222 protein-coding genes, 3 pseudogenes and 2 riboswitches (2 of these 227 cut by a window edge) are annotated in these 230,686 nt (G+C 39.2%); of the genes and pseudogenes, 152 read left to right on the forward strand and 73 right to left on the reverse strand.

Features of this window, described 5'->3' with window-relative positions:
• From D1B32_RS00520 to D1B32_RS24545, 3 genes are all read left to right on the forward strand, one after another.
• Positions 1–468, forward strand: the end of a protein-coding gene (locus D1B32_RS00520; protein WP_118888328.1) for an ABC transporter permease. It extends 1,215 nt beyond the left edge of the window; the window shows 468 of its 1,683 coding nt (coding positions 1,216–1,683); its start codon lies beyond the left edge, outside the window; the stop codon is at positions 466–468.
• Positions 465–1,505, forward strand: coding sequence for an ABC transporter ATP-binding protein (locus tag D1B32_RS00525; protein ID WP_118888329.1), 1,041 nt, complete (start codon positions 465–467; stop codon positions 1,503–1,505). The genes D1B32_RS00520 and D1B32_RS00525 overlap by 4 nt, the downstream gene beginning before the upstream one ends.
• 160 nt (positions 1,506–1,665) lie before the next feature.
• Positions 1,666–1,746 carry a putative holin-like toxin gene (locus D1B32_RS24545; protein ID WP_392391091.1) on the forward strand — a complete coding sequence of 27 codons (81 nt, stop codon included), beginning with the start codon at positions 1,666–1,668 and terminating at the stop codon, positions 1,744–1,746.
• A 232-nt stretch (positions 1,747–1,978) separates the two neighbouring features.
• Here the strand turns inward: D1B32_RS24545 and D1B32_RS00530 are convergent, their stop codons facing one another.
• On the reverse strand, positions 1,979–2,245 hold the full coding sequence (locus D1B32_RS00530) for a SunI/YnzG family protein (protein ID WP_118888330.1): 267 nt from the start codon (positions 2,243–2,245) through the stop codon (positions 1,979–1,981).
• A gap of 251 nt (positions 2,246–2,496) precedes the next feature.
• Here D1B32_RS00530 and D1B32_RS00535 point away from each other — a divergent pair, with 251 nt between their 5' ends.
• The 8 genes from D1B32_RS00535 to D1B32_RS00565 all read left to right on the forward strand — a co-directional run bounded on the left by D1B32_RS00535 (position 2,497) and on the right by D1B32_RS00565 (position 10,987).
• A complete protein-coding gene (locus D1B32_RS00535) occupies positions 2,497–3,003 on the forward strand; it encodes a type 1 glutamine amidotransferase domain-containing protein (protein WP_118888331.1) in 507 nt (168 codons plus the stop codon).
• A gap of 107 nt (positions 3,004–3,110) precedes the next feature.
• Positions 3,111–3,860 (forward strand): hypothetical protein, encoded by a 750-nt coding sequence (locus tag D1B32_RS00540; RefSeq protein WP_118888332.1) that lies wholly within the window; start codon positions 3,111–3,113, stop codon positions 3,858–3,860.
• A 121-nt stretch (positions 3,861–3,981) separates the two neighbouring features.
• Positions 3,982–4,137, forward strand: coding sequence for a hypothetical protein (locus tag D1B32_RS23960; RefSeq protein WP_168927265.1), 156 nt, complete (start codon positions 3,982–3,984; stop codon positions 4,135–4,137).
• Between the two features lie 356 nt (positions 4,138–4,493).
• Positions 4,494–5,351, forward strand: a complete 858-nt coding sequence (gene licT, locus D1B32_RS00545; protein WP_118888333.1) for a BglG family transcription antiterminator LicT — start codon at positions 4,494–4,496, stop codon at positions 5,349–5,351.
• Positions 5,352–5,576: 225 nt separating this feature from the next.
• The gene (locus D1B32_RS00550; RefSeq protein WP_118888599.1) at positions 5,577–7,496 is read left to right on the forward strand and encodes a beta-glucoside-specific PTS transporter subunit IIABC; all 1,920 of its coding nucleotides are present in this window, start codon (positions 5,577–5,579) and stop codon (positions 7,494–7,496) included.
• A gap of 99 nt (positions 7,497–7,595) precedes the next feature.
• Entirely contained in the window at positions 7,596–9,026 is a 1,431-nt protein-coding gene (locus D1B32_RS00555; protein WP_118888334.1) for a glycoside hydrolase family 1 protein, read from the forward strand.
• 180 nt (positions 9,027–9,206) lie between these two features.
• Positions 9,207–10,634: a 6-phospho-beta-glucosidase gene (locus tag D1B32_RS00560; protein ID WP_168927266.1), complete on the forward strand. Its 1,428-nt coding sequence runs from the start codon at positions 9,207–9,209 to the stop codon at positions 10,632–10,634.
• A 128-nt stretch (positions 10,635–10,762) separates the two neighbouring features.
• Positions 10,763–10,987, forward strand: coding sequence for a hexameric tyrosine-coordinated heme protein (locus tag D1B32_RS00565; RefSeq protein ID WP_095310383.1), 225 nt, complete (start codon positions 10,763–10,765; stop codon positions 10,985–10,987).
• Positions 10,988–11,037: 50 nt separating this feature from the next.
• On the opposite strand, the gene D1B32_RS00570 is transcribed toward D1B32_RS00565, so the two are convergent.
• Positions 11,038–11,763, reverse strand: coding sequence for a MurR/RpiR family transcriptional regulator (locus D1B32_RS00570; protein ID WP_095310385.1), 726 nt, complete (start codon positions 11,761–11,763; stop codon positions 11,038–11,040).
• A 219-nt stretch (positions 11,764–11,982) separates the two neighbouring features.
• Here D1B32_RS00570 and D1B32_RS00575 point away from each other — a divergent pair, with 219 nt between their 5' ends.
• Both D1B32_RS00575 and D1B32_RS00580 read left to right on the forward strand, forming a co-directional pair.
• On the forward strand, positions 11,983–13,317 hold the full coding sequence (locus tag D1B32_RS00575) for a 6-phospho-beta-glucosidase (RefSeq protein ID WP_118888336.1): 1,335 nt from the start codon (positions 11,983–11,985) through the stop codon (positions 13,315–13,317).
• Between the two features lie 132 nt (positions 13,318–13,449).
• The gene (locus D1B32_RS00580) at positions 13,450–14,247 is read left to right on the forward strand and encodes an HAD family hydrolase (RefSeq protein WP_118888337.1); all 798 of its coding nucleotides are present in this window, start codon (positions 13,450–13,452) and stop codon (positions 14,245–14,247) included.
• Positions 14,248–14,457: 210 nt separating this feature from the next.
• Here D1B32_RS00580 and ahpF read toward each other — a convergent pair whose 3' ends face one another.
• Positions 14,458–15,987 (reverse strand): alkyl hydroperoxide reductase subunit F, encoded by a 1,530-nt coding sequence (gene ahpF, locus D1B32_RS00585; RefSeq protein WP_118888338.1) that lies wholly within the window; start codon positions 15,985–15,987, stop codon positions 14,458–14,460.
• An 86-nt stretch (positions 15,988–16,073) separates the two neighbouring features.
• A complete protein-coding gene (gene ahpC, locus D1B32_RS00590) occupies positions 16,074–16,643 on the reverse strand; it encodes an alkyl hydroperoxide reductase subunit C (protein ID WP_095310391.1) in 570 nt (189 codons plus the stop codon).
• A gap of 325 nt (positions 16,644–16,968) precedes the next feature.
• Between ahpC and D1B32_RS00595 the strand changes: the two genes are divergently transcribed.
• Positions 16,969–20,178, forward strand: a complete 3,210-nt coding sequence (locus D1B32_RS00595) for a DEAD/DEAH box helicase (protein WP_118888339.1) — start codon at positions 16,969–16,971, stop codon at positions 20,176–20,178.
• A gap of 801 nt (positions 20,179–20,979) precedes the next feature.
• Here D1B32_RS00595 and D1B32_RS00600 read toward each other — a convergent pair.
• Complete coding sequence (locus D1B32_RS00600) at positions 20,980–21,750, reverse strand: hypothetical protein (RefSeq protein ID WP_118888340.1); 771 nt, start codon at positions 21,748–21,750, stop codon at positions 20,980–20,982.
• A 278-nt stretch (positions 21,751–22,028) separates the two neighbouring features.
• Here D1B32_RS00600 and D1B32_RS00605 point away from each other — a divergent pair, with 278 nt between their 5' ends.
• The 6 genes from D1B32_RS00605 to hprK all read left to right on the forward strand — a co-directional run bounded on the left by D1B32_RS00605 (position 22,029) and on the right by hprK (position 26,935).
• On the forward strand, positions 22,029–22,253 hold the full coding sequence (locus D1B32_RS00605) for a dihydrofolate reductase family protein (RefSeq protein WP_118888341.1): 225 nt from the start codon (positions 22,029–22,031) through the stop codon (positions 22,251–22,253).
• A 403-nt stretch (positions 22,254–22,656) separates the two neighbouring features.
• Positions 22,657–23,877: a hemolysin family protein gene (locus D1B32_RS00610; RefSeq protein ID WP_095310399.1), complete on the forward strand. Its 1,221-nt coding sequence runs from the start codon at positions 22,657–22,659 to the stop codon at positions 23,875–23,877.
• 628 nt (positions 23,878–24,505) lie between these two features.
• The gene (locus D1B32_RS00615; RefSeq protein ID WP_118888342.1) at positions 24,506–25,084 is read left to right on the forward strand and encodes a TetR/AcrR family transcriptional regulator; all 579 of its coding nucleotides are present in this window, start codon (positions 24,506–24,508) and stop codon (positions 25,082–25,084) included.
• Positions 25,085–25,157: 73 nt separating this feature from the next.
• Entirely contained in the window at positions 25,158–25,505 is a 348-nt protein-coding gene (locus D1B32_RS00620) for a DMT family transporter (protein WP_118888343.1), read from the forward strand.
• Positions 25,505–25,819, forward strand: coding sequence for a DMT family transporter (locus tag D1B32_RS00625; protein WP_095310405.1), 315 nt, complete (start codon positions 25,505–25,507; stop codon positions 25,817–25,819). Before D1B32_RS00620 ends, D1B32_RS00625 begins: the two co-directional genes overlap by 1 nt.
• Before the next feature lie 192 nt (positions 25,820–26,011).
• On the forward strand, positions 26,012–26,935 hold the full coding sequence (gene hprK / locus D1B32_RS00630; protein WP_095310407.1) for an HPr(Ser) kinase/phosphatase: 924 nt from the start codon (positions 26,012–26,014) through the stop codon (positions 26,933–26,935).
• Positions 26,936–27,009: 74 nt separating this feature from the next.
• On the opposite strand, the gene D1B32_RS00635 is transcribed toward hprK, so the two are convergent.
• Positions 27,010–27,666 carry a TerC family protein gene (locus D1B32_RS00635; protein ID WP_118888344.1) on the reverse strand — a complete coding sequence of 219 codons (657 nt, stop codon included), beginning with the start codon at positions 27,664–27,666 and terminating at the stop codon, positions 27,010–27,012.
• Between the two features lie 486 nt (positions 27,667–28,152).
• Here D1B32_RS00635 and dacB point away from each other — a divergent pair, with 486 nt between their 5' ends.
• Positions 28,153–29,688 (forward strand): D-alanyl-D-alanine carboxypeptidase/D-alanyl-D-alanine endopeptidase, encoded by a 1,536-nt coding sequence (gene dacB / locus D1B32_RS00640; RefSeq protein WP_118888345.1) that lies wholly within the window; start codon positions 28,153–28,155, stop codon positions 29,686–29,688.
• Positions 29,689–29,737: 49 nt separating this feature from the next.
• Here the strand turns inward: dacB and D1B32_RS00645 are convergent, their stop codons facing one another.
• The 3 genes from D1B32_RS00645 to D1B32_RS00655 all read right to left on the reverse strand — a co-directional run bounded on the left by D1B32_RS00645 (position 29,738) and on the right by D1B32_RS00655 (position 32,472).
• The gene (locus tag D1B32_RS00645; RefSeq protein ID WP_118888346.1) at positions 29,738–30,232 is read right to left on the reverse strand and encodes a DUF4188 domain-containing protein; all 495 of its coding nucleotides are present in this window, start codon (positions 30,230–30,232) and stop codon (positions 29,738–29,740) included.
• A 14-nt stretch (positions 30,233–30,246) separates the two neighbouring features.
• A complete protein-coding gene (locus tag D1B32_RS00650; RefSeq protein WP_118888347.1) occupies positions 30,247–30,789 on the reverse strand; it encodes a PadR family transcriptional regulator in 543 nt (180 codons plus the stop codon).
• 282 nt (positions 30,790–31,071) lie between these two features.
• The gene (locus tag D1B32_RS00655) at positions 31,072–32,472 is read right to left on the reverse strand and encodes a purine-cytosine permease family protein (protein ID WP_118888348.1); all 1,401 of its coding nucleotides are present in this window, start codon (positions 32,470–32,472) and stop codon (positions 31,072–31,074) included.
• Between the two features lie 317 nt (positions 32,473–32,789).
• Between D1B32_RS00655 and D1B32_RS00660 the strand changes: the two genes are divergently transcribed.
• Positions 32,790–33,497, forward strand: coding sequence for an N-acetylmuramoyl-L-alanine amidase (locus D1B32_RS00660; RefSeq protein WP_240033692.1), 708 nt, complete (start codon positions 32,790–32,792; stop codon positions 33,495–33,497).
• A gap of 106 nt (positions 33,498–33,603) precedes the next feature.
• Here D1B32_RS00660 and D1B32_RS00665 read toward each other — a convergent pair whose 3' ends face one another.
• The 6 genes from D1B32_RS00665 to D1B32_RS00690 form a co-directional block, all read right to left on the reverse strand.
• The gene (locus D1B32_RS00665; protein WP_095310420.1) at positions 33,604–33,891 is read right to left on the reverse strand and encodes a YxcD family protein; all 288 of its coding nucleotides are present in this window, start codon (positions 33,889–33,891) and stop codon (positions 33,604–33,606) included.
• Complete coding sequence (locus D1B32_RS00670) at positions 33,879–34,325, reverse strand: hypothetical protein (protein ID WP_095310437.1); 447 nt, start codon at positions 34,323–34,325, stop codon at positions 33,879–33,881. Before D1B32_RS00670 ends, D1B32_RS00665 begins: the two co-directional genes overlap by 13 nt.
• A gap of 121 nt (positions 34,326–34,446) precedes the next feature.
• The gene (locus D1B32_RS00675; RefSeq protein WP_118888349.1) at positions 34,447–35,898 is read right to left on the reverse strand and encodes a carbon starvation CstA family protein; all 1,452 of its coding nucleotides are present in this window, start codon (positions 35,896–35,898) and stop codon (positions 34,447–34,449) included.
• A 133-nt stretch (positions 35,899–36,031) separates the two neighbouring features.
• Positions 36,032–36,763, reverse strand: coding sequence for a LytR/AlgR family response regulator transcription factor (locus D1B32_RS00680; RefSeq protein ID WP_118888350.1), 732 nt, complete (start codon positions 36,761–36,763; stop codon positions 36,032–36,034).
• Positions 36,751–38,502, reverse strand: coding sequence for a sensor histidine kinase (locus D1B32_RS00685; protein ID WP_118888351.1), 1,752 nt, complete (start codon positions 38,500–38,502; stop codon positions 36,751–36,753). The genes D1B32_RS00680 and D1B32_RS00685 overlap by 13 nt, the downstream gene beginning before the upstream one ends.
• Before the next feature lie 420 nt (positions 38,503–38,922).
• Entirely contained in the window at positions 38,923–39,732 is an 810-nt protein-coding gene (locus tag D1B32_RS00690; RefSeq protein ID WP_095310445.1) for a YitT family protein, read from the reverse strand.
• 228 nt (positions 39,733–39,960) lie between these two features.
• On the opposite strand from D1B32_RS00690, the gene D1B32_RS00695 reads away from it, so the two are divergent.
• Together D1B32_RS00695 and D1B32_RS00700 are read left to right on the forward strand one after the other, a co-directional pair.
• Positions 39,961–40,506 (forward strand): hypothetical protein, encoded by a 546-nt coding sequence (locus tag D1B32_RS00695; protein WP_118888352.1) that lies wholly within the window; start codon positions 39,961–39,963, stop codon positions 40,504–40,506.
• A gap of 38 nt (positions 40,507–40,544) precedes the next feature.
• Positions 40,545–40,799 carry a YesK family protein gene (locus D1B32_RS00700; RefSeq protein ID WP_095310450.1) on the forward strand — a complete coding sequence of 85 codons (255 nt, stop codon included), beginning with the start codon at positions 40,545–40,547 and terminating at the stop codon, positions 40,797–40,799.
• 339 nt (positions 40,800–41,138) lie between these two features.
• Here D1B32_RS00700 and D1B32_RS00705 read toward each other — a convergent pair whose 3' ends face one another.
• The 4 genes from D1B32_RS00705 to D1B32_RS00720 form a co-directional block, all read right to left on the reverse strand.
• The gene (locus tag D1B32_RS00705; RefSeq protein WP_095310452.1) at positions 41,139–43,091 is read right to left on the reverse strand and encodes an ABC transporter permease; all 1,953 of its coding nucleotides are present in this window, start codon (positions 43,089–43,091) and stop codon (positions 41,139–41,141) included.
• Positions 43,081–43,842 carry an ABC transporter ATP-binding protein gene (locus tag D1B32_RS00710; RefSeq protein ID WP_095310454.1) on the reverse strand — a complete coding sequence of 254 codons (762 nt, stop codon included), beginning with the start codon at positions 43,840–43,842 and terminating at the stop codon, positions 43,081–43,083. The genes D1B32_RS00705 and D1B32_RS00710 overlap by 11 nt, the downstream gene beginning before the upstream one ends.
• A 100-nt stretch (positions 43,843–43,942) precedes the next feature.
• Positions 43,943–44,947, reverse strand: a complete 1,005-nt coding sequence (locus D1B32_RS00715) for a sensor histidine kinase (RefSeq protein ID WP_118888353.1) — start codon at positions 44,945–44,947, stop codon at positions 43,943–43,945.
• Complete coding sequence (locus D1B32_RS00720) at positions 44,940–45,635, reverse strand: response regulator transcription factor (RefSeq protein ID WP_095310458.1); 696 nt, start codon at positions 45,633–45,635, stop codon at positions 44,940–44,942. Before D1B32_RS00720 ends, D1B32_RS00715 begins: the two co-directional genes overlap by 8 nt.
• A gap of 181 nt (positions 45,636–45,816) precedes the next feature.
• On the opposite strand from D1B32_RS00720, the gene D1B32_RS00725 reads away from it, so the two are divergent.
• On the forward strand, positions 45,817–46,551 hold the full coding sequence (locus D1B32_RS00725) for a YqcI/YcgG family protein (RefSeq protein WP_095310460.1): 735 nt from the start codon (positions 45,817–45,819) through the stop codon (positions 46,549–46,551).
• Positions 46,552–47,185: 634 nt separating this feature from the next.
• On the opposite strand, the gene D1B32_RS00735 is transcribed toward D1B32_RS00725, so the two are convergent.
• From D1B32_RS00735 to D1B32_RS00750, 4 genes are all read right to left on the reverse strand, one after another.
• Positions 47,186–47,725, reverse strand: coding sequence for a helicase (locus D1B32_RS00735; RefSeq protein ID WP_118888354.1), 540 nt, complete (start codon positions 47,723–47,725; stop codon positions 47,186–47,188).
• A 6-nt stretch (positions 47,726–47,731) separates the two neighbouring features.
• The gene (locus tag D1B32_RS00740; protein WP_118888355.1) at positions 47,732–48,331 is read right to left on the reverse strand and encodes a class I SAM-dependent methyltransferase; all 600 of its coding nucleotides are present in this window, start codon (positions 48,329–48,331) and stop codon (positions 47,732–47,734) included.
• A gap of 66 nt (positions 48,332–48,397) precedes the next feature.
• Positions 48,398–49,249 carry a GNAT family N-acetyltransferase gene (locus tag D1B32_RS00745; RefSeq protein ID WP_118888356.1) on the reverse strand — a complete coding sequence of 284 codons (852 nt, stop codon included), beginning with the start codon at positions 49,247–49,249 and terminating at the stop codon, positions 48,398–48,400.
• A gap of 105 nt (positions 49,250–49,354) precedes the next feature.
• Positions 49,355–51,715, reverse strand: coding sequence for a polyprenyl synthetase family protein (locus D1B32_RS00750; RefSeq protein WP_118888357.1), 2,361 nt, complete (start codon positions 51,713–51,715; stop codon positions 49,355–49,357).
• Between the two features lie 520 nt (positions 51,716–52,235).
• Here D1B32_RS00750 and ggt point away from each other — a divergent pair.
• Positions 52,236–53,885 carry a gamma-glutamyltransferase gene (ggt, locus tag D1B32_RS00755; protein ID WP_240033693.1) on the forward strand — a complete coding sequence of 550 codons (1,650 nt, stop codon included), beginning with the start codon at positions 52,236–52,238 and terminating at the stop codon, positions 53,883–53,885.
• A 33-nt stretch (positions 53,886–53,918) separates the two neighbouring features.
• Complete coding sequence (locus D1B32_RS00760) at positions 53,919–55,529, forward strand: L-lactate permease (RefSeq protein WP_118888358.1); 1,611 nt, start codon at positions 53,919–53,921, stop codon at positions 55,527–55,529.
• Positions 55,530–55,590: 61 nt separating this feature from the next.
• On the opposite strand, the gene D1B32_RS00765 is transcribed toward D1B32_RS00760, so the two are convergent.
• The 5 genes from D1B32_RS00765 to D1B32_RS00785 form a co-directional block, all read right to left on the reverse strand.
• A complete protein-coding gene (locus tag D1B32_RS00765) occupies positions 55,591–56,235 on the reverse strand; it encodes a hypothetical protein (RefSeq protein WP_118888359.1) in 645 nt (214 codons plus the stop codon).
• 249 nt (positions 56,236–56,484) lie between these two features.
• Positions 56,485–57,837: a branched-chain amino acid transport system II carrier protein gene (gene brnQ / locus D1B32_RS00770; RefSeq protein WP_095310478.1), complete on the reverse strand. Its 1,353-nt coding sequence runs from the start codon at positions 57,835–57,837 to the stop codon at positions 56,485–56,487.
• A 211-nt stretch (positions 57,838–58,048) separates the two neighbouring features.
• The gene (locus tag D1B32_RS00775) at positions 58,049–58,213 is read right to left on the reverse strand and encodes a YvrJ family protein (protein WP_095310480.1); all 165 of its coding nucleotides are present in this window, start codon (positions 58,211–58,213) and stop codon (positions 58,049–58,051) included.
• Between the two features lie 74 nt (positions 58,214–58,287).
• Positions 58,288–58,506: a DUF2922 domain-containing protein gene (locus tag D1B32_RS00780; protein WP_118888360.1), complete on the reverse strand. Its 219-nt coding sequence runs from the start codon at positions 58,504–58,506 to the stop codon at positions 58,288–58,290.
• A 36-nt stretch (positions 58,507–58,542) separates the two neighbouring features.
• Positions 58,543–58,767, reverse strand: a complete 225-nt coding sequence (locus D1B32_RS00785; protein WP_118888361.1) for a DUF1659 domain-containing protein — start codon at positions 58,765–58,767, stop codon at positions 58,543–58,545.
• 199 nt (positions 58,768–58,966) lie between these two features.
• Here D1B32_RS00785 and D1B32_RS00790 point away from each other — a divergent pair, with 199 nt between their 5' ends.
• The 3 genes from D1B32_RS00790 (at position 58,967) to D1B32_RS00800 (ending at position 60,552) form a co-directional block, all read left to right on the forward strand.
• On the forward strand, positions 58,967–59,446 hold the full coding sequence (locus D1B32_RS00790) for a GNAT family N-acetyltransferase (protein WP_118888362.1): 480 nt from the start codon (positions 58,967–58,969) through the stop codon (positions 59,444–59,446).
• Positions 59,447–59,471: 25 nt separating this feature from the next.
• Entirely contained in the window at positions 59,472–60,188 is a 717-nt protein-coding gene (locus tag D1B32_RS00795; RefSeq protein WP_118888363.1) for an AAA family ATPase, read from the forward strand.
• Positions 60,189–60,264: 76 nt separating this feature from the next.
• Positions 60,265–60,552 (forward strand): RNA polymerase alpha subunit C-terminal domain-containing protein, encoded by a 288-nt coding sequence (locus tag D1B32_RS00800; protein ID WP_118888600.1) that lies wholly within the window; start codon positions 60,265–60,267, stop codon positions 60,550–60,552.
• Between the two features lie 64 nt (positions 60,553–60,616).
• Here D1B32_RS00800 and D1B32_RS00805 read toward each other — a convergent pair whose 3' ends face one another.
• The 6 genes from D1B32_RS00805 to D1B32_RS00830 form a co-directional block, all read right to left on the reverse strand.
• A complete protein-coding gene (locus tag D1B32_RS00805) occupies positions 60,617–61,336 on the reverse strand; it encodes a YebC/PmpR family DNA-binding transcriptional regulator (RefSeq protein WP_118888364.1) in 720 nt (239 codons plus the stop codon).
• Positions 61,337–61,512: 176 nt separating this feature from the next.
• On the reverse strand, positions 61,513–62,706 hold the full coding sequence (locus tag D1B32_RS00810; protein WP_118888365.1) for an MFS transporter: 1,194 nt from the start codon (positions 62,704–62,706) through the stop codon (positions 61,513–61,515).
• Positions 62,707–62,943: 237 nt separating this feature from the next.
• Complete coding sequence (locus D1B32_RS00815) at positions 62,944–63,951, reverse strand: FecCD family ABC transporter permease (RefSeq protein ID WP_118888366.1); 1,008 nt, start codon at positions 63,949–63,951, stop codon at positions 62,944–62,946.
• Positions 63,948–64,958, reverse strand: a complete 1,011-nt coding sequence (locus tag D1B32_RS00820; RefSeq protein WP_118888367.1) for a FecCD family ABC transporter permease — start codon at positions 64,956–64,958, stop codon at positions 63,948–63,950. The genes D1B32_RS00815 and D1B32_RS00820 overlap by 4 nt, the downstream gene beginning before the upstream one ends.
• Positions 64,959–64,983: 25 nt before the next feature.
• Positions 64,984–65,892: an iron-hydroxamate ABC transporter substrate-binding protein gene (locus D1B32_RS00825; RefSeq protein ID WP_118888368.1), complete on the reverse strand. Its 909-nt coding sequence runs from the start codon at positions 65,890–65,892 to the stop codon at positions 64,984–64,986.
• Positions 65,889–66,689, reverse strand: a complete 801-nt coding sequence (locus D1B32_RS00830; protein ID WP_095310500.1) for an ABC transporter ATP-binding protein — start codon at positions 66,687–66,689, stop codon at positions 65,889–65,891. Before D1B32_RS00830 ends, D1B32_RS00825 begins: the two co-directional genes overlap by 4 nt.
• Positions 66,690–66,932: 243 nt before the next feature.
• Here D1B32_RS00830 and D1B32_RS00835 point away from each other — a divergent pair, with 243 nt between their 5' ends.
• Positions 66,933–67,982, forward strand: a complete 1,050-nt coding sequence (locus tag D1B32_RS00835; protein WP_118888369.1) for an NAD(P)/FAD-dependent oxidoreductase — start codon at positions 66,933–66,935, stop codon at positions 67,980–67,982.
• 311 nt (positions 67,983–68,293) lie between these two features.
• Here the strand turns inward: D1B32_RS00835 and D1B32_RS00840 are convergent, their stop codons facing one another.
• Together D1B32_RS00840 and D1B32_RS00845 are read right to left on the reverse strand one after the other, a co-directional pair.
• Positions 68,294–68,491 (reverse strand): hypothetical protein, encoded by a 198-nt coding sequence (locus D1B32_RS00840; protein ID WP_095310504.1) that lies wholly within the window; start codon positions 68,489–68,491, stop codon positions 68,294–68,296.
• Between the two features lie 307 nt (positions 68,492–68,798).
• Positions 68,799–69,134 (reverse strand): L,D-transpeptidase, encoded by a 336-nt coding sequence (locus tag D1B32_RS00845; protein ID WP_118888370.1) that lies wholly within the window; start codon positions 69,132–69,134, stop codon positions 68,799–68,801.
• A 154-nt stretch (positions 69,135–69,288) separates the two neighbouring features.
• Here D1B32_RS00845 and D1B32_RS00850 point away from each other — a divergent pair, with 154 nt between their 5' ends.
• The 13 genes from D1B32_RS00850 (at position 69,289) to D1B32_RS00910 (ending at position 80,834) form a co-directional block, all read left to right on the forward strand.
• On the forward strand, positions 69,289–70,032 hold the full coding sequence (locus D1B32_RS00850; protein WP_240033694.1) for a GntR family transcriptional regulator: 744 nt from the start codon (positions 69,289–69,291) through the stop codon (positions 70,030–70,032).
• Between the two features lie 135 nt (positions 70,033–70,167).
• Positions 70,168–70,590 (forward strand): phosphonate C-P lyase system protein PhnG, encoded by a 423-nt coding sequence (phnG, locus tag D1B32_RS00855; protein ID WP_118888371.1) that lies wholly within the window; start codon positions 70,168–70,170, stop codon positions 70,588–70,590.
• Between the two features lie 339 nt (positions 70,591–70,929).
• Entirely contained in the window at positions 70,930–71,529 is a 600-nt protein-coding gene (phnH, locus tag D1B32_RS00860; protein ID WP_118888372.1) for a phosphonate C-P lyase system protein PhnH, read from the forward strand.
• Positions 71,530–72,645 carry a carbon-phosphorus lyase complex subunit PhnI gene (locus tag D1B32_RS00865; RefSeq protein ID WP_095310512.1) on the forward strand — a complete coding sequence of 372 codons (1,116 nt, stop codon included), beginning with the start codon at positions 71,530–71,532 and terminating at the stop codon, positions 72,643–72,645. It abuts the gene before it with no gap.
• Entirely contained in the window at positions 72,635–73,501 is an 867-nt protein-coding gene (locus tag D1B32_RS00870) for an alpha-D-ribose 1-methylphosphonate 5-phosphate C-P-lyase PhnJ (protein ID WP_095310514.1), read from the forward strand. Before D1B32_RS00865 ends, D1B32_RS00870 begins: the two co-directional genes overlap by 11 nt.
• Complete coding sequence (locus tag D1B32_RS00875; protein ID WP_095310516.1) at positions 73,494–74,330, forward strand: ATP-binding cassette domain-containing protein; 837 nt, start codon at positions 73,494–73,496, stop codon at positions 74,328–74,330. The genes D1B32_RS00870 and D1B32_RS00875 overlap by 8 nt, the downstream gene beginning before the upstream one ends.
• A 57-nt stretch (positions 74,331–74,387) precedes the next feature.
• Positions 74,388–75,572: a phosphonate metabolism protein PhnM gene (phnM, locus tag D1B32_RS00880; RefSeq protein ID WP_095310518.1), complete on the forward strand. Its 1,185-nt coding sequence runs from the start codon at positions 74,388–74,390 to the stop codon at positions 75,570–75,572.
• Positions 75,573–75,588: 16 nt separating this feature from the next.
• Positions 75,589–76,308, forward strand: coding sequence for a phosphonate C-P lyase system protein PhnL (gene phnL / locus D1B32_RS00885; protein ID WP_118888373.1), 720 nt, complete (start codon positions 75,589–75,591; stop codon positions 76,306–76,308).
• Complete coding sequence (locus D1B32_RS00890; protein ID WP_118888374.1) at positions 76,298–77,104, forward strand: PHP domain-containing protein; 807 nt, start codon at positions 76,298–76,300, stop codon at positions 77,102–77,104. The genes phnL and D1B32_RS00890 overlap by 11 nt, the downstream gene beginning before the upstream one ends.
• Positions 77,105–77,273: 169 nt before the next feature.
• Positions 77,274–78,314, forward strand: a complete 1,041-nt coding sequence (locus D1B32_RS00895) for a PhnD/SsuA/transferrin family substrate-binding protein (protein ID WP_118888375.1) — start codon at positions 77,274–77,276, stop codon at positions 78,312–78,314.
• Between the two features lie 84 nt (positions 78,315–78,398).
• Positions 78,399–79,163 (forward strand): phosphonate ABC transporter ATP-binding protein, encoded by a 765-nt coding sequence (gene phnC, locus D1B32_RS00900; RefSeq protein ID WP_118888376.1) that lies wholly within the window; start codon positions 78,399–78,401, stop codon positions 79,161–79,163.
• Positions 79,164–79,176: 13 nt separating this feature from the next.
• Positions 79,177–79,962, forward strand: a complete 786-nt coding sequence (locus D1B32_RS00905) for a PhnE/PtxC family ABC transporter permease (RefSeq protein ID WP_095310526.1) — start codon at positions 79,177–79,179, stop codon at positions 79,960–79,962.
• Positions 79,962–80,834, forward strand: coding sequence for an ABC transporter permease subunit (locus D1B32_RS00910; protein WP_095310528.1), 873 nt, complete (start codon positions 79,962–79,964; stop codon positions 80,832–80,834). The genes D1B32_RS00905 and D1B32_RS00910 overlap by 1 nt, the downstream gene beginning before the upstream one ends.
• Positions 80,835–81,199: 365 nt before the next feature.
• Here D1B32_RS00910 and D1B32_RS00915 read toward each other — a convergent pair whose 3' ends face one another.
• The 5 genes and pseudogenes from D1B32_RS00915 to D1B32_RS00930 all read right to left on the reverse strand — a co-directional run bounded on the left by D1B32_RS00915 (position 81,200) and on the right by D1B32_RS00930 (position 84,242).
• The gene (locus D1B32_RS00915; protein ID WP_095310530.1) at positions 81,200–81,643 is read right to left on the reverse strand and encodes a VOC family protein; all 444 of its coding nucleotides are present in this window, start codon (positions 81,641–81,643) and stop codon (positions 81,200–81,202) included.
• Positions 81,644–81,655: 12 nt separating this feature from the next.
• Positions 81,656–82,696 (reverse strand): S66 family peptidase, encoded by a 1,041-nt coding sequence (locus D1B32_RS00920; RefSeq protein WP_118888377.1) that lies wholly within the window; start codon positions 82,694–82,696, stop codon positions 81,656–81,658.
• Between the two features lie 42 nt (positions 82,697–82,738).
• Positions 82,739–83,101, reverse strand: a complete 363-nt coding sequence (locus tag D1B32_RS24185; RefSeq protein WP_240033712.1) for a VOC family protein — start codon at positions 83,099–83,101, stop codon at positions 82,739–82,741.
• Positions 83,102–83,119: 18 nt separating this feature from the next.
• Positions 83,120–83,524: pseudogene (locus D1B32_RS24190) on the reverse strand (VOC family protein); the annotation flags it as partial.
• Between the two features lie 532 nt (positions 83,525–84,056).
• Positions 84,057–84,242 (reverse strand): GyrI-like domain-containing protein, encoded by a 186-nt coding sequence (locus D1B32_RS00930; RefSeq protein WP_095310551.1) that lies wholly within the window; start codon positions 84,240–84,242, stop codon positions 84,057–84,059.
• 194 nt (positions 84,243–84,436) lie between these two features.
• Here D1B32_RS00930 and D1B32_RS00935 point away from each other — a divergent pair, with 194 nt between their 5' ends.
• Entirely contained in the window at positions 84,437–85,054 is a 618-nt protein-coding gene (locus D1B32_RS00935; protein WP_095310536.1) for a YpjP family protein, read from the forward strand.
• A gap of 63 nt (positions 85,055–85,117) precedes the next feature.
• On the opposite strand, the gene D1B32_RS00940 is transcribed toward D1B32_RS00935, so the two are convergent.
• Positions 85,118–85,831 carry an NAD-dependent protein deacylase gene (locus D1B32_RS00940; RefSeq protein WP_118888379.1) on the reverse strand — a complete coding sequence of 238 codons (714 nt, stop codon included), beginning with the start codon at positions 85,829–85,831 and terminating at the stop codon, positions 85,118–85,120.
• 152 nt (positions 85,832–85,983) lie between these two features.
• On the opposite strand from D1B32_RS00940, the gene htpG reads away from it, so the two are divergent.
• Entirely contained in the window at positions 85,984–87,861 is a 1,878-nt protein-coding gene (gene htpG, locus D1B32_RS00945; protein ID WP_118888380.1) for a molecular chaperone HtpG, read from the forward strand.
• A gap of 366 nt (positions 87,862–88,227) precedes the next feature.
• Here the strand turns inward: htpG and D1B32_RS00950 are convergent, their stop codons facing one another.
• The 4 genes from D1B32_RS00950 to D1B32_RS00965 are packed head-to-tail and all read right to left on the reverse strand — an operon-like array spanning position 88,228 to position 92,014.
• A complete protein-coding gene (locus tag D1B32_RS00950; protein ID WP_118888381.1) occupies positions 88,228–89,304 on the reverse strand; it encodes an ABC transporter substrate-binding protein in 1,077 nt (358 codons plus the stop codon).
• Complete coding sequence (locus D1B32_RS00955) at positions 89,301–90,110, reverse strand: ABC transporter permease (RefSeq protein WP_118888382.1); 810 nt, start codon at positions 90,108–90,110, stop codon at positions 89,301–89,303. Before D1B32_RS00955 ends, D1B32_RS00950 begins: the two co-directional genes overlap by 4 nt.
• Position 90,111: 1 nt before the next feature.
• On the reverse strand, positions 90,112–90,915 hold the full coding sequence (locus D1B32_RS00960; RefSeq protein ID WP_118888383.1) for an ABC transporter permease: 804 nt from the start codon (positions 90,913–90,915) through the stop codon (positions 90,112–90,114).
• Entirely contained in the window at positions 90,905–92,014 is a 1,110-nt protein-coding gene (locus tag D1B32_RS00965; protein ID WP_118888384.1) for an ABC transporter ATP-binding protein, read from the reverse strand. The genes D1B32_RS00960 and D1B32_RS00965 overlap by 11 nt, the downstream gene beginning before the upstream one ends.
• A 419-nt stretch (positions 92,015–92,433) precedes the next feature.
• Here D1B32_RS00965 and D1B32_RS00970 point away from each other — a divergent pair, with 419 nt between their 5' ends.
• From D1B32_RS00970 to D1B32_RS00980, 3 genes are read left to right on the forward strand one after another with little or no spacing between them, the layout of a single operon-like run.
• Positions 92,434–93,048 carry a TetR/AcrR family transcriptional regulator gene (locus tag D1B32_RS00970; protein WP_095310562.1) on the forward strand — a complete coding sequence of 205 codons (615 nt, stop codon included), beginning with the start codon at positions 92,434–92,436 and terminating at the stop codon, positions 93,046–93,048.
• A 59-nt stretch (positions 93,049–93,107) separates the two neighbouring features.
• Positions 93,108–93,518, forward strand: a complete 411-nt coding sequence (locus D1B32_RS00975; RefSeq protein ID WP_095310565.1) for a Spx/MgsR family RNA polymerase-binding regulatory protein — start codon at positions 93,108–93,110, stop codon at positions 93,516–93,518.
• A gap of 31 nt (positions 93,519–93,549) precedes the next feature.
• Positions 93,550–93,837 carry a hypothetical protein gene (locus D1B32_RS00980; protein ID WP_095310567.1) on the forward strand — a complete coding sequence of 96 codons (288 nt, stop codon included), beginning with the start codon at positions 93,550–93,552 and terminating at the stop codon, positions 93,835–93,837.
• Between the two features lie 180 nt (positions 93,838–94,017).
• Here D1B32_RS00980 and D1B32_RS00985 read toward each other — a convergent pair whose 3' ends face one another.
• Positions 94,018–94,428, reverse strand: a complete 411-nt coding sequence (locus tag D1B32_RS00985) for a GNAT family N-acetyltransferase (protein ID WP_240033695.1) — start codon at positions 94,426–94,428, stop codon at positions 94,018–94,020.
• 253 nt (positions 94,429–94,681) lie between these two features.
• Here D1B32_RS00985 and D1B32_RS00990 point away from each other — a divergent pair, with 253 nt between their 5' ends.
• The 5 genes from D1B32_RS00990 (at position 94,682) to D1B32_RS01010 (ending at position 99,717) form a co-directional block, all read left to right on the forward strand.
• Positions 94,682–96,151 carry a coiled-coil domain-containing protein gene (locus D1B32_RS00990; RefSeq protein ID WP_118888385.1) on the forward strand — a complete coding sequence of 490 codons (1,470 nt, stop codon included), beginning with the start codon at positions 94,682–94,684 and terminating at the stop codon, positions 96,149–96,151.
• A gap of 153 nt (positions 96,152–96,304) precedes the next feature.
• On the forward strand, positions 96,305–97,222 hold the full coding sequence (locus tag D1B32_RS00995; protein WP_118888386.1) for an ATP-binding cassette domain-containing protein: 918 nt from the start codon (positions 96,305–96,307) through the stop codon (positions 97,220–97,222).
• Positions 97,215–97,994: a DUF2705 family protein gene (locus D1B32_RS01000; protein WP_118888387.1), complete on the forward strand. Its 780-nt coding sequence runs from the start codon at positions 97,215–97,217 to the stop codon at positions 97,992–97,994. Before D1B32_RS00995 ends, D1B32_RS01000 begins: the two co-directional genes overlap by 8 nt.
• 123 nt (positions 97,995–98,117) lie before the next feature.
• Positions 98,118–98,789, forward strand: a complete 672-nt coding sequence (locus tag D1B32_RS01005; protein WP_118888388.1) for a response regulator transcription factor — start codon at positions 98,118–98,120, stop codon at positions 98,787–98,789.
• Between the two features lie 19 nt (positions 98,790–98,808).
• Complete coding sequence (locus D1B32_RS01010; RefSeq protein WP_118888389.1) at positions 98,809–99,717, forward strand: sensor histidine kinase; 909 nt, start codon at positions 98,809–98,811, stop codon at positions 99,715–99,717.
• Positions 99,718–99,813: 96 nt separating this feature from the next.
• On the opposite strand, the gene D1B32_RS01015 is transcribed toward D1B32_RS01010, so the two are convergent.
• Entirely contained in the window at positions 99,814–100,881 is a 1,068-nt protein-coding gene (locus tag D1B32_RS01015) for a YkvI family membrane protein (protein ID WP_118888390.1), read from the reverse strand.
• Positions 100,882–101,148: 267 nt separating this feature from the next.
• Here D1B32_RS01015 and alr point away from each other — a divergent pair, with 267 nt between their 5' ends.
• Positions 101,149–102,285: an alanine racemase gene (alr, locus tag D1B32_RS01020; protein WP_118888391.1), complete on the forward strand. Its 1,137-nt coding sequence runs from the start codon at positions 101,149–101,151 to the stop codon at positions 102,283–102,285.
• A 43-nt stretch (positions 102,286–102,328) separates the two neighbouring features.
• Here alr and D1B32_RS01025 read toward each other — a convergent pair whose 3' ends face one another.
• Positions 102,329–102,520: an H-type small acid-soluble spore protein gene (locus D1B32_RS01025; protein ID WP_095310584.1), complete on the reverse strand. Its 192-nt coding sequence runs from the start codon at positions 102,518–102,520 to the stop codon at positions 102,329–102,331.
• Between the two features lie 259 nt (positions 102,521–102,779).
• Between D1B32_RS01025 and D1B32_RS01030 the strand changes: the two genes are divergently transcribed.
• From D1B32_RS01030 to D1B32_RS01070, 9 genes are all read left to right on the forward strand, one after another.
• Positions 102,780–103,106, forward strand: coding sequence for an MGMT family protein (locus D1B32_RS01030; protein ID WP_118888392.1), 327 nt, complete (start codon positions 102,780–102,782; stop codon positions 103,104–103,106).
• A gap of 151 nt (positions 103,107–103,257) precedes the next feature.
• The gene (locus D1B32_RS01035; protein WP_095310588.1) at positions 103,258–103,641 is read left to right on the forward strand and encodes an OsmC family protein; all 384 of its coding nucleotides are present in this window, start codon (positions 103,258–103,260) and stop codon (positions 103,639–103,641) included.
• A 47-nt stretch (positions 103,642–103,688) separates the two neighbouring features.
• Positions 103,689–104,771 (forward strand): sporulation integral membrane protein YtvI, encoded by a 1,083-nt coding sequence (ytvI, locus tag D1B32_RS01040; RefSeq protein WP_240033696.1) that lies wholly within the window; start codon positions 103,689–103,691, stop codon positions 104,769–104,771.
• A gap of 273 nt (positions 104,772–105,044) precedes the next feature.
• Positions 105,045–105,611, forward strand: a complete 567-nt coding sequence (locus tag D1B32_RS01045) for an NADPH-dependent FMN reductase (RefSeq protein WP_095310590.1) — start codon at positions 105,045–105,047, stop codon at positions 105,609–105,611.
• Positions 105,612–106,031: 420 nt separating this feature from the next.
• Positions 106,032–106,592: an NADPH-dependent FMN reductase gene (locus D1B32_RS01050; protein WP_118888393.1), complete on the forward strand. Its 561-nt coding sequence runs from the start codon at positions 106,032–106,034 to the stop codon at positions 106,590–106,592.
• Between the two features lie 193 nt (positions 106,593–106,785).
• Positions 106,786–107,409: an NADPH-dependent FMN reductase gene (locus tag D1B32_RS01055; protein ID WP_118888394.1), complete on the forward strand. Its 624-nt coding sequence runs from the start codon at positions 106,786–106,788 to the stop codon at positions 107,407–107,409.
• Positions 107,410–107,563: 154 nt separating this feature from the next.
• A complete protein-coding gene (locus D1B32_RS01060; protein ID WP_168927268.1) occupies positions 107,564–108,448 on the forward strand; it encodes a LysR family transcriptional regulator in 885 nt (294 codons plus the stop codon).
• 194 nt (positions 108,449–108,642) lie between these two features.
• A complete protein-coding gene (locus D1B32_RS01065; protein ID WP_095310596.1) occupies positions 108,643–109,158 on the forward strand; it encodes an acyl-CoA thioesterase in 516 nt (171 codons plus the stop codon).
• A 25-nt stretch (positions 109,159–109,183) separates the two neighbouring features.
• The gene (locus D1B32_RS01070; protein ID WP_095310598.1) at positions 109,184–109,552 is read left to right on the forward strand and encodes a hypothetical protein; all 369 of its coding nucleotides are present in this window, start codon (positions 109,184–109,186) and stop codon (positions 109,550–109,552) included.
• Positions 109,553–109,640: 88 nt separating this feature from the next.
• Here the strand turns inward: D1B32_RS01070 and D1B32_RS01075 are convergent, their stop codons facing one another.
• The 3 genes from D1B32_RS01075 to D1B32_RS01085 all read right to left on the reverse strand — a co-directional run bounded on the left by D1B32_RS01075 (position 109,641) and on the right by D1B32_RS01085 (position 111,864).
• Positions 109,641–110,690, reverse strand: coding sequence for a 2,3-butanediol dehydrogenase (locus D1B32_RS01075; protein WP_118888395.1), 1,050 nt, complete (start codon positions 110,688–110,690; stop codon positions 109,641–109,643).
• Between the two features lie 193 nt (positions 110,691–110,883).
• On the reverse strand, positions 110,884–111,162 hold the full coding sequence (locus tag D1B32_RS01080; RefSeq protein ID WP_118888396.1) for a hypothetical protein: 279 nt from the start codon (positions 111,160–111,162) through the stop codon (positions 110,884–110,886).
• Between the two features lie 48 nt (positions 111,163–111,210).
• Positions 111,211–111,864, reverse strand: a complete 654-nt coding sequence (locus D1B32_RS01085; RefSeq protein WP_118888397.1) for a lysoplasmalogenase — start codon at positions 111,862–111,864, stop codon at positions 111,211–111,213.
• Positions 111,865–112,130: 266 nt separating this feature from the next.
• Between D1B32_RS01085 and D1B32_RS01090 the strand changes: the two genes are divergently transcribed.
• From D1B32_RS01090 to D1B32_RS01100, 3 genes are all read left to right on the forward strand, one after another.
• Complete coding sequence (locus D1B32_RS01090; RefSeq protein ID WP_095310608.1) at positions 112,131–113,624, forward strand: peptide MFS transporter; 1,494 nt, start codon at positions 112,131–112,133, stop codon at positions 113,622–113,624.
• 150 nt (positions 113,625–113,774) lie between these two features.
• Complete coding sequence (locus D1B32_RS01095; RefSeq protein WP_118888398.1) at positions 113,775–116,051, forward strand: ATP-dependent DNA helicase; 2,277 nt, start codon at positions 113,775–113,777, stop codon at positions 116,049–116,051.
• Between the two features lie 70 nt (positions 116,052–116,121).
• A complete protein-coding gene (locus D1B32_RS01100) occupies positions 116,122–116,544 on the forward strand; it encodes a pyridoxamine 5'-phosphate oxidase family protein (RefSeq protein ID WP_095310624.1) in 423 nt (140 codons plus the stop codon).
• Positions 116,545–116,700: 156 nt separating this feature from the next.
• Here D1B32_RS01100 and D1B32_RS01105 read toward each other — a convergent pair whose 3' ends face one another.
• From D1B32_RS01105 to D1B32_RS01115, 3 genes are all read right to left on the reverse strand, one after another.
• Complete coding sequence (locus D1B32_RS01105) at positions 116,701–117,513, reverse strand: MetQ/NlpA family ABC transporter substrate-binding protein (RefSeq protein ID WP_118888399.1); 813 nt, start codon at positions 117,511–117,513, stop codon at positions 116,701–116,703.
• A gap of 25 nt (positions 117,514–117,538) precedes the next feature.
• Positions 117,539–118,639: an iron-containing alcohol dehydrogenase family protein gene (locus D1B32_RS01110; RefSeq protein WP_118888400.1), complete on the reverse strand. Its 1,101-nt coding sequence runs from the start codon at positions 118,637–118,639 to the stop codon at positions 117,539–117,541.
• An 85-nt stretch (positions 118,640–118,724) separates the two neighbouring features.
• Positions 118,725–118,844, reverse strand: a riboswitch (SAM riboswitch).
• 90 nt (positions 118,845–118,934) lie between these two features.
• Entirely contained in the window at positions 118,935–119,732 is a 798-nt protein-coding gene (locus D1B32_RS01115) for an N-acetylmuramoyl-L-alanine amidase (RefSeq protein WP_095310616.1), read from the reverse strand.
• Positions 119,733–120,063: 331 nt separating this feature from the next.
• Here D1B32_RS01115 and D1B32_RS01120 point away from each other — a divergent pair, with 331 nt between their 5' ends.
• From D1B32_RS01120 to D1B32_RS01245, 27 genes are all read left to right on the forward strand, one after another.
• Complete coding sequence (locus tag D1B32_RS01120; protein ID WP_118888401.1) at positions 120,064–120,732, forward strand: GntR family transcriptional regulator; 669 nt, start codon at positions 120,064–120,066, stop codon at positions 120,730–120,732.
• Positions 120,729–121,631 (forward strand): acetaldehyde dehydrogenase (acetylating), encoded by a 903-nt coding sequence (locus D1B32_RS01125; RefSeq protein ID WP_118888402.1) that lies wholly within the window; start codon positions 120,729–120,731, stop codon positions 121,629–121,631. Before D1B32_RS01120 ends, D1B32_RS01125 begins: the two co-directional genes overlap by 4 nt.
• Positions 121,628–122,638, forward strand: coding sequence for a 4-hydroxy-2-oxovalerate aldolase (gene dmpG, locus D1B32_RS01130; RefSeq protein ID WP_118888403.1), 1,011 nt, complete (start codon positions 121,628–121,630; stop codon positions 122,636–122,638). The genes D1B32_RS01125 and dmpG overlap by 4 nt, the downstream gene beginning before the upstream one ends.
• Before the next feature lie 30 nt (positions 122,639–122,668).
• Complete coding sequence (locus D1B32_RS01135; RefSeq protein WP_118888404.1) at positions 122,669–123,643, forward strand: C-terminal binding protein; 975 nt, start codon at positions 122,669–122,671, stop codon at positions 123,641–123,643.
• Positions 123,644–123,688: 45 nt separating this feature from the next.
• Positions 123,689–124,705 carry a TRAP transporter substrate-binding protein gene (locus D1B32_RS01140; RefSeq protein ID WP_118888405.1) on the forward strand — a complete coding sequence of 339 codons (1,017 nt, stop codon included), beginning with the start codon at positions 123,689–123,691 and terminating at the stop codon, positions 124,703–124,705.
• A 103-nt stretch (positions 124,706–124,808) separates the two neighbouring features.
• The gene (locus tag D1B32_RS01145; RefSeq protein WP_118888406.1) at positions 124,809–125,306 is read left to right on the forward strand and encodes a TRAP transporter small permease; all 498 of its coding nucleotides are present in this window, start codon (positions 124,809–124,811) and stop codon (positions 125,304–125,306) included.
• Positions 125,303–126,589 carry a TRAP transporter large permease gene (locus tag D1B32_RS01150; RefSeq protein WP_118888407.1) on the forward strand — a complete coding sequence of 429 codons (1,287 nt, stop codon included), beginning with the start codon at positions 125,303–125,305 and terminating at the stop codon, positions 126,587–126,589. Before D1B32_RS01145 ends, D1B32_RS01150 begins: the two co-directional genes overlap by 4 nt.
• Positions 126,590–126,615: 26 nt before the next feature.
• Positions 126,616–127,551 carry a dihydrodipicolinate synthase family protein gene (locus D1B32_RS01155; protein WP_118888408.1) on the forward strand — a complete coding sequence of 312 codons (936 nt, stop codon included), beginning with the start codon at positions 126,616–126,618 and terminating at the stop codon, positions 127,549–127,551.
• 23 nt (positions 127,552–127,574) lie between these two features.
• A complete protein-coding gene (locus tag D1B32_RS01160; protein WP_118888409.1) occupies positions 127,575–128,837 on the forward strand; it encodes a nickel pincer cofactor-dependent isomerase, group 22 in 1,263 nt (420 codons plus the stop codon).
• 12 nt (positions 128,838–128,849) lie between these two features.
• Positions 128,850–130,286: an aldehyde dehydrogenase family protein gene (locus D1B32_RS01165; RefSeq protein WP_118888410.1), complete on the forward strand. Its 1,437-nt coding sequence runs from the start codon at positions 128,850–128,852 to the stop codon at positions 130,284–130,286.
• A gap of 18 nt (positions 130,287–130,304) precedes the next feature.
• On the forward strand, positions 130,305–131,510 hold the full coding sequence (locus tag D1B32_RS01170; protein ID WP_118888411.1) for a hydroxyacid-oxoacid transhydrogenase: 1,206 nt from the start codon (positions 130,305–130,307) through the stop codon (positions 131,508–131,510).
• Positions 131,511–131,537: 27 nt separating this feature from the next.
• The gene (locus D1B32_RS01175) at positions 131,538–132,440 is read left to right on the forward strand and encodes a fumarylacetoacetate hydrolase family protein (protein ID WP_118888412.1); all 903 of its coding nucleotides are present in this window, start codon (positions 131,538–131,540) and stop codon (positions 132,438–132,440) included.
• A gap of 164 nt (positions 132,441–132,604) precedes the next feature.
• Positions 132,605–132,751, forward strand: coding sequence for a hypothetical protein (locus tag D1B32_RS23965; protein WP_168927269.1), 147 nt, complete (start codon positions 132,605–132,607; stop codon positions 132,749–132,751).
• 285 nt (positions 132,752–133,036) lie between these two features.
• The gene (locus D1B32_RS01180) at positions 133,037–134,026 is read left to right on the forward strand and encodes a PstS family phosphate ABC transporter substrate-binding protein (protein ID WP_118888413.1); all 990 of its coding nucleotides are present in this window, start codon (positions 133,037–133,039) and stop codon (positions 134,024–134,026) included.
• A 137-nt stretch (positions 134,027–134,163) separates the two neighbouring features.
• Complete coding sequence (gene pstC / locus D1B32_RS01185; RefSeq protein WP_095314030.1) at positions 134,164–135,120, forward strand: phosphate ABC transporter permease subunit PstC; 957 nt, start codon at positions 134,164–134,166, stop codon at positions 135,118–135,120.
• Positions 135,121–135,122: 2 nt separating this feature from the next.
• Positions 135,123–136,007: a phosphate ABC transporter permease PstA gene (gene pstA / locus D1B32_RS01190; protein ID WP_095314032.1), complete on the forward strand. Its 885-nt coding sequence runs from the start codon at positions 135,123–135,125 to the stop codon at positions 136,005–136,007.
• A gap of 55 nt (positions 136,008–136,062) precedes the next feature.
• Positions 136,063–136,899 (forward strand): phosphate ABC transporter ATP-binding protein PstB, encoded by an 837-nt coding sequence (pstB, locus tag D1B32_RS01195; RefSeq protein ID WP_095314034.1) that lies wholly within the window; start codon positions 136,063–136,065, stop codon positions 136,897–136,899.
• A gap of 317 nt (positions 136,900–137,216) precedes the next feature.
• The gene (locus D1B32_RS01200) at positions 137,217–138,371 is read left to right on the forward strand and encodes a betaine/proline/choline family ABC transporter ATP-binding protein (protein ID WP_118888414.1); all 1,155 of its coding nucleotides are present in this window, start codon (positions 137,217–137,219) and stop codon (positions 138,369–138,371) included.
• A gap of 13 nt (positions 138,372–138,384) precedes the next feature.
• Complete coding sequence (locus tag D1B32_RS01205; RefSeq protein WP_095314038.1) at positions 138,385–139,029, forward strand: ABC transporter permease; 645 nt, start codon at positions 138,385–138,387, stop codon at positions 139,027–139,029.
• A gap of 17 nt (positions 139,030–139,046) precedes the next feature.
• On the forward strand, positions 139,047–139,976 hold the full coding sequence (locus D1B32_RS01210) for an osmoprotectant ABC transporter substrate-binding protein (protein ID WP_392391085.1): 930 nt from the start codon (positions 139,047–139,049) through the stop codon (positions 139,974–139,976).
• Between the two features lies 1 nt (position 139,977).
• The gene (locus tag D1B32_RS01215; protein ID WP_095314042.1) at positions 139,978–140,640 is read left to right on the forward strand and encodes an ABC transporter permease; all 663 of its coding nucleotides are present in this window, start codon (positions 139,978–139,980) and stop codon (positions 140,638–140,640) included.
• Positions 140,641–140,691: 51 nt separating this feature from the next.
• Entirely contained in the window at positions 140,692–142,374 is a 1,683-nt protein-coding gene (locus D1B32_RS01220; protein WP_240033697.1) for a CocE/NonD family hydrolase, read from the forward strand.
• Between the two features lie 138 nt (positions 142,375–142,512).
• The gene (locus D1B32_RS01225; protein ID WP_118888416.1) at positions 142,513–143,064 is read left to right on the forward strand and encodes a GbsR/MarR family transcriptional regulator; all 552 of its coding nucleotides are present in this window, start codon (positions 142,513–142,515) and stop codon (positions 143,062–143,064) included.
• Complete coding sequence (locus D1B32_RS01230) at positions 143,061–143,954, forward strand: beta-keto acid cleavage family enzyme (protein WP_118888417.1); 894 nt, start codon at positions 143,061–143,063, stop codon at positions 143,952–143,954. Before D1B32_RS01225 ends, D1B32_RS01230 begins: the two co-directional genes overlap by 4 nt.
• 4 nt (positions 143,955–143,958) lie before the next feature.
• Complete coding sequence (locus tag D1B32_RS01235) at positions 143,959–144,927, forward strand: 3-hydroxyacyl-CoA dehydrogenase NAD-binding domain-containing protein (protein ID WP_118888418.1); 969 nt, start codon at positions 143,959–143,961, stop codon at positions 144,925–144,927.
• Positions 144,928–144,962: 35 nt separating this feature from the next.
• On the forward strand, positions 144,963–145,439 hold the full coding sequence (locus tag D1B32_RS01240; protein WP_095314048.1) for a thioesterase family protein: 477 nt from the start codon (positions 144,963–144,965) through the stop codon (positions 145,437–145,439).
• A gap of 319 nt (positions 145,440–145,758) precedes the next feature.
• Entirely contained in the window at positions 145,759–146,253 is a 495-nt protein-coding gene (locus D1B32_RS01245; RefSeq protein WP_095314148.1) for a LysM peptidoglycan-binding domain-containing protein, read from the forward strand.
• Between the two features lie 148 nt (positions 146,254–146,401).
• Here the strand turns inward: D1B32_RS01245 and D1B32_RS01250 are convergent, their stop codons facing one another.
• The 3 genes from D1B32_RS01250 to D1B32_RS01260 all read right to left on the reverse strand — a co-directional run bounded on the left by D1B32_RS01250 (position 146,402) and on the right by D1B32_RS01260 (position 148,299).
• A complete protein-coding gene (locus tag D1B32_RS01250) occupies positions 146,402–146,707 on the reverse strand; it encodes a monooxygenase (protein WP_118888419.1) in 306 nt (101 codons plus the stop codon).
• A 16-nt stretch (positions 146,708–146,723) separates the two neighbouring features.
• Positions 146,724–147,635 carry a DsbA family protein gene (locus D1B32_RS01255; RefSeq protein ID WP_187393122.1) on the reverse strand — a complete coding sequence of 304 codons (912 nt, stop codon included), beginning with the start codon at positions 147,633–147,635 and terminating at the stop codon, positions 146,724–146,726.
• Between the two features lie 103 nt (positions 147,636–147,738).
• A complete protein-coding gene (locus D1B32_RS01260; RefSeq protein WP_095314054.1) occupies positions 147,739–148,299 on the reverse strand; it encodes an NADPH-dependent FMN reductase in 561 nt (186 codons plus the stop codon).
• Positions 148,300–148,468: 169 nt separating this feature from the next.
• Between D1B32_RS01260 and D1B32_RS01265 the strand changes: the two genes are divergently transcribed.
• From D1B32_RS01265 to D1B32_RS01300, 8 genes are all read left to right on the forward strand, one after another.
• Positions 148,469–149,026: a TetR/AcrR family transcriptional regulator gene (locus tag D1B32_RS01265; protein ID WP_095314055.1), complete on the forward strand. Its 558-nt coding sequence runs from the start codon at positions 148,469–148,471 to the stop codon at positions 149,024–149,026.
• A 106-nt stretch (positions 149,027–149,132) separates the two neighbouring features.
• Entirely contained in the window at positions 149,133–149,579 is a 447-nt protein-coding gene (locus tag D1B32_RS01270) for an SgcJ/EcaC family oxidoreductase (protein ID WP_118888421.1), read from the forward strand.
• 316 nt (positions 149,580–149,895) lie between these two features.
• The gene (gene codB / locus D1B32_RS01275; RefSeq protein WP_118888422.1) at positions 149,896–151,173 is read left to right on the forward strand and encodes a cytosine permease; all 1,278 of its coding nucleotides are present in this window, start codon (positions 149,896–149,898) and stop codon (positions 151,171–151,173) included.
• On the forward strand, positions 151,163–152,431 hold the full coding sequence (locus tag D1B32_RS01280) for a cytosine deaminase (protein WP_118888423.1): 1,269 nt from the start codon (positions 151,163–151,165) through the stop codon (positions 152,429–152,431). Before codB ends, D1B32_RS01280 begins: the two co-directional genes overlap by 11 nt.
• Before the next feature lie 247 nt (positions 152,432–152,678).
• Entirely contained in the window at positions 152,679–153,050 is a 372-nt protein-coding gene (locus D1B32_RS01285; RefSeq protein ID WP_316246649.1) for a CidA/LrgA family protein, read from the forward strand.
• Complete coding sequence (locus D1B32_RS01290) at positions 153,043–153,732, forward strand: LrgB family protein (RefSeq protein WP_118888425.1); 690 nt, start codon at positions 153,043–153,045, stop codon at positions 153,730–153,732. The genes D1B32_RS01285 and D1B32_RS01290 overlap by 8 nt, the downstream gene beginning before the upstream one ends.
• Positions 153,733–153,817: 85 nt before the next feature.
• A complete protein-coding gene (locus D1B32_RS01295; RefSeq protein ID WP_118888426.1) occupies positions 153,818–154,471 on the forward strand; it encodes an SDR family oxidoreductase in 654 nt (217 codons plus the stop codon).
• A gap of 56 nt (positions 154,472–154,527) precedes the next feature.
• Positions 154,528–154,666: riboswitch (yybP-ykoY riboswitch) on the forward strand.
• Positions 154,667–154,917: 251 nt separating this feature from the next.
• The gene (locus tag D1B32_RS01300; RefSeq protein ID WP_379602106.1) at positions 154,918–157,566 is read left to right on the forward strand and encodes a cation-translocating P-type ATPase; all 2,649 of its coding nucleotides are present in this window, start codon (positions 154,918–154,920) and stop codon (positions 157,564–157,566) included.
• Positions 157,567–157,749: 183 nt separating this feature from the next.
• On the opposite strand, the gene D1B32_RS01305 is transcribed toward D1B32_RS01300, so the two are convergent.
• Complete coding sequence (locus tag D1B32_RS01305) at positions 157,750–158,205, reverse strand: GNAT family N-acetyltransferase (protein ID WP_118888428.1); 456 nt, start codon at positions 158,203–158,205, stop codon at positions 157,750–157,752.
• A gap of 323 nt (positions 158,206–158,528) precedes the next feature.
• On the opposite strand from D1B32_RS01305, the gene D1B32_RS01310 reads away from it, so the two are divergent.
• From D1B32_RS01310 to D1B32_RS01320, 3 genes are all read left to right on the forward strand, one after another.
• Complete coding sequence (locus D1B32_RS01310) at positions 158,529–159,785, forward strand: argininosuccinate synthase (RefSeq protein ID WP_118888429.1); 1,257 nt, start codon at positions 158,529–158,531, stop codon at positions 159,783–159,785.
• A complete protein-coding gene (gene argH / locus D1B32_RS01315; RefSeq protein WP_118888430.1) occupies positions 159,782–161,170 on the forward strand; it encodes an argininosuccinate lyase in 1,389 nt (462 codons plus the stop codon). Before D1B32_RS01310 ends, argH begins: the two co-directional genes overlap by 4 nt.
• Before the next feature lie 549 nt (positions 161,171–161,719).
• A complete protein-coding gene (locus D1B32_RS01320) occupies positions 161,720–162,586 on the forward strand; it encodes a Cof-type HAD-IIB family hydrolase (protein ID WP_118888431.1) in 867 nt (288 codons plus the stop codon).
• A 133-nt stretch (positions 162,587–162,719) separates the two neighbouring features.
• On the opposite strand, the gene D1B32_RS01325 is transcribed toward D1B32_RS01320, so the two are convergent.
• Both D1B32_RS01325 and D1B32_RS01330 read right to left on the reverse strand, forming a co-directional pair.
• Positions 162,720–163,196, reverse strand: a complete 477-nt coding sequence (locus tag D1B32_RS01325) for a GNAT family N-acetyltransferase (RefSeq protein ID WP_118888432.1) — start codon at positions 163,194–163,196, stop codon at positions 162,720–162,722.
• Between the two features lie 104 nt (positions 163,197–163,300).
• Positions 163,301–163,552 (reverse strand): hypothetical protein, encoded by a 252-nt coding sequence (locus D1B32_RS01330; RefSeq protein WP_118888433.1) that lies wholly within the window; start codon positions 163,550–163,552, stop codon positions 163,301–163,303.
• Between the two features lie 454 nt (positions 163,553–164,006).
• Between D1B32_RS01330 and D1B32_RS01335 the strand changes: the two genes are divergently transcribed.
• Positions 164,007–165,044: a lactonase family protein gene (locus tag D1B32_RS01335; RefSeq protein ID WP_118888434.1), complete on the forward strand. Its 1,038-nt coding sequence runs from the start codon at positions 164,007–164,009 to the stop codon at positions 165,042–165,044.
• Positions 165,045–165,400: 356 nt separating this feature from the next.
• Here the strand turns inward: D1B32_RS01335 and D1B32_RS01340 are convergent, their stop codons facing one another.
• Positions 165,401–166,462 (reverse strand): NAD(P)/FAD-dependent oxidoreductase, encoded by a 1,062-nt coding sequence (locus D1B32_RS01340; protein WP_118888435.1) that lies wholly within the window; start codon positions 166,460–166,462, stop codon positions 165,401–165,403.
• 164 nt (positions 166,463–166,626) lie between these two features.
• On the opposite strand from D1B32_RS01340, the gene D1B32_RS01345 reads away from it, so the two are divergent.
• The 3 genes from D1B32_RS01345 (at position 166,627) to D1B32_RS01355 (ending at position 169,418) form a co-directional block, all read left to right on the forward strand.
• Entirely contained in the window at positions 166,627–167,106 is a 480-nt protein-coding gene (locus D1B32_RS01345) for a PaaI family thioesterase (RefSeq protein WP_118888436.1), read from the forward strand.
• Positions 167,107–167,127: 21 nt separating this feature from the next.
• Positions 167,128–167,772, forward strand: coding sequence for a LytTR family DNA-binding domain-containing protein (locus D1B32_RS01350; protein WP_118888437.1), 645 nt, complete (start codon positions 167,128–167,130; stop codon positions 167,770–167,772).
• Between the two features lie 131 nt (positions 167,773–167,903).
• The gene (locus D1B32_RS01355; RefSeq protein WP_118888438.1) at positions 167,904–169,418 is read left to right on the forward strand and encodes a succinyl-CoA:acetate CoA-transferase ScpC; all 1,515 of its coding nucleotides are present in this window, start codon (positions 167,904–167,906) and stop codon (positions 169,416–169,418) included.
• Between the two features lie 142 nt (positions 169,419–169,560).
• Here the strand turns inward: D1B32_RS01355 and D1B32_RS01360 are convergent, their stop codons facing one another.
• A complete protein-coding gene (locus D1B32_RS01360; RefSeq protein WP_240033698.1) occupies positions 169,561–170,787 on the reverse strand; it encodes an MFS transporter in 1,227 nt (408 codons plus the stop codon).
• Between the two features lie 266 nt (positions 170,788–171,053).
• On the opposite strand from D1B32_RS01360, the gene D1B32_RS01365 reads away from it, so the two are divergent.
• The 5 genes from D1B32_RS01365 to D1B32_RS01385 all read left to right on the forward strand — a co-directional run bounded on the left by D1B32_RS01365 (position 171,054) and on the right by D1B32_RS01385 (position 177,223).
• A complete protein-coding gene (locus D1B32_RS01365) occupies positions 171,054–172,982 on the forward strand; it encodes an ATP-dependent DNA helicase (RefSeq protein ID WP_118888440.1) in 1,929 nt (642 codons plus the stop codon).
• A gap of 245 nt (positions 172,983–173,227) precedes the next feature.
• Positions 173,228–174,274 carry an ArsR/SmtB family transcription factor gene (locus D1B32_RS01370; protein ID WP_118888441.1) on the forward strand — a complete coding sequence of 349 codons (1,047 nt, stop codon included), beginning with the start codon at positions 173,228–173,230 and terminating at the stop codon, positions 174,272–174,274.
• A 30-nt stretch (positions 174,275–174,304) separates the two neighbouring features.
• Positions 174,305–175,495, forward strand: a complete 1,191-nt coding sequence (locus D1B32_RS01375) for an MFS transporter (RefSeq protein ID WP_118888442.1) — start codon at positions 174,305–174,307, stop codon at positions 175,493–175,495.
• A 202-nt stretch (positions 175,496–175,697) separates the two neighbouring features.
• On the forward strand, positions 175,698–176,609 hold the full coding sequence (locus D1B32_RS01380) for a phosphotransferase (RefSeq protein WP_118888443.1): 912 nt from the start codon (positions 175,698–175,700) through the stop codon (positions 176,607–176,609).
• A 41-nt stretch (positions 176,610–176,650) separates the two neighbouring features.
• On the forward strand, positions 176,651–177,223 hold the full coding sequence (locus D1B32_RS01385; RefSeq protein WP_118888444.1) for a hypothetical protein: 573 nt from the start codon (positions 176,651–176,653) through the stop codon (positions 177,221–177,223).
• A gap of 76 nt (positions 177,224–177,299) precedes the next feature.
• Here D1B32_RS01385 and D1B32_RS01390 read toward each other — a convergent pair whose 3' ends face one another.
• Positions 177,300–177,932 carry an NUDIX hydrolase gene (locus D1B32_RS01390; protein ID WP_095314106.1) on the reverse strand — a complete coding sequence of 211 codons (633 nt, stop codon included), beginning with the start codon at positions 177,930–177,932 and terminating at the stop codon, positions 177,300–177,302.
• A gap of 287 nt (positions 177,933–178,219) precedes the next feature.
• On the opposite strand from D1B32_RS01390, the gene D1B32_RS01395 reads away from it, so the two are divergent.
• The 5 genes from D1B32_RS01395 (at position 178,220) to D1B32_RS01420 (ending at position 183,065) form a co-directional block, all read left to right on the forward strand.
• Positions 178,220–178,903: a phosphoribosylaminoimidazolesuccinocarboxamide synthase gene (locus tag D1B32_RS01395; RefSeq protein WP_095314108.1), complete on the forward strand. Its 684-nt coding sequence runs from the start codon at positions 178,220–178,222 to the stop codon at positions 178,901–178,903.
• Between the two features lie 474 nt (positions 178,904–179,377).
• Complete coding sequence (gene desA / locus D1B32_RS01405; protein WP_118888446.1) at positions 179,378–180,427, forward strand: Delta(5) desaturase DesA; 1,050 nt, start codon at positions 179,378–179,380, stop codon at positions 180,425–180,427.
• Between the two features lie 90 nt (positions 180,428–180,517).
• A complete protein-coding gene (locus D1B32_RS01410) occupies positions 180,518–181,654 on the forward strand; it encodes a sensor histidine kinase (protein ID WP_095314114.1) in 1,137 nt (378 codons plus the stop codon).
• Positions 181,651–182,250, forward strand: a complete 600-nt coding sequence (locus D1B32_RS01415; RefSeq protein ID WP_095314116.1) for a response regulator transcription factor — start codon at positions 181,651–181,653, stop codon at positions 182,248–182,250. Before D1B32_RS01410 ends, D1B32_RS01415 begins: the two co-directional genes overlap by 4 nt.
• 23 nt (positions 182,251–182,273) lie before the next feature.
• Positions 182,274–183,065 (forward strand): carbon-nitrogen family hydrolase, encoded by a 792-nt coding sequence (locus D1B32_RS01420; protein ID WP_095314118.1) that lies wholly within the window; start codon positions 182,274–182,276, stop codon positions 183,063–183,065.
• A gap of 159 nt (positions 183,066–183,224) precedes the next feature.
• Here the strand turns inward: D1B32_RS01420 and D1B32_RS01425 are convergent, their stop codons facing one another.
• Complete coding sequence (locus tag D1B32_RS01425; protein ID WP_095314120.1) at positions 183,225–183,905, reverse strand: adenine nucleotide alpha hydrolase family protein; 681 nt, start codon at positions 183,903–183,905, stop codon at positions 183,225–183,227.
• Between the two features lie 766 nt (positions 183,906–184,671).
• On the opposite strand from D1B32_RS01425, the gene D1B32_RS01430 reads away from it, so the two are divergent.
• From D1B32_RS01430 to D1B32_RS01470, 9 genes are all read left to right on the forward strand, one after another.
• Positions 184,672–187,083 (forward strand): Na+/H+ antiporter subunit A, encoded by a 2,412-nt coding sequence (locus D1B32_RS01430; protein WP_095314122.1) that lies wholly within the window; start codon positions 184,672–184,674, stop codon positions 187,081–187,083.
• Positions 187,070–187,492, forward strand: coding sequence for a Na(+)/H(+) antiporter subunit B (locus D1B32_RS01435; protein WP_095314124.1), 423 nt, complete (start codon positions 187,070–187,072; stop codon positions 187,490–187,492). The genes D1B32_RS01430 and D1B32_RS01435 overlap by 14 nt, the downstream gene beginning before the upstream one ends.
• Positions 187,493–187,495: 3 nt before the next feature.
• Entirely contained in the window at positions 187,496–187,837 is a 342-nt protein-coding gene (locus tag D1B32_RS01440) for a Na(+)/H(+) antiporter subunit C (RefSeq protein ID WP_095314126.1), read from the forward strand.
• Entirely contained in the window at positions 187,830–189,308 is a 1,479-nt protein-coding gene (locus tag D1B32_RS01445; protein ID WP_095314128.1) for a Na+/H+ antiporter subunit D, read from the forward strand. Before D1B32_RS01440 ends, D1B32_RS01445 begins: the two co-directional genes overlap by 8 nt.
• A gap of 47 nt (positions 189,309–189,355) precedes the next feature.
• Positions 189,356–189,838, forward strand: a complete 483-nt coding sequence (locus tag D1B32_RS01450) for a Na+/H+ antiporter subunit E (protein WP_095314129.1) — start codon at positions 189,356–189,358, stop codon at positions 189,836–189,838.
• Positions 189,838–190,122, forward strand: a complete 285-nt coding sequence (locus D1B32_RS01455; RefSeq protein ID WP_095314131.1) for a Na(+)/H(+) antiporter subunit F1 — start codon at positions 189,838–189,840, stop codon at positions 190,120–190,122. Before D1B32_RS01450 ends, D1B32_RS01455 begins: the two co-directional genes overlap by 1 nt.
• Positions 190,100–190,483 (forward strand): Na+/H+ antiporter subunit G, encoded by a 384-nt coding sequence (locus D1B32_RS01460; protein ID WP_095314133.1) that lies wholly within the window; start codon positions 190,100–190,102, stop codon positions 190,481–190,483. The genes D1B32_RS01455 and D1B32_RS01460 overlap by 23 nt, the downstream gene beginning before the upstream one ends.
• 267 nt (positions 190,484–190,750) lie before the next feature.
• A complete protein-coding gene (locus D1B32_RS01465; RefSeq protein WP_095314135.1) occupies positions 190,751–191,389 on the forward strand; it encodes a pentapeptide repeat-containing protein in 639 nt (212 codons plus the stop codon).
• Positions 191,390–191,420: 31 nt separating this feature from the next.
• Positions 191,421–192,209 (forward strand): ion transporter, encoded by a 789-nt coding sequence (locus D1B32_RS01470; protein ID WP_095314137.1) that lies wholly within the window; start codon positions 191,421–191,423, stop codon positions 192,207–192,209.
• 62 nt (positions 192,210–192,271) lie between these two features.
• On the opposite strand, the gene D1B32_RS01475 is transcribed toward D1B32_RS01470, so the two are convergent.
• From D1B32_RS01475 to D1B32_RS01480, 3 genes are all read right to left on the reverse strand, one after another.
• A complete protein-coding gene (locus tag D1B32_RS01475) occupies positions 192,272–193,291 on the reverse strand; it encodes an LLM class flavin-dependent oxidoreductase (protein ID WP_285844948.1) in 1,020 nt (339 codons plus the stop codon).
• A gap of 69 nt (positions 193,292–193,360) precedes the next feature.
• Positions 193,361–193,486 (reverse strand): hypothetical protein, encoded by a 126-nt coding sequence (locus D1B32_RS24400; RefSeq protein ID WP_262366378.1) that lies wholly within the window; start codon positions 193,484–193,486, stop codon positions 193,361–193,363.
• Between the two features lie 24 nt (positions 193,487–193,510).
• Positions 193,511–194,536 (reverse strand): YecA family protein, encoded by a 1,026-nt coding sequence (locus tag D1B32_RS01480; protein WP_118888447.1) that lies wholly within the window; start codon positions 194,534–194,536, stop codon positions 193,511–193,513.
• A 647-nt stretch (positions 194,537–195,183) separates the two neighbouring features.
• On the opposite strand from D1B32_RS01480, the gene gltB reads away from it, so the two are divergent.
• From gltB to rlmN, 3 genes are all read left to right on the forward strand, one after another.
• Positions 195,184–199,788, forward strand: a complete 4,605-nt coding sequence (gene gltB, locus D1B32_RS01485; protein ID WP_118888448.1) for a glutamate synthase large subunit — start codon at positions 195,184–195,186, stop codon at positions 199,786–199,788.
• Between the two features lie 46 nt (positions 199,789–199,834).
• Positions 199,835–201,319, forward strand: coding sequence for a glutamate synthase subunit beta (locus D1B32_RS01490; protein ID WP_118888449.1), 1,485 nt, complete (start codon positions 199,835–199,837; stop codon positions 201,317–201,319).
• Positions 201,320–201,628: 309 nt separating this feature from the next.
• Positions 201,629–202,696 carry a dual-specificity RNA methyltransferase RlmN gene (gene rlmN, locus D1B32_RS01495; protein ID WP_095314144.1) on the forward strand — a complete coding sequence of 356 codons (1,068 nt, stop codon included), beginning with the start codon at positions 201,629–201,631 and terminating at the stop codon, positions 202,694–202,696.
• Between the two features lie 59 nt (positions 202,697–202,755).
• Here the strand turns inward: rlmN and D1B32_RS01500 are convergent.
• The 3 genes and pseudogenes from D1B32_RS01500 to D1B32_RS01510 all read right to left on the reverse strand — a co-directional run.
• Positions 202,756–203,622, reverse strand: a pseudogene (locus D1B32_RS01500) (IS3 family transposase); the annotation flags it as partial.
• A complete protein-coding gene (locus D1B32_RS01505) occupies positions 203,583–204,146 on the reverse strand; it encodes a helix-turn-helix domain-containing protein (protein WP_095314507.1) in 564 nt (187 codons plus the stop codon). The pseudogene D1B32_RS01500 and the gene D1B32_RS01505, both read right to left, overlap by 40 nt.
• Positions 204,147–204,213: 67 nt before the next feature.
• Positions 204,214–205,488, reverse strand: coding sequence for a GGDEF domain-containing protein (locus D1B32_RS01510; protein ID WP_118888451.1), 1,275 nt, complete (start codon positions 205,486–205,488; stop codon positions 204,214–204,216).
• 502 nt (positions 205,489–205,990) lie between these two features.
• Between D1B32_RS01510 and D1B32_RS01515 the strand changes: the two genes are divergently transcribed.
• From D1B32_RS01515 to D1B32_RS01550, 8 genes and pseudogenes are all read left to right on the forward strand, one after another.
• Positions 205,991–207,160 (forward strand): ParM/StbA family protein, encoded by a 1,170-nt coding sequence (locus D1B32_RS01515; RefSeq protein WP_095307643.1) that lies wholly within the window; start codon positions 205,991–205,993, stop codon positions 207,158–207,160.
• Between the two features lie 13 nt (positions 207,161–207,173).
• On the forward strand, positions 207,174–207,695 hold the full coding sequence (locus D1B32_RS01520; RefSeq protein ID WP_095307644.1) for a hypothetical protein: 522 nt from the start codon (positions 207,174–207,176) through the stop codon (positions 207,693–207,695).
• Between the two features lie 130 nt (positions 207,696–207,825).
• Positions 207,826–208,359: an RNA polymerase sigma factor gene (locus D1B32_RS01525; protein ID WP_118888452.1), complete on the forward strand. Its 534-nt coding sequence runs from the start codon at positions 207,826–207,828 to the stop codon at positions 208,357–208,359.
• Entirely contained in the window at positions 208,352–209,149 is a 798-nt protein-coding gene (locus D1B32_RS01530) for a hypothetical protein (RefSeq protein WP_118888453.1), read from the forward strand. Before D1B32_RS01525 ends, D1B32_RS01530 begins: the two co-directional genes overlap by 8 nt.
• Before the next feature lie 106 nt (positions 209,150–209,255).
• Positions 209,256–209,438, forward strand: a pseudogene (locus D1B32_RS24550) (hypothetical protein); the annotation flags it as partial.
• A gap of 579 nt (positions 209,439–210,017) precedes the next feature.
• Positions 210,018–211,007 carry an ABC transporter substrate-binding protein gene (locus D1B32_RS01540; protein ID WP_095307649.1) on the forward strand — a complete coding sequence of 330 codons (990 nt, stop codon included), beginning with the start codon at positions 210,018–210,020 and terminating at the stop codon, positions 211,005–211,007.
• Positions 211,008–211,134: 127 nt separating this feature from the next.
• On the forward strand, positions 211,135–212,115 hold the full coding sequence (locus tag D1B32_RS01545; protein ID WP_095307650.1) for an ABC transporter permease: 981 nt from the start codon (positions 211,135–211,137) through the stop codon (positions 212,113–212,115).
• Positions 212,108–212,902: an ABC transporter ATP-binding protein gene (locus tag D1B32_RS01550; RefSeq protein WP_095307653.1), complete on the forward strand. Its 795-nt coding sequence runs from the start codon at positions 212,108–212,110 to the stop codon at positions 212,900–212,902. Before D1B32_RS01545 ends, D1B32_RS01550 begins: the two co-directional genes overlap by 8 nt.
• 620 nt (positions 212,903–213,522) lie before the next feature.
• Here D1B32_RS01550 and gdhA read toward each other — a convergent pair.
• A complete protein-coding gene (gdhA, locus tag D1B32_RS01555; protein WP_118888455.1) occupies positions 213,523–214,911 on the reverse strand; it encodes an NADP-specific glutamate dehydrogenase in 1,389 nt (462 codons plus the stop codon).
• 151 nt (positions 214,912–215,062) lie between these two features.
• Between gdhA and gltC the strand changes: the two genes are divergently transcribed.
• From gltC to D1B32_RS01575, 4 genes are all read left to right on the forward strand, one after another.
• Positions 215,063–215,968, forward strand: a complete 906-nt coding sequence (gene gltC / locus D1B32_RS01560; RefSeq protein ID WP_095307661.1) for a glutamate biosynthesis transcriptional regulator GltC — start codon at positions 215,063–215,065, stop codon at positions 215,966–215,968.
• Positions 215,969–216,313: 345 nt separating this feature from the next.
• Positions 216,314–218,548 carry a ribonucleoside-diphosphate reductase subunit alpha gene (locus D1B32_RS01565; RefSeq protein WP_118888456.1) on the forward strand — a complete coding sequence of 745 codons (2,235 nt, stop codon included), beginning with the start codon at positions 216,314–216,316 and terminating at the stop codon, positions 218,546–218,548.
• A complete protein-coding gene (locus D1B32_RS01570) occupies positions 218,545–218,979 on the forward strand; it encodes a flavodoxin (RefSeq protein ID WP_262366377.1) in 435 nt (144 codons plus the stop codon). Before D1B32_RS01565 ends, D1B32_RS01570 begins: the two co-directional genes overlap by 4 nt.
• Positions 218,960–220,003 carry a ribonucleotide-diphosphate reductase subunit beta gene (locus tag D1B32_RS01575; RefSeq protein WP_118888457.1) on the forward strand — a complete coding sequence of 348 codons (1,044 nt, stop codon included), beginning with the start codon at positions 218,960–218,962 and terminating at the stop codon, positions 220,001–220,003. The genes D1B32_RS01570 and D1B32_RS01575 overlap by 20 nt, the downstream gene beginning before the upstream one ends.
• A 74-nt stretch (positions 220,004–220,077) precedes the next feature.
• Here D1B32_RS01575 and D1B32_RS01580 read toward each other — a convergent pair whose 3' ends face one another.
• On the reverse strand, positions 220,078–221,343 hold the full coding sequence (locus tag D1B32_RS01580) for a hypothetical protein (protein ID WP_118888458.1): 1,266 nt from the start codon (positions 221,341–221,343) through the stop codon (positions 220,078–220,080).
• A 285-nt stretch (positions 221,344–221,628) separates the two neighbouring features.
• Here D1B32_RS01580 and D1B32_RS01585 point away from each other — a divergent pair, with 285 nt between their 5' ends.
• The 9 genes from D1B32_RS01585 to D1B32_RS01625 form a co-directional block, all read left to right on the forward strand.
• Complete coding sequence (locus D1B32_RS01585; RefSeq protein ID WP_118888459.1) at positions 221,629–222,489, forward strand: methyl-accepting chemotaxis protein; 861 nt, start codon at positions 221,629–221,631, stop codon at positions 222,487–222,489.
• 15 nt (positions 222,490–222,504) lie between these two features.
• Positions 222,505–223,965 carry an aldehyde dehydrogenase family protein gene (locus D1B32_RS01590; RefSeq protein ID WP_118888460.1) on the forward strand — a complete coding sequence of 487 codons (1,461 nt, stop codon included), beginning with the start codon at positions 222,505–222,507 and terminating at the stop codon, positions 223,963–223,965.
• 262 nt (positions 223,966–224,227) lie between these two features.
• The gene (locus tag D1B32_RS01595) at positions 224,228–225,286 is read left to right on the forward strand and encodes a MerR family transcriptional regulator (RefSeq protein ID WP_118888461.1); all 1,059 of its coding nucleotides are present in this window, start codon (positions 224,228–224,230) and stop codon (positions 225,284–225,286) included.
• A gap of 124 nt (positions 225,287–225,410) precedes the next feature.
• Entirely contained in the window at positions 225,411–225,848 is a 438-nt protein-coding gene (locus D1B32_RS01600) for a general stress protein (protein WP_095307671.1), read from the forward strand.
• A 498-nt stretch (positions 225,849–226,346) separates the two neighbouring features.
• A complete protein-coding gene (locus D1B32_RS01605; protein WP_240033699.1) occupies positions 226,347–226,829 on the forward strand; it encodes a GNAT family N-acetyltransferase in 483 nt (160 codons plus the stop codon).
• A gap of 47 nt (positions 226,830–226,876) precedes the next feature.
• Complete coding sequence (locus tag D1B32_RS01610; protein WP_118888462.1) at positions 226,877–227,425, forward strand: short-chain dehydrogenase; 549 nt, start codon at positions 226,877–226,879, stop codon at positions 227,423–227,425.
• 200 nt (positions 227,426–227,625) lie between these two features.
• Positions 227,626–227,880, forward strand: coding sequence for a hypothetical protein (locus D1B32_RS01615; protein ID WP_118888463.1), 255 nt, complete (start codon positions 227,626–227,628; stop codon positions 227,878–227,880).
• Positions 227,881–227,978: 98 nt separating this feature from the next.
• A complete protein-coding gene (locus tag D1B32_RS01620; RefSeq protein WP_118888464.1) occupies positions 227,979–229,778 on the forward strand; it encodes a M3 family oligoendopeptidase in 1,800 nt (599 codons plus the stop codon).
• Positions 229,779–229,844: 66 nt separating this feature from the next.
• Positions 229,845–230,686 carry the 5' portion of a PhzF family phenazine biosynthesis isomerase gene (locus D1B32_RS01625; protein ID WP_118888465.1) on the forward strand. 67 nt of this gene lie beyond the right edge of the window, so only the first 842 of its 909 coding nucleotides appear in the window; the start codon lies at positions 229,845–229,847; its stop codon lies beyond the right edge, outside the window.

A 230,686-nucleotide genomic window follows, 5' to 3' on the forward strand; every position in this document is an offset into this window, starting at 1 on the left:
ATGATTTTTGCATGGATGGAGCCCATTCCTGGTTGGAATCCCGGTATTTATGGATCGACTGCCATTTTATATATCGCCTATGTAACACGATTTTTAATTTTACAGGTGCGCAGTGGTATTACCGCTTTTCAGCAGGTTGATAAGGAGGTTGAAGAGGCAGCGCGGATTAATGGTACGAATGGATTTGGAAAGTGGAAGCGAATTATGATTCCATTAATCGCACCAGGCGTCTTAAGTGGTGCAATGCTCGTATTTTTAAGCGCGTTAACAGAGCTTACCGTATCTTCCTTATTGTATTCCTCAAATGCAGAGACAATTGGTGTTGCGATCTTAAGCTTCCAGCAGTCGGGGTATACACTATATTCAACAGCCTTTTCGAGCTTAATTGTCGGCTTAATCATCGTCGGTTATTTTCTGTTATTTGCTAGTGGGGCACTTCGGAAAAGAAAGGTGGAAAATGGGAAATGACTACGTCAATCATTCATATTAATAAAAAATTCGGTAGCTTTCAAGCGCTCAAAGATGTAAATTTAACCGTAAAGGATGGAGAGTTTCTTGCTATTTTAGGACCATCTGGATGTGGGAAAACAACCTTGCTCCGACTGCTCGCGGGATTTGAATCTCCAACAGATGGTACAATTCAAATCGATAACAAGAAGGCAGCCACAGCTAAGAAGGTTATCCCGCCAGAGCGCAGAAATGTCAGCATGGTTTTTCAGTCATTTGCTCTTTGGCCCCATTTGAATGTTCGAGAGCATGTACAGTTTGCCATGAAATACCACCGTTTTGTTGGACCTGCATTTAAGGAAAAGAAAAAGGCGGAAGAGCGAATTGATGAAGTGTTGAAAATTGTTGGCTTAGAGCAGTTCGGCAGCCGAATGCCTGGTGAACTTTCCGGTGGACAAAAACAGCGTGTATCACTTGCGCGAGCGATTGCACCGGAGCCACAGCTGTTGTTGATGGATGAACCACTCAGCAACCTTGATGCGGAATTACGGATTGAGATGCGTCATGAGATTCAAAAGCTGCATCGACTAACGAAAGCTTCGATACTTTATGTGACACATGATCAAGGAGAAGCGCTTGCGATGGCGGATCGAATTGTAGTGATGAACGCTGGTAAGATTGAGCAAATTGGTACACCAGAACAAATCTATAATCAACCGAAAACCCCATTTGTAGCCAAATTTGTTGGGAAAGCTAATCTGTTCGAAGGAACTTGGGATGGCTCGACATTTATGCATAAGAATGTCTCTGTAACATGGGAGGATTGCGGTATTTCAGAAAATCTAAAGGAGCAGAACCTATATGCACTGCGTCCGGAACAAATTCGTCTTTCTACATCGGATGAAAGCCAGATTCGAGGGACAGTTGTTACGAAGCAGTTCCAAGGAAAGGAGTATCAATATGTAGTTGATGTCAGTGGACAAGAGATTGTTGTTGACTTGCCACTTCATGAGCAGTTTGAAATTGGGGAGGGGGTAGGGATTGTTCCAAGGATGTAAAGGGGTATGGAAGCACGGTTTCTCTTATGCATTTAAAGGAGAGGGAAATTTAGAACTCTCCTTTTGTGATTTGTTCTAACATTATAAAATTTATGTGCTATAAGCTAACTTGTACAACAGTTCGGCTCACCCTCATTTTTATTGAAAGGGGGTGAAGCTTATGTCAGTTTACGAGGCGATTTCTTTGATGATTTCCTTTGGTGCCTTAATTGCACTGCTGACAATAGACAGAGAAAAATAGACCTCCCTTGAGTCTCCAACCTTGGGGGATGGTCTATTTTTTTCTACTCATCTGAGCCAGTTCCTCTTTTGAGTAGCAGCTATTTGTATATTCAACCGTAGGTGTTCCAGCACTTACAGTTGTTTTAATATATGTTGTATATACAATATTATAACCATATTCCGTTATATTAGCAATGTTGGTTTCCTGGCTTTTATCTAAGAAGAATTTACTGTTTCTGAGGTAGTAAATTCTAGTGTTGATTTTCTATAAAAGCTAATATCTTTTCCTTCACGGAACCAATACTTGTATAAATGATGTAATTGGACTTAATTGTCTTAATGTGGATTCGATCTGTTGTTCCGTATGGATATCCAATCCTATTAGCTGTTTTGTCTTCACCAGCATAAGATTCATCATTCGTTACATCCATAATCTCTGAAATAGGAATTTTAATCTTTTGTAGCTGCCATTTAATTACGATTTTGTCTTCTTCTTTTATAACCTTTACGTCAAACATGATACTCTTCACCTTTCCTTTTTAGGGGTGTATACGGATTCTGAATTATTGTTATATTCCTAACTACTAGTATACAAGGTTTTACGTATATAACCGAGTAATCGACTTTCCAATCAATTATGTGGGTAATCTAAGACCAAATTCGGATTTATTTCTTATCATAAAAGAAGTCATTGTATCATTTTGATTGAATTTTCTTACTAAATCATATAGTATTAGCTTGAATTTAATTGCGGAGGAGTGGATAAAAGATGGCAAATGTATGTTTTCTACTTGCGGGTGGTTATGAAGATTCAGAAATGAAGAATCCGTATGATGCAATGAATGAAGCGGGTCACAAAACGGTTGTTGTAGGACTTGAAAAGGGTACGGAGCTTAAAGGGAAGAAAGGTACGGCAGCGTATACTTCCGAGCTTTCCATAAGTGAAGTGAAGGCTGACGATTATGATGCGGTTATTATTCCTGGTGGATCAGCTCCAGAAGCGCTTCGTGTGAGTGACGAAGTGGTGGAATTTGTTAAACAAGCACATGAACAGGGAATAGTGATTGCTGGTATTTGTCATGGTCCCCAAGTAATGATTAGCGCGGATATCCTGAATGGAGTAAATTCAACTTCTTACATTGGCATCCGTGATGATGTGAAAAATGCTGGAGCTAACTTTTTAGATCAAGAGGTAGTGGTTGATGGAAATATTATCACTTCTCGTACACCTAAGGATGAACCGGCATTTATTAAAGAAATTTTAAATAAATTATAAGATTGTTTCGAGGGGATCTCTTCTAGTATTGGGAGGGATCCTTTTATACGGGCAGAAGCGAAAGTACTATGTGATATATGAATTTTTTAGGTTAGGGAGAGACCAAAATGAAACAAATCTACGCCTTTGAGTCGAAAAGAGATTATGAAAAATACCAGGATACCATCGAAAGGTTCCAAAACAAATTGGTCACGTACCAGCAGGAGTTGGAGCAAAACTACGCATTAAACGATTTACCAAAGGCGATTGTATGGACAACGGGTGAATTAGCAACAACCACTTTCTCAGAAATTCCGATTCCTGCTTTTACGAATAAGGATGTCATTTATATCTCTCCCGATATAAGATATTGGAGGAATTTATTTGTTCAACAGCTAGAGGGACGAGAACATCCACGTATCAAGGCATTCTATGAAAGCCTTTCTGAAGAACATATTTTTGCGATAGTTGGACACGAATTAATGCATCACTCCGATTTATTTGTTGATGAGTTCGATGATGACCGAGAAGATAGCATTTGGTTTGAAGAAGGCATGTGCGAATATTTATCAAAGAAATTAATTTTAGATGAAGAAGCGTTCAACGAAATAACAAATGTAGAGACAGAACTGGTAGAGATGTTTAAGGATACATATGGGCACCACTCTATTGATGCGTTTGGAGAGGCTAGCTATCAAGGTAGTTTGACGAGTATTATGTTTGATTATTGGCGCAGTTTTTTGGCTGTAAAGTATTTAGTGGAAGAACAAGCTAATCATGATGTGAAACAAGTTTTTAAAGCGTATCAAGAGTGGCATACGAATGGCAGGAAAGAGCCGCTGTCGGTATATATTGGGATACAGTCCTTTTTCGATTGATGAGAGCCTTTCTGGAATGATTTAAAAGAAGATTCTCAGATATTTTTGGGTAAAAATCTAACGCTCATCATACATCTTTTTATAGTAAACTAGAAACAAATGTACTAACGGAGGAGAAGCAATGAACAACACTTCTAAAAAGAGAAAATCACCTTTAATTCTACTTGCAGCATGCATGATTGCTGTTGCTGGTCTAGCGGATATTAAATACCGAGGATTATTCTTTCGTCTATTGCCTGAATCGGTGCAATCCTTTCTTGCTCAGATTATAAAGTAGTGGGAGTATATTATTCCTTTCTATGAAAGAGGGGTGTTTATATTGTGAGAACGTCGACAAGAAAATATGTATTTAGATTTAGTTAAGCGCGATTCTATTATTTGTTTTCACCATGAATAGCATAAAAAGCCTATTGAATTTAACTTATTAAGTAATTAGTCACAAACTTTTCAAGTGGGTATATTGCAATTGAAACCGCAATCATATATAATAGAATTAAATAAGGATTGTTACTGTTCGGCAGGCAAAACCTGAATTAATTAAATTTGTGGGGGAATTACGCTGCAATTTTAACTAATTCAGGTTTTTTATTTCCTGATATTTTTCATAAATACTTTATTCAGGTGGGAAGGCAAATGGAAATTAAACAGATTTTAAACAATAATGTTTTATTAGCTACAGATGAAGCAGAACAAGAGGTAGTTGTAATGGGCAGAGGTCTTGCTTTTAAGAAAAAGCCAGGAGATGCTGTTGATGCTGCTAAAATTGAAAAAACCTTTATTCTGGAGGACGCAGGAGTTGCTAATAAATTAGCTGAATTAATGGAAGATGTTTCCGAAGTTTATTTGGATCTTTCTTATAAAATTCTCGAATTAGCCAAATCCCACCTAACGTATAAATTGGACGACTATTTGTATATAGCACTAACCGATCACTTGAGCTTTGCGATTACTAGGCATAAAAATGGGATTGATTTGAAAAATCCCCTACTCTGGGAAATTCGCAGATACTATAAGCAAGAGTTTCAGATTGCTTTAAAAGCACTTGAAATTGTCGAAGAGGAAACAGGTGTGAGGCTTGAGGAGGATGAAGCTGCGTCTATCGCACTCCATCTTGTTAATAGTCAGCTTTCTGGTGAAAGCATGGGGGCTGCAGTTCAAGTTACAGAAATGGTTAATACGATTTTAACAATCGTAAAATACTACTTCAAAATTGAATTAGATGAAGAATCGATTAATTATGACCGATTCTTAACCCATCTCCGTTTCTTTGCGATTCGCTTTATTCGAAAAGAAAAACAAGATGAAATGTATGACAATTTTCTATATGAACAGATACAACAAAAGTATGCAAAAGCATTTGGATGTACAGAAAGAATAGCAGCATACATTGCGAATCATTATAATTGGGAAATTTCCAATGATGAGAAGGTCTATTTAACCATTCATATCCATCGGGTAACCTATCGTCAGACAAAATCAGAAGAAAACTAATCTTCTTATGAAAACGCTTTTTAAAACTATTGACTTAGTATTAAAGTCGTGTTAAATTAAAAGCGTTAATTAATTAACAATAAAAACAATATATAAATTTAGGAATGTTACCTATTTTGGGCATAACCTGGACTGATTTGAAGAACACATATGATGTGTGCTATTCAAATTGGTTCAGGTTTTTTATTTCACTAAATGAATTACGTAAAGGGAAGGTGAACCATGATGAAGTATGAACAATTGGCAAAAGACATTATCGAAAATGTCGGTGGGGCAGAAAACGTTAATAGTGTTGTTCATTGTATTACACGTCTTCGTTTTAAATTGAAAGATGAAAGTAAAGCGAATACAGAGGTATTAAATAATATGGAGGGTGTTGTTACCACGAGAAAAAGTGGTGGTCAATACCAGGTAGTAATTGGGAATCATGTTCCAGATGTATATAAAGCAGTAGTGTCGGAAGGTGGCTTCCAAGCTGCACAGCCAGTTGATGCTGAAGGTGGAGAAGAAAAAGGGAGTTTATTCAACCGTTTTATTGATATGATTTCCGGGATCTTTACTCCAATACTCAGTGTATTAGTCGCAGCGGGTATGACGAAAGGTTTTACTGCTTTATTTGTTGCAATTGGCTGGCTTGATATAGAAGGTGGAACCTATCAAATCTTAAACGCCATTGGCGACGGTCTGTTCTACTTCCTGCCAATTCTCTTAGGTTACACGGCTATGAAGAAGTTTGGTGGAACACCGTTCTTAGGATCCGTAATAGCCATGGCTTTGGTATATCCTGCACTTGAGGGAATACCTGGAGCAAATGAACCGCTGTACACCTTATTTGCGGGAACGATGTTTGAATCACCTGTTTATATTGAGTTCTTAGGGATTCCGGTAATTCTGATGACATATTCGATGTCCGTTATTCCAATCATTGTTGCAGCGTTTTTTGCAGCAAAGTTAGAAAGAAGCTTAACTAAAATTATTCCAGATGTAATAAAAACATTTGTTGTTCCAATGCTGACGATGTTAATTATTACTCCCTTAACCTTTATTGTTGTTGGTCCGATTGCAACTTGGGCGAGCCAGTTATTAGGTCAAGCAACAATTTGGGTTTATGATTTAAGTCCAGTTATTGCAGGGGCATTCCTTGGTGGATTGTGGTTAGTGTTTGTTATGTTTGGACTTCATTGGGGACTTGTTCCAATTGCTATCAATAACTTTGCGGTTGGAGGTATAGATCCAATCTTAGCTTTAATATTTGTTCATTCCTTTGCATTAGCTGCTGCTATTCTAGCTATTTGGATAAAAACAAAAAACGAAAAAACTAAATCACTTAGTGCACCAGCTTTAATTTCAGCATTATTCGGTGTAACAGAGCCTGGTATGTATGGGATCACTTTACCGCTAAAAAGACCATTTATTTTCACATTAATTTCATCAGCAATTGGTGGTGTCTTACTAGGGATTTTTGGAACGAAAGGGTATGTAATGGCTGGTCTTGGTGTATTCCAGGTTCCAAGTTTTATTCATCCTGAAGAAGGATTAAATGGGGCATTTTTCGGCGCTATTATTGCTTTAGTGGTCGGATCTGTTTTGGCCTTTGTTTTAACTTATTTCTTTGGCGGTATTAACAAAAATGAGGATACTGGAGCAGGATCTACTCAACCAGTAGCAGTGAAGGGTGCTCAAAACGGAAAAGATCAAGTAATTGGTAGTCCTTTCAACGGAACAGTTAAAAAATTAGCAGATATTGATGATACAGCTTTTGCTTCAGGAGCATTAGGACAAGGTGTCGCAATAGAGCCTGCTGAAGGTAAAGTAGTTTCGCCTGTATCTGGTACGATTTCTGTACTATTTCCTACAAACCATGCAATTGGTATTACATCGGATGATGGGGCAGAGATTTTAATTCATGTTGGGATGGATACGGTCCAATTAGATGGGAAACATTTTACAGCTCATACGGAGCAAGGCAGCCACGTCGAAAAAGGACAATTATTAATTGAATTTGATGGACAAGCAATTAAAGAAGCGGGATATCCATTGACGACACCAGTGGTTGTTACAAACCAAGATCAATTTGAGATATCAACGATTAACGAACAAGAAGTGAAAGCTCAGGATATATTAATCGAGCTGAAAGTAAAATAATCCATGCAATAGGAGGCGTTTCATGATAAGTGAAGCCTATCACTTTATATAAAGATCAATTACTGCTTAACAACTAATGGTTAATAGGAGGAATAAAGAATGGCAAAACAATTTCCGGAAGGGTTTTTATGGGGTGGCGCAACAGCTGCCAATCAATTTGAAGGTGGTTTCCATAAAGGGAATAAAGGGTTAAATATAGCGGACGTACTTCCAGGTGGAAAAGAGCGTTTAGAGATTTTAGGTAATCCAGGATTTGATTTTGAAATTGACCCGAATAAATATTATCCAAACCATGACGCAATTGACTTCTATAATCGTTACAAAGAGGACATTGCATTATTTGCCGAAATGGGCTTTAAAGTTTTCCGTACGTCCATTGCGTGGACAAGAATTTTCCCGAATGGGGACGAGCTTGAGCCAAATGAGGAAGGATTGGCGTTTTATGACCGTGTATTTGATGAATTAATTAAACATGGGATTGAACCGGTCGTAACGATTTCACATTATGAAATGCCTGTACACTTAGTAAAAGAATATGGTGGCTGGAGAAATCGTGAAGTTATTACATTTTTTGAAAGATATGCAGAAGCGATTTTCAACCGTTATAAAGGAAAAGTAAAATACTGGATGACATTTAACGAGATTAATAGCGGTTTAATGATGCCGATAATGGGGCTTGGTTTCGCAATCCAAAAAGAAGCGGATAAATATCAACCTACATTCCAAGCATTCCATCACCAATTTGTTGCAAGTGCAAAGGCGGTCAAATTATGTCGTGAAATAATGCCAGAGGCACAAATTGGCTGCATGATTATTTATGCTCCGGTATATGCTTTCGATAGCAAACCTGAAAATGTAATGCATGCTCTAGAGGAAGAGGAATTATTTAACTACTTCTGTGCAGATGTTCAAGTAAGAGGAGAATATCCAGCATTTATCAACCGATATTTCAAAGAGCATAACATTGAATTAGAAATGGAAGATGGCGACCTAGATATTCTGAAAGAAGGTACGGTAGACTATATCGGCTTTAGCTACTATATGTCTCGCACAGAGAAGAAAGATAAATCGAATGAAGAGGGCATTCAAGGAAATATTATGCAAGGAGTTAAAAACCCATTCCTTCAAGCGAGTGACTGGGGCTGGGAGATTGACCCAGTAGGTTTGCGTATTTCCTTAAATAAGCTGTATGGCAGATATGAAGTGCCTCTATTTATTGTAGAAAATGGATTAGGAGCTTATGACAAAGTGGAAGAAGATGGATCCATTCAGGACGATTACCGAATCGACTACCTTCGTGAACATATGAAACAAATGGGCGAAGCAATTGAAGATGGTGTAGAGCTAATGGGTTACACCAGCTGGGGATGCATTGATTTAGTCAGTGCTTCAACCGGTGAAATGTCCAAGCGTTACGGATTTATCTATGTAGACAAGCATGATGATGGCACTGGAACATTAGAACGTAAACGTAAAAAATCATTTTACTGGTATAAAGATGTTATTGATTCAAATGGTGAGAATCTATAGGTTTACGCGAAGTTAATTGAACTAAATTTAAAAGGGAAAGCGTATCTTCGGATGCCTTTCCTTTTGGCAGATAAGAAAGTTTAAAACTTTCTTGTCTGCATAAGTGCAACTAAGTCATTCGCCCAAAGGCTTGCGAATGCCAAGTTTTCTAAAATAATAGATATGAAAAGGAGACTTAACATGTCAATATTTCCAGAAGGATTCTTATGGGGTGGCGCTTTAGCTGCCAATCAAGTAGAGGGTGCGTATTTAGAAGGCGGGAAAGGTCTAACGACAGTAGATTTAATGCCAACCGGAGAAAAACGCTGGCAGATTGCAATCGGAAAGATAGATTCATTCACACCAGATGAAAATGAATTTTATCCATCACATAAGGCTATTGACTTCTACCATCATTATAAAGAGGATATTGCATTATTTGCCGAAATGGGCTTTAAAGCATTGCGTGTATCCATTTCCTGGGCACGTATTTTTCCGAACGGTAATGATGAAACACCAAATGAGGCTGGATTGCAATTTTATGATGATTTATTCGATGAGTTATTAAAACATAAAATTGAACCGGTCGTTACAATGGCCCACTTTGATGTGCCAGTTCACTTAGTTGAAGCATATGGCAGCTGGAAAAGCAGAGAGCTTGTAGGCTTTTTTGAAACATATGCAAAAACAATCTTCACGAGATATAAGGACAAAGTAAAATACTGGATGACATTCAATGAGATTAATATGCTGTTGCATATGCCGTTTGTTGGTGCTGGACTTGTCTTTAAAGAAGGGGAAAATGAAACACAAATTAAATATCAGGCAGCACACCATCAGCTCATTGCAAGTGCACGTGCTGTAAAAGCATGCCATGAGATTATCCCAGATGCAAAAATTGGCTGTATGCTAGCTGCTGGACAGACGTATCCGTATACATGTAATCCGGATGACATTTACAAGGCGATGGAAAAGGACCGTGAATCATTCTTCTTCATTGATGTTCAGTCACGAGGAGAATATCCAGGCTATGCGAAACGCTTCTTTAAAGACAACAATCTAACAATAGAAATGGAAGACGAAGACGCAGAACTGTTGAAGAATCATACAGTTGACTATATTGGATTCAGTTATTATGCCAGCAGAACGACTAGTACCGATCCGGAGATTTTAAAGGATAAAACAAGTGGAAACGTATTTGGCTCTGTTACAAACCCATATTTAGAAACATCCGAATGGGGCTGGACAATTGATCCAAAAGGGTTCCGCATTACAGCAAACCAATTATATGATCGTTATCAAAAGCCACTATTCGTTGTAGAAAATGGTCTCGGTGCAAATGATGAAATAAATGCTGAGGGTATAATCAACGATGACTACCGAATTGATTATTTGAAACAGCATATTGCTGAAATGGGTCAAGCAATAGAGGATGGAGTCGATATCATTGGCTATACAAGCTGGGGTCCAATTGATATCGTTAGTGCATCCACTGGGGAAATGAAAAAGCGTTACGGCTATATTTATGTTGACCGAGACAATGGAGGAAATGGAACATTAAAGCGTACGAAAAAGAAAAGCTTTGATTGGTATAAAAGTGTGATTGCATCAAATGGTGAAGCATTATAAGTGATTTGTAAGACAAGGGATGGGGAAACCTGTCCTTTTTTCATTTTGTTTAAAAAACCCGCCAATTTCTCGAATATATCCGCCCTCCCTTTTATAGATTATGGTATAAACCTAAGGGAGGATTACGAATGAGTGACTGGCTAAAAAGCTTAAAAACGCCAACACCGCAAAAAGGATATGAGTTGGCGATAAAATTAGCGAGGGAGGGTGTTGTGTATACACAGCCTTCAGCAGAAGTTAGAAAAAAGTTGCGGAAAAAGTATGCGAGAGATGCGGATAGCCTCATCATGGTGTCGGAGGTTATTGCGATTCATTTTCAAACGGTGGCAGCTGCAAATAACTATTGGAAGTAAACAAAAAGAATAGCGGGATTCTGCCAGCAAATTTCGTGTTGGCAGAATCCTTATCTATTTAATTTATACATTTCACGGGCCATTGATTCTAGAATATAAATTACAGGCACTTGCGTCGTTATGTTGGCACCTTCATACCATTCCTCGGTTACATAGTAGGGGATATTTATATCTGATATTTTTGCAATGGTTGAGTGCTTATGATTTGTAATACTAATAATCTTGCTATCTTCTTGTTTAAGCTGGTTCAAATGTGTAACAGTGAAACTATTTTCTCCTGAGACAGATAATGCAATTGTTACACTGTTATAACGTAACTTGGAGTGAATGGGAAAGTGAGGATCTTTAATATACATTGAAAATTTGCCTAGGCTTGAGAGATACCTTGCTCCATACTCAGCAAGAATACCGGAGCTTCCAATTCCAATGAAAATAACACTATCTGCTTGGACAACTAGATTTGCAGCGTCCCTTATATTCTCCTCTATATCCCCTTTTAACGTTCGCTCAAAAAACTCCATAACAGAATGCTGGGAGCCTTTTAGTACTGTCTTTTTATTTCCTTCTAAATGCATTTTAAGCTTTACTTTAAATTCTGAGAAACCCTCACAATTTATCTTTCTGCAAAAACGTAAAATCGTAGCTGTGGATACATGGGTCTCGTCTGCCAGCTCGCGGATTCGCATATATGCGACCTTATCAGCGTTTTGACTAATATAATTGTATAAAGAAGTTTCTAACTCATTAAATGAAGCAATCATGTCCTGTGTAAACATTTGAGGGGATTCTCCTTTTTAAGAGATAATTTGTTAAAGACTATACACTTTCATCTTAACATGTAATAAGTTACATGTCGTTACATTTATGAAACAAATGACTTCTGACGTCAATCCGAACTAGATGCTCAGAGTTTATATACGGCTCTAGGAAATGTAGCTACAATTGAAATATAGTACTTATATTGGATTGCTACATTACCTGGAGGTGCAAAGTGTATGACAAAAGGTATTAAAATTGCAACGATTGGTGGGGGATCGAGTTATACCCCAGAATTAGTAGAAGGATTTATCAAACGATATGATGATTTCCCGGTTAAAGAGTTATGGTTAGTTGATATTGAAGCAGGAAAGGAAAAGTTAGAAATCGTAGGAAACTTAGCGAAAAGGATGATTGACAAAGCAGGTCTTCCAATTGATGTTCATCTTACACTAGATCGAAGAGCAGCGTTAAAGGATGCTGATTTTGTAACAACGCAATTTCGTGTAGGATTACTAGATGCTCGTGCAAAAGATGAAAGCATTCCATTGAAATATGGTGTGCTTGGACAGGAGACGAATGGACCTGGTGGTTTGTTTAAAGGGTTACGTACGATCCCTGTTATTCTGGATATTTGTAAGGATATGGAAGTGTTATGTCCAGATGCATGGTTAATCAACTTTACGAATCCTGCAGGTATGGTAACAGAAGCCGTGTTGCGCTACTCGAACATCAAAAAGGTTGTTGGATTGTGTAATGTGCCGATCGGAATGGAAATGGGCGTTGCCAAATTATTGGATGTCGATCATTCGCGAATCCGAATTGACTTTGCCGGGCTAAATCACATGGTTTATGGGTTAGATGTCTATGTGGATGGAGAAAGTGTAAAGGAAGAAGTTATCAAAAAATTGTCTGATCCAGAAAATAGCAGCTTCGTTAAGAATATAGATGGAATGGGATGGGAGCCTGAGTTTATTCAATCGTTGGATGCGTTGACATGTCCATACCATATGTACTACTACAAATCGAAGGAAATGCTCGATAAAGCGATGGAAAGCTCTAGGGAAGAGGGTACTCGTGCTGAGGTTGTTCAACAGTTGGAGCAAGAATTGTTCGAGCTGTATAAAGATGAAAACCTTAATATCAAACCACCTCAATTAGAAGAACGTGGTGGAGCGTATTATTCGGATGCAGCCGTTCGCTTGATTACATCTATTTATAACGACAAGCGTGCCATTCAACCAGTAAATACGATGAATCGTGGTGCAATTGCTAGTATTCCAGATGAATCAGCAGTTGAAATCAGCTGTGTTATTACAAAGGATGGTCCAATTCCATTAGCGATAGGAGATCTACCCATTGCTGCCCGAGGTCTTGTCCAGCAAATTAAGTCATTTGAACGTATTGCGGCAGAAGCAGCTGTAGAAGGCGATTATAATAAAGCAGTACTTGCTTTAGCGATTAACCCATTAACACCAAGTGACGCAATTGCGAAACAAATTGTAGACGAAATGATGGAGGCGCATAAAGAACACCTTCCTCAATTTTTTCAAAAAGAGAGAGTAGTACAATAAGCTGGTGTTGGCACCTGAGTAAGTGCCAGCATTGACAAGGGTTCTAGCAATACAGATTTCAGCTGAAATCTGTATTGCTTTGTCACGTTAAACTGTTATCTATTCGGATTAATAGTCAAGGAGGGAAGTCATATGATTAAATTAGTATTAACAGATATGGATGGGACGTTCTTGAATAATAGCGGCGATTTTAACAGGGAGCTATATCAGGATGTAAGAAAAATGATGCAAGAAAAAGGTGTTGTTTTCGCTCCCGTTACTGGTAAACAATGTGAACGTGTAGAAGAATTATTTGGTGATGATGCAAAGGATTTATGGATTCTAGGGGATAGTGCAACTCGAATCAAGCATAACGGAGAATTTGTCTATGAATCACTGCTAAGCAATAAATTGGGTCTGGAAATTATTCGCTTGCTTGAGGAAATAAGCCTAGAACATACAGTTATTGCATGTACAAGAGACGGTGCAGTAGTCAAGCAGAACATCCCACTGGAAGAAGCTGCAATTGTCAGAGGTTCGTATGCTCAGGTAAGGCAGGTTGCTGATTTTACTGAAATAAAGGATGACTTTGTTAAAATAACGATTCATGATCCAGCGTTGAATTGTTTTGAGACGAGGGAGAAACTTTCTCCGTTTTTTGAATCGGCATATATTGTTGCTTCTGAAGCAGCCTGGATCGATATTGCGAATGCTAATGTTCATAAAGGGACTACCGTAGAGCATTTACAGCAAATATTAGGTGTAACTCCAGATCAAACAATGGCTTTCGGCGATGGTTACAATGATTTAGAGCTTATGAAACGCGCAACATTTAGCTTTGTTGTTCGAAACGCAGTTCAGGAATTAAAAGACGGTTCTAATTTTATTACTCGCTCGAATGAAGAAGATGCTGTCATGAAAACAATCATTCAACTGTTAGCTTTACAATAAGGGAGTGCGTTAACGGATATGGCGATCAAGCTAATAGCTGTAGATATGGGTGGAACGTTTCTTAATGATCAAATGAAATATGGTGTTGACTTGATGTAAGTTTTGAGTGATCTTATAAGAAAAAGTCACTTTGCTATCAAGTAACAAAGTGACTTTTATTAGGTAGTTATTTGGTTAGGATGCGTTCCAGCGTACAAACACAAATCCAAATTAATTTCTAACAAGATAATCAAAAGCACTTAACGATGCAGTTGCAGCTGATCCCATGGAAATAATAATTTGCTTAAATGGTTCTGTTGTACAGTCACCTGCAGCAAATACGCCTGGGACGTTTGTAGCGCCGCGAGCATCAATTACGATTTCACCAAATTTATTACGTTCAACGGCGTCGCCCAACCAGTCTGTGTTAGGTACAAGCCCGATTTGAACGAATACACCCGATAGTTCAATATGCTTTTCTTCACCTGTCTCACGTTCAACATACGTAATACCGTTTACGTTGTCTGTTCCAGTAATTTCTTTTGTTTGCGCATTTTTAACCACCGTGACATTTGGCAGGCTATGGAGGCGATCTTGAAGCACTGAATCAGCTTTTATTTCTGATGCATATTCAAGCACTGTCACGTGATTCACGATTCCAGCAAGGTCAATGGCTGCTTCCACACCGGAGTTACCGCCACCGATAACAGCTACATCTTTTCCTTCAAATAGTGGACCATCACAGTGCGGGCAGTATGCTACCCCTTTATTCTTAAATTCAGCTTCGCCAGGAACGCCAATATTACGCCAGCGAGCTCCTGTTGCAAGGATAACGGATTTACTCTTCAGAACAGCGCCGTTTGCCAGCTCGATTTCAATCATGTCTTTCTTTTCTAAACGTGCTGCACGCTGTAAGTTCATGACATCGATATTGTAATCTTTAACATGCTCTTCCAGGTTTGCAGCGAGTCTAGGTCCTTCAGTACGGTTTACACTGATGAAGTTTTCGATGCTTGCTGTGTCCAAAATCTGGCCACCGAAGCGCTCTGCAACAATACCCGTTCGGATACCTTTACGTGCTGCATAAATTGCTGCACTTGCTCCACCTGGTCCACCACCGACAACAAGTACATCATATGGGTCTTTATCAGCGAATTCTGATGCGTCTGGACCGCTTCCTAGCTTAGCAAGGATTTCTTCCACAGTCATCCGGCCACCGCCAAATTCTTCCCCGTTTAAGTACACAGTAGGTACTGCCATGATGTTTTTCGCTTCAACTTCTTCTTTATTAGCTGCACCATCAATCATTGTATGGGAGATGCGTGGGTTTAATACACTCATCACGTTCAATGCTTGGACAACTTCTGGACAGTTTTGACAGGTCAGGCTAATGTAAGATTCAAAGTAATAATCTTCATTTATATTTTTGATTTGTTCGATCGCTTTTTCATCAATTTTTGGAGCTCTTCCACTTACTTGAAGTAGTGCGAGCACTAAGGAAGTGAACTCATGTCCGAGCGGGATACCAGCAAACGTGATACCGGTATCTTCACCAATACGGTTGACACTAAAGCTCGGTGTTCTTTCTAACAAGGTGTGTTCAATTTTAATTTTCGATGACATTGCAGCTAACTCTTCTACCAACGTCAGCATGTCACGGGAGATATCATCCGATCCAGTGCTAACTTTGAGAAGTACGTCACCCTCCATCATTTGAAGGTACTGCGCTAATTGTGCTTTAATATCCGCATCTAGTAACATTGACTCTACTCCTTATATTAAATGTTCAAAAAGAGGATGAAAAGGACCGAAAGACTGTCCTTTTCACCAGATTTTTAAACTACCTATTATATTTTTCCTACAAGATCAAGGCTTGGTTTAAGTGTTTCAGAACCCTCTTCCCATTTAGCTGGGCAAACTTCACCAGGATTGTTACGTACGTATTGTGCTGCTTTAATTTTTCCAACAAGTGTGCTGGCGTCACGGCCGATACCGTCAGCGTTAATTTCTGCTGCTTGTACTACACCATCTGGATCAATGATGAATGTACCACGTTGTGCAAGACCTGCTTCTTCATCTAGTACATCAAAGCCGCGGGAGATTTTTTGTGAAGGGTCACCGATCATAATGTATTCAAGTTTGCTGATTGCATCTGAATGATCGTGCCATGCTTTATGTGTGAAATGTGTGTCAGTTGATACAGAATATACTTCAACACCTAATTTTTTCAATTCTGCGTAGTGGTTTTGCAGGTCTTCAAGCTCTGTTGGGCAAACGAAAGTAAAGTCCGCTGGATAGAAGCAAACAACACTCCACCCACCTTTCATATTTTCATCGGTAATTTCGATAAATTCTCCGTTACCGCTATTGTATGCTGATGCTTTAAATGGCTGTATTTCTTTTCCGATTAGAGACATGTATATGTTCCTCCTGTTTTTATACTATTTAGAATAATATAGTTACATTTTATAACGACGAAAATTGGTGTTGTCGGTTAACTATAATAATTCTAATGCAACACTCATTATTGTATAGAATATACCTGTTGTCAATGTTTAACCAGGTAATTTGCGAAATTATTCACAAATACATTGAAGTACTGTAATTATAGCATAGATCATTTTTCGAGATACTTTATAAAGAGCTATTTTATTAACTTCTTTACTCAAACAGAATTCAATACATTCCTATTGTGTACTTGTGTTACAATCAAATTAATATCAAAAAAAGCGGGCGAGACTGTTGAATATTAAATTGACCAACAAAAAAATTGAAGATATGTGCGGAATGGTCTCCTATAAAAAAGGGGACTCTTTTTATCGATCGAATAAAGTTACGTTGAAAACCTATACGCATGAGAGGTGCGAAGCAATTGTTACGGGGGCAGAAGATTTTTATGTGACGGTTGAACAAGCGGATCATCAAACATTGAAAGCCACTTGCAGCTGTCCGTCTTTAGCATCGTATACGAAGGATTGTCAGCATGTTGCAGCTGTTTTGCTTGCTATTCAACATGAACAGCGAAAAGGAACTGCGCCAGGAAAGGCATTCGAAAGTCGAGAGAATCAAGCGCTGGCAGATGACCTTGTGAAAATTTTTGATAACCATTCCATCCGTTCAAGCGCACACCAACGGCATTTTGAAAATCGGGAAGTCCTGCCGCTCCATTTCACATGCAAGCTTATCACCATGAATGAAGATCAGCAGCTGTTTGGCATGGAAGTTCGGGTTGGCTCAACAACAGTACGTAATATTCGAGCTTTTTTGCAGCAAATTAGAGAAGGAAAGCCTTTTGCTCTATCGAAAATGTTCACGTTTGACCCGGAAATGCATTGCTTTATGCCTGACATGGACGCCGTTTTGCAGGAGCTTTACCAAGTGATTCGTGATGAAAAGGAAGAGTCAGATACAACCTGGAATTATGAGAATAAGCCGATTGGTAAGGATGTCTTACCTCTTCCGCCATCTGCCTGGGAACGGTTAGTAACGTTGCTGCAAGATATATCAGATGTGACGATTATGGTTCAAGGAAAAAGCTTTAAGGGAATCCATCTTTCAAAAGCTATGCTGCCATTGCAGTTTGATTTTGCACCAGCAGACCAGCAAGACTATACATTAACTGTGAAAGGAATGGAACGTTTAACATTGCTCCATGCCTATCGGAATGTATTTGTATCTGGCAAATTGACACCGTTAGGAAGAGATGCTTATCAATCACTCACAAACTTAAAGCGTATGCTGGATACAGCTGGAACAAATCAAATCCCTATCCCAGAGCATCAAGCAGGTTTTATTGTCGATAAGGTAGCACCGGGATTGAAGAAAATCGGAACGGTCCATTTGTCTGGAGATATTAGCAATCACTTAGTAAAAACACCATTAACGGCAAAGTTATATTTAGACAGATTGAAAAATCGTTTGCTTGCTAGTCTCGAGTTCCAGTATGAAAATAATGTGCTCAATCCATTAGATAAAGATGGACTCCGTGATAGCTCGTTTGTTGTTCGGGATGTAGAAAAGGAAAATGAGATTTTGGAGCTGATGGAAGCAGGTCAGTTTGCTACGACAGACGGTGGTTACTTCCTCCATAATGAAGAGCTCGAATATGAATTTTTACATTATATTCTTCCAAAGCTGCAAAAGCTTGTAAACGTGTACGCCACAACGGCTATTCGACTTCGGGTTATGAAGGCACCGGTTCCCCCAAGGATAAAAGTGAAGGCTAAAAAGGACCGGGTCAACTGGCTGGAATTTAAGTTTGAGATGGAAGGATTTCCTGAGAAGGATATTAGGGAGATTTTAGTTGCTTTGGAAGAAAAGCGAAAATATTATCGCTTGCGAGATGGGGCGCTTTTATCACTTGAAACGAGAGAGTTTAAAGAGATTCAGCGTTTCTTACATGCTGTACCAATGCAAGAAGAGGAAGATTTGGAAAAAGGTATTCAAGTTCCGGTTATTCAAGGACTCCGCTTGCTTGATACTACAGCAGATACCGTGTTTTCACTTGAAGCGTCATTCCGAACATTTTTACAGCAGATTGAAAATCCGGTTTTAGATAAATTTCCGGTTCCGAAAAATTTGCAGCATGTGCTACGAGATTATCAACGAATCGGTTTTCAGTGGATGAAGACATTGGCAAGCTTCGGATTTGGCGGGATTCTTGCTGATGATATGGGACTTGGGAAAACATTGCAAAGCATCACGTTTATTCAGTCAGAGCTTGCGGTTATTCGGAAGAAAAATATTCCTGTTTTAATTGTCTGTCCGGCATCGTTAACGTATAACTGGCTGAATGAAATAGAAAAATTTACGCCAAACATCCAAGCGACAATTCTTGATGGAACGAAGGAAGAACGTCAGAAAATAAAAAAATGGGTGATGGATAGTGATGTTGTCGTTGCTTCTTACCCGCTATTACGGAGTGAGGTCCAGTGGTTTAAGAGGCAAACCTTTCATACGGTGTTTTTCGATGAGGCTCAAGCATTTAAGAACCCGATGACCCAGACTGCTAGAGCGGTGAAGAAACTGCAGGCGGATTATCGTTTTGCACTAACTGGTACACCAATCGAAAATGCATTAGAAGAACTGTGGTCAATTTTCCATGTTGTTTTTCCAGATTTATTCCGTAGTCTAAAGGAATACAGCAACCTGAATCGAAAACAAATTGCCCGCCGAATACGTCCGTTTCTCCTCCGTCGGGTAAAAGAGGATGTGCTCACAGAGCTGCCGGAGAAAGTGGAATGGATCGAAACAGTAGAATTGTTGCCGGAGCAGAAGAAGCTATATGGTGCTTATCTAGCAAAACTGCGTCACGAAACATTGAAGCATTTGGATAAAGACACGATACGAAAGAACCGGATTCGTATTTTAGCGGGCTTAACGCGACTGCGCCAGATTTGCTGCCACCCCGATTTATTTGTTGAAGGTTATGAAGGGAAATCAGCTAAATTTGAAAAGCTAAAACAGTTGTTAGAAGAGTCCAGGCTTGCAGGTAGAAGGGTACTTATTTTTTCCCAGTTTACGAAAATGCTTGCGCTTATCGGACGAGAGCTTACGAAACAGGGTGTAGACTACTTTTACCTTGATGGTCAGACACCATCTGCAGAACGAATAGAACGTGTGAATCGATTTAACCAAGGAGAACGTAATCTATTCCTGATTTCCTTAAAAGCAGGTGGGACAGGGCTTAATTTGACAGGTGCCGACACCGTAATTCTATACGATTTATGGTGGAATCCAGCCGTCGAAGAGCAAGCTGCGGACCGTGCACATCGGATTGGACAGGAGCATGAGGTGCAGGTTATCAAGCTCGTCGCAAAAGGTACGGTTGAGGAAAAAATGAATGAGCTGCAGGAGCAAAAAAGGAGTCTCATTGAAGAAATGATTGATCCACAAAATAAGTCTGTGACATCTCTTACAGAGGAAGATATTCGGGAGATTTTGATGTTGTGAGTTTGGATGTGTTCAGTGCTTTGCTTAAGTACTATTTAATAAAGACAAGTAATTTTGTCTTAAATGTAATTGGTTTTTCAAGATAATTGAGTAGGATATGGTGACTGAACATTGTCGCCTTGTCCGGTCAAGTGGATATCATACGTTCCTTTTGAGAAGATTTGATAGGAAACAAATAGAGTGAAAGTAGCTAAAACCCTTGATATTAAAGGTTTTATCCTTACTATCCATTTTAGTATAAATAATCAAAAGCTGGCAATATCATCACTAATTCAAGTCTATTTAAGCAATAATAATCAATGTGGATCGATTTGCAGTACAATATACGAAACACTAATTAGACTGTTCAACATAAAAATAAAAAACTAAGTAAGCATGTAATATTTATAGCAGACAGTTCAAAATTATTTTCTTTATTTGCAACAATAATAATTTTACTTGGGAAAAGAGAAGTATACAGTGAGGTTGAAAGGGTAGGGGCAATAGGATTTACTTCAATCGTAGTAACGATAGCAATTTATGGGCTTGGAATGCTTTTAGTAGAATCAAGTTTAATTAGTGAAGGTAGTTATATGCCTAAAGACAATCAAGAATCAGAACTAATCAAATCATTTCGATGATTATCAGAAGAACAAAAATCCGAAATTCAAAAATCAATAGACTCTAAATTAGACAAATAACTCTTAATTGTAAATATCCTAAGTAATATTGCGGACAATTAGAAAATAAAATAGAGTAGGGGAGAGAACACCTTTATTTTTATCCAAAATAAAAACTGCCATACAGGCAGTCTTTAAATTATTATTTATAAGTTAATTTCTTTTGGTAATAAACGCCGATAGGCTTTTTAGCTGTTCCCGTTTTTCCTTTTGGATACTTTGGACTTACAACGGTATAGGAACGTCTTTGATATATCAATTTCGAACTAACTGTAGCTCTTTTTACTGTTCTATTGTTAGCATTAGTAGGTACTTTATAAGACCCAGAGTAAGAAACAGAATAAGAAGATGTAACGTTAAAGCCAACGGTCAAAGAAACAATCGTTGAATTTAAGCCGAAGTCACCAGAATAAGTAGCCGAATGCTTCTTATTATAACTAAGTTTCATCGTTACTCCTGGATCACCAGCAACGCTATTGATTATAGGCCCATATGAATCACTCAATTTATAGTATTTTATTCTTCCTGCACCGTGTGTATACCATTTTCCTGGTAATCGAACAGCTCGTGGGCCTATCATACTGTCTTCTGCTTTAGATATAACCTGAACTCCTGATACTGACTCATCATTAAGAAGTTCCGTTACTTTTGCATCTAATTCTTCTTCACTTTCAAAATCCTCGTAATACAATACAATTGGGTCAATAAATTCGTCAAGAACTACTTCCTCACCATCATACAGCCCTTCATCTAGTTCGATTTCTTCATCTTCAGATAATTCGTCGTCAATTGCGATTTCCTCGTCTTCATTAAGTTCTTCATTTCGAGACTCAGCACTTGCTAAGCTGAAAGGAGGTATTGCTACGCAAAGACAAATAAGAATAACAAAAGGTTTTAATAATTTCTGATTCATCGGTATTTTCCCTCTTTTTATAATTCCGTTGGAAGATTTTGTCATGCTATAATTTAATTGTATATATAAAGTAGGGAATTACAACAATTATTTTTAAAAATTATGAGAAAATTGTTTCACGTATTGTTTGAGCCCATGAGAAGAGTGGCTACAAATCGTTCAATAGAAACAAAATTCAAGCAGTAACAGCATATATAATTGAAGTTTCGAGCGAAGGAAGTGGATAATTACAAAAAGCATTTAAGAAAGACTGAATTATGAGGAAAGGTGCTTATTTGATGAGAAAAGTAATTCTTGATATTTCGATGTCATTAGATGATTTTATCGCAGCTGTACAGCAAGGCAAAAAAGCTGCAATAGGGAAAAATGTTAGTGTTGGAATCGCTAATATTGCGCAACATGGTATGAAAGCGAAGCTACTTGATGAACTGCACCTTCATGTAGCTCCTGTTTTACTTGGCAGAGCATTCGTTTATTTGATCGGATTGGAACAGAGCAAATAATACTTGAGGATCAAGCAAGTGATTGAAGGTTTTGATGTATCCATCTGAAGTATAATCTCTTATACTAGCGTGTCTTCCGTTTTGTGCTTGGGGATAGAATCACATGAATCAGATGGGAATTATCAGCAAAAGAGAGTGGAGGGGATGTATAAACGAATTTGGTGGTTTCGTTAAGTGATCAGCTCTTTTTTATCGTTTTTTAATTTTACGATAGATTTGAGAAATAATTTTAAAGGTTATAATACATACCTGTTCAAATAGTTTTCCTAAACAAGAGGAAGTAATCCAGCCCAACATCATTATCCTTTATATTTTGTTGTAAATCGGATACGATAAAATTACCTATTATTTATTAAAGGCTTATGCAAAATGGCATTCGACTGATACAAGGAGGAATTAACTAGTGATCATTGCGATCATCTTTTTATTATTTGTCTCATTTTTCTTTTCGGGAAGTGAAACAGCGCTTACAGCAACCAATAAAATGAAGCTGCAAACAAGGGCTGCAAACGGGGATACAAAGGCAGAGAAGCTTTTACATTTGGTTTCTAAGCCGAGTGAGTTTATTACATCGATTTTAATTGGAAATAATATTGCGAATATCGTTTTGCCAACGCTGGTAACGACGCTTGCTATTCAATATGGCTTCGATGTGGCAATTGCTACAGCAATATTGACGGTTACCATTATTATATTTTCAGAGGTACTTCCAAAGTCCATTGCTGCAGCCTTTCCAGATCGTATTTCCAGCATGGTGTTTCCAATCATTCAGGTTGTTATATTCGTCTTAAAGCCAGTAACAATTGTACTTAATGCAATGACAGGATTTATTACGAGGGTACTATCAAAAGGAGAAGTCAATGATGCCTCCTTCTCAAAAGAGGAATTACGAGCAATGGTTGATATTGCCGACTCTGAGGGAATGTTTCAGCGGGACGAATCCCACCGAATAAAAGGGGTTCTTGATTTTTATAATTTAAATGTAAAAGATGTACTGAGTACACCAAGAATGGAAATTGTGGCATTACCGAATACGGCAACCTATGACGAGGTAAGAGATGTTGCAATCGAGAACCCCTATACAAGGTATCCTGTTTATGAAGGGGATATTGATACGATAGTTGGTGTTTTTCATTCGAAATACCTGTTATCATGGTCGACAGAACCTGAGATGTCCTTGCAGCATTATAGTGATTTAGAGCCACTGGTTGTTTATGAATTCCACTCGATTGAGTGGGTTTTTCGCAAAATGACAAAAGAAAAAAAGCATATCGCAATTGTGCTGGATGAATACGGTGGTACTGAAGGGATTTTAACACACGAGGATATTATTGAAGCAATGATCGGTTTGGAAATTGAAGATGAAATGGATTTGGAAAACAATGCACTTGTAGAAAAATTAACGGAAACAGAAATTATCTGTGATGGTAAAATTCCATTGTATCGATTAAATGTCATTTTTGAAACAGACATACCGGAGGAAGAGGATGTACTTGCCGGCTATTTACTGAAGGAATTCAACGATTTTCCGATTGAAGGCGACGTAATTGAAAGAGAAAATCTTACGTTTAAAATTTTGGAAATTGAAAACAGAGCGATTAAGTATGTTCAAATTATTAAATAATGAATTTGTATAGGTAGCTTTATGTAAGTTTGTTGGTGGGGTGGTATGAAATATGGGATGCTATCAGTTAGATTAAAAATCACCAATCGGAATTATTGAAATTACAGGGTCAGATGAAGGGGGTTATTCTATCTTGTTTGTCGAATGAGATAGAATAAAGAACGTGATACAGGATGAAATTCCAATAGCAATGCAAGACTGTCCCGACCAGCTAAATGTGTATTTTAAAGGAGTGCGTCAAGAATTTTCATGAGGCTTATTCACAGGTGAAATCGGGCATCGACTTTAGGTAAAGGATAGCCGACTAAACTTTAGCTAAAGCCTAACGTCGCCCTTAAAGGGGCGCGTTTCCTTTATGTCTTTCGTAGGAATGTCCGACAAGTCGCCTTCCCCACAGTTCGGGGCGCAGTCTGCACTTCACTAACCGGGCACTTGCACTTTAGTTCCTAACTTTACCATCTTAAAAAGCTATTTTAAATGCAGTAAATCAAACAATAGTATGAATTGAAATTGAACCTGTGGAAAGCCTTTAATTTCTGCAGCTTTGACAAATATATGTATATGAGATAAAATGACTGATAGTCAGTCAGTTTGTGTTTTGTAGTATTTCATGTAAGGAGGTTTTTACGTGGATAATAAAAAAGAAAAGATTATACATGCTGCAATTGATGTTTTTCAGGAGAAGGGAATTGAGAAAACGAAAGTATCCGATATTGTAAAAGGTGCTGGAATTGCGCAAGGAACGTTTTATTTATACTTTTCCTCAAAGCTTTCGGTTATGCCTGCAATAGCGGAAGTTATGGTAGAAAAAATGATGGAAGAAATGAAGGAGCGTGTAAATGAAACACGTCTATTTGATAAACAGCTTGAACAGGTTGTTGATGTTGTTTTTGATATTACGAAATCCTATCGTTCCATATTCGCCATGGTATATGCGGGTCTCGCTTCTAGTGAGTATTTACAGCAGTGGGAAAAGATTTATCAACCATACTACGAGTGGATGGGTGCTTTTTTTAAACAGGCAAAGGCAAAAGAAGTACTTCGAGACGACTTATCTATCGAGCCAAGTGTAAAGCTAGTAATTGGTTTAATTGAATCTGCAGCAGAGCAAGTTTACTTATATGATCAGCTAAGTAAAGAAGAAGCTGTTAAAAAGAAACAAGAAGTATTAGAATTTATGAAGCATGCACTGTACAAAAAACAATGAAGACCTCAAACTCAGAGGTTTTTTATGGTTAAAAATGACTGACAGTCATTCATTATATGTTGGAGGTTTTACGATGAATAAAGCATGGATTTATGTCGTGCTAACAAGCTTGTTTGAATTAATTTGGATTTATGGCTTTAATACAGCTTCAGAATGGTGGCATTGGATGCTTATAATCTCAGCTATTTTATTAGATTTGCACTTCTTATCCAAAGCGTGTGAAGGACTTCCAACCGGAACTGTATATGCGATTTTCGCTGCTGCTGGAACAGTAGGAACTGCGCTGATGGATGTTTATTTATTTGGTGGAAGTCTCAGCATCGGAAAAATTGCTTTTATGGCATTACTTGTTGTGGGTGTTATTGGATTGAAATTGTTTGATAACCCGTCAACTACAGAAGAGAAAGGGGAAGTTAACTAATGGGCTGGTTATTGATAGCTGGAGCATCTGTATTTGAGATGATTGGTGTGTTGGGCTTGCGATTATATAGTGAAAAGAAGCGGTTCCGAAATGGCTTTATTTATTTAGGTGGATTAGGAATGAGCTTTATCCTGTTATATGCATCTTTTGAGTATTTACTTGTGAGTGTTGCCTACTCTGTTTTTATAGGAATTGGAACTGCTGGAGCTGTTTTATTAAATATGCTGTTTTTTGGAGAGTCGAAAAGCATACCACGAATTATAAGCTTACTTGCTATTGTAATTGGTGTTACCGGCTTAAAAGCTTTGTCATAATCGGAATGAAACTACTAGCTATGTGCCTCTCTTTATTCATTAAGGGGGGCCATCACCTGCTTCAAAAGCTGCACCATCAAATCAATTTCATAAATACACATTTAATATTTAATGAAGTATATTCTTTCGCAGCTATTTCCATTTTACAGTATAATTAAGAAAGAATACTTTTGAAGATGGAGGTGTAAGCGAATGAAATCAATTATGGTTGAGCAATTAGTGCGTGAGTTTTCATTGGAGGTACTGGCTGGAGAAAATGAATTGAATCGGTCAATTACAAGGTTACGGACCCACCGTCCAGGTCTGGAATTTATCGGTTATTTCGATTTTTTTCCAATGGAACGTGTTCAAATCCTCGGCCAGAAGGAGATTACATATTTACACCAGCTAAGTGATTCAGAGCGGCAATTGCGGATCGGGAATGTGGTTAACTACCATCCTCCATGTTTTATTGTTACTGCTGGACAGGGTGGGCTTACTTATTTAAAACAGTATTGCACGAAAGAAAAGATTCCATTATTGCGGACAAAGGAATCTACGACAGATTTCATTGCCAAAATGGATGCATACTTGACCAAGTCCTTGGCTCCAGAAATGGCCTTGCATGGTGTTTGCCTAAATGTATTTGGGATTGGAATTTTACTCCGCGGGGAATCCGGTGTTGGAAAAAGCGAAACAGCACATACACTTATTGGTAGAGGTCATCGCCTGGTTGCAGATGATATTGTTGTTTTGAAAAAGCTAAGCCATAAGACAATCCTAGGTACCCATGATGAAAATAACAAAGAATTCCTGGCGTTAAGAAGTGTAGGCTTATTAAATGTTGTTCGTGTGTACGGAAGAAAATCTTTTCAAGAAGAAACAAGGATTGCTTTAGATATCGAGCTAACGAGATGGAAAGAAAATGCGCTAAATAATGAGCTCGAATTGGAAACAAGATTTACCGATTATATGGGTGTGCCAATTCCGCATATTCAAATTCAGCTGCAGCCAGGACGAGATGTCGCAGGATTAATCGAAGCAGCGGCAAATAATTGGTATTTAAAGCAGCAAGGCTACAGTGCTGCAGAGGATTTTATGAACCGGATTGAAAACGATAATGGGAATAATCGTTAAGAAATATTATATTATTGAAAGCTTTGAGCAGTGCAAAAACACAGGATCCATGGATTGGTTCCTGTGTTTTTTATTTACGTGATTAAATTCTGTTTTCGCCTAAGTCCACCGATTATCAGTGTGAGTATCGTAATCGCGATTAAGAGGAGAAGTTCTGACAGACCATGCAGTTCAAAGAATTGGGTAACACGTTCTTCCTTTAACATCATTTCGCCTGCTGTCCAGGCTAAGAGTGCGGCACCCAGATAAATGATAATCGGATATTTTTGTATCAGCTTTAGGATAAATTCACTTGCGGTTAGAATTATAGGGATACTGAGGATAATACCTGCTATAACAAGAATTAAGTCACTATCGGCAACCGCAGCAACAGCTAGTACATTATCCAAGCTCATAATAACGTCTGCAAAGATTATGATTGTTACAGCCTCTCTTAATGATTCACCACTTTTTACATTATCGTTTTCATGCTTGTCTACTAATAATTTGTAGGCCACGATTAAAAGCATAATGCCGCCAATTAACTGAATAAAGGGTAATTGCAGTAGGTTGATCATTAGAAAGACAAATAATATACGTAATGCAATTGCACCGAATGTCCCCCATCTAATAGCTCTTTTTTGTAAATGCTCTGGCAGATTCCTGCTTGCCATCGCAATAACGATCGCATTATCACCGCTCAGTAAAATATTAATGATCAAAATTTTTAACATTGGTTCCAGTAGCTCCAAATATGATTCCCCCTCTGCGTCGGCTTGTCCAGAAGCTTAGAAATAGCACGCCATCCCGCGCCGCTAACGCACTAAAATCCAAAATAAGCCACCATCCCACGCCGTTAACGCACCAAAGTCCAAAATAAAACACCCTCCAGCACCGTTAACGCACCAAAATCTAAAATAAGCCATCCTCCCGCGCCGCTAAGGCACCAAAGCTCAAAATAAGCCGCCCACCGCAGCTAATTCATCAAAATCCAAAGAAACTCTCCGACCAGCATGCTCACACCACCTCATCATTATCTTTATGAGAAAAAAAGCACTTAAAGAACTGTTATTTATAATGCTATTCTAAGAGATACTAGTTGTAAGGCGGACTAGGCTTGTAGACCTGTTTTATTACTTTTCCAGGGATTAAGTCGCCTTTTTGTAAAAGAAAGCTATTCTATAGATCTTTTTACTGTATAATTAAAATATTCTAAAATAAAGGGTGTGGGTGAATTGATGAAGTCAAAAACCTTTGTAAAAAGATCATTGCTTTTCCTTTTGATTGCTATTGTTGCTATTATTCCATTGGTAAATCAGGACGAGCCTCTGTTTATACAAGCATCCGATGAGCGAACAGAAATGGCATTTTCAGGAGATATGTCTATAGCAGAAAAGATGGAAGTAATCCTAGAGAATAACCGTCTTGATGGAGGGATCACGGGAGTCACGGTAAGGCACGCCGCAACTGGGGAAATCCTATTTGCCGAGAATGGAGATATCCGCCTCCATCCGGCATCCAACATGAAGCTACTTACTGCAGCAGCGGCATTGGAAACGCTTGGAGCAGATTATCGATTCCGGACCGAAGTGCTAACCGATGGCAGGCAACGGGGAGAAGTTCTACTTGGGAATCTGTATTTGAAAGGTAAAGGAGACCCGACGCTATTAAAAGCTGATCTTGATCAATTTGCTAAGGATCTAAAAGCACAGGGGATTCGTAATATTAAGGGGAGACTAATTGCTGATGACACGTGGTATGATGATGTTCGGCTTTCACAAGACCTAAATTGGTCGGATGAACCTTTTTACACGGGCGCACAAGTCTCTGCTTTAACACTTTCCCCGAATGAAGATTACGATGCGGGTACAGTGATTGTCGAAGTTACTCCTGCCAAGAAAGCGGAAGGGAAGGCACTCGTGAATGTTAGTCCAGAAACAGATTATGTAAAGATCGTGAATCGGACAAAGATGGTTCCAGCAGGAGAAACAAAGAAAATTTCGATTGAACGTGAACATGGATCAAATCGAATTATTGTGGAAGGGGACATGCCTGTAGGTGGAACGTTATCACGTTCATGGGCATCGGTATGGGAGCCGGCGGGGTATGCTTTATCCGTGTTCCGAAAAGCGTTAGAAGAACAAGGAATCAAATTTGTAGGTAGATCTGAGGAAGCATTCGAATCGGCTCCTGAGCATGCACAGGTTCTCGTCTCCAAGGATTCTATGCCGCTTTCTGAATTGCTCATTCCATTTATGAAATTAAGTAACAATGGTCATGGTGAAGTTTTAACGAAGGAAATGGGCAAAGTTGTTCATAGTGAGGGCAGCTGGGATAAGGGACTTGAGGTGATAGAGGATGTTGTAATGGAGCTTGGCGTGAATCAAGATACAATCCTACTCCGTGATGGTTCCGGAATGTCGCATAAAAATCTCATCCCATCCAATGATTTAACACAGCTTCTGTTCGAGGCACAGAATAAAGACTGGTTCCCGGCATTTCAGCAATCCCTTCCAGTTGCTGGGGTGACGGAAAGGCTCGTTGGCGGGACATTGCGCAATCGAATGACGACAGAACCTGCGAAAGGAAACGTTACTGCAAAAACTGGCTCAATAACGGGTGTTTCTACCTTATCTGGTTATGTCACAAGTCTGGACGGTGAGGAACTGATTTTCTCCATCCTTATAAACAACTATTTAGGTTCAAGTGGAAATATACAAGCGATCGAAAATGAGATTGCAACAATGCTTGCTGGACATGAATTTCAGGAATAACTTATAAAAGGCTGTTCCACTCATCATGAGCGGAACAGCCTTCCTACTTTTATCCATTAATTGCTTTTAGATCTCTGTTCAACCGTTGCTTGGCAGAAAGATGTTCCGGGGTAATCGGAATATGCTTCATGGCCTTGCCAAGTCCATAGACTGGCATGTTTCGGTAAATGGATTCATAATTCGCTACTTTTACTTCATAGGTTTCATGATAAATCCCGACCGCTTCGTTGTTTCTAACCTTCTTGTTGAAATTTTTCCATGCCTTCAGGTGTTTTTCTCCTTTTGCATACGCAAGTAAATCTTCAGTTGAACGCCAGTATTGAATCATCACTGTCGTTCGGAGACCGAAGTAGCTTTCCATTGATAAAAAACCAAGTTCCTCTTTGTTTGTATAGAGCTCCTTTATCATTCCTGGCATAGCATTAAATACGGGAAGCCACTTTTTTACAGCGAGTCGCTTATTAATTCGCATACCGATTAAGAAAACAACAATGGTATCACTATTTTCTGTTGTATAACTACCTTCGTAAATATGTTGAGCCATCATAAAACCTCCCTCTATGAAATTTTGTTAATAGTAGATTCACACCAGTCAATTGAAGCACGTGTGATTCGTTTTCCGTAGTCTAAGGTGAACAACCAATACTGTGCATCCTGGTGTCCTTGACTAGTAGTAGAAATGTTTTCTTCAATACTTTTATAAAGCAGATAACGTTCTTCTAATTGATTCTGGTAATTTTCCAGCAGATGTAATGTATGTTCCTTCAATTGATGGCGTCCAAAAAATAACTTCAGCAAGACTTCATTTCGTTCCACGGGGACCTCTTCGATTGGCTTTTCCAGCCAATCGGTTAAGACATGTTTCCCTTTCTCGGTTAGGAAATATTCGTTTCGATCGGGTTTACCCTCCTGTGTAGTGGTTTGAACGGTTGCTAACCCCTCCTCGACAATGATTTTTAATGTCGGATAAATCTGTCCATAACTGATTTTCCAGAAATGACGCAGGCTTCGATCAATGAACTGTTTGATGGAATAACCGGATCTACACTCGGTTGTTAGTATGCCAAGAATGGTGTACGTTGTGTGATTGTATTTTTTCAATGGATTCATCCTATCTAAGTGATATATATCTTTTAGATATATGATATAATAAACGGAAGAAAAGCACAAGTTAATTTTCTGAAAATTAACTTGTGAAGATGGGCCCCTCATACAATGTGTGCTATCTGCCCGTTTGGATTTAAATGCTGAAGTTTAAATCAAAAGTGCTGGACTTCGACAATGGTACGACAAGAACTATTTGGACACTGCTACGAAAAATGTGATAGGCAACAAAGTCATAAAAAAACCCTTCACTGCGTATGCAATGAAGGGTTTAATAAGTTACGCGATATAATCTTGTCGATCGACATTAGTATTCTCTTGTTTAATGTAGTAGCGCCCTTTTGTAGCAATTGCAATTACTACAGTAAGGATGGCGGCAAGAATTGCAGCAAAGAATGCAGCAGTGCTTTGCAGGAATGTACCTAAGAATCCTAAGGCAGCAATTGTTCCTAATCCACTAGCAATGACTAATGACCACACACCTACTGGATTCCATTTATGCAAGTTCTCTTGTCTTGCCTCGTAATAGCCTGGTCCAATTTTCAAGATGCGCTTCACAACAACGGCATCTGTAACTAAAATAGCAGCCCAAGTTAAGAGGAATACCCCTTGGAAGGTCATTACTACTTCTAAGTGATTCACAATGCCTACAAGCATTAATATCATAGAAGCAACCCCGGTTACAACAACCCAGAAACGGCGACCTGGCGTAAATTTGAAAATGTTTTCAAAGAAATTCGAAAGCGACAAGGATCCACTATATATGTTCGTAATGTTAATTCGTACTTGTGTAAGAATCGTGAATAAAGCGCCCCAAATTCCGAGTAGCAATACGATATAAACACCTGGGTTAGGTTCACCTAGACGAACACCAAACCAGATTCCAAGTCCGCCCATTACTCCAAAACAGAAAATCTGAGGGATAAATCCGATGGCAAATATTCCGAGTTTCATATCTTTAGGTTTTAAGAAACGTGCATAGTCGGACGCTAGTAATGGAGTTAGTCCCATAATACCGTGTTGCATACCGATACATAGTAATAATGCTGTTCCACCAACTTGAACGCCCTCAGGCATATAAGACCAGAAGGTTCCTTCGTACAAGGAAGGTGTACGTGTAGCCATTACAATTGCTGCTGCAAGAAAAATAAAGAAGATTGGCAGTGACCATTTTTGTAGCTTATCTAATTGCTTGATTCCAAACCAGTTTAAGGGGATAACAATGGAACCAAAGACTACGATTAATACCCACTCTGGGACAGCAGGCATAAAATAGTGGACTGCAGCGACTAAAATCATGCCTTCTAGCGCGCAGTACATAATAAAATTAGTGGCGTAAATAAATGAGGTCAAAGAGGCGCCAATATAGCCAAACCCACCACCTCTGGATAATAAATTCACGTTCATTCCTGATTTAGCAGATAAATAAGCGATAAACGTTCCCAAAATTCCAGCGACAATGATTGCGTAAATTGCTGATATAATTGCGTTAACTGCACCAAATTGCAGTGCCATGACACTTCCCATTTGGAAGTAGAAGATTGCGGTGGCAATTCCAAATGTAATATTCGTAATACTTAACCATCCCATATTTCTTTTCTCACGAGGTACCCGGTCTAATGAGTAGTCATCACTATTATTATCCTCGACTTTGTGATCTGTAGTGTTAACAGATCTCATACATATCATCTCCTATCCTTTTGTGAATTTATTCACAATGTGTATTCGTAGAATGAAGGCCATTTACAAAAAAGCACCTAAATAAAATTATAACATTTTTTGAGTGGAAAAGCAAAATTTCCGAACGTATCATGGGTTGGAACAGAAAAATCACATTAAAATACGTTCTTTTATATAAAAAAACTTGCTTATTCAAAAGGAATGTGTCGATAAACGGAAATTAGTTAAAATGTGCTATATTAGTATATGGGAAAAAGAGACTATTCATAATTATTTTCTGAGTTTAAATAACTACTAAAGGGGAGCGCTAGACGGAGATGATTCATACAAATTTAAAAGTTATTGTCGTAGTCACTGGGGCAATCTTGCTTCTCATCTTATCTGTTTTTTACCTGTGGGAAAAAAGGGAGAAGGCTGTAGCGAAAGACGAGGAAATGGATGCTGGCATGGCGGATATATCTTATGGTGAATTAGAAATAAAAGATTACCTGCTTCCGCTAGAAAACTCGGAAACGCGTTCAACACCAATTAGCCATGTGATGCTTCATTTTAGTAGTAACGTTACAGAAAAGCCGCACACTCCATATCAGGTAGAGGATACCCATAAGATTTTTATAGATTATGGTGTTTCCGCGCATTATGTGATAGATCGGGAAGGAGTAATTTACAAGTTTGTACAAGAGGATCGTATTGCTTATCATGCAGGTTCAGGGAGCTTGTCGCGTTTTCCAGCGTATGAAAATAAATTGAATGCCTATTCGATTGGAATTGAGCTGCTGGCTATTGGAACGAAGGAAGAAATGTCCACCTTTATTACAGAAGATACATACGATGCGCTTGACAATTCTTTTATCGGATATACAGATGCACAATATGAGTCGCTAAAAAGCTTACTACATACCATTCATGATCGATACCCAGAGGTCAAAAGGGATAGGGAGCATGTTATCGGTCACGATGAATATGCTCCAGATCGAAAAAATGATCCTGGTTCACTATTTGATTGGGGTAGAATAGGATATTAGGATTTGGATCAGGTTCGGTCAGCAAGTTTAATAATACTACCAAGCTCCGAGGTAAATGTTCTACCAATCGAAAAAGACGATGGATATTACTCCATCGTCTTTCATTCTATCGAATTCTTGCAATAATCCCAGCTTCATCATCTAATTCGAGCTTAATGCCAGCAAATGGGTCCTCATTTAAAAATTCATCAAGCCATAGTCGTAACGCTTCGATAATATTTCCTGTAACCAAAACTTGCTTACGACCGCCGGCGAATGCTTCAGCAGAGAAGCCAGTATCATCGTCATACATCAGCTCTACTTCCACTTCATCTGGCTCAACTTGCTTTTTGCGAGCGGTATACACACAAATGGCATTAATAATATCCTGTTCTGAAAGAATTAGCTTCTCCATGGATTTGCATCCTCATCCTTTTTCTTCTTCGTGAAGAAGGTGAAAATTTTACGGACAATCGCAAAGAGAATAACAATTGCTAGAATGTTTACAGCTAGTCCTACTAAAGAACCGAGCATGCCTAAGTTTCCTAATAAACCACCAAATAGCAGCCCAGCAAGACCTCCTAGCATGAGCCCTTTCATAAGACCGCCTGACATCAATCCACCGCTTTTATTTGTATTCGTGGTTGATTTACTATTGTTGTTCTTATTGTTTTGAAAAAGAGAGTTATTGTTGTTTGTGTTGCTTTTGTTTGAATTGAAATTGAAGCCTTTCTTTCCAGATTTATAGGATTTTGCTTCAACCGTAATGGTGTGATCTTGAAAAATAATATTTCCAATTGGTGAAAATAGAAGTGTTGCGGTAATCAAAGCTGTTAAAATCTTCTTCATTTCTTTAATCTCCTTCATAAATTGTATCATAGTCTATTATACTATAATTTATTGTATTGCACGATTTTAAAAGGCATCCAGATAAGTTATCTGAACGCCTTTATCAGGTGTAGGCTTCTTCCTAAGAAGCTCGCTTCCAGTCCGAAACATCAATTTCCAGTGGGATATTACTTGCTCTTGCTTTCTTAGCGGCCATAAAGAACAATAGGACAATGATTGCTGCTCCGGTAAATCCGCCAGCCCATGAAATGTTCATTGGTAAATTAAATCCTATTGGCTGTGATAAAATATAGGTAATTACCATCACGAGCATGAATGTTCCAGGGATTAATGCCACAAAGTAGTTTTTCCGTGCTATATATAGATACATCGCTCCTACAAAAAGTGCAATGACGGCTGTTGATTGGTTTGCCCAGTTGAAATATCGCCACAATAAGTTAAAGTCAATCTGTGTTAAGACAGCGGAAACGACGAAAAGTGGTACGGCAATCCACATGCGACTTGAAAACTTTTTCTGTGCGATGTTTAAGTAATCTGCGATAATCATCCGTGCACTTCGGAATGCAGTATCTCCGGAAGTGATTGGTAGAACAACGACACCAAGTACAGCAAGCGTTCCACCGATTGCACCTAGAAGAATAGTTGATGACTCACTAACAATTGCTCCGGGGCCACCAGCTGCTAAGATTTCATTCAATCCGTTATAGCCATTGAACATACTCATTGCCGCAGCAGCCCAAATCATTGCGATGATTCCTTCTGCAATCATCATGCCATAGAAAATTTTACGGCCTTCTTTTTCCCTTTTGGTTGTACGGGAAATAATTGGTGTTTGTGTCGCATGGAATCCAGACAGCGCACCACAAGAAATAGTGAAAAATAGCAGTGGGAAAATAGCTGCCCCTTCAGGATGGAAATTCTGGAAGGAAAGCTCTGGAATTGGTGCATTTGTAGCAACTAAACCTATCCCTACACCAAGTGCACTAATTAACAGCAAGGCACCAAAATACGGGTATAAGCGTCCAATTACTTTATCTACCGGAAGTAGTGTAGCGATAATATAATAAGCAAAAATAGCTACGATAAAGATCCATAATGCCACACTTCCATCTGTGAGCAGGTGAAGCAAGCTGGCTGGTGTGGAAACAAATACCGTACCAACTAATAATAAAAGCAGAACAGCAAAGCCATTTACGACATGCTTCATAACCTTTCCAAGAAACTTACTGGCAAGCTCTGGCAAATGAGCGCCACGATTTCGGATAGAAATCATTCCTGTCAAATAATCATGAACTGCCCCTGCAAAAATACACCCGACAACAATCCAAATAAATGCTGCTGGTCCATAAAGTGCACCCATAATTGGACCAAATACGGGGCCTGTCCCAGCGATATTCAGTAGCTGTATGAGTGAATTCTTTGGTGTGCTCATCGGAATATAGTCCACACCATCACTGTTTACATAGGCAGGTGTTGGACGCTCATCTTTAACACCGAAGAGCTTTTCAATAAATTTCCCATACGTAAAATAACCAATAATTAATAGTGCAATACCTGCAAGAAATGTATACAACCTGCGTCTCCTCCTTTTATGAATCCGGTTTCATAATAGTATAAAAGAATCAAAGGACAGTAGGGGAGAATTGGGCGTAAAAGGTAATCATTTCGAATTATCATGTCAGCTGACTGGATTAAGATGCAAGTTGTTAGATTTCCAGTCGACTACGTAATGCTTTTACATAATTTCTACTTACAGATAACGTATCGTCACTTCCTTCTAATTGTAAGTGGTATGCACCGTTAAACCATGGGGTAAGTCGTGTGACATACTCTAAATTGACTAAGAAGCTTTTATGAATTCGAAAGAAACCATACGTTAGAAGTCTAGTTTCTAAGTCTTTAAGGGCAATCTTTGTTTCAAATTCGCCGCTCTTGGTAACGAGCTTGGTTCGTTTATCGCTTCTCGACATATATAAAATATCCTCGGGTTCAACATAAAAGATATCTCCGTCTGCTTCTACAGCAAGTTTTCCGGCCTGTTTTCCTGTATCTGCTTCAATTGTTGCTCCGAGTTTTTTTTCAATCCGTTCGATTGTCTCCTGTAATTGCTCTTCATCATAAGGCTTAAGTAAATAATCCACCGCATTATAGCGAAACGCCTCGGCAGCAAACTGTGGATACGCGGTAGCAAAGACAACCAATGGTGCTTTTTTAAGTTCCTTGATTGCTTTTGCTGTTTCCATTCCACTCATTTTTGGCATTTCCACATCAAGAAAGACGACATCTGGCTGATGCTGAATCGTCTTCATAATAGCTGTTTCCCCTGATTCCGCTTCTTCGATAACTTGAAGGTGGGGAAAGTTACCTAATAAATGCTTTAATTCCTTTCGGTTGTAAGGCTCATCATCAACGACGAGTGCTCGGATTAACTGATCCACTGTTTCTTAACCTCCTCATACGGTAGAGTGAAATGAATTTTCGTACCGCTCTCGATACTGCTTGTTACATGAAGTGATGCATGCTGTCCAAACATCATACTCAGCCTTCGATTAACATTATAAAGTGCTAGGCCGCTTCCAGTTTCAGAATCAATTGGTGCTTGATGTATCTTGGCTGCTGCCGCTTTACTCATTCCTTTTCCATTATCCTCGATGCTAATATAAATAACTTCTCGTTGCTTCTTCATCACGATTTCCAGGTTACAATTACTTTCTTTATCTTTAAATCCATGGGTGATCGCATTCTCAACGATTGGCTGAAGCGTGAGCGGTGGAATATGGTGCGAAAGGATATCCTTTTCGATCGTATAGTTCACGTTTAATTTATCGTAAAACCGCTCTTTATTTAATGCTAAATAGGCTTTCACGTGCTTCAATTCTTGCTCCAGTGTAGTTACTTCCTGTGTTGTAGCGGATAAATTTTGCCGGAGGAAATGCGATAACGAAACAAGCATTTTCCGTGCTTTAGCTGGGTTAAGGCGAATCAATGAAACAATTGTGTTTAATGTATTGAATAGAAAATGCGGGCTGATTTGTGCTTGCAACGCTTTTATTTCGGCATCTTTTGCTAGCTGATATGCCCTGTCTGCGTGTGCCACTTCAAGCTGGTGACTCATCATCGAACTCAGGCCTTTGATAAGTTCGATATTCACATTCGTCAGATCATTTTCAGACTGGAAGTAAAATTTTAATGTGCCAATTGTTTCACCGCGCTGCTTTAAGGGTGCGATAACGGCTGCTCCAAGAGGACAGCCTTCTACCGAGCAATGAATCGAATCTGGGTTGGCAATAAGAATTTCACCGCGCTTAATGGCATCGAGTGTAATCTGCGTCTGGATTGGCTTTTCTTTTTGATGATGATCATGTCCAAGACCAACATGTGCAAGTATTTCGGTTTTATTCGTTATGGAAACGGCACTTGTTTTTAGTTCGTTATGAATAATACGGCACACTGCATCCGCGGAATTAATATGGAGCCCGCTTTGCAGATGTGCAAGCGTCATATCGGCAATTCGTAATGTTTTTTGGGCTTGCATGGCGCTTGCCTTTTCTTCTTCACGGAGGACACTTTTGATTACTAAAAGAACAAGGACCGTGCCCATTCCATTCGCTACAATCATCGGAACACCGATGATATTTACTAAAGCCCACGCTTGCTCCACAGGACGTGCGACGAGGACAATGATAAGCATTTGGATTGTCTCTGCTAATGCCCCAATTAAGAAGGCACTACGCAGCTTTATACGCTTGTTTTTCTTATGAAACAGACTTGCTAGAATGCCTGCAATGATGGTAGCTATTCCACAAGCAATGGCTGTGAAACCACCTAATGTAAATCGATGCAGACCAGCAATAAGCCCTGCGCCAATACCGACCTTAGGACCACCGAGCAGGCCGGCAATCACAATGCCGATCACTCTTGAGTTGGCAAGTGCTTCTTCGGTCGTCAAATCGGTTGCCCAGCGGTTAAATTGGAGGCTTTCTGTGCTTAAGCTCAATCCTGTATATGTACCAATAATCCCAAAGGATCCAAAGAAAATAATGGCGGTAAGCTGCTGCTTCCGATTAAGCTGATCTTGATAAAACATGTTCCGGAAAAAGTGAAATCTCGTTAAAATAAAGGCGATTGTTACAATAATTCCCACGCGTTCTACCAATGTCACCAATAATTCGAACATCGAAAGCCTCCTTTTTACAATTGAAATCAAGTGAATAGGTAAGGGTTTTCAATAAGTATAACAGGTTCGGATATGTTTGAAAATTGGGGAATAAGATACATTTTGGGGTTGCATTCCAATTTTTCTTAGGTGCGCATGCTCTCACTTCCCATATGGTTAAAAGCCTATAATTTTAAGGGAATCGGGAAGGCAACATAAAAAGGCATTCACCTAAAAGCATGGTGAATGCCAAGATTTCTAATCTACTGTCAGCAGTGCATGAAGGCTCCGGAAGAAATCAGGAAAGAAACCGCCTTATAAAACTGAACCCTTTGCTTTCGGATGAGCATTTCGTTATTTTATGCGATATGATGATGCTAGTACAACGGTTCGTCTCACTCAGTGGGCGATTTGTTTAACCTTGCATCTCCAAAGACCTGATCAATTCCTCGCAAACTCACCATCAATCTCAACAGTTTCAAACACATTAATAAAGGCCTTTTCATCATGAGATCGAACAATCTCTTTAATTTTTAATGTTTCATAGCGGGTAACGACCATCATCAAAATTTGCTTTGATTCATTGGTGTAGCCACCATACCCATCCGTAATCGTAATGCCTCGGTAAATGGATTTCAGTAATTCCTTGCGTATCGCCTCGCCCTTTGTTGTGACAATCTGCATTGTTAATTTAATATGACTCGTGTGAATTTTATCAATCATTCTACCGGTTAAATAAATCGAAAGCAGTGTATATAATGCAATGTTCCAATTGAAAATCATGCCAGAAAAAAGCACAATAACGCCATTCATTCCAGTAAGCAGTAATCCTACACTGAAATTACTGGTGCGTGAAATAATCATTGCGATAATATCGAATCCTCCGGACGTTGCGGAGAATTTCATAACGACACCAATCCCAATACCGCCAAGCACACCTCCGAAAATGGCAGATAGTAAAATATTGTCTGTCAGACTTATGACGGGTAATACATATAAGAAGATGGATAGTGTTACAACACAAACGAGCGTATTTATTGTAATTTCCTTACCGAGCTTATAGTAGCCAAGAATAAGAATTGGGATATTCAAAACAAGATTAAATACTCCTGTATCAAATGGGGTGAGCAATCCAAGTAAAATAGCAATTCCACTAACGCCGCTGCTCAAAATTTCAAATGGAACTAGGAAAAAGTTAAAGGCTATTGCCACAAGCAGGGACCCAGCGATTACCATTATATTTTTCTTCATTTATTGGAACCTCCTAAATATATGATGTGAATTCTTGATGATGGACGACCGTTTTAAACCACCACAACATCTTATCTGAAAACACACCCGTTGTCAGCACTTTTTTAACTTAGTTTTCGCTTTTTGTTACGAAATCATGAATTTATTCTTTTAACCGATTCTAGAAGGCACTCTTGGAGTGTGGTAAGATTTGAGTTAAGGAGATTGTTTTTGAAATGGAGGATTCAAATGCACAGCACGATTCAAACGTATTTTGCCAATTTAAATAATGAAGATAAGCAAGTTCAATATGAAGCATTTATGCAACTTCTTGCTGCTACAGAGGTTGAGGTAGATTGGGCTTATGAAGTGTGGGATGAACTGGTAGCAGGACTAACTTCATCCGATAATCATACACGTTCGAGATATGCGCAGCTTTTAGCAGGACTTGCTATAAGTGATCCGGAAAAGCGGATATTAACCGATTTTTCGAAGCTATGGCAGGTGACGAAGGACCCAAAAACAGTTACAGCACGACACAGTCTGCAAGCAATCTGGAAAGTAGGCTTAGCTGGCGAAGAACAGAAAGCGCTCGTCATGAATCACTTTATGGAGCGGTTTACGATGTGTGAGGGGGAGAAAAACTATACATTAGTTCGCTTCGATATTATTCAGGCGATGCGGAATTTGTATGAACACGTACAGGATGAGATGATAAAAGAGAAGGCGTTTGAGCTAATCAATCAAGAGGATGATGTAAAGTATCAGAGGAAGTATGCAAAGGTATGGAAGTAAGTCGTGTGTTGCTTTTGTCCACATAGGAGGGGGAAGAGATGGAAGGTTTTCGTGGTTTCATTATATTGACACTTGTTTTCATAATTGTCATTTTGGTCATTGCATTCCTTTTTAAAGCGAAAAAACTGCTAGTTCCGATTATAATCAATATTTTAAGTGTCGTACTCGTTGTGATCAGCTTGATGTTTGGAGGATGGGAAGGGATGGGGCTAGGCTTTATCAGTGTGTCTCTTTATTTAGCTTCGATTATTGTTTTCCTAATGATCGGGTTTCGATATCTTCTAAGCAAATAATGGTCGTATTATTAATCATCGTACAATTTGTAATTGAAAAGCAGTGAAGCCTGTAAAGAGGTTCACTGCCATTCGTATTATTTAGAAATAGAGAGGTAAGTAATAAAACATATCATATACAGACTAAATAGGATGGTCATCCATTTAGATGATTTTCGACCTGTACTAAAAATACCCTTTATACCATTATTTAAAATGCTTGTGATGAGTATGATTATAGCACCAGCAAATGAGAGCATTGCAACGATGAAAAAGAATTCTTCCATAGTACACCCACTTTTATATATTTTTTAGGTTGGCCTAGTAGGGACAAGGAACAAGGGTAGCAATGCTGTCCCTCTAGAGTGATTCTCTAATGACTCTTTTATAATACAACACGGACAATATGCCAAAAATAGAATACAATGCTGTGTAAATGATCATGACGATAATCATTGGTGTCCACAATTCTGTACCGAAAAGGAACCAACCAGATTTGACTGCGAAATAGCTATGGCACAATCCAATTACTAATGGGATACCAAAGTTAAAAAGCTGTTTTCGCCATATACCACGTAATAAATCACCTTGTGTAAATCCTAGTTTCCTTAAAATTGTATAATTAGCCTTTTCTTCTTCACTCTCATCCATCTGCTTGAAGTATAGAATACAGCCAGACGTAATGAGAAAGGCTAAGCCTAGAAATCCAACGATAAACATAACGAGCCCCATTGTACTTTTTTGATTTTGTAATGACGCAAGCTGGGAAAGATTCGAACCCTCATCCTGTAATTCGAGTGATTGGAAGATTTCATCTGCCTGTGCTAAATCTGATTGGTCTTCGATATCGATTCCAATATAGATTGGCGGCTGATTTTGAATCTCTGGATCCATGTCCTGCACTAACTTTTCGAATATGGTGCTGTCAACAATAGCGGTTGGTAATCCGCCACCAGTGAAATTATAGGGAAGGATGGTCCCTTCACGTAAGCCTAGAAAGTTTTGCTTAATCTCTCCGTTTGGGGTGACGAACGCTACTTCACCAGATTCTTTCAATGAAATAAACTGTTCGAGAACTCCGCTATATCCAGTAAGGATGAGCTCTTGGGAAGACACATCTATACCTTCTACCGCCTCTTCACTTACTACAGGTAATAGCATTTTATCTGGATCGGCTACCATTTCTGACTCACTGAAATCCGTCTCCATGATTTGTGAAACATCCAAATCAACTTGAACAACATCTATATTTGTTTCTTCATACGCAATATCTTCCTTGTTTAGTAAAGCTTTAAATGTCTCTGCCTCTTCTGTAGTTGCAATCGAAAAATGCGCCGGTACATTTTGTTCCGCTAATTTTTCTGCTGAATAATAGGAAATATAACTGAGACATAATAATCCAATCGCAAGCGCTGATACAGTGGTGATGATGGTTAATAGCAATGCATTCGACTTCATACGGAACATAATCGATGAAAGGGATAAGACATCATTCAGATTTAAATAGCCGCCCTTGCTTTTTCGAATGAGATGAAAGATAAAGCTAACGCTCCCTTTATAAAATAAATACGTCCCAATAATGACAGAAGCCAGAATGCTCACCATTGCTATAACTAATTGGGGAAATGTGACAAAGTCGCCACCAAATAGTTTTGTTGAGACAAAGTAGCCGGTAATAATAAGTCCAATTCCGATAACGCCGATAATCATTTGAAGGATGGACATTTTCTTAGCCCTTGCTTCAGTCGATGAGCGAACACGGAATAAGGATAGGATGCTCTGTCTTTTAATAAATAGTAAGTTCATAATCATAATGCAAAAATAAATCGCTGTAAAAACAAGTAATGTTTGGATCATGGCCTCCGTCGAAAAACGTAGGGTGGCTACCTGTTCGATACCAATAACGTTCAACAAAATCATCATAATAAATTTCGAAGCTGCAAAACCGATAAAAGTTCCGATGACAAGTGACCCGAAGTATAAGATGAGATTTTCAAGTGTAAGTATTTGAAAGATTTTACCTTTTGTCATCCCGATCAATTGAAATAATCCAATTTCTTTGCTGCGCCGTTTAATAAAGATTGTATTTGCGTATAACAAAAAGATCGTAACAATACCAACAAGAACGATGGATGCTGTTCGAATTCCGGCAGCTCCTTTTATCGACCCTTCTGCTGCATCCATTGCCGGGTCAAACTGCAAGGTAACAAATGCGAAATAAAGCGCGACACTAAAGATTAAGGCAAAGACGTAGAGATAATAATTCTTCAAATTCTTTTTCAGGTTACGGTAGATGAGATGATTAATGCTCATGATGAACCCCGCCTAATACGCCTTGTGTTTTCATAATATCTTTGAAAAAGGTTTGTCTTGTTTCCTCTCCCTTATTTAATTGGGTATAAATTTGACCATCCTTGATAAAAATCACTCTGGAAGAATAGCTTGCGGCAACCGGATCATGCGTTACCATAATAATCGTTGATCGCAGCTTTTCGTTCAAGTCACTTAATTTATTTAATAAATCAGAAGCTGCTTTGGAATCGAGAGCTCCTGTTGGTTCATCTGCGAATATGATGCTCGGCTCATGAATGAATGCACGAGCTGCGGATGTACGCTGTTTTTGTCCACCAGAGATTTCATTTGGATACTTATCTTTTAAATCGGCAATCCCAAGTTCTGCAGCGAGTGCACGGAATTTTTGATCTGCCTCTTTTTTAGGTGTCTTCTTAATAGATAATGGTAATAGAATATTTTCCTTAACGGTCAACGTATCGAGTAAATTATACTCCTGAAAAATAAACCCTAAATGCTGCTTCCGAAATTCGGCTAATTGTTTTTCACGCATGCGTGTAAAATCAGTGTTCTCTATTTTAATCGACCCTTGACTGACTTCGTCGATGGAAGATAATACATTGAGCAAGGTCGTTTTTCCCGAACCGGATGCCCCCATAATACTAACGAATTCACCCTTTTCCACGGTCATATCGATGCCTTTTAACACTTCTTGTTTATTAAACTTATTTCCATAGCTTTTATGGATTTTAGTTGCTTGTAATATATGCATGTTCTCACTCCCAGTTTATTCGTTAGTATTAGCTTAATCGATTCCTATAGCCTTTTCCTTCGATTTACCGAACAAAAAGAAGAAGCATATGACAATTTTGTCACATGCTTGTGAGTTGTACAAATGTATTCTTTTTTGGAAAGGTTAAGGTGAAGGTCGTGCCTTCTCCAAGAGTTGATTGTACATCGATCTCGATTGCTAAAGATGCAGCTGCCTTTTTGGTCAAATAAAGTCCCATACCAGTTGCAGCATTGTCCTGGTGACTTGTCGTTGATGTAAAGCCTTTGTCAAAAATACGCGGGAGGTCTCTCGGGTCGATTCCCCGTCCTGCATCTTGAATCACTAACTTAATTTGGCCTGCTTCTAGATAGCTTGAAATGAGGATGTCCGAGTTCTCGCTGTACTTGACAGCATTCGTTAACAGCTGTCTGACCATAAACGAAAGCCATTTTGCATCGGTTAGAACCTCTGGATTCTGTAAAGAAATATCAAACCCGATTCCTTTTTGCATACACCATGATTTTAAATCCTTTATTTCTTTGTAAAGGAGCGCCTCCAAGGCAGTGACCTCGATATATAGATCGTTTTTAATAAAAGGGATGCGTCGCTGATGGAGCTGCTGATCGAGCAAGAGATGGATTCGTAACCATTCATTATTTAATTGTGCCTTTAACCGTTCATCTTCCATGCGATCCATCATTAATTGCATGGTCGTTAAGGGCGTTTTCACTTCATGAATCCAGCCTAAGAGATCATCTTTTTCCTGCTCCACACTGATAAGAAGATCCGATAACGATTTTTTGTAGTACTGGGCTTGATCGGTTAGTTGTGTATTTGTTATTTTTTCAAACGGTGTTCTCGCATCTTTTAAACTTATTAAATCAAAGTCATCGCCCAACGCTTCTAATTCCTTATAAAAGGTTGTCTCTTTTTGAAAACGAACCATCAAAAAGAGAATGAAAATAATGCAGCTCAAAAAAACAATGTACAAAATCGATTGAAAGGGGATGGATGCGTCAAGGTAAGCAATTAGCAGGAAGAGGGCTTGCAAGGCTAGAAAGAGGATGATCCAGCTGCGTCTTTCAATCATATATTTTCTAATCATGCAGATACGCCTCTTCTATCGCGATATAGCCCTGTCCAACCTTTGTTTCAATAAAACTCCCCAACCCTAGTTCTCCCAAGCGTTTACGTAGCCGATTCACATTAACGGTTAATGTGTTATCACTGACAAAACGCTCATCATCCCATAAACGTTTAATGAGTTCTTCGCGGCTAACAATTTGATTTTTTTGCTCGATTAAAACGTTCAAAATATACATTTCATTTTTCGTTAATTCAAGGCTTCCTAGATGGTTGCTGACGGTATTTTTCGTATAATCAACTGTTGCGCCGCACCATGTTCGCAATTCCGTTTGTTCATTATTGTAATTGTACACACGCCGAAGAATTGCTTGAATCTTAGCGATGAGCACATCGAAATGAAACGGCTTTTGAACAAAGTCATCTGCACCAAGCTGCATGGACATCACCATGTCTGTCGGATGGTCACGTGAGGACAGGAAGATAATCGGGACATTGGAATGTGAGCGAATCATGCGACACCAATGAAACCCATCGAATTTCGGCAATTGGATATCAATAATGACTAGATCAGGCTTCACTTCTGTGAATTCCTGAATCACATGATTGAAATCTTGAACACCGTACACGCCATACGACCATTGGGATAAGCGTTCTTTTATTTCATTAAATAAGGAAGCATCGTCTTCAACAAGCATAATTTTAAACAAGGAAGCCACCACATTTCTATATTGCATTCTATTATAATTGTACCTTAAAAAAGGAGGGGGCTGCTAGGGTTTTGGAATATATGTTTTCAAGAACTAGTATTTGGCGAAAATCGTTTTTAGAAAAGACAAGAAGGGTAAAAGGGGTATAAGGGAAATATGAATATATCAGTGGAGGCGAACAATGACTACAAAGGAAAAAGTGTTATTAACAAAAGAGGATTTTTATAACAGAACAGACCTGCCGAGTTGGCTCCATCAAGAATATGTAACTTTTCATAACACGGTCACAGATAAAACATTTCCTTGTTTTTTTGGGATGAGAGCCGAATTGAAGGGCGAGCTCCGCTATGCTTTTATAAGCCAAAACGACTGGAGTAATTTACCGTCTGCAATTGAAAACTTTCTACAGCTGTTTCAATCACCGAACTATAAAAGGCACGGACTTTTTGTATTTGTTGAGCCTTTTGAGCAAGAGGGCAATCTAGAGGATTACCGCAAGCAATTTTGGGAGATTCTGCAATATTTGCATGAAGCAGATGAAGTGGAATGGCCAGCACAGGCTCCTCGTGATCCAGACCATCATTTATGGGATTTTCATTTTAATGGTGAGCCCATTTTTGCATTTGGAAATGCGCCAGCATATAAGAAGAGGAAAACACGAGATCTCGGAAACGCAATGGTGCTTGGATTTCAGCCTCGCAAAATTTTTGAAGGATTGGAAGGAACCGAAAAAGCCGGTATGATGTCTCGTGAAAAAGTTCGTGAACGTGTAGAAGCTTGGGATGATCTGCCTAAACACCCTGATATCGGGCACTTTGGCGACCTGACTCATAACGAATGGAAGCAGTTTTTTATTGGAGATGATATAGAACCAATCCAAGGAAAATGTCCATTCCATCATAAATCACAAGCCTAAAATGATCTCATGAGATTTCAGCGCGTATAAATAAATTGCTATGAACAAAAAATGCTTTCGACCCTTTTTTGAAGGGCTGAAAGCATTGCTTCCAATGCACTAACCAAGGAATCATCTCCTTATATAAATAATATATTTTGTTCAAGTATCATTTCTGTTTCAACCTCAACTATCCTCATCACGGATAGTTAGTCAATCTCAGGATATCAGCAATAATATCAGAGCTGCCTGGTGTAAATAAAAAGACTGATAAACCAATTAATAGAACACCAGTAGAGCCTAAAAATATCACCCATTTATTTGAGAGTGAAAGATGCTTAAATGCTTGTAAAGCAGCTCCTGAAATAAGGCAAACGCCTATAGAAAGAATGATAAAATAATAAAATCCCACTACATCAACCCATTTTGATAAATAAAATCAATTTGTTCTAGCAGTTTAAACTCTTCTACTAGTTGAAGCCCTTTTTAAGCCACCTACTCAAAAAAATGCTTTTGAATATTCAATACCCCCTGAAATTTGACACTAAGTATTTTCGTTAATTCAATTAGCATAAATGTTTCATCTAGCTTTCAAAAGGTGCTTTATTCCCCATAAGGAGGCTTTTCTTGAAACAGAATTAAAGACCGGTTAAATTTAAGTGCCAGCTTTTTGTGTTTGGCAAAAGACAAAGTGAACATCCGGATTCCAAACGTGCAGTTGATCCGCAATATACCCGCGTAGCCACAACACGCCGTTAATTTTTCTGAGGTAAAAGCCTTTAGGAAAATCATCGTCTTCACTTATTACTTCGGATGCTACTGTGATGGAGCCAGAAGGAGCTTGATGCTGGGGTGAGAGATTTTCTGAATTACCTTCAGTTTGATCTAGATGCTTTAGTCTTAGGTGAGGTCCCAGTTCAAGTGGACATAACTCCAAGCCAAGTTCGCCTGCTCGTTTAAAAATCTGTGGCATTGTAGCCCCATCGGGAAAGCCAAGATCCCTAACCGTTAGTTCAACGATCTTTAAGCAGTATTTTGTTTCTGATGTAGTGACCTTATTATTCAATAATAGTTTTTCTCCATACCCATTCATCATGATAGAATGTTGTTGCAATTTTTGAATAAGCTGTGATTTCGTTAGCCCGCCAACCTCTATTGTCCTAGTAATGACAGGGCAGTCGGGGTATATTTGCATTTGCGTTCACTCCTTCATACTACTCGAAATAAACATGGAAGCATCTTGCTTCATAAAAATCTGCTTTCCGTGATAGAAGGTTTTCACATCACTTGATTTAAATCCAACTTCAGCTAATATCTCCTTTAGCTCCGCATGTGAAAAACCATTATGAACTTTCGGGTGACTGATTTTATCATTTTTATCAAAATCAATAATAACTAACTTTCCACCATCATTTAAAATATGGAACAATGCTTGTAAAATTTTCTTCGTATCTGGAATATGAAGAAGTACCAATGACATTAAAATAATATCTGCCTTCAGTTCAGGAATTTCTTTTGTGAAATCGGAGTAAAGTACGTTGGCATTGGTAATTCCTCTGTGTGTGATTTTAGCCTGTGCAACCTTCAGCATTTGCTCAGATGAATCCACTAACAAAACAGAATCTACTAAATCCGATAATTCTAAGCCGATTAGGCCAGTCCCGCTTCCATAGTCGAGTAAAGATTTTGATTTGCTATTTTGTATTTCGGCTTTTACTTCCTTCACGATCACGTTAGCTAATTCCATTCTTTCTTCTGTATCATATTTTTTTGCCAGCTGTTCAAAAACGTTATTTTCCATAGACTGCTCCCTTATTATTAAAAATTAATATTAGTATTCATTATTATAGAAACGGTATAAATTAATTTAAACCATCTTATACATTTCATACTGCTCTATATTTGCCTTCATAAACCCTAGCTTTCTAAGAAATTCAGCCATATCAATATTGTTAGGCATACTGATCGTCAGCTTTTTCAGGTTTCGTTCGATTATTGCATGTGCTAAAAGATTACGGGCAATTCCTTTTTCCCTTTCATCTTCACTTACATATAAAAAATAAATTTTACCTGCCTCTGTAATGACCAAAGTACCTATTATCTGATCGGCAAGGTAAGCAGTAAAACAGTGAGCAGTATAATCCTGCATAAAATAATCCGCTTCATTTTGCCAGTTAATATGGGTCGATAAAATAGCCTTTCTCACCCCTTCTGCTACGGATAGATCAACCTCTTTAATCGTTATATGTTCCACTATCGTATGTTTCAATTGATTATCATCCACTGATTTACTGAAATAGCTGATTGTATGGTACTTTTTATATCCTTGTTTCTCATAAAAGCGGATAGCACGGTCGTTATCTGATAGTACTTCTAAACTTAATCGGTCACATTGCTGATTGATTCCATTCTGAACAAACAAGTGGAATAATGCTTGACTCACACCTTCTCCACGATATTCTGGTGTTACACATAGGGTACCACAACGTAAGTTTTTGAACCTATCAAAAGTTCTGATACCGCCAAGTATTAATCCAACAGGTTCATTATTTTGAAAGGCAATAAAGGAGTCTTCTAACGTATTTCCCTCAGATCCAAAGAATCTTTCAAAGAACGGTTCAAGTGTTATATTCATTGGAATGGCATAGTCTGCGTAACCACTTAAAAATGCTTGATGAATCAATGGTTTATCTACTTCTGAACATCTTTTATAATTCATTTGGCACCTCCGAGTTATTTGGTTAAAAAAATGACTAACAAACCTCCTTGAATTTGCTAGTCATTTTCAACGTTCGCGCTAGGTAACAGAATCTATTTCGTGCTTTCAATACCCACGGTGCACAAAATAATTCAACACATGCTTTAAAAACGGATTATTATGCTTTAATACTTGCAAGGTCTCCATTGCTAAACAATAATGCTCCCACATTTCTTTTTTCGCTGCCTCTATCCCGAGAACGGAGACGAACGTGGAATTGTTATTTTTTTCATCTCTAAATGGTGATTTACCAAGTTCGGATGGATCGCCCTCCACATCGAGCAAGTCGTCCTTAATCTGGAAGGCAATTCCTGCATGACGTGCGAATTGTTTCAATGCATGCTTTTCAGATTCATTTGCACCTGCTAGAATTGCAGGCATCATAAGAGCAGCCTCAAATCCTAGCCCGGTTTTATAAAAGCACATCTCATTCAATTGCTCGAGTGTTAAATGCTCTCCCTTTGTCTGCAAATCCATCGCCTGTCCCCGGCACATGTCAGCCGTCACATTTGCCGAATAGTGAATGAGTTGGAGGACGGATTTGGCATCAAAACTTTGAAGAGATGCCTGCTCTGCCACTGCTTGTTGTGTTAAATAAAGACCAGATAACTCTGCGGTAGCTGTAGTATATGTTCGGTGTAAGGTCGGGTTTCCTCTACGAAAATCTGCGTTATCTTGAGCTGGCAGATCATCATAAATCAAGGAGGCTGTATGCATATATTCCAGTGATTTTAGCAGTGGTTGGATTGCTTTCTTATCCAATCCATATTCTTCCACGCCCATGAACCACGTAATAATCGGGCGAAGCCGTTTTCCGGTGCTGCCTAGGCTATAATTTGCTGCTTCCATGATTGACTCGTCAAGGAGAACATTTTCTTCTGACTGAGAAATCGGCAGGGTTGCATTTAAATCCTCTCTTACCTTTTTTGCCTGAGTGACAAAAACGTCCCTTTCCTCCCGATCCTGTCTTAGGTTGCGAATCATACGATCACGAATTAATTTATCAAAAAAATCCACGTCTGTTGCGTGCTGCACGAGATCATCGACGGTTTCTTGTAACGCGGGAATTCCGGAGAAAAGGAGCCCCATCACTTGCTCATATTTTTGCTCTCCTTTTTTCGCTTTAAATCGCTTCAAACTATTGATTGCCCGGGATAGGATTACTTCACGCGCCTGCGGATCGGAATCGTACACGTTGTGAATGAAGTTGGCGATAACAGTCCAATAAAGCTCAAACGGATTAATCAGATCCTTGCGCTTCTCATAATGCTCAAGGTAATAGGTGTACGGTGTTACTCTCCCGCCTTGCCGGTCATCTGCCATATCAGTAAAATCATCTGCAAGCTGGTTGTATATCCCATAGTAAAATGTCCGCTGATCAATCCCCTCATCCTCAGAAGCATCAATAATCGAACGAACGATGAGCCGTGATGCCGACGACTTTAAAATAACGGGAATGTATAGTTCTTCATTTGTATACGTTTCATTTCTTAAATCCTTTACACGTTCTACCTCCTGTGATTGATAAAAAACATATGCCTGTTCGAGAAAAGCCTCCCAGTCCTCGGCAGGCAGGCTTTCGTGAATCAACTCAAACGCGGCTTTCAGTTCAGAATGTATAAAACGCATATGCTTCCCGTTTTCTCCAGTCCATTTACCTAACGGGGGGACAACCCCTGTAACGAGTGTGATTCGGATCATCTCTGAATAGCGATTTTTCTCTTCAGCAGACAATACATTGGAATCGAGTAAATCATCAATAAATGGATAGGTGAGACCGTAGGCATAACCTAGTCGAATTGCTTGCTCGAGCTTGGCGGACTTTTCTTCGGGATCAATGTCATCTCCCATTTCCTCTATTGCCTGCATTACTAATCCAGCAATTATCTTAATTAATTTACGCTGTGCTTCTTCGGCATCCATGCCCGCTGGTATATTTTCAGTAACCATGTTTAGCTTTTCCGTTACCCAAATAAATGTTGATTCAATCCCATTTTTCTCAGCCATGCGGTACAATCTTGCCATACTAAACATGTCTTCTTGACCTGCTTGCTTCCTAGTAAGCTGCTCTTTTAAACGCCCGACAATACTGCCGATCCGTCTTTGTGTAGCTGGAGAATCTAGTGCATGCCCCATGTCCCGCATGAAGATATAGGAAATGCTTCGTTTCAAATACGGATCCAATTTACCAGTCAACTTCAATGATTGGATAAATTTGTAATCATCGAGCTGTTTTTTATTTGTTAAAGTTGAAATGAAAGAGCGACGTTGAACATGCTGTGGTTTCCATAATTCCAAGTCCTTTATTAATGCCTGGACATACGATTGGTCAGCATGCTGTCCAAATAAGGATTTAAAGTACGCTTCGGCTCTTTGCTCTGCTTTATGATAAGCGTTGTCCGCGTTGATGATTGTTTTTTCATTCATATGTTTACTTACCTCGAATTCCTGATTTTTTCTATATAAAATTTAATCCATACTAAATTATTCTACGCTGGTTTACGATCCCTATGATGAAATTCCTATATTGGAAAAATCAACAGCTCCCTATATTAGAAAGATGCACTCTATTTGGTAGTGAATCCTAATTAATAATAACAAAATAGAGCTAATATAAATTGAAACGCTAATCATATAACCATTGACTTTTTGTTTTGGGATTGCAATTTTTGACAATCTGAAGTGGTTTGTCATGTGCTCTTAACGATAACACGGTTTAAATACGTGCTAGTTGTGAAAAAAGATTCATCCTTGTATGGAGAGTTTTTAATTTAGGTATCGTCAATATAACACGATCACACTCTCTAGGGAAGCGATCCCGCCTCCACTAAAGTACTCCCAAATAACTGCTAAATAAAACTAAAGTCCTTAAATTTAACGTTTTTAGGTAAAGCGATTGGGGGAAAAGGTACAGGGAAAGCAAATTAATTATACGGGAGGTATTTTTTTGGGACTTCAGAAAGGGAAAAATTACTCGTTTTTGGAGACTGGAAGGCCAGTAGCTGAGGGGATGAACGGAGCCGTAACATCACCCCACTATCTAGCTACACAAACTGGGAAAAGAATCCTAGATCAAGGTGGTCATGCTGTAGAGGCAGCAATTGCTGTTAATGCTGTACTTTGTGTCGTTATTCCGCATATGGCAGGCTTAGGAGGCGATTTATTCGCACTAATCTGGGATCAGGATGAAAAAGAAGTAAAGTCCATGCACGGCAGCGGTAAATCCGGCAGCTATGTAAATCGAGAGGCTTACAAACAAAAAGAGCTCCGGGAGATTCCAGAGCGCGGCCCCTTAGCTGCGAACACCATTCCAGGAACTGTCGATGCTTGGTGGGAGCTACATCAGCAATATGGAAGGCTAAAGTGGGAAGTTTTGTTTGAGGATGCGGTTCATTATGCTGAAAGCGGCTTTCCAATCACGGATAAAGTAAGTAACTTTATTCAGGAAAAAGCTGAATTATTAAGCGACCATGCTACTACAAAACAGGTATTTTTTAAAAATGATCGTCCTATTCTAGCAGGAGAACTGCTTGTTCAGCCTGATTTAGCTTGGTCCTTCAACCAAATTGCTCAATCGGGAAGAGATGCCTTTTATAATGGAGAAATTACCGATAAGATAATTGCTTCAATGGAGAAACATGGTGGCCTTCTAGTAAAAGAAGATTTCAAAGAGCATAGCCTCGAATGGGAACGTCCATTATCGACAAGTTATAGAGGATTTGAAATCTATCAAGTAAAACCGAATACACAGGGTATTGCTGTATTAATGATGTTAAATATGTTAGAGAAAAACGATATGACCTCGATTCAAGATGGTACTCCAGAATATTATCACCTTCTAGCTGAAACCGCTAAGCTAAAATTTCGTTTTCGAGATAAATGGGTTACGGATCTGGAAACGATTGATCTTCCTTATGATGAGCTCCTATCTAAATCTTTTTCATCAGAGGTTTATGACCATTTTTCGTGGGATGACGTATATCGAGAAGAAGAATTAGAAGAGCTTCCAAAGGTTGACGACGGACGTGATACAGCTTATCTTAGCGTCGTTGATAAAGAAGGAAACAGTATTTCTCTTATTCAAAGCATTTTCCACGAATTTGGCTCCGGATTTATGCCAGAAGGATGTGGCTTCTTTTTACAGAATCGGGGATCCCATTTCAGTTTGGATGAAAATCATCCCAATACGTTAGAGCCGAATAAGCGTACGTTCCATACTATCATTCCCGGGATGGCATTGAAGGACGGCAAGCCATTTATGCTATTTGGAGCGATGGGGGGAGAAGGGCAGCCCCAAACCCAATGTGCCATGCTTACAAAAGTTATCGATTTTGGGTATAACATGCAGCAGGCAATTGAAGCACCACGCTGGTTGTATGGCAGAACATGGGGTGAAGATAGTTCCACGCTCAAGCTGGAAGGAAGAGTTCCAGATGAAATCATTAATGACTTACGTAGACGTGGGCATACAGTTGAAATCGTAGAGGATTATTCCCAGACAATGGGCCATGCACAAGGAATTATTATAGATCATGAAAGAGGAGTATATAGTGCTGGAGCGGACCCGCGTGGGGATGGAATTGCCCTGTGCTGGTAAGCTTGATAAACAATTGTGTTGGAGGAATAAATGATGGAAAATAATTTACCAGTTGATTTAATGCATTGGATATTAGCTATCACACCATTAGTTCTGCTTTTGCTAATGTTAGTTGTCTTTAAGTGGTCAGGCGGCACCTCTGGGTGGGTCGCAATGGGTGTAGCGACATTACTAGGCTACTTTATGTTTGAAGCACCATTGGATAATTTAGCAGTTGGATTTGGAAAAGGGCTTTGGGAAGCATTCTTTATCCTTCTCGTTGTATGGTTTGCTTTATTGCTCTACCATGTTACGGATGAATCCGGCTCGTTTAAAGTCATTCGGGAAGAGGTACAAAACCATAGTCAAAATTACTTGTTTCTTGTATTAGCGTTTGGTTGGGTGTTTGCTTCATTTCTTCAAGGTGTAGCGGGGTTCGGTGTTCCGATCGCAGTTGTAGCACCGCTTTTAGTAGGGTTAGGTGTTAAACCTGTTGCCGCTATTGTCATCCCGTTAATTGGACACTCATGGGCGAATATGTTTGGAACACTCGGTGTAGGCTGGATTGCCACAATTAATGCCGTACAGATTGAAGATACGACATTAACACTTCTATATTCCGGAATCCTATTATGGATACCGAATATAATCGGTGGATTCATGATTTGTTGGTTATTCGCTAAATGGAAAGGCGTAAAAGAAGGTTTTCTAGCTGTCGTAATTATTTCACTTATTCATGGTGGAGGACAACTTGCTATGTTAATCTTTAACGCGGAGCTGAGTACGTTTATCCCAGCAATTTTAGCGTTTGGTGCTTTATTCATGCTTTCCAAACGAAAGAAATACAGAGAAAAATCAGAGACGGAAGAGTTAACAGACATTCTTGAAGAAACGGATTCAAAATCGGAAGAGAAGCCGGATATCTCATTACACCAAGCATTTATGCCATATTATGTACTGTCTGTAGTTAGTATTGTGTTTCTTGGAATCGGACCAATTCAAAGCTTTCTCGATCAATTTCAATTTGGACCGCCTTTCCCGGCGGTCGAAACCGGCTATGGCTTTGAAATGGAGGCTGAAGAAGCGTATTCTCCTATCGCTCCACTTACACATCCAGGATTCTATTTACTTGTGTCGGTTATCTTTGCCTACTTCTGGTACAAGCATTTAGGATTACATCATAAAAACACGACTAAGAATGTATTTTCTGGCTTAAAGGATAACGCTCTGGGGGCATCACTAGCAATAACTGGATTTTTAACGATGACCATGATTATGGAAAATTCAGGACAGACTAACGTACTTGCCCTTGGAATTGCGGATATATCACCACCAGCTGTTTATGCAGGATTAGCAAATGTCATTGGGATAATTGGTGCATTTATGACATCATCGAATACGTCATCCAATGTGCTGTTCTCGCCATTACATGGATCTGTTGTAAATTCGATGGAAGGGTTATCCCTGCCACTCGTTATCGCTGGTCAGTCAACAGGTGGAGCAATTGGTAATGTCATTGCACCAGCCAATATTGTATTAGGAACAAGTACTGCGAACGCGCAAGGAAGAGAATCTGAAGTATATAAGATTACGCTTATCTTCGCACTGTTTGCAGGTGTCGGCGTATCTGCTGTGAGTGTGTTCTTGCATTTTCTAGGAGGATAAACAGAGAAATCATCGGTGAAGCAGGGAGGCTCCATCGATGATTTTAAGTTTTAAAGAGATCTCAATTCTTCTTGCTAGCTGGAAAAATGGTATACGACCATGACCAAATAAAATCGATAATAAAAATAAGTCCCCAAATCATCGAAATCCTATAAATCGTATCATTTGCATACGGTGTCTCGGCAACATTCTCTGTTCCAATCCAAGATAAGTCTTTCAGATAGTCTAGTAATTCACTAGTTCCCCCTGTTCCATAAATCCAAAATGCTGCTTGAAGACTGGCAAATATGATTAAGTGAACAGTAGAACTCCTCCGATATTTTTTAGCAATATATTTCGGGTCCTTTTGTCTGTCCATGATACGAATATCTTTTTCTGTGAGCAGCTGTACCCCTCGCCAATTGCCAATTTTTTGTCGCATCCAGCGATCAAGCTTCATAAAATCAAAGATTCCAAATGTACATGCATAGAGAACAAACACAGTAATGATAATTAAAAAGGTAGAAATCTCTCCAGTTTCTTGGTATATCATCAAACCTAAGAGAGCTTCTAAAATTAATAGAATGATAAACAGTAGGAGAAAGAGCAGGCTACGTTTTTGTTTGTTGAAAAAATAGCGGACAACACCAAAGATGAGAAGCGATAACACGGATATAATTTCTAATGCAATAAAGATTTCCCATTGATAGTTGAGTAGTAACCCCATAATTGAAAACATTCCTCCATTCGATATCGTTAATTTAAGTAAATACGATTTGCAGGAAAAAATCAATTTGATTTATAAAATGTATGGAAGAAAATAGCCAGATAGTGAAGGACGAATTTCTGATTTTTTAAAACGGTAGATCAGTTCACAACAGTATTATAGGCTAAGTTATATGTAAATGAGTTTTTTCCTTAGAAAGAGGAGGTGGATACCAGCTTAGTAGTCTTCTAAGCTGGTATCCAATTAGCATTAATGAACAGCAGTTTCTTTAGAGTTTGTTGGCCATAGAAGCCCAATAAGGGCACCAACTATAGCTGGTAAAATCCAGCCAAGACCAATATCGTAAAGTGGTAAATAATCCATATAGAACATTTTAATGGATTCGAACAAATTGAAAGACGCGCTTGGCAAACTATCGACTAACGTGCTGTAGCCGTCCAAAAGACTAACGCAAAAAGTAAGGAACAATGCAGTTGCGTAAACACGTTGCTTATGGCCGAATAGGGAAGAACAAAGGGTTAAGATAATCAGAACAATCGCTAAAGGATACAGCAGCATTAATACTGGCACCGCATATTGAATAATATTCGTTAGACCAAAGTTGGCAATGAAAAATGACATTAGACATAGTACCAGAACGAATAATTTATAACTGATTTTTGGATATAGTTGATTAAAAAACTCGCTGCAGGCAGTAATAAGTCCAATGCTCGTTTTTAAACAAGCTAGTACGATAATAATAGCCAATAGAATGGTCCCGAATGATCCGAAATAATGCTGAGCCACTGCGGCAAAGATTAAACCGCCATTATCATATGTACCGATGGCCGATACGCTCGAAGCCCCCATATACGTAATAAGTCCATAAATCAGCATCATTAATGCCATGGCAAAAAGACCTGATTTCCATGTGACCTTTGCAATTTCCTTTGGATTGGTGATACCTCGTCCCTTAATTGCGTGAATGACAACAATACCAAACGCAAGTGATGCAAGAGCATCCATCGTGTTATAGCCCTCTTTAAATCCTGTTATAAAAGCTAAACCGCTATAGTCGCCAATTGGCATAGCGAATGGTCCCATTGGTTTGACGATAGCAATGGAGATTAAGATGAATAAAAACACTAAAAATGCAGGAGTTAAATATTTTCCGATATAGTCGATAATTTTTGCTGGATTCAACGAGAAATAATAGACAATCGCAAAAAATAAAAAGCTAAAGAGCCCTAGATATAAACTGCCATGTGCTGGATTGATATATGGCTCAAAACCAACCACAAAAGGTACCGTCGCTGTTCTTGGAATAGCAAAAAATGGCCCGATGGTTAAGTAAAGTGCCACGGAGAAGACAACACCAAATAGTGGATGGACTCGACTGGTTAACTGTCGTAATCCGTTGCTCCCGGATAAACCAAATGCTAAAATCCCTATAAATGGAAGACCGATTGCGGTTATAAGAAATCCAATTAATGCCGGCCAGAAATTCGTGCCAGCAAGCTGGCCCATCTGGATTGGGAAAATTAAATTCCCTGCACCAAAGAACATTCCAAACAGCATCGTGCCGATGATAGAATAGGTAGAAAATGATATTTTTTGTTGCATACTTGATGTCCCTTCTAGATGAATAACATTTATTTTAACACCATTTTTATTGATTCGCTATAGCAATAAAAGGAACGGAATGTTCACACGTTTTAGATCGTTTCCTTTAGTTATCTGCCTTTATTGCTATGCTGCCAATCGCCTTTCCGCATCCATAAATAGTTCTCAGCGTGCCTTTTAAATTGAACAAGGTACGCTGAGAGTACGTCTATTATGCTCGATCTTTGTAATAGGCTTTTCGTTCGTCCATTTTCTCTGGCAGTGCATGAATCGATGCTATGAGCTGATTCAGCTTTCCCTCGATTCGGTGCAGTAAATAAAACGTAACGGCAACCGGGAATCCAACTTCGGTCAGAAAAGCTATCCACGCGTCCATAATTATTTCCTCCTTTTATGAGCTTTTGAAATAGGAATATGACCAGTGATTTGCCACTGGTCATATTCACAAGATTATTGCCCTAAGTCGATTTCTTCGACCGTGCTTTCTGAAATACGTGCACTATGCTTAGCAACTAAATCGCCGCCGCTCGATGTGAAGGCATTTTGTTCGATGATTGTATCCATTGCTGCATTAATAGCAGCAGGATCAACTGGTTCAACTGGCTTATCCAATGTGTACGTAACAATTTTCCCGTCCTGATTGGTAAATTTCAGCTCTAATCGGCGCATGATCTACACTCCTTTCTGAATAGATTTTTTCACAACTTACCCTTCACGAATGTCTGTTGTATCACGACGGTTAATCGTGTACAATGGGCGCTCCTGCAAGCTTACAAAAGCTGTTGCAACAGTAAGTAATTGCTCTGCTGTTGCACTTGTTTTGACATTGTTAAAGCTTTTGTTCTTAAAGATAGGTGATCCGGACTCAGAATCAATCCCATCTTGAAGCACAAGCTGCAGGGAAGACTTTGTTAGATTTGCAATTGCCATGTTTCTCACCTCCATTCACAACTACAATCGAAGGAAAATGAGATTAGGGGGTGAGCTTTTATTTTTTTATAAAAGTATAAAAGAGGGATTACTGCTTTCAAAAAGAGAATGGGTAATAACGTGGAAGCTTCTGTGTTAAAATGAATTAAAAATCCTCGTGTTTACACTAAGAGATAAAAAATAGGGAGAATAAAAAACTATGCGGATTCGTGAAATGGAAGAAAAGGATAATCAGAAAATGGAGCAAATTATCAAACGTTCATTGGAGTCATTTAACTTAGATATCCCAGGAACAGCCTATTTTGACCCCCAGCTGAGCAGTCTGGCGCAATTTTACAAAGAACAAGCACATGCTAAGTATTGGGTTGCGGTGAATGAACTGGATGAAGTCATAGGCGGTGTGGGTATTGCACCATTTGGACAGAAAAAGGAGATTTGCGAGTTGCAAAAGCTGTACATCGCTCCTATTGCTCAAGGGAGAGGTCTGTCGAAGGAGCTAATGAGGGTAGCAATCGACTACGCAAAAGAGCACTATACATACTGTTACTTAGAAACATTGAAGGAACTTGAAGCAGCTAATGCCCTATACAGCAAATTAGGCTTTCAGAAGCTTGAAAAAGCACTGGAAGGCTCGGAACATAATGCAATGGAAGTTTGGTATATAAAGGAATTATCGTAAAAATAATAAGGTTACAGGTGATAACATGTTTTTAAAACGAATTGAACTTCAAGGTGATCGTACCCTACCTTTTCATACCTATCCGTTTTCGATTCCAGCTATTAAAAATATCGGTCAATTGGATTTAACGAACAAGGTAACCTTTTTTGTTGGAGAGAATGGGACAGGGAAATCCACATTGCTAGAGGCGATTGCTGATAAGGCCGGCTTTAATACGGCGGGTGGTGGCAGGAATAATTATTATGATGTACCTGCTTCTGAATCGGCACTAGGGGACTATATTCGCCTTTCTTGGATGCCGAAAGCCACAAACGGCTTCTTTTTGCGGGCTGAGTCTTTTTATAATTTTGCTACACATATTGATTCTGTAGGTGCCCAAGGTGCATATGGCGGGCGATCCTTGCATCATCAATCGCATGGAGAGTCGTTTTTTTCGCTTTTTCTAAATCGGTTTAAGGGGAATGCTATCTATTTATTGGATGAGCCAGAGGCTGCTTTATCGCCTCAGCGCCAGCTCTCACTTTTACGAATTCTCCATGATTTAGAAGTGGCTGGTGATAGCCAGTTTATTATTGCTACACATTCTCCGATTCTTTTAGGGTATCCAAATGCTGTTATCTTAAGTTTTGATGATGAGAAAATTCAAGAGATTGATTATGAGATGACCGAACATTACCAAATAACAAGCTATTTTTTACAACATCGAAAAAAGTTTTTGCAGGAGATTTTTCGTGATTCCTGATTGATATAGGAATAAATGCTTGATGAGATTAATCAGTATAATGAAGAAGGAAATTAGAGAGGAGGAGAAAACGGAAATGGCAACTACAGAGAGAGCTTGTCCAAATGGGCATACATATTATAAAAGCAGTGACTGCCCAACATGCCCGGTTTGTGAACAGGAACGAAAGCCAAAAGCAGGATTTTTATCATTGCTTTCATCGCCTGCACGACGCGCATTAGAACATGAAGGAATAACAACCGTACAACAGCTATCAAATTTTACGGAGAAAGAGATTTTAAAGCTTCATGGGATGGGGCCAGCTTCCTTGCCAAAGTTGAGAGCGGCTTTGGAAATGGAAGGTTTATCATTTAAAAGTAAGTAATGATATTAGTCCATAATGAGGGAAAAAAAGAGGCAATCCTATAAATAGGCTCGCCTCTTACAATTTATTCACCTAAATCCACATTATGATAAACGTTTTGCACGTCCTCTAAATCCTCTAACGCATCAATCATCTGCTCAAATTGCTCAAAATCTGCTGCAGAAAGCTCTACATCATTTTGAGCGAGCATCGTTAGCTCTGCAATCGTGAATTCGGTAATGCCAATAGATTTAAATGCTTCCTGTGCTGCATGGAACTGATCTGGCTCCGTGTAAACAATCACAGATCCATCTTCTTCAGCGATATCACGGACGTCAACATCTGCTTCCATCAATAGTTCAAGCACGTCATCCTCTGTTTTTCCTTCCACACCGAAGACAGCTACATGATCAAACATATAAGCAACAGATCCGCTTACACCCATATTTCCGCCATTTTTACCAAACGCAGCACGTACTTCGGACGCGGTGCGGTTAACATTGTTGGTTAGCGTATCAACGATGACCATTGATCCGTTCGGCCCGAAGCCTTCATAACGATTTTCGTCATAGTTCTCTTCCGAACCGCCTTTTGCCTTTTCAATGGCGCGATCGATAATATGCCTTGGTACGCTATATGTTTTTGCTCGCTCGAGCACTACTTTTAAAGCTTGATTGGATTCAGGATCTGGTTCGCCCTGCTTGGCTGCAACATAGATTTCCCTGCCGAATTTTGCATAGATCCGGCTTGTATTCTTATCCTTTGATGCTTTCTTTTCCTTAATATTGTTCCATTTACGTCCCATTTGGACCACTCACTTTCTATACCTCTAAATAAAACTATAAAACTTTAGAAGCTAGATTTCCAGCTTTTTTTTGCAAGATAAGAAAAGTTTTTTAACTGCATAGGTGCAATATTGACAGCTATCTAAGAGATCGGTGACTAACAGTGTTGTCTAACAAAAAAGTATTTGCATAAAAGCTATGCGTGGCTCTCCATGGTTAATCGGTCCTTTTTTCCATGCAGAAAATAATATAGAACCATGATAGCAAGAATCACGATGCCAAGGATGATATACAGCGATCTGTAGCCGGTATATGGAATGATGAAACCAAGCAAGTACGGACCAAATCCAAGTCCTGCGTCCAGAAAAATAAAAAAGGTTGATGTTGCAAGCCCCATATGATGTGGCGGAGTTAATTTAACGGCAATCGCCTGCGAACCAGATTGCAAATTACCAAAGCCAAGACCAATTAGTGCACCTGCCACCAATAGAGTAAATCCGCTTGCAGCGACACTTAAAAGCAGCATCCCGCCAGCAAAAATGATAAGGGCAGGATACATAACAATATTTGCGCCTTTTAAATCCATTAAACGCCCTGTTATTGGGCGTGATATTAAAACAGCAATTGAATAAACGAGGAAGAAGAAGCTAGCTGCTTCCACAAGATTGATATCAATAGCGTAAAAGTTAATATACGAGAGCACACTGGAATAGCAAAAAGCAATCAAGAGCGTGATGCAAGCAATTGGCAATGCCTTTGGTGCAACAAAGCTTGAGATTTTAAAGCCTTTTGTTTCCCTTGGTGTGTGCACCTCTTGTGCTTCATTTACCCGCACGAATAAGGCAATAACTATATTGATGATACCTAGTACAAGACAGAAAGCAAAAATGATTGGAAAGGTTGTTTGTTGAACCATGAGCAAGCCAATAAACGGGCCAATGGCAGTAGCCAATGTTGCACTCATACTAAAATAGCCGATACCTTCTGCTTTTCGTGATGTTGGGATGGTTTCCGCAATTATAGTTCCAGCTGCCGTACTAGCCATCCCTGCCACAATTCCATGTATAAGGCGCGTAATTAATAGAAAGCTAATACCCAAATTCAAGAAATAAAAGGACGTGGCGACAATACATAAGATAAGTCCAATCATCAATGTCCGTTTACTCCCAATAGAGTCAATATAGCGTCCAGTAAATAATCTTCCAATTAAGGAGCCGATAATAAACATGCCCGTAATAAGCCCAGCCGTGCTTGTCGAAGCATGATACGCATCTACGGCATAAATCCCGATCGTTACGACGAGTAAATAAAAGACAAGTGTTAAGAAAAAGTTAACGACAGAAGTGATTGTAAAGTCCTTTGTCCATAGTTTTGGTCTAGATTGTTCCAATGTTGTTTCTCCTTTCATCATATCACCGTACATAAAAATAGTTATCTAGAATAACTAAATAATATATCATAAATTGGATGATACGTATAGGGGAAGAAATTCCTGGATAGCTGTAATTAGTATTGAGCGGCTTCTCTATAATTGCACTCCAAATAAGCTCTTATCCGCGAAATCTCGACCTCCCAAGCCAAACAAAAAAACTGACAGTCTTAAAACAAAGACTGTCAGCAAAACTTGCTATTTGCGTAATAACAGATACATAAAATATGGTGCACCAATAAGCGCAACAACAATACCTGCTGGAATGCCGTCAGGGGAGACAAGGTTTCTTCCGATGGTATCTGCAATTAACAGTAACCAGCCTCCTAATAATATCGCTACCGGAATAAATAGCTGATTGCGCGGTCCGACTAGCGATTTTGCAATATGGGGTGCCATTAGCCCGACAAATGCAATCCCACCTGAAACGGAGACGGCTGAAGCTGCCAGTGCTACTGCAGTGAAAAGTAAAAGGATGCGTTCTTTTTTTACGGCAACACCAACACCAATTGCGACCGGTTCGTTCAGTGCAAGAATGTTTAAGCGATTTGCCTTATACAGGGCATAGGGGATGAAGATGATTAGCCATGGTAATATTGCTAAAATGAATGGCCAGTCCGTTCCCCAAATATTCCCTGCGAGCCATTTCGCGATAAAACTAACCTTTGCACGTTCCTGGGATGAGATGAGAACAATCATGATACCGGATAACGCCAGTGAAAAACCAACACCAATAATAATCATGCGTGTCGGGTCGAGCGGTCGTTTTTTCTCATAAGAAAAAACATAAATAAGCAGAGCAGTAAGAAACGCCCCAATAAAGGCAACGACCGGAAGCATGTAAACAAATGTGCCAGATTGAACTGGATAAAATAAAAAGAAAATCGCTACTGCTACTCCGGCGCCAGAGTTGATGCCGATAATTCCTGGATCAGCTAAGTCATTACGCGTTAGCCCTTGGAGAATTGCACCAGAGAGAGCAAGCGCCATCCCGGCAAGAATTGTAACAATAATCCGCGGCAAGCGAATAGAAAATAAAACAAAGGACTCCTTAAATGAACCAGCACCAAACAAGGTTGGAATAATTCGATCATAGGATAATGCAGCATCTCCAATTCCCATGCTGATGATAATCGTGAGTAGGGTAAAAAATACTAATAACCCTAGAACGATTCGTTGTTTTTTGATTAACTTTGGATGTATCATGTGAATGCTCTCCCCCCTTTACGGATAATGAGCAGGAAGAAGGGGAGACCCAAAACCGAAATAATAGCGACAATCGGTGTTTCCCACGGAGCATTGACAGTACGAGCGAGTGTGTCAGCAAGGAGCATTAGAATTGCCCCAACAAAAGCTGACATTGGTAAGATGTAGCGATAATCTGTACCAACAATTGCTCGGACGATATGGGGAACCATTAAACCGACGAATGCCATATTTCCAACTAATGCGACTGCTGCACCTACTAGCAGAATAATGATGACAAACAGAACGGCCTTAATTTGCGTTGTCTTTTGTCCAAGACCGACAGCAACTTCCTCATTGAGACTTAGAATGGTTAATTGTCTAGAAAATCCGAATGCAATAAGCATGCTTACAATAAGAAATGGGATAATGATTTGCAGCTGTCCCCATGTTGTGCCGATAAGCCCTCCAGCAGTCCACATGGATACCTCTTTGGATACGTTAAAATAGATCCCAATTCCTTCCGATACAGCTTGAAGAAAAGCAGATACTGCTGCTCCAGCAAGAATAATTTTGAAAGGGGAAAACCCTCCACGCTTAATAGCGCTTATTCCAAACACCATTGCAGCGCCGATTGCAGCTCCAAGGAAGCATGTAAACATAATTCCGTAATAATTGAGAGATGGCAGCAGTACAATTGCAACAGCAAGTGCAGCGTTTGCACCTGCTGTTAATCCAAGCAAGCCAGGGTCAGCTAGTGGATTTCGCGTCATGCCCTGCATAATTGCTCCAGCTATGGATAGGGCTGCACCGACAAAAACAGCGGCAACTTCTCGTGGCAAGCGAATTTCCCGGATAATGGAAATGTCACTTCCCTCCGCATTGGAAGCAAGTGACAGCCACACATCTTTTACTTGAATATCGGCAGCTCCATAAACAATGGATACAATAAATGTCCCAACAAAGAGCAGCAGGACTACTATCATTTTGTAATAAAAGGGTATCGACGTTTTCGTTTCCTTTTTCATAAATACTCATCTTTTCTCTGTATAGTTAGTTAAGGAAAGCCTCTTTGAAAAAAGCAAGCTGCAATTCTAATGTTAATGGGTCATTGAAATAAAATTCATGTCCATTTACTTCAAAAACATTGTCATTGGCTACTGCAGGGATGTTTTGATAAATGTCTGATTCCATAAAGGAATTGTCTGTTTCATCAAATCGGCTGAAAATCATATAGTCACCAGCATATTCAGGAAGTACTTCTAAAGACATCGCATAATAGCCGGCCTCCTGTGCTTCTTCGGCAACTTTTTCAGGCATTTTCAAATCCATTTCCTGATAAAGAATTTCTGTTCCGCGGCCCCAGTTGTCGCCGTAGACATAAAGCTGTTTATCGAAGTTTTCAATAACAGAAACTGTTGCATCTTCGCCAATTTCTGCGCGGATTTCTTCGCCTGCTTCCTCAGCACGTTGTTTGAAATCATTAATCCAATTTTTAGCTTCCTCTTCTTTATTTAACAGTTTACCAATTTCCAAATGCTGTGTTAAGTAATCAACAGCTCCATATGTGAACAATACGGTTGGAGCAATTTCGTTTAACTTATCGACATTGTTGATTCCAGTAAGACCAATGATTAAGTCAGGTTCCAACTCAAGGATCGTTTCCAGGCTCTCATCACTAACCTCTTCTACTTCAGCTAAATCTTCTTCCCACTGAGGGTTCATTTTAGCCCAAGCATCAACCCCAACAAGGTTTACATCCAAAGCCATGACATTTCCCGAGAAGGATGAAAGAACGACGACACGCTGTGGGTCAGCTGGAACTTCAACTGGTCCATTTTCTGATTCATAGGTGATTGTATCTGAATTGTTATCTGTAGTATTATCTGTTTCTGCCCCTTCATTACTACATGCCATCAGTAGTACAAGCAGGAATGCGAATGGAATAATTAACTTTTTCATCGTTGTTTCTCCTCTTTCATTAAGTTGTATGTGATGCACATCGGTTTTCCTGTGCGAGGGTCTTTGCCAATTTCCGCATCAATTTGGAACACTTTTTTCAATACATCATGTGTAATAACCGTTTCACAATTGCCAGATTGTACGATTTGTCCGTCCTTTAATGCGATAATATAATCAGCAAAGCGAGCAGCCTGGTTCAGATCGTGAAGTACCATTACGATTGTTCTTTCTTGCTCCTGGTTAAGGCTTTGCAAAAGCTCTAACACTTCAAGCTGATGTGCCATATCCAAGTAAGTTGTTGGTTCATCCAAAAAAATAATCTCTGTTTCCTGAGCAAGCGCCATCGCAATCCAGACGCGTTGTCTCTGTCCTCCAGATAACGCGTCTACCGGACGAAAGCGGTACTCTAACGTTCCTGTAACTTCGAGTGCCCATTCAATCACTTCATAGTCGCGTTTCTTTAAGCGCCCAAACCCACTTTGATAGGGGAAGCGTCCATAGGAAACAAGCTCTCCAACCGTTAAGCCATTTGTGCTTTCAGGAGTTTGTGGGAGGATGGCCATTTTTTTCGCTAGTTTTTTTGTATCTTGTTTCGAAATATCTTCACCATCCAAAATGACGGTTCCAGATTCGTGTGCAATAATTCGTGTAATCGCTTTTAACAATGTAGACTTTCCACAGCCATTCGATCCGATGATGGTTGTGATTTTTTTATCTGGAATTTCAACACTAAGATCCTTCACAATTAAGTGTTCTCCATAACCAATATTTATATTTTCAGTCTGTAGACGAAACATGTTAGGTCCCTCTTTTCAGGTAGCTTCGGATAGTGATAATGATTCTCATTATCGAGCTAGTCTCCTAAACTATAATTTGCATCGTTTCTTTTGTCAATACATTATTTTTACAATCATTCATGAAGGAGATTCAGATGTGTTTTTTTACATTTAATAAGAAGTTTTATCGATTTGCTCTTGACAAAAATGCGTTTTCAATTGAGAATGATAATCAGTGGAAGCTTTTTTAAGGAGTGAAAGAAAGTGAAACAGGATGAATTATTTGATGTGACGGTAATTGGGGGAGGGCCAGCTGGGCTATATTCAGCTTTTTATAGTGGTTTAAGGGAAATGAAGACTAAGATTATTGAATATCAGCCAGTTCTTGGCGGGAAAGTTCATGTATATCCTGAGAAAATGATTTGGGATATTGGCGGGTTAACACCGACCCCTGCAGCAAAATTTATTGATCAAATCATTGAGCAAGGTTTAACCTTTCATCCAACCGTAGTAATGAATGAGAAGATTGAATCCATCAATAAAAATGATGAAGGCATGTTCGTCTTACAAGCAGCTTCTGGGCAAATACATTATTCGAAAACGGTAATCGTAGCTGTCGGTGGTGGAATCTTGAATCCGCAGCGACTCGATATTGAAGGCGCCGAGCGATTCGAGGTTTCGAATCTGAATTACACGGTGAAATCACTTCAACGCTTCAAAGATAAAACGGTAATTATTTCTGGTGGAGGAAATACAGCAATTGATTGGGCCAATGAGCTGCAAAGCATTGCGAAGAATGTGTTTCTTACGTATCGAAAGGATGTCCTTTCTGGTCACGAGGCACAGGCAAGCAGGTTATTAAATGGTTCAGCAGTTTGCTACTTTAATTGTTCGATTACAAAGCTAATCGCACGTGCGAATAAGGATTTAATTGAGCATGTTGAGCTAACAAACCATGAAACGAAAGAAATTGTTTCATTGCCAATAGATGAAGTCATTATAAATCATGGTTATGAGCGAGACACATCTCTTCTTGAGAACAGTCCAATTGATATTGAAATAGCAGAAGGTTACTACATTGCTGGAAATGCGAGCAGTGAAAGCTCCATTCCAGGACTCTATGCTGCTGGAGATATTTTGCATCATGAAGGGAAATTACATCTCATTGCAGGTGCATTCCAGGATGCTGCAAATGCTGTTAATAAGGCAAAGCAATATATTCAGCCAGGTGCAGAAAAGTTTGGTATGGTTTCTTCACACAATGAGCTTTTCAAACAGCGTAATCGTGAAATTATTCAGAGCATGGTGCATTGATAGAAAATGAGCAATCCTTTATATTTCATTAATATCAGTGTTTGTAAATATACAAATGTCTAAAGTAATGTGCAATATAAAACCGATTCTTTCCATTTGAAGAATCGGTTTTATATGTTTTGTACATAGAAGTCAGCTGTAGAGCGAGACAGATCTACGTACACCAAATAGGATATAGAAGACAGTTGAACACATATAAGAGCCGTTACAGTAGTAACGGCTCTTCGCATTCAAATCCTAACGTCTAGAAACTTCAGAGATGTATAATTCGTCTACAGTTTATATCGACAATGTCAAACAGTCGATACGTTTTATTCTTGTCCTTCTTCTTCTTCTCCCTCTTCTGCATCTGGCTCACCTGAATCATCTTGCTCAGCTGGCTCTTCAGTTGTAGGCTCCCCACTTGCAGGTTCTTCAGGATTTTCCTCATCCTCTGATGCACATCCAAATAATAAAGCTGTGGAAAGCATCGCTGACATCGTTACGAAAGTTAATTTTTTCAATTTCAACGTCATCACCTCTTCAGAAAAATTTGATTCTACTACAGTATAGATGAAAAATATTTATGTATTATTAATCCAGTGTTAAAATATTTAAATAAATCAAACTATTGGTAATGCTTATTAACTACATTTATATAAATGGTCATTCCTTTGTTGGGGAGGTGAACAGATTATATGAGTAAAAAGACTTAAAGTGATTTATTTGCAGAAGTATACACTGTAAATTAGGTAGGGTTATCAATTTCTTCTTGTTCATTCTTTCAATATCACAAGAGATGTATTCTTTATAACGGTGAAATACTGTGTTGTTGGATTATGGATGGATATATACATTTGTTCCGATGGAAACCATGGATGAAAGCTCTGTCACATCCTCGTTATACATTCGAACACAACCATGTGATACAGCTTTTCCTATAGAAGAAGGGTCATTTGTACCGTGGATTCCATAATGCGGCTTGGATAAACCCATCCATAATACACCGAAGGGTCCACCTGGGTTAACTTCTTTATTAACGATGATGTAATTTCCAGTCGGTGTCGGTGTTAAAATTTTGCCAACCGCAATTGGATATGTCTTCAACAACATACTAGCATCGTACAACTTGAGTTGCCGGTTATCCACCGATATATCAATCCATTTTACCAACAATATCAACTCCTGCTTTTAATTTACTTTAAGTATATGGGATTAAGCCTACTTGTGTTCATAAACGTTATCTTTCCATGGATTTTTATGAATCTTAAGGACTTCTAAATGATATAATGAAGCTACAAATTTATATAAAAAACGTGAATATGTAATGTGGAAAATGGAAGGGGATGAAACTATTTCAACCGAGAAAGAAAACGTAATCGTAGATGATATCATGCGGCAGATCGCCAATCAGACATTAAAACCTGGGACCAAGCTGCCTTCGGAATATGTACTTGTAGAAAAGTACCGAGTTCCAAGAATGACAGTACGAAATGCATTGATGAAATTAGAAGAGCAAGGAATTGTCTATTCTAAGCAAGGGAAAGGGCGCTATTTAAAAGAAGAATCAAAGCATATTGATTTGCATTTAACAGGTAAAATCAGCTTTACGGATAAAATGAAGCAACTAGGCTATGATCTAACAACCAAGAATGTTTATTGCGAAGAAATCCCCTTTGATGCAAAAATCTATCGGATTTTACAGGCAGTGGAGGGAGATACGATTTTTAAAATTGGTAGATTACGTTATATAAACGGCGAACCAGTTGCGATACATAACTCCTTTGTCAGTGAAACGAACTTCCCAGTTATCGGGAAAGATGGACCGGCAATTGAATCCATGTTTGCTTATTATCGACAGCTTGGATACGAGGAGTTCTCAAGTAATAAAACATTGCTTAGCACAACTTTTCCGACTGTCTTTGAGCAAGAATTGCTAGCCTGCAAAAGCATGGTTCCACTCATTGTCGTCGAAAGCAATTGTATCGATGGAAAATCTGAAAAATTATTAGAATATACAAAGATTTTATATCGAAGTGATAAATTTCAGTATGATATAACAATGGATTAAACAGGTAATGAATCTAATAATGGATTCCTTACCTGTTTTTTATGTTAAAAATATTTACAAAAACAATACATTCTCTTAATACACAACAACTTGGCGACAAGTTAAGCTTGATTTGTGAAGGAGGTCGTACCGAATATGAAAAGACGTAGAAGAACAGAAATTCTTATTCAAGGTGATCCTGCATTAGCAAAAAAACTTGCAGAATCCATTATAGCTATTTATGACTATCGTGAAATTATTGCTCCACAGCAAGGGCTGACAATGGTTAAAATGCGTGAGTCAGCAAAGAATTCCCTGTTTTATATGGGAGAGGTCCTAGTAACCGAATCAAAAGCAGAAATCAAAAACTGCATTGGGATTGGTATAGTTGTTGGGATGAAAAACGAGCTTGCTAGAAACCTAGCGATAATTGACGCGGCATACAAAGCGAACCTCCCAGAAACAGTTGCATGGGAAGCAGAGCTGGCAGTAGCAGAAAGGCAGATTATTCAAAAACGAGCAAAAGACCAGGCGAAGCTATTTGAAACAAAGGTAGACTTCCAGACGATGGATGTTTAAGAGAATGTCTATACATATTTTTAGAGCTTAAACATCAATCATGAGGATACTGAGAGCCTGAATCGGGAGAAATCGAAAAGATTCGATCACTTATAAAGCGTATGAGCGTCCGAACGGGAGAAAATTGAATGGGTTCGGTCACTCATGAAGCGTATGATCGCCCGAACGGGAGAAGGTCGAATCGTTTAGGTCACTCATAAAGTTGATGACTGTCCAAACGGGAGAAAATCGAATAAATTTGGTCACTCACAAATTCGAATACTAGAGATATTTAATTACTTAAATACAATTATCAAAGCTTTTATTTCCTTTTCATTAAAGTCAGACAGGAGAGATACGATGGCTATTGATCACGTGCACGATTTGCAGTTTGTCTACAAAAAAATATTGGATAGTATGTCACGGCCAGGAAAAATTGCATCGCTTCAAACGTTGGCAGGCCGCAATGATTACAATCTGCAAATGCTTGATGCAACGTTACTTACAATTATGACCCTTCTCGATCGAGAGGTGACATTTCATGTACTTATGGACAACGGACAAAACTTACCCGAAAAAATTTCGGAATATACATTAGCAACCCATACAACAATCGATAAAGCAGACTTTGTCATCGTTCTAAAAGGAACACCAGAGACAGCAATTACCAATGCGATGGCGCAATGTAAGAAAGGGAGCTTAATTGATCCACATGCATCGGCTACTTGGATCATCGAAAGCGCATTTAGCGACGTACATGAAGGCGAGCTTATGTTAACAGGCCCTGGAATAAAAGATCAAACGAAGCTGCAAACAGCGCTCACACCAGCTGTGTGGCAGGCGAGAAATGTCTGTGTGGCGGAATATCCATTAGGAATTGATTTGATGTTGACAGATGAAGGTTTACAGGTTGTTTGCATACCTCGGACAACGAAGGTCGACATGATGGAGGTGGAATAGATGGGTTATGTTGCAGTAAAGGGTGGAACGAAGGCGATTGATGCTTCCATCGAGCGTCTAACATTTGAACGGTTGAAGAATCAGGAAATCATTGAAATTGAGACAATCATGGCTACAATGAAAAGTCTGATTGACCAAATTATGTCAGAGAGCAGTTTGTATTCCCCGTATTTGGCAGCACTTGCTATTAAACAAGCAGAGGGAAGCATGGAAGAAGCTGTCTTTTTAATGCGAGCACATCGCTCGACATTACCTAGACTCTATTACAGTCAAGCAGTTGAATCCGAAACAATGCTTGTGGAACGACGGATCTCTGCTAGTTTTAAAGATATTCCTGGTGGGCAGATCCTTGGCGCGACAAAGGATTACACGCATCGTTTACTAGACTTTGAGCTACTGGAGGAAGACCCTGCAGAAAATGAAGCGTGGCTATCCAACTATCAAAAAGCATCAGAAGCAGTAAAAGCATCCGATGAGTTAGAATTTTTTCCGAAAGTAGTAGATTACTTGCGGGAAGAGGGCTTATTTGAAAACTACGAAAGAGATAATACAGATCCAGTCGATATTACGAAGCAAAGCATAGCGTTTCCGGCTTCACGAAGTGCTCGTTTGCAAGTGTTAACGAGAGGACAGACAGGTGCAGTGACAGCATTGGGCTATGCTTCGCTGCGAGGATATGGGCAAGTCCATCCAACTGTTGGAGAAGTGCGTGTTGGCAGCTTGCCGATCTATGTTGCACATCCAAATGAAGGTGAGCAGGATGAGGAGGATGCATTCTACATCGGTGAAATCCAAGTAACCGAGGTCGAGTCGTTTGTTCCGGTTACAAAAAAGAACGACGCGAATGAGCAGGAACTGGAATTTGAAATAGGCTACGGTATTTGCTACGGCCAAAATGAAACAAAGGCAATAGCGATGAGTATTTTAGATCAATGCCTGGAGCATCCAGAATCCAGTTTTCCGACACACGATGAAGAATTTGTTTTATTACATATTGATTCGGTGGAAGCTACAGGATTTATATCGCATTTAAAATTGCCGCATTATGTTACATTCCAATCGAAATTGGATAGTATCCGTAACGTCAAGAAAGGGGGACATACAGATGAAAACTAAATCCCATTTTGCATTTTTTGATGAAGGCTCGAAAAAGGAAATTCGCCGATCGATTTTAAAGGCTATTGCGATACCAGGGTATCAAGTGCCATTTGCTTCGAGAGAAATGCCGATTGCACGTGGCTGGGGAACTGGAGGACTGCAAATCACCTTATCAATTATTGGAAAAAATGACGTATTAAAAGTGATTGACCAAGGTGCAGATGAATCCGTGAATGCTGTCAGCATCAAGAAGTTAGTGCAATCGACGACTGGAGTGGAGCTTGTGGAAAGAACGCAGGAGGCAAGTATTATTCAGTCCCGACACCGGATTCCGGAAGTGCCGCTCACTCCTGAGCAAATTCTGGTCTTGCAGGTTCCAGAACCAGAACCATTGAGGCGTGTCGAAAAAAGTGCATACAAAACAAAAATCCTCCATTCGGAAAATGATTATAGTGGTGCATGGCTTATGCTATTTGAACAAATTATGAAGTACGGGAGAACGGCTACAGGGGCAGACCATCCTGTGTACGTGAATAACCGCTATGTGATGGCGCCGAGTCCGATTCCAAGATACGATAATCCGAAAATGCATCAGTCGGAAGCATTGATTTTACTTGGTGCAGGGAGAGAGAAGAAAATTTATGCAATCCCACCTTATACGGATGTGGAGTCGCTTGCTTTTGATGACTATCCATTTGCAGTAGAAACCTTTACCGGAAAGAGCTGTCATTTATGCGGTGCGGAGGATGTCTTTTTAGATGAGTTGGTTGATCCGGCTACAAACGAAACGATCTATCAATGCAATGATACGAGCTATTGCATTGAACGGTTAAATAAGAAAGAGGAAGTCGAGGTGGAGACAAGCCATGCATGAAGAGCCTCTATTGAAGGTGAGAAATTTACAAAAGCAGTTTGGCGATGGATGCAGCAGATGTAAGGAAAGACAGAACTTAGAAAAAAATTACTGTCCAAATTGCGGGACTGTCTATGCTTGTCATGATATTTCATTTGATTTATTCGCCGGGGAAATCCTTGGAATTGTCGGGGAAAGCGGCAGTGGCAAATCGACGATGATGCAGTGCTTGTATTTTGATGCGGAGGTCACATCTGGAGCAGCATACATTGATGGTGGACCAGGTTCAGCCGAACAGAATGTATTTGAACTGTCGTCCCAGCAGAAGCGTTACATTCGCAATCATCAGTATGGCATGGTTTATCAAAATCCCGTGCATGGATTAAAAATGAATTTTTCCTCGGTTGGAAATATAGCGGAAAAGCTCATTGCAGCTGGGAAACGGAATGTATCCGAGATGGAGGAAACTAGTAAAAGCTTACTGCAAAATGTACATATTCCGCTGTTTCGAATGAAGGAAGAGCCGAGGAATTTCTCGGGTGGCATGCAGCAGCGCGTGCAAATTGCCAAGGCGCTGTCAAATAACCCGCCAATTTTATTTTTAGATGAAGTAACCACTGGTCTTGATCTATCTGTGCAAGCAAATGTGCTCGATCTTATTAAGAAAATTCAGCGTGAGCTTGGAATTAGCATGATCGTTGTTTCCCATGATTTAGCGGTTATCCGCATGCTGGCGGATCGTACGATTGTGATGCTGAATGGTTCCATTATTGAGGAAGGTCTGACAGATCAAATCTTAGAGGATCCGCAGCATGCATATACTCAGCAATTGGTTTACTCATTACTTTAGAAGCTGTTCAAAAAGTCCGGTATCCTTTTGAACTCTTATTTATAGGGAGGAACGTTGATGGTTCTTATCATTCATAATGGAAAAATTGTAACAGAAAATGAAATTTTAGAAGGATATGCAGTGGTTGTGAGCGGTGAAATCATTCAGGAAATTACCCCAGAAGAAAAGCTATCTGAATATCCGAATGCCAAGTGGATTGATGCAAACGGAGGCTACATTTCCCCGGGCTTTATCGACATTCATTCCGATTATATTGAAGGAATTGTCTCACCAAGACCAACAAGCATGATGGATGTCAATATTAGCTTGCGTGAAGCAGAGAAAATCCTAATTAGCCATGGAATTACAACAATGTTTCATTCGCTATCCTTTTATCGCGAGGATGTTTTTACCCATAAACCGATGCGCTACCCGAAAAATGTTCAGCGTCTAGTCGATGCGATTGATGCGACACATAATGAATTGCGCTTGATTCGCCACCGTCTGCACGCACGCTTTGAAATCGATAATATTGATGAAGTGGATCGTCTTGTTGAAAATATTGAAAATGACAAGGTGCATTTATTATCGTTTATGGATCATACGCCAGGTCAAGGACAGTACAGAGATTTAGAAGTGTACAGGGAAACGTTAAAAGGCTATCGCGATATCTCTGATTCCGATGTGCAAACCATCATCGCAGAACGCCAAAACAGTACTTTTATGACGATTGAAAAAATAAAAGAAGTTGCGGAGATAGCTTTAGCGAAAGGTATTGCCGTTGCCTCCCACGACGATGATGATGTTGCTAAGATTGATTTAGTAAAATCCTTTGGAACGACGATTAGTGAATTTCCGATTACATTGGAGGTCGCTAAAAAGGCTAAGGAAATGGGATTGCAGACTGTTGCTGGGGCTCCAAATGTGCTGTTAGGCGGCTCGCATTCTGGAAATTTATCAGCAGCAGAAGCAATCAAGCATGGCTGTATTGACATTCTTTGCAGTGATTATTATCCAGCTGCATTACTCCATGCAATCTTCGAATTACACGAAAAGCATCATTATGATTTACATGAAATGTTCCGGATGGTCACGATTAATCCAGCTAGAGCGGTACGGATGGATGATGAGCTTGGCTCCATTAAACCTGGTAAAAAAGCGGATCTCTTAATTATTGAGCGAATGGATGATGGCTATCCGATGCTGACCATGACAATGGTAAACGGAGCAGTTATCACGACGACGAACTACCGATTGAACTAAAAGGAGGGTAGCTAACATGACAATGCTTGACGTGAATGATTTTGGCAAGAGGTTCACAATTCATCATTTAAATAAAACAATGCAAGCAGTAGAACAGGTTAATTTTTCTATAGAGAAAGGTGAATTTATTGGGATTGTTGGTAAAAGTGGCAGCGGAAAATCGACTATTTTAAAAAGCATTTATCGTTCCTATTTACCAGATGCAGGCGAAATTATGTATGATTCTGCACGGTTTGGAAGGATTGATTTATGCCAAGCGACAGAACGACAAATGCTTTATTTAAGGAAATATGAGATCGGCTATGTGTCGCAATTTTTAAATGTGATGCCACGAACGACATCAAGACAGCTTGTGGAAAAGGCGCTCCTTGAGATGGGAGAAACGGAATCAGTTGCACAGATTGAAGCGGAAAAGGCGTTAATCCATTTTGAATTGGATCCAAAACTTTGGGATACGTACCCGAACACCTTTTCAGGCGGAGAAAAACTGCGATTAAATATAGCAATGGCAACGGTGAAAAAACCACGACTTTTATTGCTCGATGAGCCGACTGCAAGCTTGGACCAGCAATCGAAGCTAAAGGTACGTGAAATTATTGAAAAATTAAAAGCAAATGGCACGACGCTCGTAGGGATATTCCATGATATTGAATTTATGGAGGGACTCTGCGATAAGGTCTACGATATGCGGGCAGGTAAGCTTCTTGCCGAAGCTGGTGTTACGAATGAAGGTTGATTTACATGTCCATAGCACATATTCCGATGGATCCGATTCGATTGAAATGGTGATGCGTGAAGCACAGTTGAATGGTGTAACACATCTTAGCTTTGTGGATCATGATACGACAGCGGGATTGCTTGAAACACAACGCTTAGGAGAGCATTATGGAATTGAGGTTATTCCTGGAATCGAGATTTCAGCTTACGACTTTAAGCGAGATCTTAAAGTGCATATTCTGGGATATAACTATCAGCCAGAAGCACGTCATATTAAACAGCTCTGTGATTCGCTTTTAAAACGTCGTCATGCACACACGCTTTGGCAAATCGAGCAGATCAAGAAGGTCGGGTTTAGACTCGATTTAGATACGATAAGCAAAGCCGCAAAGCCAAGTGAAACAATCTATAAGCAGCATGTGATGCAGCAGCTAACAAGTGCTTCTTATTCATCCGATGCCTATCAATCGCTCTACAAGAGGCTTTTTAAAGGAGACGGGCCAGCAGCAGGCGATATCGAATATGTCGATGCTTTTGATGCTGTTCGTGCAGTGGTCGCGGATGGCGGGATTGCGGTTGTAGCACATCCAGGGCAATTGGATTCCTATGAACTGATACCAGAACTTATAGAGGTTGGATTAGGTGGCATTGAACGTAATCATATAGATCACGATGAACAGGACGTGTTAAAAGTTGAATCATTAGCGAATCAATATCAGCTGATAATGACTGGTGGCACAGACTATCATGGTTCATTTGGAAAGAGTGTTCAGATAGGAAATATAACGAGCCCGATAAACCTATTATTTAGTTAGTTTGAATTATCTTAAGATACTGTTAAAACAATGTAAATAGCCTATTTTTTTGAAAAAATTATGTTTTAATAGTAGCTGTGCAGGTAGGGGTTGAATGAAACATTAACAATCCTTATGCGTGAATGTTATGCTGCACATCTAAATTTAAAAGGTGAAGGAGAACTCATTCATGAAGAAGAACTGGTATTTAGTAGGAATGCTCGCTTTAGTACTTGTAATGCTTGCGGCTTGTTCTGGCGGAACAGCTTCAGGTGAGGATGGAGAAGTAGATGATGTCATTGATATTGTTTGGTATCCGAATGAATCTGGTAATGATATGAAATCTTCGCGTGATGAAATTGGACGAGTGATCGAAGAAGCAACAGATAAGGAAGTAGAACACCATCTAACAACCGATTATGCGATTGCAATTGAAACACTTGTTAACAATAATGCAGATGTTGCGTTTATGGGTGCAGTTGGATACATTGAGGCTAAAAATGGAAATGATGCGGTAGAACCTTTAGTCGTTCCATCTGGTGAATCTGGTACATTAGACGATGCGATTTACTATAGCTGGTTAGCAGTAAACGTGGATGAGCAAGATAATTTTAAAGTAGACGGTGAGTTTTCACTAGATACAATTGCTGATAAACCTTTCTCTTTTGTGTCAAACAGTTCAACTTCCGGGTTTGTCGTACCATCCTCTGGAATCATTGAACATTTCAGTGAGCAAGAAGAATATGCAGATTTAACTGGGGAGGATCTAATGGAAGGTGGTCCATTATTCTCTCAAGTATTATTTGGTGGGTCACACCAAGGTTCGGCAGTTAATCTTTTAAATAACTCTGCTGAAGTAGCAGCGTTCTGTGATACATGCGTAGAAAACTATGTAGAGCTTGTTGAAGGGGAAGCAAACACACCTGGAGCTGTTTATCGTGTGAAAGACGATGCTGCAGAACCATTCAATACAGTTGCTGGTAAAGAATTTGTTTTAATGAGCGTAACACCAGTATTGAATGCACCATTTGCCGCAAATATGGATGTATTAGGACAAGAGGATTTTGATATATTGCAAGAACTATTTTCTTCAGATGAGATTGCAAATAACGAACAAATCTTTGTACCGGAAGATTCTGGTGAGTCTGGATTATTCTTTAAATCAGGTGAGGAACGATTTATTCCTGTTGAAGATTCCTGGTTTGACCCAATTCGTGAGCTTTCAGAATAAGTAGATTACACATGGAGATAGAGTGTGCATAAGGTTGAATGCATACTCTATTTTACTAAATAGGTGACAAAGGAGCGGAAAAACATGTCATTACTACAAGTAGAAGGACTTGGGAAATCGTATAACTTAGAAACAAAAGTATTAAAAGATGTTAATTTTACTGTGGAAACTGGTGAGTTTGTTTCGGTTATTGGTCCATCTGGTGCAGGGAAATCTACACTATTACGTTGCATCAATCGGATGGTTGAAATCAATGAGGGGAAGGTAATTTTCAATAACCTAGATGTCGGATCACTAAAGAAAAAAGACTTGCGGAAATTGCGTACTGACATCGGGATGGTATTTCAGCACTATAATCTAGTGCCACGTTTAACCGTAATTGAGAATGTCCTTCATGGTAGGTTTGGCTACAAAACAACCTTACAAGGCGTGTTAGGACGATTTAGTGAAGAGGAGAAGGAACAGGCCTTTTTCTTGCTTCAGAAGCTTGGAATTGAAGAGCATGCGTATAAGCGCTGTGACCAATTAAGTGGTGGGCAGCAGCAGCGCGTTGGCATTTGCCGTGCACTGATCCAAGATCCAAAGCTTATTCTCTGCGATGAGCCAATTGCCTCTTTGGACCCCAATTCCTCCAAGGTTATTATGGATCACTTAAAGTCAATCACAAATGACTTAGGCATCACCTGTCTAGTAAATCTACACCAAGTAGAGGTTGCCCAAGACTATTCGGATCGAATTATTGGGCTGAGAAAAGGCGAAATTGTGTTTGATGGAAAAAGTGCTCTTCTGCGTGAGGAACAAATTAATCATATCTACGGTACGGAACGACGAGAATTAATTACGGTATAAGGAGCAATTAAGCGTGAATGAAAAAGCGATGCGAAAAAGCAGATGGATCACAACAGTATCCTTAATTATCATTATTGGTATAACCTATTTATCAGCAGTTATTACAGAATTCAACTTTATCGACAGCGTTGCAACATTACCAAAAGCGTTAAGCTGGATCTTCGCAAATCTCTGGATCACACAAGAAACATGGGAAAGACTGCCTGCGATCTTAGGTAAGCTCAATGAAACGATTTTTATGTCGATAGCAGCAACAACACTTGCGGCAATTATTTCGTTGTTCCTAGGTTTAATGGGATCAAAAACAACAAAAGTAAACAATGTCTTCAGTGTGCTTGCTCGGTTGATTGCCTCTTTTTCACGGAATATACCGGTTGTTGCATGGTCACTCATTTTACTAATTTCATTTGGACAAAATTCCTTGACTGGGTTTTTGGCTTTATTTGTTGGTACGCTTGGATTTTTAACAAGGGCATTTATTGAATCAATTGATGAAGCTAGCCAAAGTGCTGTAGAAGCATTGCAGGCTACGGGAGCGACGTATGCACATATTGTAAATAAGGCGGTTATTCCACAAAGCTTACCACAAATGCTAAGCTGGATTTTATTTATGATTGAAACGAATATCCGAAGCGCTACATTAGTCGGGATTTTAACAGGTACAGGAATCGGGTATACGTTTGATTTATATTACAAGTCTCTAAACTATAACGCTGTAGCACTTGTAACTTTTACAATTGTCATTGCCGTCATCATTATAGAACTGATTTCAAACCGGATACGGAAGGTGATCTTATAATGGAAATGCTAAGAGGAGGAGCACAGCCAAAGCAAACCTACATAAAACGGACGCGGACTGGTCGAATTAATATTAAAGCTGGAAATAAGGTTGAGCTCGTAACAAAGTGGACCATTGCAATGTTAGCTGTCTTAACGATTATGGCTTTCTTTTTCTTTGACTACACAGGGTTGCAGTTAGAACGCGCTATTACCGAAACAGCATATAATTTAAAGACGATGTTCTTAGAGCCAACTTTAAGTCATTTCAGCTGGGGAGAGGCTTTCCATCAAATTGGCATTACGGTTGGGTTGGGTGTTTTAGCAACGGTAATTGGAGCAATTATTGCTTTGTTTCTAGCCTTTTTAGCAGCTGAAAACCTATCCAAGCCATGGATTTCAAAATCGGTACGTGTTGTTGTAGCATTTATTCGTGCTGTTCCAACTGTATTATGGGTTCTCATTTTTGCAATTGCCGCGGGTCTTGGCAGTGAAGCTGCTGTACTTGGTATGCTATTTCACTCAATCGCTTATTTGGTGAAGGCTTTCTCCGAATCATTTGAAGAGGTCGATCGGGGTATTTTAGAAGCAATGCGAGCAACCGGCTCTAATTGGTGGCATATGGTAACACATGGCGTGCTCCCGTCTACCTTTACGTATTTACTATCCTGGACATTTTTACGATTCGAAATTAATTTCGGTGTCGCTGTCGCAATGGGCGCCGCGGCAGGAGCTGGCGGTATTGGATTTGAGCTCTTTATGGCATCGGGTTTCTATTTTGACTTGCGCGAGGTTGGATTTATCACGTACGCAATCCTCATTATCGCAATTATTTTAGAAATAGTTTCAACACAATTGAAAAATCGTTATTTCCCAGCGGCCGCAAAGAATTGAGTTTTGTATGAACCCCCTTTTTAATCAGCATATGTCAGATTATTAATATAAAAAGTATTTTGTTCTATTTAACCGTGATGAGTGCTTTTATTCTGCCATTTCATGATTCTATTAAACCGATCGCATTTTATTTAACTGTGGCCATCGTTCTAGGGTGGGGCGCACTGCTTTTGTGATCGGGGTTTGTTTCGATCTTCAAAAAAGTTTTTATAAAGCATGACAAGATCTTTCGAGCAGCGATGAGTTTATTGCTGGTTTATTCTGCGGTAACGATTTTTCTTTAAGTTGAACAAAGTGGAAATGATTTACTTCAAAAAGAAAAGCGCCACATTTGCGGTGCTTTTCTTTCGTTTGAGTAAATACTGTTATTCCTTCACAATCAACATATCATTCTCATCAAATTGCCAGCTCTCGCCATAAGCAACTTCCCAATAAAATCCATTCGGATCTTGGAAATAGCCGCTATATCCGCCCCAGAACACAATCTCAGGTGCTTTTACAATTTTAGCGCCAGCTTTTTCAGCAACTGCAAAAACCTCATCGACTTCTTCTTTCGATTTCCCGTTATATGCCAGCGTAATTCCGCCAAAACCGATACTAACTTGCGGTGGATTCTCTTCATCAATATCTTTTGCTAACCGATCAATCTGGAACAAGGATATTTTTGTTCCGCCATTATTGAAAAAAATAACATCTGGATCGGATTCCTCGCCATAGACAACAACGTCAAATCCAAGTCCATCCCGATAAAACGCTAACGATTCTACCATGTCCTTTACACCTAATGTGATTAAATTTAAACGATTCATTCAATCATCTCCTTATTCTACAGCTTTTTCAATAATCGAGAAGCTAGCCTCATCGCAATCTATTTCAGTCTGAGCCCCATATGGAAGCATAAACTTTGGTTCGGTGTGGCCGAAGTTCATGTTATAAAGAATTGGCAAGTCCGCTAATCCATATTCCTGCATAACTGTGCGTATCGCTTCTTTGTATTCAGTGTAATACATTTCATCATAAGGCTTGGCAAAAAGGATACCATTTGTTTTTTGTAAAATACCTTGTGCAGCGTAATTTCGCAGCCAATATTTCATCAGATCTGGCTTTGGTTTTTCCTCTGAGGTTTCAAAGAAAAGAATACTGTCATCCCAATAGCTTTCCTCTGGCCAGAGCGCTGTACTTTTTGCAAATTCAAGAACATCCATACAACCGCCAATCAACCTGCCTTGTACGACACCAGTTCCCTGCAGCACTTCATAAGCCGAATTTGGCTGCATCTTCCTCTGAGTGTCTTTGTTTGCGATATCCCACTCTAAAAATTCACTTGTCCATTCCATAGAAGGTTTAATTTCTCCAATTTTTTCATTCGAGAAAAGCGTTTGCTGAATGCTTTTTACGGTGTAAGGGTGCATCTCGATATTTTCAGCGAAATCGGTTAAGATAGCTGGACCGTAAAATGAGGAAAGTCCCGCTTTATGACAAAATAAATGAGCTATCGTAACATCTGAATAACCCATAAATATCTTCGGGTTTTCATGGATGGTCTCGAAATCGATATAGGGTAGCAATCGGATACTTTCTTCGCCACCAATGTTAGCGATAATTCCTTTAATGCTTTTATCGGCAAATGCTGTCATCAAATCCTCGGCTCGAGCCTCTGGATGTGCGTAGAGATAGTCCGACCCTTTCAAGCTGTTTGGCATAGCGACAACTTCTAGATCAAATACATCCTTTAATCGTTGGACACCTTGCTCATAGCGCCATCGTATTGGTTCATCACCAGCACCTCCCCAAGAAGGACTGACCGTTGCAACTTTGTCTCCGGGCTGTAATTTATTTGGTTTTTTCAATAATGTTCTCATCTCATCCATCCCCTCCATCAGATTAAAGATAACGTAATTTTGTTATTCCCAATAACACATCTGTAATAGATTGCCATCAGGGTCATATAGGTTAAAAAATTGATTCACACCATCATCTTGGATAGCAGTTACGTTTACATTTTTGTCTGTTAAATGATCAAATACCTGTTTGATATGTTGCGTGTAAAAGATAGGGTATACTTGATTTGCCTGTAGAGCTTTACTCGTTCTATTTTCCTCAATGGTTAATGGAACATTACTATCTCCAATTTTTAAAATGCGATAGCTGTTGTCGCTAAAAACTTCCCGGAATCCAAGGACATCTTGATACCATGTGCTTGCTTTGGCTACATTGCTGACAGGCAAGCAAATCGTGTCGATACGTTCAATTAAACGCAAGGGCACGTTCTCTTGTTGAATTCCGTATTTTTCTTTAAATACCGGACTCAGCTCACTCCAGACATCAAATTTATTTCCGTCTAAGTCATGAAATACGAAGTTTCTGCCCACATGCCCTCGATCTTCCACTTCCTCAGCATAAACGTCACGTTCTCGAAGTGTTTTATGTAATTCCATCAGTGCATCAATTCCATCCACTTCAAATGTAAGGGAAAAGTGTTCCGTATTGGCTGTGTTAATAAAATTGGCACGTTGGCCTTCTGCAGACTTTACCAAGAAAAAACTTTGGTTAGCAAGATCGATAATTGCCTTTTCTGCATCTTGAAAACGAACTTGTGCATCAAGCTTGTCCACATACCATTTTGATGCATGCTCTATATTCATAACAGGAATATAGATAGTTCCTACCCTTATTAGACTGCTATTCAAGTTGAGCCCCCCTTTAGTTGGTTCCGTTGAAACTCTTTCATAAGATATTCGCTATTCAGGTGGTAGAAACCTTTAATAGGAACCGAAAAAAGTAAAAGAAGCTGCGTGCAGCAGCTCCTCTTGACCATCTATTATGGTGACGGACGATTCGGTCCATGCAATTTAACACCAGTCTTATTCTCTTTTTTTAATGCATTTAACTCTTCCTTGCTTTTATTTTTTGATTTTGGCCTTCCAGACATCTGAATCCCTCCTTTGCTGATTAGTGTGTCTTATTTTTTAAAAAAGATAATTGATATCATAATATTGCCTTCCTATCATGATGGGATTGTATGGTATGGTTAATAATGCTGAAGTTGGTAAGGGGAATGCTGATATTCGAGTTAAATTTGCTGATGTTTAAGGGAGAAAAGCTGAAGTTCACTATTAGAGGGTGCTGCTCTTCGCACCCGGATCGGATTAGTAGCAGCTAAGTTGAAGGGCTCTATACATAAAAAAGGCTGAACATACATTCAGCTTTCTCCTATCCCAATTATTTTGGTGAAATGGGTATCCATATCTCGCTTTTAAAATTCGGCGACGAGACATCATTATGTTCATTCCATAAAATTCTAGGACCTTCCGCTTGTTCATAATTTGCAGAAGGGAACCATTCGGAATAGATTCGCCCCCAGACATTTTGTAACGTGTCAGGGGAGGGACCAATTCCTTTAAGGATAGAATAGCAAGTAGTGAATAGTTCTACCCGACATTATGTGCCCGGTTTGGCAGGGTACTTCCATTCTAATAGTAGCAGGTACATAAATGTAAAAGTAATTGTGTAAAATTTTAGTAAAAATAAAAAATACGATAGACTTGTCCAAATAACGTGTTAAAATTAACATAGGAAGTTACATAAGAAGGTGAAAATCGATGAAATTTTGGATGAGAAAACTAGCAGTTGTCTTCGTAACCATCTTCACATTAGGAATGTACAGTCCGACAGCTCTTTTAGAGATTGATGCGGATGAAAATGAAGACGCATTTGCCTCTGGAGCAGATATAAACAACCATTCTGGTCCTGTAACGGAATTACGAGAAGAAATTGATTATACGTTACCCTTGCCTATAGTAGAGGCGAATCCGAAAGAACAAGCCGTGAAAGAGTTAACTGAGCAGGCCAAGGAACAAGCGCTTATCAAATTCGGCTCTAGAATTGCAAGCCAGGTAGAGACGGAGTTCACAGACATCATTTTACCAAACATCGAAGCAGTTTTAGCTTCTATTTTAGACGAATCTGGTACAGATAATTACGCCTATTTTGCAATTACAGAAAACCCCGCTGAAGGCTATGGAGAACGAATTTTTAATGTATATGATGAAAAAAGAGGGCAAGATATTGCAAAGTTCCATGTGCGCCGGGATAACCGTCCGCTAGAAGGACATTATTTCAATTTCCATTATCATGTCAGCAGCGATGGATTTAAGGAGCATCACGATATTGGCGAAATCTATTGGGATAAAAATACACCACCGAGGTGGATGGCATAGATTCGTGAGCTGCTTTCTCATTGTTAGAGACAATCTAACAATGAAAAAGCAGCTTCTATTTTTTTATCGAGCTCCCCCATCGAACTCCACTAACAACTCCCCAATCTTCCAATCACGAATAACCTCATCTGCAGCATAATCAAGCTCGGTCCTCTCTTGATTCACAATCACCAATTTAGCTCCGCTTTCCTTTGCGATAAGGGGAAATTGATTCGCGGGTGTAACGCTTAACGAGGAACCTAGCACAATAAATAGATCTGCCCGTTCCGCTTCTTCTAAAGCCATTTGAAAAGCATCTGATGGTAATGTTTCACCAAACAAGACGATAGAAGGGCGAAGAATTCCGCCACAGGAACAGTGATATTCCTTTTTAATATATTCTTTACTGTCGTATACTTTCCCGCAGGATTGGCAGTGCAGTTTTTGCAATGTGCCGTGAAGCTCGGCAACCCGTTTACTGCCTGCAAGTTGATGAAAACCATCGACATTTTGGGTGATAATCGATTGGATAACGCCGCGCTTTTCCCAATCGGCTAGAATCAGATGGCCTTTATGTGGATGATACTCCTTCACACCAAGTACGCGTTCACGATAAAATGCAATAAATTCATGTACATTATTATTTAACGTATCCGTACTAGCAATTTTACTAGGATCCTTTTTCTGCCAAAGTCCTTGGTTTACTGAGCGGAAGTCTGGCAGTCCGCTTTCTGTTGACATCCCGGCACCCGTGAAGACAACAGAATAGCTTGCATCACGCAACCATTCTTTCAACATGAAATTCCCCCTTCGATTCATTCTAGATAGTTCCATTATACAACAGCTATTATAATTGACATCAAAAAAGGGATGTGTTATTAAATGATTAGGGATTAGCACTCCATGTCATAGAGTGCTAAAAAACTGACTGAAAAAAGGAGATGAATAGTATGAGCAAGGTAGCATTTAAAGCAGAATCGAAGAAACTATTAGATATGGTTATCAACTCCATTTATTCACAGCGTGAGGTCTTCTTAAGAGAACTTATTTCCAATGCGAGTGACGCCATTGACAAAATCTATTACAAAGCACTGACAGATGATTCTCTTTCGTTTAATAAAGATAGCTACTACATAAAAGTAGATCCAAATAAAGATACACGTACATTAAAAATTACAGATACAGGGATTGGGATGACGAAGGAAGAGCTAGAGGACAACCTTGGTGTCATTGCAAAAAGTGGTTCCCATACATTTAAAACAGAAAATGAAATCAAAGATGGCCATGATATTATCGGCCAGTTTGGTGTTGGTTTCTATGCGGCATTTATGGTAGCTGATAAAGTAACGGTGATCAGTAAGTCCATTGAAAGTGATGAAGCATTTAAATGGGAATCAACAGGTCCTGATGGCTACACCATTACCCCTGCAGAAAAAGCACAGGTTGGTACAGAAATCATTTTAGAAATTAAAGAGAATGAAGAAGAAGAGAACTATGATGAGTTTCTAGAAGAATATCGCTTGAAACAAATCATCAAAAAGTACTCCGACTTTATCCGCTATCCAATCAAAATGGATATAACGGAAAGTAAGTTAAAAGAAGGATCAGAGGACGAGTATGAAGATGTAACCCACGAACAAACAATCAATACGATGGTTCCAATCTGGAAAAAGAACAAAAGTGAACTCACTGACGAAGACTATGAGAATTTTTACAATGAAAAGCATTACGGCTATGACAAACCATTAAAGCATATTCACATTAATGTCGATGGAACGATTCGTTATAATGCGATTCTGTACATTCCAGAAAACGCACCACATAACTATTATACGAGGGAATTTGAAAAAGGACTTGAGCTCTATTCCAATGGCGTATTGATCATGGATAAATGCGCTGATCTGCTCCCAGACTATTTTAGCTTTGTGAAGGGAATGGTAGACTCCGAAGATCTATCATTGAACATTTCCAGAGAGATGCTCCAGCATGATCGCCAGCTTAAGCTGATCGCGAAAAACATGAATAAAAAAATCAAAACACAATTACAAAGTATTTTACGAGATGATCGCGAGAAATATGAGAAGTTCTATAAATCATTCGGTCAACAGCTGAAATATGGTGTATATAGTGACTTTGGTCAGAATAAAGACTTGTTACAGGATCTATTATTGTTCTATTCTTCAAAAGAGAAGAAGCTCGTCACATTAGATGAGTACGTTTCACGCATGCCAGAGGAACAAAAATTTATTTACTATGCAACTGGCGAATCCAATGAGCGGATTGAAAAGCTTCCACAAACTGAACTTGTGGCAGATAAAGGTTATGAAATATTATTCTTTACCGATGAAATCGATGAATTTGCCATCCGCATGCTAATGAACTATAAAGAGAAAGAATTCAAGTCTGTATCTAGTGGTGATTTAGGTATTGAGGATGATCAAAAGGATGCAACTGAAGAAGCGCAGGAAGAAAATAAAGATCTGTTCGCATCGATGAAAGAAATTTTATCGGGCAAAGTAAAAGAAGTGCGCGCATCAAAACGATTAAAATCACATCCTGTCGTATTAACAGCAGATGGGGAAATCTCGATTGAAATGGAAAAAATAATTAATGCAATGCCAGATGACCAAAACATCAAGGCTGAAAAAGTGCTAGAGATCAATGTAAATCATGAAATTTTCCAAGCGCTGAAAAAAGCACAGGACCAAGATAAAGAAAAATTGAATTTATATACAAACCTCCTTTACAATCAAGCACTCCTCATCGAAGGACTGCCAATCGAAGACCCAGTTGACTTTACGAATGATATTTGTAAAGTAATGGTGTGATACAAACAAGGCCCCTGCATGATGCAGGAGCCTTGTTTGTATATTTGCTAAGAAATGAAACTCGTCCGCACGAAACTCGAAGCTAAGACACTATCCCGCGCCTCTAAAGCATCAAACCCGAAGCTAAGAAACCATCCCGCACCACTAAAGCACCAAATTCAAAACTAAGACACCATCCCGCACCACTAAAGCACCAAATTCAAAACTAAGACACCATCCCGCACCACTAAAGCACCAAACCCAAAATTAAGGCACCATCCCGCACCGCTAACGCACCAAAACTCAAACTAAGACCCCCCCCCCGCGCCGCTATCGCACCAAGCAAAAAAACGCCAAGGACTATCCCCTGGCGTCATCTAATTAAATCTACTTCCGATACATTTTAAACTGCAAAAACAATTCATTATAATAAGCTAGATTCTGCTGTCCTAGATTCTCATAAACCTCGAGACGTTCTGTTAAATCTGGTGCTGGATAGAATCGTTCATCCTCCACCATATCTTCCGGCATGTAATTCAATGCCTCTTTATTCGGCGTAGAGTAGCTGACATATTCTGTGTTTTGCGCCGCTACTTCCGGGTCCATCATAAAGTTAATAAATTGATGCGCTGCTTCGACGTTACGGGCTGTCTTCGGAATTACGAAATTATCAAACCAGAGGTTCGATCCTTCCTCGGGAACGACGTAATCAATATCCTCGTTTTCCCACATAATATCAGCTGCATCACCAGACCAGCCGACAGCAATAGCTGCCTCCTCGTTTTGCATGAGTAGCTTGTTTTCATCACCAACAATTGCTTTTACATTTGGCGTAAGCTCTTTTAGTTTGTCTAATGCTTCCTGCAAATGCGCAGGTTCGGTATCGTTCAATGAATAGCCTAGGCTGTTTAGCCCCATACCCATGATTTCCCGGGCGCCATCAATCAGCAAAATTTGATTTTCGAATTCCGGATTCCATAAATCATTCCAGCTGGTGATCTCTGTTCCTGCTGGTAGTAATGTTGGATTAAAAACAATTCCAACTGTTCCCCAGAAGTAAGGGAGAGAATAACGATTTCCAGGGTCAAATGCTAAATCCAAGAATCGTTCATCTAAATGCTGCATGTTCGGCAACAGCGAATGATCAAGCTCAAGCAGCAGATCTTCCTCGACCATTTTTTCAACCATATATTCCGAAGGGATAGCAACATCATAGGATGTTCCGCCTTGCTGGATTTTCGTCATCATCGCTTCATTGGAATCAAATGTTTCATAAATAATCGTGATTCCTGTTTCCTCCTGAAAGCGACTAATCAATTCTTCATCAATATAATCACCCCAGTTGTACACAGTCAACGTATTGCCACCAGAAAATCCTTGGGAAGCATTTAAACGATTAATCATCACGATCAGGACGATAGAAACAATTACAATTACAAGGAATGCTCTGAAAAGATTTTTCATCTTCTGAAGTCAACTCCTTTCGCACCACTGCCGCTACGTTGTGTTAAGTAGTAATACACAACAACAAGCACAATGGTTACAACAAATAAAATCGTTGAAAGTGCATTGATGTTCAAGGAAATCCCTCTTCGTGCTAACGAGTAAATCTCAACAGAAAGCGTTGTGAACCCATTTCCTGTTACGAAAAATGTAACTGCAAAGTCATCCAATGAATACGTTAACGCCATAAAGAATCCGGCAAAGATGCCCGGTGCAATATACGGCAGAATCACCTTCGTTAACACATTCCATTGACTTGCCCCGAGATCACGTGCAGCATCAATTAGTGTAGGACTCATTTCCATAAGTTTAGGCAGAACGAGCAGTACAACAATCGGAATGCTGAATGCAATATGGGACAGCAGCACGGAGTAGAAGCCTAGCTGAATTCCTGCCATCGTAAATAAAATAAGGAAGGAAGCACCGATAATAACATCAGGGCTGACAACCAAAATATTATTCAATGCAAGCAACGTATTTTTCGTTTGTCGTCTTTTATATGCTTGAATGCCAATTGCTCCCAAAACCCCAACCACAGTGGAAATCAATGCAGATAATAATGCGATTACTAATGTATTTAAAACAATAATAAGCAGCCTCGTGTCATGAAGCAATTCTTTATACCAATCCAATGTAAAGCCTTCAAACCCACTCATTGTACCGCCACTATTGAACGAATAAAAAATCAAATAGAAGATCGGTGCATATAGGATGAAAAAGATAATAACCAAAAAGATATTCGAGGCAAAGGATGATTTTCTCTCCATATTACGCACCTCGCTTTCTAAATCCTGTTAAGCCCATAAAAAGGAACATAATGAGGATTAAAAATACGGCAATGGTTGAACCCATTCCCCAATCCTGTGTAACCAGAAAGTGCTGTTCGATTGCTGTGCCTAGAGTGATCACACGGTTTCCTGCAATCAATCGTGTCAGCATAAATAGGGATAGAGCCGGAATGAATACAACTTGGATGCCTGACTTCACCCCGTCAATCGTTAACGGGAAGATTACTCTACGGAATGTTGTCCATCCTGAAGCCCCTAAATCCTTTGCTGCATATAGCAAACTCGGATTTAAGTTATCCAATGCATTAAAAATCGGCAAAATCATAAATGGAATGAAAATATATACTGAAACAAATACAAAACTGAAATCGGTAAACAATAGCTGTCTTGAGCCAATACCAATCCATTCCAGAAAATTATTGGCTGCACCATAGGCTCCGAATATCCCAATAAATGCATAGGCTTTTAACAATAGGTTAATCCATGACGGGACAATGATTAACAATAACCAAAGCTGTTTATGCTTTGTTCGCGTAAGTAAATATGCTGTCGGATAAGCTACCAATAAGGAGATAGCCGTAATAAGAAACGCATACCAAAACGAGCTTAACGTCATCTGTAAATAAACAGGGGTAAAGAAATTTTTATAATTCACTAGTGAAAAATTACCTTCAATATCAAAAAAGGAATAATACAAAACAAGAAAAATTGGTGCAATAACAAACAAAATGATCCAGAGTGCATACGGGATCATATACAAATTGCGCGTGCCTTTATTTTCCATCAGCTACCCCCTCCGAATACGAATCTAAACGGCGGTCAAAGTCTTCTTCCGTTTCGTTAAAGCGCATGACGTGAATAGCCTCTGGCTCAAATTGAAGCCCGATTTTATCCCCAACTGTTGCTTTTTTCGTTGATTGGACAAGCCATTCATTGCCTTCTTGGTCAAGTCCGGTGATTTCATAATGCACCCCGCGGAAAAGTTGTGAGTGTACCTCGATTTGCAGCATGCCATCTTCAAACGATGTAATCTGTAAATCCTCTGGACGAATCACGACTTCAACCGGCTCATTAGGGTTCATTCCTTGGTCAACACATTCGAAATTCCCGCCACCGAATGAGACAAGGAAGTCTTCAATCATGGTTGCTTTTACGATATTGGACTCTCCAATAAAGTCGGCAACAAATCGATTGATTGGTTCATCATAAATATCGTTAGGTGTACCACTTTGCTGAATTCTTCCTTTATTAATAACAAAGATTTCATCAGACATGGCAAGCGCTTCTTCCTGGTCATGTGTGACAAAAATAAACGTAATCCCAAGGCGGCGCTGCAGCTCACGCAATTCGTACTGCATTTGATAACGAAGCTTTAAGTCGAGTGCAGACAACGGCTCATCAAGCAGAATAACCTCTGGTTCATTGACAATAGCCCGGGCGATTGCAACACGTTGGCGCTGACCGCCAGACATCTCTTTAATTTCCCGGTCCTCATAACCGGAAAGGTTCACGAAGCTTAAAGCTTCTTTTACTTTGGCTGCAATTTCCGATTTTTTCATTTTTTTAATACGCAGTCCAAACGCGACATTTTCAAAAACATTTAAATGAGGAAAAAGGGCGTAATCCTGAAACACTGTATTTACTTGACGTTTGTTAGCTGGAATATGGTTAATCTTTTTCCCGTTAAAATAAATATCACCTGAAGTTGCTTCTGTAAAACCAGCAATCAAGCGAAGTATTGTTGTTTTACCGCAGCCAGAGGGACCAAGCAACGTATAAAATTTCCCTCTTTCTATCTCAAAGCTGACTCGATCCAATACAGGGGGATCCTGGTCATATTGCTTTGTAACATTATGAAATTGAATAATAGCAGAATTCGTCATAGCAATCTCCTTTATATAAAAATGACATGATGCAGTTGATTTGATGGAATTTGAAACGTTTGTTAATTGATAAGATTAGCGTTTAGGTGAACAGGGTATAGAAATCTAAAGGTTTATTGCCTTATCGTGAATCCAGTAGGTTCAACGGCGCTTCTGCCTTTACGTTTTTGTTCACTTTTTCTCAGATTCGAGATAATTATACATGAAAAGTAAAAAAAAGAAATTACTTTTTTTCATTGAATAAAACGTCTCTATCACGAGGATGTTAAGTGATAGAATCCAACGTCATAAAATGGACAAATTTATAAATAAAAGTGACACGTTGTCATGAAAATTATTGACACATGACATTGTGTCATTTAAAATAAAAATTGAACAACATGACATGATGTCACAAGGGAGAAGTATGGAGGAAGGAAATGCCTAAACTTACATTTTTTAATCTACCGGAGATGAAGCGGAACAAATTAATCAGAGCAGCCGAAGCAGAGTTTTCAAGAGTTCCATTGTCTCAAGCCTCCATTTCAAACATTGTAAAAGCTGCAGAGATTCCGCGGGGAAGTTTTTATCAATACTTCGAGAATAAAGAGGATGCATATTATTTTTTATTGGAGGAGCAGTGGAATAAAAGGCAGGATAAATTTATTGCTTCGTTGAATAAGTATAATGGGGATATTTTTGAAGCATTCAAAGAGCTATTCCAGCTCATGCTTGAGGAAAAGAAGACAGAGGATGGCTACAATTTTTTAAAGAATGCTCTACTGAATGTGACACATGAAATTGAGGATGTATTCACAAGGATTTTTGATGAAAAGCAAATCGATACCAACAGATTGAAGGAAATAACGCCACTCATCAACAAAGAATGTTTGAATATATCTGGTGAAGATGAGTTCTATCATATTATTCAGATCATTACGTCGGTCACATTCCGCAATTTAGTGGAAAAGTATTCGCGGAATATGTCCAAGGAAGAAGCCCTGGAGAACTTCATTATTGAAATGAATTTGCTTAAAAAGGGTTTATACAAGTAATTTACCGTACACAACGAGGAATACATGTACTGAAAACTACAGAAAATGGGGTATGATAAATGACAGTTACAATTTATGGAGCTGCATGTTCGTCGACAAGGAAAGCAAAGCAATGGTTTTCAAGGCAAGGGATTCATTACAAGGAAAGAAATGTGATAAAGGATCCGCTCACTGTTCATGAATTGCAAAGCATTTTACGGATGACAGTTGAAGGCACGGATGAAATTATTTCCACACGATCAAAGGTTTATAAGGATTTAAATCTGGATATTGAATCTTTACCATTACAAGAACTATTAGAGCTTATTCAGAAGCACCCTCGATTATTAAGAAGTCCGATCATGGTGGATGATAAGCGATTACAGGTTGGCTACCATGAGGATGATATACGTCAGTTTCTACCAAGAAAAACCCGCGAATACCAGTGGTTGCAATGGAGAATGGACCATCTTCAGTTAGCAAAAGGGTAACATTTCCATATGAAGGGCAGGGGTGGCTTTTGTGAGTTTGATTGCAAAACAGACCTATTGTAAGGTAATACGTGAAGTGAATAGTTTAGAACAAAAAGATACGGAACAAACACGCACGATGTATTTGTATGATGACAGGGTTGTCACACAGTACAGGGAATTTAAGATACATGATGTGCTGGATATTTCCTATCGATTTATAGGCGATGATGGAGGGTTGCTCTATTTGCATACCATTAATGGAGTATATCCTTATATCGTCAAATCCTCTCCGAAAGCTTTTGTCGAAGCATTCAAGGAATTTCGAAAAACATTATAATACATATACCACCTTTGAACATCACCTCTTTTTAAGTAAGTTAACCGCAAGCGTTCTTGGTAAGTAGAAGTATACATCTACCTGCTTCCATAATTACAAGCAACTCAATAAATACCTACCTTTAAAAATCTAATACTTAAAAAAACAGCTGTTCTAAAAGATGAATAGTTGTTTTTTTACTTAAACATATTCTTCCATTATTACGTAAGCTTTACCTTCTTTTAAGAAATGGTTTTCCGTTACTTGTAATCCAAATTTTTTATAAAAAGCTACCTTATCCTTTCTTGCATTACACCAAATCTTCTTAATTCCGAAATGCTTTGCCTCCTCGAGAACGTAGGATAACAATGCACTTCCGTGTCCATTACCTTGTTCCCGTTGAATCGTAGCAAATTTACGAAATTGGCATTCTCCATTTTTTATAAAAAGTGAAATCACAGAAGTAAGTTTGTTGTTCTTAAAAAGAACTAAATGTATACCTGTATCATCATCATCTAATTGAATGAAGTCAAAGGGCTTATCTGGCCACATGACTTTATGTCTTATCTCCCATGCCTTTTCCTTCTCTATTTTTGTAATGTAGATTTTCATGATAACCTCCAAAGTCGTAATGAGAATATTAGTGGTATGGCAAGAATTCCACCTACTGTCGTTCCTTATAACTTGATTTTATCTCTTTTAGCGGGCGATTAGCAATCATCGAAGGATGAAATTGTTCCGTTTCCTATTCCCTGCACCACTAGTTGTTGGTTTGATCGGCTCATCACTACGCTTTTAACTTACTAGTTCCTAACAGGGCATTTGTGCATAGACTAATACAGGAATAAATAAGGGGTGTAAATGAATGGGACTATACATTAATGATAGAAACCATAAGAACATGTATAAAGGCCGTGACAAACTCCAAGGACAAAACCAAACACTTTTCGTACAAAATCATGTATCGGAAATGGTAAAGGAGCAGCAACGAATCAATGGGAAGCTTGCTCGTACACTTCTTGGAATTAAAACAATGTATGAACAGCAGTATGATGAGAGTGAAAATAAATGGACGCAAATAGAAGCGCAACTACAGGAGTTACGGCATTTTAATGCGCATCATGAACAGATGGAAAAACAGGTTGTAAGCTATTTGAAGCAGTTGGAAAGAGACAATATGAAACTACGCGAACTAATCGAAGCAGATCAATTATCCGAACAAGAAGTAAGAGAACAATGGAACCAGATTAATTCCTCCTATGAAGAAATTGCTAATCAGCTTGAAACGGTTGCCAAGGCAAATGAACAACTATCATCGAAAATCGATAATCAAGCTGATTTCCAAGATCAATTGTCAAAGCAGCTATCTGTTCAAGATGAGTCGACTAAGAGGATGGATAGCGGTTTGAAAAAACAGCAAGCATTGTCCGAAAAAATTGCCAGGACAAATGAACAACTATCATCGAAAATTGATAAACAATCCAATTTTCAAAACCAATTAACTGAACAACTATCTGCTCAAGGCGAGTTGACAAAGCAGATAGAGAAACGCATCGTAAATCAAGAGGCGTGGACGAAAAAGGCAAATCAAGAGCTATCATTGAAAGCAGATAAACAATCCAATTACCAAGATCAGCTGTCCAACCAATTATCTGCTCATGGAACGTCAATGAAGCAAATAGAGAAGCAACTGGAAAATCAGAAAACATTGACCGAAAAGGTTGCGGAGTCAAATGAACAGCTAACCTTAAAAGTAGATAAGCAAACTGATTTTCAACAGCAGTTGTCAGAACAATTATCCGATCAAGTCGAGTCGAACAAAAAGGTAGAGGAGCTAATGGGAAATCAGGAAGCATTGACTAAAAAGCTTGCAAAGGCAAATGGGCAGCTAACCTTAAAAGTAGATAAGCAAACTGATCTTCAACAGCAGTTGTCAGAACAATTATCTGCTCAAGATGAGTCGAATAAAAAGATAGAGGAGCGCATGGAAAGTCAGGAAGATTTGGTGAAAAAAATTGCGAAGGCAAATGGGAAGCTGGCATTGAAAGTGGATAAACAAACCGACTATCAAGAACAGCTGTCAGAGCAGCTATCTGCGCAAGGCGAGTCGACGAAGCAAATAGAGAAACGGATGGAAAGTCAGGAGGCATTAACGGAAAAGGTTGTCAGGCAAATGGGCGATTTTCGGAGTGTTTTATTCGAACGTACTAATTATTTATCGGAGAAAATAGAGGAGACGTATAGCTATATTCTTAGTCAGCTAACGGATTGTGACCAAATCCACTCGAACTTTTTGCTGTACGAAAGCCAGAAGCAGAAAGAGAAGAGCAAATAGAAACAGGGGCTGGTATATGCCATTGCATATACAGCCCCTGTTTTTGTAAACCTTTAGAAAATTATTCTTTACACTTTCTTTATACTTTTCTGGACTTATTCTTTATACTTGCAGCTTATTCTAAATGTATCAACATGGAAAGGAAGATTATGTGTGGCAGAAATTATTCTTAAAGCGGCAAATATCTCAAAAATATATGGTAAACACAAGGTCCTTGATAATGTATCGATTAAAATCAAACGTGGAATGATCTATGGATTAATCGGTGAAAATGGTGCAGGGAAATCCACTTTCATGCGTGCTGTGATGGGATTAATTGCGATTGACGGTGGAGACATCGAGCTGTTTGGTGAAACGAGTACGAAAGGATTACAGCATGCGAGAAGGAAGATGGGGCAATCGATTGAAATGCCAGCACTATACCCTGATTTGTCAGCTCGGGAGAATCTGCAGGTGCAAGCGGCAAATGGTGGCGTCGGTGAACGAGAGATTGCTGATTTACTTCGTCTAATGAACTTGGAGCATACAGGGAAAAAGAAAACAAAGCACTTTTCGTTAGGGATGAGGCAACGTTTAGCAATTGCGTCGACATTAATAACTAATCCAGAATTCTTAATCTTGGACGAACCGACAAATGGCTTAGACCCGTCTGGTATTGTCGAAATGCGAGATATGATTCAACGATTGGTGACAGAGCGTGGAATTACAGTATTGCTTTCGAGTCATTTGCTGGATGAACTTTCCCAGATTGCTACACATTACGGTATTTTACATGAGGGGAAAATTATAAATGAACTATCCAAGGAAGATCTAGCACGGGTTGCACGGCAATACATTGAAGTAGAAACAACGGAAGTGGAAAAAGCAGTCGTTGTACTTGATGAAATGGGAATCCAAGACTATGAAGTGATCAATGGAATCGAAATTCATATTTATGAGCGCTTGGACGAGGCTGCTGCAATCAATCGTGCATTGGTTTTTGAGAATGTAAGAGTTTCCCGAATTGGAACAACAAGACAAAAACTAGAAGATTATTTCTTGCAATTAACTGGAGGAACAAAGAATGTTTAATCTTTTAACAGCTGAAAAAATAAAAATGCGTCGGAGCAAAAAATTATGGATCGCCTTAGCTATCTTATTTATTCTTCCTATTATACAAGTAATAAATAGCCAGCTAACTGTTCACCATGGGACAGAGCTCGTTCAGGTGATTGATACAGTCATTAATGGAGCGACAGGAATCCTAATGATGAAAAAGAATGGATTTACGATTTTATTGGTGCTAATTGTGTTTATTAGCTTATTTATCGGGGAAGAATTTCAGAATGGAACGATTCGTAATACACTGTCCTTAGGACGAAGTCGCGTACATTATTATGTTTCAAAATTCCTCGCAGCAGCAATCTTTGCATTTGTTGGTGTACTTGGAATGACAGTGCTTGGAATAGCTAGCTATACAGTTGTATTTGGCTTTGGTGAGGTTGATGGCATAACGAACTATATTCGTTATGCCATTCAATCCTTTAGTGTGCTTTATCTATTAATTTTGGCGAATGTATCGATTTATGTCCTGATCAGCTTTCTAACAAAAAATAGTAGCATCTCGATTGTGTGGAGTTTTCTTTACACGATTGCCACTGGATTTCTCCCAGAAATTTTTCAGCACACAGAAAACTTTGGTCATGTCACATTCTGGTTTACAGAGACATTTTTATTCTACTTTTATTTTGTGAGCCCGGCAGATATCGCCGAGATCCCAAGGATGATTGTAGTGAGTATTATTACCATTGTGTTATCATCAGGATTAGGAATCCTTCTGTTTAAACGAACTGACATAAAGTGAAACTATATCACGAGATAGAACCAGGAGGCTAAGGGCTGTTATTCTTCCTCCACGTTTTTTTCTTGCTTGTGCTTAGAAGTGGCGTGTCAGAGCCCGTAATGCATAATAAAGTAGGTCGATAGGATGGCAACAATATTAATTATTGAGGATGATCATGCAATTCATTCGCTGATTAAAGAGGCATTGACACTGCAAGGCTTTAAAACCTTAAGTGCATATTCAGGCACAGAAGGGAAATTATTACTGGAACAAAGTCAACTAGATGTTATCTTGTTAGATTTAATGCTGCCTGGGATGGATGGAGAAGTTTTTCTGCAGGATCTTCGGAAGGATAGCATGATACCGGTGATTGTGATTTCGGCTAAGAATGACCAAGCTTCGAAATTGGATATTTTGACGAATGGTGCGGATGATTACATTACAAAACCTTTTGATGTGAAGGAGCTGCTCCTACGTATTCATATTCAATTACGCCATGCTGCAAAGGCTGTATCCAACGAAATGAAAGAAGTCCTGTATCAGAATATTCGAGTGAATTTAGATACTCGCGAAGTGAAAGTCAATGATCAGCTGGTCCATTTAACGGGACGCGAATACGCGATTCTGCTCTTATTCCTGGAGAATCCTAAAAAAGTATTCAGTCGTGCCAATATATATGAAAGTATTTGGAATGAACCGTTTTTTAATAGTGATAAAACGATTAATATGCATATAAGTAATTTACGAAATAAATTAAACCAAGCTGATACAAACTATATTCAAACAGTATGGGGTATTGGCTTCAAATTTGACTAACGAAAGGAGCGTGAATGTGATGTGGGGATGGGTTTTTGCCTTCTTTGCATTTATGCTCCTTCTTTATGTTTACTTTTTAAAGCGAGAACTTCGAAAGTTGAAGCGGGAGGTTAAAGAGCTTCCGAATCGTTCAAGTTTTGGCGGAAGGCTTTCAATTGATTTTCGTGATGAGGTATTGCTTGACTTAATTGAGGCACTGAATCAGATGGTCGATGCTTTTGAGAAAAAAAATCAACAAGCAAAGCAAATGGAAGAGAGTGTCAAGCTGACCATCGCTGGGCTTTCCCATGACCTTAGGACTCCGCTAACATCGATTAACGGCTATGTCCAGTTATTACAAGAGACGACGGATGAAACGAAGCGGCTGCATTATATATCAATTATTAAACAGTCTGTTGAGCGTTTAATGGAAATGACTGATCATTTCTATGACTTGGCCCGCATTGAAACCAATCAAAAGGAAATAGTGTTCTCTTCCATAACATTATCTAATTTGGTGGAGGAAGTTGTCTTATCCTTCTATGAACAATTGGAAGAGAAACAAATAGAACTCCATTTTTCGGCACAACAGCACAACTACCAAATTATTGCCGACGAGTTCATGTTAGTACGAGTTATCCAAAATGTCGTTCAAAATATAATTCGTTATGCTAAAAGCAAAGCAGTAATCAGCTACGAGAAACAAGGGGGCGATATCATGTTCAGCATTAAAAATGATATTAAACCAGATAGTAAAGTGGCGGTAGAAAAAGTATTTATGCGTTTTTATACAGAAGTTGCAAGCAGAACGAATGCGGAAGCCAGTGGATTAGGGCTATATCTCTCTAAAAATCTGGTTGAAAAAATGGATGGAAAAATGGATGCGGCGTTGCATGGAGAGTGGTTCATCATTAATATTAGACTGCCTATGAATAGAAGTCAGCTTTGATGTTTTTAGTTAACATGCTGCAATGGGAGCTAAATTAGAAAAGGCTAGTAAAAAAAGGTGAGACAGCTTTGATTAAGTTGCCTCACCTTTTTATGTTTATTGTCTTTCGGTTTCCTTTTCCAGCTTATGAATCCGAACTGATGCAACAATCAGTGCTCCTATTAGAAATAAGCCAAGATAGCCGATAAGTGGATAGAAGTAGCTGACAAGATCTGTAAATCCAAAAAAGCTTAATAAATAGGCAATTACTAGAGTAACAACAAGGAAAACTTTAAATTTCGGCGTTCCTATTTCGACAAACCGTGCGCCGAATGAGAAGAACATGCTTGCTGCTGTATTAAAGATCATACCGAATAAAACAATTGCCATGAAAAAGCCTAATGCTGGGGATACTTGATTAGCAAGCTGCAGCATTGGCATTTCATAACCTTGTACAAGGTCAATTTTTGAGAAAATCGCAAGGTGGCTTAAAATAATAAGAACCCCGATTCCTAATCCGCCAACAAGTCCTCCAAGAGCTGCCGTTTTTTCATTATGCTGGGCCCCGCCCATTACAAGCGACATCGAAGCGCCAACCGCGATATTAAACGAAACGTAGTTAATTGCGGAGATAAACCAGTTTGGTAGTGTCGTCGGTTGCTCCATTGCAATCGAATTAAGATTGGTAAATGTATTATCCATTGATAGTACACTATAGATCGACAGGATAATGACGATTAGAATTAGAAACGGTGTAATACTGCCAATAATCGCTACGAATCGATTTACCTTTGCCATTCCTGCAATAAGCACAAGAATAGTCATCAGGCTTGTCCCGACAAAATATGGGAATTCAAATTGCTGATTTAAATTTGAACCAGCACCTGCAATCATAACGACTCCTACACCGAACAGTGTGAATATAATGATGTAGTCAATGACAACTCCAAGATAACGTCCACTAATTTTGTAAATAGCATCCCGATGAGAGGTCGTCTGCATTCGGCTGCCAATTTGCATTAAAACCATGCCCAGGTAGGCGAATAACGCACTTGCAATCACGGCCCCAATAATACCAAGGAGACCAAAGCTCGTGAAGTACTGTAAAATCTCCTGCCCAGAAGCAAAGCCAGCACCAACAATGACACCTATGAAAGCACTGCCGAGCTGCAAAATTTTCTTCATACTATTCTCTCCCATCTATTTCCTATCCATGTTGTCCTTGTATCCCTTTTCAAAATAGAAGAAGTACTTAGAAATCCAGATCAGTCTAACTGTGATGCGTGAAATCTCTATGGCATAGCTTTTAGTGATCTTCTTTCTATAAGTTTCAGGGAGAAATATAATTAGTATAGCATAATTTTTTGTGAATTCACCTTTTTCAATGGTAAAATGAATCTATTGTCACATGCAATGTAATTTATAGATGAAAATGAGAAAGAAGGTATCTTTATGATACATAAAAGTTATCGTGATACATGGACAGAAATATCTTTGGACGCGATTGAGACGAATGTACAATCCTTCAGAAGACATATTGGAACTAGTAAGTTTATGGCAGTCGTTAAGGCGGACGGTTATGGACATGGAGCGGTGCAGGTTGCGACTGCTGCGACAGATGCTGGTGCCGACTACTTAGGCGTTGCGCTTTTAGATGAAGCGCTCCACTTGCGGGAAGCGGGAATTGATGTCCCCATTCTTGTGCTGGGTTATACTGCTCCACACGCAGTAGAAGAGGCGGTGAAGCACGACATTACCCTTACCGTTTTCTCGGATGAATCAATCAAGGAAATGGAACGCGCTGCAAATGTATGGAATAAACAAGCGAAGGTGCATTTGAAAATAGATAGTGGCATGAATCGCATTGGGGTTCGTGATCAAAACGAGGCGCTTCAAATTTGTAAGTCTTTTAACGACTCTAAAGTTATACTAGAGGGGATTTTTACACACTTTGCCGACGCTGATAACCCAGATTCTGCTTATACGTATCAGCAATATAAAAATTTTACATCATTGGTTGACTACCTGAACCAACATCAAATCAAAATTCCGTTAAAGCATTGTTGTAATAGTGCTGCAACGATTGCGTATCCTGAGATGCATTTGGATATGGTACGTGTCGGTATTAGCTTGTATGGACTTTATCCGAGTGGGCATTTGCGAGCAACAATTCATTTAAAGCAGGCGATGAGCTTAAAAACAAAGCCTGCCATGATAAAAGAGGTACAATCCGGTCATTCGATTAGCTATGGCTGCACCTACACACCAGATGCTACATCTGTAATTGCGACATTACCAATCGGCTATGCGGATGGACTATCCAGGCAACTTTCAAATAAGGGGGAAATGATGGTTAAAGGATTGCGAGTACCGATTGTTGGTAGAATATGTATGGATCAAACGATGATTGATGTCACTGCTGTTGAACAGATTAGCAAAGCAGATACTGTTACCATTTTTGGCGATCCTGAGGATGGTTATATTTCTCTCGATGAAGTAGCAGAGCATATGCAAACGATTCATTACGAAACGGTTTGCTTAATTGGAAAGCGTGTTCCAAGGGTATATGTAAAAGGTGCTGACAATTAATTACGAAGGATGCTCCAGAAGGCATCCTTCGTAGTGATAAAGGTCATTTACCTAATTGTATCTCATCAAGGCCTGCCAATTCTACGGATTGTTCATGATTCATATTATCGAGCGGAAAAACAGTGGCTGTCTCCTGATTAGCATCCAATGATTGAATATATACCGGAATACCTCGGAAGTTCACGTTGACCATTTCAATCGACTCCAAAATTTCCAATGCACGTTGTCTATTCATGATATCCTCCTTTGCTTGGCAAGTTGCAAAGTTTATATCTTTCCTGATTGCTTAGGCCTTTGCCTAAAAGCTTAAGAAGAACCAGCTTCTAACAGTGTTATTTTCTGTTGGTTTTGAGATGGTTATACGAGGCAATTTTTAGACCTGGTGCATGACAGAACTGTTATAGACATTCCAATCTAAAGTTGTTACTATTTAGAAAAGAAAAGATGCTGGAATGCTTGTTTCCCATAAACTTTTGACTTAGGAAAGGTGTAAGATGAAACCATTTACTGCAAACGTAATTGCAATTATCAACCAAATACCAGAAGGAAGGGTCATGACTTACGGACAGATTGCTAAAGCAGCAGGAAGTCCACGGGCTGCCCGTCAGGTTGTGCGAATTTTACATTCAATGAGTAGAAGGCATCGTCTTCCTTGGCATCGTGTCATCAACGCGAAGGGGCAAATCGCTATTCAAGATGAATTTGGAGCATTGGAGCAGAAATCGCAGCTGGAAATAGAAGGTGTTGAGGTCAGCCGTAAGGGAGAGGTGGATTTGGAACGATATCAATTTCATGTGGGTACCGAGATAGATATGTTATAGAAAATTCGGGAACAAATACATATTCAATTTTAAAAATTAAAGTTATACTATAGATAAGTCTTACTGTTACTAAAAGATAGGTACTAATATTATCATGATAGATAAATGATCTAAACGTATTACAATAAATTTTAGGAAAAGGATGGTCGAGATGGAGTTTAGCATGCATGAAAATGGTTTCGAATCTGAATTTGATTTTGGAAAACTAACAATATCGGGCAAGGATGAGTTTGGGTTTAGACCATACGCATTACTAGTATCCTCCATAGCTGGTTGCAGTGGCGGGGTTTTGAAGCAAGTGCTTACGAAAATGCGCATTGCTTTTGATAATATTGCCATTACTGCGGATGTGAAACGAAATCCAGATATAGCAAATCGTGTCGAAGAAATTAAATTGCACTTTACCATTTTCGGTAAGGATCTTCCTGAAAAAAAGGTGGAAAAAGCGTTAGAGCTAAGTTCAAAAAACTGTTCGATGGTTCAATCCGTAAAAGGGAGTATTAACGTTATCGAGACCTTTGAAATAAAGGAATAATTAATTGTACGATTAAGTCTGGAGGGAAAGAAGGAGGCAGTTTTTTATTGATAACGAAATCCCTTGTTAAAAAGATTCTAAAGCTGGCCGCTGTCATTGCGGTCATCATTTTCGTTTACATATATTTCTCAGCATTTTTACCAGTATTATTAGCATTATTGACTGCACTCATGTTTGAGCCTTTTGTAAGATGGCTGAAGCTGAAGATGAAAGTAAGGAAAAGGGTTCTCCCAGTTACCATTACCTTTACCCTGTTTATTGCTATCTCCAGTTTGCTGGTTTATATCACATTAACCCGTGTGGTGGAAACAATTTATAATTTTACATTGCAAATTCCTACCTATGCATTTCAGGTACAGCGGTTTATCAATGATGTCATTATCCGTTTTAATGAGCTAATTGAAGATATACCGATCGCTCATGTTGTCATTCGGGAGCTTGAGAACCAATCCAATAGTGTAGTGGAAACAGCTTTGGATGTTACATCCTATTTATTAACAATTCTCGGCTCGTGGATTCAATCTGTCCCAAATCTTATCTTTGTGTCATTGATTTATTTAATGACGCTATTCTTATTCAGCTTGGACTTGCCTCGTTTAAAACGGTTATTTTACAATTTATTCAATCGAGATACATCGGAAAAGCTGCGTTTCGTTAACCAACGACTAGGTAAGGTTTTCCTTGGTTACTGGAAAGCCCAATTTATCCTAAGTATTGGTGTTTTCGTCATTACGTATGCAAGTCTTTTGTTTATTTCACCCGGTGCCGCATTAATAATGTCTGTCATCATTTGGCTAGTCGATATTATTCCATTATATGTTGGACCAGCGCTTGTGCTGATTCCATGGGGACTTTTGGCCATGATGCTCGGAAATGTTGGAGCAGGAATCCAACTTATATTGCTTGCTCTTATCATAACCATTTTAAGGCGTATCATCGAGCCGAAAGTATTAGGTGATTCTATAGGACTTGCGGCACTCCCGACTGTGCTTTCTATGTATTTTGGTTTTGTGTTTTTCGGTGTGATGGGGCTAATCCTCGGGCCGTTCGTTTATATAGCGATTCTTTCTGCAAAAGAATCAGGCTTGTTTGATTTAGGCTTAAGCAAAAAAGATGAAGAAATAATTTGATTGGCAAGGCTGTTACGATTAAGTAACAGCCTTTTTATATGCAAATGGTGGAGAAGCGGCACAGAAGTAAATAATTACATTATAATAAGAATGAAGGAACATGCGAATGTTTATTTCCTAAGCATCAAATTGTATTTCGAAAAAGCAAGTCGGTATAATAGGACGTGAGTTGTATTCATAACATACGAGAACTAAAAACAGCTGATCGCTTCATGATGAAGGGATAGTCTGATTATATGTGATATAGATGATTTTTGGGAAAGGGGGATCACAATGAAGGTTTTGGGGATTTCTGGGTCAATCGTTGGCTCCAAAACGCGAATTGCTGTTGAAAATATATTAAACCGGATAAACGAACAGTATGAGGATATCGAAATTGAACTTATTGATTTGAAGCAATATAACCTCGTATTTAGCGATGGAAGGGATTATCGTGATTATACAGGGGATACAAAGTTAGTATTAGAAAAAATAATGGAAGCGGATGGCTATATTATCGGGACACCAACATTCCAAGCATCTATTCCAGGTACATTAAAAAACCTGTTTGATTTGCTTCCAATGGATGCATTTCGGGAAAAAGTTGTCGGTCTCGTATCGACAGCTGGATCAGCAAAACATTATTTAGTGGCTGAACAGCAGTTGAAGCCAATCTTGAATTATATGCAAGCAATGGTTATCCCGAAATATGTATTTATTGAAGAAAAGCATTATCATAAACAAGCAATTATAGATGATGAAATTGTTTTTAGGCTTAACCGATTGGCAGATGATGTTGTCTTTTTTCTTCGGACAGCAGTGCAAATGAAAGCATCTGAAGAATCCGCATACCCATTCTAATAATCAAACAGGTTCCTGCAAAGCTGCAGTGCCTGTTTTTTCTTTGCACCAGGAAACTATAAAATTTGAATGCTGTGGATAACTTAGTTACCTACACGGCTACGTCCAGCTCCAGCGCCCAGCGACTAGCGAGACTTCCCTCACCTCCGTACGATAAGTCAACATCGACTCCCTGCGGTCGCCGTGTTTCCTTTATCTCCTACGGCTCAGTCCAGTCCGTACGTCGCTAACCGGGCGCTTGCGCTTTTGTTCTTTTATAAATAAGGTAAGCAAATAATTTTACGGTTACTTTTTATAACTATATAATAAAAAAGAATTAAATGTGTTGCAATAAGTAAAAAACGATGGTATAGTATAAGTAATTCAAGTATGTTGAATTAAAATTAATTGAAGAATGTAAAACATTTAGGGGGAAATAGAATGTTAAAAATAGGTATTATTCAAGGTAGTGTACGTCAAGGACGTAACGGAGATGCAGTTGCAAAGTGGATGCATGATTTTGCAACAAAACGTAATGACGATGTAACTTATGAAATCGTAGACTTAGCTGAATATAAATTGCCATTCCTTGGTGAAGAACTTCCAGCAGAAAGACAGGCAGAAGCAGAAACTGCAATTAAAGCATGGTCCGAAAAAATCGCTTCATTCGATGGCTACATTTTCGTAACTCCAGAGTACAACCATGCAATTGGTGGCGCATTGAAAAATGCATTGGATTTCTTAAACCCAGAAGTGAACAACAAAGCAGCTGGATTCGTTGGATATGGTAGCTTAGGCGGTACACGTGCACACGAAAACCTTCGTCTAATCCTTGGTGAACTACAAGTTGCAGACGTGCGTAGTGCAGTAACGTTCTCACTAATGACTGACTTTGAAAACATGAGCGTATTCAAACCTGCTGACTTCCATGCAGATAATGCAAACGGAATGCTTGATCAAGTAATCGCTTGGAGCAGTGCTTTAAAAACAGTTCGCAATTAATAAAAAGTAAATTTTAAGAAGTAAAAAAGATACCTTATAAATAGAGAAAAGGTATTGGGTATCATTGGACTAATAATGGGCAGCTACCCCTGAATAACTATGTTTACATAGTGCTAGGCATGGGTTACTGCCTCTTCTTTTTAAAGGGTCAATTTAAACTTAGATAACGGACAGGAAAGGTTGTGAACATACAATGGGATTTTTTGGTAAATTATTCGGTAGATCAAAGCAAGCAGCAGCACCAGTACCAAAAGAGAAATTGAAAATCGCTATTGTGCAAGGCAGTGTGCGCCAAGGCCGTAATGGGGAATCAGTTGCTAACTGGATGTACGACTTTGCAACAAAACGAAATGCCGACGATGTCACATATGAAATTGTTGACTTGGGGGCATATAAATTGCCATTCCTTGGTGAAGAACTTCCAGCAGAAAGACAAGCAGAAGCAGAAGCTGCGGTTAAAGCTTGGTCTGAAAAAATCGCTGCATTTGATGGTTACATTTTCGTAGCACCAGAATACAACCATGCAATTGGTGGGGCATTGAAAAATGCATTAGATTATTTAAACCCAGAAGTAAACAATAAAGTAGCAGGTTTCGTTGGATACGGTAGCTTAGGTGGGGCGCGTGCACATGAAAACCTTCGTCTAATCCTTGGTGAGCTGCAAGTTGCTGACGTACGTACTGCAGTAACATTCTCACTAATGACTGACTTTGAAAACATGAGCGAATTCAAACCTGCGGATTACCATGCAGACAATGCAAACGCGATGCTTGACCAAGTAATCGCTTGGAGCAAGGCATTTAAGAAAATTAGATAATTGAAAGAAGGGTTGTCATTTATGGCAGCCTTTTTCTTTTTCGAACAATAATAGAAGGCTTCACATTTCGTTATGCAAAATGAAATGCTGTTCAGTTGAGATGTGTAGTATGGCATAGTAGAATAAGAAGGCAGAAGAGGGGTGGGAAAGAAAAGTGGAAATGAAACATTTACAGTATTTTATTGAAGTCACGCGTGCTGGCAGTTTTACGCATGCCGCAGAAAAATTATATATGACACAGCCTGCAATTAGCAGAATTATAAAATCGTTAGAAGATGAACTGGAAGCCTCGCTTTTCATTCGTTCACGAAAAAAACTATCTCTAACAGATGCTGGAAAAATTCTCTATGAGCACGCTCAAGTGATGGAAAAGCAGTTCCAAGCGTTACGACTTGAGTTGGAAAGCCTTTCGTTCCTAAAAAAAGGCCATATTCGTATTGGCTTGCCCTCGATTATCGATTCCGTGTTCTTCTCTAAATTAATCGCATCTTTTCATAAAGAATATCCAGATATTACGTTTCAATTAATAGAGGATGGATCAAAGCGAATAGAAGAAAAAGTGATGAATGATCACTTGGATTTTGGCGTTGTCTTCCTGCCTACCCGCCACAACTTTTTTGATTGCTATTCGTTGGGAGAGGAAGATTTAAAGCTCATCGTACCCGCCGACCATGAGCTTGTAAATCGGCAAGAGGTCGCAATTGCTGAATTAAAAGAAGAAGATTTTATTATGTTTAATAAAGATTTTGCACTGCATGATCATATATATTCGGCTTGCAGAAAGTCTGGCTTTGAACCGAGAATTATTTCGGAGACCTCACAGATGGACTTTATAGAGGAAATGGTAGCTTCAAATCTTGGAATAACCTTATTACCAGAAAGTACGATTAAAGGCTTAAAACGTGACGTAAAAGAAATAAAACTGTCCCATCCGACAATTAAGTGGCACTTAGCAATGATTTGGAAAAAGAATCAAGCATTATCACCTGTCAAACTTGAATTTATCCGATTTGCAAAAGTGAATCTGAACAATACATAAGACCTCCTTTTAGGTGAGTCTTTTTTATTTGTTTATCTAAAGCGTTTACAAACACTTTTGTTATGAATAGCATCGGATTTCGGCATTGTACTTTGGTTATCGGGGCGTTATACAATAGAACCTGTACATAACAATGTATCTACATCAGATAAACAGTTTGCTGTAGCAATAAAAAGTAGTAAGGTGATTAGTTTATGAAAGCAAGAAAAATGGGAGAAACACGCATTATTCAGAATGACCAGGTTCTAATTAATGATTTAAATAATTATCATACATTATTCGGTGGAGTTCTTATGAAAAAGCTTGATGCCTGTGCAACACTTTCAGCTTGTAGCCATGCAAGAGTTAAGGAATGTGTTACGGCCTCAACCGATTCGGTGAATTTTATAGAACCAATACGTCAAAGTGATAAAGTTTGTATTGAGTCATTCGTAACGTACACAGGGAAAAGCTCGATGGAGATATTTTGCAAAGTAATTGCTGAAGATATGGTAACTGGTGAACGAAGAATTGCTACCACGGCTTTTTTGACATTTGTTGCGTTGGATGAGAATAAAAAACCGATTGAAGTTCCTGCAATTGTCGCGGAAACAGAAGAAGAAAAGTTCCTCTACAGCACTGGTGAGGAACGTGCAAAGATTCGAAAGTTAAAGAGGCAGCAAAATAAAGATATCGTTGCTCATTTATCGATCAATAAGCCTTGGAATTAAGCGATAATAGAAAGGAGCGGATAGGGTGTTAATAACAACGAATTTAAAAGAATTGATTTCAGCAAAAGAGGCAATTGACGAATTGGGACATACAAAGCCAGAATTATTCCAACGGTTCATAAATGTGATCCAGCTTACGCGCCAATTACAGTTTAATTATCAATATTTGGGTTGTTTAATTATGGATGAAAATCCAGATGAATGTAAACCAAGCATTCATAATACCTATGCATTTAGTGTGTTTGAACAGGAAATAGAAAAACTTAAAGCAGATACTACAATCATCGAATTGCAGTATTTACTAGCTTCCAATAAGCGAATTGGCTATGCAAATTTATGTAAGCTGGTAATCGGTGAAAACCCTCGATTTTTAGTGGGGCCACAAGTAGTATAAGAGGTTATAAAAATCCCTAAGCAACCAGCTTAGGGATTTTCGGGTTATTAAACCTGAACTGTTAATATCGCTATTAAACCAGTTGGGTTTATTTCTCTCCACTTAGTTCTACTAATATTTTGGCTTGTGATTTATCGTTTGATAATGCTTCAAATCCTTTTTCAACAATATCATCCAACTGTATTTGATCGGTAACAATGCCTTGAGGTTTCAATTGACCAGTTCCCATCAAATCCACTGTCTGTTGGAAAGAAGTCGGTGTATAAGCAATAGATGACGTAATTTTTACACCTGTGTTCGTAAGGTGAATTGGATTCCACTCAATTGGTCTAGCAAAAATAGATACGATTACCATTGTTCCACGTGCCCGTGTAGCGTCGATCGCCTGTTTGAATGTCGGGGCAACTCCCGCAACTTCAAAGGATACATCAACACCATCTGGAACTAATTCTCGAATCGCTTGAACAGCATCTTGTTCACCAGAATTAATGATATGGGTTGCACCTAGTTCCATTGCTTTTTCAAGTCTTGTTTGGGATAAATCTAGAACAATAATCTTGCTTGCTCCTGCTGCTTTAGCTGCAATGGCTGTTAAAAGTCCAATTGGACCTGCTCCAAATATAGCAACTGTATCTCCGAATTGCAGTCCACCTTCTTTTACAGCTTGTACAGCAACAGCGGTAGGTTCTACCAATGCGCCGTCCTGTAAAGTTAATGTGTCTGGCAGAAGATAAACATTCGATTCTGGAACATTCGCGTATTTCGTAAATCCACCATCACCATGCAAGCCGATAAAGCTGAATCCATCATATGCATCCATATCTTCAGGTTTATTTCCATATGTTATCGTTGGGTTAATTGCTACTTTGTCGCCCACTTTAAATTTTGTTACGTTTGTTCCTACTTCTTCTATCACTCCAGCGAATTCATGTCCCATTGTTAATGGAGCAATTTCACCTGTTAAAGGGTCCTTTTCGTTTACTGGTACAAATACTGGACCTTCTTCATATTCATGTAAATCACTACCACAAATACCAGCCCAAGCTACTCGAACCTTTACTTGAGTATCTTCTAAAGGTTTTACTTCCACCTCTTCAATTCGGATATCCTTTTCTCCATGCCAAACTGCTGCTTTCACTGTTATTACCTCCTGATGATAAAAGTTTTCTGTAAATCAAAATACCTAGTACTTCGTTTGAAACCAAAAACTAGTTGATAAATAAAACTTTTTACATAAGTCAATTATATCACTCGGAGTTTTGGGAAACTATTAATATGCTTGGTGCATGGGGATGTCATATACTATTTCTTGAAACTGAATATAGGTAATGTTAACTATTCATGTTATTCTTTAGATTCTCGATATACTCTTTTCCTTCTATTAGTGAAAGTCCTAAAGATGCTCTCGCTTCTTTAATGGCTTTAATCTCTTTTCCATCCTGAATTAATTCATATAGTCTACCATTTATCGGATGTTCTGGGATTTCGACCTCTTTCATAACCTGTTCTAACGAAGTTTTCAACTGTTTCATATTTTGTTCAAGCTTATTTATTTTAGCAGTCAAATAAATGAAAATAATCAATATGATGCTAATGAAAGTAAATTCCAATCCTATCGCTCCTTTTCTGCTATGCTAGCTTGTAGAATTTATCCCTATTTACCAAACAATTCGATTCCCGCCTGCAACTATGCTGCTTATGCTATGTGCAATTAAAAATTGACCGCCATAATAAGGCAACATTACCAGTACATTACTAGAAGGGACTGGTGTAATAAACATATTCCATGCAAGGATAGAGTCAGAAATAACGAACAGCACACTACCAGCGATTGCCCATCCATTACCCGTCATCACGGCGGAAAAAGTCATTAGTGAAATAATGAAAATATAAGCAATCACATGAAAAATTAATCCTGCATTCCCTTCTTGACTTAATGCTTCAACTAACCGGAATCCGATAAAACATGCAAATCCGGCAATTGGGATAATCATAGTCAAACGCATCTTTGAATATTTCCATTGCGTAAAGAAACCAGCCATATAAAATAGATGCCCAATGAAAAATGCGGTCAATCCAAATAGAAACCAGTGCAGTGTCGCATCGCCTATGATACAAAAAGCAAGGCCGGTAATAAGCAGTAGATGTGTTCGAGTTTTTTTTCGAGGTAAAAGCTGAAGAGCATAAATCAAAATCATAAACATTGGAACCAGTTTAAAAAACAAGCTAAATAATAATGGTCCTGTCGGAGCGATAAATAGATAAACAAGACTCATTGTGAGTATTAGTAATGGTAATTGGTATAGAATCATTCTGTTCACTCCTTGGATGTGTCTTACTAAGAGATTCGATGAACAAGGGAGAAATCCTTTTTATTCTTCTAATTTACATAAATTACATTACAATTGGAAAAATAATTAGATAGCGCTATCAATTGTTGGATGATTGGCGGTAATTCGCTTACAAATTTATGGAAAAAGCAAACTTGACCTTTACAGTATGTTGAATTTGCCTTAAAATTGTCGGGTATGTTTTATAACAGAATTCATTTTTCAACTTAGAGGAGGATTAACATACGATGGATTCAAGAGATAAGGATGCCATACTAAAAACCGTTCCACAAAAAGGTTTCTTTGGACATCCGAAAGGTTTATCGACATTATTTTTCACGGAGTTCTGGGAACGTTTTTCTTATTATGGAATGCGTGCCATACTCTTATTTTATATGTACTATGAGGTTACAGACGGCGGATTAGGAATAGATCAAACTACTGCCAACTCGATAATGGCGATTTACGGCTCGCTCGTATATATGTCTGGTATAATCGGTGGATGGATTGCTGACCGGATTCTTGGGATGAACCGTACCGTATTTTACGGTGGTGTTCTAATTATGCTTGGTCATATTATCCTTGCTTTACCAGGTGGCTTTACAGCATTACTTGTGTCCATGCTGTTTATCGTTATTGGTACAGGATTGCTAAAGCCGAACGTTGGTGGTATGGTTGGCGAACTTTACAGCAAAAAAGATCCACGACGTGACTCTGGTTTCAGTATCTATTACATGGGTATTAACATGGGTGGTTTTATTGCACCGTTTATTGTCGGAACAATTGGACAAACATATAACTTCCATCTTGGCTTTGCAATAGCGGCCGTTGGGATGTTTGCTGGCTTGGTTGTTTACCTATTATCACGGAAAAAATACTTTGGTCTTGCTGGACTTCAAGTTCCAAATCCACTTAGCGGAGAAGAGAAAAGAAAGACTACGAAAATTATCACTCTCGCTGTTATTGTATTAGCTATAATCGGATGGGCTGGTGTAACAGGTGGTTGGTTAACGATTGAGCGGGTTATATTCTCGATTAGTATTCTTGGGGTGATTATCCCTACAGTGTATTTTATTACGATGTATCGTAGTCCGAAAACAACAGCGGACGAACGCTCGCGTTTACTAGCATATATTCCGTTATTTGTGGCAGCAATGATGTTTTGGGCGATTCAAGAACAGGGGTCGAATATTTTAGCGACTTATGCAAACGAACGGACACAGTTGTCGTTTGCTGGCATTGAAATACAATCCTCTTGGTTCCAATCTCTAAATCCATTATTCATTGTGATGCTTGCACCAGTGTTTGCTTGGCTCTGGGTAAAGCTTGGGGATCGTCAACCAAGTACACCGCAAAAGTTCTCCTTTGGATTAATTTTTGCTGGGCTTTCATTTATCGTCATGATTTTCCCTGCGGTATTTAACGGAACAGAAAGCTTAGTTAGCCCGCTTTGGCTCGTTCTTAGCTTCTTCCTAGTTGTGCTAGGTGAACTCTGTTTATCACCAGTTGGTTTATCAGCGTCAACGAAATTGGCGCCAGCGGCATTTGCTGCCCAAATGATGAGTTTATGGAATCTATCCAACGCTTCGGCACAGGCTATTAACGCCCAGGTCGTTCGTTTTTATTCCGTAGATACGGAAGTTATCTACTTTGGTGTAATCGGAGGAATTGCGATATTACTTGGTATCGTATTGCTATTAATAGCACCGAAGCTGAAACGGTTCATGCGAGGAATTAACTAATTTTAATGATTAAGATAAATGGGAAGCTGAATCAAGCGCTAAAAAGCATGTTTGATTCAGCTTCTTTTTTTATGTGCAGAGTTAATTTCAGTTTCCGCTTGACTCGATTAATTGATAGAATAGAGTTAATGAATTGTAAAAGGTGATTACATGACGGATAGGTTCAAAATTTCAGTAAGAACGCTTGTGGAGTATGTGTTGCGAAGTGGCAGTATTGAATCCGGGTTTCGAACGGCTACGACGCTGACAGACGGAACAAAGGCACATCAGAAAATCCAAAAGACGTATAAAGAAACAGATCAAAAGGAAGTGTATGTCATAACGGAGATTCCATATGAAGACTTAACTTTTGTAGTGGATGGACGTTGTGATGGTTTACTTTTTAATGAGAATGGACAGGTTACGGTTGATGAAATTAAGTCAACACGAAATCCGGTGGAGTGGATTTCAGAAGATACATATCCAGTACATTGGGCACAGGCGATCTTTTATGCTTTTATCTATGCCAAAGACCACGATTTAGCTGAGATAACGATTCAGTTAACATATGTTCAAGTAAATACGGAGCAGCAGGTTAAATTCAAGCGGGAAATGAATTTTCAGGAGCTGAAAACGTATGTAAACAACATTGTCGGTCAGTATGCAGTATACGCCAAGATGAAGCTTCAGCATGTAGAACGACGCGATGTTTATGCAAGGGAGCTTTTGTTTCCATTTGAAAGTTATCGAGATGGACAGCGTAAGCTCGCGGCTTCTGTCTATAAAACTATTTTCGATAAGAAAGATATATTTGCTTCAGCATCAACAGGTATTGGCAAAACGGTCTCAACAATATTCCCTGCTGTGAAAGCGATTGGGGAAGGGCACCTGCAGCGGATGTTTTATCTTACTGCAAAAACAATTACGAGAACTGCTGCAGAGGAAGCATTTCGTTTGCTAGAGGAAAAGGGGTCGGACCTAAAGGTTGTAACCATTACTGCGAAGGATAAAATTTGTTTTCAGGAGGAAGTAAAGTGCTCGAAGGAGCATTGTATTTTTGCGGAGGGGTTTTACGATCGAATTAATGAAGCGGTTTTAGACATATACGCGAATGAAACATTGATGAGTCGTCAAGTAATTGAAACGTATGCAAGAAAACATCGTGTTTGTCCTTTTGAATTTTCATTAGAGCTTGCATATATAGCGGATGCTGTTATTTGCGATTACAATTATATCTTTGATCCCAAAGTGTCATTGAAACGTCTTTTTGAGGAGCAGAAGAAAGAGACCGTCTTATTGGTTGATGAAGCACATAATTTAGTTGATCGAGCGAGAGAAATGTATTCTGCTGACTTGTATAAATCAGCATTTCTGCAACTCAGTCGTACATTTAAAAACCGTAATGAAAGCTTAGCGAAATCAGCTAAAGCAATTAATAATTATCTATTATCCTTAAAGAAGCAAGAGAATTTAATCAGCAAAGATCTAGATGACGAGCTTGTTGCGCTTACTGAAACCTTTTCCATGCATGCAGAGACTGAATTAGTGCAGCATATGGATACAGATTCACTTTTGCTGGATACTTATTTCGCGACACAATCCTTTGTTAAAATAGCGAAGCTTTATGATGAGCGATTTGTAACCTATATGGAGATTCTGAAAAGCGATGTCCGATTGAAGCTATTCTGCCTCGACCCATCTTATCTCATTAACAAGATGGGAAAAGGCTACCGTTCAAAGATTTTCTTTTCAGCTACGCTAACACCTGCGGATTATTATAAAACCCTGTTGGGAGGAACTGAAAAAGATTACGTAACAGCAATTCCGTCTCCATTTGATCGTGAAAAAGCTGAGGTAATTATTCTGCCAATGTCGACAAGGTATCGCGATCGCGAGCGTACAATGACACCAATTGTTCAGTTTGTGGAGAATCTTATTACGAAGCAGTCTGGAAATTTCCTTGTTTTCTTTCCATCTTATCATTACATGGAAGCTGTACATGATGCATTTCAACAGTTTGCACCACATGTAAAGACGATTGTCCAAACGGTAGGCATGTCTGAAACGGATAGGGAGGAATTTTTGGCGGCTTTTATGCCGGATACGGAAGAAAAGCTTATTGGCTTTGCGGTACTGGGCGGCATTTTCTCTGAAGGGGTAGATTTAAAGGGAGAACGGCTTCAAGGTGTCATTATTGTCGGTGTTGGACTGCCGCAAATTGGATTGGAAAGAGATATTATCAAGGACTATTTCAACTCGATTGGCCGAAATGGCTATGATTATGCCTATGTCTTTCCTGGAATGAATAAAGTGCTACAGGCGGGGGGCAGATTAATCCGATCTGAATCAGACCAAGGAACAATCGCTTTAATCGATGATCGATTTCTACAAAGGAAATATCAAGCCCTCTTTCCATTTGAATGGCAACATTTTAGAATTGAACGGTAATGCAGGATGTTTAATATTGGCCAGAAAAGGAACACTACTTATAGCAGACGATAAAAAGGAGTGTATACTTGTGAGTCAATCAGAGATTAAAGCAAATGTAGAAAAAATCCTTAATGAAAGTCATACAGGCACGATGGCAACGGTGAAGAACGATAAACCGCACTCTAGGTATATGACATTTTTTCATGATGGTTTGAAGCTTTACACACCGACGCATAAAGATGCCGATAAAACAGAAGAAATTGAGAAAAATCCATTTACACATATTTTAATTGGTTATGAAGGCGATGGATTTGGTGATGAATATGTAGAATATCAAGGGAAGGTATCCTTAAACGATACGGATGACCTGAAAAAGAAATTTTGGAATGATGATATGAAACTATATTTTGAGGGACCGGATGATCCTAACTACACCATTTTGGAAATCGATCCGATTGGAATTCGGTTAATGAATAAAAAGGGAGAATCTCCTAAAGAGATGGACATATAAAAAAGGCTGACAACATTATTGTCAGCCTTTTTAGTTAGCCTGGTAACTTAATAACTTAGCTGCACGAACAGTCACGTCCAGCTCCAGCGCTAAAGCTGTAGCTGGACTTCTCTCACCTCTGTACGTCGCTAACTGGGCACTTCCGTTTTGTTCCTCCTACCATCCAGGAACAACTGAGCCTTGGAAGGTTTCCTCAACAAATTGTTTTACTTCATCGGATTGGTAAATATCGATAAACTGTTGTACAGCTTCGTCATCCTTGTTTTCTTCACGAACCGCGATTAAGTTTACAAATGTAGAATCCTGTTCAATAAAGATTGAGTCTTCACCAGGTACGAGACCTGCATCCATGGCAAAGTTTGAATTAATGGCAGCTGCATCAACTTCACCTAACTGGCGCGGGATTTGCGCTGGATCAAGCTCGATGAATTCATAATTGTTTGGGTTCTCAGCAATGTCATTTACCGTTGCATTTACGCCAAGACCTTCTTCTATTTTAATTAAACCTGCTTGTTCAAACAATAGTAATGCACGTCCACTGTTTGTCGGGTCACTTGGAAGACCGATACGGGCGCCTTCCTCGAGATCTGCTACATCTGTTACACCTTCTGAGTAAATCCCCATCGGGAATGTAACCGTATCTGCAACTTTAATTAAATCTAATCCGCGTTCTTCATTCATATGGTCAAAAAATGGCTCGGTTTGGAAGCTGTTTAAATCAAGCTCGCCTTCAGATAAACTAACATTTGGCATGACATAATCGCTGAAAGAAACTAATTCAATTGTTAGGCCATCCTCTTCAGCAAGCTCTGCAACCTTTTCTAAGATTTGTTCATGTGGTCCTGATGTTACACCGACTTTTAATTTACCGTCTTCCAATAATCCTTCTGCTTCATCTGAGCCGCCACCACATGCGGCAAGTACTGCCAACATGCATGCAAGTAATCCTGTGAATAGTAATTTTTTCATTATGTATCCCTCTTTCTAAAGTTGATTAATTAGTTGTTGGAACTGCTAGCCTCTCTACTTTGAGAATGGCATTTAATAATGTATCTTCTGTAATTTCTTCCACCATTAAATGAATCGATTCTTGAGGCAGTAATGTTTTCTTAATAATACGTTGCAATAGTTCCTCGTCTCGAGCGTCAATGGATAAATGATTTAATGATGCTGGAAGCCCCCAATCATCATATACTGCTAATAGTCTTTTTAGCTCTTCATCCTTTTCTTCTAGAGCCAATTGAACTAAGATACCATAGGACACGATTTCTCCATGTAAAAATTGCTTGATGCTTTTAGCCTCTGTTAATCCATTATGGACGGAATGTGCACCAGCAATTCTTCCGGCCTTTTCCCCGAATCCGCCGACCATGCCACCAGTCATAATAATTGTTTCAATAATGCGTATGAGTGCATCCGATACCTTTTTATTGGATACCGATTCTAGTGCTTCTTTTCCATCCTTTAGTAAGATATCTCTGCACAAAGCTGCGGAGAATTGAGAAATCTGAAGCCAAACAGGTAAATCCTTATCCTTGTAAAAGGATCGAACTAAAGCATCTGCTTCATAATATTTAGCGAGTGTGTCACCAATACCGGCCTTCAAGTATTCAGGTGGCGCACCAGCAATAATAGCTGGCTCAATCAGCACGAGTGTATTTGCTACTGGGAACTCGGTATAGTGTGAATGGGTACCATCAGCTTGATAAAATACACTTAATGGTGTCCAAGCTGCACAGGTAGCTGCGATTGTTGGGATAAGTACGGATTTAATCCCGGCTTTTACAGCTGAGGCTTTAGTGAGATCGAGTGCTGTCCCCCCGCCAATACCGATTACTGCATCAACCCCATCATGTTGAAATGAAGTTGCGAATTGTTCGACAGCCTCAAGCGTACAATGTCCTTCCACAAACGTGATGTTTGAACGATCAAGCTCCTCTGGTATATAAGGAGAGGCAGCATTCCATGCCTTCCTGCCGCTAAGAATATGTATTTTCTTCACGCCTAACTCTGAAAGAAGTACACGTAACTCTTTTAAAATGCCTTCTCCGATTCGATAATGTCCTGGTGCGCCTTTCACAATTGCTGTTGTCATCTGAGCGTCTCCTTATCGTATTTCGGGAAAATAAAAATGCCTCTCTAAAAAAGAGAGGCATGGATATACTTGACAAGTAACCATCCTCTTATTTTCCAAAATACATATTGTATTTTGCAGGAATTAGCACCTATTCTCAGTTAAATTTAACTGGAATGGTTGCCGGGCTTCATCGGGCCAGTCCCTCCGCCGCTCTTCATAAGAGTGTTTATGAATTTGTTATTTCATATATCTTATAATCTATTGGTTGAAAAGTCAATTGATTTCATTTATTCATACTAAATCTGTTATATATTTACTGGATGATAATAAATGCATCGATTCCAGTGTTGCGGACAACCTGTAAATGATTCTCTGCATTTGTCCTGTTTGTAAATGCACCAGCCTGAACGCGATACCAAGTTTCACCTGAAATCGTAACCTGTTCTACAAAAGCTTGAATGCCTTTAGAATTTAGGAAAGATACACGATCATCTGCATTTGCTTTTGATTTAAAGGAACCAGCAATAACCTTATACAGTTGGCCGGTACCAGGACCTCCGTTTTTTTCTTGCAGGTTAAATGCTCTCGCTAGTCCGTTGACATGCCCTTCTGCTACTCGCTGCTTCCATGCGTTCTGTTTCATTAAAGCTGCATTTCCACTATGGTCTATAAAACCATTTTCCGTTAGCATTGCTGGCATGGACGACTCACGTAATACATGGAAATTAGCTTTCTTTTTACCACGATTTCGTAATCCGTTAACTTTAATTATTTCTGCATGTAGAATGTCTCGATATCTAGCAGTCTGTGAACTATCTGAAAGGCTGCTATGAATGAAATCCTCATAGCCATCAGCAGAGCCGTTAAATGCATTACAATGAATAGATAGAAAATAATCAGCACCCCATGCATTTGCTTCATTTGTTCGTTGGGCGAGACTTTTTGTTGTGTTTCCAGTACGACTCATTTGAACACTAACATTACTGTAGTTTCCAATTAGCAGATCGCGTATTCGCAACGCGATATCAAGAACAACATCTTTTTCTTGTATTCCATTTCCAGTAGCACCGGAATCTGTTCCGCCATGACCTGGGTCTAAATAAAGTTTCATTAAAATCTCCTCCTAATATAACGTATGGTTGATAAGAAAAATCGAATTGGACAAACAACACTGTCTTAGTTAAAATCCATTTTTGTCACCTCCGTCTTTTTCCCGTTTGCTTATGGTACTCTTTTCAAAACTACAATCGATGTGAATTTATATTTAAGGAGGTAATATTTGATTTAATTTATTGAATAAACTAATGAAATGAATAAAAAATATATTCAAATAATTATTGACATAATAAAAGTAAGCGAATACAATATGAATTAATAATTGTAAACTGTCTACATTACAGAATATTAAATTTATTTATTAGTTAGGAGGCCTGTATGTAGTAATGAATATAGGGAAAATGCATGTAAGTGAACAAGTACTTGCTTATTTGCGTAAAGAAATTATGTTAAATCGATATAAGGAAGGTGAACACTTAAAGGAATCCCAATTATCAAGCGAATTAAATGTGAGCAGGGGACCTATACGTGAAGCTCTTTCAAAATTAGAAGCTGAACGGTTGGTTAAGAGACTTTCAAATGGTAGGACAGTAGTAGGGAAGTTTGATATTGAAGATATTAGGAATTTATATGATAGTCGTATTTTATTAGAAAAGCATGCACTAACACAAATATCTCCAGAAGCTCTGGAAAAAGATAAACATCTACTTTATCTCTACATCCAGCAAATGCAAGATTCTTTCGATAATCAGATCAGGAATGTTGATGCAGACATGGAGTTTCATGCGTTACTAGTAGGTATGACAAGTAATCAGTCGCTTATTCAATTATGGCATTCCTTAAATGGCATGATACAAACGTTAATCGAGGTTACGTCTACAATTCTTGAGTCAAGACAGCAGGAAATTATTGAGGAGCATCTTGTCGTTGTTGATGCGCTAGCTATAGGGGAAGTAGAGAAAGCTCAAGAACTGTTAGCCCAGCATTTGAAGAGCGCTTCGGATCATTATTGTCAAGCAGTTATGGAATTGAATTTAGGAGGAAAGATAGGATGACTCAACAAAAACTCAAATGTGCAATTATTGGCTCAGGAAATATAGGAACAGATCTTATGTATAAATTATTACGCAGTGATAAGCTTGAACCTACGACAATGATTGGAATTGACCAGAATTCAAAAGGGTTAGCACTTGCAAAAGAGCATGGACTTGTTCCGATCTATAATGGGATTGATGGCTTTGTGGAGCAAGCAGACTTAGCAGATATTGTATTTGAGGCAACCTCTGCTAAGGCCCATACTCATAATGCACCGATATTAAAGAAATTAGGGAAAAAGGCAATTGATCTAACGCCCGCTGCTGTGGGACCGTTTATTGTACCTGCTGTAAGCTTGGATGAACAAAGTGTGGAAGCGTTAAATAACGTTAATATGGTTACGTGTGGCGGACAAGCAACTGTACCAATGGTCAAAGCAATTTCAGACGTGGTCGACGTGGAGTATGCAGAAATTGTTGCTTCCATCTCTAGCAAAAGTGCTGGACCAGGAACACGTCAAAATATTGATGAATTTACAGCAACAACTGCAAAGGCTCTACAGGAAGTTGGTGGTGCAAAAGAAGGGAAAGCACTTATTATTTTGAACCCTGCAGAACCACCAATTCTAATGCGGAATACAATTCACGTAAAAATATCGGAATACTCTGATGATATACATCAAAATATTTTACAAAAATTAGATGACATGTTGAAAGTCGTGCAAAGCTATGTGGAAGGATATCATTTTAAAGCAGATCCGGTAATTAAGGATAATATCGTAACTGTTTCAGTTGAGGTAGAGGGGAATGGTGACTACCTTCCTAAGTACGCTGGTAATTTAGATATTATTACATCCGCAGCTGTTAAAACGGCTGAAGTTATTGCAGCTGCAATGGTTTCGAAAGGAGTGGCACAATGATGGGCAAAAAAAAGATTCTATTCAATGATGTTACATTACGTGATGGTATGCATGCCATTTCGCATCAATATTCGGTAGAGCAAATTGCTGAGTTAACAGAATTAATAGATGATTCTGGTGTAGATATTATTGAGGCAACACATGGTGATGGGCTTGGGGGGAGTTCGATCCAGTATGGCTTCTCGAAAGAAACGGAAAAAGACATTATTACAACAGCAGTAAAGCACGCGAAAAATGCAAAAGTTGGCGTTTTGCTTATTCCTGGCATAGGGACTATTGAACATTTAAAGCGTGCAAGCGAATGGGGGGCATCCGTTGTCCGCGTTGCTACACATTGCACAGAAGCCGATGTTTCTGAACAGCATATAAAAGCAGGAATTGATTTAGGAATGGATACAGTAGGTTTTTTGATGATGTCCCATCGTGCAGCGCCAGAATTGTTATTAGAAGAAGCTAAAAAGATGGAATCGTATGGGGCAAGCACCGTTTACGTTGTGGATTCTGCTGGAGCTTTAACAATGGATGATACGAGAAGAAGGGTGGCCTTGTTCAAAGAAAATCTCAGTACACAAGTTGGATTCCATGCACATAACAACCTCTCTTTGGGTGTAGCCAATTCTATTGTTGCGATAGAGGAAGGTGCAGACCGTATTGATGCTAGTTTAGCAGGAATGGGAGCTGGAGCCGGTAATGCTTCTCTAGAACAGCTTGTAGCAGTTATGAATAAATTAGATATTCCGCACCATGTAGATTTATATAAGGCAATGGATGCAGCTGAAAATGTAATGAAGCCCATGATGAAAAGGCCAGTTCAAATTGATCGATTAAGCTTAACCCTTGGGTATACAGGTGTCTATTCTAGTTTTCTCTTATTTGCAGAAAGGGCTGGAAAAGAGTATGGCGTAGATGCCCGTGATATTTTAACGAAACTAGCTGAAATGGAAGCAGTTGGTGGACAGGAAGATTGGATTATTGGGGTAGCGCAGGAATTAGCAAAGGCGAAATAGTAGGAAATATAAGGAAGGTTAGGTGGTATCATGTTAGTTATTTTAGCAGATGGAAACTCCTTAGAGGGAGATCATTATCAAATTGAAGAACAGTTTTTTAAAGAAAGAAACGTTGAGTTTCGAATTGAAGATTGCTTGACAGAAGAAAGTGTTATTGAAAAATGTAAGGATGCAGACGCTGTATTAAGCGTTTATGCTCCAATAACTGAAAGAGTTATTAATGAGTTAACAAACTGTAAAGTACTTGTTAGATATGGAATTGGCTTTGATAACATCGATGTCAAAGCTGCTTCTAATAAAGGGATTCCAGTTTGCAACATTCCGGATTATTCTATTCCGGAAGTTGCAACACATACAATCGCGATGCTTTTACATTTTGAAAGAAGAATTGGTTTACTGGATAAATCTGTTCGAGAAGGAAAATGGAATCCGAATGAAGGGTTTAATTCGAAGCGCCTTTCATCATTAACTCTAGGCTTAGTTGGTTTTGGGAATATTGCCCAGGAGACAGCTAAATTTGCTCAAGCTTTTGGTATGAATATCGTCACGTATGATCCATTTATTCCAGATGAGGTAGTTCATAAATTCGGCATCGAAAAAATTGAATTAGATGAACTTATTGAGCAGTCTGACTATGTATCGATCCATGTTCCACTGAACGATGGCACATTCCATTTGATCAATCAGGAAAGGTTGGAAAGAATGAAAAACACTGCTGTTATTTTAAATACAGCAAGAGGACCTATTGTTGATCAAGATGCATTGGTAGAAGCGATTAAAAATGGTTCCATAAGAGGAGCTTGTCTGGATGTACTTGAAAAAGAACCAGTAAAAGTAGAGGATGAGATTTTAAAACTTGATAATGTAGTAATTACACCGCACGCAGCATTTAATAGTGTAGAAGCAAAGGAACGGCTCCATACGCGTGTTTGTGAAACCGCCTACGATATTTTAACTGGTGGAAGACCACAAAATATTGTTAATAAAGCAGCAGTACTATCTTAAAAACTAGTATTTAATTAAAAGCCAAAATCAAAAGGGGTATAGCGAATGAAGAAATTACGATTTATGCTGCTCGTTGGTTTTTTAGCACTTGTATTAGTTGGGTGTTCAAACACAAGTGCTTCAACAAATGAAATGGAAACGTATACAATTATTGCTGCGCATTCTACGGCAGAAACAACATCGTTTAATGAGATATTTCAATATTTTAAAACAGAAATCGAAGCAAAAAGTGAAGGTAGAATTAAAGTTGAAATATACCCAAGTGCACAGCTGGGGGCGGATCGTGAACTAATTGAAGGTGTTCAGCTTGGTGATGTAACCATGTCTCTTCATTCAACGGCACCTGCTGTTAATTTTGTAGATGATGTTGCGGTATTTGATATCCCGTTTCTATTTCCAGATAAAGAAACGGCTAGAGCGACAATGCATGTAGATAGTCCTTTCTTTGAACAACTTGCACAAAGTCAAGAAGAAAAGGGATTTAAATTGTTAGGTTTACATGATCAAGGGTTCCGCCAACTGACAACAAATGGTGTAAAAGTGGAATCGCCCAGTGACCTAAAAGGTGTACGTTTACGAACAATGGAGAATCCGTACCATATGGAAACGTGGCGAACGCTAGGAGCCAATCCTACACCACTGCCATTTAATGAAGTGTATACAGCATTACAGCAAGGGACAGTGGATGGTCAGGAAAATCCGTTTGAATTGATTATTTCTCAACGGTTCTATGAGCAGCAGGATTACTTAACAGAAACGAATCATATCCTGCAAGCGATTCAAATCATTATGAATCAACAGTTTTTTGATACTCTGCCAGAAGATCTGCAAATTCTTGTTGAAGAGGTAATGGCTGAGGCGGTTGTTGTAGGAAATGAATTTATTGATGACAAGGAAGCTGAATATAAAGAAATTATGACAAATGCTGATGTTGAATTTGTTGAAATTACACCAGACCAATTAGCAACTTTTCAAGAATCTGTATCGAACGTGCTGGATCAGATAAGTCAAGAAGTTGATGAAGAATTGTTAAATACATTGCTTGAATCTGTACAGCAATAGAGAAACTTACTTAGACAGGAAGTTACTTAAGGTAACGCTCATCAATTTGTTTTCATGAAGAGTGTTGCCTTGGGTAACGATTCATTAGGAGAGGTGAATAATAATGAGGTACATATCTTGGCTTAATAAACATTTGGAAGAGCTTTTATTAGGGTTGTCCATGCTGAGTTTTGTATTTATTATGGGTCTTCAAGTTTTTATGAGATATGTAATGAACAATTCACTAGCATGGCCGGAAGAGCTCAGTCGTTACATTTTCATATGGTTTACCTTTATTGGTGTGAGCTACGCGGTGAAAAATAATTCGCATTTAAGGGTAGATATTATTTTGAACTATCTCCCGAAAAAGTTGGCTCGTTTTTTTGAATTAGTCGGTGACATATTCTTTTTTGCATTTAGTATAGTCGTGCTAATTGCTGGCATCAATGTATTTAATACTTTCCTGGGGACAATGCAAACTAGTCCAAGTCTCTCCATTCCTTTAGCTGTTGTGTATTTATCCGTACCAGTAGGATTTGCTTTCACGATGGTTCGATTAATCCAGAATAATATAAAGCGATTTAAAGGGATTGAAGTGGAAAGGGAGGAAACAACATTATGAGTGCAGGTGTAATCTTCATCGTACTAATAATCTTTTTAGCAATTGCTATACCAATTGGAGTTTCTTTAGGTCTTACATCAGTATTTGCCGCTTTTTTTACAGATGTTCCAATTAACGTTGAGTATATCGTGCGTAGTATGGCAACTGCTTTAGATAGTTATCCGTTACTAGCAATTCCACTGTTTATCTTTGCCGGAACAATTATGGCAAAGGGTGGGATGTCAGAACGATTATTTAATGTCTTCATTTTCTTTGTTGGAAAAAGAACCGGTGGAGTCCCAGCGGCGGCAATTTTAACCTGTTTGTTTTTTGGGGCAATTTCAGGGTCGGGTCCAGCTACAGTCGCAGCAGTCGGAGCAATGGTTATACCAATTTTAATTAAGCTTGGTTATGATAAAGGCTTTAGTACAGCTATGATTGCTACAGCGGGTGGGCTTGGTGTTATCATCCCACCGAGTATTCCATTTATTGTATTTGGAATGTCTGCTGGTCAATCTGTTGGTGACTTATTTATCGCTGGTATTCTTCCTGGTATTCTTATCGCACTTTGTTTAATTGGCTATACGTATTTTTATTGCCGTGGAAAAGGTGAAGATAAGGAAAAAATTAATGAAGTTTACAATGAAATTACAAAAGATGGCATTTTGAAAATTTTCTCTAGAGGATTCTTTGCTCTGTTAACTCCTGTCATTATTTTAGGTGGTATTTATAGTGGGATTGTAACGCCAACAGAGGCAGCAGTTGTCGCTGTTATATATGGACTTATTGTTAGTATATTTATCTATAAAACAATTCATCGGCAAAATTTCATACCAATCATTATAGAGTCGGTGAAGGTAACCGTCCCAGCATTATTTGTTGTATCGGCTGCGACTGTATTTGGTAGAGTACTAACCTTAGCACGCTTGCCACAATCTGTTTCAGAATTCATGGTATCCTTAACGGAAAACCCAGCTCTAATTATACTGATCGTTATACTTATATTGTTAATTGTCGGTATGTTTATGGAAACATTAGCAGCTATTTTAATTCTAACGCCAATCTTTATGCCTGTGGTCACAACAGTTGGATTTGACCCGATACACTTTGGAGTAATTATGATTGTTGCACTAGCAATTGGATTTGTAACTCCTCCAGTTGGCATGAATCTGTTTGTAGCAAGTGGTCTAACCAATTTATCTATTATGGAAATTGGTAAAAGGGCAATACCTTTTATTGTTGCATTTTTAGTTGCTTTGTTACTAATCACATTTATTCCACAAATAAGCTTATTTTTTCTTTAACTATTAAATGAATGGGAGCGATTTCAATGCATGCGAAAACAAGATTTCATGGTATTATCCCACCGATTCCTTCTATTTTATATGAAACTGGGAAAATAGATGAAACTGGAATGGGGAAATTGATCGATTTTCTAATTGAATCTAAAGTCGATGGTCTTTTCTTTAATGGTACTGGTGGGGAGTTTAGTCAGATGCCAATCAATCTAAGGAGGCAAATGGCGAAATTTGGTGTGAACTATGTAAATGGACGGATACCTGTTTTAATCGGGACTGGATCAACGAGTACCGAAGAAACAATAGCGCTAAGTCTACATGCTAAGGAAATCGGTGCAGATGGTGTAGTGATTATAAATCCGTATTATTGGAAATTAAGTGAGGAAAGTTTGTATCAGCATTATTGTCAAATTGCAGATGCTGTTGACTTACCAATTCTATTGTATAATTTTCCAACATTAACGGGTCAAGATTTAACTCCGGAATTGGTTTACAAGCTGGCAAAAAAGTATCCACATATTGTTGGAATTAAGGAAACTGTGGAAGATATTGGTCATACAAGAGAAATCATATTGAAAGTGAAAAGTGAAAGACCTGATTTTGCCGTTTTTTCGGGATATGATGACCAGTTATTAAATACGCTTTGTACTGGAGGAGATGGATCTATTCCTTTAACAGCATCTTTTGCACCAGAGCTATCCGTGGGTATTTATCAAGCATTTAAAGTAGGTAATTATGAGAAGGCGATTCAGTTACATCGTAAGCTCGCACCATTATTATCATTATACAAATTAGATTCTCCATTTGTGAACGTTGCTAAGGAAACAATTAAATTGCGTGGAATTGATATTTCTACAGAGGTCTTAGCACCTTTACGTCCATTAAATGAAGAAAAGAAGCAGGAATTAGAGCGCCTAGCAACTACGTATCTATCTGATTTTTTACAGGTTACGAACGAGGCGAAGTAAAAGATTTGTATGGAGCTGATTGAATGAAACTACCGAATATTGTAAAAGTAAAGCAGCATTTTACCGGCCCATCTGTATCAAATGTTGAAAAAAAGATAACAGCAGAGTTCAGTAAGCAGACAATCGATATGAAAATACGACCTGGAATGGAAATTGCTATTACTGCGGGAAGTCGTGGGATAGCTAATATAGCTCGAATTATTCGGGCAACAGTAACGGAAGTGAAAAAACGGGGAGCAGTGCCCTTTATTGTGCCAGCGATGGGTAGCCATGGTGGTGCCAAAGCAGAAGGACAAATCGAGGTGCTGAAGAGTCTTGGTGTAACTGAATCCTATTGTGGTGCCCCAATTCGGGCGACAATGGAAGTAGTAAAACTAGCGGAAACTACTGCAGGGGTCCCGGTTTATATGGATAAAATTGCTTTTCATTCTGATGGTGTCATTTTGATAAATCGTATTAAAGCACATACAGACTTTTCGTCAAAGGTTGAAAGTGGATTAATGAAGATGGCTTCGATCGGTCTCGGAAATCATAAACAGGCTTTAGCGATTCACGAACGGGGCGTCATCGGTTTGAAAGAGCATATGCCTTGTGTTGCTGAGGAGATATTTAAAAGTGGAAAGGTTCTTATGGGAATTGGGCTTGTAGAGAATGCTTTTGAAGAAACAGCTGAAATTGAAGTTATCCCGGTAGAAAAAATTGCAGAGCGAGAGCCCCAATTACTGGTACTATCCAAGAAGCTATTTCCAAGACTACCAATAGATCAGTTGGATATTTTATTTGTTGATAAAATGGGGAAAAATTACAGTGGATCTGGAATGGATACGAATGTGATTGGTAGAGTACGAATTGATGACGAGCAAGAGCCTACATTACCATCTTATCAGCAAATTATTGTTTCCGATTTAAGTGAAGAATCCCATGGAAATTCTACGGGAATCGGTTTGGCTGATTTAACGACTATACGATTATTTAATAAAATTGACCTGCAAAAAATGAACGAAAACGTTATTACAAGTCGCTTTTTGAAGCGGGCAAGTATTCCAATGGTATTGCCAAGTGATCGCGGTGCTATTGAGACAGCGATAAAATGTGGTTGGGATGTACACCCAGAGAAGGTTCGGTTTATGAGGATTCCGAACACATTACATTTGGAGGAATTGTATGTTTCAGAAGCACTTGTTCCAGAACTAGAGCGAATGGATTCTATTGAGATTATCGGAACACCATCGCCTATGGAGTTTAATGAATCCGGGTACTTTCAAGAATTTAATGAATCAAAATGAGGAGGGGTTTAATTGACTACACAAACAGAAAATATTTACGGTAATTTAATTAATGGTGAATGGCTCCAATCGGAAGATACATTTATTGTAGAAAATAAATACACACACGAAGTCTATGCTAAGGTAGCGAAATCGAGTCAAGAAGTAATTACAAACGCAATTACAAACGCATATGAAACCTTTAAAAAAGTGAAGCTATCGGCAACGAATCGTTACGATATTTTAATGCGAGCTACACAGCTATTTGAAGAAAGGAAAGAGGAAATTGCACGTGTTATATGTAGCGAAGCTGGTAAAACAATTACGGATGCCAGAGCAGAGGTTGAACGTGGGATTCAAACATTTATTGCTTCTGCTGAGGAAGCTAAACGACTAGCGGGTCAAGGATTGCCAATCCAAGGGCAGCCAGGTAATGATGCAAAAATGGCATTTTCGATACGCGTACCTGTTGGGTTAATATGTGCGATAACTCCTTTCAATTTTCCATTTAATTTGACTGCGCACAAGATTGGACCTGCCATAGCTGCTGGGAATACGGTAGTTTTGAAACCGGCTGAAAAGACGCCAGTTTCTGCAATTAAAATGGCTGAGGTTTTACTTGAAGCAGGATTGCCGAAAGGCTTTTTGAATGTCGTCAATGGATTTGGACATGAAACGGGACCTGTTCTTCTAAAGGATGAGCGAATTGCGATGTACACATTTACTGGGAGTCCCGCTGTTGGTCGAGTGATCAAGCGTGAATCTGGTATTCGTAAAGTAACCCTTGAATTAGGGAATAATTCACCAAACATCATTCACCATGATGTTGCTGATCTACAACGTGCGGTTGATCTTTGTGTATCAAGAGGTTATTCAAACTCAGGGCAAGCATGTATTTCCGTACAACGCGTGTATGTTCACCGAGCGATTTATGAAGAAGTGTTAGAACAGGCAAAAGCAACAGCAGAATCATTTATCGTCGGAAATCCAGAAAATGAAACGACTAACATTGGACCGATGATTAGTGTCAAAGAAGCTGAACGAGCAGAAGAATGGGTCCAGGAAGCTGTGAATGCCGGAGCGACTATAATTACTGGTGGTACAAGAGAAGATGCATTATTTAAGCCTACTATCTTAACGAATGTTAAAGAAGATATGAAAGTGATGTGTGAGGAAGTATTTGCGCCGATTATTAGTATTGTCCCTTATGAGGATCTGGATGAATTGTTTGCTAACGTAAATGATTCAAAGTTTGGGTTACAGGCAGGTATCTTTACTTCAAACCTTCACTTGGCTATGAGAGCTGCTCAAGAGCTTGAGTTTGGTGGGGTAAATATTAATGATGTTTCGACATTCCGAGCAGACATCCTACCATATGGAGGAGTTAAAGACAGTGGAGTTGGTAAAGAGGGCCCACGTCACGCGGTTGAAGAGATGACGGAAGAAAAAGTAATTACAATGCACTTGTAACAGAAAGGATGTCGTAAAATGACTAGAAATGTTTGGGAATATTTTTCCACGCAAAATATTGTTTTTGGGAATGGCTCTATTCACAATCTAGATAAACTGTTAAAGCGATTTGAAGCTAAGAATGTCTTTTTGATTACAGACCAAGGAATTGTTCAAGCTGGGATTCTCAAGAAAGTTAAGGAACAACTTGCATTACATAACTATGAAGTGGTTGTATATGACCAGGCTGTGCCGGAACCACCGATTTCTAGTGTAATGGAAGCATTTGAGTTCGCAAAGTCGCAAATGGAGACCGATGTTATTATCGGACTTGGTGGTGGGAGTAGTATTGACTTAGCTAAGGTTGTTGCTTTACTAATGGAACATGGGGGACATCCAAGGGATTACTTTGAAGAAGGAAATGTCCCAGGACCAGTTGCACCATTAATTGCAATTCCTACTACTGCTGGTACGGGGTCGGAAGTAACCTCTGTTGCAGTAGTTAATGATACAGAAAATAATATAAAAGTTGGAATTTCGGATAATTATTTGCGACCTGCAGTAGCTTTACTAGATCCTGAATTGACTGTAGGCTTGCCACCTTATGTAACGGCTTGTTCCGGAATTGATGCATTATCACATGCAATTGAATCGTATACAGCAAAGGATTTTAAGCATATTGATGCAGAGGGGACTATTTTATTCCAAGGGGCATTTCCGATCACAGATGCACTCGCAGAAAAGGCTATTGAGCTCATTGTAAATAACTTAACGATTGCAGTGCAACAGGGAAGTAATATAGAAGCCAGGGGCAATATGATGCTTGGTAGTTTACTAGCTGGGCTTGCTTTCTCAAATGCAGGAAATGCTCTAGCACATGCAGCTGCCTATCCAATCGGTGGATTAGTTAATTCTCCCCATGGTGAAGTAACTGGTCTACTGATGGCTTATGTCATGCGATACAATGTAGCAACATCAAAAGATAAAATGGTAAAAATCGCAAAAATATTTGATCTAGATCGTGATGATAAAACAACTACGGAACTTGCTTATGCTGCCGCAGATGCCGTTCTTAATCTGCTTGAAGAAATTGGGCTACCTACAAAACTTTCCCAATTAGGTATTAAAGAAGCTAATTTAGAGGAAATAGCTGATAAATCATTATCAATTGAACGATTAATACGTAATAATCCGAGAGTACCTCGAAAAGACAGCTTAATGAAACTGCTTAAAGAAGCTTATTGATTAAAGGTGGAAAGGAGATAATATAGGATGAAAACAATTACGTTCGTAAACGATTCTATGCAGAAATTAGGCGTTGTTACGGATAAGGGTATACTTGATATTGAATATGCTGTAGGGGTATTCTCCAATCAACTAGAGCATGCAACATACCCTTTATCCATTACAGAACTAATCGAAGGTGGAGCAAAAGCCCGTAATGATCTGGAACAGGTTATTGAAGTTGCTCTTTCTTCTAATCGATCCAACTTGTTTTTGGCTGAGGATAGTGATATAGAATATGGTCCAAGTGTTACAGACCCACAAAAAATCCTTTGTATTGGGTTGAACTATAAAAAGCATGCAGAGGAATCAAACATGTCATTACCGGAAAAACCTATTGTTTTTAGTAAATTTAACAATGCACTTTGTGGGCATCGTGCTAAGATTAATCTTCCTAAAAATGCAAAGGAGTTTGATTATGAAGGGGAATTAGCCATCGTAATTGCGAAAGAGGCGAAGGATGTCTCAAAAGAAGATGCCATGTCGTATATCTACGGTTATACAATTGCGAATGACTTTTCGGCGCGAGATCTTCAATTTCAAAGTCCCCAATGGTTATTAGGAAAAACAAGTGATCAATTCTGTCCAATTGGTCCATACCTGGTAACTGCAGATGAAGTTGCTGATGTAAAAGATCTATCTGTTAGAACATACGTGAATAAGGAACGAAGACAAGATGGAAATACGGCACAAATGATATTCCCTTGTGATGAAATTATTAGCTATCTCTCAAAGCATATGACACTTTATCCAGGGGATGTTATTTTAACTGGTACTCCGGATGGTGTGATTATGGGGTATGAAGAAAGTGAAAGAGAATGGTTAAAAACAGGTGATGAAATCGTAATTGAGATTGAAAAAATAGGCAGACTCTCAAATGAATTAATATAAGAAAGCAGAAAAAGAATTGCTAAATGGTTGATCAACCATTTAGCAATTCTTTTTTCTATCGTAATAACAAGCTCTAAGTAGGAAATAATTCTTTATGGGAGAAGCGCATAAATCCTCCATCCTAGCAAACACTAAATTTACTATTGGTAAGAGGAGGTGGGGTCATGAGTAATCACGGAAAGAAACACAACAATCAATTCAAGGAAAATGAAAATTCCGGTGAGCATCGTAACGGACGTAAGAGCCCATATAAGAATAGTAACTCCAAAGGTGGAGGAGCTCCAAATGAATATGTGACGGATAAAGAATAAAGCAAATGCGGATCAGTTATATCGGATCCGCATTTGCTTACCAAGTATGTAGATGATAATTAAGATATTTACAATTGGAATAGTACCTATAATCGAATTCTGTAGGTTATCAAAGCTAGAGCTCAACTTATGTCTATTCCAAATATGCTTTACGACAATATCTTTAAATTTACATAACCTTTACATTTGGCTCATACTTCCTTAACATTCACACCTTATACTAGCAACTGAGGGCAAAAAGCCTCACAAAAATAAAGCATTCATTCAGGGGAGGACAATTTTACTATGAAGTTCAAAAAGTACCTAATGTTTCTACTTGTTGCAGCATTAGCAGTTGTGCTTGTAGCTTGTGGAGGAGAAACAGATGAAGGTAACACAGAAGAAACAGATAACTCTTCAGGAGAAACAGAAGGATCTGATGATGCAGCTGAATTAGAAGGCAGTGTAGTAATTGATGGTTCTGGAACAGTTTATCCATTAATGCAAAGAATTGCTGAAGAATATATGGTAAATGAACAGCAAGGCGTATCTGTTGAAGTTAGCCGTGCCGGTACAGGTGCTGGATTTGATAGGTTTTTAGCAGAAGACGGAACAGATTTCAACGATGCTTCCCGTCTAATTAAAGAAGAAGAGCAAGCGAAAGCAGAAGAGCTTGGTTTTGAACCATTCGAAATGAAACTTGCATTAGACGGATTAACAATTGTTGTACACCCAGATAATGATTTTGCAACTGAATTAACTGCTGAGGAAGTACAAGGTATTTTCCTTGGAGAATATACAAACTGGTCTGATATTAATTCAGATTGGCCAGATGAGAAAATTAACACGTATGGACCAAATGAAAACCATGGAACATATGAATTCTTTTATGAAAGCATTCTTGAGGAACAAGATCTAGTAGGTGACATTGATCTTCAACAAGATTATTCAACACTAGTTACATTAGTTTCTGAAGATACAAATGCAATTGGATTCTTTGGATTTGGATACTATGCTAGCAACCAAGATAGCTTACAAGCAGTTGGAATCGACTTTGGCGAAGGTGCAGTAACACCATCTCTTGACACAATCGGTGAGAGTGGTCCATATGCTGATTACACACGTCCGGTATTCACATATTTAAATCCGAACATGGCAGCAGAAAAACCACAAGTAGCAGATTATGCACGTTATGTATTGGAAAGCACAAATGATTTTGCTGGTGAAACAGGATTCGCTCCACTTCCAGAAGATGAGATCCAATCACAATTAGAAGCTTTAGAAGCGCTACAATAAACGCGATAGAGGCACTATTTTAAGCAAAACACCTATATCAAAATTTGACATATGACTCTAAATAAGATGAGGGCAGAATCAAGCTCTCATCTTATTGTGAGCTATAAGCGTAAGCGCTGGAAGGAGTGCACGAGGTAATGCCGACAAACAGCGGTAATCATAAACAGAACGCTGTGAATGTTAGAGAAATGATTGAAGAAAAAAGAAGTTCGAGAAGTATCTCTAATATAACAGAAAAATTAATTCCAACGATTTTATTTATTATAGCTAGCATTTCAATTCTAACTACTATTGGAATTATTTATACTCTATTATCCGAGGCAATTGAGTTTTTTAAAATTGTTCCAATCTGGGAATTTTTCACTGGAACTGTACTCAAGCCACTTAGTCAAAATCCTGAATTCGGTGTGCTGCCACTTATAAATGGGACGATTATTTCATCACTAATTGCGATGCTTGTAGCTGGTCCAATTGGTATTATGTCAGCTGTTTATTTAAGTGAGTATGCATCAGATAAAGTACGTAGAATATTAAAACCTTTACTAGAAGTTCTTGCTGGTATTCCAACTATTGTGTACGGTTTTTTTGCGTTTACCTTTGTAACACCAATCATTCGTTCGATTTTTCCCGAAGTAGGAGCAACAAATATCCTTAGTCCAGGAATTGTGATGGGGATTATGATTATACCAATGATTGCATCCTTATCAGAAGATGCAATGACTTCTGTCCCTAATGCGATGCGTGAAGGTTCTTTAGCCATGGGGGCTACAAAACTTGAAACAACATTTAAAGTAGTAATTCCGGCTGCATTTTCTGGAATTATTGCATCCTTTGTGCTTGGAATATCACGTGCAATTGGTGAAACGATGATCGTAACCATTGCGAGTGGTAGCTCCAAAAACTTTACTTTTGACATTACTCAATCTATGCAGACGATGACTGCATATATTGTTGAAGTTTCTGGTGGTGAAGCGGCTGCTGGAACGACTATATATTACAGCTTATACGCTGTTGCATTAACGCTGTTTGTTTTTACGCTTATCATGAATCTACTTGCAAGATATGTCTCTCGTAAGTTTAGGGAGGAATATTAAAAATGAACCAAGTAAATACAAAGAAAATGGAAAAAAGAATGCATGCACGTATTCAGAAGAATAATCTTTTAAAAATAGTCTTTTTACTAGCGACATTATTCGGTCTTGCTGTATTAGCTATTTTACTCGTACGAGTCATTACACAAGGTGCAGCCTGGTTGGATTGGGATTTTATCACAGGAAGACTATCAACAAGTGCTGATCGTGCAGGAATTATGGGTGCCATTCTTGGGACAGTATGGCTAATGATTGTCGTCATACCAGTTACATTAATCATCGGTGTTGGCTCTGCAATTTATCTAGAGCTCTATGCAAAAAAAGGAAGGATTCAATCCTTTATTCAGACGAATATTTCAAACTTAGCTGGGGTACCGTCTATTGTGTATGGTCTACTGGGATTAACGATTTTTTCAAGAGCTATGGGCTTAGGAAATGCAGTGTTAGCTGGTGGTCTCACGTTATCCCTACTGGTTTTACCAATTTTGATTGTTTCTTCACAGGAGGCAATTCGTGCAGTACCGAAGTATTTAGCAGAAGCATCTTATGGAATGGGAGCAACAAAGTGGCAAACCATTAAAAATGTCATATTGCCTGCTTCTATACCAAGTATCCTTACTGGTGCTATTTTGTCACTATCCCGTGCAATTGGAGAAACAGCACCATTAACTGTATTAGGAATTCCGGCATTTCTTCTCCCATTCCCAGAAGGTGTGTTTGATACATTTACAGCATTACCAATGCAAATTTATTATTGGACGCTTGATTCTTCATTGGTTAAGGAATATGCCTATTTAGCTGCAGCAACTATTATCGTTCTATTGGTATTATTGTTCATATTAAATTCGGTAGCTATTTTCATTCGAAATAAGTTCCAACAACGATATTAACGGTTATTTTATTTGATATGACACGCTTAACCTAGATTTAAAGGAGTTGAAAATGATGAGTCCATCATCAGTGAAAAGTAAAAGAACGGTTAAAATTAATCCAGAAGCAGTTGCTTCTAAAGAGCCTGAATCCGAAGGTAAAGTGGTTTATGATACAAAGGAATTAAACCTTTGGTATACCGATACACACGCATTAAAAGATGTTAATTTATCTTTCCGTGAAAAGGAAGTAACAGCGATTATTGGACCATCTGGTTGTGGGAAATCAACCTACATTAAAACGTTAAATCGGATGGTTGAGCTTGTTCCAGGTGTACGGACGACAGGAGAGATAACGTATAAAGGGAAAAATATCCTTGAACGTTCGTTTAAAGTAGAGGATTTGAGAACAAAGGTAGGAATGGTATTCCAAAAGCCAAATCCTTTCCCGAAATCAATTTATGAAAACATCGTTTATGGACCTAAAATTCACGGGATTCGTAATAAAAAAGTGTTGGATGAAATTGTTGAGCGCAGTCTGCGCGGAGCGTATATTTGGGACGAAGTAAAGGATCGTCTCAATGAAAATGCATACGGTCTATCAGGTGGTCAGCAGCAACGTTTATGTATCGCGCGTTGTTTAGCAATCGAACCAGAAGTTATTTTAATGGACGAGCCTACGTCAGCACTTGATCCAAAGTCAACGTTACGAATTGAAGAATTGGTACAAGAGCTTAAAAAAGAATACTCAATTATTATTGTTACCCATAATATGCAGCAAGCAGCACGTATTTCGGATAAAACGGCATTCTTCCTTAATGGAGAGGTTATTGAATTCGACGAAACAAATACGATTTTCACAAATCCGGCAGATAGCAGAACGGAAGACTATATATCTGGAAGATTTGGATAAGCTGTTTTTGATTGAATTATTTTTTAAATATAGAAAAGTCTCCTGATTGTTCGAGGTATATTTGAACATCAATAGGAGGCTTTTTTTACTTTAATTCGATTGTATCCTGCTATATTTAAATATAACAAAATATTTAAAAAATAGTAAACAAACGCAATAGCTAGAAATACGGAGAATTATTAAGATAGTCGCTTTATAAACTTTGTAAAATAAAAATTGTATAGATTTTTCGTTCTGTATGGACTTATATGCTGTTTTCTATTATTTCTTTATTTCCCTATACTTATATAGTATTCAACACGGAGGTGCTTTAAAAAATGTTAGAGTTTCATGATGTTACAAAGCGATATGGTAATGGTAAGCCAGCTGTTAACAATTTGAATTTAACAATTGAAAAGGGCGAATTTGTTTGTTTTATCGGTCCAAGCGGCTGTGGTAAAACCACAACAATGAAAATGGTAAACCGTTTAATTGACGTAACGGAAGGAGCCATTTTGGTTGATGGTAAAAATATAAAGGAGCAGGACCCTGTCGAACTGCGTAGGTCCATAGGGTATGTGATTCAGCAAATTGGATTGATGCCACATATGACAATTAGAGAAAATATTGTGCTTGTAGGTACTTTACTCAAATGGAGAAAAGAGAAAAAAGATGAACGTGCACGTGAGCTAATCAAGCTAGTAAATTTACCTGAAGAATATCTTGATAAATATCCACATGAATTAAGTGGAGGGCAACAACAGCGAATTGGTGTATTACGTGCGCTTGCTGCGAATCCCCCATTGATATTAATGGATGAGCCGTTTGGAGCGCTTGATCCGATTACAAGGGATGCCTTACAAGAAGAATTTAAAAAGTTGCAAAGAGAATTAAATAAAACCATTGTTTTTGTCACACATGATATGGACGAGGCATTAAAGCTTGGCGATCGGATTGTTATTATGAAAGATGGAGAGATTGTTCAGGTTGATACACCAGAGGAGATTCTCAGAAATCCAGCAAATGAATTTGTGGAAGAATTCCTTGGAAAAGATCGTTTAATTCAAGGTCGGCCTGATGTTACGACGGTCGGGCAAATTATGAACAGTACTCCAATTACCGTAAAAATCGGTACCACTTTAAAAGCCGCCATTACAAAAATGCGAGATGAACGAGTTGATTCCCTCCTTATTACGGATTCAGATAATGTTTTAAGAGGATTTTTAGATATTGAATCCATTAACAACAATTACAAAAAGGCAAGTACTGTGGAGGAAGTAATGGAAACGGACATTTATTCTGTATCTCAGGACAGTCTATTACGTGATGCAATTCACAAGATACTCAGACGAGGAGCACAGTATGTTCCTATTGTGGACGAAGGTCACCGTTTAGTGGGAATTGTCACACGCGCAACACTTGCAACCCTCGTTTATGACACGATTTGGGGCGATGGAACAGAATTTGAAGAAATCGTAGCACATGCAGAGTAGGAGGTTGGAGTAGATGATGGATTTTTTTGCTACACATGGGAATGAACTAATAATTAAATCATGGGAACATTTGTATATTTCTGTTGCAGCCATCTTACTTGGAGTGTTAGTTGCGATACCCCTTGGGATCCTGCTTTCTAGAGCACCAAACTTCGCTGATCGATTTATTTCGTTTGTTGGTATTCTGCAAACCATTCCAAGTCTTGCGATCCTTGCATTTTTTATACCGATTTTAGGTGTTGGAAAACTACCTGCCATTATTGCATTGTTTTTCTATTCGTTACTACCAATTTTACGTAATACGTACATCGGTATTCGGGATGTTAATCCTGGGGTTGTTGAAGCTGGGAAGGGCATGGGAATGAGTGCTTTGCAATCGATTATAAAAGTAGAATTTCCAATGGCACTTCCAGTAATTATGGCTGGTGTTCGTCTATCAACGGTTTATTTGATCGGTTGGGCAACATTGGCAGCATTTATCGGTGGTGGCGGTCTTGGCGACTTTATCTTTGATGGCTTAAACCTTTATCAGCCTTCCTTAATTATTGCAGGTACAGTACCAGCGACTATTCTTGCTTTAATTGCAGATCGCTTGCTGGCCAATTTAGAAAATCGAATGACGCCAGAGGGGCTGAAGGATTCGTATGAAACAGTATAAGCTTGGAGGTGAACATGTTGAAAAAAACATTACTTAAAGGAAGTATGGTTTTGCTTTTGCTTGTGGTGCTTGCAGGCTGTTCCTTGCCAGGCCTTGCAAGTACGACAAAAGAGACGATAAAAATAGGTGCCCTAGGTACATCTGAATCACAAATTTTAGCTGAACTGTTATCGATTATGATTGAACGGGAAACAGATGCCAGTACCGAACTTGTGACACATCTTGGATCATCGATTGTTCAACACCAAGGGATGTTAAGAGGCGACCTTGATATAACAAGTACACGTTATACGGGAACAGACCTATCTGGCGCACTTGGCATGGACCCGATTACCGATCCAGAGAAAGCGCTGGACATTGTAACAAAGGAATTTCAGGACCAATTTAATGAAACATGGGCAGCGCCTTATGGTTTTGAAAACAGCTATTCTGTTGCTGTGACAACAGAATTTGCCGAGGAACATAACATTGAAACCATTTCTGATCTCGAACCTTTCGCGGATGACCTGCGTTTTGGCGTAGATAATGCATGGGTCAATCGCAAAGGGGATGGATATGATGGGTTTCAGGAAACCTATTTTTCGTTTGGTCATGTTTTCCCAATGAATATTGGTCTTGTGTATCAGGCGGCAGCTACTGGTCATATGGATGTTGTGCTGGCTTATTCTTCAGACGGGAGAATTAAGGAATTTGATTTAAAAGTTCTTGAGGATGATCTGCGATTCTTCCCGCCATATGATGCTTCTGCCGTAATTGATAATGAGACTTTGGAGAATTACCCAGAGATTGCAGCAATTACAGAACGTTTGCATGGACAAATTTCTACAGAAACGATGCAGGAATTAAATTATAAAGCGGATGTTCAACTAATGAGTCCGCAAAAAGTTGCCATGGAATTTCTAGAAGCCAATAACTTCTTTGAGGATATGGAGAAAGGGGAGAAGTAATATGAATACATTGGAACAATTGGTGCAATATGTGACCCAAAATGGTGGGTATATATGGGTGCAGTTTTACAGACATTTTCTAATGGCAGCGTATGGTGTTCTATTTGCCGCAATTATTTCGATTCCTTTAGGTATCCTTATTGCAAAGTACGGGAAATTGAGTAGCTGGGTACTGGCACTTGGAAGTATTATTCAAACGATTCCTGCCTTAGGAGCGATGGCTGTCATTATGATTGTCATGGGACTTGGCACCAATACGGTAATTGTTACATTAATGCTGTATTCAATACTGCCGATTGTGCAAAACACCTATGTCGGGATGAAGGATGTTGATAAAACGGTTATTGAAGCAGGCTTTGCTTCTGGGATGACTCGGTTTCAACTATTACGAATGGTCGAGCTTCCTCTTGCAATTAGTGTCATTATGGCAGGGTTACGGACAGCGCTTGTTATTGGGATTGGAATTGCTGCAATTGGTGCATTTGTCGGAGCAGGAGGCTTAGGGTCCATCATCCTCACGGGAACGAATGCAACGGATGGAACAGCTATTATTCTAGCTGGTGCAATTCCTACAGCATTGATGGCCATTATCGCTGATTTAATTATGGGTTGGATTGAACGGAAACTTCAACCAATAAAGTCTTCAAAATCGAGCGCAGCATAAAAGGTAAAAAAATAGAGTTTGCTTCTTAATCTATCATTAGAGGTGATTGTCTTGGGAGAAATCGGAATTAGAGTTGAAAAAAATGTTCCGTGTTCATTAGCTGATGGAACAGTTCTTCGGTCTGATGTGTATCATCCGGATGATGAAGAAAGCTATCCGGTGTTAATGATTCGGTTGCCATATGATAAAGAAACACCACGTTACTATGACGAATATTTGGAAGTGCCTCGGATGGTGCAAGCAGGCTATGTAGTTATCCTTCAGGACGTAAGAGGGAGATTTGCCTCAGAAGGCGATTTTTTTCCATTCATACATGAGAGACGTGATGGATATGAGGCAGTAGAATGGGCGGCAAAGCTTCCATATTCAAACGGAAAAGTTGGACTGTTTGGTATGTCTTATCATGGCTATACCCAGTTTGCAGCAGCAGTAGAAAGGCCACCTTCCTTAAAGGCGATTGCTCCAGTGATGACGGGAGCAGATCTTATGGGAAGCTTTCTGGGAAGCGAAGGAGAACCTCATCCAGTAGCTAAACTGGAAACATGGGTTTTAGGATCTATGTTAGAGGATCAGCTGAAAAGGGAAGGGAACTTTGACAAGAGGAAATTTCATTATTATTTTGAGAATATGGCAGAGTGGTTAGTTGATGCTCCTGCTGATGAATGGAAGCCAATCAAAGACCTTGATCCGGGCTCGTATTATTTTGATTTTATGCAGGGGAGACTAGCCAAAACATTTAAAGATCATGTAAATCTAAAGGGAAAACTAAGTGAAGTGGATATTCCAGCATTATTCATTGGCGGCTGGTTTGACGGATTATTGGCACCAACATTAGAAGCCTATCAAACTTATAAAGGGAAAAAAATGCTCTGGATTGGTCCGTGGACGCATGAAGAAATGACAGGTCGATGTGGGGAGCGTTTTTTTAACCATGCAGCATCTAGTATAGGCGTTGACAAATCATTAGATCCTACAGAAATCCATATTAAATGGTTTGATAAATGGTTGAAGGAGAAGCCAATGCCAATGCCTTTCGAGAAACCTGTCCACCTTTATTTGATGGGGCAGGATCGTTGGGAAACCTTTGAGGAATGGCCGATTCAAACTGGTGTAAAGTCAAGGGAAGTATACCTCCAGAGTCAAGGGATGTCACAAAGCCGAAATGGAGATGGAAAGCTAACGTATCAACCTGACACTACGGAAACCAAAAGTGCTTTAAAACTAGACCCGAATCACCCAGTTCCTACTCGTGGTGGGGGGACGCTTATTGCGGGACACGCTTCCGGGATGTTTGATATGAGCGATATACAAGATCGAGAAGATGTTCTTGTCTATACGAGTATGGAGCTTGAGGAAGATCTTCCATTGCTAGGTTCAATTAAAGCGAGTATTTGGGCATCTTCTCCATCTGAGCTTTTGGATATATCCCTAAGGCTGTCAGAAGTTGATAGCCAAGGACGTTCGTATAATATCATCGATTCATTTCATAGAAAAAGGGTAGAAAAAGAGAATCATCCAGTTTGTTTGGAAGTTGAAATAGGTTCCACCGCATATACCTTGAAAAAAGGCCATCGCATACGTCTGGATATAGCAGCAAGCAATGCGCCACTATATGATATTAACTTAAATAACGGAACAACAACAAAGACACACACTGAAGGGAAATCTGCAGTGGAATATATTTATCAAGGTGGAGACAAAGCATCAAAATTGGTCTTGCCAATGACAAGGTAATACAATCCTTTTCTTGGCAGTTAAGAAAGTATAAAACTTACCTAAGCATAAATGCAACGATGACATTCTATCAAAGACGAAGCGAATGCCAGGTTTTCAATTTTTAAAATGGAAATAAGCCATAAAAGGGTGAGGACATTGAGGAATGATGACGAACGGATTGATGATGTAAAAACACAATTCATTGAAAAAATAACGGACAATATGAATGCATTCGGTGTTTCCACAAGTATTGGACGTGTGCTTGGAATTATATACATGAACAGGGAACCAATGACACTTGATGAGCTATCAGAAGAAACAGGGATGAGTAAAACACGGATGAGTCAGGTAGTCCGGGAAATGATTGATTTAAATATTGCGGAACGCGTCTTTAAAAAAGGAGTTCGGAAAGATTTATTTCGGGTGGAAGAGGATTATTATCAAACATTCATTCTTCTGTTTACCTCTACATGGAAAAAGGCTATTCAACGCAGCAGTTCTTTTGAACAAAGAATGATGAAACAAATGAATCAATTACAAGCAACTTCAGGATTGACGGAAGAAGATGAACTGGCCCTGAATGAACTTCTAAAAGAAATGAAGGAATGGATGGATTACTATGATTGGATCCACCGTGTAACGGAGTTCTTTGAAAGCGGAGAAATCTTTAAACATGTGCCAAAAAAAGAACGGGGGAATGAAGCGTGAATAAAAAAGTAATATTATCGTGTGCGGTAACAGGTGCAGGAGATACGACTACAAAAAGTGCCTATGTACCAGTAACGCCAAAAGAGATTGCAGATTCGGCAATTAAAGCTGCGAAAGCAGGAGCTACCATTGCGCATATACATGTGCGTGATCCGAAAACAGGAAAATTAAGTCATGATGTCAATCTATTTCAGGAAGTTGTCGAACGAATTCGTGCATCAGAGACAGATGTCATTATTAACCTTACCTCAGGTGGAGGTGGAGATTGGATCCCAAGTGATGAAGACCCTACAAGAGGCGGAGAAGGAACGGATATTCAAACCCCTGAAGAACGTCATGAGCCGATAGGAAGACTCTTGCCGGAAATGTGTACCCTTGACTGTGGCAGTATTAACTTTGGTGATATGTTATACATCAGTCCAACTGACTGGTTAAGGAAACAGGCGAAACTCGTCAAAGAAAGTGGTGTCAAAGCCGAATTAGAATGTTTTGATACAGGACATGTTCGTTTTGCCAATCAATTAATTGAAGAAGGCTTAGTTGAAGGGGATCCAATATTCCAGTTCTGTCTCGGTATTCCGTGGGGGGCGGCAGCAGATGCGGAAACCATGGCATATATGAAAAGTCGAATTCCAGAAAATGCGAAATGGGCAGCTTTTGGAATTGGCCGAATGCAAATGCCGATTGTTGAAGAGTCTATCCGTCAAGGCGGGAATATTCGTGTAGGTCTGGAAGACAACCTGTATTTGAAGAAAGGTCAGCTTGCAACAAATGAACAGCTTGTTGATAAAGCTGTTGAGATAGTCCAGTCCTTTGGTTCCGATGTGATGACTCCAGCTGAAGCACGAAAACATCTCAATTTACTGAACCCATATGGAAAGGAAGCCTAGCTGTATGACAAATGATAGATCAATCCAAAACATCACGGTTGTCGGTACAGGCGTAATTGGCAATGGGTGGATTACGCGCTTTTTAGCAAATGGTTACCATGTAACTGCTTTTGATCCAGATCCGAAGACGGAAGAAAAAACACGTGCTGCCGTTGAGCGGGCATGGCCGTGGATGGAGAAAATGGGACTGCATAAAGATGCTTCAACGGATAAGCTGAGCTTTCATTCGAATTTAGAAGAGGCACTAAAAGATGCGGACTTTGTACAGGAAAATGTTCCAGAGCGTGAGGATTTAAAACGAAAAGTCATTGCTGATATTGATACGTATGCGAAGAAGGAAGCAATCATCGCCTCCAGCACATCTGGAATATTACCAAGCATTTTACAGGCGGATTGTCACAACCATCCAGAGCGTGTCATTGTCGCTCATCCCTTTAACCCGGTTTACCTAATGCCACTTGTTGAACTTGTTGGCGGAGAAAAGACGGATGTAAATACAATTGAGAAGGCAAGAAGTTTCTATGATTCCTTAAAGATGAAGCCTCTTGTTGTTCGTAAGGAAATTGAAGGACACATTGCGGACCGTTTAATGGAAGCAATCTGGCGCGAGTCCCTTCACATTGTGAATGATGGGGTAGCGAGTACAGATGAAGTAGACGCCTCCATTATATATGGACCAGGACTTAGGTGGGCATTAATGGGACCATTCATGACACTGCATATGGGCGGTGGAAAAGAAGGAATGCGTCACTTATTGGAGCAATTCGGACCGGCATTGAAATTACCATGGACGAAATTAGAAGCACCAGAATTAACAGAGGAATTAGCTGACAAAGTCATTACAGGGTGTGAAACACAAACGGCTGGTGTTGAAATGGATAAATTGGAAGATCGCAGAGATCAATTTTTAATTGAACTCCAGCAGCTATTGGAAAAATACTGGCCAGGATCAATGTTATCAGGAAAATTGTAGGTGGCATTCGAACGATTAAAAGGAGGCAAGGACGCTTGAATAAAGCGAAATTATTGATTCAGGATAAAGTACCTGAGGCGTGGATTGACTATAATGGACATATGAATGATGCGGAGTATGTTCGAGCATTCAGCCGGGGTGTCGATCAATTTATGAACGTTATTGGGATGACCGAGGATTTCTTAGCGAAGAGCAAATATACGATTTATACAATGGAAAATCACGTTTGCTATCTAGATGAAATGAAGCTTGGTGAATCGTTTGAAGTCTTTATAAACGTGATTGATTATGATATCAAACGAATCCATCTTTTCTTTGAACTGTATGGTGAAAATGGAAAACGGGCTGCAACGAGTGAACAATTGCTAATGGGAATTAACCAGGAAGAGGGGAAAGCATCACCGTTTCCGGAAGAAATTTTTAACCATATAGAAGAACTTGCAACTAAACATAAACCTGCAGAAAACCCAAAAGAAGTTGGGCGTGTTATTGGAATTAGAAAAAAGAAATGAACGTATTAAAAAAATGGCTTCCTATTTGGGTGGGGAGCCATTTTTAATTCATTAGGAAGTAAAAATGGCACGTTTATAGTTGTTATAAAGCAGTCCTCTTGTAAAAATTAAATTATTCTTTTGAAACGTATTGGCGTAATAAAAACTAGAAAAGTAGATTTGAAGTTACTCTAAAACAGTGCAGGGATATTTGTCAGAATCTAATTTATTTTTAAGTTTTATTTGTATTTTAGGTTTTGAAATTCAAAAATAGGGTAGCTAGTATATATATTAATGGAGGTGTTTTATCATCAAATATATTATATCGATGCTAGTTTTTATGATTGGAGTTGGATTATTTTCGCAAGCAGCTTCTGCCGAGAAAGTTTACAAAGTAAAGTCAGGGGATAATTTGTATCGGATTGCCCAAAACTATCAAGTAGATTTTGATACGTTAGTTGCTGCAAACGCTGCTATCACGGACCCTGAACATGTTCAGCCAGGGCAAGCGATTAACATACCAGATGAGAATGGGCTTCCTTTTACCGTTACAGCTTACACGGCTGGCTATGAGTCTACTGGAAAAGAACCAGATGACCCAGCTTATGGTATAACAGCATCTGGGGCAATGGTTGAAGAGGGAAATACAATTGCGTGCCCTCAGGCTCTTCCGTTTGGAACAAAAATACATATTCCAGAATTGGATGAAACGTATGTATGTCAGGACCGTGGCAGTGCAATAACGAATGGTAAGCTAGATGTTTATATAGAAGACTTAGATGAGGCATTAGAATTTGGGGTGCAGCAGCTGCAGGTCAAAGTGTGGCCATATTAAAATACCGCGAATATCATATTTTATCGGAAAGCATACTTTGCTGTACAATTTAATTTAAAAACTATAAAAAATACACCACATGAAATTCAACTTAGAGATTTTTCATGTGGTGTATTGATTTGAAAGAATTTTTATTCAGGTCTATGGTTTAGCTTACCGGCCCCTTCGTAATCGCAGTAAGCTTGGAATTGATTGCAAAAGTTTTGGCATTAACATTTGTGATGCCAAAGCTGGCTAAACGTTTTGTATGCATATTCAGATAGCTTTCAGCTGTTTCCTTTGTTTCAAAAACATAAATTCCGCCTGCTTCATTTGCTTCGGGTCGCTCTGTCCAGATTTTCCATAGGAAGCCAGCTTCTTCATTGATGCTTTTTGCTAAATCTGAAAATGCTTCTGCCATTTCTTCCCCAAATGGTCCATTCATGTTAAAATCGACTTGCAATACATATGCCATGGTTATTCTCCTTTGTTTACTTTGTTGTTGTAAAGTAGTACTCTCCTAGAATTTCCTGCTTTTGATATTGATCAGGCGTAAGCTCTTTTTCAATAAAAGCGTTAAGGTCAGATTGCTCCACATCGTACATGACTTCAATTTCTTTGGAGAATAAAAGCTTTTCTTTTTCAAGCAAGCTAGAAAGCGATGGTTGTTGTTTTGGTTGCAGTTCTTCTGTATTTAGAATCTGTTTTAAGCCATCAATATAGTATTCAAATGGACGTCCTCCAACAATTTTCACACCTTTGTTTTCTTCATTGATCATGATAATTGTAGGGAACCCTCGAGCGCCTAAACTTCTCGTCAGATCGAAGTCTTCATCCAATAATTGTTGTCCGATTGGTTGTTCAGCTTCCTTTACAATGTATTCCCCATCAAGACCAAGTTTATTTACGGTTTCAATCATAACGGATTTATCTGAAATATTTTGGTTGAATGCGAAAAGTGCTTCTCGGGCACGGCGTAAATATTCAAATGCGAGTTCCGCATTATGATTTTTTTGAATCACCTTAAATACTCGTGAAGGTGGGAAAGAGGACTGAACTGGATTATCAATCATTAGACTCCCATCAATTGGCATTCTGGAATGTTCACCAACTTCTCTCCAGTGACCTGCAACATCGGCTGGTTTAAAAATTCCGTTTGCAGGATCGATTGGCCCATCATGCCATTTTTCCAGTAAGCCACCCATAACCGTATGAACGTTAAAATAATCACCATATTGCTCGATAAAACGACGGAGAACCGGTTCAATTGCCCAGCAGTGCGAGCAAATGGGATCTGTTACATAATAAAGGTTAATTGACTTTTTCGGCTTATTAAAATCAATAACTTCCATTTCCTCATCTTCAGCTACTCCACATACACCTGTTTCCAAGTCACAAATCATATTTTTATTGTTATTCAATTTATTTCCCTCATTTCTATTCATGTAGGATAAGCGAGGAAAAAGAAGCTATGCTCTTTTCCCGCACTCTTCATCATTTTTAAAATTAGTTTCTAATTGTTTTCAATCCAGTAGACCAAGCCACGACCTCATTCAACATAGTTTGAACGGTTTCTTCATGAAACGGTGCTGGTTTAAAGGTTCTCATTTCTTCAAAATCCGTGAAAAGACTTAATGCTGGCTGTGTTCCTACCGTTGCCACTTTTGGTACTGTTAAAATTAGTCTTAGATTGTTTGCTGCTGTAACTCCAAGTGTTGAACCATAGCTTACGATTCCAGCGGCTTTATTGTTCCACTCCACATATAAATAATCGATAGCATCCTTTAATCCAGAAGTAATCGCTTTGTTGTATTCAGGAGTGACAAAAACAAATCCGTCAAGCTCATTAATTTTCTCAGACCATGCTTTCGCTTCTGGTGCTTGGTAATCCTGTGACATAATAGCCGGAATCGGCTCATTAAATTGTGGCAGGTTGTAATCTTTAATATCAACCATCTCAAATGTTGCATCTGTTCGCATGTCTGCGATGGATTTCACCCATTCTGCAACCTGCAAATTTACTCGTGAATCTCTTGTACTTCCAGTAATAATTCCAATTTTAAGCATGTTAACTCCTCCTAGAAATCTTTATGAAACGCCTTTTAACGACGCATTATAGTTGCTTTATAATTGAATTTTAAGCCATAATAAAAATTAGCAACACCAATAGTTTGGTGTATGTGTTGGATATCCGACACATTGAACAATTTGTTTAAAAAGTGGAAGGGAGATCAATATGACGAATACAAAAACGGATCCCCGAATTTTACGTACCCGTAAATTAATAATGGATGCTTTTATGGAACTTTCAGGTAAGAAGGAATTTAAAGACATCACTGTGAAGGATATTACAGCTGAAGCGATGATAAATCGCGCCACATTCTATTATCATTTTGAAGATATATACGATTTACTGGAAAAGGTGTTATCAGAAGTATTGTTAGTGAATTTGGATTGTGATTACTTTCAAGATAACGAGCTAAATGAAGAGTCGCTTGTTAAGATTTTCTTAGCGATTACGAATTTCCAGAAGTCATTATCCAATCGTTGTCATAGAGGTTACGAGGACACCATTGCTCGAATTATCAGGGAGCAGCTTGAAGTTGTTTTTTACAAAATGCTGTTAAATCAACGCAACAAAGAAGCGGACGATGCTTTAAGAATTACCGCTGTTATATTAAGCTGGGGAATATACGGAGCTTCTGTAGAATGGAGAAGAGATGATAAAGGTATGACTCCAGAGGAATTTATTAAATTAGCAATTCCTTTTATTATTTCTGGTGCTAATTTTTAGTTCTGACAAATTATAAGCATTTAGAGCTTTGCGTTCCTTTTTATAAAGGGTTAAGGTTATTGGTTAACTGTTTAATGAAAAAAGCGCACAGTAAGGAGATATGGATATGAACGATTCATTTCATGATGAAATACAAGAAATTTATCAAAAATTAATTGATGCGTGGAATAGACGGGATGCTGAGGGAATGGCTGAACAATTTTCAGATCAGGGAGCACAAATCGGGTTTGACGGTAGTAAGGTAGTTGGAAAAGCTGAAATCTTATCCCATGTTAAACCAATATTTGAAGATCATCCTACTGCCCCTTTTGTAACAAAAATTAAATCCATCCGACCTTTAGGAAAAGATGCAGCAATACTACACGCGATTGCAGGGATGATCCCACCGGGGAAAACAGATATTGAACCTGATGTAAATGCCCATCAGACGCTTGTTGCAGTGAAAACGAATAGTAACTGGCGAATTGAACTGTTTCAAAATACTCCTGCCGCGTTTCATGGAAGACCTGAATTAGTTGACCAAATGACGGAGGAGTTAAGGGAGTTACTCTAGTTTTTGATAAATTGAAAAGGGAGTGTCGGCCAACTGGGGATGAAAGACCCCGAAAGGATTGTTGACAAAACCCCGCTTTTCTGTAATAATAAATCCAACTAAATACTGGTACCTTTAATTCAGTCCAGAGAGGCTGACAAGGATAGCGGAAAATAAGCATAGAGGAAGAGGTGTACGTGTATACCCTCTTGCTATAGGCTTATAAAAAAGGCTTCTTGTCAGAAATGGCAAGAAGCCTTTCTTTTTTCCCAAAAATGTCTTCGTGTTCTAAGACGACCTACCTCGGTACCAGACAAACATTCGAGGAGGAATTAACATGCAAAAAGTAGATAAAGAGTTTTCATTACAGCCTGTACCGCAGGCAAATCGGAATGGTTTCTGGAAAATGTTCATGCTCATGATGGGATTAACATTTTTCTCGGCAAGTATGCTTTCGGGTGGACAACTAGGGATGGGGCTGACATTTACGCAATTTATTTGGATTGTTTTAGCTGGTAATTTATTACTTGGTATCTATACTGGGGCACTTGCTTTTATTGCGGCGAAAACTGGATTATCTACACATTTGCTTGCGAGATATGCTTTTGGTGAGAAAGGCTCTTATTTATCATCGTTTTTATTGGGAATTACGCAAGTAGGCTGGTTTGGTGTTGGTGTGGCGATGTTTGCTGTACCAGTTCATGCGGCAACTGGGATTAATATGTATGTACTTATCGCGATTTCTGGTATTTTAATGACAGCTACAGCTTTCTTTGGTATAAAGGCATTGACAGTTTTGAGCTTTATCGCTGTCCCTGCAATTGCGCTTCTTGGTGGTTATTCTGCACTCAACGCGACAAATGCAGCCGGAGGAATTGAGGCGCTAATGGGCTATCAACCGGCAGAAACGATGGGATTAGCGACTGCATTGACGATATGTATCGGTTCCTTCGTTAGTGCAGGAACACTTACACCAGATTTCGCCCGTTTCTCCAAAACAAAGCGTACAGCGGTATCGACTACCGTTGTTGCATTCTTTATCGGTAACTCGTTTATGTTTTTGTTTGGAGCAATTGGGATGTTTGCGTTTGGTTTAGCTGATATTTCGGAAGTAATGTTTATGCAAGGGCTGATGCTTCCGGCTATTATCGTGCTTGGGCTGAACATCTGGACAACGAATGATAATGCGTTATATGCATCTGGATTGGGATTTTCGAATATCACAAAGATTGCTAAAGGGAAGCTTGTTATTGTTAATGGTGTGCTTGGTACAGCAGCTGCAATGTGGTTGTTTAATAACTTTGTTGGCTTTTTAACGATATTAGGTTCAACCTTGCCATCGATTGGTGCAATCATTTTGTTTGATTTTTTCATCCTAAGAAAAGGAAAGTATCAGGCATTTGAAACAATGAAATTCAAAGCAGTCAATTGGATCGCAATCGTATCGTGGATTGGCGGGGTTGCGATTGCTAATTTGCTTCCCGGTATTCCGCCGGTTAACGGCATTATTGGAACGGGTGTGCTCTATTTAATCGGAATGGTTATTGCTGAAAAAGCAGCTGCAAAATCTGGGTTAGAACAAGGAAGAAAAGGAGAATTAATTCGTGAACATTAAAAATGCAAAGCTAAGAGGAAAAGAAGGTTTATGGGATATTGAAGTCGTGGATGGGAAAATTAATCAAGTTTCTCCTGGTATAGAAGGTGGAGATGACCCAAACGCTTTGGATGTAAATGGGGCGCTTGTGCTCCCTCCATTTATTGAACCGCATATTCACTTGGATACAACGCTCACTGCTGGTGAGCCAGCATGGAATCAAAGTGGGACGTTATTTGAGGGGATACAGCGCTGGTCCGAGCGGAAGGAAACATTAACAATTGAGGATGTAAAAGTGAGATCAAAAACGGCATTAAAATGGCAAATTGCACAAGGGATTCAGCATGTACGCACACATGTTGATGTTACTGATCCAGACCTGACAGCTTTACAAGCAATGCTAGAAGTGAAGGAAGAAGTCGCGCCATATGTAGATTTGCAGCTTGTTGCTTTTCCACAGGAAGGAATTCAGTCGTTTCCAAAGGGAGTTGAATTGCTTGAGGAAGCATTAAAGATGGGAGCAGATGTTGTCGGTGGTATCCCGCATTATGAATTTACTCGGGAATATGGTGTATCTTCCATTAAAACTGCCTTTGACCTTGCGGAAAAATATAACCTGCTTGTCGATATTCATTGCGACGAAATTGATGATGAACAGTCACGCTTTGTAGAGGTTGTTGCAACCGAAGCATATGAACGAGGACTTGGATCGCGTGTAACGGCAAGCCATACAACGGCAATGGGATCTTATAATGATGCTTATGCATCCAAGTTATTTCGTATTTTAAAAATGTCGGGGATTAACTTTGTATCGAACCCTCTTGTAAACATTCATTTACAAGGTCGCTTTGATACGTATCCGAAACGCAGAGGGCTGACAAGAGTAAAAGAATTACAGGAAGCTGGCATGAATGTGAGCTTTGGTCATGATGATATTTTTGATCCATGGTATCCACTAGGAACCGGAAATATGCTGCAAGTATTGCATATGGGGATTCACGTCGCTCAATTGATGGGATATGAACAAATTGTTAATTCGATCGACATGATTACAACAAACAGTGCGAAAACATTACACATTGAGGATCGGTATGGCATTGAAGCCGGAAAACCAGCTAACTTTATCGTACTTGATGCTGAAAATGAATATGAAGCAATTCGGAAGCAAGCGAAAGTGAGATATTCTATTCGGAATGGAGCCATTATTGCTGAAACAAAACCAAGTGAGACGACTGTCACTTTGGATAAAACGGAATACGTAGACTTTAATAAGGCATAACCGTTTGCGGTTATGCCTTTTGGCTTGTTGGTTGTCCAGGTTGAGCGTTGATAATGGATTAGCTGTATGAAAATACTGAGGTTTACAAGGTAAACGATGAAGATTAAAGAAAAAATACTAAAGTTCACAAATGGGGTCTGTGCCTCCGTCGACCTTGACAGAATACTTCGTCCAGTTAAACTCTACACTAATTACTCGATAAATTTGCTATAATGGATGCATTGTTTAAATATAGGAGTGTCTGAGATTGTTGAAATTAGGAAAAATTATCACACATATAGCTGTATTATATGGAATCTTTTTAATCGGAAACTGGATTCAATTAACGTTTCATTTGATAATCCCTGGCAGTGTGATTGGAATGATTCTTTTATTTATATTGCTTTACACAAAGAGTATAAAAGTGAGTTGGATTGAAGATGGCACACGATTATTTGTTAGCCATTTAACATTGTTTTTCATCCCTGCAACAGTCGGTATCGTGAACTATTTGCAGCTTTTTACAGGTGAAGGAATTTTATTAATCATCATTGTACTTATAAGCACGGCACTTGTTATGGGAATATCTGGTGTTGTAAGCCAGTGGTTTGTTAGAAAGAAGGAAATGCATCATGAATAATATTGTAATAGGCTTGTTAGCTATTATAGGAACATTAATCGTATATCTTTTTATGTGGAAGCTTCATCGCAGAATTTTGCTTCCAGTTACATTGCCGATTTTTCTAGGATCTATTGTTATTGTTTTGATATTACTTATTTTTCATATTGACTATGATACGTATATGATTGGGGGCGAATGGATTAATCAGCTGCTGGGCCCGGCAGTAGTTGCATTAGCTTATCCGCTGTATCAGCAGCGTGATCTTCTTAAACGGCTATTTTTTCCAATCCTGATGGGTACCTTTGTTGGTGCTGTTGTTGGAATTATGTCTGGTGTTTTGCTCGCGAAATGGCTTGGAGTTGAAGAATTCATTATTTATTCATTAGTGTCCAAATCCGTGACTACACCTGTTTCGATTGTGATTGCCGACTCCCTGGGAGGTGCGATGCCTCTTGCGGCAGTTTTTGTTATGCTTGCTGGAATGTGTGGTGTGCTGATAGCCCCATTTATATTTAAGGCTTTTAAAATTGATCATGTCATCGGACGAGGAGTAGGAATTGGGAGTGCATCCCATGCAATTGGTACAGCTCGGGCGATGGAAGACGGACCATTAGGAGGATCTGCCAGTACGGTTGCAATGGTGTTAAGTGCCATAATTGTATCGATTATTGCGCCGATTTTAGTTGAGTGGATGATATAAACACAAACAGAATCTTTGATAAATTGGATTTGCTTTGAAATAATGAAGTGGGTTTCCAAAATCTATCGTCAAAGGGGATGTACAAATGAAGGTTTTAGTAATTGGAGCAAATGGTCAGATTGGTAAACATCTCGTACGTTTACTTCAAGAAAGTGAAGAGCATACGTTAACAGCGTTGGTTCGAAAAGAAGAGCAGGCAAAGGAACTGGAAGCATCTGGTGTGGATGCTATTTTGGCTAATCTGGAAGATAGTGTAGATACACTGACCCAAGCAGTAATCGAATCAGGTGCTGAGGCTATCATTTTCTCAGCAGGATCAGGAGGAAGTACTGGACCGGATAAGACTTTGCTTATTGACTTAGATGGAGCGGTTAAATCGATGGAAGCAGCAGAAAGAGCAGGCGTCAGTCGGTTTGTTCTTGTCAGTGCCATCCAGGCGCATAATCGCGAGAGCTGGGCAGATAGTCCAATTAAACCTTATATGGTTGCGAAGCATTATGCAGACAAAGAGCTGGAGGCTAGTTCTCTAAACTATACAATCGTAAGACCTGGCAACTTATTAAATGAACCTGCAGTCGATAAGGTTTCAGTAGCGGAAAACTTAGAAAGAGGCGGTATCCCAAGAGAGGATGTAGCCAAAGTATTGATTGCTGCGTTAACGGAAGAAGCTACGTATCGGAAAAGCTTTGATTTAGTTTCGGGGGAATCAGAAATTGCGGATGCGATTAAACAACTATAATATGATTTGAAATTTTTAGCAGGCGTATGCTAAAATGAATATAGAATATTTCTTTGACATCTGTCAAAGGGGAGTAGCGGTGGAATCAAGTGATTCCAAAATAAAGTCGTCATTACATGATGGATTTCATCATCGGCTTTATTGGCAGAACATGCTAAGCGAGACCTTTGCCCAATCGTGGGTTAGGTCTCGCTTTTTTTGGGTAAACAGGGGAATGTATAACCTATCTACCTGTATCGTAAAAAGAGTTTCTAATCCCGGTGGTTGACGAAACAGAAGAGGTATAATAGCCCTGAGCTTGTACACCTGCTAAGGACTAGGTAATTGTAGGTTTCAAAGAAAGATCAGATAAAAAAATTAACAAAAATCATGTTCATGAATAATGTCTTGCTTCAGAAGACAATCTATTCGTAGCGAATTGAACATCAAAAAGGAGTTCGTTCATGTTGGAATTTTACCGTAAAGATACCGAATCTGTTTTAAAAGCTGTACAGTCATCGGAAAATGGATTAACTTCTGATGCTGTAAAAGCAAAACTCGAGCAAGATGGCTACAATGAATTAAAAGACAGGGAGAAGGTTTCGACTTGGAAGCTTTTTCTAGAAACGTTTAAAGATCCAATGGTTATTGTCCTCCTGGTAGCCGCTGGAATTCAAGTTGTATTGGGAGAAATTGCAGAATCACTGATTATTTTTCTCGTTCTACTTATTAATTCCGTTATTAGTGTCGTGCAGACAAAGAAAGCGGAAAGCTCTCTAGATGCCTTACGCGATATGTCGGCTCCAGAGGCAAAGGTAATCCGTAATGGTCAGTCACAAACGATACCAGCAAGGGAACTTGTTCAAGGAGACATCGTGACACTTGAAGCTGGTGATTATGTTCCTGCTGATGGTCGAATTATTGCCAGTGGTTCACTAAAGGTAAATGAAGGGATGCTAACGGGTGAATCGGAAGCAGTTGAAAAGAGTACCGATATGATTACGGAAGAGGTGACGCTTGGAGATCGAGTCAATATGGTGTTCAGCAGCTCGCTTGTTGCCTATGGTCGTGGCACCTTTGTTGTGACTGGGACAGGAGAGCAGACGGAAATCGGAAAAATTGCGGAGATGATTTCTACCGCTGAAGAAAAACAAACACCATTACAACGGAAGCTTGAATCGTTTAGTAAAAAGCTCGGTATTGGGATATTGTTGCTTTCCATCTTAATTTTCGCTGTACAAGCCCTTAGAATTTGGTTTGGTGGGGCAGATGTTGATACAAGTACTGCAATTTTAAATGCGCTTATGTTCTCCGTAGCAATTGCAGTAGCAGCCATCCCAGAAGCGTTATCGTCGATCGTTACGATTGTACTATCTGTTGGAACAAATAAAATGGCTAGACAGCATGCGATTATCCGAAAACTTCCTGCTGTAGAAACGCTCGGTTCAACTAGTGTCATCTGTACTGACAAAACTGGAACATTGACACAAAATAAAATGACCGTAACGGATTATTTTATTCCAGGTGAGTCGGGAAGCGAGCTCGCGGAGGATCCGGAAAATTGGAATGAGTCGGAGCGGATGCTTGTGAATACAGCAGTGCTCTGTAATGATTCCTTTATTAATAGTGATGGCGGGGAGATTGGAGATCCGACAGAGGTCGCCCTTATTAATTTTTCCAATAAAAATAATAATGACTATGAAGCAGTTCGGGAAAAATTTAAGCGCGAAGCAGAATTGCCGTTTGATTCGGATCGTAAATTGATGTCCACGGTACATCGCATGGATGGTGAAACAACAATGCTGACAAAAGGCGGCCCGGATGTCATGTTTGACCGTGCCAGCCATGTACTATACAAGGGAAAGGAAGAACCGGTAACAGATGAATTACTGGCATTATTTGAGCAGGCCAATGAAAGTTTTTCAGATCAGGCATTGCGTGTGCTGGCATACGGCTATAAACGCCTAGCTGATGGACAAACAGATATTACAGAGGAAGATGAGAAGGATCTTGTGCTTATAGGCCTTACTGCGATGATTGATCCGCCGAGAGAGGCTGTCTATGGTTCGATTGAAGAATCGAAAAAAGCAGGGATTCGTACAGTTATGATTACAGGTGATCATAAAACAACTGCACAAGCGATTGGTCGTGATATTGGACTTATGGGGGACGATGATATTGCTTTAACTGGTAAGGAGTTGGATGCCTTATCGGATGAAGAGTTAGATAGGAAGCTTGAGCAAATCGCAGTCTATGCACGTGTTTCCCCAGAAAACAAAATTCGAATTGTTCGTGCATGGCAGAAGAAGGATAAAGTCGCAGCCATGACAGGTGATGGTGTTAACGATGCACCGGCACTAAAACAGGCGGATATTGGTATTGCAATGGGAAGTGGTACGGATGTAGCGAAGGACTCTTCTGCGATGATTTTAACGGATGATAACTTTGTCTCGATTGTTAATGCAGTTGGTGTTGGCCGTACCGTGTTTGATAATATTAAAAAGGCAATTGGATACTTGTTTGCTGGTAATTTAGGGGCAATTATCGCCATTCTCTATGCCGTTATTTTCAATCTGCCAAATCCATTTACGGCGTTGCAGCTTCTGTATATTAATTTAGTAAATGATTCGCTTCCAGCAATTGCATTAGGAATGGAAAAGTCAGAACCTGACGTGATGGAAAGAAAACCACGTCGGACAGACGAGGGAATTTTTACTCGGGATACGTTGCAAGCTGTTCTAACAAGAGGACTGTTGATTGGTATCGCTGTTATCATTTCCTTCTATATTGGATTAAGCTATTCAAATGAAATGGGAGTCGCAATGGCGTTTACGACACTCATTTTATCACGTACATTGCAGACATTCGCAGCTAGATCGAATACACAAACAGCATTTGGAGCGGGGTTCTTTAAAAATAAATATGTCATAGGGGCTGTCTTCCTTGGGTTTATTCTATATGGCATAACAACTCTTCCATTTGCCCGAGATGTATTTAACATTCCACAAAGCTTTGGCTGGAATGAAGCACTTGTAGCGGCAGCTCTTGCTCTTGCAGCCGCTGTGCTCATGGAAATCGTAAAAATTTCATTTCATCGTTTCTCAAAAGATAAGTAATCAAATAGCCATGTGCCTGTTAGGGGTGCATGGCTTTAGTCGTTTGTATCCGGCTGAGGAAAATATGTAGCTTTAAAATTAAGTTTGATCATTTTCTATCTATGATCTTCCACAATTTGCGCTTTTGTGAAAGATTTATGATTAATGCTTTATTTTTTAACGAATGCATCCTTTGAAACAAACTTATAATTCCTTTGTCATAAATACGCTATTTGGGTCCTCAATATAATACGAAAATGGCTTGCAATATCGAAACCCGAAGTTTGCATACATTCTCCTAGCTGGTTCAAATGCATCCATTGATCCCGTTTCCAGACTTAACCGTCGATAACCACGTTGCTTGGCTTCGTCAATAATTCGTTGAAGAATTCGCTTCGCTACACCTTTTCTTAGATGGGATGAAGATGTTCGCATTGACTTGATCTCTCCATGATGGCGATTAAGTTCTTGAAGTGCTCCGCAGCCAACTAATTCATTTCCTTCCCAAGCACTCCAGAAAGTAATTTCTGGTTTTCGCAATCCTTCAAGATCAAGTGCATGTTTACTTTCTGGCGGGGAATGTATTCTCATGCTCTGAATGTGCTCGCTTAGCAATTCAGCCACTTCAGATCCAGTTAAATCATCAATTCTAAGATCCATAAAAATCCTCTCCTTGTATAAGATTAGTGACAGTCTATATTCTAAACTACATACTTCGAGTATTTACGAATAGCCCCCTCTTTCCTGTTTCAATTGGCTTGATAATGGAATAATACTTAATTTTATTGTAACGATAAAAGATCCCTTTGGACAACGCAAATCCAAATTTAGTAAAACAGTGCAACCTTTTTACAACCGGTTAAACTTTATTTCGGATCCGGGAAATATTATATTTACCAAAAAAATATTAAAAAACTATTGAATTATTATACAAAATGATGCATAATAATTCATTAATAGCACAAACGAGAGGAGAAACAAAAATGGCAAAGGAAAAAATCGTCTTGGCATATTCCGGAGGTCTTGATACTTCCGTTGCAGTGAAATGGTTACAGGATAAATATAATTATGATGTGATTGCGGTGGCGCTCGATGTTGGTGAAGGTAAAGATTTAGAGTTTGTTAAAAAGAAGGCGCTGGACGTTGGTGCGATCAAATCGTATGTAATTGATGCAAAAGAGCTCTATGCGAATGAATATGTATTACCAGCATTACAGGCAAATCTATTATATGAAGGGAAATACCCACTTATTTCTGCACTATCTCGTCCATTAATCGCTAAAATTCTTGTTGACATTGCAGAAGATGAAGGAGCTGTAGCGGTAGCACATGGATGTACAGGAAAAGGAAATGATCAAGTCCGTTTCGATGTTGCCTTTACGGCTTTAAACCCAAATCTTAAAATTGTTGCACCTGTTCGTGAATGGGCAATGTCCAGAGAAGAAGAGATTGAGTATGCTCAGGCACATGGAATTCCGATTCCAATCAATTTAGATAGTCCGTATAGTATTGATCAAAACTTATGGGGACGTAGTAATGAATGTGGAATTTTAGAGGATCCATGGCAAGAGGCGCCAAAGGATGCGTTTGATCTAACAGCCGACCCAGTTGATGCACCAGATACGCCAGAGGTTATCCAACTTACATTTCAGCAAGGTAAGCCAATAGCATTGAACGGAGAAGAACTTTCACTCGATCAGCTGATTTTAAAACTGAATGAAGTTGCTGGAAAGCACGGTGTTGGACGAATTGACCATGTGGAGAATCGTTTAGTTGGTATTAAATCAAGAGAAATTTATGAAGCGCCGGCAGCAATGACATTAATTGCGGCCCATCAAGAGCTGGAAGCACTAACCTTACCAAGAGAGGTTGCTGAATTCAAGCCGATGATAGAACAAAAGCTGGCACGAACGGTCTACTATGGTTTGTGGTATTCACCACTAACAGAAGCACTTCAATCATTTGTGGAAAAAACGCAAGAGCATGTATCAGGTACTGTTAAAGTGAAGCTGTATAAAGGGCATGCGCAAGTTGTCGGACGTGAATCTGCCAATTCGCTCTATGACTTTGACCTGGCAACCTACAATAAAGCTGACGCATTCGACCATGATGCAGCACTTGGATTTATTAAGCTATGGGGCTTGCCAACACAGGTGCATGCTTCTGTTAATGGCACAGCGAAGAAAAAGAAGTCGATTGAAAAAGTGAAACTTGAAGTAAAGGAAGCTGTTAAATCGTGAAATTATGGGGAGGACGTTTTACCAAACCAACGAATCAATTAATGGATGAATATACAGCATCCATCCGATTTGATCAAAAACTAGCAGCCTATGATATTGAAGGAAGCCTTGCGCATGTTGAGATGCTCAAGGCTTGTAAGATTATCCCAGCAGGAGATGCTGATAAAATTGCAGAAGGGTTGCAAATCGTTCTGAAAAAAATTGAATCTGGAGAAGCTGAGCTTACTGAGGAGCATGAGGATATCCATATGAATGTGGAAAAGCTCCTAATTGAAGAGGTCGGTACAGTAGGTGGAAAGCTGCATACTGGCAGAAGCAGAAATGATCAAGTTACATTAGATATGCGCTTGTACTTGCGCGATGCAATTGGAACCATTATTCAGCTGCTTATTGATGTCGAGAGGGCTTTAATTAGCCAGGCAAAAGCCAATTTAGACACCGTTATGCCAGGCTATACTCACTTGCAGCGAGCGCAGCCCGTCTTATTCGGACATCATATGATGGCATATGTTTTCATGTTTCAGCGTGATGTGGAACGTCTAACCGATAGCTTAAAGCGGGTAAACAAATCCCCGCTTGGAGCTGGTGCCTTGGCAGGGACAACCTTTCCGATTGACCGGCAATTCGTCGCCGAAAGACTTGGCTTTGATGGTATTTGTGAAAACAGTCTTGACGCAGTTAGTGATCGGGATTTCGTCGTCGAATTCTTATCAAACGCTTCGTTAATTGCGATGCATCTTTCTCGTTTATGTGAAGAATTTGTGCAGTGGTCGAGTGCCGAGTTCAACTTCATCGAGCTGGATGATTCGTTTACAACAGGAAGCAGCATGATGCCACAGAAAAAGAATCCCGATGTCGCAGAGCTTGTTCGTGGAAAAACAGGGCGTGTGTACGGTCATTTAATGGGCATGCTGACAACGCTTAAAGGCCTTCCATTAGCCTATAACAAAGATATGCAAGAAGATAAAGAGGGCATGTTCGACACATTTGAAACATTAAAAGGCGCACTCGCACTATTTGCGCCAATGATTGAGACAATGCAGGTGAAGCAGGAAAATATGTATCAAGCCGTGACGAACGATTTTTCCAATGCAACAGACCTTGCGGATTATCTTGTTGAAAAAGGAATGCCATTCAGAGAGTCGCATGCGATTGTTGGCCAGGTGGTGCTAAATTGCATTCAAAACGGAAAGTATTTACTTGATTTAACACTTGATGAGTTCAAATCGTTCTCAGAGTTAATAGATGTGGATATTTTCGATGTGTTAAGGCCAGAAACGGTCGTTAATGCACGTGATGTTGCAGGCGGTACGGCTAGAAAACGTGTAGAGGTACAAATTGAGCAGGCACTAGCAGTTATTGAGGAACTGGCACTGCAGGAATAGTTATCTTAGAAAAAGTACTTGAACCATTTGTTCAAGTGCTTTTTCTAGTTGTATAGGAAACTAGAAAATTTGAATGCTGTTGATAACTTAGATACAGGATGAGCCACGTCCAGCTCCAGCGCCCAACGACTAGCGAGACTTCCCTCACCTCATGACACGATATAGAAGACTTGCCGATTGGCTGTGCCAGAGGCTTAGTCGCACTTATACCCTGGCGGTGAAAGTCAACATCGACTCTAGGTAAAAGGATGGCCGACTAAAACCAGGCTACGCCTAACATCGGCATACCCCTAAAGGGGCATGTTTCCTTTTAGATGAACTTGACTTTTCGCCCATAACGGCGAAAGTCATAGTTCATCTTATACTTTGGAGTGAATCTCCTACGTAGGAATGTTCGACTCGTCGAACCACCCCAAAGTTCGGGGCGCAGTCCGTACGTCGCTTACCGGGCGCTTGCACTTTTGTTCTGTCTGAAAAATATCGATTAGATGTGTATAATAAGGGGGAAGAATAAATATAAACTGAACAAATACGTTAGGAGCATACATAATGAAACTTATTGCATCAGATTTAGATGGTACATTATTAGATGAAGAGGGCGTTGTAAGTGAAGAAAATATAGCGGCAATTCAAAAAGCAGTTGCCCATGGTATTCGATTTGTAGTAGCAACTGGAAGATCATATGATGCAGCCAATACACCACTAAAGCAAGCTGGGATTACGTGTCCCATTATTAGCTTAAATGGCGCAGTCGCTTATACAGAGGATAAACAATTAATTCGAACAGTTCCGATGGATAAATCGGTTGCAATGCAGGTTTTGGAAGTTTGTCGAGAAGCTGATATGTACTTGGAATTTTTCACGACCAATGGAATCTATTCGGTAAGCAAGAAATACTTCTTAGAAGTGCTTGTCGATATTATGAAATCAGCGAATCCCAATGCATCAGAGACAGAAATTCGGGAAAAAGCAGAACTGCGCTTTCAGGCTGAACCAGTCCAATTCATCGCTGATTACGATGAATTATTTGCTATAGAAAACTTAGAAATCTATAAGATTCTTGCTTTTTCGCTTGATAAAGAAAAGCTCGCATCTGCACGCGCACAGCTTAGCGGAGTAGCGGGAATGGCAATCACATCTTCTGGTGATATTAACTTGGAATTTAACCATCGAGATGCCCAAAAAGGAATTGCCTTAAAGCATTTAGCAGAAAGTATGGGAATTGACATGGTTGATGTGATGGCGATGGGAGATAACTGGAATGACGAAAGTATGCTCCGATCTGCAGGCCGAGGTGTTGCGATGGGGAATGCATCAGACGAAATTAAAGCACTTTGTTCCTATACAACAAAGGCAAATTATGATCATGGGGTCGCTTTTGCTATTGAGGAAATGTTGCGGACAATAAATGCCTAAATTGGTATTGAAAAGGAGGCGGGCCGAATCTAGAGCGAGAATTGGGCCCAGCTTCCTAGTGCTTATAGTGAGCCCTGTTTTAATTTGGAAATACCTTCACAAGACTTTACACAAATGTGTTTCATAATATGTATTACAGCAATAAATTCATTATAAACTGTTCACCAATAGGTCCGACTTTTCTCTTGCCTGTATCTTGAAACCCCACCTTTTTATATAATTGCTGGGCAGCTATATTTTTATGGTTAACAGCTAAAACGATTTCATTACAATTCGGAAATTCATCGGATACGAATTTCTTGAGTAGATTCATCGCTTGTTTTGCGTAGCCTTTTCCTTGCTGGGAGTGGTTTATTGAAAAGGAGGTTAACAGCATGGCCTGCTGATTATTTGTATAATCCTTCACTCGCTCAGTTGCATGTAATAAAAAGAAGCCAACCGGTTCAGTACGATAAAGGATAACAATACGAAACTGACCTTCTGATACATTTGCGAAATTTATTGGTAATGAAGTAAACTGACTTTGCTCTTTAGGCAGTTCAAAAGAATGCAGTAGATTTACGTGTTCATTTGAAAGGTGTTTTAGCTCTATGAAATTAGTTATATCCATTTTATTTCTCCTCATATGAATTATTCATCAGATACAAATTGCGTACGTTAAGATTAAACTACGAAATGCATTTGTTATATTTATAAGGATAAACAAATCACCCTTCACTTTGTATTGCCTTTACGTGCATATCTTTTATCGGCTGCACTTAGTATAAGTAAGATAGCAATTCCCAAAATAATTGCTTGTATAATCACAATCCATTTTCCAACTGAGGCTAATAATGAAAGCAAAAATAACAAGATTGGACTAAATAATATTAAAGAAAGACCAATTACAAATGCCGACTTTTCAGGAAATGATTTGATTTTATCTAACATTTTTTCACCTTTTTCATTTGTTTTAGTACAAACCACCAGTTGAAATATCCTGACCGATTAGCGAAATAATTAATTATATAGATTCAATCGTTTTAGCTGTACTGTCAGCAGTCGATTTTCTATAATATGCTCTGATGCAACGGTTATTATTGCGGTCATGTGGAATTCCCTAGGGTTGTTTTTACTTTGCCAATATAGAAGATTTGTCTAAAAGGGTTTAAAGATAATTCATTAACAATGACATCCCGCCGTTTTCTTTATGTATATTCTATCATAACCTTTCAGAATACACCTTCCAATTCTAGTGGTGATTAGAAATTTTGTGCACCATATAAGATGGGGGTATTGTACAAGCGCAAAGGTCTGCTAACAACGAAATTTTACCATTTACTTATGGAGAACTATCTCATCTTTTGCGGCTTCTCAAGAAAGAACTCATAGCCCATTAATGCTATAATAGAACCACCAATACTAGAAAGGATGGATACATATGGCTCAAAAATATATCGGATTCGCTGGCACATATACGCGTGAAAGCAGTGAAGGGATTTATCGTTTTGTTCTAGATGCTGAGGCAGGCAAATTAGAAGCTGCGGAGGTAGCGGCAAAGGTCGGCAGTCCGACTTATTTGGCGATTAGTGAAGATAAACGTCAGCTTTATTCTGTTGCACAACAGGATGGGCTTGGTGGTGTACATGCTTATGAAATCGTATCTGACTCAGGTGAATTGCATTACGTTAATGAGAAGCTGGAAGAGGGAGCGCCGCCGTGTCACCTTGATATTCAGAATGGTGTGCTAGTGACTGGGAACTATCATAAAGGAACGGTCGATTTATTCCAAGCACATCGTCCAAGTGCGCTTGCGCTAAAAGGTACTGTTCAGCATGAAGGGAATGGTCCGCACGAACGCCAGGAAAAACCACATGTCCACTATACAGCACAAACACCTGATGGAAGGTATGTCATTGTCGCAGATCTTGGGACGGATGAACTTGTGACATACAAAATAGAAGGTCAAGCACTTGTAAAAGTAGCGACACTTCATGTAGAGTCAGGCAGTGGTCCGCGTCACCTTGCATTTCATCCAGATGGCAAGACAGCATACTTAATGACAGAGCTCAGCTCTGAAGTTATTGTGCTTGATTACGATGCAGACCAGGGAAGCTTTACTGAAAAACAAAAAATAAAAGCTATTCCATCAGATTTTAACGAAACAAATGATGCAAGTGCCATTCATATTACATCAGACGGAAAATTTGTTTATACTGGAAATCGTGGTCATAATAGTATCGCTGTATTTCAGGTTGATGAAGAAACAAAAGAGCTCACACTAATTGAAATCACATCAACTGGCGGGAATTGGCCACGTGATTTTGTACTTGATCCTAGTGAGTCATTCATCGTTGCATCGAACCAGAAGTCAGGCAACCTTGTATTATTTGCTCGTGATCAGAAGACAGGTAAGCTGACCCAGCTCGATTCCGTTGTAGATGTCCCGGAAGTAGTATGTGTGAAGTTTTTAGGTTAATAAATACAACAAAAGGTCAGACACAGCAGAAATGTGACTGACCTTTTTAAAAATGAAGCTTTATTGGAGGCAAGTAATCGCAGTTTTATTCCTGCATGGAAAGTTATAGACATACGAGGACAGGAAATGCTGGTGATTATGGGGCAAGATACATTTAAAAGAAATAAAACAGCACAACGACGAGACTGATACTTACCTTAGCAAGAAATCGCATGGTGCACCTCCATCATTCATTATGTATCTATAGGTAAATCATACTAAAGAATAATGAAATACTTGTGAAGCTGCAGTGAAGTTTATGTAAATTTTTAAAACGAAAAAAGGAACCAGCTGTATATGCCGATTCCAATTCATGATTAATGACGTTTACTTAACCAAAGGACACCAGATTTCGCAAGGCGTGGCAGGAATCCGGTAAATGGTAACTGCATCATATTACCGAAGCCATCGGATTTGCCTAGGGATCCGAGCGTGCCTTTCAACTTAATTTCCTTCGGTTTCTTTGGTGCTTTGTCACGCAAGACAGCTAAGAGAATGTCTGCGATCTGCTCACCTTGCTGACCGGCTAACTGGGCACTTGGAGAGAAATTAGAAGCTGCACAGTCACCTAATACATATACATTCTGCTGTGCTGGAACTTGATAAAAGTCATTAAGAATGATTTTTTCTTGAATATCTTTTTCAAAAGGTAATTCACGTACCAAATAATTTGGTCTTACACCAGCGGTCCAGATGGTCACGTCGTTTAAGAAACATACGCCATTGTTACAAACCCCATCTTTCTCAACATACTCTACATTTGAATTATGTATGACATCCACATCATTTGAAACAAACCATGATTCCACATATTGTTGAATTTTGGAATCGAACGCTTTTAAAACCGTTGAACCGCGATCTAAGATACGGATATTCAAATCAGGTCTGCTTTCACGGATTTCGGAAGCAACTTCAATCCCACTTAGTCCCGCACCAACGATTGTAACCTTACCATAAGCACCTAAATTCCCAATTGCAACCCCAGTCTCACGTGCTTTAGCAAACGTTTGAACACTTTTGGTGAACTCTTCGGCACCTGGGATACCATGGTAATTATCTTCACAGCCTAGCCCAATCACTAAATAATCATAGGAGATTGCATCTTCTGGATCCTCAAATAAAATCTGCTCATTTTCTGTATCGATTTTTGTGACTTCATTAAAAACGTAGTGAACGCGTTTGTCATCTGGAAATTCAACTCGAACATCTTGATCTGCAACTGTTCCTGCTGCAATCGTATAGAATTCTGTTTTTAGTGAGCGAAATGGGTTCCGATCAACAACGGTAATCTGCAAATCCTCCGGTAAATACTGATCCAATAAACCAGTGAGGATTTTAATACCACCATATCCGCCGCCTAAAATAACTAACCTTTTCACTTGAATAACCCCCTAAGTAATGAAACGCTTTCTGCCGGTCCACCTAATAGATTACCAAAGTTAAGGTGAACTGTCATCATCTGAATCGAATGAATAATTTTTCGTGTATATATGCTGAAAATACGCTAAAATGGGAGTAAATAGAATAATGGGAGGTAATCGGGATGGAACAGATTCAATATGCAGTTCAAGATGAATATGGTCAAGACTATGCTTGGTGCTATGGCTGTGGGCGGCTGAACCAAGAGGGTCTGCGTTTAAGAACAGGTTGGCAAGGCGATCAAACCGTTACGATCTATACGCCGAAAAAGGAGCATACAGCGATTCCTGGATTTGTGTATGGAGGTTTACTTGCATCACTTGTTGATTGTCACGGGACTGGGTCTGCTTCTTTAGCAATGCATCGTAAAAATGGATATGAGCCGGGTGATGGTGTGGAACCACCAAGATTTGTGACAGCATCGTTAAATCTAGATTTTCTAAAGCCGACTCCTCAGGATGTTCCGTTAAAAGCAGTTGGTACAATTGAAGAAGTACACCCGAAGAAATGGAAGATACATACAGAGGTATTTGCTGGTGAAACACTTTGTGTAAAAGCAGTTGTCGTAGCAGCAGTGATGCCGAAATCATTCACTACAGCTTAAAAGAAAAATAGGAGGACAACTATGCAGAAGCTAAACATACATTCGCTCCTAGACGTTGTCGGAGAGCTTTTCTCCGATGAAATTTCAATTGCAGTTACAACTACGACGGAATATATTTACTATCTTCCGAGTAAACGGATTGATTTAAAGATTCAACCAGGTGACCCGATTAAAGAGGGAACGCTTGCACATAAAGCAATTATCTCGGAGCAAAAGGTCTCTAAGTTTATTAACCGAAATGTTTATGGTGTCCCTTACCATGGAATGGCTGTCCCATTTCATTTTGAAGAAAGACTAGAGGGGTGTGTACTGGCAATCTATCCAGCGTGGACGGAAGGGAAATCGGTTGTTACGGTGAAAAACGATGATGGATGGAAGCCGATATCGTTTTCCGATGTGATTTATTTAGAGGCAAAAGACCGGAAAACGCATGTTTTTTCGGATCACTACTCTGGGATACATTCCAATACTTTGCAGCAATTTGAATATATGCTCCCCGTTGAGTCATTTATTCGCTGTCACAGGTCATACATTGTGAATGTTCATCATATCAAAGAAATTTTCCCTGACACGCATTCCACATTTTTGCTGGCGATGACCAATGATGTAACGATTCCTGTAAGCCAATCCTATGCAAGCTACTTTCGAAAGTTGTTAGGATTTTAACAGTTATTGCTGTTTTAACCGCATATTTAAGTACTTTAATCAAAAAATAACTATCTCCCTCTTGTTTTTCCGAAACGTTTGATTATTACGTTAAAATAAATATAATCACTGAATAAAAGAGGGATGCTTTTATGGGAGGAAAATTAAAGCGCATACATCCCCGAGTGCTTCACGAGCGGCTAGTGTCCGCAGAAGAAGCGGCATCATGGATAAACGATGGAATGACATTGGGGCTAAGTGGGTTTACTCGTGCTGGTGATGCGAAAGCAGTTCCGACAGCATTGGTGGAACGTGCGAAAAAAGGTGAAACTTTCAAAGTAAATGTGTATACAGGAGCTTCACTCGGTTCGAATATTGATAAAATGTTTGCTGAAGCAGGAATTGTTGCAAAAAGATTGCCATTCCAAGCAGAACCTTTGATGCGAAAGGCGATTAATACAGGGGAACATCTATTTGTAGATCAGCATTTATCACATACGTCTGAAATGCTGCGTGCGGATGTTATTGATCGTGTAGATTACGCTATCTTGGAAGGAATTTCGATTACGGAAGATGGAATGCTCATTCCAACTACTTCTGTTGGGAATTCACTTTCGTTTGCTGAGACAGCGGAAAACATCATAATTGAACTGAATACAGCACAACCAGAAGCGTTAGTGGGATTGCATGATATTTATAGCCCGAACAAGCAAGGCGAACGGGATCCGATTCCATTAACAAAGGTCGACGGGCGGATTGGAACGCTTGGGATACCACTTGATTTTGATAAAGTGAAGGGGATTGTATTCACCCATCAGGAAGATTCCCCATCAACAATCGTTCCGCCTGATGAGGAAACAAAAATGATGGCAAAGCATCTCCTAGGATTTTTACGATCCGAGATTCAAGCAGGTCGCTTAACGGAATCACTTATGCCACTTCAATCGGGAATTGGCTCGGTTGCAAATGCGGTATTACATGGTATGCTTGATTCAGAGTTTGAAAATCTGGTAGTCTATTCGGAAGTATTGCAGGATGCGGTATTTGATTTAATCGATGCTGGTAAAGTCACATTTGCTTCGGCATGTTCCCTAACCTTGTCAGAGGAAAAGATGAAGCAGGTTTTTGGTGAGTTTTACAAATACCGAGATAAATTAATTTTGCGACCACAGGAAATTTCCAACCAGCCAGAGATTATTCGCAGACTTGGGCTAATTTCAATTAATACTGCATTAGAGTTTGATATTTACGGTAATGTGAACTCAACGCACGTTAGTGGTACGAAAATGATGAATGGAATTGGCGGCTCTGGAGATTTTGCACGAAATGCACGGCTTGGGATTTTCGTTACAAAGTCAATTGCAAAAGACGGAGACATTTCGAGCATTGTTCCATTCGTGTCACATGTCGATCATACCGAACATGATGTTGATGTGGTGGTTACGGAGCAAGGTTATGCGGATTTACGTGGATTAGCTCCAAGGGAGCGTGTACCACTTATTATCGAAAACTGTGCACATCCAATGTACCGCGAGCAGCTATGGGATTACTACAAGGAAGCACTTGAGCGTGGAGGGCAGACCCCTCATGTGCTGGAAAAAGCATTCTCATGGCATGCTAGTTTTAAAGAATCAGGTACGATGCGAAAGCTAGTTGAACAAAAGTAAGATGGAACAATTGGGGTTATATATAGTATAGAAAAACACATGGGAAGAGGGCAGACTTCTCATGTGTTTTTTAGCGGAAAGCGAAATGCAGCATAAGACATATGCTGCATTTCCTGATTTCATTCGGATAACAATTTTTCACTTAAGCATACCATTCTCGAATCTTTTCATCTGTTGGCAGCAAATATGTTAGAAATCCTAATAAAGGAAGAAGTGAAATCATAATCATGGTCGGTGTCAGCCCGATAAAGTCAATTAGCGTTCCGAGAGCAACCGAGCCAATTGCCCCCATTCCAAATGCTAATCCAACAATTAAACCAGACATCGTACCGATTTTCCCTGGAACAAGCTCTTGTGCATAGACGACGGTAACGGAGAAGCTGGACATTAAAATAACTCCAATGACAGCAAGTAAAATAATTGCAAGAACTGGACCAACATGTGGCAGTAATAATGCAAGTGGTGCAGAAGCGATTAGTGAAAATAGGATGACGGTTCGCTTTCCAAATCGGTCTGCCAGTGGTCCGCCTAAAAATGTTCCAACAGCTCCCATCGCTAGAAACGTAAAGATATAGACTTGAGATTTAGCAATTGTAAGGTCGTAGTTGTCAATTGCGTAAAATGCATAGAAGTTCGAAATAGCAGCCTGATACCACGAGCGGGAAAAAACAAGAAAAATTAACACGATAAGTGCACTTTTAATTGCCCGGGACATATTTTTATTCGGTTTTACTGCTTTTTGAGCTCCCTTCGACCGGGAAAATTCTTTAACCCTGGCAGCATACCATTTTGCGATATGCATAAGAAAAAAGACAGCGAGCGCAGCGATTAATGTAAACCAAATGGCTCCAAATTGTCCTAACGGAACGAGCACTAATGCTGTAATGACGGGTGCCAATGCTTGCCCGGAATTTCCGCCTACTTGATAAATTGATTGAGCGAGCCCTCGCTTTGTCCCGGCAGCAAGATAGGCAACACGTGAACCTTCTGGATGGAAAACGGCAGACCCTAAACCAATAAAGACGACGCTTATGAGGATCATCCAGAAGTTAGGAGCCAAAGCTAAACCCAGCATCCCAAACATGCTACTCGTTAGCCCGATTGGTAAAGCGTATGGGATTGGATGCTTATCCGTGTACATACCGACCAATGGTTGCATCACGGACGAAACCATATTTAATGTAAACGCAATGAGTCCAAGCTGTGTAAATGTCAGACCTAATGATTGTTCTAAAATAGGGAACATCGCTGGGATAACAGCCTGAAGCGAGTCATTTAATAGATGACATGTTCCAATGATAAATAAAATCGAATAGACTGGCTTGTTACTAAATGTGGAGCTTACCTTCTTCTTTAGTGCCTTTTCCAACATATTTCCCTTCTTTCTCATAATAGAAAAACGAACAATGTGATTAACCTTATTGCTATTGTACAACTGATGCTAAAAATAGCAATGGTTTTTGCCCTGAATAAAAATAGTTAAAGAGGTTCATACTGCCTGACAGACATCCTGTACTTTAAACAGATTCAAATGATTCACAGCAGAATGAGCTCTAATATGCCTGTAAAATTGCAGAAATTTTAATAGATATATGGTATCATATAAACTTATGACAATTAGTAGAGGGGTTTACGATGACAAGAAATACTTCCATTCCATTTACGGTTTCGAAAGATGATAATTTCTTTGATCGATTAGGAGATTATATTGGTGATGTATTTTATGATATTTTGCCAGAACAAGGATTTGAATTACGTGATGAACAAATTTATATGGCCTTCCAGCTTGAGCAGGCATTTAAAAATAAACATACGATATTTGCTGAAGCAGGTGTAGGTACAGGGAAAACGCTTGTCTATTTATTGTATGCGATTTGCTATGCACGTTATAAAGGAAAGCCTGCGATTATAACGTGCGCAGACGAAACATTGATTGAACAGCTCGTGAAAAAGGGCGGAGATATTGAAAAGCTAGAAAAATCGCTCGGACTTGAGGTTGATGTACGACTAGCAAAGGCGAGAGAAAACTATGTGTGTATTAAAAAGTTAAACCCGCTTGCTGAAATAACAGACGATGAGGATATCTTAAGTGTGCATGACGAGATTCCGGAATTTGTTTTTGACACGAGTGCAGTAATGAAATCGTTTGAACGCTATGGTGATCGTAAAGAATACCCGTGGGTTTCTGATGAGAAATGGGAGAAGATCGCTTGGGACCCGCTCCAGCAATGTGCTACCTGTGACTGGAGACACCGCAGTGGCCAAACACTGAATCGAGAATACTACCGCCATGCCAAAGATATTATTATTTGTTCGCATGATTTTTATATGGAGCATGTGTGGACAAAGGAATCTCGTAAGCGGGAAGGACAATTACCATTGCTCCCAGAAGCAAGTTCTGTTGTATTCGATGAGGGGCATCTTTTAGAAGTTGCCGCACAAAAAGGGCTGACCTATCGATTTAACTTTGAAAACTTGACCAATGTGTTGACAGGTTATATGGGTCAGGATGTTCGTGAAGAATCATTGCTTTTAGTAGAAGATATTTTATCATTAAATGACGAATGGTTTGAATTATTAGGTGAGACAGCTGTACCTGTAGAAGGATCGAACCGTCAGGACATTCCTCGAACGGACACCATGGTGGACATGGCTAAGAGGTTGAATGGAATGGTTCAGCAATTACTGGAACAGTTGGTCTTTGATGCAGAATTATTTTCCATGGATGAATACCATACGAAGATTATTGAGGAATACTTGGAGTTCTTCAGTTATGGTTTAATGAACTTATTGAAGGACGACCAAGGCATCTATTGGCTGGAAGAAAATGATACGACAACAAGTCTAGTTGTTATGCCGCGCTTAGTAGAAGATGTTTTGGAGAAGGAAGTATTTTCACAAAATATCCCATTCGTCTTCTCGTCGGCAACACTTTCACAAGGTGGAGATTTCACCTATTTAGCAGAGAGCTTAGGAATTAGTGACTTTGACTCGTTTACGGTAGCTTCTCCATTTGATTATGAAGAAAATATGAAGCTAAACGGTCATATAGAACAAGAACAGACGATGAAGTGGGAACAAATCGGAGCCCAGTTAAAAGATAACCAAGGCCATACACTTGTCCTGTTTTCTTCTGAGAAAGAAATGAATCAATTTCGGAAGTGGGCAGACACGCAAGAGTGGGATTTTAGGATGCTCTATGAAGGAGAGTATGAGATTAGCGCGACAGTAAGGAAATTTCAAAAGGAAGCGTCTGCGGTCCTATGCACCCATAATTTATGGGAAGGACTCGATGTCCCTGGAGAAGCATTAACACAAGTGATTATTTCGTCCTTGCCATTTCCGCCGAAGGATCCCGTATTCCAAGCAAAACGCAAGCATGTCAGCGACCCAATCATTGAGGTTGATCTGCCTTATATGCTGCTTCGTCTCCGTCAAGGAATTGGCCGCTTGATACGAACAACAGACGACCACGGCGTTATTCAATTATGGATGACAGAAGAAGATAAAACATTATATCAGAAAAAAATAGATGACATTTTACCGGTTGAGATGAATTGGTAAGATATATAGAGGAGGCAGTTATTGATAACTGCCTCTTCTCTTTTTAGCTTTCCCATCGCGCCATGACACCAAAAGCAAAAATAAAGCACCCATCTGCCGCACTATGACACCAAAAGCAAAAATAAAGCACCATCATGTTCCGCCATCAACACCTCCATACCTTAAAACCGATTTCGGTTCTAAAATAGTTGAATTATTAGTTCTATAAGTATAGAATAAAGAAAAGTCTAAAAAGGGGGAATTGCATGGACGTTATTAGTGCAACTGTGAAAAAACGAGAAACGTACAGCGTTCACATTAAATATTCGCCACTTTGGGAATGTGCATTGGGCATAGCGGCTATTACAAATACAGCCCTTATTGATTCGTTGGAAAAGTCGATTAGCTACTGGAAGGAAATGCGGGAATCTTTATCACATCGGTTACGTGAGCATCTCGAATATGTTGAAAAAAATAACACATGGAAGGCATTACTTCAGCTATTACATCAAAAAGATTTCACAACACTTCAAGAGTTTACCTCCTATATCGAAATGCTTTCAGAAAAGAGATTAAAATTTATTTGCCTGCCATTTGTTGGAGATGCGTATCAAGCGCTAAGAGAACGTGCTGCAAGTCGAGAGAAAGAAGCAATAGAAGCGTTACAGTCACTTACTGCTGCAAATCCATTTTTTCCGGAATACATTGCTTTTATTAGTAACATGGAACAAATGCAATTGAAAAAGCATCTGGTTGAGGTTATGACAGACTGGTATAAACAAGTTATTGAAAATGACCCCGAGCAACTGGAAAAAATCCTGCAAGCAGATGTAGCAGCCAAAAAGAAAATGGAAGTAAAAATGGATCCAGAGGAATTTGTTGAATGGGCAACTGCTGGAATCACATATCTTCCAGAGCCGAGCGTCCACCATGTGCTTTTAATTCCACATGTTACGTATCGGCCATGGAATATTGTTGCCGATTTGGAAGACACGAAGGTGTTTTACTATCCAGTCGCAAACGAAAGCATTTCACCCGATGACAGGTATTTGCCAAATGACTTTTTATTGCTAAAGTACAAAGCACTTGGAGATGAAGCAAGACTGCGGATAATTAAATTATTGTTCGAAAGAAATCGTACACTTCAAGAAATTACAGAAAGAATGGGAATGGGCAAATCCACCATACATCACCATCTTAAAATATTGCGTGCAGCACAATTAGTTGAAATGAAGGACACCAAGTATGCGCTCAAAACAAAAGCAATTGATTCGTTAACAAAGGAATTAGCACTATACCTTCACCAAGAATAGACCGATAATTCTAAAAGAAATTGGTGAGTTATGAACTTATATAAAAACAAATCCTTTACACGTATTTGGGCAGGAAATGCATCCTCTGAATTAGGCGGCGCATTCGGAACATTTTGTAATTCTTTACTCGTCTTTGAATTGACAGGGTCCCCTATGGCTTTAGGAAGCATGTGGCTGCTCTATTTTTTACCATCCCTCCTACTCCAATTATTTATCGGTCCCTATATTGATCGCTGGAGCCGAAAATGGATCATGATTATTGCGTTATGGAGTAGGGCAGCTATTTTCCTAATCCCGCTCATAGGCTATATGACAGGTACATTAGCACCTTGGCATATATACGCCGTTCAGCTCGCCGTTGGTTTAATTACACCTTTGTATGTTCCGGCAAATCAAGCAATACTTCCGACTCTTGTTGCCAAGGAGCAGCTGTCAACAGCAAATGCGTATGTTGATGGCATGGTTCGTTTAATGATGTTACTCGCTCCTGTATTAGCTGGAATTGTCATCGAGTACATCGGAATTCATATTACCTTACTGCTTGTCTGTCTTTTACTAGCTGCAAGCGGAAGTTTGCTGCTAGGTATTCGTGAAGGGAATCGCCCACAGACGACAAGACAAACCTGGCTGGAACAATTTACTGAAGGAGTCGGATATTTTTTCAGGCAAAAAATTATTGTTTGGCTAGGCGTTTTCCTTGCAGTTGTCCAGTTTGGTGTTGGGGTAACCCTGGTCATTGCGCTTCCTTATATAACCGGGGAATTAAACGAAAGCTATGCAGTGTATGGATATTTTATGGCTGGTTTTCCACTTGGTTATGTTATCGGTACACTGCTCGTAGGGAAAATTAAGTTTCGTGACCGTCGTTTCCTAATGCTGGGAGCACTCGTTATTGGGGGTATGACCTATATTAATTTAGGAATAACAACATCGATTTATTTGGCAATCACAACAGAAATCGTTGCGGGTATAGCGATGGCAATTTTTAATGTACATAACCTCACGATATGCCAGCAAATTATTCCAAATCATCTTATGGGAAAGGTCTTCTCTGTTCGTCTGTTAATCATTAGAGGGATGATGCCGATTGGCGTATTAATAGGAGGCGTTTTCAGCGAGATTTGGGGAATTAGATCGCTGTATCTAGGGATTGGTTCTCTCATATGCGCGATTTCTCTGTTTGGTCTATTACTGCCGTATTTCAGATTTATCACGCATTAACGGACTGTAATACCCCCGCCTATAAGCATGAGGGAACCAAAAACTTGTGAAAGCGGGGGATAAACAACCCGTAAATTCTTGATTCTGTTTAACTAACATTCAGTGGGGAAGGGAACCCCCTACTGAGTGAAGTTTCACTTTATTGATAAAAAAGTTGAAGATAGGAAACTAGTTTCGTAATAAAACATAAGGGGCGTTTATGATGACAGGAAAAGAAATTTTAAAGAAGTTTGGAATTTACATGGAAAACGAGCCAGTAAGCATTTATCCATTTTCACCAGTGTACCGAATAGACGATGTTGTTGTGAAACGAACTCAAAAACGACCGCAACCTTTAGTGGGCTATACAACGTATTTATATAAAGAAGGCATAAACGTTGTCATACCTGTACAGTTGGAAATGGATAACCCGCAAACCATCGGAAATGAAACATTTGTCGTTTATCCCTTCATCACTGGAACAGTCTATGCTGGAAAAGATCATGAAGTCTACGAGGCTGGAAAGCTATTAGGAAAAATACATCATCTATCTCCAGAAGAAAACGTATTTCAATTAGGAGAGTACGATGTGTATGACTTTACAATTGATGAAGTTGTTGAAAGTGTTGAAAATATCGAGAAACATGCAAAGCAAAACAACTTTGAGCTGAACGCTGAATTGCTGCAGGAAAGGCTCACACACATCGTTTCTCGACAAGAGGAATTACAGCGTGCTAGTCTTCCGATGGTTATGACACCGCACGATTATAAAGCCAATAACTTAATTTATACGCCAGATCCATATTTAATTGACCCGGATAATGCTGTGTGCATTCCAAGGATTTTTGATTTAGCCTTGGCATTGCTGCTTTTTCATAATGAGATGGAAACAGCACCAGATCAAGTGTTTACGCCAAAACAATGGGAACTTTTTCTGAAAGGATATAAAGAATATGTAAGCCTGTCAGCGTTGGAGTTAAGATATTGGGAAAGAGCTATTGAACATGTATTTTTAGATGAGGTTATGTGGCTGATGGCAGAAGTAGAAGAGGACTGGGAAAGAGACTCACAACGAAAGCTGTTTGCAAGTTTGCTAGCATTGCTTGAAGATAAATCTGCTTATAGGCTTGGTTAAGGGTAAAGGAAGTTGAATTTGCCCAGGACAGGAGGTTATGTATGAAAAAATACCGTGTCATTGTTGCTTTGTCTCTGTTTGTGCTGCTTATTAGCTGCAGCCAGGGGACAAGTGATTCTGAAACAGATGTTGTACAAGAAAAAATAAATGATGTATTAGGGATAAATCCATATATTCCGCAAACCGACTTCCCGTTTGGCTCTTTACTAATTGGCTATGAAATGGAAACGGAGGAAGGAGAAGTTAAAACAGGTGACCCGATGCAAGCGGAGGTCATCTATTATTTTTCAAAGGATGAACCATTGGATGAAGAAATGAAGAAAGCGTGGGGAGACGATCGGAAACAATTAATTTACGGTGACCTGTATTTAGATAATACAGCCATACAGATGACAATCTCTAAAGGCAGAGTCGGAGAACTTGCAGGTGCTGAATGTATTGAGGTTGACGGACATGAGGTTCAGTATCAGGTAGTAAATGAAGAACTGGATGTCGTTATTATGGGAATGGATTTCAATGGCTATGGTTATACGATTCAATATTTTCTGCTAGAGGACGAAACGGAGGAGGACGCAATCGCGTTTGCCAAAGAGATAATTCATAATAATAAATAACAGAGGGGAGCAAATGGAACATGCATTTGCTCCCTAATTTGCTTATAACTTTCGTAGCTGATTACCATCCTGACTATCAGGATGGTTTTTCTTCAGCTTTTACTAATTGAATAAAGTGCGTGAGTATTCTTGCTGTAAGTCCCCAAATGACCTTTCCATTATATTCATAGAAAAGCTCGTCAATTTGGCGGACTCTCCAGTTATAATCTTCGCCCCCAACAATTAAATGATACGGGAAATCTGTCTCGGGTGAGACTTGCAGATTTACTTTATAGCACTTCGGTTCGCTTTCCAAAAAGAAAGCGAGCGGAACCGTGAAAACCTCGCCAACCTCGGAAGGGTTTGGGGTAATCTGTTCTAAATTTGAAATTCTCCCAACAAAAGGATAAATAATTCTGCTCAAATCATTCACAATATAATCAAGTGGAATAACGTCATCAATACATGCATCAGATATTCCGAGCTCCTCTGTAGTTTCTCGAATCGCACAGTGTCTTGGATCTGAATCTGTTTTATCGATTCTGCCACCTGGAAAGCAAATATCTCCAGGCTGACTGCGCATATGCATGGATCGTACTTCAAATAAAATATGAGTCTCACCTTCTACCTCTACAAGCGGAAGTAAAACGGCAGATTTGCGAAGTTGATGATGACCAAGAATGCTCGGTGTTCTTCCTTTTAATTTAGCTATGACGGTTGCTGAATCCAAAATATCACCTCCATAAAGGCAAAAGCTCTATTAGCAAAGTCTACTATAGTCAATTAAAAATAACTATATCCCTATTATATGAAGAACCTTAGAGAAAAGTATAGCTATCTGTTCTAAAGATTCAGAGGTTACATTCCTAATTTTATGATAAAATAACGAATGTAAAGTCAATTTACCAGGTAGGATTGTATAAAAATTCCCTACTTGCAAAAGTGCAATTAAGGAATTCGCTTAATGACTCCGCGAATACCAAGTTTTCTAAAAATGATCGAGTGAGGTGCCCAGCAGTGAAGCAGTTATACGCAGGTAAAACAAAGGATGTATTCGAGCTAGAAAATGGTAATTACTTACTAAAATTCAAAGACGATGTAACAGGTGAAGATGGCATTTTTGACCCTGGAGCAAATACAGTAGGGCTATCAATTGAAGGTGCTGGGAAGGCAGGACTAAAACTTACACAATTATTTTTTGAAAAATTAAAGGAAAAAGGCATTCCAACACATTATATTTCAGCAGATGTGGAAAACACAACGATGACAGTTGTGCCGGCAACGGTATTCGGAGAAGGACTTGAAGTGATTTGCCGATATCGTGCGGTAGGCAGCTTTTTACGCCGTTATGGAAAATATGCAGACGAAGCTCAAGCTCTGAATGGTTTTGTTGAAGTGACGTTAAAGGACGATGAGCGCCAGGATCCTCCAATTTCCAAGGATGGACTGGCTATGCTTGGAATTTTAACAAATGAAGAATATGAAACATTGAAAGAATTGACCCGGGAAATCTCTCAAGTCGTGAAAGACGAATTAGCGAAGAAAGCTATTGAGTTATATGATATAAAACTGGAGTTCGGTAGAGACGCTAATAATCAAATCTTACTTATCGACGAAATTTCCGGTGGAAACATGAGAGCTTACAAAAACGGAGAATACATTGAACCACTAGCCTTAGAAAAAATGATGCTAAACAACTAATCACATGTATAGTCAAAAAAATCCTGCTCTTTTTTTATCTGAAAACGAGCAGGATTTTTAGCATTACATAGAATAGAACGCACCAAAAACAAAAATAAAGCACCATTCCGCGCTCGTATGACACCAAAAAGAAAAATAAAGCACCATCCCGCGCTCGTATGACACCAAAAAGAAAAATAAAGCACCATCCCGCGCTCGTATGACACCAAAAACAAAAATAAAGCACCATATAGCTCTCCTATGACACCAAAAAGAAAAATAAAGCACCATTCCGCGCTCCTATGACACCAAAACAAACACCATCCCGCGCTCATCTAGCGCCAAATTAACCCGCTCTCCTACAGTCCTCAACTATCAAAATAAGTTCCTGAACATGACAAATGTCATCCCAATCCATGACGTTTATGACTTATGAAAGATCTAGATGCACATTAAAATAGTATAAAGACACATCCTTTTCTAAGGAGGAAAAAAATGAGTAAACAAAAACAAGCACAATTACGAAAAAGCGTTTCTATCTTTGCTAAGTCAGATACAAGAGCGAGCATCATTCAACTAATTAATTCAATACTTCCATTCTTCCTGTTATGGTTTCTGGCATACCAGAGCCTATCCATATCGTTTTGGTTGTCCTTGCCAATCTCGATTATTGCAGCAGGATTTGTCGTTCGAATCTTTATTATTTTCCATGACTGTACACATATGTCCTTTTTCAAAAACGGAAAAGCGAATCGGGTTGTTGGTACAATTACAGGCATCATCACCCATTTTGCTTTTGAAAAGTGGAAACGGGATCACTCCATTCACCATGCGACAAGTGGTAATCTAGATAAACGAGGAACTGGTGATGTATGGGTAATGACAGTGGCCGAGTATGCTGAAGCTTCGTTTTGGGGGAAATTAGCGTACAGGCTTTACCGTAATCCAATTATTATGTTTGGGCTAGGACCGGTATATCTTTTCTTAATTTCAAACCGTTTTAATCGAAAAGGTGCAAAGCGTAAAGAACGATGGAATACGTATTTGATTAACGTCTCCATTGCGATTATTTACGCATTACTAATTTGGGCTGTTGGCTGGCAGGCATTTTTGCTTGTGCAATTACCAATTTTGTTTATTGCTGGAGCTGCAGGAATCTGGTTGTTCTATGTACAGCATCAGTTTGAGGACTCTTATTTTGAAAATGAGGACGAATGGGATTATGTAAAAGCTGCGGTTGATGGAAGCTCTTATTATAAACTTCCAAAGGTAATCGAATGGATGACGGGAAGTATTGGTTATCATCATGTGCATCATTTAAGTCCAAGAGTTCCAAACTACCACTTGGAAAAGGCCCATGAATCAACACCACCATTACACCAAGCAACAACGATTACGTTAGCTACAAGCTTACAATCGCTTCGCTTTCGACTTTATGATCAGAGAAGCAGATCGTTTGTTTCTTTTAGAGAATTTAAGAAACTTGAGCGCGATGCAAAATTGTCACTTCGATTGGAAGCTAGAAGAACAAGCTTGCAGAAATAATAGAACATGTATAAAACCCTTCATATATCACATGTGAAGGGTTTTTGGTATACTAAGACAAAACAGGCAATGAACAAAGGAGCGGTTGAAATGCAGCATTGGTATCATATTTTTCCGAAAAATACTGGTCTTAGTCTTTTTGCATGGATTGCATTTTGTCTGCTTCCGTTTTACTTTATTCTTCGTTCCTCTTCGCCAGCTGAGATCGCTATTGGTATTGTGATGATTGTATTATTTTTTGTTACATATCGGCTGGCGTTTATAAAGCGAGGCTGGACTGTATATGTATCAGTAGGTATTGAAATAATAATTAGTGTTGGAGTCACACTATATTTCGGATATGTCTATTTTTCATTATTTCTTGCCTTCTTTATTGGGAATATCCAAAATAAAGCTGGTTTTATTTCGTTGTATATTGTTCACCTTGTAACGACAATTGTAGCTGTAAGTATTGGGTTCTCCATACAGACCGAAACTTTCTTTACGCAATTGCCGTTTATTATTATTTGTGTCATTGGAGTTATTTTACTTCCTTTTAATATGTATAATCGAAATAAGCGTGAAAAATTAGAAAACCAGCTAGAGGATGCAAACCAAAAAATTGCCCAATTAATTGTACTTGAAGAACGAGAGCGCATTGGCCGAGACTTGCACGATACATTAGGGCAAAAGCTTTCGCTAATCGGTTTAAAGAGTGAACTCGCTGGAAAACTAATCGGGGTAAACCCAGAATCAGCAAAAAGAGAGCTTACGGATATTCACCAAACGGCAAGAACAGCTTTGAAAGAAGTTCGTGAATTAGTTTCCGGGATGAAGGGGACCAAATTAAAAGATGAAATGCTTCGTGTACGTCAACTTCTTGACGCTGCCCAAATAAGCTGTGACGTAGTGGGGGATCCAGATGTAATAGATGCTCCATTACTTGTCGAAAATGTATTAAGTATGTGTTTGAAAGAGGCTATAACAAATGTGGTAAAACATAGTGAGGCAACGAAGTGTACAATAGTTCTGAAGCAAACACCGGATAAATGGTCCATCTGTGTTATGGATAATGGGGTAGGTATCCAAGACGAGGTATATACGTTTAAGGGGAATGGGATTCTCGGAATGAGGGAGCGACTAGAATTTGTTAATGGGGGCTTAACGTTTGACTCAGAAAATGAAACAAGCCTTATCATTCAGGTCCCGCGTGTAATTCAACAGACGGAACAGGGGGAATCGTCGTGATTCGAATCGTGATTGCTGAAGATCAACAATTGTTACTTGGAGCATTGGGTGCTCTACTTGATATGGAGGAAGATATGGAAGTGGTCGGACAGGTGAAAAACGGTGAAGAGGTATTGGAATTAGTAGAGAAACTAAATCCAGATGTTTGTATAATGGACATAGAAATGCCTGTTAAGACCGGCTTGGATGCCGCTGAATCTTTAAAAGATGATACCTGTAAGGTAATTGTTCTGACTACTTTTGCTCGTTCTGGATATTTTGCACGAGCCCGTAAAGCAAATGTTAGTGGCTATTTGCTAAAAGACAGCCCAAGTGAGGAATTAGCAAATTCAATTCGTGCGATTATGGCCGGGCGCAAGGTTTATGCGCCGGAATTGATTGACATGGCCTATGACGAAGGAAATCCATTGACAGAGCGTGAGGAGCAAGTAATGAAACTCATTGCAGATGGGAAGACGACAAAGGAAATTGCGAGTCAGCTTTATCTGACAAATGGTACCGTTCGTAATTATGTATCATCCATTATGGATAAACTGAATGTCAGCAATCGTATTGAAGCCATTTCCAGATTAAAAGAAAAAGGCTGGTTTAAATAAAAATTTGAGGAGTGACAAAGATAATGAAACATGCAATCTATCAAATGAAAATTATTCCAGGTGATCCAGAGGGAAATCGAAGAAAAATTAAGCAATGGGCAGAAGAGACCGTGCGAACGGAAAAACCAGACATCATTGTCCTACCGGAAATGTGGACTACATCTTATACCTTAGATGAGCTAGAAACATTATCAGACCATGATGGGGAGCCGAGCCTTTCCTTTTTAAAAGATGTAGCAAAAGCAAATGATGTACATATCATTGGCGGTTCGATTCCGAATATGAAAAACGGAGACATCTATAATACTAGCTTTGTTGTGAATAAAGCAGGGGAACTTGTCTATCAATACGATAAAATCCATCTTGTGCCGATGCTGAATGAGCCAGCATACTTAACAGGGGGAACAGAGAAGGTTCAATTATTTGAGCTTGATGGAGTGAAAATGGGGCTGATTATCTGCTATGATCTCCGCTTCCCGGAATTAGCAAGGAGTCTTGCGCTTAAAGGAGCAGAAGTTCTCTATGTTGTAGCAGAATGGCCAAAAGCCAGAGGAGAGCATTGGAAGGCGCTTCAGATTGCTCGAGCGATTGAAAATCAGTTTTATGTTGTTTCATGTAATTGTGTAGGTACACATGATGGTGTGGAATTCTCAGGTAACTCGATGGTAGTCGATCCTTGGGGTAATACATTAAAACTCGGTAGTGAACAGAAAGAAGAGACGATTGTAGAATCAATTGCCTTAGAAAATGTAAATAGCTTTCGTAGCGATGTACCTATTTTCACAAGTAGAGTTCCGGAAATGTACGAACTCTAGACATCGAGAAAACATTACAAAAAAGCTACGCCATTCAAGCTGAAATGTCGTAGCTTTTCATAATAGGTAAGCATTTGAATCACCTTATTGCATAAATGAATGAAGTATCCTCTGTAAAAGGAATACTTCATCTTTTGCAACCGATAAAGATGCGGTTTATTATTTCTTCACGTTTGGTGGTTCTTTCATTGCTCCTGTAATAATATCCTCTGTTACGTGAACCTGACACGTTTTTCCTTTGCTATTCACAAATTTAAAAACGCCATTATTAAAGTCTGTTCCAATTTCTTTGTAGAAGATACCTTCGTATAAATTATATTTAGACCTGGCAAAACTTAATCTGTACGTTTCATTTTCATCTTTTTGCAAGAATGCGCGCACTCCTTTTTCATAGGTAGTGTCTTCGATGCTTTTAAGCGTACGATCAATGGAAACAATATGAATATCAATAAAGGTCATTTCTCGAAGTAATGCGTTTATGATGGAACCTTTTGTGATTTCTTCCCAGCGATTTTGCGGGCTTTGCCCAATAATGATTTGTGTAATATTTTGATTGTGTGCGACCTCTGCAATAACTTTCACGAATGGACGTCTTTCATCATCGCGAATCATGAATTCTTCTACGTCTAACTCATCGCAAAGTTCCTTCCATCGTTCTACGTAACCTGATTTATCGGCATCAAATTCGTCATATGGCAATGCATCCACAGTCAAAACATATAATGGGCAATCCATAATCTGAGCCAACTTATGGCCCCGCTTAATTAACCTTTCTCCATTAGGACCATAATAAACACAAACTAAAATGCTTTCGTCCATCCGACCTCTTATTTTTTTCATAACGGTACCTTCACCTCTTGACCTATTCATTTAACGAATAATCCCGTTCTGACTATACCAAGATAAGTCTTAGCAGATCCTGGATTTCTAAGGGCTAGACCCGGATTACCGTTGAAATTATTTTAAGTGGAAAAACTCACTAATTATCGTGTATTTATTTTTGAAACTGTATCATTCTAACATGGAATAATCAATTCGTGAAGCCCTAAAAATATAAAAATTGTATGAATCACTTATAGCATACGTGATTTGGATTATTAATTCCAGAGTTAACTGGTAATTTGTTCACTCTATAAACTTTAAAAAGTGCGTAGCATATTATTTTCCTGTATAATAAACAGAGGAAATCACAGTTCCCTTTTAAATCCCGTTTATATTATTACTACAATTTTCTGTAGTATTCTACGCATTATATATTTTTTTAGTTTATTCACTCTTATCATTCCACTGAAATTTAAGCGAGTTTGCGAAAATTCAATTCACGATTGCTTTCATCCATCTAAGGATAGGAGCTCTTATCATTGTATTTAAATATTCTGTATTAATTTAATTGAAGATGTAGAATATAACGTATGTTATTTGTAAACTCCAGTTCACTATGCCCAAAACTTTTCACGCATTAACGTGATAAAAAAGCAAAACGTGGAGGTAGGGGATAAACACCCCGTAAATCCCTAATTCATCGGCGGAAAGGGAATCGCCAATGAATGAAATTTCACTTTTTTAAGGAGTGGGGACCGGAACAATTTTGAATGGAGGTTATCATTTGTTGACGTTGAACATCGCAATAATTATTCCTTTTATTGCAGCTGCACTAATTCCTTTAATTTACAAAAAAATCCCCAAATTCCATATTGGTTGGTTTGCTATTATCGTATCAGTGGTCTTATTTATTTATCTTGCCCGTTACATTCCTTCCATTGCCAATGGAAACGTAATTGAGAATACTGTTCATTGGATTCCTGCATATGGTATTAACTTTACTGCGTATTTAGATGGGCTAAGCTTGATTCTAGCTCTGTTAATTACAGGTGTAGGGTCACTTGTGATATTGTATTCCATCTTCTATTTATCGTCCAAAGAGTCTCTTGGACATTTCTATACGTATCTTATGCTTTTCATGGGAGCGATGCTTGGGGTTGTGCTTTCCGATAATATGATGGTTTTATATGTTTTCTGGGAACTGACCAGTATTTCTTCTTTCTTACTCATTGCATTCTGGTATCAACGCAAGCGGTCGAGGGATGGTGCGAGAAAATCCTTGCTCATTACCGTCGCGGGTGGATTTGCGATGCTTGTAGGATTTATTATGATTTATTCAATGACAGGCACATGGAGTATTCGTGAGGTGATTGGGCTTGTAAGTGAGTTTTCCAACCACGCTTTGTTTATTCCAGCAATGATTTTGGTATTATTAGGAGCATTTACAAAGTCGGCGCAGTTTCCATTCCATATTTGGCTTCCAGATGCAATGGAAGCTCCAACGCCAGTCAGTGCTTATTTGCACTCAGCGACAATGGTTAAGGCGGGGATTTATTTAGTTGCACGCTTTACTCCGATATTTGGTGGAGAGGTGAGCTGGTTCTGGCTTGTAACAGGTGTCGGTATCTTCACACTGTTTTGGGGTTCCTTTAATGCGGTTCGCCAAACAGATCTTAAGGCATTGCTTGCATATTCAACAATTAGTCAGCTTGGTATGATTATGAGTATGTTTGGGATGGGTTCTGCAGCGCTGCATTTTGGCTATACTGTGGAATCGACTTTCTATACACAAGCAACTTTCGCAGCACTGTTTCACTTAGTGAATCACTCAACATTTAAAGGGGCGCTATTCATGGTCGTAGGGATTGTCGACCATGAAGTGGGAACACGTGATATCCGTAGGCTTGGTGGGTTAATCACCTTAATGCCGATTACATTTACTTTTGCTACAATTGGAAGTTTCTCGATGGCTGGGTTACCGCTTTTCAATGGCTTCCTAAGTAAAGAAATGTTTTTTACTGCTGCTTTAAATATAAGTGAAGCTGGGTTTTTCTCACTAGATACATGGGGTGTTTTAATACCGATAATTGCATGGGTAGCGAGTATCTTTACTTTTGTCTATTCGATGATTATCGTTTTTCAAACATTCCTTGGGCCGTACCAGGAAGAGAAGCTGGAACATCCTGCACATGAACCTCCAATTGGTATGCTGGTTGCGCCTGGGATCTTGGCACTGCTTGTAGTTGGGCTATTCTTTGTTCCAAATCTGCTTGGAGATTATTTGCTGCGCCCAGCGATGGCTAGTATCTTCCCGACGCTTTCTGGTGAAGAATTAGGTGTGCCTATATACGCATGGCATGGCTGGGAGAGTCCAGAGTTATGGATGACAGTTGGGGTAGTTATCATCGGAGCATTGCTTTATATCTACCGCAAGTATTGGACTGGTGTATATCGCCTGTTTCCGGAAAAATGGTCGTTTAACGTGTTCTATAGCTTTATCCTTGATTGGATGGAGGAACGATCGACAGCTATTACAAACAACTACATGACTGGATATCTTCGTGATTATCTAGTATATATTTACCTTTTCTTCATTGTCGCAATTGGGGGAACAATCCTTTACACTGGCGCGTATAGCTTTGATATTTCTGGTAATGCGCCGATTACGACATTTGAAGCAATTATCGCTATCGTCATGATGATAGCTGCTATTTCGATTTTATTTGCTAAATCGAGACTGACTGCGATTTTGATCAATAGTATTCTTGGTTTTGGGGTAGCTGCTTTCTTCGTCCTTTTCCGGGCTCCGGATCTGGCATTAACGCAGCTTATCGTGGAGACTGTAACGACGGTGCTTTTCCTTGTTGCTTATTATTTCCTGCCTGAATGGCAGAAAGAGGATGTGCCGCGCAGGTCAAGAAATGTAAATATCGTGATTTCGATTTTAGTTGGTGTTGTCTTTACCGTTATCGCGCTTGCAGTACAAAATGGAAGATTATTTGAAACAATCTCAGGTTATTTTGAAAACTCCTATGAATTAGCAGGTGGGAAAAACATTGTAAATGCAATCCTTGGTGATTTCCGCGCGTTTGATACAATGCTTGAAGTTGTTGTTCTCCTCATAGCTGGGATTGGTGTATACACATTCATCAAATTAAAAGCCAAAAAGGAGGATGAACACTTTGAAGATCAATAATGTCATTTTACGAACAGTGGCTAAAATTGTTGTTTTCATTATCCTTACATTGGCAACGTACCTGTTTTTAGCAGGTCATAATAGTCCTGGTGGGGGATTTATCGGCGGACTTGTCCTCGCCTCGGCGCTCGTATTGCTTTTTATTGTGTACGATATCGAAACGGTTCAGAAAGCAATTCCTGTTGACTTTAAGAAGGTTGCAGCTTTTGGTGCCTTTCTTTCCGTAGGAACTGGGTTTGGTGCTTTGATTTTTGACGTGCCATTTTTATCACAGTCTTTTGCCTATTTTAATCTCCCTTTCTTTGGGGAAACAGAACTTACAACTGTAACTATTTTTGAGGCTGGGGTAGCACTTGTCGTAGTAGGGGTAGTTGTAACGATTATTCTAAGTATTAGTGAGGATGTGTAATCTATGGAGACATTAATAACCATCCTAACAGGTGTGTTAGTATCAGTTGCTACCTATTTGATTTTATCTAGAAGTTTAATACGGGTTGTTTTGGGTACTGCTGTTCTCTCCCATGCAGCTCATTTATTGATTATGACAATGGGTGGTTTAAAAACCGGAGGTGTGCCAATCCTAGGAGGAGAAGATGGTGAAGCCTATGTTGACGCGCTCCCACAGGCGCTTATTCTAACGTCTATTGTTATTAGCTTTGCAGTAACTGCAATGTCACTTGTTTTAGCTTACCGTACTTACCAGGCGACAGGGACAGATAAATTGAATGAAATGCGAGGGATAAAACATGAATAATTTGCTTGTCATGCCAATGGCTATCCCTGTCCTGGCGGGTATTCTTTTGATCTTCCTAAGGCCTTATGTAAAGGCGCAGCGGTGGATTAGTTTCTTTGTCATGATTGCGAATATCGGGATATCTATTTATTTGTTAAATTGGATTCAGACAGATGGCGTACAGCGACTTGATTTTGGAGGCTGGCAGCCACCGTTTGGAATCTTGTTTGTTGCTGATTCGTTTTCCGTTATCTTAGTATTAACCACAAGTATCGTCACAGCCATCTGCTTACTATATGCTTTTTCGTCGGTGGAAAAGTCTTATGAAAATATGTTTTTCTATTCGTTTGTAAACTTTTTAGTTGCGGGTGTGAACGGTTCATTCTTAACAGGCGATTTGTTTAACTTATATGTCTGCTTCGAGGTTATGCTTTTAGCTTCATATGTGCTGATTGCCCTTGGAGGTAGAAAGGTACAATTGAGAGAATCGATGAAATACCTTGTGATTAATATTCTATCTTCCTGGTTCTTCTTAATTGCGATTGCTTATTTATACGGTACGCTTGGAACGCTCAATATGGCGCATTTGTCCGAAAGAATTGCTGAGAGTGGGCAAACGCCTCTCTTAACCGTAATCAGTATTGTCTTTTTAACGGTATTTGCTTTGAAATCAGGGCTCTTGCTTTATTTCTGGCTACCTGGATCATATAGTGTGCCGGCGACTGCTGTTTCGGCATTGTTCGGAGCATTGCTTACAAAAGTAGGTATTTATGTCATGATTCGGACGTTTACCTTATTGTTTTATCATGAACAACAAATTACCCATTTGTTAATTGGTATCTTGGCAGGATTAACCTTGATTGGTGGTAGTATTGGAGCGATAGCGTATAAAGATATTCGGCAAATTGTTGCATATAACGTTATCATTGCGGTTGGTTTTATTCTGGTCGGACTTGCAGTAGCGACTCCAGAGGCGTTGGAAGGATCGATTTATTATTTAATGCATGACATGATTGTTAAAGCATTATTGTTCTTGCTTGCAGGAACGATGATTATTGTAACTGGTGAAACGCGAATTGATTATATGAGTGGTCTAATTCGCAATTATCCACTATTCGGCTGGATTTTCTTTATTGTTATGCTTTCTCTTGCTGGAGTTCCTCCGTTAAGTGGATTTATCGGAAAAGTGCTAGTAGGGCAAGGTGCGGTTAATAGTGGATCGTATATTTTGCTTGCTTTAGCGTTTATATCCAGTATTTTTGTTCTCTATTCCTTGCTGCGCGTCTTCTTAAACTGCTTTTGGGGAGAGACGATTATTAGTGAGGAAGATGAAATTCCAATGAAAAAAGGCTGGCTTATCCCATGTGTTCTGCTGACTGCGGGAACCGTTATTTTAGGATTGGCCGCTGAACCACTTGCAATTTATGTGCAAGATGCAGCGAATACATTGATGAATCCCCAAATTTATATTGATGCGGTTTTAAATGATTAACCAATTACTAAGAAGTCGTTCATACTACAAGAGGAGGTGGATTTAGAATGCCCGCCCAATTTTTATTAAACGTGTTTATCGCAGTGCTTTGGACATTAATTAGTGATGAAACAGAATTGAAATTTACAACGTTAGTGACAGGGTATTTGGTTGGGATTGTTATCGTTTTTCTGATGCACCGTTTCTTTGGACAACGCTTCTACCTCACTCGGTTTTTTGCATTGGTTAAGCTAATCCTAATTTTTAATCGTGAATTATTCCATTCAACAATACTTGTTATTAGACATATTCTAAGTCCAAAAATTAAAATTAAGCCCGGGATATTCAAATACGAAACAGTCTTAAAAGGGGAATGGGAAGTAACTGCTCTCGCCCTATTATTGACATTAACACCAGGGTCGGTCGTAATGGAAGTGAACCCGGAAGGAGATACTTTTTATATTCATGGAATGGATGTGGAAGAATCGAAAGATATGCTGATTACATCCTTAGGTAAATTTGAGAAAGCGATTATGGAGGTGACGAGGTAATGATTGAAGTGATGCTTATCACGGCTTTATCACTTTACGGAATCGCAATTGCGATAAGTGCTTATCGAATCGTCATCGGTCCAAGTCTGCCAGATCGTGTTGTTGCTCTGGATATGATTGGAGTAATGCTCGTATCCAGTATCGCGGTTATATCCGTATTGCTAGGGACCACGGCTTTTTTAGAGGTAATTCTTATTTTAGCGATTTTAGCGTTTATTAGTACGATTGCCTTCTCCAAATATATCGAGAGGGGTGTTATCATTGAACGTAAACGAGATAAGTGAATTTATTGCTGCTGTATTAATGCTGGCGGGATCCATAATGGCTGTCATAAGTGCTGTTGGAATTATTCGCTTTCCTGACGTCTATACACGTTCACATGCTGGGACGAAAAGTTCAACGTTAGCTGTGCTATTGACATTACTCGGTGCATTTCTATACTTTGCGATAGCTGAAGCGTTTGTAAGTGTCAGGCTTTTATTGGGGATTCTTTTTGTATTCCTGACAGCCCCGGTAGCGGGTCACTTAATCATTAGAGCTGCTTACCGAGCGCATGTTGAAATGGCAGACATTACGATAGAAGATGAGTTGAAGGAAGTTATTTCGCAAAAAGAAGAAGAGAAGGATCAGTCCCATTTGCGTTAACTGTTCGAGACCTTTATGCATAAATCATTTAAAATAAGGCGTCTGATGCACTTGTGTGTGCTTCGGGTGCCCTTTTCTTTGTTTTATTAGAAAATAGGCTATAAAGTGGCTTAAAACACGTTCTAGGATAATCTAGAGGTTTATTTGGTTAGAGCCTTTGATTCAGCACCTTGAAAAAACATTTGTGAATCACTATTTGGTAAAAAAAGAATAGTGATTATAGTATACTAGTCCATAAGAAGAGAAACAGATTGGAGAATGATTTGTATGGGTGAACGTTTCAAAATTCAACGTCCAAAGCTATCGGGAGCATTACAGGAAAAGGTATTTCAGTATGATGAAGAAATATATTATAACCGGTGTATCATTAAAGATTGTCACATTGATGGTGAAGGGATTGAAAGCATTCGATGTGACGAAGTTATTTTTAAAAATGTTACCTTTGATGCGCTGTCTTTTCGTAAAGCAGATTTACTAGACTGTGTTTTTGACCATTGTGATTTAGCAAACGCTGACTTCAGTGAAGGAAGTATTCATCGAGTAGAATTCAAGGATTCTAAGCTAATAGGGAGTAACTTTGCTGACGCTTCGTTGGAAAATGTATTGTTTGTCTCTTGTCTAACAAAACTGAGTACATTTGGTTTTGCGAATTTGAAACAGGTAGCGTTTCAAAGCAGTTCGTTAAACAGTGCTGATTTTTATGAATGCAATTTTCAGCGTGTGGCATTTACGGAATGTAATTTGGATGAAGTAAACTTTGCGAATACATCTTTAAAGGGAGTTGACCTAAGTACATGCACCTTTGAAGGGCTTCAAGTGACATGGGATAGCTTGCCTGGATGTATCGTTACAGAAGAACAAGCATTAGCCTTTGCGCGTGTGATTGGACTAGAAATAAAGGTATAACATTAGGAAAAGAAGGGTGGACACAACCTTCATGAATCAAGTGAGAAAGCGATGTGCAGTTATTGCGAAGCATCGATTATTTCGAAATAGCATTATCGGATTAATTATTTTGAATGCGATATTAGTTGGTCTTGAGACATATCCATACTTTATAGTAAACTATGCAACAATCTTATACATAGCTGATCAAGTATTGCTTTGGGTTTTTACGGTAGAAATTCTCATTCGATTAACTGGGAGTAATTCCATTCGATCATTTTTTCGAGAGCCATGGAATCTATTTGATTTTGTCATTATTCTAGGGGGACATGTATTAATTGGGGCACATTATGTTACGGTATTAAGGATTTTACGCGTATTGCGTGTTTTGAGAGCCATTTCGGTTATTCCATCCCTTCGAAAGATGGTAAATGCGCTGCTCCTTACGATCCCATCAATGGGGACGATTTTGCTATTGCTTGGTATTTTCTTTTATATTTATGCTGTTATTGGCACAATGCTATTTCAAACGACTGCTCCAGAATATTTTGGAACCCTGCATGACACGTTGCTAACGCTTTTTCAACTGTTAACACTTGATTCCTGGTCAAGTGGTGTCATGCGACCGCTATTAACAGCAGAGCCGTTTGCATGGGTATACTTTTTTTCCTTTGTTATCATTGGTGCGTTTGTAATCATTAACCTCTTCGTTGGAGTGGTTGTTAATAACGTTGAGGAGGCAAACCGGGAGGAGACACCTTCACCGACTGATGAAAAGCTAGCCGAGATGCAAAAGGAGCTGCAGGATATTAAAAAGCTACTGGAAAAGAAGTCTGGGTAAGTGGTTGTGGTCTTACAATGTAAAGCAAGCCTGATCCTATAAAAAGGATGCAGGCTTGTTGTTTATTTATCCATTAGCTCAGCGACGATTTCATAAGAGCGCAGGCGATCTTCTAGATGGTAAATCTGTGAGCTGATAATCATTTCATCAGCTCCAGTTGCTTCTTGGAAGGCAATTAATCCTTTCTTTACTGTGTCGGGACTACCGACAATTGTTGTACGAGGATCGAGTGATTCTTCTACCGCTGCTTTTTCCATTGGTGACCAAATTTCATCGATATTATCAATTGGCGGCTGCAGTTTCTTTTGCTCACCACGTCTCAGGTTTAGAAACTGCATACGATGCGAACTAGCTAGATACTGAGCCTTTTCATCTGTTTCAGCTGCAATGACATTTACACCAACCATTGCATACGGCCTTTGCATCACATCCGAAGGTTGGAAACGATCACGATACAGCTGTAAAGCTGGGATGGTATATGCTGGTGCAAAATGACTGGCAAAAGAGAAGGGCAATCCCTTTTGGGCAGCAAGTCGTGCACTAAAATCACTGGAACCAAGCAACCAAATTGGAATCGAGAGCCCTTGTCCAGGAACCGCTCGAACACGTGATACTGGTTCTTCTGAAAAATAATCCTGCAGCTCGTTCACTTGCATTGGGAAGTCCTCTGGTCCCATATTCAAGGTCCGGCGCAATGCGTAAGCTGTTGCTTGATCGCTTCCGGGTGCACGACCTAGTCCAAGATCGATTCGCCCGGGGAATAAAGATTCTAGCGTGCCGAATTGCTCCGCGATGACGAGGGTTGCATGGTTCGGAAGCATGACACCACCTGCACCTACGCGAATATGCTTTGTATTTCCAGCGATATGGCCGATGAGCACGGACGTTGCTGAGCTAGCAATGCCCGGCATATTATGGTGCTCTGCTAGCCAGAAGCGGTTAAATCCCCACTTTTCCACATGCTGAGCAAGTTTGACACTCTCTTTAAAGGACGCAGTAGCATCACTTCCTTCTGTTATTGGTGCTAAATCAAGTACAGACAAAGGAATATTATTAAACGTATTTGTAGGATGCGCAGTCAAAATTTTCCCTCCTAGATATATGGTTATTAGTAAGAAATGATAAGTGTTTTTAGGAGGATAGTCCAATAATTAGCTTGTTATGGATAATTTATCGAATGCGAAAAACAAAAAGAACAAAACAGATGTTGGGAATCGTAAAATATCTGTTTTGTTCTTAAAATAATCCTTCGGTTCATCTTGTTTTAGCATTTGCATGCTATGTACACCATTGTTGATTCGTCATTCACTTTTGTTCATTAGCTGCTTCCATTCGCTATCCAACACTTTTGTAAGCTTTCGATAATTGGAAGAAACGGTTGTAGCAGTTGTCTCATACTCCTTGGCGAGCCGACTTTGGGTAGCGGGCTCTTCCTGAAACTTATCCTGTACAAAGTAGTCGAGTGCCGCAGCGTAGGAACCGAGTTTTTTAAATGTTGGATTCTCGTTGGAGCAGTAAATGTTCCAGAGCTTAACACCAATTGAGATAATTTGTTCATCCATTCCTTTTTCCTGCATCTGCTTTTCGAATAGTTCTGCAACCTTTTCCTGTGCTGGATTTGGCCACTCAAATTTAGGGTCTTCATATACTAGGATATCAGCTAAAAGGGCTGGGAAGTTTTCTGCTAGACCGCCTTCCATACGAGCGTAAGATTTGGTCATCGCTATAATTTTCTCCCTGTCTTTATCAAATAATTCCACCATTGTAAACAGGAAGTTGTGATAACCGACATATGGAACGGTAACGCCAATAGCTAGATTTCCTGCTTTAAAGTCATCCTCTTCCGTAAACGGAATGATATAGTTTTCATCTGTTAAGACATCACGCAAATGAGCCTGCTGTGCTTCTTTATCAATGGTAAGAATGTCGAATATACTTGGAACCGTGTTTGCCCAGGCTGCGAATGTATTTTTTGTATTTGTGTATCTCATTTTTGATTCCTGTTTTTGATAAAATGTTGCAAAAATCGTTTGGCCATTCTTCAAAAATGGAAGATTCGGTATCGCCCAAAACGTTAGACCTGCCATGTAAATCTTGGATAGTTCCTCATTTTCTCCAATGAATGGCTGAGGATATCGTAGAGTTAGCTCCTCTAGTTCTGATTCGTATTGTTGCATGGCGAAGGAAATTAGTTTTATATGGAAATTCTCTAATTCCGAATTGTAAACTTCAGGACTTATTGTAGTAACATTTGAAGATCCGCAGCATTTTTTGTATTTTTTGCCACTGCCACATGTACATGGATCATTTCTTTTTGGCTTGTTCAAAGTAACAACCCCTTCTTATAGTAATCTCTTTTAGATACGCACACTTATTATAATTTAATTCCATCGAAAGACTAATCAATGGTATTTAATAAAAAGCGAAAGCAGATAGAAAAGCTTAAAACTTTTCTATCTGCAAGAATGAAGAATAACCTATTCATCTTGATGCAATTTATATTTTCTTCTTGCTTTGAATTCGGTGTATAGTATTGCTTTTGATGCAGAATCAACAAACAGATACATTCTGGAACGCTAACAAGGCTATTATACCATCATTTGCTGTTGATGACGTTAACGTATTAAAAGATAAAATTTTCTAACGTTAATATAGGTGTGTTTCGAGCGCGAGAAAAAGGAATATATTCCTAATTAATCTCTTTAGAAAATATGATTCATAACAAAATGGCATTAATTATCTAAAAAAATGTAAAAAAAGTGATTGAACTCCGAAACCCTTGGTACGCATGGGTTTTTACCAAAAAAAAATTACAAAAAACCAAAATGTAATCGTTTACATTAACAAAAAATGTAATCTGAATTTTATGTTAACAGATTTTTTGTGATATAATATCGAACACAGATGAAGAACCTGTTTATAGTGCCAGTTTCTTTATGATGTATGACAAATAAGAGGGAGGAGAGCTGTTGTGATGACAAGGAATGGATTCCCAAAACAACAGGGCCTATATCGACCTGATTTCGAACATGAGGCATGTGGTATAGGCATGATTGCGAATATTAATGGCAAGAAAACCCACAATATTGTCCAAAACGCGATTAATATTCTATGCAATTTAGAGCATCGTGGAGGACAGTCTGCAGATACAAGTACTGGAGATGGCGCAGGAATAATGACACAAATACCTGACCGTTTTTTTCAAAAGCAGTGCGCGAAGGAAAACATCGACCTTCCTCGTGAAGGAGATTATGGGGTAGGGATGGTATTTTTACCCCGTGACCGGCAACTTCGTATGATATGCAGAAAGATAATTGAACGTATTGTGCAAGAAGAAGGGCAAACCTTTTTAGGGTGGCGTCCTGTTCCTACAAATGAATCCTTCATCGGTATTGTCGCGGCGAAAAGTATGCCCACAGTCCGTCAATTTTTCATCCAAAAGTCGGATGCTATAAAAGATCAAATGGCCTTCGAACGTAAACTGTATGTTATCCGGAAATATATCGAGAAAGTCGTTGCAGAAGAACCGAAATACGAAGATGTTTATGTTTGCAGTTTATCGACACGTACGATTGTGTATAAAGGAATGCTTATTCCAGAACAATTGGATGCCTTTTATATTGACTTGAATCATCCGGAGTTTAAATCTGCTTTAGCACTCGTGCATTCACGCTTTAGTACAAACACTTTTCCAAGCTGGAAAAGGTCTCACCCGAATCGATACACCATACACAATGGAGAATTTAATACGTTACGCGGAAATGTAAATTGGATGCAGGCTCGTGAAAAGCTTTGTCAGTCTGAATATTTCACCGAAGAAGAGCTAGAGAAAATCTTGCCGGTACTCGATGTTGATGGCAGTGATTCATCCATTTTTGACAATACTTTTGAGTTTCTGCATCTATCAGGAAGATCACTCGCACACAGCGCCATGATGATGGTACCAGAACCATGGTCGAATGATGCGATGATTCGCGAAGAAAAGCGTGATTTCTATGAATACCATAGTACCTTAATGGAACCCTGGGATGGGCCAGCAGCACTTGTATTCACAGATGGCAATCAAATCGGAGCATGTCTCGATCGTAATGGGCTCCGACCTGCAAGGTACTATGTAACAAAGGACGGCATGATTGTCCTTGGTTCTGAAGTAGGGGCATTGGATATCTTTGCAGACGATATTTTGTACAAAGATCGATTGACACCTGGGAAAATGCTGCTCGTTGACTTGGAAAAGGGTGTCATTATTCCTGATGAAACGATTAAAATGCAAATCGCATCCGAACAGCCATATAAGAGCTGGTTAGAAAACAAAATCAAACTGGAGGATTTGCCAGATGGGCATCAGAAAGCTCCGCTGTATCATGGGGAGGAAATACTCAAGCAGCAATTGGCGTTTGGCTATACACGTGAAGAACTAACTAAAATAATGAAGCCTCTCGTATCAGAAGGAAAAGATCCGATTGGTTCTATGGGGTATGACTCTCCGTTAGCTGTCTTATCTAGAAAACCACAGCTTCTGTATAACTATTTTAAACAGCTCTTTGCACAAGTTACGAACCCACCACTGGATGCGATTCGGGAAAAAATTATCACGATGGCAGAAACAACGATTGGAGCGGAAGGGAATCTCGTACAGCCAACAGCAGAAAATTGCCGGCATATTCGATTGAACACACCTATTTTACGAAATGAGGAGCTTGAGAAGATACGACAGCAGCAGTTGAAGGCATTTCGGACCATAACATTGTCCTGTCTTTTTGATGCAGCAGAAGGCCAAGGTAATATGGAATCAGCCCTAGAAGCGTTATTTGACAAAGCGGATGCGGCTATCGATGCAGGAGTTACAATACTCATCCTCTCTGATCGGGGAGTTTCAAAAGATAAAGCAGCGATTCCTGCATTACTAGCTGTATCCGGTTTGCATCATCATTTAATTCGTAAAGGAGTTCGTACACAAGTAAGCCTGCTTGTAGAGTCTGGTGAACCCCGAGAAGTGCACCATTTTGCTGCGCTAATCGGATATGGGGCGGAAGGGATTAATCCGTATCTAGCATTGAACACCTTTACTGAATTAATCGAAAAAGGTGAGTTGGAAGCTGTTACGGAAAAACAAGCACATAAAAGATATGTATCATCCGTTACAGACGGGATAATTAAAATCTTATCGAAAATGGGTATTTCAACAATTCAAAGCTATCGGGGTGCACAAATATTTGAAGCGGTCGGTATTCGTGATGATGTAATTGACAGGTTTTTTACAGGAACTGCTTCTCGACTTGGCGGGATTGGCCTAGAGATAATTGAAAAAGAAACGCTAATAAGACATGATATTGCTTTTCAAACGAACCGTGGGGGAAATAACAACCTGCCAGCGGGAGATGAATTCCAGTACCGTGAGAATGGTGAAGACCACCAATATAATCCGAGGACGATACAAGCATTGCAGCATGCTGTCCGCAGCAATAACTATGAGCTCTTTAAAACATATTCAAGCATGCTCACGGATGATTCGAATAATCTGCAATCCCTTCGTGGTTTGGTACGTTTTAAAAAACGTACACCTGTACCAATCGAAGAAGTGGAACCAATTGAAGCGATTGTGAAGCGTTTTAAAACAGGGGCGATGTCCTTTGGTTCAATTAGTAAAGAGTCGCATGAAGCCTTAGCAATCGCAATGAACCGGCTTGGAGGCAGAAGTAATACCGGAGAAGGCGGAGAAGATTCGAATCGTTTTCTGCCTGATGAGAATGGAGATTTAAGGAGAAGTGCAATAAAACAAGTTGCCTCCGGACGTTTTGGGGTAACGAGCAATTATTTAGTCAATGCCGATGAGATTCAAATTAAAGTTGCTCAAGGGGCAAAGCCAGGTGAAGGTGGTCAGCTGCCTGGAGAGAAGGTATACCCTTGGGTAGCAGAGGTTCGTGGTTCCACTCCGGGTGTTGAACTAATCTCACCTCCGCCACACCATGATATTTATTCGATTGAAGACCTTGCTGAGCTGATTTTCAATTTGAAAAATGCTAATCCAAATGCTCGTATTAGTGTAAAACTCGTTGCAGCAGTTGGTGTCGGAACAATTGCAGCAGGTGTTGCAAAAGGCCGTGCGGATCATGTTGTGATCAGTGGTTATGATGGTGGGACTGGCGCCGCGCCGCGCACAAGTTTAAAGCATACCGGACTGCCGTGGGAAATTGGTCTAGCTGAAACACATCAAACGCTGCTTTTAAATGGATTGCGTGACCGGATTACAGTGGAGACAGACGGGAAAATGATGACGGGCAGGGATGTAGTCGTTGCTTCCTTATTAGGCGCAGAAGAATATGGATTTTCAACAGCACCACTCGTTGCATTAGGCTGTGTCATGATGCGAGTCTGTCATTTAGATACATGTCCGGTAGGAATTGCAACGCAAAATCCGGAATTAAGAAAGAAATTTAATGGTGACCCAGAACATGTTGTAAACTTTATGCGATTCATTGCTGAAGAAACAAGAGAATTAATGGCAGAGCTTGGCTTTCGAACTATAAATGAAATGGTTGGAAGATCGGATGTGCTCGAGGCAAACAAACTAGATCATTGGAAAGCAAAGGACTTAGACTTATCGGCATTACTTTATCGTCCAGAGCTGCCATTTGAAATTGACCATTATGCAACCAAAAGTCAGGATCATGGTATTGAGAAGACGTTGGATTATCAAGAGCTTATTCCGATTTGCGAAACAGCAATTGAGGAAGGGAACCCAATTGAATTTACCGTTGCTATCCGTAATATCAATCGGGTTACGGGAACACTCCTCGGTAGTGAAATAACAAAACGGTACGGTGAAATGGGCTTGCCCGAGGATACAATTAAATTGAATTTCAATGGGTCCGCTGGTCAAAGCTTTGGTGCATTTATCCCGAAAGGAATGACGCTTAACCTTATTGGTGATGCGAATGATTTTGTTGGTAAAGGTTTATCTGGAGGTAAGATAGTTGTCAAAACAGCTCCGTCTGTAACCTTCCGACCAGAGAAAAATACGATAATTGGAAATGTTGCATTTTACGGCGCATCAAGCGGAGAAGCTTATATCCGTGGAATTGCTGGAGAGCGTTTTGCGGTAAGGAATAGCGGTGCAACGATAGTGGTAGAAGGTATTGGTGATCATGGCTGTGAATATATGACAGGTGGAAAAGTTATTATCCTTGGTGGAACCGGAAGAAACTTTGCGGCAGGAATGTCTGGTGGCGTCGCTTATGTCTTTGATGAAGATAATGCATTCCGTGATCGGATGAATCCTGCCATGGTAAATGTCGGCAGGGTTGATGATCCTGAGGAATTGGATGCTATTTATCAACAAATCGAAAAGCATATTAGCTACACAGACAGCGCTCACGCTACAAGAATACTTGCTTATTGGGAAAATTACTCGAAGCAATTTGTCAGAATCATTCCGAAAGCTTATGTGAAAATGAGGGAACGAATTAACTACTTGTTGGATAGTGGCTTAGATAAATTTGAAGCAGAAATGACAGCTTTTAAGGAAAGCAAAGGTAACGTTGCAGAAAAGAAGAATCGTAAACTAGAAATCATCTAGATGAAAATGTTTATAAAGTGTGTGTTCAAAAAGGAGGGGGCATTAAATGGGGAAAGTAACCGGATTTATGGAATATGAACGGGAAACTCGTTCGGTAAGAAATCCCAGAGAGCGAATACAGGACTGGGATGATTATACAATACCGATGACGGACAAAGTGGTACAGCAACAGGGGGCGCGTTGCATGGATTGTGGTGTGCCTACCTGCCATTCTGGGATGGAAATTAACGGGGTAACATCAGGTTGTCCAGTTTACCATCTTATCCCAGAATGGAATCAGCTTGTTTACGAAGGGAAATGGAAAGAAGCGCTTGACCGTGAGCATCAGATGAATAATTTTCCCGAATTTACAGGGATTGCATGTCCGGCACCATGTGAGGGGGCGTGTGTCCTTGGAATTAATGAACCTGCTGTGGCAATTCGAAGCGTGGAACGTTCTATCATTGAAAAGGGATTTGCTGAGGGGTGGGTCGTTCCTAAACCTCCCAAAACCCGGACGGGAAAACGTGTTGCCGTTATTGGCTCTGGACCAGCAGGGCTTGCAGCTGCAGATCAATTAAATAAAGCAGGACATTCCGTAACCGTATTTGAGCGTGATAAGCGTGTTGGCGGGCTCCTAACCTATGGAATTCCAGAAATGAAGCTTGCATATGAGATTGTAATGAGACGTGTGGTAATTTTGGAGCAAGAGGGCATCGAATTTATTACGAATACAGAAGTAGGAAAAGATGTAACAATTGATGATTTAAGTGCTGATTTTGATGCAACCATCTTGTGCGGCGGTGCTACTCTGCATCGTGGTATGCCAGTTGAAGGCAGTGATTTAAAGGGGATTTACCCTGCAATGGACTTTTTACATGCCAATGTGGAAAGCTTGCTTGATTCCAATCTAGAAAATGGTAATTATATTTCTGCAGCGGATAAGGATGTTATTGTGATTGGTGGGGGAGATACAGGAACCGATTGCTTAGCAACCTCTGTCAGACATAATTGCAGGAGCCTTACACAGTTTGATATTTACGAAAAGAAAAATTTGCTGCGTGAGGAAGAGACCAATCCATGGCCGCAATACCCAAAAATTCACCGTGTCGAGTATGGACATACAGAAGCAGAAGAGTTTCAAGGTGAGGACCCGAGGGCATATGCTGTGCAAACAACGAGATTTGTTGGTGATGAAAATGGTCACGTAAAAGAAGTGCACACGATAAACGTAAAAACACGCTACGAACGCGGTAAAAAGATTCGTGAGGCAATTCCGGGGACCGAAAAAGTATGGCCAGCAGACCTTGTATTAATTGCCATCGGATTCAAAGGACCTGATCAAGATTTAATTAAGCAGCTAAAGATAGAAACAACAAAAAGCACGACTGTAAAAGCGACCTACGGCAAGTTTACAACGAATGTGGAAGGTATATTTGCAGCCGGTGACATGCGACGTGGTCAGAGTCTTATTGTATGGGCAATTAATGAAGGAAGAGCAGCCGCAAGAGAATGCGACCGATACCTAATGGGTGAAACGATACTGCCATAATTGGCATTGAAAGACATGCTGTACTTATGCAGCATGTCTTTTAATGCTTATAGCATTGTGCTGTGAATTGGAACGAAACGTGTGCTTAAATCGTTTTCGAGCTGAGATGTTGCGCATTGGAACCTTTAAATCGATATGTTCCGCTGCGGGGAGCTACGCCTGTAGTTCGCAGTCCTTTTATTCTCCTTTTGCACACGCGCCTATGGAGCAATAACAAGAGGTGCCTTCAACAAAAACCATTTGCTACGAAAGGAGAGATAGAGTAATATGTACTATAGTAGTAGCAATGAAGCGAAATGAGGGTATACAATGAGTAAAACATCCATTTATGGACTAACATATAAGCAACTTACGGAATGGCTTGTTGAGCGTGGCGAGAAACGTTTCCGCGCTGATCAAGTTTGGAATTGGTTGTATAAAAAGCGCGTTTCAAACTTCAGTGAGATGCGAAATGTAAACAAAGACACCATTGAATTGCTGGAAGAGAACTTTGTCCTGCATACACTTGGTGAGGAAATCAGACAAGAATCGAAGGACGGTACCATCAAATTTTTGTTTAAACTAGCTGATGGTAATTTAATCGAAACGGTTCTCATGCGTTTCCCATATGGTTTATCTGTTTGTGTAACGACGCAAGTAGGCTGTAATATCGGTTGTACATTCTGTGCAAGTGGACTGCTTCCAAAAAGTCGTGACTTAACGAGTGGAGAAATCGTGGAACAAATTATGAACGTGCAAAAGCATTTGGACACGAAAGGTGAAGGGGATCGTGTGAGTCATATCGTTGTAATGGGAATTGGTGAGCCACTCGATAACTATAAGAACTTGATGGACTTCCTGTATGTTGTTAATGATGATGCTGGTCTGAACATTGGAGCAAGACATATTACGGTATCAACTAGTGGGCTTGCTCACAAAATGTATGAGTTTGCAGATACAGACATCCAAGTAAACCTTGCCTTATCTTTACATGCACCAAACAACGAGCTTCGTTCCCGAATAATGAAAATCAATAAGGCATTCCCGATTGAAAAGCTTATGAAGGCTGTTGACTATTATTTAGAAAAGAAAAATCGAAGAATCACGTACGAATATATCATGCTTAAAGACATCAATGACCATAAAGAAGAAGCAATTCAGCTTGCTAACCTAATTAAAGACCATCGACACCTAGCATATGTAAATCTGATACCGTACAATACGGTTGACGAGCATAGTGAATACCAGCGAAGTGAGTCTAGTTCAATCCAGCAATTTTTTGAAACACTGAAAGCAAGAGGGATCCATTGTGGTGTCCGTTGGGAAAATGGTGCCGACATTGATGCAGCTTGTGGACAATTAAGAAGTAAACAAATAAAAAAATCAAAAGCAATGTAAATAATATAAATAAACAGCGCCAGTTTAGCGGTAGTGACCCCTAAAAGTTAGAGTTTTCATTATGCAGCTGTTTGGCTGGTTTGAGTTCGGTATTGCACTGGACTTAAACCAGCCAATTTCGTTTTAATTCGTTCGTTATTGTAGTAATAAATATATTTCTCTATCTTTCGTTTCAGTTCATGATAAGACATTAATGCTTCACCGTGATACATTTCTTGTTTCATAATCCCAAAGAAATTCTCCATCGCAGCGTTATCTGCACATGTGGCTTTTCTAGACATGCTTTGAAAGATTCTGCTTTTATTCAACGTTTTGACCCACTTTATATGTTGGTAATGCCAGCCTTGATCAGAATGAATGGTTGTACGATATTTGGCCTTACTCTTGATTATTTCTATTGCTTGGTTAAGTGGCTTGACCGCAAAATCTAATGTTGGTTTATTTGAGATACCATAAGAGATTACCTCACCATTATATAAATCTAGTATTGGACTTAAATAAAGTTTCTCATTTCCAGTACACTTGAATTCCGTGATGTCGGTGACTAACTTTTGTAGACGAATAGGCGTATTAAACCGTCGGTTTAAACGATTTTCCGCTACCTTCCCAACCGTTCCTTTATAAGACTTGTATCGAGATTTTCGTGTAAACTTAATACATTTCAAGCCCAATTCTCTCATAATCCGTTGTACTTTTTTATGATTGATTTTATAGCCCTTGCCTCTTAATTCTAAATGAATCCGACGGTATCCATATTTACCTTCATGCTTCTTAAACAATTCATGAATGAGTTCTTTCCACTCTTTATTCGTATCTTCTTTCTTCAATTGTTTAACTTGATAATGATAAGTTGCCTCTGGTATACCTACAACTCGGAGTACATCTTTTAATCTGAATCCTTCTTTCTTGAGTTCGAGTGCCAACGCTGCTTGTGCTTTTCGAGGTAGGCCTCTGGATTTTCCTGAAAAGCTTTTAACTTTTTTAAATAGGTATTTTCCAACCGAAGAAGTTCAATCTCACGCTCTAATTGTTCCTCGCGATTCATTGCTTTCTCTTGTTTTACTGACTTTGCTTTTCTTTTCCCAGACATAGGGGGCCGTCCTTTCGGTTTTTCTTTGAGGCCTTCTATCCCTTCAGTAAGGAAAATCTTGTTCCAGTTCGCAATAAGAGTAGAATTATTCATCTGAAATTCTATTGCGGTATCTTGGTAAGAAGCGCCCGTTTGTTTCATAAAGTTTAGTACATTTAACTTAAATTGAACAGAATAAACCTTTTTACAACGCTTTTTACGTAATCCCTCTTCACCCAATGCTTTATATGACTTTACCCATCTTTCAATAGGAGCCTTACTTGGAATATCATATTTCCTAGCTAATAAAGTGTAACCAAGAGGACCTTCCATATATTCCTTAACAATCATTAATTTAAATTGCTTACTATATTTTGCCATGCAAAAACACCCCAAAACTTAGATTTCTTACTCTAACTTTTGGGGTGCAGCACCAGCTTGGCGCTGTTTATATTTTATAACCTTTCATAGCTTCTGTAGTTCGTTCAACAGAAACTCCTTTATCCTCCATCACCGTGACTTGGTTTCTTCCTAGTCTTTTGGATTCGAGCAGCAGATCATCAGCATGAATGTATGCTTGCTTTATATTTAGCTTATCATTTGTTTTGAAATAATACATACCAAATGAAGCTGTATAATAGATTGTTGTATCCTCACCTTTGTATTCAGCATGTACTGGATTTGTCTCCACTTCATGATTTATCTGCTTTAAAAGTGCAACACAAGAAGGGAAATCTCGATTTTTCAGGATAATCGTAAATTCCTCACCACCGCTTCGGAACAAATAATCCGCATCATCAAGATTGTTTTTTAATGTTTTTGCGAAGTGTTGGATAACAGAATCTCCGACAGCGTGATTAAAGGTATCATTAATATTTTTAAACGTATCAATATCTGAGACAATAAGTGCAATATTTTCATCTGTTTTGTTTAATTCATTCATAATCTTATTCATGTAGCTACGGTTATGTGTTTTTGTCAAGAAGTCAGTATAAGCCATCTGTTCAAAGCGATCTCGCTCAATTTTATGCTGTATGCTTTGATTTTTAATTGCAGCCGATCGGCTAACAAGATAGTTGAGGACAAACAAAGCAATGACTGCTTCCCAATGTTGCTCTGCAAGGAAAATAAACAATAATCCATTGGATAAAGCCATTTTTAGCGTATCAAAAATACTTCTTCCTTTGATAAAATTAATCGCATCCTGCCTGGTTCCTATATTCCCTGTCAGCTTAAAAACAGACAGCAATAAAAGGGACGACAAAAAATCCGTGAATGTTACAATCGCAATAAATAACCCCCAAAAGCCGAATGGTATTCCCTCAACAAATGGATGAAGTTCGTAGAATAAGTAATACCCAATCGTATGAAGGAGGGCGGGTCCTCCGATGTTATAGAAGGTATGTAAGAATTCATCTTCATCCGCTGTCCCTGTTCGCTTTCGGTAAAAATAAATATAAAAGCGATTCATAATTTCAAATAGAAACAATCCTAAAGGTCCGGTTATTAAAACAAAGGAGAAACTGTAAGAAATACTGTAATCAACATTGACATTTCCTGTTCGAATAACGGTTTTTAAATGGGAATATAGAGTGGTGAAAAGTAGATATACGAGAAATATTTTGGTATATCGTGATAAATCTATGTTGATTGGACCAGATATAATAGAAACAGCTAACGAAATCATAAATATAGTAATGATATAACCTTTAAGTCTGTTCATTAGTAGTACTACCCTCCAACGAAAGAAACATAGATGTTTACAACTGATAAAATAGTAATAGGTATATAATCCTATTAAAACTATCATACCATAAGCTGGCAAAATATTGTGAAAAAACTTAGGTTTTTTAGTTATTTTTTCCAATAGTTGTAATGTTAATTATTCACTTCAGAATCGAACAATATATTAAAGGAGAATTTACATTGTAAAAACAAGTTTAGGGGGAGGGAAGGGGTCTAAATATAAATTTCAAAGTATCATAGTAATACCTAAATATGTAAAATCACCCCTTGATTACAAAAGTGCAAACATGTATACTTTAAAAGTAAACTTGTTTACAATAAAGAAAACATGTTTACAAACGCGTTTGCACGTTGATGTATTAATGAATGCAAAATGTAAACAAGTATACAAAAAAGTATGCATAAATAGTCTTGTTGTTTATAGTATGAAAAAAGATTATTCTATAACTGTATGGAAATAAGAGAGGGGTTTTACAAAAATGGTGAAATCAAGAATTGCAGCAGTGGATGTTGGAAACGATGCACTGAAAGGGAACTTTGGTAAATTAGAAAATGAATTGTACATTCCGAATGTGATTGCACCTGATCTAGAAGATCGTCCTGTAATTGGGATTGAAGAATTAGATGAGAAAGAGGTATTGGATAATATCCATATCCGTGTACACTCCCCTGCTTTAGATGAAAATAATATTGTATATCGTGTAGGGAACCTTGCAACGAAAACGAACAATTCTCAAGAGCTCGATCCAGGCAGCAGCAAATCGGAAGAAGATCAAACGTTGATCATGCTTTTTGCTGCATTGGCATTAGATGCAGTGTCTACAAATGACTTTAAAGAAAAAAATGATGTAATTGATGCTACGTATACATTAGGGACAGGCCTTCCATTAAGAGAAGTAAAAGAGGGGAAAGATGTCGGCTACCGTTCCCAATTATTAGGCTCTGTACACCAAGTAGAATTTCTAGTTACACCGAAGCACCAAGGCAAAAAAGTAAACATTAAATTTGAGGAAGTAAAAGTCTATCCAGAAGGATTTGCGGCATATGTCAATTTAATTATGGACAATGACTTAAAAGTTATTAACAAGGAACTAATTGATAAGCAAATTTTAATTCAGGATATTGGTGGCTTATCAACAGATATTGCTGTCATCCGAAATCGAAATGTGGATGATGATAAGGCACAAGGATTTAATCTCGGTGTATCTGAATCACTAGAAGCAATTCGTGAAGAAATCAGATCACGGCATGGGGTGGAATTGGACAGCCGTCGCGATGTGGTTGATATTATAACTCGAAAGAATGATCGCCACCACATCATGGTTAGAGGTAGCAGAACGAATGTCCATGATATTACCGATCACATCCTGCTTGATTTGGCGAAAAAAGAATATCGCTTCTTAAGAAATGTCTGGGCGAAAAATTCACAATCTGAAATTTGCTATTTTGTAGGTGGCGGTTCTGCCGTATTGAAAGATTACATTAAAGCATTAAATAATAAACTAGATGGCTATAATATCGAATTCTTTGAGGATGAGAATGAAAGCATCTGGATGATGGCAAATGCGTATTATAAGTTAATCACCGATTTTAGTCGTAAAGCAGAAAAAGATACAAAGGAAGAAAAAACGACCGAAAAGGCAAAATAAATAGGGTGAGATCATGTCGAAAAATAGTATAGAGCGTGGACAATCGATCACATTTCGAGTTCCCTCTGATACACCTGATTATCTATTAAAACAATTACAGCATTTGAAAGAAAAAGAGCGCAGAAACTTTTCCAGTACGATTGCGGGTTTTGTGCTTGAGGGGGTAGGTGAAACCTTTAAAAGGGAAAGGGAAACAATCACAATTCCCCTGCCGAAGCAACTAACAAAAGAGCAGAGAAGTTGGCTCAAGCACGAGCATTCAGAGGCGCTCATCGGCAGTTTGCTTCATCAATTATTAAGTGATCCACTCCGTGCAACGACATTGTTAGCTGGACTGAATCATAATGCTGCGAACTTAGATGAAGCATCATTCGTTCAAGAGGCCCCTCCTGAAAAGCCAAAGCGAAGCATTGAAGCGGAAATCGATTTGGATGACCTGAATCTCGACGGTCTGGATATACATGAAGAAGTAATTCCGGAAGAGAAAGAGGATGAAGACCCATTAGGTGATTTCTTTGCGAGTATGAACAAATAATGGAAAAAAACAGTAATTATGATATCGGATAGGATGAAAATCTTATTCGATATTTTTTTATACCTGAAAACTTTTTGTTTATAGAAAAGGTATATATAGTAAAGGCAGATTGAAGAAGGGGGTTACGCTGTTGGGGGATCAGGAAGCAAGACTCATCAAGAAAATAAAAAAGGGAAATCAACAAGCCTTTAAGAAGCTCTATGACATCTATGCTGATTATTCATTGCGAACAGCCTACGCCATAACAAATAATGCGAGTGACGCGTCAGACATCGTCCAGGAAACGTTTATCAAGGTATTCCGAAACATTGATTCCTATGATAGTAAAAAGCCATTTAAGCCATGGTTTTATCAAATTTTAGTCAATGAATCAAGAAGATATATGAAAAAGAAATCGCAGGAAGCAATCAGTATTGATTCGGAACAATTATTAGACCATTTGAATCAAGATAAAACGGAACTAGAGGATGATAAACAGCTCGAAATTGCGATGGAGCAGCTGGATGAGCACCATCGAACGATTTTAGTTTTAAAGTATATCAATGGCTTCTCAGAGAAGGAATTAGCCGACATGCTGCAATTAAACATTAACACCGTTAAGTCTAGACTGTACAAAGCTAGACAAAAATTAAAGGCAGTTATAGGGGGTGCCCAAGATGAGTAGAGACAACTTAAACAAAAAAATTAAATTATTATTACAACAACAGACAAAGGACGCCACCCATTTAAAAGAGGAAACATGGAATAAAATCAGTGACGAGTTATTTCAGAACTCATCCGCATCCGGCCGCAGGGCAAGAAGCAACCCTAAAAAGAAATGGAGAGGATTAGTTATTGTGGGCTTGAGTACAGCAGCAGTAATAATGCTACTGTTATTCGGAGCACTGACAGATCATGGGCAAGCAATGTTCCAAAACTTAAAGGAACTGTTTGTTGAGAAAAAGCAGGAAGAAATTGAACTTGAAGGGTATAAAGAGGAAACGAATGTCCAGCTTGAAACCAATGAGGAATTACGCTATATCATTTACGTTGATGAAGAGCGTTATAAGATGGTTGAGGGAGAAGAAAGTGATCGTATTGAATTGATAGAACCATTAGAAGATAGATATCCAGATGTTTATATGGAAATAATGCGTTTTGATGGAACGTCAACGGAAGAAGTTGTAGCTTCGATTAAAGCCGAGATTGAAAATGACGAAGAGATGGAATTGCAAAAAGAAGAGCGTGTAACAGAGCCAATCGAAGCAGAAATGGTTCAAGGGATGGGGCTTGAGTATACAAACGATGCAGGCAAAACAGGGCATCAATGGGATACGCCAATCCACCGGTATTATGTTACAGATGAAGATGAAGGGCAAGTGTTTGTGATTAAGCAAGTATACTTCCTAGAAGCAGCGGAAGGGCATGGAGCAAGATTTCATTACATGCTGGAAAGCTTTAAAGTAGTTGAATAATTGGTGGAAGGTGGTGGATTTGTAGGTGTATTGCTAAATGAGAAGGTTCCATATTCTGAAGAGCTTTTAGTAGGTTGTTAACAAGCAAGTCAATTAATTAATGAATCACCGTGGCCCGGATGAAGCTGGTTTTTATCGTGATGATCATATTGCATTTGTGTTTCACAGGTTAAGCATTATTGATCTAGAGAGAGGCCAGCAGCCCTTTCTTTTTGGAGATGACAGGTACCGGATGGTGTTTAATGGGGAAATCTATAATTATGTGCAGTTGAGGAAGGAGTTGGTTGAAATATTCATACTGACTCTGATACTGGAGTTGTCGCTCATTTGCTTATGGAAGAGGTACAGAATTTTTCAACCTGTTAAAGGGTATTATCATATAAAAAGCAATGAAGAGGCTAGGGAAAGGTACTAATTGGCAGTCCTAATGTAATCAAAGAGCTTGCTATATACTTAACGATATTCAATAGACCACTGCGGAATTTAATTTAAGTATTAATTATTGGGAAGATTAGAAAGGGTTATAAGGGAAAATAAAGATAAACACTTGATACAGCAGGCTCAATTTTCATGTGCTCTAAACAGAAAATATTCCTGTAGTATAAAAGAAATAAGAACAAAGGGTCAAACTGGAAGGTATTTATATATTTGATAAGAAAATCATGCTTAGTGGAAGTATTTAGTAGTGGAAGTATTTAGTAGTAAAAGGTTATAAAGTACTGGTAATTAAGTTTTGTAGATCTACCACTAAAAGCTGATAAGAAAGGCTTTTAAGAAGTTTTAAAAAGTTATCGCAAATTAGTTAATAGTGTGCTATAATCACGTTTAAATATTTAGAAAATAATAAAGGCAAATGGGGGAAACGAACGTGAAAAAGGTAATGATGCTACTTGCAATTATTGGGTTGGTTATATTAGCAGCTTGTGGATCTGACGATACATCTGGTTCAGATGACACGGCTTCTGAAGGTGGAGATACATATACAATTGGTGCGACACAAATCGTCGAGCACCCATCGCTTGATGCAGCGTATGAAGGGTTTCAGGAAGCTTTGAAAGATGCTGGGCTTGAGGTAGAGTATGATTTTCAAAGTGCGCAAAGTGACCAAAATAATGTCAAACCGATTTCAGATGGTTTTGTAGCAGATGGAGTTGATTTGATCTTCGCTAATTCAACACCTAGTGCACTTGGAGCGCTACAAGCAACAAGTGATATTCCAATTCTCTTTACATCAGTTACGGATGCGGTTGATGCTGGACTCGTGCCATCTATGGATGAAGCAGGTGAAAATATTACAGGCGTTGTTGACTTGCATCCTGATCAAATTGATGCAACGGTTGAATTTATTAGCACCTATTTCGACGGCGCAAAGATAGGGATGCTTTACAATGCTGGGGAGCAAAATTCAGTTAAACAGGTTGAAACCGTTAAAGAAGCGGCTGAAGGTACAGGACTTGAAATTATTGAGCGAACAGTTGCGAACTCTTCTGAAGTACAGCAAGCAGCAAATACGCTTGTAGGAGAAGCGGACATTTTTTATATTATTACGGATAACACAGTCGTTTCAGCTTTAGAGAGTGTTATAGGAGTGGCGAACGACCAAGATATTCCGCTGATTGTAGGCGAGCCTGATTCTTTAGCAAAAGGTGGGTTTGCTACATTTGGAATTGATTACCATACAATCGGATATCGTACAGGAGAAATGGCTGCGGAAATTTTGACTGGGGAGAAGTCACCGAGTGATATTCCGGCGGAGTATCCTCCTGAAATTCAATTGTTTATTAATAAGCAAGGCGCTGAAGAGCAAGGTGTCGAGTGGAATAGTGACTGGGATGATACCGCGCAATTCATAGAATAATTCTAATCAAAAGGTAACCTTTTTTGGAGCCAGATTATTGTCTGGCTCCCTTCATCATTGAAAGCCCCATATTTAAAATTTTGTACAGGGGATGAACAGGCACAAAAGTAGCGGGAGGAAAAGAATTATGTTTATATCCATGTTTGGAGCTGTTGAATCAGGTGTTATTTATGCCATTATGGCATTAGGTGTTTATTTAACCTTCCGTGTATTGGATTTCCCAGATTTAACTGTAGATGGCAGCTTTGTAACGGGTGCATCGGTAGCAGCGCTCTCAATTGTAAATGGAGTTCCTCCTATTCTGGCAACCTTATTCGCGTTGCTTGCTGGTTTTCTAGCAGGATGTATTACAGGCTTACTGCATACAAAAGGAAAGGTAAATGCGTTGCTTTCCGGAATTCTCATGATGACGGCTTTATACTCTATCAATCTACGTATTTTAGGTCAACCTACTTTATCCATGCTTCATGAAACAACCATCTTCAAGCAGCTTGGCTCGTTCTGGTCTGTGACAGGAATCGATAATGCGTTGAATAGCCTCCTTGGTGTCTTTGGGTTAGATCGACTTCCTTCTACATGGGCAATCTTAACCGTAATGGCAGTTGTGACGGTTATTATTAAGCTGGTTACAGACTTCTACTTAAAAACAGAAGTAGGGTTAGCGCTACGTGCCATTGGAGACAATAAGCGAATGATCCGCAGCTTATCAGCAAATACAGACAATCTGACTATTGTTGGTGTTGGGTTGTCGAATGGTCTTGTTGCATTATCGGGTGCTCTGATAGGGCAGCTTGGTGGCTTTGCAGATGTGAATATGGGAATTGGAATGATTGTTATAGGGCTTGCATCTGTTATTATCGGGGAAGCACTATTTGGCACAAAAACAATTGCGCGTGCGACACTCGCTGTGATTGGTGGCGCAATTATTTACCGGATTATTGTAACGCTGGCACTACGCGTTGATTTCCTCGAAACAGGGGATATGAAGTTCATTACGGCCGCGATCGTTATTATTGCATTAGTAGCACCAAAAGTTCACCAGGTGCAGAGAGAAAAGAAACGGCGCATTCAAAAACGCAAGCAGCTAGGAGGAGATTCGCATGCTTAATGTCACGAATATATCTGTTACCTTTAATGAAGGAACATTAGATGAAAAGAAAGCATTGAATGGCATTGAACTCGAAATGGCTGCTGGAGACTTTGTAACGGTTATCGGCAGTAATGGAGCAGGGAAATCGACATTAATGAATGTCGTCTCAGGTAATATCCTTCCAGATGCAGGGGATGTCATTATTGGTGGGAAACAAGTTGTCCATCTGCCAGAATATAAGCGGTCTGCCTTTATTGGCCGGGTTTTCCAGGATCCAATGGCAGGCACTGCACCATCCATGACAATAGAGGAAAACCTTGCAATGGCCTATTCACGCGATAAGAAAAGAAGATTGAAGTTTGGTGTAACGAAGAAACGGAAGGATATGTTCCGTGATTATTTGAAAACATTAAATTTAGGCTTGGAGGATCGCCTATCTGCTAAGGTTGGTTTACTGTCAGGTGGGGAGAGGCAGGCGCTTTCTTTATTGATGGCGACTTTTACAAATCCAAATATCCTGCTTCTTGATGAGCACACAGCAGCACTCGATCCATCTCGAGCAGAACTAATCACCTCACTTACCGAAAAAGTAGTAAGGGAGTCGGGATTAACGACCTTAATGGTTACCCATAACATGCAGCAGGCATTAGATCTTGGGAATAGGCTTATTATGATGGATAAAGGGCAAATCATATTTGAAGCAAATGGTGAAGAGAAAGAAAGGTTGACTGTTAAAGATCTATTACAGGAATTCCAGCGGATCCGCGGTGAACAATTTGAAGATGACCGTGCTGTTTTAGGCTGAATAATGTTTAAAGCATTGATGAATACACACGAACAATTCCAATGGGAGTACGTCGTGTGTATTTTTATTTCTGTGACAGGATATGGTTTCAAAAAATTTGAATTATCGTTACCAAGATTTACACATCAGTTGATTAGGTCGCTATTGGTGATATGAAGCCCGAAAAGAAGAGAATCCCTGCTTTAAGGTCACTCATTAAAGGTATGAAAGCCCGAAAAGAAGAGAATCCCTGCTTAAAGGTCACTCATTAAAGGTATGAGAGCCCGAAAAGAAGAGAATCCCTGCTTTAAGGTCACTCATTAAAGGTATGAGAGCCCGAAAAAAGTTGGATCCTCGCTTTAAGGTCACTCATTAAAGGTATGAAAGCTCGAAAAGAGGGAGATTCTCGCTTTAGGGTCACTCATTATCAGCATGATAGCTCGAAAGAAGAGGGATTCTCGCCATTCGGTTACCCATACCCATCGATAGAGTGACCGCCGACTGAGACTCTTATTAATTGGATAACCGGGCTGAAACCAGCAAAATAATTCTTGTCATCCTCATTACCTTAAAGTTTACTAAATCTAAATAAACTAAAAAAGCATGCAACTCTCAAAAAGAGTGCTGCATGCTTTTTTAGTTTAAATTACGCCCTGTGCGACCATTGCATCGGCCACACGTTTAAATCCTGCAATATTTGATCCGATTTCTAGGTTGCCTTCTGCTTCAAACTCTATAGAAGCTGCTAAACAACTTTCATACGTACCTTTCATAATTTGTTGCAGCTTTTCATCCACTTCTTCAAATGTCCATGACATACGCATACTATTCTGTGCCATTTCTAAAGCGGATACTGCTACACCACCAGCATTGGCCGCTTTAGCGGGACCGAATAAAACGTCATTCTCTAAAAACATATCAATTGCTTCAGGTGTACAAGGCATGTTTGCCCCTTCAGCAACTGCTTTTACTCCATGGGAGATTAGTTTTTTTGCAGACTCTGAATCAAGCTCATTTTGTGTCGCGCATGGTAGAGCAACATCGCAAGGGATCCCCCATATTCCATTACAACCAGAAAAATAAGCTGCAGATGGGTGTTTAATAAGATAGGTTTCAATTCTGGCCTTCTTCACTTCTTTAATTTCTTTTATCGTATCTAAATCAATTCCATTATCATCGTAAATAAATCCATCCGAATCACTGCAAGCGACAACCTTTGCCCCGAGAGAAATTGCTTTTTCCATTGCATAAATTGCAACATTACCAGATCCGGATACAACGGTTGTACTACCAAGAATACTCAAGCCCTTGCTTTTTAGCATTTCCTCAACAAAATAGATTGCACCGTATCCAGTTGCTTCTTTACGGGCTAGGCTTCCACCATAGCCTAAACCTTTTCCGGTCAGGACACCTGCTTCAAAATTACCACGGATTTTCTTGTATTGACCAAACATATAGCCAATTTCGGTTGCTCCTACACCGATATCTCCGGCAGGAATATCGGTGTCTGGACCAATATGTCTAGCAAGCTCGCTCATGTAACTTTGGCAAAAACGCATGATTTCATTATCTGATTTTCCTTTTGGATCAAAGTCAGCACCACCTTTACCGCCGCCGATTGGCTGTCCAGTCAGTGCATTTTTAATGATTTGCTCAAGTCCTAAGAATTTAACAATACTTACATTTACAGATGGATGAAATCGTAAGCCGCCTTTATAAGGTCCGAGCGCACTATTGAATTGGACGCGGAATCCACGGTTTACATTTACCTTTCCGTTGTCATCAATCCAAGGTACACGGAATGTAATAACACGTTCTGGTTCAACCAGTTGCTCGAGAATTCCTTTTTCCATATAATGTGGATATTTTTCAAGAATAGGGGAAAGGGATTTGAAGATTAAAGCTACAGCCTGATGAAACTCCGTCTCATTTGGGTTGCGCGAAACAACAGTTTCATATACCTCATCTAAATAATGTTGTACCTGTTCATCAATGTTATTTTTTTTGTTTAGTATATAAGAATTTGTCATATGGCATCATGCCCTCCTTCATTTCTTTCCTTCGCACGCCAACAAAAAATACAATATACTATATATTTTACAAAAATTAATTAATCGAAACAATATAAAAAATAGATATAATCAATGCCAGTGTGAGATAATAACGGGGGAGGCGGTAAATTTGGAGCTAAAACAAATTAAGTATTTTATCGAAGTCGCAAAAAGGGAACATGTTACGGAAGCCGCAGATGCATTACATATTGCACAGTCTGCTGTTAGTCGCCAGCTGTTCAAACTCGAGGAAGAACTCGGAGTCAATTTGTTTATTCGAGAAGGTCGAAATGTACGGCTAACACCAATAGGAAAAATATTTATGGAGCATATGGAAAAGGCAGTCCATGTGATTGATGAAGCAGAACAGGTTATTAAAGAATATACGGATCCAGAAAGAGGGACAGTCCATATCGGTTTTCCAAGCAGCTTAGCTAGCAATATGCTTCCAACATCCATTTCCGCTTTTCGAGAGCAGCATCCGAATGTGAAATTTAAATTGAAGCAGGGTACTTATTATGAATTGGTTGAAGCGGTTAAGAAAAGTGAAATCAATATGGCGCTATTAGGTCCAATTCCACAAAATGAGCCGAAATTAAAGGGGACCATTTTGTTTTCTGAAAACATGGTTGCCTTATTGCCAGTGCGCCATCCGCTTGCAAACGAACCTGGCATAAAGCTAAATCAATTACGTAAAGATTCCTTTGTTTTGTTTCGTGAAGGATTTATACTAAGAAATGTTGTTGTTGAAGCTTGTAACCAGCTTGGCTTCCAGCCTCGAGTGTCCTTTGAAGGAGAGGATATCGAAGCAATAAAAGGGCTTGTATCTGCTGGGCTGGGTGTAACGCTTATTCCAGAAATTACATTAATCGACCATTTACCACATGGAACGGTAAAAGTCCCAATTATAAATCCGAATGTTTCTCGTACGGTTGGAGTCATGATTTCAGCAGAACGTTCGTTGCTTCCTACTGAAAAACGATTCTATGAGTTTTTAAAGAGTTTCTATATGCGATTGGAGAAATTTCAAATTTAAACGTAGAATTAAGTTGCTTAAATTTTTGTTATATGCTATCGTTGAATACAAGATATGGATAGTGAAAATGATGTTTAATACTATATATTGTATAATGGGTAAGGTGATCGTGATCTTGTAAAAGGAGTCTATTACAAACTGAGGCTATCGGAAGAGTGGTTGATTTTTTATCAACTAATATAGCATAACGATAGAAGGATAGTTTGTAAAGGAAATAAGATCAGAAAATCTGCCCTCATTTTTTGGGTGGATTCGTTTTTTTAGTGTATTCATCATTGCTCATCCAGTAAGAGAGCGAGATATAATTGATATTTACATAGTTTTATATATAGGGAGGCAGTTAACATGGTAACAGAAACGAAACAAGTTCCTAGCACAATCGAAGAAATTGTTCAGGTAGCAACAAAGGGGATCTCTGTCGAAATTGATCAATTTATGGAGAAAGCATTACGCACAATAAAGCCAGAAATGGAAATTGAGAAAATTTCAGACCGATTAATTAAAATTGCATTAGAAAATATAGACGAGGCAAATCCAGAATGGACTTATGTTGCAGCACGCATCTATTTACAGGAACTTTACCGTAAAGCTGGAGAAAATCGTAAGTATGACAGAGAAGCACGCTATGGATCTCTTTACGAATTAATTCAGGTGTTAACAGACGAAGGAGCATATGCGCCGAATATTATTTCGAAATATACGAAAGCTGAAATCGATCATTTCGGCAATATGATTGATCCCAATAGAGATTTCCTGTTTAACTATCTTGGCATATATACGGTCGCTACACGTTACTTGGCTACCGATCATGATAAAAACATTTACGAGCTGCCGCAGGAACGCTGGATGGTTATCGCAATGTATTTGATGCAGGATGAAGATCCGTCTCACAGAACGAAGCTTGTAGAAGAAGCGTACTGGGCATTAAGTAATCTTTATATGACTGTAGCGACTCCAACTTTAACGAATGCTGGAAAAACGCATGGCCAATTATCAAGCTGCTTTATTGATACGGTTGATGATAGCCTGCAGTCGATTTATGACAGTAACACAGATATTGCGAAGCTTTCTAAAAACGGCGGCGGAATTGGTGTTTATATGGGGAAAATCCGTGCAAGAGGAAGCTCTATTAAAGGATTTAAAGGAATGTCCAGTGGTGTTGTGCCATGGATTAAGCAGCTGAATAATACGGCGGTAAGTGTTGACCAGCTCGGAACAAGAAAAGGCGCGATTGCTATTTATCTGGATGTCTGGCATCAAGATATTGAGTCTTTCCTTGACTTGAAACTGAATAATGGGGATGACCGCATGCGTGCCCATGACATTTTCACGGGAGTTTGCTTGCCGGATTATTTCATGGAGCAGGTTGAACAGCGCGGTGAGTGGCATCTATTCGATCCACATGAAGTACGCCAAGTGATGGGCTATTCTTTAGAAGATTTTTATGATGAAGAAAAAGGGAATGGAACATGGAGAGAAAAATATCTAGAGTGTGTGGCAAATGAAAGCTTATCACGTAAAACAGTAAATGCAATTGATATTATGAAACGTGTGATGGTATCCCAGCTTGAGACGGGTACACCATTTATGTTTTACCGTGATGAAGTAAATCGTCAAAATGCCAATAACCATCAAGGAATGATTTACTGCTCTAACTTATGTACAGAAATTACGCAAAACCAGTCACCAACACAGTTTGTGGAAGAATACCTGGAAAAAGAAAACACGATCGTAAAGAAATACCAGCCTGGTGATTATGTTGTTTGTAACTTAAGCTCGATTAACTTAGGAAAAGCTGTACCGGATAATGTCTTAGAGCGTTTGATTAAAATCCAAGTTCGGATGCTGGATAACGTTATTGATATTAATACATTGCCAATTATGCAAGCGGAAATTACCAATAAAAAGTATCGTGCAATTGGGTTAGGTACATTTGGATGGCATCATCTCTTGGCAAAAGAAGATATTGCATGGGAATCTGATCAGGCTGTAAGCTATGCGGATGAATTGTATGAGAAAATTGCCTACTTAACAATTAAAAATAGTATGGAGCTTAGTAAGGAAAAAGGAAGTTACCCAGCCTTTGAAGGAAGCACGTGGAGCACTGGGGCTTACTTTAATCAAAAAGGCTATGTGACAGACGAATGGACAGCATTACAGGAAGAAGTTGGCGAGCACGGCATGCGTAATGGTTATTTAATGGCAGTAGCACCTAACTCGACTACGGCAATGATTGCAGGCTCTACAGCAAGTATCGATCCAATTTTCAATGTGTTCTACAGCGAAGAGAAGAAAGACTTTAAAATTCCTGTCACTGCACCGGAACTCGATCATAACACGTACAATATTTATCGCAGGTCTGCATATATCGTTGATCAGCGCTGGTCTGTTAAACAAAATGCAGTTAGACAGAAGCATATTGATCAAAGTATTTCATTTAACTTCTATGTGCCAAATACAATCCGTGCATCGATTTTATTAGATCTTCACTTACAAGCATGGCGTGAAGGACTTAAAACAACTTATTATGTTCGTTCAACGTCGAATGATGTCGAAGAATGTGAGTGGTGTCAAAGTTGAGGGCTATCATCGCATATTTATCGTACAGTGGAAACACAGAAGAAGTAGCGGAATTGATGGAAAGCAAATTAAAGCGAGAAGGTATTTCTGTGGACATGCATCGAATCGGAATCGATGCACCATTTGACCCGGAAAGCTATGACTTTGTTTTCCTTGGAACGTTTACTTGGGAAATGGGGAGTACACCAGACGAAGTGAAAGACCTTATACTTGAGATCGGCTATAAACCAAATAATATTGCAGTTTTTGGAACTGGTGATACCCAATTTGGTGGGGATGATTTATTCTGTAAAGCTGTGGATAAGTTAGTGAGATTTTATGATAGTAAATGGACGGCTCTGAAAATTGAGCAGTCCCCTAGGGGAAGTCAAGAAGAAAAAGTGGAATTATGGTTGGAAGGAGTGTTGCATCATGCCAAGAGCTATGCTTGAAAAGGCTAAAACATTGGAACCATTGCATCCAAATAAATCGACCGGATTATTCGGTGGAAAATCAAGTGGGATTTTAAACTGGAACGATATTGCTTATCCACATTGGTACAAAATGTACAAGCGACTTGTGGGTAATTACTGGCAAGCGGACGAAGTGAATATGTCCAGTGATGTGAAGCAATTCCCAACATTAACAGAGGAAGAGCGCGACGCCTATTTAAAAATAATCGGATTGTTATCCACATTGGATGCACCACAAACAAGAACAGCACTCTTAATTTCGTTGTATGCAACAGACCCTTCTGTGCAATCTATCATGGCTGTGATTGCACAGCAGGAAGCAGTGCATAATGAGAGCTATTCGTACGTGTTATCATCTGTTGTCTCATTAGATGAACAAAACAAAGCATTCCAGCTTGGACGAGTGGATGAAGTTCTGCTTAAACGAAATGAAAACTTAACGAAGCAGTACAATGAATTTGTGGAAGAACCAACTGTGGAAAACATCTTAAAAACTTTAGTCTACACATCCTTATTAGAAGGCATGTTCTTCTATTCTGGTTTTGCATTCTTTTACAATCTGGCACGTCAAAATAAAATGGTGGGTACATCAACGATGATTAGCTACATTAATCGTGATGAACTGGAGCATGGCCGTTTTATTGGTGAACTATTCCGTGCGACATTGGCAGAGAATCCTGAATACAATACGGCAGAATTTACGGACTGGGTTTATGATCATTTCCGTGAATCGGTTGATTTAGAAATCGAATGGTCAAACTATGTACTGGCAGAAGTAGAAGGTATTGATTTAGAGGAAATGGCAGGATATATTAAATATCGTGCAAACAAAATGCTGCGTTTGATGGGATTAAGTGAAATATATCCACAACATGTTGATAACCCAATGAAGTGGATCCGTGCATATGTGGATAACTTTGATGGGACGAAAACAGATTTCTTTGAACAGAAATCAAGACAATATACGAAGACAAGTGATCTGAATGGATTTGATGATCTATAAGGAAGAAGGCGCTATCATAGGCTTTCTGAGTAAACAAAAATCCCCTTTTATAAACTAAAGGGGATTTTTGCTGTCTATAACTCGTCCAATAAAATTATTTCTCCACTAAAACTATCCACACCATATCCACAGTCTACTTTACCACATAAAATGTAGCGGTTTTGTGTCTTATCAAAAACGTAGACAGGCGTGATATCAATATGCTTAGCAAGCTTTTCAAATGCCTCTTCTTCAGAAAACTTAGGCTCGTCTGCATGCTCGAAATGTTTAAACATATCCACAAGTGCTTGATTATCCACATAGTTGAGCGCTTCGTAATCTGCACCATCCATTAAAAGCTTGATTTTCCGGTCAATGACACGTGCATCTGGCTTGGTTGGTCGTAACTCTGCGATGATATACGCTTTCTCACGCCATAATGCAGCAAGCTTCCAATCACCGCTGGCCTGTGGATATTCGCGTTGCATAAAGTTTTGTACCGTTTTGATTACTTGTTTTTGCTCGTCATCATTCAGCGGTATATCCACTAGCGCATCTTTACTAGCAAATGCCTCTTCTACTGTAACTTCTTGTGAAAGATCAATATCTTTTCTTGCTAAGGGCTCTTCGATTGTTTTCTCCCATTGTAAGACAAGATCATGCTGTGTATAGGACTCAGAACTTTCCACTTGTTCATAGGAAATCGTTTTATCCCCATCATTTGTTACGAATACGGTTGTTATTCCATATACTGCATTCCACTTTTCTTCGTCTTCTAATGGAATCTCTAACAGCTTTGTCTGTGCTTTGGCAATAGGCTCAATTTTTTCCGGTGTTAATGCAAACGGCTCCCAATTTAATTGATCCTCATTTGGGAAATGACCGTCAATTGAGAATAACGTTAGCTTATGCCCATCATTAAATCTTACTTGAATCGATCCAGATGGAAATACTGAAATATTATCCACAGCTGCTTGGAAAAATAGTTCTTTATCTTCTTCCTGCACTAATTTAAACTGTCTGCCAAACTCCAATCCAGTTTCTTGCTCGATCCATTCAATTGCAAGTTCTGTATTACCAGCTTTCGGTAAATCGGTTTCTAGCTTGTTCTCACCCTCAACGAAAATCAGCCGGCGTATTAATTTCGAGTGAATATCGATATCGATGCTAATCGTTCCAGCTGGATTTAAGTCATCATCTGAAATAATGGCGTCATTTGGAAACCATTCCATATTTAAAACAAAAGATTCGCCATTTTGGTCGATCTTCTCGCGGTAGATCGCATGTCTTTTTAAATAAAAAGCTTCAAGCTTAAATTTATCTGCTGTGAAATCAACAATTTCTTGAATTCGTACGTCCACATGTAAAACCTCACTTTTTGTGTTTGCCTATAGTATAACATTCCGGGAGTTATTATATCATGCAAGCTTTGTTTGTTGTGCATTTTGATTAAATAATCTGATATGAAAATAGCGAGAGGCGTTATAAATCAGTAACAATAAAAAATGGTACGTGTATAGATTGATTTTATTTTTTTATCATTTCACTTGAAAACTGGAAAATCTTACCGATATAAATTATTGGGAGTAATCGGAATTATATTGTCCGATCTATGTTATCCATTATGTGAAGAGGAGAAATGGTTAATGAAGCAAACAAATGTAAATGAGAATCTACATCCTTTATTGCAGGCAATTATTAGTACAGCCCCATACTTTCAGCAACTGATTAATGATGATATCACAATAGGTGTTTATGACACTGAAAAACTGATTGTTAATTTCCCTGCTACTACATTTGCGTTGAATGTATCGCCTGGAGATCCATTGTTGGAAGGGGATATTATAACGAAGGCCATTCGAGAAAACAAAAATCAAGCAATGATTGTACCGGCACATATCTTGGGGGTAAACCTTGTTTCAATGGCAGTTCCGCTTCGTGATGAAAATGGGCAAGTTGTTGGAGGAGTCGGTGTTGGTCAAAACACTGAAAAAGCCAATAAACTGTCTGAGGTTGCAAATGGTCTCTCTACAGTCGTCGAAGATGTAACAAGCACGATTACAGAAATGGCAGTATCCATATCCCAGCTTTCTGAAAATATGGGAGTTATTTCAGAAAAATCTAATAAGGTAAATGACAGTATCAAACTTATTGAAGACGTATCAAATGTAGTAAAAGGAATTGCAGATCAAAGCAATCTGCTTGGGTTAAATGCAGCTATAGAATCTGCTAGAGCAGGGGAACACGGTAGAGGTTTCTCTGTAGTTGCCGACGAAATTAGAAAAATGGCAGCAGGATCCAAAAATCAGGTAGAAGAGATTCACACCATCACTACAAAAATTGAACAGATCATTTCCAGTCTGGATGAGGACATTCAGAAGACAAATCTTGAATCTGATTCACAATCAGCCGCAATCGAAGAACTTACGGCAACGATGGAAGAAATCAACAGAAATGTCTCTGACTTGGCTCAATTGGCCAAAGAGAATTTACAGCTAAAATATTAATAGGAGTTGAATAGAATGATTGATTTAAAATCACTGAAAAGTCAATACATAAATGGTGAATGGAGAGAAGGAAGCAGCAATCTCCAGATTGAAAATAGGAATCCTTTTAATGGGGAGATCCTTGCTACATATAAAGCTGGAAGCAACGATGACCTGAATCATGCTTACGCAGCTGCACAGCAAGTTCAGAAAGAGTGGGCAAAAACAAATCCTGTTTCTCAGCGGGATGTTTTTGACAAGGCTGTTGCTTATTTAGAAGCAAATCATGAAGCATTCGTTGATGTAATTATCGATGAAATTGGAGGAACCAGATTAAAAGCTGAATTTGAAATTGGGCTGGTTAAAAACATGCTTAAAGAAGCGTCCACATTCCCGATGAGAATGAATGGTTCGATTTTACCTTCTCCTATTGATGGAAAAGAAAATCGAGTTTACCGTGTGCCAGTTGGTGTTGTTGGCGTAATTAGCCCGTTTAATTTCCCATTTTTTCTATCGATGAAATCCGTTGCTCCAGCACTCGCTACTGGAAACGGTGTAGTATTAAAACCGCATGAGCACACTCCGATTACTGGGGGAACCATGATTGCCAAAATGTTTGAAGAGGCAGGCCTTCCTAAAGGGTTATTGAACGTCGTCACTACAGAAATCTCTGAAATCGGCGATAATTTTGTTGAACATCCGGTGCCACGTGCTATTTCCTTCACGGGTTCTACAGCTACTGGTAAGCATATTGGGGAAGTTGCTGGAAGAAATCTGAAAGAAGTGCATCTGGAACTCGGTGGTAACAGTGCACTTGTTGTTCTGGATGACGCCGACATTGACCTGGCAGTCAGTGCTGCAGTGTTTAGTCGATTCACGCACCAAGGGCAAATTTGTATGTCAGCAAATAGACTTATTGTACATGAATCCTGCTATGATAAATTTGTAGAAAAGTATATTGCTAAAGTTAAAACATTAACTTGTGGGGATCCTAAAGATCCAAGTACAATCATTGGACCATTAATAAATGAACGACAAGTAAAAAATACAGTTGATCTTATCCAAAAAGGGATCGATGAAGGTGCGACACCGGTTATAAAAGGGAATGTAAATGGAAATATCGTAGAACCGGTTGTATTTACAAATGTTACACCAGATATGGCGATTGCAAATGAAGAGTTCTTTGCTCCGGTAGTTTCGATCCTAAGGGTTTCAAGTGATGAAGAAGTTATCGAGTATGCAAATCAAAGTCCATATGGCTTAAGCGGCGCTATCCATACAGAAGACATTGAACGCGGTGCAGAACTTGCTAAATTGATGGATACAGGAATGATTCACATTAACGATGGCACGATAAATGATGAACCAAACGTAGCTTTTGGTGGTGTGAAAAACTCCGGAGTTGGCCGTCTGAATGGTGAATGGAGTCTCGACGCATTTACAACTTTCAAATGGATTTCCATCCAGCATGAAAAACGCTCATACCCATATAGTTAATCAATTACTAAAAAAATACAAAATAAAGGCTTATAAAATGGCCTTGGAACGGATTGAACCGTTTTCGAATTAGCCTGACCTTCTTGTCAGGTTAATTTTTTTCAATGCAGAAAAATATCGAGTTTGAATGCTTTGGATAGTACCTTGGCTACACGAATAGTCATGTTCAGCTCCAGTGTCCAGCGACTAGCCGTATATTTCTTTCCACTAACAAAAGAAATTAGAAATTCCCCTTTACCTTTCCGTTACGGGAGGGTTTACTATGAAGAAGAAGGGAGAGAGCTTCATGCAAATTAAAGAAGTGGCAAAACAGTTGAACACCACCCCTCGGGCAATCCGTTTCTATGAAGAAAAGGGGTTAATTGCACCAAAAAAAGATGCGGAAAATGAGTATCGTTATTTTTCTGATACAGATGTGTCGCGATTAAGTACAATTTTAGCATTGCGAGAGATTGGTCTACCTGTAAAGGGGATAAAAAAAGTACTGGAAGATCCAGACATGACGATCAAGGGATATTTGCATGTTCAGCGTTCGGCGCTTGTTGAGCAATGGCTGGAAATTAAAGATATGATCGATACAATTGATAGAATGGTGGAATGTACTGATCGTGATTTCTATGACCTGGCACAGCATTTGAAGAAGTTGAAGCATCTTCGAAAGGGCTGGGAGGATAAATGGGGTTTTGATAGCTGGGCGGAGGACTTTGACAACCATATCAAACAAGAGGGACATGGATTCAATGTGCATCAAGGCTATGATGAGGCACTTGAGAGGATTGCAGGGACAGTTCACCTGGATGAACATGCGGTCTGTGCTGATATTGGGGTTGGCACTGGAAACCTTGGAGCGAAATTTTTGGCAAAAGGAATCAATGTCATTGGGATTGATCAATCGAAAAAAATGCTAGAAATTTGTAATAAAAAGCATCCAGAGATTGAAGTGCGTCATGGACATTTTCTAGCGTTGCCTCTATTGGATAGTCAAGTCGATACTGTGGTTTCAAGCTACGCCCTACACCACTTACTTGATTCAGAAAAGCTGTTAGCATTATCAGAAATGACACGTGTGCTAAAGCCAAATGGTCAAATTTGCATAGCGGACTTAATGTTTCTGGATGAGACACATCAAGCTGAGGTCATGGATGCGCTTCGTATGGAAGGGAATACGGAGGCAATTGAAGCGATTGAGGATGAATATTATGCAGATCGATCGTTATTAGTGAAATGGTTAGAAGAAAATCAATATAAAGTGGAAACCGTTATGTTTAACGATATTTTAAGTATGATTTATGCAAAAAAAGTTGATAAAGCTGGTTCGTAAGTAATTTCAATGTGATAATACACCATTAATATGATCCCAATTAAACCCAATTTAATAGGTTATGACTATTATTATTTAGAAAGGGTAAAGAATAAGTAGTTTACTCTTTTAAGGGGGCATATTAATGAATAATCATATTGTTGGAATATACGATACAGAAGAACAAGCAGTGAAAGCTGTTGAACAATTAAAAAGCAAAGGCTACTCAATTGATGAAATATCGATGATGGCCAAAAATACAAAAAAGCTGAAAGAAACAGCTGAAGAAGTCGATCCTTCCACTACGGATGGAGCCGTTGCCGGTGCAGCGGCCGGGGGTGCCATCGGGATAACTGGTTTTTTTATCGGATTAAGCGCACTGGCAATTCCTGGAATCGGCCCAGTCATCGCTGCAGGTCCGATTATAACTACACTCGGAGGTGCGGCTGCTGGTGCCGCCTCTGGAGCAGGTGGATTGAAACATGCTTTAATGGAATTAGGTGTTTCGAATGATGAAGCAGAGCACTATTCGAATGATGTGAAAGACGGGAAAATACTTGTGTTTTTACATCCTAAAGCGTGATTATCGACACTTAAAGGACAATCATAGTGTGAAAAAGAGGTATGTATCAAGTTGATAACATACCTCTTTTTCGTGGATAGAACAAAATAAAAGCTGTTTTAAAGTTTAGTATTTAAAAATAATGAACAATTTGATTTGATAAAAATATTCTGAGTAGATAGCGTGTTCTGTGGTAGACTAAAAGTGGCGGTTGTGTTGGAAAAACTATTAAAATCTGTGAGGAAAATCTTAATCCTAGGAGCAACGGTCGACTTTATTAAAATCTGCACAGAAACATATTATTAAGGTACAGATTTTCGAGAAGTGGTAAAACATATATTGTCAAAATAAGACACCATTCCTGTCCGCTAACGCACCAAAATTAAAAATAAGACACCATTCCCGTACGCTAACGCACCAAAATCAAAAATAAGACACCATTAGACTTATTCGGAGGGAATTACGGATTACCCCATTCTTAATAATAAAGATATAAATCTGGAAAGGAGCCCAACAAAAATGGTCACGATTAAACGAGCAGAAATGGTACATGTTGATGGAATAGCCCGTGTTTGTTGTGAGGGATGTATCGAGACATACAAGGGCATTAGAAGTATTGCAAACATAGAAAGAAATAATCAACGTTTTTATAATCATGAACGTATATCGAAGGAAATAGGTGAAAGCCCTGGCTGGGATGGCTATATTGTAGCTCTTGACCATAACGCAGTTGTCGGAGCAATTGGTGGAGGAATGCTACATAATGAAGAAAGTGAAGTGTATGTATTGTATTTGGACCCGAATAGACGTGGGGAAGGGATAGGGACAAAGCTTTTAGATTTTTTAACAACTATTCAGCGTGAGAAAGTGCTAAGAAGCAATGGGTTTCTGTACAAAAAGGAAATAGGAAAGGTATTCCATTTTACGAGAGAAGAGGGTTTTGTAAAGTATCCGAACAGCTGGCATATTCGAATACGGGGGATGAAGATTACCTTTCATTAAGATATGTACGTGGAATCTAAAAATGACATCGCAAGGGGAAATAATAAATGAAGCACGCATTAGTAGTCGGTGGAACTGGTATGTTAGCAGACGTGTCTCTTTGGCTGATGGACCAAGGGTATCATGTATCGGTTATTGCGAGAAATTCCGGACGTATGCAGCAGCTTATGGAACGAGCAGACTTTAAAGAAAAAATCACACCAATTATTGTTGATTATAGAAGTGATCATGAATTACAGAGCAAAGTACATACAGCAATTGAACAAAATGGTGATATTGAGCTGGTTGTAGCTTGGATACATTTGAATGCTCCAGCTGCACTTAAAATCATCACGAGGGAAATTTCAACGCATACAGTTGATTGGCAATTATTCCATGTGTTAGGAAGCAGTACGGACATAGATAAGATCAAGCGAGAAGTGAGTGTCCCTCAAGGCTGTTTTTATTATCAAATCCGTCTGGGATTTGTACTTAAAGACGAGTATTCTAGATGGCTGACAAACAAAGAAATTTCAAGTGGCGTAATTGACGCCTTAAAGCAAAAAGACTCAATACGAACAATTGGTATAATTGATCCTTGGGAAAAACGACCATAAAATGGTAGAACAAAATCTTATGTCCTGCGAAGAGACATAAAAATGGTTTGCAGCTTTCTAAATCAACGCTAACTAAAATGGAACCTTTTATTGGAAAATTTCGTATAAGTAGTATTCAAGATTAAGAGAGCCAGAAGGATGATGACGTCAAGGAGGGAGAAAAAGGTGAATCCGTGCCAAAAAACGAGGAGGTGTAAATTGTGAAAAAGTATATTATTTTTGCTGTTAGTTTTCTCTGTGCGTATACATTGCTGCAAATTTTGTCTGGAATGCTGCTCACATTCACCTATACGCCAAACATTACAGAAGCTTGGAATGAGAGTGGTACGCTAGCCCAGAAAACGATTATTGGAAGCAGTTCATCATCATTTTTAATATCGCTCGTGATTGCCTTACTTGCTGCATCAATTGCATATTTTTTCGCCAATAAATTTAGGAAGGCAGATGCAAAGTAGGATGTGATTGTTATTCAAACAGATTCTTAAATTCATGTTAGGGAAACAAAGTGAAGAGAGTAACGTAAATACAATGAACCAAATGTGGAGGAGAAAAAATGGAAACCACGAAGTATCGAGAAGTATGGGAATTAGATTCCTTATTCCCGGGTGGTAGTGAATCCAGTCAATTACGAAAACATATAAAGGAATTAGAAAGTAAAGTTTATACATTTGCAAACCATGTAAGTTATTTTAAGCCATCACAGGAAGTTGCTGATTCGATAAAGATTGCAGCGTTATTGGAACACATGAGTACCATTCAAATTCATGTATCACAAGCTAATTCCTTTATTACATGCTTATTAGCTCAGAATCCAAAGGATCAAACAGCTACATCACTTCAGAGTAAAATCGGTGATATTCGTGCGAGTTTTGATTCATCTGTTCAAAAAACGCAAAAAATTCTCCAAGGTATAGAGGAAAATTTATGGCAAAGTATGTTAGATACAAGTTTATTGCAAAACCATGCATTCATACTAAATGAATTGCGAACAAAAGGAGCACGGCAGCTAAATGACAATGAATTCGTGTCTGAATTAATGATTGATGGATATCATGCTTGGGGGCAATTTTATCATGCGCTGATAAGTGATATAAAGGTTAACATTTCGATCAACGGTAATAGAAATGAATTATCGGTAGGTCAGGCAATCAATCTAAGATCGCACCCTGATGAAAGAGTACGGAGAAAATCACATGAAGTATTAGAAAATACATGGATTGACAAAGAAGATTTGTTTGCTAGAATTTTGAATCATATTGTTGGTTTTCGGCAACAGGTGTATAAAAAAAGAGGAATTGAAAATGTATTAGAAGAACCTTTAATTGATAATCGAGTAGAAGAAGATACATTGAATGCAATGTGGAGAGCTGTTAATAAACAGAAAAAGCCATTTGTCGATTACCTCAATAAAAAGGCCGAACTTCTTGGAGAACCAAAATTGAATGCGTATAATTTCTGGGCTCCTATTACAGAAAGCACGCAACAGCTGGAGTATAAAGAAGCTGTTGATTTTATAACGAAGCATTGTGGCCAATTTGGACCTGAATTAGAAGCCTTTACGCTGAATGCGTTTGAACAGGGGTGGGTTGAATCGGAAAACCGTTCAGCTAAATCAGTTGCTGCATTTTGTGCAGGCTTCCCGCTAACTGGAGAGTCTAGAGTTTTCATGACATTTGGTGGAACGATAAAGGATGTATTAGCGCTTGCTCATGAGCTGGGACATGCATTCCACAATTATGCGATGAAATCTGTGGATGGTTTGAGCAAAAAATATCCATTAAGTTTAGCAGAAACAGCTTCAACCTTCTCAGAAATGATTGTATTAGAGGCAGCAATAAAAGAGACAACATCTGATCAAGAGAAGCTTTTTTTAGTGGATGAGAAGTTAAAACGCAGTGTAATGAACTTTATGAATATGCATTCCAGGTTTTTGTTCGAGAAAAATTTGAATGAGGAAAGAAAACAAGGGTTTGTTCCACCATCCCGTTTAAATGCTTTAATGAAGGAAGCTATGGAAGAGGCATATCATAGTTCCCTTGAGAATGCATCGGTACATTCATGGATCTGGACACCACATTACTATATTACGAAATCTCCCTTTTATAACTTCCCTTACACCTTTGGATATTTATTTGCCCTAAGTATCTTTGCAAAGGCAAAGGAGAAGGGGAAAACATTTGAACAGGAATATCTTGCATTACTACGTGATTCTGGGAGAATGTCCACGGAGGATTTGGTGATGAAGCACCTTGAGGAAGACATTAAATCAGAGGTCTTCTGGGAAAAGGGGCTTGCATTATGTATAGAAGATGTGAGGGAATTTATTCGATTAACGGAAAAGATTAAAAGATGATCTTTTCAAGTCATTTCTTTAGGATTGAAAGTTAATAACTGTTGTTTACAATGGGAGGAATGTGTTGTGAAGTCTGTGAAGGTTTATCATTATGATGCGTTTTGTAAAGAGCCGAATAAGGGGAATCCCGCGGGTGTGGTATTAAATGGAGATGTATTAACAGATGCAGAAATGCAAGAGATTGCTTTTAAAGTAGGATTTAATGAAACTGCATTTCCCGTTAAATCAGAGGTAGCGGATTTTAAGATACGTTTTTTTACACCGGGACATGAAATGAATTTGTGCGGTCATGCAACCATGGCAACAGTCTATGCATTAAAGACGAAAGGATTACTAGGTGGAAAAACGGAACTAACCATTGAAACAAAGGCAGGAATTTTACCTGTTATGATTGAATCGACTGCTAAGAAGGAAATCGTGATAACAATGAACCAGGCACCACCAAAATTCAAAAGTTTCAAAGGATCAAAAGAAGCTTTAGCCAAATCAATCGGATTGGAAATCAACGATATCGATGATAAGTTACCAATTGTATATGGCAGTACAGGTGCATGGACATTATTAATCCCAATAAAAAGTTTACGTGCTTTTAAGAAAATGAAACCGAAAAATGTTGCTTTTCCTACCGTTCTAAAGGAGATGCCTAAGTCATCTGTTCATCCCTTTTGTACAGAAACGAATCATGCTGACGCTGACATGCATGCCAGACACTTTTCTTCCCCCTACTCAGGTACGATTGAAGACGCGGTAACAGGTACTGCTTCTGGGGTAATGGGTGCATATTATGCTGAATACATAAACAGATATTTTAAAGAGTCGCTGAGGCTTGTAGTTGAGCAGGGGCATGAAATAGATAAAGATGGCCGAGTAGAAGTACAGGTGGATAGGAATAGTCAGCCCTATACTAT

The sequence above is a fragment of the Oceanobacillus profundus genome, from assembly GCF_003515705.1.
Lineage (GTDB): Bacteria > Bacillota > Bacilli > Bacillales > Amphibacillaceae > Oceanobacillus > Oceanobacillus profundus.

Bases quoted from the DNA above. Each gene is read 5' to 3' on its own strand.
- D1B32_RS00525 (WP_118888329.1), top strand. From the start codon at position 465: ATGACTACGTCAATCATTCATATTAATAAAAAATTCGGTAGCTTTCAA.
- D1B32_RS24545 (WP_392391091.1), top strand. From the start codon at position 1,666: ATGTCAGTTTACGAGGCGATTTCTTTGATGATTTCCTTTGGTGCCTTA.
- D1B32_RS00530 (WP_118888330.1), bottom strand. From the start codon at position 2,245: ATGTTTGACGTAAAGGTTATAAAAGAAGAAGACAAAATCGTAATTAAA.
- D1B32_RS00535 (WP_118888331.1), top strand. From the start codon at position 2,497: ATGGCAAATGTATGTTTTCTACTTGCGGGTGGTTATGAAGATTCAGAA.
- D1B32_RS00540 (WP_118888332.1), top strand. From the start codon at position 3,111: ATGAAACAAATCTACGCCTTTGAGTCGAAAAGAGATTATGAAAAATAC.
- D1B32_RS23960 (WP_168927265.1), top strand. From the start codon at position 3,982: ATGAACAACACTTCTAAAAAGAGAAAATCACCTTTAATTCTACTTGCA.
- licT (WP_118888333.1), top strand. From the start codon at position 4,494: ATGGAAATTAAACAGATTTTAAACAATAATGTTTTATTAGCTACAGAT.
- D1B32_RS00550 (WP_118888599.1), top strand. From the start codon at position 5,577: ATGAAGTATGAACAATTGGCAAAAGACATTATCGAAAATGTCGGTGGG.
- D1B32_RS00555 (WP_118888334.1), top strand. From the start codon at position 7,596: ATGGCAAAACAATTTCCGGAAGGGTTTTTATGGGGTGGCGCAACAGCT.
- D1B32_RS00560 (WP_168927266.1), top strand. From the start codon at position 9,207: ATGTCAATATTTCCAGAAGGATTCTTATGGGGTGGCGCTTTAGCTGCC.
- D1B32_RS00565 (WP_095310383.1), top strand. From the start codon at position 10,763: ATGAGTGACTGGCTAAAAAGCTTAAAAACGCCAACACCGCAAAAAGGA.
- D1B32_RS00570 (WP_095310385.1), bottom strand. From the start codon at position 11,763: ATGTTTACACAGGACATGATTGCTTCATTTAATGAGTTAGAAACTTCT.
- D1B32_RS00575 (WP_118888336.1), top strand. From the start codon at position 11,983: ATGACAAAAGGTATTAAAATTGCAACGATTGGTGGGGGATCGAGTTAT.
- D1B32_RS00580 (WP_118888337.1), top strand. From the start codon at position 13,450: ATGATTAAATTAGTATTAACAGATATGGATGGGACGTTCTTGAATAAT.
- ahpF (WP_118888338.1), bottom strand. From the start codon at position 15,987: ATGTTACTAGATGCGGATATTAAAGCACAATTAGCGCAGTACCTTCAA.
- ahpC (WP_095310391.1), bottom strand. From the start codon at position 16,643: ATGTCTCTAATCGGAAAAGAAATACAGCCATTTAAAGCATCAGCATAC.
- D1B32_RS00600 (WP_118888340.1), bottom strand. From the start codon at position 21,750: ATGAATCAGAAATTATTAAAACCTTTTGTTATTCTTATTTGTCTTTGC.
- D1B32_RS00605 (WP_118888341.1), top strand. From the start codon at position 22,029: ATGAGAAAAGTAATTCTTGATATTTCGATGTCATTAGATGATTTTATC.
- D1B32_RS00620 (WP_118888343.1), top strand. From the start codon at position 25,158: ATGAATAAAGCATGGATTTATGTCGTGCTAACAAGCTTGTTTGAATTA.
- D1B32_RS00625 (WP_095310405.1), top strand. From the start codon at position 25,505: ATGGGCTGGTTATTGATAGCTGGAGCATCTGTATTTGAGATGATTGGT.
- hprK (WP_095310407.1), top strand. From the start codon at position 26,012: ATGAAATCAATTATGGTTGAGCAATTAGTGCGTGAGTTTTCATTGGAG.
- dacB (WP_118888345.1), top strand. From the start codon at position 28,153: ATGAAGTCAAAAACCTTTGTAAAAAGATCATTGCTTTTCCTTTTGATT.
- D1B32_RS00645 (WP_118888346.1), bottom strand. From the start codon at position 30,232: ATGGCTCAACATATTTACGAAGGTAGTTATACAACAGAAAATAGTGAT.
- D1B32_RS00655 (WP_118888348.1), bottom strand. From the start codon at position 32,472: ATGAGATCTGTTAACACTACAGATCACAAAGTCGAGGATAATAATAGT.
- D1B32_RS00660 (WP_240033692.1), top strand. From the start codon at position 32,790: ATGATTCATACAAATTTAAAAGTTATTGTCGTAGTCACTGGGGCAATC.
- D1B32_RS00665 (WP_095310420.1), bottom strand. From the start codon at position 33,891: ATGGAGAAGCTAATTCTTTCAGAACAGGATATTATTAATGCCATTTGT.
- D1B32_RS00670 (WP_095310437.1), bottom strand. From the start codon at position 34,325: ATGAAGAAGATTTTAACAGCTTTGATTACCGCAACACTTCTATTTTCA.
- D1B32_RS00685 (WP_118888351.1), bottom strand. From the start codon at position 38,502: ATGTTCGAATTATTGGTGACATTGGTAGAACGCGTGGGAATTATTGTA.
- D1B32_RS00690 (WP_095310445.1), bottom strand. From the start codon at position 39,732: ATGAAGAAAAATATAATGGTAATCGCTGGGTCCCTGCTTGTGGCAATA.
- D1B32_RS00695 (WP_118888352.1), top strand. From the start codon at position 39,961: ATGCACAGCACGATTCAAACGTATTTTGCCAATTTAAATAATGAAGAT.
- D1B32_RS00700 (WP_095310450.1), top strand. From the start codon at position 40,545: ATGGAAGGTTTTCGTGGTTTCATTATATTGACACTTGTTTTCATAATT.
- D1B32_RS00705 (WP_095310452.1), bottom strand. From the start codon at position 43,091: ATGAGCATTAATCATCTCATCTACCGTAACCTGAAAAAGAATTTGAAG.
- D1B32_RS00710 (WP_095310454.1), bottom strand. From the start codon at position 43,842: ATGCATATATTACAAGCAACTAAAATCCATAAAAGCTATGGAAATAAG.
- D1B32_RS00715 (WP_118888353.1), bottom strand. From the start codon at position 44,947: ATGATTAGAAAATATATGATTGAAAGACGCAGCTGGATCATCCTCTTT.
- D1B32_RS00725 (WP_095310460.1), top strand. From the start codon at position 45,817: ATGACTACAAAGGAAAAAGTGTTATTAACAAAAGAGGATTTTTATAAC.
- D1B32_RS00735 (WP_118888354.1), bottom strand. From the start codon at position 47,725: ATGCAAATATACCCCGACTGCCCTGTCATTACTAGGACAATAGAGGTT.
- D1B32_RS00740 (WP_118888355.1), bottom strand. From the start codon at position 48,331: ATGGAAAATAACGTTTTTGAACAGCTGGCAAAAAAATATGATACAGAA.
- D1B32_RS00745 (WP_118888356.1), bottom strand. From the start codon at position 49,249: ATGAATTATAAAAGATGTTCAGAAGTAGATAAACCATTGATTCATCAA.
- D1B32_RS00750 (WP_118888357.1), bottom strand. From the start codon at position 51,715: ATGAATGAAAAAACAATCATCAACGCGGACAACGCTTATCATAAAGCA.
- D1B32_RS00760 (WP_118888358.1), top strand. From the start codon at position 53,919: ATGGAAAATAATTTACCAGTTGATTTAATGCATTGGATATTAGCTATC.
- D1B32_RS00765 (WP_118888359.1), bottom strand. From the start codon at position 56,235: ATGGGGTTACTACTCAACTATCAATGGGAAATCTTTATTGCATTAGAA.
- brnQ (WP_095310478.1), bottom strand. From the start codon at position 57,837: ATGCAACAAAAAATATCATTTTCTACCTATTCTATCATCGGCACGATG.
- D1B32_RS00775 (WP_095310480.1), bottom strand. From the start codon at position 58,213: ATGGACGCGTGGATAGCTTTTCTGACCGAAGTTGGATTCCCGGTTGCC.
- D1B32_RS00780 (WP_118888360.1), bottom strand. From the start codon at position 58,506: ATGCGCCGATTAGAGCTGAAATTTACCAATCAGGACGGGAAAATTGTT.
- D1B32_RS00785 (WP_118888361.1), bottom strand. From the start codon at position 58,767: ATGGCAATTGCAAATCTAACAAAGTCTTCCCTGCAGCTTGTGCTTCAA.
- D1B32_RS00790 (WP_118888362.1), top strand. From the start codon at position 58,967: ATGCGGATTCGTGAAATGGAAGAAAAGGATAATCAGAAAATGGAGCAA.
- D1B32_RS00795 (WP_118888363.1), top strand. From the start codon at position 59,472: ATGTTTTTAAAACGAATTGAACTTCAAGGTGATCGTACCCTACCTTTT.
- D1B32_RS00800 (WP_118888600.1), top strand. From the start codon at position 60,265: ATGGCAACTACAGAGAGAGCTTGTCCAAATGGGCATACATATTATAAA.
- D1B32_RS00805 (WP_118888364.1), bottom strand. From the start codon at position 61,336: ATGGGACGTAAATGGAACAATATTAAGGAAAAGAAAGCATCAAAGGAT.
- D1B32_RS00815 (WP_118888366.1), bottom strand. From the start codon at position 63,951: ATGATACATCCAAAGTTAATCAAAAAACAACGAATCGTTCTAGGGTTA.
- D1B32_RS00820 (WP_118888367.1), bottom strand. From the start codon at position 64,958: ATGAAAAAGGAAACGAAAACGTCGATACCCTTTTATTACAAAATGATA.
- D1B32_RS00825 (WP_118888368.1), bottom strand. From the start codon at position 65,892: ATGAAAAAGTTAATTATTCCATTCGCATTCCTGCTTGTACTACTGATG.
- D1B32_RS00830 (WP_095310500.1), bottom strand. From the start codon at position 66,689: ATGTTTCGTCTACAGACTGAAAATATAAATATTGGTTATGGAGAACAC.
- D1B32_RS00850 (WP_240033694.1), top strand. From the start codon at position 69,289: ATGTGGAAAATGGAAGGGGATGAAACTATTTCAACCGAGAAAGAAAAC.
- phnG (WP_118888371.1), top strand. From the start codon at position 70,168: ATGAAAAGACGTAGAAGAACAGAAATTCTTATTCAAGGTGATCCTGCA.
- phnH (WP_118888372.1), top strand. From the start codon at position 70,930: ATGGCTATTGATCACGTGCACGATTTGCAGTTTGTCTACAAAAAAATA.
- D1B32_RS00865 (WP_095310512.1), top strand. From the start codon at position 71,530: ATGGGTTATGTTGCAGTAAAGGGTGGAACGAAGGCGATTGATGCTTCC.
- D1B32_RS00870 (WP_095310514.1), top strand. From the start codon at position 72,635: ATGAAAACTAAATCCCATTTTGCATTTTTTGATGAAGGCTCGAAAAAG.
- D1B32_RS00875 (WP_095310516.1), top strand. From the start codon at position 73,494: ATGCATGAAGAGCCTCTATTGAAGGTGAGAAATTTACAAAAGCAGTTT.
- phnM (WP_095310518.1), top strand. From the start codon at position 74,388: ATGGTTCTTATCATTCATAATGGAAAAATTGTAACAGAAAATGAAATT.
- phnL (WP_118888373.1), top strand. From the start codon at position 75,589: ATGACAATGCTTGACGTGAATGATTTTGGCAAGAGGTTCACAATTCAT.
- D1B32_RS00890 (WP_118888374.1), top strand. From the start codon at position 76,298: ATGAAGGTTGATTTACATGTCCATAGCACATATTCCGATGGATCCGAT.
- D1B32_RS00895 (WP_118888375.1), top strand. From the start codon at position 77,274: ATGAAGAAGAACTGGTATTTAGTAGGAATGCTCGCTTTAGTACTTGTA.
- phnC (WP_118888376.1), top strand. From the start codon at position 78,399: ATGTCATTACTACAAGTAGAAGGACTTGGGAAATCGTATAACTTAGAA.
- D1B32_RS00910 (WP_095310528.1), top strand. From the start codon at position 79,962: ATGGAAATGCTAAGAGGAGGAGCACAGCCAAAGCAAACCTACATAAAA.
- D1B32_RS00915 (WP_095310530.1), bottom strand. From the start codon at position 81,643: ATGAATCGTTTAAATTTAATCACATTAGGTGTAAAGGACATGGTAGAA.
- D1B32_RS00920 (WP_118888377.1), bottom strand. From the start codon at position 82,696: ATGAGAACATTATTGAAAAAACCAAATAAATTACAGCCCGGAGACAAA.
- D1B32_RS00935 (WP_095310536.1), top strand. From the start codon at position 84,437: ATGAAATTTTGGATGAGAAAACTAGCAGTTGTCTTCGTAACCATCTTC.
- D1B32_RS00940 (WP_118888379.1), bottom strand. From the start codon at position 85,831: ATGTTGAAAGAATGGTTGCGTGATGCAAGCTATTCTGTTGTCTTCACG.
- htpG (WP_118888380.1), top strand. From the start codon at position 85,984: ATGAGCAAGGTAGCATTTAAAGCAGAATCGAAGAAACTATTAGATATG.
- D1B32_RS00950 (WP_118888381.1), bottom strand. From the start codon at position 89,304: ATGAAAAATCTTTTCAGAGCATTCCTTGTAATTGTAATTGTTTCTATC.
- D1B32_RS00955 (WP_118888382.1), bottom strand. From the start codon at position 90,110: ATGGAGAGAAAATCATCCTTTGCCTCGAATATCTTTTTGGTTATTATC.
- D1B32_RS00960 (WP_118888383.1), bottom strand. From the start codon at position 90,915: ATGGAAAATAAAGGCACGCGCAATTTGTATATGATCCCGTATGCACTC.
- D1B32_RS00965 (WP_118888384.1), bottom strand. From the start codon at position 92,014: ATGACGAATTCTGCTATTATTCAATTTCATAATGTTACAAAGCAATAT.
- D1B32_RS00970 (WP_095310562.1), top strand. From the start codon at position 92,434: ATGCCTAAACTTACATTTTTTAATCTACCGGAGATGAAGCGGAACAAA.
- D1B32_RS00975 (WP_095310565.1), top strand. From the start codon at position 93,108: ATGACAGTTACAATTTATGGAGCTGCATGTTCGTCGACAAGGAAAGCA.
- D1B32_RS00985 (WP_240033695.1), bottom strand. From the start codon at position 94,428: ATGAAAATCTACATTACAAAAATAGAGAAGGAAAAGGCATGGGAGATA.
- D1B32_RS00990 (WP_118888385.1), top strand. From the start codon at position 94,682: ATGGGACTATACATTAATGATAGAAACCATAAGAACATGTATAAAGGC.
- D1B32_RS01000 (WP_118888387.1), top strand. From the start codon at position 97,215: ATGTTTAATCTTTTAACAGCTGAAAAAATAAAAATGCGTCGGAGCAAA.
- D1B32_RS01005 (WP_118888388.1), top strand. From the start codon at position 98,118: ATGGCAACAATATTAATTATTGAGGATGATCATGCAATTCATTCGCTG.
- D1B32_RS01010 (WP_118888389.1), top strand. From the start codon at position 98,809: ATGTGGGGATGGGTTTTTGCCTTCTTTGCATTTATGCTCCTTCTTTAT.
- D1B32_RS01015 (WP_118888390.1), bottom strand. From the start codon at position 100,881: ATGAAGAAAATTTTGCAGCTCGGCAGTGCTTTCATAGGTGTCATTGTT.
- alr (WP_118888391.1), top strand. From the start codon at position 101,149: ATGATACATAAAAGTTATCGTGATACATGGACAGAAATATCTTTGGAC.
- D1B32_RS01025 (WP_095310584.1), bottom strand. From the start codon at position 102,520: ATGAATAGACAACGTGCATTGGAAATTTTGGAGTCGATTGAAATGGTC.
- D1B32_RS01030 (WP_118888392.1), top strand. From the start codon at position 102,780: ATGAAACCATTTACTGCAAACGTAATTGCAATTATCAACCAAATACCA.
- D1B32_RS01035 (WP_095310588.1), top strand. From the start codon at position 103,258: ATGGAGTTTAGCATGCATGAAAATGGTTTCGAATCTGAATTTGATTTT.
- D1B32_RS01045 (WP_095310590.1), top strand. From the start codon at position 105,045: ATGAAGGTTTTGGGGATTTCTGGGTCAATCGTTGGCTCCAAAACGCGA.
- D1B32_RS01050 (WP_118888393.1), top strand. From the start codon at position 106,032: ATGTTAAAAATAGGTATTATTCAAGGTAGTGTACGTCAAGGACGTAAC.
- D1B32_RS01055 (WP_118888394.1), top strand. From the start codon at position 106,786: ATGGGATTTTTTGGTAAATTATTCGGTAGATCAAAGCAAGCAGCAGCA.
- D1B32_RS01065 (WP_095310596.1), top strand. From the start codon at position 108,643: ATGAAAGCAAGAAAAATGGGAGAAACACGCATTATTCAGAATGACCAG.
- D1B32_RS01085 (WP_118888397.1), bottom strand. From the start codon at position 111,864: ATGATTCTATACCAATTACCATTACTAATACTCACAATGAGTCTTGTT.
- D1B32_RS01090 (WP_095310608.1), top strand. From the start codon at position 112,131: ATGGATTCAAGAGATAAGGATGCCATACTAAAAACCGTTCCACAAAAA.
- D1B32_RS01095 (WP_118888398.1), top strand. From the start codon at position 113,775: ATGACGGATAGGTTCAAAATTTCAGTAAGAACGCTTGTGGAGTATGTG.
- D1B32_RS01105 (WP_118888399.1), bottom strand. From the start codon at position 117,513: ATGAAAAAATTACTATTCACAGGATTACTTGCATGCATGTTGGCAGTA.
- D1B32_RS01110 (WP_118888400.1), bottom strand. From the start codon at position 118,639: ATGACAACAGCAATTGTGAAAGGCGCACCAGGACATTATCGAATCGGA.
- D1B32_RS01115 (WP_095310616.1), bottom strand. From the start codon at position 119,732: ATGAAACTTTATTTAGACCCAGGTCATGGCGGAACAGATTCCGGTGCT.
- D1B32_RS01120 (WP_118888401.1), top strand. From the start codon at position 120,064: ATGAATATAGGGAAAATGCATGTAAGTGAACAAGTACTTGCTTATTTG.
- D1B32_RS01125 (WP_118888402.1), top strand. From the start codon at position 120,729: ATGACTCAACAAAAACTCAAATGTGCAATTATTGGCTCAGGAAATATA.
- dmpG (WP_118888403.1), top strand. From the start codon at position 121,628: ATGATGGGCAAAAAAAAGATTCTATTCAATGATGTTACATTACGTGAT.
- D1B32_RS01135 (WP_118888404.1), top strand. From the start codon at position 122,669: ATGTTAGTTATTTTAGCAGATGGAAACTCCTTAGAGGGAGATCATTAT.
- D1B32_RS01140 (WP_118888405.1), top strand. From the start codon at position 123,689: ATGAAGAAATTACGATTTATGCTGCTCGTTGGTTTTTTAGCACTTGTA.
- D1B32_RS01145 (WP_118888406.1), top strand. From the start codon at position 124,809: ATGAGGTACATATCTTGGCTTAATAAACATTTGGAAGAGCTTTTATTA.
- D1B32_RS01150 (WP_118888407.1), top strand. From the start codon at position 125,303: ATGAGTGCAGGTGTAATCTTCATCGTACTAATAATCTTTTTAGCAATT.
- D1B32_RS01155 (WP_118888408.1), top strand. From the start codon at position 126,616: ATGCATGCGAAAACAAGATTTCATGGTATTATCCCACCGATTCCTTCT.
- D1B32_RS01160 (WP_118888409.1), top strand. From the start codon at position 127,575: ATGAAACTACCGAATATTGTAAAAGTAAAGCAGCATTTTACCGGCCCA.
- D1B32_RS01170 (WP_118888411.1), top strand. From the start codon at position 130,305: ATGACTAGAAATGTTTGGGAATATTTTTCCACGCAAAATATTGTTTTT.
- D1B32_RS01175 (WP_118888412.1), top strand. From the start codon at position 131,538: ATGAAAACAATTACGTTCGTAAACGATTCTATGCAGAAATTAGGCGTT.
- D1B32_RS23965 (WP_168927269.1), top strand. From the start codon at position 132,605: ATGAGTAATCACGGAAAGAAACACAACAATCAATTCAAGGAAAATGAA.
- D1B32_RS01180 (WP_118888413.1), top strand. From the start codon at position 133,037: ATGAAGTTCAAAAAGTACCTAATGTTTCTACTTGTTGCAGCATTAGCA.
- pstC (WP_095314030.1), top strand. From the start codon at position 134,164: ATGCCGACAAACAGCGGTAATCATAAACAGAACGCTGTGAATGTTAGA.
- pstA (WP_095314032.1), top strand. From the start codon at position 135,123: ATGAACCAAGTAAATACAAAGAAAATGGAAAAAAGAATGCATGCACGT.
- pstB (WP_095314034.1), top strand. From the start codon at position 136,063: ATGAGTCCATCATCAGTGAAAAGTAAAAGAACGGTTAAAATTAATCCA.
- D1B32_RS01200 (WP_118888414.1), top strand. From the start codon at position 137,217: ATGTTAGAGTTTCATGATGTTACAAAGCGATATGGTAATGGTAAGCCA.
- D1B32_RS01205 (WP_095314038.1), top strand. From the start codon at position 138,385: ATGATGGATTTTTTTGCTACACATGGGAATGAACTAATAATTAAATCA.
- D1B32_RS01215 (WP_095314042.1), top strand. From the start codon at position 139,978: ATGAATACATTGGAACAATTGGTGCAATATGTGACCCAAAATGGTGGG.
- D1B32_RS01235 (WP_118888418.1), top strand. From the start codon at position 143,959: ATGACAAATGATAGATCAATCCAAAACATCACGGTTGTCGGTACAGGC.
- D1B32_RS01245 (WP_095314148.1), top strand. From the start codon at position 145,759: ATGATTGGAGTTGGATTATTTTCGCAAGCAGCTTCTGCCGAGAAAGTT.
- D1B32_RS01250 (WP_118888419.1), bottom strand. From the start codon at position 146,707: ATGGCATATGTATTGCAAGTCGATTTTAACATGAATGGACCATTTGGG.
- D1B32_RS01255 (WP_187393122.1), bottom strand. From the start codon at position 147,635: ATGATTTGTGACTTGGAAACAGGTGTATGTGGAGTAGCTGAAGATGAG.
- D1B32_RS01260 (WP_095314054.1), bottom strand. From the start codon at position 148,299: ATGCTTAAAATTGGAATTATTACTGGAAGTACAAGAGATTCACGAGTA.
- D1B32_RS01265 (WP_095314055.1), top strand. From the start codon at position 148,469: ATGACGAATACAAAAACGGATCCCCGAATTTTACGTACCCGTAAATTA.
- D1B32_RS01270 (WP_118888421.1), top strand. From the start codon at position 149,133: ATGAACGATTCATTTCATGATGAAATACAAGAAATTTATCAAAAATTA.
- codB (WP_118888422.1), top strand. From the start codon at position 149,896: ATGCAAAAAGTAGATAAAGAGTTTTCATTACAGCCTGTACCGCAGGCA.
- D1B32_RS01290 (WP_118888425.1), top strand. From the start codon at position 153,043: ATGAATAATATTGTAATAGGCTTGTTAGCTATTATAGGAACATTAATC.
- D1B32_RS01295 (WP_118888426.1), top strand. From the start codon at position 153,818: ATGAAGGTTTTAGTAATTGGAGCAAATGGTCAGATTGGTAAACATCTC.
- D1B32_RS01305 (WP_118888428.1), bottom strand. From the start codon at position 158,205: ATGGATCTTAGAATTGATGATTTAACTGGATCTGAAGTGGCTGAATTG.
- D1B32_RS01310 (WP_118888429.1), top strand. From the start codon at position 158,529: ATGGCAAAGGAAAAAATCGTCTTGGCATATTCCGGAGGTCTTGATACT.
- D1B32_RS01320 (WP_118888431.1), top strand. From the start codon at position 161,720: ATGAAACTTATTGCATCAGATTTAGATGGTACATTATTAGATGAAGAG.
- D1B32_RS01325 (WP_118888432.1), bottom strand. From the start codon at position 163,196: ATGGATATAACTAATTTCATAGAGCTAAAACACCTTTCAAATGAACAC.
- D1B32_RS01335 (WP_118888434.1), top strand. From the start codon at position 164,007: ATGGCTCAAAAATATATCGGATTCGCTGGCACATATACGCGTGAAAGC.
- D1B32_RS01345 (WP_118888436.1), top strand. From the start codon at position 166,627: ATGGAACAGATTCAATATGCAGTTCAAGATGAATATGGTCAAGACTAT.
- D1B32_RS01350 (WP_118888437.1), top strand. From the start codon at position 167,128: ATGCAGAAGCTAAACATACATTCGCTCCTAGACGTTGTCGGAGAGCTT.
- D1B32_RS01355 (WP_118888438.1), top strand. From the start codon at position 167,904: ATGGGAGGAAAATTAAAGCGCATACATCCCCGAGTGCTTCACGAGCGG.
- D1B32_RS01365 (WP_118888440.1), top strand. From the start codon at position 171,054: ATGACAAGAAATACTTCCATTCCATTTACGGTTTCGAAAGATGATAAT.
- D1B32_RS01370 (WP_118888441.1), top strand. From the start codon at position 173,228: ATGGACGTTATTAGTGCAACTGTGAAAAAACGAGAAACGTACAGCGTT.
- D1B32_RS01375 (WP_118888442.1), top strand. From the start codon at position 174,305: ATGAACTTATATAAAAACAAATCCTTTACACGTATTTGGGCAGGAAAT.
- D1B32_RS01380 (WP_118888443.1), top strand. From the start codon at position 175,698: ATGACAGGAAAAGAAATTTTAAAGAAGTTTGGAATTTACATGGAAAAC.
- D1B32_RS01385 (WP_118888444.1), top strand. From the start codon at position 176,651: ATGAAAAAATACCGTGTCATTGTTGCTTTGTCTCTGTTTGTGCTGCTT.
- desA (WP_118888446.1), top strand. From the start codon at position 179,378: ATGAGTAAACAAAAACAAGCACAATTACGAAAAAGCGTTTCTATCTTT.
- D1B32_RS01410 (WP_095314114.1), top strand. From the start codon at position 180,518: ATGCAGCATTGGTATCATATTTTTCCGAAAAATACTGGTCTTAGTCTT.
- D1B32_RS01420 (WP_095314118.1), top strand. From the start codon at position 182,274: ATGAAACATGCAATCTATCAAATGAAAATTATTCCAGGTGATCCAGAG.
- D1B32_RS01425 (WP_095314120.1), bottom strand. From the start codon at position 183,905: ATGAAAAAAATAAGAGGTCGGATGGACGAAAGCATTTTAGTTTGTGTT.
- D1B32_RS01440 (WP_095314126.1), top strand. From the start codon at position 187,496: ATGGAGACATTAATAACCATCCTAACAGGTGTGTTAGTATCAGTTGCT.
- D1B32_RS01445 (WP_095314128.1), top strand. From the start codon at position 187,830: ATGAATAATTTGCTTGTCATGCCAATGGCTATCCCTGTCCTGGCGGGT.
- D1B32_RS01450 (WP_095314129.1), top strand. From the start codon at position 189,356: ATGCCCGCCCAATTTTTATTAAACGTGTTTATCGCAGTGCTTTGGACA.
- D1B32_RS01455 (WP_095314131.1), top strand. From the start codon at position 189,838: ATGATTGAAGTGATGCTTATCACGGCTTTATCACTTTACGGAATCGCA.
- D1B32_RS01465 (WP_095314135.1), top strand. From the start codon at position 190,751: ATGGGTGAACGTTTCAAAATTCAACGTCCAAAGCTATCGGGAGCATTA.
- D1B32_RS01470 (WP_095314137.1), top strand. From the start codon at position 191,421: ATGAATCAAGTGAGAAAGCGATGTGCAGTTATTGCGAAGCATCGATTA.
- D1B32_RS24400 (WP_262366378.1), bottom strand. From the start codon at position 193,486: ATGCAAATGCTAAAACAAGATGAACCGAAGGATTATTTTAAGAACAAA.
- gltB (WP_118888448.1), top strand. From the start codon at position 195,184: ATGACAAGGAATGGATTCCCAAAACAACAGGGCCTATATCGACCTGAT.
- D1B32_RS01490 (WP_118888449.1), top strand. From the start codon at position 199,835: ATGGGGAAAGTAACCGGATTTATGGAATATGAACGGGAAACTCGTTCG.
- rlmN (WP_095314144.1), top strand. From the start codon at position 201,629: ATGAGTAAAACATCCATTTATGGACTAACATATAAGCAACTTACGGAA.
- D1B32_RS01505 (WP_095314507.1), bottom strand. From the start codon at position 204,146: ATGGCAAAATATAGTAAGCAATTTAAATTAATGATTGTTAAGGAATAT.
- D1B32_RS01510 (WP_118888451.1), bottom strand. From the start codon at position 205,488: ATGAACAGACTTAAAGGTTATATCATTACTATATTTATGATTTCGTTA.
- D1B32_RS01515 (WP_095307643.1), top strand. From the start codon at position 205,991: ATGGTGAAATCAAGAATTGCAGCAGTGGATGTTGGAAACGATGCACTG.
- D1B32_RS01520 (WP_095307644.1), top strand. From the start codon at position 207,174: ATGTCGAAAAATAGTATAGAGCGTGGACAATCGATCACATTTCGAGTT.
- D1B32_RS01530 (WP_118888453.1), top strand. From the start codon at position 208,352: ATGAGTAGAGACAACTTAAACAAAAAAATTAAATTATTATTACAACAA.
- D1B32_RS01545 (WP_095307650.1), top strand. From the start codon at position 211,135: ATGTTTATATCCATGTTTGGAGCTGTTGAATCAGGTGTTATTTATGCC.
- D1B32_RS01550 (WP_095307653.1), top strand. From the start codon at position 212,108: ATGCTTAATGTCACGAATATATCTGTTACCTTTAATGAAGGAACATTA.
- gdhA (WP_118888455.1), bottom strand. From the start codon at position 214,911: ATGACAAATTCTTATATACTAAACAAAAAAAATAACATTGATGAACAG.
- D1B32_RS01565 (WP_118888456.1), top strand. From the start codon at position 216,314: ATGGTAACAGAAACGAAACAAGTTCCTAGCACAATCGAAGAAATTGTT.
- D1B32_RS01575 (WP_118888457.1), top strand. From the start codon at position 218,960: ATGCCAAGAGCTATGCTTGAAAAGGCTAAAACATTGGAACCATTGCAT.
- D1B32_RS01585 (WP_118888459.1), top strand. From the start codon at position 221,629: ATGAAGCAAACAAATGTAAATGAGAATCTACATCCTTTATTGCAGGCA.
- D1B32_RS01590 (WP_118888460.1), top strand. From the start codon at position 222,505: ATGATTGATTTAAAATCACTGAAAAGTCAATACATAAATGGTGAATGG.
- D1B32_RS01595 (WP_118888461.1), top strand. From the start codon at position 224,228: ATGAAGAAGAAGGGAGAGAGCTTCATGCAAATTAAAGAAGTGGCAAAA.
- D1B32_RS01600 (WP_095307671.1), top strand. From the start codon at position 225,411: ATGAATAATCATATTGTTGGAATATACGATACAGAAGAACAAGCAGTG.
- D1B32_RS01605 (WP_240033699.1), top strand. From the start codon at position 226,347: ATGGTCACGATTAAACGAGCAGAAATGGTACATGTTGATGGAATAGCC.
- D1B32_RS01610 (WP_118888462.1), top strand. From the start codon at position 226,877: ATGAAGCACGCATTAGTAGTCGGTGGAACTGGTATGTTAGCAGACGTG.
- D1B32_RS01620 (WP_118888464.1), top strand. From the start codon at position 227,979: ATGGAAACCACGAAGTATCGAGAAGTATGGGAATTAGATTCCTTATTC.